Origin of the sequence: Methyloligella halotolerans, assembly GCF_001708935.1 — a bacterium.
Classification (GTDB): domain Bacteria; phylum Pseudomonadota; class Alphaproteobacteria; order Rhizobiales; family Methyloligellaceae; genus Methyloligella; species Methyloligella halotolerans.
Window position 1 is genome coordinate 1 of sequence record NZ_MASI01000005.1, and the last position, 224719, is coordinate 224719.

The window sequence follows — 224719 nt, forward strand, 5'->3', positions numbered from 1 at the left end:
CGTCCGAGACCGGCTCGGCGGCGGGTGTCGGGGGCTTCGGCGGCGGCAACGGCTCCAATACGGGCGGCGGCGGCGGCGCGGCTTTCGGCGGCGCGGTCTTCGTGCGCCAGGGCGGCACCCTCATCGTCCGCGGCAGCGGCACCATGACCGGCGGCACGGTGACCGGCGGCGCAGGCGCCGGCAACGGCGACGACGGCAAAGCGCTGGCAACCGGCATCTTCCTTCAGAATTCGACGGTCGAGTTCGACCCGGGCTCCGGCGACACCCAGACGATCAACGACGGTATCGGCGACGACACGGGCAACGGCTCAAGCCGGGGCTCCCTTGTGAAATCCGGCCTCGGCCGGACCGTCCTCAACGGTGCCAGCACGTATACCGGAAGCACCACCGTCAATGGCGGCACCCTCGCCGTGAACGGCTCGATAACGTCCGATGTGACGGTGAACTCCGGCGGCATCCTCTCCGGCACCGGCCAGGTCGGAGCCGTCTCACTCTATGGCGGCACGATCACGCCGGGCGGCTCCTCCATCGGAACGATGCGGGTGAACGGCAACTTCCTGATGGACAGCAACTCCACCTATACGGTGAATGTCGACGACGCGGGCAATAGCGACCTCATCGTCGTGACCGGCACCGTCGACCTGACGGGCTCCACCCTGGACGTGATGGCCCAGAACGGCGCCTACAGCACGAAGAACCGCTACACCGTGATCCGGAATGATGGGGTCGATCCCGTTACCGGGCAGTTCGGCAAGGTCAAGACCAACTACGCGTTCCTGGACCCGAAGGTGAATTACGCGGGCGGCAGCGGCAACGATGTCGTTCTCACCCTGGAGCGCAAGACCACGACCATTCCCAGAGCCCCGACGGGCGGTGGCGGCGGTTCTGGCGGCTCCGGCGGAAGCGGCGGCGGCTCCGGTGGTGGAGGCGGCGGTGGCGGTGGTGGTGGCACCACGACCTATCTGAGCTTCTGCTCCGTGGCCCAGACCTCCAACCAGTGCAACGTGGCGAAGACCCTCGACATCTTCCCGGACGGTGACGAGCTCTTCCTGAACGTCCTCTTCCAGACGGAAGAAGGCGCGCGGATGGCCTTCGACAACCTCTCCGGCGAGATCCACGCCAGCACCATCGGCGTCATCGCCAACGATGCCCGCTTCGTCCGCGATGCGGTGATGGGGCGCCTCATGCAGGCCGGCTATTACGCCCAGAACGGCGGCATCGGCCCTCTCGGTATTGGCGGCCCGCGCATTGCCACCATGTCCGGCCCAGGCGCACAGCCGAGCTATGACTACGGTTACAACGCGCCGCAATATCTGGCGCCGGCGAGCCAATCTCAGCCGGTTACCTTCTGGACCCAGGGCTACGGCTCCTGGGGCGACTTCTCCGGCAACAGGAACGCAGCCTCTGTCGACCGCAATCTCGGCGGCTTCGTCTCCGGCTTCGATGCGGATATCGGCGGCGGATGGCGGGCCGGTCTCGCGACAGGTGCCTCCTTCTCGGACCTGAGCGCAAACGCGCGCTACAGCACGGCCGAGGTGGAGAGCTACAATCTCGGCGGCTATCTCGGCGGCATGATGGGCAGCTTCGCCCTGCGCAGCGGCGCCATGTATGCCTGGCACGGCATCGAGACCTCTCGCCTGGCGGCCTTCCCCGGCTTCTACGAGAAGGAGAAGGCGGACTATAACGGTCACAGCTCGCAGGTCTTCGGCGAGGTCGCCTACCCTGTCTATCAGAACGACATCGCCTTCGAGCCCTTCGCGGGCCTGGCCTATGTCTCGGTCGACACGGACGGCTTCCGCGAAAGCGGAGCGCTCGCCGGCCTCCGCAGCAGCGGCGGCAGCCAGGACACGGGCTATTCCACCTTGGGCATGCGTGCAGCCGTGACCATGGATTGGGATGGCTGGCTGGTGACGCCCCGGGCCTCGATCGCCTGGCAGCACGCCTTTAGCGATCTCGACACCACTGCCAACCTCGCCTTCCAGAGCACGGGCCTCGGCTTCGGCGTGAACGGCGTCGTTCTGGCGGAGGATACCGCCCTGCTCGATCTCGGAATGGATTTCGCGCTCGGCAAAAATACCGAGGCCGGCATCTCGTATATCGGCCAGTTCGGCGATGGGGTCACGGATAACGGCGTGAAGGGCCAGTTCACCTGGCGCTTCTGATCACGTAGAAATTTAACCCTGCAAACTCAGGGCCGCTCGATCGAGCGGCCCTTTTTTTGTCGTGTGTCCCCGGATCACCGCCGAGGCGCAGGCTAATCCACCTTTTCGATGGCGATCCTGATCTGCGCCATCTCCGAAGCGCTGACCTGCAAGGTGACGGGCGCCGCCTCCAAGCTGAACCGCACGCTCTTGCGCAAGCCGGGACAATCCGCCGAGCCGGTATGATCGGTCGACGGAACCAGCGCACCGTTCTGCACCAGATCGATCCAGGCTGCGCCCGAAAGGCTGACCTGATAGGTCCCGCCCCGGGCGGGCGTGAAGCGGACGACCCCACCCTTAATTGACGCGTCCTCTTTGTCCCTCCCCCGCTCCGGCGGCCGGGCGAAATCGACATCGTCCTCGGCCACGAGCGCCAGCACGAAAGCGGCTGCCTCACCGCCCTCCAGGGTGCCGCCGGACCGCGCCACGGGAAGATCGTCGGCTTTCAGCCGCTTTTGCGTCTCCGCAAGCGACCATTTGAAATTCTCGCATCCCGGCGCACAGGCCTTCGCCACCGGAATGCTGAAGATCAGCGCGCAAAGCGCGAGTGCAACGATCCGCCCCATCAGAACCGCGCCCGCATCTTGGCGAAGAAGGCACGGCCCGCTTCCGGGAAGCCATCCTCCAGCTCGTAATTGTCATCGAGCAGGTTGGTCGCGCCCAAGGCCAGGGTGATCTCGTCGCTCGCCTGATATTCCGCCTCCAGATTCACCAGCGCGTAGGAGCCGAGCTTGCGGTAGTTCGGCGTGCGCGGCTGAGGTCCGGAGAGCAGCGAGCTCCCACTGGACGTGATCAGGCTGTAACGGTCGCTCGCCAGCTCGATATTGGGGGTGAGCGTCCACCGCTCCGTCGCCGCCCAGGAGAGATAGATGAACCCCTCATGCTGGGGCGTACCCTCGGGCCGCGGCCCGATCATCTCGTAATCGTAGTCGCGGTCCAGATAGGTGTAATTGCCGCCCACCGTCACCGTGGGGCTGACCTTCCAGTCGACCGAGAATTCGACTCCCTTATAGGTCCCGTCGACATTCTGGTTCTGGATGGCGCTCGAACCCCGGTCAGAGGTGAAGACCGGCTGGATGGAGTTTGAAAGGTCCGAATAGAAGAGCGCGCCGGAAACCTGAACCGAGCTGAACAACGTATCGCTCGCGCCGACTTCGTAGTTCACCGCCCTCTCCGGACCGAGATCGGGATTCGGCACGATCTGCCCGAACCGGGTCGAGAAACGTTCGAACATGGTGGGAAACCGCGTGCGGTCGGAAATGGTCGCGTGCAGCTTGCCGGTGTCGGAGTAGCTGTAGACCGCACCGCCCTGATAATCCCAGGCGCCCGTGGTGCTGGTCGGATAGTTGTAGACCCGGTCCGGCCCGCCGCTGGGCGGCTCGCCGTAATCCTCCGCGCTGACCACCTCGAGCTGGTTGAAAGCGACGCCGCCAATGAAGTCGAGGCGGCTCGTGGCATGGAAGGTATTCTCCGCCGCGAAAGACCATGTCTCCTCGACATTCTCCTGAACCGGCTCGACGAAGTCGGCTCCGCCCGGCGCATCGTGGGAATATTCCTGATGCTGATCCCGCCGGTAATGCACCGCCGTCTTGAAGCTGTTCTGAGGGATGAGGTCGGTGCCGAACTCGATCGAGCCGCCTTCCGCCTCATCGTTGTAGTAGCTGTCGAAGCTGCGGAAGCTCTCCTGCTGCCGGAAGGCGGGGTCGTCGTAGGACGAGAGCAGATTATCGAACGTGTTGTAGTACGCGTTGGTCTTCACATAGGAGGCCGAGCCCAGCTTGGTCTTGGAGAGCCAGGACAGACTCTGGGTGTCCCAGTAGAGCCAGTCCCAGAAGCGCGGGCCCTGCACCACCTGCCCCGCCACATGGAGCGGCGCGCTCTTCGCCCCCTGCTGGTTCGTGTAGTTGATGCTGTATTCGTCGGTCGCGTTGGGCGTGATGCCGACCTTGGCGTTGATGCGGTAATCCTCCGCATTGGAGTGGCCGCGCACGCCGCCATTCTCGTTCTCGATCAAGATCGGCGTGAAGTCGTCCGACAGGGTCCAGTGGTCCTGATCGCGCAGCGTCCCGCTGACCTGCGCGTAGTAATGCTTCTGCCTTGTGCCGCCATAGGCGTAGCCGGTCCAGGAATTGACCGTGTCGAAATCGCCGCCGAACTCGACACCGGCCCGTCCCTCTAGCTCCAGCGCCTTCGTGGGCTTGCGCGACACCATGTTGATGGCGCCGCCCATGCCGCCCGGTCCGTTCAGCACCGAGACATAGCCTTTCTGCACCTGAATCTCGGAAAGATCCGGCGTCAGGAAGCGGTTGAAATCAAGCCGATTATCGGCCGGCAGATAGATGCGAACGCCGTCGACATAGAGCGGCACCCGGTAACGGTTGAAGCCGCGTACATAGATGTCCCGTTCGTTCCGGCTGCCGCCCGTATTGTCTGTGGTCACACCAGGAACGATGCTCAGCGCCTGATCCAGCGTATTCTTGTTGTAGGTCCACATCGTCTCATTGGTGATCGTGCTGCCGCCGATCGAATCGAGCTGTCCCAGGGTGAACACACCGACGGCCCCTGCCCCGCTGCCGGTCACCGCGGGCGGAAGCACGACCGCCTCTTGGGCCTGCTCTTGGACCGCTTGAGGCGCGGACGCCGCCACCGCGTGACGCACCGGCGCGGGCGCCACAGGCGCGCTCCTCTCCGGCTGATCGCCGGTCACGACGATCGGCGGCAACACCGTCGCCTCGTCGGCCGTCACGTCGCCGCCGGATGTGAGCTCCTGATCCTCCGCCCAAGCCGCTGCTGGAATCGACGCAGCCACCATCGCAGCCGCAAAGGCTGCCCCTTTCACGTTCCCCATTAAATCCCCCGACGTCTTCCTGTCACATGCTATCGTTATATCTCTATGGATATTACGGAGGAACGCTATATACCGACTGATACAGCGAGTCCAGAGGAAGGAGCGAGCAAAAAGGACGACGGGATGCACCCCTGCTATAGTGCCGCCGCTTTGGGAGTTTGGATGGGGCGGAGCAGCGTGAGCGGGAAGCAGGGAGAATCGGCAGACACGGGCCAGCCGAGAACGGCGTCGGCAGGCACTGCGAAGTCTGGCCATGCGAAAGGCCAGAAGCCCTTTCCGCGCTTGCGCATTCCCATCGCAGACGGGCTCGTGCTCGGGCCGGGGAAGATCGAGCTTCTGGAAGCCATCGGTCGCACCGGATCGATCTCGGCCGGCGGACGCGAGATGGGCATGTCCTACCGGCGCGCCTGGCTGTTGGTCGATGCCCTGAACCGCATGTTCGCCAAGCCGCTCATCCTCACCGCCACCGGCGGCACGCGAGGCGGCGGTGCGCAGGTGACGGACGAAGGCCGCGCCGTCGTCTCAGCCTATCGCCGTGCCGAAGAGCGCACCAAGCCGTCATCCAGGAAGAACTGGCCGGATTGCCACTGAAATCCCGGAAGAGATAGACGTGCGGATCTCCTGAACACCCATCTGCGGACGACTCTCTCCCTCTCGCCCGACGACCGCTCGACTAGACTATTGCGTGTAACCGCGGCGCCTTCTACCGTCACATCCGGGGGTACGGGTATGACAGTAGATTTGCCCGAGTTCTTGGAGCGAGGTGAGCCGGCCCGGCTCATTCCAGTCGCCCATGCGAGCCAGAAGGAGCGCTCGGCCGCCTCCGTCTTCCTCGCCGCGCTGACCGTCGTCAGACCATTCGCGGAATCGGTGCTCGAGACCATCAGCAAATCGCTCGGCCGCCGGAGCTCCCTAGCCGCCTTCACGGAAGTCGTTTTCAAGGATTGTCCCGAAGAGGATCGATGCCGGCCGGATGGCCTCCTCGTTCTGACAACTCCAAGGAGCGAATGGCGGGCCGTCATCGAGGCGAAGATCGGTACCGGCAAGATCAGCGCGGAGCAGCTGACCCGCTACACCAAGCTGGCCGCCCACAACAAGATCGACGCCGTCATCACGATCTCGAATGAGCTGGCGGTCATGCCGGACCATCCGCCATACGAGATTCCCCCGAAGATCGGCGGGAAGGTCGAGGTGTATCACTGGTCATGGATGCGGCTGGTAACACTCGGCACGATGCTGCTCAGCCAAGCCGACGAGACCTTCGATCCGGAGCAGCATTTCCTCCTCAAGGAGGTGCTCCGCTATTTCTCTCACGAGAATGTCGACGTCCGCGGGTTCCATCAGATGAACCCGGAATGGCCGGGCCTGCTGGAGCGGATCCACTCCGGCGCAAATCTGCACAGGACGGACTCCGCCGTGCAGAAGACGGTGGCGGCCTGGCATCAGGAGCAAAGCGATCTCTGCCTGCTCCTGGCACGCAAGCTCCGTGTTCCGGTGAGCTTGAAGATGAAGAAATCCCATCGGAGCGATCAAGCCGCACGCGTAGAGGCAGACGCCGGCGAGCTCGTTGCGGAAAAGCGGCTGAGCGCGACGTTCGAGGTTCCCAATATCGCCGCCCCCATCGAGGTGACGGCCAATGCATTGAAACGGAACATCGTCTGCCAGATGAGCGTCGATGCGCCCGAGGATCGCAAGAAATACGAATCGCGCTTGAACTGGCTGCTCCGGCAGCTCCCCGAGGAAACCGAGGCGCGCATCGGCATCCACATCCGCTGGAAGAATGGCGGCAATTCGTTCGGCTGGCTGCCCGAGCTGAGGGCGGATCCGAAGAAGGCGGATATCGGCCGATCGGGCGCCGTGCCGAAATGCTTCGACGTGTTCACGGTCACCGATCTTGGACGAAAATTCTCCGGCACCAAGAATTTCATCGAGGAGCTGGAGACGGCGCTGCCGCAATTCTACGACAGCGTCGCGCGGCACATCCGGCCCTGGCAGCCCGGCCCCGCGGCAGGGCCGTTGGAAGGGGAAGAAACTCTCGCCGACACCGTCGAGAACCTGCCCAATCTAAAACCCGCTCCTCCCCGCCAGGTCGTGAGGCAGGGCGCTGCCGGAAACGGGCATTATCTCGTTTTCGCCGATGGCTCGATTGAAGTGGAGACGCCAAATGGGGTCCGCCTTTTCAAGAGCCTGGGTGAGTTGCTCTCGCATGCGAAACGGGGCTCCGCAGCAAATGGGCCATCGACTTGAGGCGGCGGAAACGACACGCCTAATAGTTCGCAGCCACGCCGAAAGCCTCCGGCGCATACATGCTCATCATCGGATCGTCCTCGAGCAGCACCTCGTCGTAGAGGCCGTAGCCGTTGAAACGACTCGCCGAAACCCGGCCGTAGGCGCCGAGCTGACCGAGCTCGATATAATCACCCTCGGCGATGTCGGCCGGCAGGCGGAACGGCCCCGGCATGTAGTCGATGCTGTCGCACGACGTGCCCCAGAGCTGGAAGTCCTGGCAAGCGCCGCCCAACTCGTACCCGTCCCGGAGGCCGCGCGCCGGGAAGGCCAGCCCGCCATAGATCTTCGCGCCCTCGAAGAGGCAGCCATAGATCCCGTCATTGATGTAGAGGCTGTCGCCACGGCGGGAGAGCACCTTCACCAGCAAGGATTCCGATTCCGCCACCAGCGCCCGGCCGGGCTCGCTGAGAAGCGTGCAATCCTCCAGCCCGAGCCTCGCCACTGCCTCGCGAAGCGTGTCCATGTAGACCGAGAGATGGGGCGGGTCGGCGAAGGGGTGCCGCGCGGGAAAACCGCCGCCGACATCGATGGAATCGACCGGCACACCCGCCTCTGCGATGACGTCCGATGCGAGCTGCAGGGCGCGCCCGTAGCTCTCCGGCGCCAGCGCCTGAGAGCCGACATGAAAGGAAAGGCCGACATGCTCGGCCGCTTGCCGCGCGAGGCGCAGCAGATGCACCGCGTCGTTCGGCGAGGCGCCGAACTTCCGGTCCAGCGGCATGACGCTGTCCTGATTCGGCACGGCGAGCCGGACATGGAGGTGGATGTCCTTCCTGCGGCCCGTCTCCTCGACGATCTTGGCGAGCTCGCTCTCCGTATCGAGCGAGAAACGGCGAACCCCGAACTCGTGATAGGCCCGAACGATCAGCGCCCGCGATTTCACCGGATGCATGAGATAGAGTTCCGCGCCGGGAAGTGGCGCGTAGGCTTCGATCTCGCTGAGCGAAGTGACGTCGAAGCAGCGCACGCCCGCGTCGTAAAGGGCGGCTTGGATGCGGGACGAATTGTTCGCCTTCACCGCATAGAGAACCTTGCCCGGGAAGTTGGCGAGCATCCATTCGGCGGCGCGCCTGGCTGCATGCAATCGCATGCACCGCACGGGGCGTTCCGGGGCGTATTCGCGCAGAAGCGCAGCCGCGCTGGCGTAGCGATCCATCTCTCGATCCATGAAATAAGCCCTTGAAATAGAGAAGCTTTGAAGAGCTTCCCCACCGGCGCCTGCGGGCATCCTTGGAAGGGGCTTGGGCGTGCGGCAGTGCGGTCCCGATTAGGGGAATCCCGCAGCCCTGTAAAGAGGATTGAAGGGCCTCGTCGCCGCGACCTGCGCTCGGTCGCCCCCGTGCCCGATCGGCGCGAAATTCACTCCGCCTTGGCGCTTACCCAGCGTTGTCCGCACGCGCCCTGAAGGGCCGTTTGGGCGCGCACGCTCACGAGGTCGTCGCCGTGGGGCAGCCCCCGCGCCGCGGCGAAGCGGCCATAGGCCTTCGTCGCAGCTTCGTTGCCCTCCCCGTCGATCGCCCCGTCATAGAGGCCGAGGGAGCTGAGGCAATCCTGCGCCCGCGCGATCTGCTCCATGCGCGAAGCCGGATCGACAGCCATCGGCGTTTTGACCCGAGGCTTGGACGCCACGTCAGATTGAGTGGCACCACCGCCCTGCCCGGATTTTTCCTTCGGCAATGCGCCGGTGGTCGAAGGCGCCGGAAGGGCCGAAGTCAGCCCGGCAGCGCCCGCTCCCGTCTTGTCCGCAAGTCCCGGCTCCATGGGAAGGCACTGGCCCCACTGCTTGCTGTAGCCCGCCTTGATGCAGATGCATTTGTCGAGCCCGCGGGAGTAGGTCCACGGATCGGCGCAATGGGTTTCCCCTGCCCGGGCGAGCCTGGTCATCCGATCCATAACGTTTTCGGCGCGGGAAACCGTCGGCGCCGTCAGCAAGGCAAAGCCGAGCGAAACTGCCGCCATCCCGCCGGAGACGAACACGCGCGAAACTCGCCTCGGCAATGAGAACCAGACCATGACTTACCCCCAACACGTCGCGTTAACGGTTTGTTAACGCTGACACTAGGGCAAAGCGCAGCCGACGCAAAGGGATGCGGCGGGGTCGAATTCGATGGGCGGGGGTCGCTATTTGGAATCAGAATCCGCGCTCGCACCGGTGTAGATCGGCAGGATCCCGATCTGGACCTTGGCCTCGGACGGCAAGGCATCCTGAAGCGCTGACCGCAGCGTCTCCGTCTTGCCGGATTTCTGCATGCCCTCAAGCGCGTCGTGGAGCCCGGTGAGCGGTGTCTCGGAGAAGATCACGACCCGGTGGATCGCACCGCCCGGACCGTTGCTCACCTGGAACATCTGATGGATGTGTCGGCGATTCTGAGGCTTGTCGGCCGCCTCTCCGTCCGCCGGCATGATAGGCACCACATTGCCGGCGGGCCCCAGGTCGAACACCGTGATCATAGGATACCGGCCAGGCAGGATCTCGACCTGCGCCCGTGCGCCTTGGGGCAGTCGGCCCGGTCCGCTTACGAGATCGAGAGGGACCGGCCCTTGCGCGGAGCGCGCCACGAGCCAGTTCAAGGCCGACCATTTGGCAAGCTCGTTCCCGAGCCCCTCCGCATCCACGCCGCTCGCCACCACCCCGCCGATCCGGTGGGTGAGCGTCTCGTCGGCGACGGACCAGATGAGTTCGGCCTCTTTCGGATCCTCGACAATCTCGACGTCGGGGAAATCGCCGATCACCGCCGCCTCGCCGCCCACGACGGCGAGCCGCAAAGGCATGTCTGCCGGTGGCGTTTCCGGGCTTGGCCTCGCGACGGGGAACAAGGTCAAAGGCTGCGAGCGGCGGGGAAGCACCTCGACCTCCTGCTGCCCCTCGGTGAGCGCGCCCACCACGAGCGGCAAGTAGACCGCAAGCTCGTGATCGCTGAGCTGACCGTCGGAATCCTCTTCGGCCGCGCCGGACAAGGCCTGGACGAAGGCCCAGCTCAACCCGCCCCGCACGGCATCGCCGATCCGGAGCTCCGGCACGGCCTTATCGCACCCCGAACCGTAGGCGAAGACGGCTTTGCTGAAGCCGTTTTCAGGACGCGTTGCCGAAGATGCCGATTCGCGCTTCGTCTCTTCCGATTGCCGCAAACGCACGAGGTCTTTGGGATAAGTCCGCTCAAGGGTGCCGCCGAAGCTGGCATCACCGATAAACAGCAGCTTCACCCCCTTGTCCTCCGCGTCCTGCGCCCATTCGAGCACAGCCTTGCGGGTGAGAGCGCTGCCATCGCCGAACAGATACTGCGGACCGTCCTCTCCCAGATCGCCCTTCCCGGCAAAGCTGAGCACGATGACGTCGCCGTAGTTCGCGCCGTCGAGAAGGGCCGTCCAGGCAGATCTCACTGAGGGGAGCTTGGCGTCCTTGCCGGTCAGGCTTTCGACCTTCGCCGCGCCGGCATCGTCGAGCCCGCCGGCGATGGCCTCCGCATCGGCGACCGCGCCCTGGAGATTGTCGCCGCCGTAATCGTCGACGCCGATCGCCAGACCGTAGGTCGCCGCGTTCGCCGCGGCCGCGCCCACCGGCAAGGCGGCGAGCACGACGGCGGCGAAAGCGAAAGATCGGAAGAGCATCATCATGTGGCGCTCGAGGCGCCCGGTTCAGTTAGCCGCCATCAGCTAGCCGCCATGGGCATACAAATGGTCCAGCAATGCCGGCGACGGCGTACCGGTGACCGGGAGGCCATAGGCATACTGGTAATTGCGGATCGCGCTGCTCGTCCCCGGACCCATGACACCGTCTACCGGCCCCGGACGATAGCCGAGGCGCGTCAGCGCGGCCTGGGTGTCGGCCACCATCTGGCCGCCATAGCCCCGCCGGGGCGGACCGTAGGCCGGAGGCGGCGGAGGCGGCGCAGCGTAAGCCCGCCGATTGTTCTCCCGCTCGATCGCGCCGAGCGCCAGACCGGCGCCCGCACCGATTGCGGCGCCCTTGCCGATACCATCGCCGCCGCCGGCGACACCGCCGATCACGGCCCCGACGACACCGCCTTGCACGCCCCGTTTCAGGATCTGCGCCGAGGCGGCATTCGGCGCGAGCAATCCAGCCAGCGCGAACGCCATAGCGACCAGGGAAGCCAGCTTCGCAAAGCCTGCAAAGCCGGGGAAAGATGAAGCAGCATTGTTCATTGCCGCTCTTCTCATATCTGCACTCCTTCTAAGCGAACCGGAGCCCCCGCGCGCTTCGCGCGTTCACCCCGTCCTCCTCGGCATTGGCAACGTAAGTCCGGCACCTCGCCAATGCTAGAGCATCGAGAGGCGCATCGCGAAGCGGCCTGCGCCGCTACGGCATGGGAATTCCGTCTTCCCGTTCGGGGACGTTCCAGCCGCGCTGCACCGCAGGGCGTTTTGCGATCTCCTGGTACCAGCGCACGACATTGGGATAGTTTTGTGGCTCGATCCCCTGGATCGGATAGCGCGCGGCCCAGGGCCATATCGAGATATCGGCGATCGAGTAGTCTCCCGCCACGTAGGGACGGTCGGCGAGCCGCTTGTCGAGCACGCCCCACAACCGCTGCGCCTCCTTGCCGTAACGCACCTCGGCGTATTCCGCCTTGCCGGGATTGTAATGCAGGAAATGATGCGCCTGGCCGAGCATGGGACCGAAGCCGCCCATCTGCCACATCAGCCACTGCATCACCTCCCATTTCGCCGGGCTCTCCTGGGGCCAGAACTTTCCCGTCTTCTCGGCGAGGTAGAGCAGGATCGCGCCGGACTCCATCAGCGAAAGATCGTTCTCCGTATCCACGATGGCGGGGATCTTGTTGTTGGGCGAGATCGCGAGGAAGACGGGATCGAATTGCTCGTCCTTCAGGATATTGACCGAGTGGACGGTATAAGGGAGCCCGACCTCCTCCAGCATGATCGAGACCTTCTGCCCGTTCGGCGTTCCCCACGTATAAAACTCGATCATTCCGTCTCCTTTCTGTTCGATTCCGGCTCTTTCGATCCGGTGCGCCGCCGGCCTCTTTCGGCCACCGCTTTTCAGGCGACACCGGCCGCCTTCATGAAGCCTTCACCCATCGGCCCCGATCTCGCCCAGAACCTGTCGCCGGCTTGCCATAGCCGCGCGGTATGAAGGGAGAAGGCCAGCGATTTGCAAAATCGGAAATCGCGAAATCGAGGAAGGAAGCGTCATGTTGAACCAAGCAGCGGTCGAATACGACCCTCTAGATGCACCACTCCCGCGTCTGGCATGCGCGCGCTTCGGAATCTCCTTCACCCCGAAGCCGAACACGGCCCTCGCCGCCTTCGGCCGGTCCTGGTTCGGCTATGCCGGCGCCTCCACCTATCATGCCTTTTCCGGCGCCGGGCTCAGCAGCCGGGGCGGCGCCAAGGTGCCCGCCATGCCGGGGCATTACGCCGGTCTTCATGCCACCCTGAAGGCGCCTTTCATGCTCCGCAGAGGCAAAGGTCCCGATGCCTTGCGCAGCCGCCTGAAGGAGTTCGCCAAGCGCCGCAAGCCTGTCGCGACGGGGCCGCTCGATCTCGCCCGCGAAGGCCGTTTCCTGGTGCTGCGCGCGAAGCAGGAAAATCCGGCTCTCGATTGGCTGGCGATCCAGGTCGTCAGCGGATTCGACGGCTTCGCCGACGAAAGCCAGCCCGTTCGCGAGGACGCCGAGACCGATCGCCTCAACCCCTATCAGCGGCTGCTGCTGGGAAGCTTCGGCGACATCAACGTGATGAGCGAGTTCCGCTTCTCGCTTCGGCTGACCGGCCCCATGGAGCCGGCCCAGATCGAGCGGGTCGCGGAGGCGCTTTTGCCGGTGCTGGAGAGGATCTGCGCCGAAGGCATCGAAATCGATGCCTTGTCCCTGCTGGGCGATCCCGGCGGTAGATCACCCCTGCGGCTTCTGAAGCGGTACCCCCTCGCGGGCTGACCACAGTTCTGACACAGCCATAACGGATGCTCCATGTTGGCTGGGGTTATGGACGGGGGTCCGAAACATGCCGGATTACGGTGAAATACTCGCTTTCTTGGCGGCAAATCCGCCCTGCCTGGAAGCCGAGCGCGAACTTCATGCCTCCCTGCTCGAACTGCTAGCCCAATGCCTTCGGTCGGAGCAGGCCGTGAGCGACGAGCCGCCTGAAAGTTTCGGGATGGCCGACACGGATGCCGACGAGGACGCGCCCTCCGAAATCTTCGAAGCCTTCGCCAGCCGGCATAGCAGGACCGGCAAGGTCCACTAGGGCTCTGCCTTCCGGCACCTTCCCATAGAAGAATCAGGAGCCGGGCTTCGGCTCCTTGGTAAGTTCGTGATAGGCCTCGCGGGCTTTGCGGATATTCGTCTTCGGCCAATCCTTGAAATAGACCAGCGACGTTCCACTGGCGAAGCAATAGAGCTTTCCGTCCTCGTCACGCCAGTTGAGGGAGCAGTCGGCCTTGATCAGATCGCCCGCCATGAGCCCGACGGGATCGTAGCTATCGAACTCGCCCTTCACGCCGTGGGGAACGACCGCTTTCCAGATGCCCGTATCCGTGGAGCGCACCTTCGGCGGCTTGGGATAGTCGGTCTTGTTGTCGAGGATCTCGTAATGATGGGAGCCGCTATCGGTCGCCTGTCCGGCGTCCGGCGCCAGCGCGTTGTCGGTCGTGCCCGCATGGGCCGAGAGCCCCCCTGCCATCACCAGCATGCACGCGGCCGCCGAATAAAGCCCGATCCGATTCAGCTTCGATAACGTCATATCCGTCTCCCAATACCTCCCCTATAGGAGGCGTATCCGGGAGCGGATTACAAGGGTAGGACCGCGATCCGCACGACGGCCAAACGCCTCAGGACTGAGGACGCCTGTTCTCCGACAAGGTGATCCACGCCTTCCGCGCCTTCTCGACATTGGTGCGCGGCCATTCCTGGAAATGCACCAAGGAAGAGTTGCTGGCGAAGCAGTAGACCCGGCCGGCGTCGTCCTGCCAGCTGATGGAGCAGTCGGCCTTGATGAGGCTGCCGGCGATCAGCCCGATCGGATCGTAGCTGTCGAACTCGCCGTTCACATCCTTCGGCACGTAATGGGTCCACATCCCGCCGTCGACGCCCGAATGCATGGCGTAACGCTCAAGTGCGGCCGATTCGACGCGTTTCAGCTCGCCGGCCGAGGCTCCCTGGAAGGCGGCTCCGAGGGCGGAGCCAAGAAGAGCCATACTCAAAAACCAGATCTTGCGGTTTTTCATAGCAGCCTCTCTTTCGGGCGGGACGCTCCGTGATCGGAAAACCCGCCAAGAATGTTGCACTGCAATAGAAATGATGCGCCTTTTTTGGCGCCGCGCAAGTGGTCAGCCCCTCCAAAACATTCGAGAAAACAAACCTATAGATTGATAGGTCAGGCTTATTGACCTAAAAGTGCAACAATATTAGGTGCATAGCAGCATGGACCTCATGCACGTTGGCCACGCCGATGTGGCGTCGCGGCAACAGGTCGCGCCCCTTGGAATGGGCAAAAAGAGAAGGCAAAGTCCGGCCCATGACAGAGCAGACCATGAAGATCGCGTGGATCGGGCTTGGGGTGATGGGGTTTCCCATGGCCGCCCATATCAGGAAGGCCGGCTACGAGGTCACCGTCTATAACCGCACGGCGAACACTGCCCAGCGCTGGGTCGAAGCCCATGGCGGTACCGCGGCACCAACCCCAAAAGAGGCGGCGCAGGGTGCCGATATCGTGCTCGCCTGCGTCGGCAACGACGACGACCTTCGCCAGGTGACCCTTGGAGACGACGGCGCGTTTCATGGTCTGGGCGCAGGCGCAATCTTCGTCGATCACACCACCGCCTCAGCCGAGATCGCCCGCGAGCTTGCCGCAGCGGCCAAGTCGAAGGGGGCTGGCTTTCTCGACGCGCCCGTCTCAGGCGGTCAGTCCGGCGCGGAGAACGGCGCTCTCACCGTGATGATCGGTGGCGAGGACGCCGATTTCGACCGGGCAAAGCCGGTCATCGACACCTACGCCAAGCAGGCAACCCTAATCGGCCCCGCCGGGTCGGGCCAACTCACCAAGATGGTCAACCAGATCTGCATCGCCGGCCTCGTTCAGAGCCTCTCGGAGGCGCTCCATTTCGCCGAGCGTGCCGAGCTCGACATTCCGAAGGTGATCGAAACCATCTCCAAGGGCGCCGCCCAATCCTGGCAGATGGACAATCGCTGGGAGACCATGGTCGAAGGCGAGTTCGAGTTCGGATTCGCCGTCGATTGGATGCGGAAGGATTTCGCCATCCTGCTCGACGAGGCCCGCCGCAACGGCGCCCAGCTCCCCGTGGCCGCTCTGGTCGATCAGTTCTACGCCGATGTGCAGAAGATGGGGGGCGGGCGCTGGGATACCTCCAGCCTAATCGCCCGTCTGACGCGAGACTAGCGCCTAGGCCGGCTCGGGCACCGCGTAGGCGAGCGGCAGCGACGTGGTGAACTTGATCTGCTCCATGGCGAAGGCGGAGCTCACCTCGGTCAGCTCAATCTGGGAGATCAGCTTCTTATAGAACGCGTCGTAATGCTCGATGTCCGGCACCACGACCCGCAGCAGATAATCGACCTCCCCGCTCATCCGGTAGAACTCGACGATCTCCGGGAACGCGCTCAGTACGCCGTGGAACTGGTCCAACCAGTCCTGGGCGTGATGGCTCGTGGTGATCGAGACGAACACCGTGACCCCGACATTGACCTTCTTCGGATCCAGCACCGCCACCCGGCGCTGGATCACGCCATTCTCCTCGAGCTTCTGAATCCGCCGCCAGCACGGGGTGGTCGACAGCCCGATTCGCTTGCCGATCTCTGCCACAGGAATCGTGGCATCTTCTTGCAGGATCTCCAGGATCTTGCGGTCCATTCTGTCGAGGGTCATTGCGAAAAGCCGATAAATATTTCTCAGATACCCTGGAAATAGACCCAACTTGCGCAAATGAAAAGGCAAATCGGGCCGTCGCATAGATTATTATTCTAAACGGGGGAGACGCTAAAGGAGCGCCCTAACCTCCTGCCGGAGCACCGGCAGAAGCTCCTCCTCGAACCAGAGGTTCCGCTTCAGCCACGCATTGTTACGCCAGGACGGATGCGGGAGAGGTAAGTAGCGCCGCCGCCCTTCCCCCCGATCCAGATGCTCCCGCCAGGCCAGCATCGTCTCCTGAAGCGTCTTCCCCGCGGCATCCTTCAGATGCCAGTTCTGCGCGTACGAGCCAACGACCAGGATCAGCTCCAGCTGCGGCAGGGCGTCGAACACACGCTCATGCCAAAGCCCGGCGCATTCCCGGCGCGGCGGCAGGTCTCCGCCCTTGGCGTCCTGCCCCGGGAAGCAGAAGCCCATGGGGACGATGGCGACCTTGCGCTCGTCGTAGAATTCCTCCGGCGTGACGCCCATCCACTCGCGAAGCCTGTTTCCAGATGGATCTGTGAAAGGCTTGCCGGAGGCATGCACGCGCGTGCCCGGCGCCTGGCTGCACACGCCGATCCGCGCCGTAGCGCTGGCCCGCAGAACGGGCCGCGGCTCATGGGGAAGCGGCCGCCGCACGGACGATCCAACGCAATGTCGGCATTTCCTGATCTCGGTCAGGAGCCGTTCGAGTTCGGCGCTTTCCGGTGTCATCTCGACTATCGTGCGATCCCGCTTTCAGGGATCAACGCGCGACCTTAAAGATCGATCGCCATGCCGTCCTCGGCCACGATATAGCGATCGCCATCCACCGAGCCGGCATGGTCCATCATCTGCTGCCCCATATGGGTCAGCATGATCGTCTTTGCACCCAGCGCCGCGAAATTCGCATCGATCGTCTTGAAGTCGAGATGGACCGGGTTGGGCTCATCGAACTGATAGGCCTCGCAGATGAAGAGGTCCGCGCCCTTCGACGCCTTCGAAAGATTTTCGGTCCACGTCGTGTCGCCGCTGAAGGCGAGAACCTTGCCGCCAGCCTCGAAACGCAGCGCGTAAGGCGGAGCGCCCGACGGATGCTCGACCTCGTAGCCGGTGACCTTCACCCCATGTTCGGTGATCGGCGCCCCCTCCTCGAACTCGACGAACTGCAGATCGTATGCCCGCTCCCGCTCCGTAGCGCCGGGATAGAGCGCTTCGGCGGCCGTGATGAAGCGCTCCTCGAGCCCTTTTGGTCCGACGATGGTCAACGGCGTCTCCCGTCCGCTGCGGTGGTTCGCATCGATCAGCAGCCATGGCAGCCCGCCGAAATGGTCCCCATGGAGATGGGTGATGTAGACCGTGTCGATGTCGTTCGGGGCCAGACCGAACCGCTGCAGGCCAATCAGGCTCGACGCACCGCAATCGATCAGGAAGCAGCTCTTCTTCGTACGCACATGAAAGCACGTATTCAGCCGACCGCCCGATCCGAAGGCGTCACCACACCCCACAACGGTCAAATGCATTCTCGTCTCCAAAATCGAGCCATCTCCAATATGGAGCCGGCACGGACTTCAAATACGGGTCCGCCGGATGCCCGGCGCGTCCACGGACGGTATGACACGGCTTGAGCGCGAAAACGAGACGTGCCAGCCCGGCGCGAAAGTAAACGCCGCGTTAGGGATTTTCACCCCATAGTTCGCAATAGATTTGCGGCAACTCCTGGCCAGGCCGCTGGCCGGGAGCTTTTGGGGTGCTTTTTCGTGTCAGTCTCGATTCGTCCTGCGAAGGCGTAGCGGCCATGAGTGTAACCGCGTCAGCCGAAAACCGCGCAGCCGCCACGCTGCCGCCAACGCCAAGCGCCGGTCCTCGCGCAGCGTTCAGGAAGCGCGCGAGAAGCTGACCTACAAGAGCGGCTTCAAGCCGGAATTCGACTACGACCTGCTGCTGATGTTCGTGAAGAACGAGCTCGCAGCCGCCCTTACCACGCCGCTCCTCGCCATCATCGTCGCCATGGGCATGATGTTCTGGGCACCGGTCATGCCGCTGATCTACTGGCTCGGCATGGTCTTCGTGTCCAAGGCCATCCTGCTCATCCTCTGCCGCCAGTTCGCCAGGACGGTGAAGGGAGAGGCCGACACGACCATGTGGCGGGCCAAGATCACCGCCGCCGAGTTCTTCTATGGCGTCTGCTGGGCGAGCGTCGTGTTCGTGAACGCAGACACCCAGAGCGAGTCCGCCCACACCTTCATCTTTGCCTCGGTGCTCGTGGTCATCTCGATGCGCATGCTGTTCGCATCGACCAACATGTCCATCGTCTACGCCGGCACCCTGCCCATGACGGCGGCGCTGGTGATCCGGTTTGTGCTGCTCGACAATCCCTTCTACTGGGCCATGGCGGCCATGGCGGTGGGCGTGCACATCTACTTCATCTGGCTGATGAACGGGGTGAACAGCACGGTGCTGGCCATGCTCGAGTTCCGCGCCGAGAAAGATGCGCTGATCGCCGAGCTGGAACAGTCGAAGGCGATCTCCGACGACGCGCGCTTCCGCGCCGAGGAGGCGAACGTCGCCAAGTCGCGTTTCCTCGCGACCATGAGCCACGAGCTGCGGACCCCGCTCAACGCCATCCTCGGCTTTTCGGAGATCATGCGCGCCGAGATCATGGGGCCGCACTCGAACCCATCCTACAAGGAATACGCCAACGATATTCACCGCAGCGGCCAGCATCTTCTCAATCTGATCAATGAGGTGCTGGACATCAGCCGGATCGAGTCCGGCCGCTACCAGCTGCACGAATCCGCCGTGGCGCTGACCAATATCGTGGAGGATTGCCACCGGCTGATGCGGGTGCGCGCAGAGAACAAGGGCCTCAAGATCAAAGAGGTCTTCGCCCCCGACCTGCCCGAGCTTTGGGCCGATGAGAGGGCCATGCGCCAGATCTGCCTCAACCTGCTCTCCAACGCCATCAAGTTCACGCCGACCGGCGGGACCGTGACGTTGACCATCGGGGAGACGGAGTCCGGCGGTCAGTCCTTGAGCGTGCGCGACACAGGTCCGGGCATTCCCGAGCACGAGATTCCGCGCGTCCTGCAGAGCTTCGGCCAGGGCTCCCTGGCCCATGAAACGGCGGAAGGCGGAACCGGGCTGGGTCTGCCGATCACCAAGGCCCTGACGGAGCTTCACAACGGAAACTTCGAGCTGAAGAGCAAGCTGCGATACGGCACCGAGGTCACCATTACCTTCCCCCGCTCGCGTCTGGCGGAGGCCCTGCCCCGCATCCAGGAGCCGGGCGAAAGGCCCCCGGAAGAGGAAGACGAGAGCCCACCGGCAGCACAAGAGGCGGGCTCGCGGCCTTGGCTCTGGCAGCAGCACGCAAGGCGGTCGGCCTAGCGTTCACCGGAACGTGCCATGCACGGCCGCGTTGTGCTCACCAGCTTCAGCCCTTACATACGGGAGCGGCAGGCGCCAGGGCGCCTGGCCGGACTATGAGTGCGGCCGCTCGTGGAGTACGTGCTCTGAATCGTCCTCCGCAAGAACCGCCCACGCGAACCGCCGTCACATTCGGCGAGCCTCCCTGCAACCGACAGAGTGACCGCCTTTGTCCACCTGGATCGCCCTCTTCATTCTCGCCTTCGGCGCCATCCTGCTCTTGAGCGATTCGACCAAGGAGGTGGCGAGTCTCGACGCGGAAAGCTTCGGCTACGTCGTGATCAGCCTGGCGCTTCTGATCTTCCTGGGTGGCGGAATATTCGCCCGCTATGGCGGCAAGGCCGGTGCGATGGTGCGCGATCTGGTGACCTGGGCAGCCCTCGGCCTGGCTCTGGTGACCGTTTACACCTACCGCGACGATCTCTTGCCCATGGCCGACCGCGTGATGGGCGAGCTGATGCCGGGTAGAGGCGTGGTCATCGAGGAGACGGCCAGCGGGCGCCCGGAGGTGAAGCTGCGCAAGCGCCTGGGCGGGCACTTCACCGCTATGGTCGATGTCGAGAACACGCCCATCTCCATGATCGTCGACACCGGCGCCACGACCGTGGTGCTGCGCGCCGAGGACGCCAAGGATATCGGCATCGACACCAGCGAGCTCCGCTACAACATCCCCGTCCTTACCGCGAACGGCAAGACGCTGGCCGCCCGGGTGCGCCTCGGCGAGGTCGCCATCGGCCCCCTCAAGCTGGAGAACGTCGCCGCCCTCGTTGCACGCAAAGGGAGCCTTTCGGAGAGCTTGCTCGGTATGAGTTTCTTAAGCCGCCTTCGCTCATATGAATTTTCCGGCAACTACCTGACCTTGCGCGGCTAGCCTGAACCCGAAGAACGCCGCCGCGCCAACCCCGCGGAGACGGCTTTGACCTCCGGAACCAGGCATCTCATTCGCGAAGCGATCGTTTGGGGCTGCGGTCTCCTCCTCGTCTTCCTCAGCGTCTATTACTTCAACGACATTCGGCGTGCGGCCATGCGCGCCCAAGGCGACGCCATGGCCGAATTCTCGTCGCAAGAGCTTGGCGAACGGCCTCAGGATGCCGCTGCGAGCGCTGGCATGGTGCGCATTCAGCAGGACCGGAACGGCCACTATTCCACGGACGCCGTCGTCAACGGACACATCCTGCCCTTCCTGGTCGATACGGGTGCGTCCCTCGTCGTGCTGACCTACGAGGACGCCCAGCGAAGCGGCCTCTTTCCGAACAGCCTCGACTTCTCCGGCAAGGTCATGACCGCCAACGGGGTCGCCGCCGTGGCACCAATCCGCCTCAGCCGGGTGCGCGTCGGCGGCATCCTCCTGCGTGACATTCCGGCCGTCGTCTCCGAGCCCGGCGCGCTCCACGCCAACCTCCTCGGTATGAGCTTCCTAAGGAAGCTGAAGCGCTTCCAGATCGAGAACGGCCAGCTCGTTCTCACCCGCTGACCCCAATTTGAGCCTTTGTTTTGCCCGCACCGGCGGCTAAGAGACGGCGGAACCAAACGGCAGCCTGTTCATTCGTCGTCACGAGAATCGCCAGACCGGGGCCAAGATCCGGTCAAAGATCAGCCAAGCAAGGGGGCAGAATGTTCGCCAAACCACGCCAAGACCTCGCACCCAATACCGTCGAATTCGAACGGCTTCCATTGGTGAAGCGCACCGGCTTCCGCGAGTACGACGCGCGATGGCTCTACCCCCAGGAGATCAATCTCATGGGTATCCAGGCCGTGGGACTTGGTATCGCGGCCCTGGCGAAGCAGCGCGGCGTGCCGGCGCGCTTTGTGGTCGGCCACGATTACCGCTCCTACTCCTCCGCCATCAAGGCGGCGCTGATCGAGGGGCTTCTGGCGGGCGGCGCCGAGGTGCACGATATCGGTCTGGCCCTGTCGCCAATGGCCTATTTCGCTCAGTTCGCTCTCGACGTCGAAGGCGTGACCATGGTCACCGCCAGCCACAACGACAACGGCTGGACCGGGATCAAGATGGGCATCGAACGTCCCCTCACCTTCGCGCCGGAAGACATGACGGCCCTGAAGGAGCTGGTGCTCTCCGGCGACCTCCCGACACCCGGCGGTGGAAAATACGTCTTCGTTGACGACCTGCCCGAGCGCTACATGGCGGACCTGACCGATCGTCCGAAGTTCGAGCGCAAGATCAAGGCCGTCGTCTCCTGCGGCAACGGCACGGCCGGCGCCTTCGCGCCCCAGGTCTTGGAGCAGCTCGGCATCGAGGTGATCCCGCTCAACTGCGAGCTCGACTACACCTTCCCGGCCCATAATCCGAACCCGGAAGACATGGACATGCTCCACGCCACCCGGGACGCGGTGCTGGAGCACAAGGCCGATCTCGGTCTCGCCTTCGATGGCGACGGCGACCGCTGCGGCGTGGTCGACAATCAAGGCCGCGAGATCTTCGCCGACAAGGTGGGCGTCATGCTCGCCCGCGACATCTCTAAGCTGCACGAGAACGCCCATTTCGTGGTGGACGTGAAGTCGACCGGTTTGTTCAAGACCGACCCGGTGCTCATCGAGAACGGCGCCAGGACCGATTACTGGAAGACCGGCCACTCCTACATCAAGCGCTACAGCCACAAGACCGGCGCCCTCGTCGGCTTCGAGAAGTCCGGTCACTTCTTCTTCAATCCGCCCTTGGGCCGCGGCTACGACGACGGCCTCGTGTCGGCCATCGCCGTGCTCGACATGCTGGACCGCAATCCGCAACAGACCCTCGCCGAGCTGCGCGACGCCCTGCCCGAGACGTGGCAGTCGCCGACCATGTCCCCCCCATTGCGACGACGAGCAGAAATACGACGTGGTCGACCGCGTTGTGGAGCACTTCCAGAATTTGGAGAAGAAGGGGGAAACGCTGGCCGGCCAGAAGGTTCGCGAGCTCATCACCGTGAACGGTATTCGCGTGGTCCTGGAGGACGGCACTTGGGGTCTGGTCCGCGCCTCGTCCAACAAGCCGGAACTTGTGGTCGTGGTGGAAAGCCCCACTTCGGAGGAGAACATGCGTTCGATCTTCGGCGAGATCGACGCGGTGCTCTCGAAGCAGCCGGAGGTCGGCGAGTACAATCAGAAAATCTGACGCCGGGGAAAAAGCTCGACGCGACTTCTGATTCCAAGCGGCTTCCGGTAAAATGTCGCAAATCTGCAAAATGAATCTGTTTGGTTCGCGCCGACATGACAGAGATCGTTTTCGCAATCGGCCTTCTCATGGGCCTGACCCTGAACGCGTTGCTGGCGGCAACGCTGTTCTTCCCCCCGTTTCGGATTTGGCCCACCCCTAAGCCAGGCACCTGGCAGAGCATCACCTTCTGGACGCTCTTCCGAGGCGGAATGCTCTTCGCCTTCATCCTCGGCATCCTGGATTGGAACGCCGTACCGCTGCTCGATGCGACGCGCTTCGTCTTCGGCGTGCCGCTCTTTGTGATCGGCTTCGGCATCACCGTGCTGGGCTATTTCAATCTCGGACTCGGCAACACCTATTGCGGCTCCGACGGGCTCGTGACGGGCGGCCTCTATCACATCAGCCGGAACCCCCAATACACCTTCTCCATCATGGGGCTGATCGGCCTTTCGATCTTCGCCAACTCCTACCTCACCATCGCCCAGAGCGTCGTAATGGCCTGCGTCTACGTCTTCATGGCGCTGACGGAGGAAGCCTGGCTGGAGCGGGAGTACGGGGAATCCTACAAGGCCTATTGCCGGGCCACCGCCCGCTTCCTGGACATCCCCGCCCTGCTCGGCCTGAAGCCGAAGCCGCGCATCGAAGACGCCGGTTAAGGCTCGATCTTTCGAACAAATTCCGCGGTCATCCCCGGCCTTGTGCCGGGGATCCATAAGCCCTGTGGTCGTTCTTTCAACAAGCGTGGGTGTTCATGGATTGCCGGGACAAGCCCGGCAATGACACTTGAGCTAGCCGCAAAGTAGAGAGCTACTCCGCAGCCACCGCTGGCGCAGCGTCTGCATCGCGCATCATGGCGATGGCATCTTCCAGAACGTCGATACCGGCTCCTTCGAGATGGGCCCGCTCGGCGATCAGCCGGCGATAGGCCCGCGCCTTCGGTTGCCCATGGAACAGGCCGAGGAGATGCCGGGTCAGCTGCTGCAACCTTACGCCTTTGGCAATTTGCTCTTCGGCATAAGGCAGGAATTGTTCGAGCACCTCGACACGCGACGGCAGATCCGCAGCGCCGAACAGCACACGTTCCGCCTCCGCCAGGACATACGGGTCGTGATAGGCTGCGCGCCCCAGCATCACCCCGTCCACATGGTCGAGATGCGCCTTCGCATCCGCCACAGTCGCAATGCCGCCGTTGATGACGATCTCAAGCTCGGGCCGGCGCGCCTTCAACCTGTAGACCCGATCGTAATCGAGGGGCGGAATGTCCCGGTTCTCTTTCGGACTCAGGCCTTCGAGCCAGGCCTTGCGGGCATGGACGAAGAAGCTCTCACAGCCGGCCTCCGCCACCGTATCGATGAAGCGATCCAGACTCTCTTCCGTGTCCTGGTCGTCGATGCCGATCCGGCATTTCACGGTGACCGGCACGGACACCGCGTCGCGCATCGCCGCGACGCACTCCGCCACGAGCTTCGGCTCCGCCATGAGGCACGCGCCGAAGCGGCCCGACTGCACCCGGTCCGACGGGCATCCGATATTGAGATTGATCTCGTCATAGCCGAAGCCTTCGCCGACCTTTGCCGCCTCCGCCAACCGCGCGGGATCGCTGCCGCCGAGCTGAAGCGAAACCGGATGCTCGCTGGCGTCGAAGCCCAGCAGACGCGCCCGGTCGCCATGGATCACCGCATCCGCCGTCACCATCTCCGTATACAGATAGGCGCGTGGCGAGATCAGCCGCAGGAAATAGCGGCAGTGGCGATCCGTCCACTCCATCATGGGCGCCACGGCAACGCGATGTCGGTCCAGTGTCATGCCGGAGAGATAGGCCCTTCCGGCAGCGAGCCACAACCCCTTAGTGGCTTGCCGGTTTACGCACTCGAGCCATCTAGGGTCAGCAGCCTTCCATAGTGCTCCGGGCGACGGTCGCGAAACACGTACCAATAGTCGCGGTCCCGGGCGATCGCATCGAGATCGAAGCTATGGATCAGGACGGTCTCCGCCTCCCGGCCGGCTTCCTCCACCTTCTCTCCGAACTGGTCGGTTATGAAGGAGGAACCGTAGAACGTCATCTCCGTGCCGTTCTTACCCTTCTCCGTGCCGACGCGGTTCGATGCCACAAGCGGCGCGATATTCGCTCCCGCATGGCCTTGCTGAACCCGCTGCCAGTGAGGCGCCGAATTCCACTGCTCGCTCCCGATCTCCGACCCGATGGCCGTCGGATAGAACAGGATCTCCGCCCCCATGAGCGCCATGGAGCGTGCCGCTTCCGGGAACCACTGATCCCAGCAGATGCCGACGCCGATGCGTCCAAATGCGGTGTCCCAGACCCGGAACCCCGTATCGCCAGGCGAGAAGTAGAACTTCTCCTGATAGCCGAAGCCATGGGGAATGTGGGTCTTGCGATAGACGCCGAGATTGCGCCCGTCCGCATCGACGATGGCGATGGAGTTGAATCGCGCCTGGCCGGCCTGCTCGTAGAACGAGATCGGCAGAACGACCCCGAGCTCTTTTGCGAGCGCCTGGAAATGCTGGATCGTGGGACTTGCATCGACCGGCTTGGCCCGTTTGAAGTCCTCCGGGTCCTCGTCCTGGCAGAAATAGGGACCTTCAAAGAGCTCCTGCAGCAGCACGATATTGGCGCCCTGCTCCACGGCCTCGCGAATGAATGCTTCGCCTTTGGCGACGTTCTCGTCGACGGAGTCGCTGCAGGCCATTTGGGTCGCAGCGACAGTTACGTTTCGCATGAGATCACGCGCCTTTCGTCTTGCTCGCCGGAATCTGCTGGGTAACGCATCCGATGCCGCCACCGGCCAAGGCCTGCCATTCGCTCCGGCAGGTCACGAGCTCGCGGCCAGGATACGCCTCCTCGAGGATCTTGAATCCACGATCGTCGAGCTTCGGATCCACCTCCGGCGCAACCATGGCGCCGTTCAGCACGTAGGCATTCGTGTAGGGGATCGCCATCCGCTTATCCCGGACGGTCGCGTAAGGCAGGACATCCATCTCGATAATGTCGAGCTGCCGGCCCAGCGCGTCGCGCGCGGTCTTGAGGATCTCCAGATTTTCCTTCAGGAGCTCGTAATTCGGGTTCGCCTTGTCCGGCATGGTCTGCACCAGGACTTTGCCCGGCGCGACGAACTCCACGACATTGTCGACATGGCCGTCCGTGGCGTCGTCCTCGCGCAGTCCCAACGGCAGCCAGATCACCGTCTCGATACCGAGGTAATCGTGGAGATGACGTTCCACCTCGTCCCGGCTGATCCCGGCATACCGATTGTCGTTGCGCATGTTCTGCTCGGTGGTGATCAGGGTGCCCAGCCCATCCACGCTCATGCCGCCGCCTTCGCCGATGAAGGGGGTGGAGAAGCGCGTGATTCCCAGAAGATCGAGCAGCTTCGCCGGCATCTCCCGCGTCTTGTCGCAGGAGAACCGGCCGCCCCACCCGTTGAATCCGAAATGGACACCGGCAAGCTCGCCGGCCTCGTTGCGCACGAAGATCGGCCCGTTGTCCCGGATCCAGCAAAGATCGACTGGGATCTCCACGACATCCGCCACATCGCCGACTCGCGTGGTCGCCTCGGCGAAATCCGCCGGATCGGCGATCAGCGTGACTTGCTCAAAACGGGCGATCCCGCGCACGATAGCCTCGATCTCGTCGCGGAAGCCGCCAATGTCCGTGGCGATGCCTTCTTCGATGGGAGGAAAGGTCACGAGGGTCTGCGCGTGTTCATCGAACCGGGCAGGCATCCGGTACCCCAAGGCAAAGGGCGTGCTGTTGATCTGATCCACGGGAGTTTCCTTTCGAACGTATAGAGGTGACGTCGCGCCGGTCTCCGCCGGCTGCTTCGTCTTGCTTGTGTTTGTGGATACGCGCGGCGGGGAGCGCCGCCTTTGGCCTCAGTAGCCCGTCTTGAACCGGGTCCAGCTGCGGGTGATCATCCGAAGGGTCTTCGGATCGCGCGGCAGGTTCGGGAACAGCTTCCCCATCATCTCTTCGGACGGGTAGACGTTCGGGTCGTTCTTGACGTCGTCCAGAACGTATTCGAGCGAAGCCTTGTTGCCGTTCGGATAGAAATAGGCGTTCGTGATCTTGGCGATCACCTCGGGCTCCATCAGGAAATTGAGGAATGCGTAGGCGTTGTCCGGGTGAGGCGCGGTCTTGGGGATCGACAGGAAGTCGAAGAAGACGTCGGTGCCCTCTTTCGGCACGGCGTAATACACCTCGACCCCGGTGCCGGCTTCCTGGGCGCGGGCATAGGCGACGCCCGCATCGCCGCTCCAGCCCAGCGCCAGGCAGAGATCGCCGCGCGCCATGTCGTTGATCATGGAGCTACTTTTGAAGTTGCGGATGTATTTGGAGACGGGCGCGAGAAGCTCGTCGACCTTCTTGAAGTCTTCCGGGTCGGTGGTGAATGGGTCGAGCCCGAGATAATTGAGGGCGATCGCGACGATCTCCTCCGGCGAGTCGATGATGGAGACACCGCAATCAGCGAATTTCGACACGATCTTCGGATCGAAGATCATGGCGAGACTATCGACGGGCGCGTCCTTCATGCGCTCCGAGATCAGCGCCGGGTTGTACATGATGCCCGTGGTGCCCCAGAGATATGGCACGCCGTAGCGGTTGCCCTTGTCGTGGCGGGCAAGGAACTCCATCACTTTCGGATCGAGATTGTCGAGATTGGTCAGCTTCTTCTTGTCGAGCGGCGCCAGCACCCCGGCCTTGATGAGACGCCCTGCGGTGAAGGCGGACGGGAAGACGACATCGTAGCCGCTATCCCCGGTGAGGAGCTTCGTTTCCAGGGTCTCAAGAGAATCGAAGGCGCTGTAGTTCACATCGATCCCGGTCTTCTCCGTGAATTCCTCCAGGACCTCGACGGGCACGTAGTCGGCCCAGGCGGCGATGGTGACGGTCTCATTAGCCTCGGCGGGCTGCGGGGCGGCCGCCAGCGTCAGCGCCACTACGGCAGCAGCGCAGGCGGCGGCGAGGATGCGGGTAGCGATCTGGAGTCGTTTCACCATGGCGGTCTCGCTTTCGACGGCTTCGTTGGCTCGGTTGCGGCGCTCCAAGGAGCTGGACACCCCGAATGCTCGCCCGTTCCGCTGCGCTGCACAAAAGATGTTTTTCGATCCATTCGGATCGAATAGATTCAACCGACATCATGAGAAAGAACCTGCCTCAACTGGTTGCTCTTCGCGCTTTCGAAGCTGCCGCGCGCCACGCAAGCTTCAAACGCGCCGCAGATGAGCTCTGCGTCACGCCCTCCTCCGTCAGCCATCAGGTCAAGAAGCTGGAGGATTGGCTGGGCGTCCCTCTGTTCCGGCGGTTCAACCGCAAGGTCGTCCTGACCGATGCGGGACGCACCTATTTCTTCACCCTCTCCAAGACCTTCGATGAGATCGCCGAAGTCACCGCCCTAGTGAGCCGGCAGGCGGTCAAGGCGCCGGACCGGAAGGAGAAGCTGAAGATCTTTGCGAATGCCGGCTTTCTGGAATGCTGGCTGGGACCGCGGCTGGATAGGGTTCAATCGGTGATGCCCGACGTCCAGCTTGAGCTCGTTCCAGGCCTCGATATCGACGACTACCTGAGAGGCGATGCCGAGATCGCCATTCACTACGGGCTCGGGTCTTGGCCGGAATACGAGTCCGTTCTCCTGCACACGGCCTACGAATTCCCGGTTTGCAGTCCGCGACTATCGCAGCGTGGACGGCCCCTGAAGGAGCCGAGGGATCTGGCGGCCTTCAGGCTGCTGCATGAAGGCCATGTAACGCCCTGGCGAGACTGGCTGGCGGAGGCGGGCACCACCCATCCGGGCCTCATGGATGGCCCGATCTTCCATTCCACCCAGACCATCTTCAATCAGGTGATGGCCTGCGAAGGCGTGGCGCTCGGCGACGATTTGGTGGCCGCCGATCTGCTTCATTCCGGTGCGCTGATCAAGCCGATCGGGAAGGTGCGCAAATCCACCCACTCTCTATATGTCCTGCAGCTCAAGCCGGACCGCCCATCCCAATCTGCGAAAACCTTCAGGACATGGCTCGTGAGCGCTCTGAAAGAGCACGGACGCAACAACGCGATCCTGCAGCGGGACGAGCCTTATTCCGCCCAGCCAGTCCCAGCCCAATAGCCCGAGTTGCACGGGCCCAACACCACTCCCCGACTGCCGGCGGACGGCCATACGCCGAATTCTTTCCCCGCAACGCACTCAACGCTAGTGGGCACGTTCGTCTGGGGTTAAGACCCAGGGGCTATACCGGCCGGAGGCCACGCGGAGCGCCAAGAAACGTGTTCGATAGCTTCACCACCAGGCTCGTTGTCGAAGCGGCCTGCCTCATGGGCAGCCTGACGATCTTCAGTTTCTGGCTGAAGGATCGGCATACCTCGGCCCATCTCTGGTGGATCGCGGGCTTCGGCCTGTTCGGGCTCGGTCTCATTCTAGGCAGCCTGCGGCAGCACCTGCCCGCCCTTTTGAGCTATCCGGTGCCGGGTCTCCTCACCTTGCTCGGCGTCTCGGCATTCTGGGCCGGATTGCGAGCCTTCGACCGGCGGCCGTTCCCGCTCCTCGCCCTTTTGCCGCCGGCGATCTGGGGACTCGGCCTTCCTCTGGTCTTGTCCAGCTATCCCCTGCGCTATGCCCTGTTCAATCTCGCCATCGGGACCGCCACCCTGCTCACCGGAACCGATGTCTGGCGCCAGGCGCCGAAGGGCATCAACCCGCGCACCTGCATCGGCTTCATCTGCCTCCTGGAAACGGCGATCAGCTATACCCAGGCCGTCGCCCTCATCGCCATGCAGGAGGTCATCGGCGACGGACCGCTCTTCGGCTGGCTGACCTTCGCCCCTTTCCAGTCAGCGGTGGCGCTGATCGCGCTGGTGATCTTCGGCATCCAATTGATCAGCGAGCGCTCCCAGCAGCGGCTGCAGCGTCTCGCCATGAGCGACGAGCTCACCAATGTGCTCAACCGGCGAGGCTTCTTCGAGCTCGGGCAGCAGGCCCTGCGCGGACAATCCGACAACGCCGGAGACAGCTCCGTCATCGTCTTCGACATCGACCGCTTCAAATCGATCAACGACACCTACGGCCACGCAGCCGGCGACCAGGTGATCGCGACCTTCGCCAAACGTGCGGCACGGCTGTTGCGGCCGGACGACATCTTCGGCCGCATCGGGGGCGAGGAGTTCGCCCTGCTCCTGCCCGGCACCCCGTCGGACGTCGCCGCTTCCGTCGCCGAACGGATCCGCCTGGCGATCTCCGAAGAGCCCATAACAGGCGAGGGCTATACGGTCTCGGTTACCACCAGCGCGGGCCTGACCAGCGCGCCCAACAGCCACGCCCATCTCGACCGCCTCATGGCGACGGCGGACGCGGCCCTGTACGAGGCGAAGCGCTTGGGACGCAATCGGATCAAGTCCCTCGACTCGCTCCCCTCCGGCCTCCGCCACCTGACGCCGATCGCCCGGGTGCCGCACAAGGCTTAAGGTCTGGCCTAGAACGCCGCCTTCGCGAACAGCCTGAAGCTCCGCCCCGGCAGCAGCACCTCGTCTGCCTTGAACGAGGCCGCGTTGCGGATCTCGTCATCGAGCAGGTTGTCCGCCGCGATGCCGAGCGTCAGGCTCTCGCCGAACCGGCTTTGGCCCAGCGCCCCCGACCAGCTCAGCGAAGCATTGAGCAGATCGTAGGCGGGCGTCTCGAATTCGTTCGCCCCGACCTCGTCCTGCGCAAAGGCATGCAGCAGGGTGACCCGCGCGAGCCAATGGTCATCCTGCCAGTAGAAGCCGCCCCCCAGACGATGGGGCGGTATCCGCGGCACATACGTCCCGTCTGCGAATTTGGCATACACGAAATCGTACCGTCCGGTCACGCCGAAGATGCCGCCGGCAATCTCGGTGACATCATAGGCGCCCTGCAGCTCCGCACCCGTGAAGGTCGCATCCTGCTGGCCGATGATTACCTGATCGAATTCGCCGTCCTTGATGCCGCAGCTTTCGAATTTCTCGTTGCAGGTGATCCCCGTCAACTGCTCGAAGATGAAGCCGTCGAAATCGGTGTGATAGGCGCTGGCGTCGAAGCGGAACCTGCCCGCATTGCGCTCGATGCCGACTTCGATGCTCTTGGCGGTCTCGACATCCAGATCGGGATCGCCGATATCGAACGTTCCCGAGGCGTGATGCGATCCCTTTGAGAACAGCTCCGCAGCCGTCGGCGCCCGCTCCGAATATTCCGCATCGGCGCGAAGAACCATGGCCTTCGGCAGGTCCCGCTCCAGCCCGATGCTGGCACTGAATGGCGTGAAGTCGCGCCCCGCGGCGATCGTGGGAATCTCGTCCGGCGGCGGCAGCAGATCGGCCGGGACTTCCGGCGCATAGCCGTCCACCTGCCGATGCTCCAGCCGCGCGGCGCCCTGCAGCCGCAGGGTGTCCGAAAGCTCCAGTTCCTCGAACAGATAGGCCGCCACATCCCGGGTCGTGTTGGGTGCAAGGAATTCCGCAGCCTCGCCCTCGGTCTGCAGGTCGTTGTGGCTCCAGCTGAAGCCGAGCAGCCCGTTCACCGGGCCAAGGCCCGTGGCCACCGTGCGCTGCTGGAATTCCGTACGAGCCTCCCAGGTCTTCTGGGCGAAGGTGCCATGGACAACCTCTTCCCCGTGGTCGTGCTCTTCGGCATGTTCTTCATGCTCGTCGTGATGCTCGCCAACTTCGTGCTCATGCTCCTCCTCATGAGCGTGGTCATGCTCCTGGCCGATCTCATCGTGATGATAATCTGAATAGCCGAGCCAGAAGCGGACCTCGGAGACGGGCCCGCCGAGGGGGCGGTAGGCGCCGCGATTGGTCCAGCGCACCTGCTCCATATCGATATGGATGCCGAGCTCGGCCTCCTCACCGCCAGGAATGCCGTAATCGCTGGCAAAGCGGCTGACAGACGTGCCGATGAAGCCCCGGTCGAAGAAAAGCGTCGCCCCCGCCGACTGGCCCTCCGTCTCCACGAAGCTGTTGTCCTGGGTCCCGAGCGGCGTCTCGTAGTCTTCCGCGTTGCGCCCATAGGCATCGACATGGACGGCGACATTGCCGGTGCGATTCTCGAACTGCACCGCGCCGTCGAAGCCGTCGTCGACCGTCGTGCCGGCGCCCTGGGCCTCCAAACGGGTCGTGCCGGGCGCAATGTCGACCGGGATACGGCCGCTGACGGCGTTCACGACCCCGCCCACGGAGCCCGAACTGTAACGCAGACTCTCAGGTCCGCGAATGATCTCCACCCGGTTCGCCGCCAGCGGATCGATCGGCACGGCATGATCGCCGCCCAAAGCCGAGACATCGCCGATACCGAGCCCGTTTTCCTGGATGTCGACCCGATGGCCGTCGAGACCGCGCAGGACAGGCCGGCTCGCACCAGGCGCAAACGTGCTGGAGGTCGCACCGGGCTTGTCGAAGAAGAGATCGCCGAAGCTCTGGGCAGGGCTACGCTCGATCTCCGCCGGCGTCACGGCATCGATGGGCGGTTGGACTGCGCTGTTCTGAGCTGGGCTCGGTGTGAAAGGCGCTACCGGTGCGGCCACCGGGACCGCCTCGACTTGCGCCGGACCTGCGCTGGGCGCAGGCGTGGGTCGTGCCCGGACAGGCGCTCGCGCCTCTGACGGCGCCTCAACCGTGATGGGCGGAAGTTCGACGCCGCCCTCGTCTTCCTGGATGACCTCGACCGGCGGCATCTCCGCCTCAGCGTCCGAAGCGTCTTGCGCCCAGACGGGCGTGACGCTCGAAACACCCATAAGAAGTGCAGCCGCCGGCAACGCCGGCCTGCCGATCCATCCCCACATACGAACCCCCCAAATACCGAATGTTATATCGTATCGGCGTATGGGTAACGTTATATCGTAACACTTGCAAGATGGATCGGCGGCAGGTGGACAACCGGAGGGCACGAAAAAGGCCGGACCCGTCCACTCAGGGGCAGATCCGGCCTTTGCTGTCTCGGCTATTTATGCCTGGTGTTCGATGCCTTCGGTTCGGCTGAGGCTCTACGGCGTCATGTCGAAGAACAGGAACTCCGCCTCGTCGGACGTCGCGGTCACCGTAATCTCCCCTTCCGTGTCAAAGGCGACGCCATCGCCGGGATAGAGCTGCTCGCCGTTCACCTGCACGGTTCCGCGGGCGAGTTGCAGCCAGCCACGCCGGCCTTCCGCCAAATTTCGGCTCAGGCTCTCACCTTCTGCAAGAAGGCTCGCATAAAGGTCGACATCCTGCCGGATGGTGAGCGAACCGTCCCGCCCATCCCGGGACCCGACCAAGCTCCAGCGTCCCCGCTTCTCCTCATCAGAAAAGCGCTTCTGCTCGTAGCCAGGCTCCAGCCCGTCCCGCTCCGGCATAATCCAGATCTGCAGGAAATGGACGGGATCCGTGTCGGAGGCGTTGAACTCGCTATGGCGAATCCCCGTACCGGCCGACATGCGCTGAACGTCGCCGGCTTGGATCCTGGAGCCCGTGCCGAGACTGTCCTCATGCGCCAGCGCGCCGGAAAGGACATAGGTCACGATCTCCATATCCGAATGGGGATGGGCCGGAAATCCGCCACCGGGCGCCACGCGGTCTTCGTTGATCACGCGCAAGGGCCCGAACCCCATATGCTTGGGATCGTAATACTGTCCGAATGAGAAGCTGTGACGGCTATCCAACCAGCCGAACTGAGCGCGCCCGCGCTCTTCGGCACGTCGTAGAGTCAGCATGTCGGGATCTCCTGACTATGCCGGGGAAAATCCCCGCGCATCTTGGAGTGCGTTATATTGTAACAACGCACCCCGAATCCAAGAGCTGCGACATCTGATACCGACGAGTAGGGCGAGCCTCTCCGCCCTAGGCCGTGCCGGAGATCAGCTCCACCTTGCCGGTCTCGAGCTTGTAGACCCCGCCTACGACCTTGAGCTTCCCGGCTCCAACGGCCTCGTCGAGGATGGGGCTCGAGGTTTTCAGCTTCTCCACGTTGAGCCGCACGTTGTCCTCGATGGACCGCTCGAGCAGATTGTCGTGGCCTTGGGCGGAAGCCTGCTTCACCGCGGGCGTCAGCGCTTCGACCAGAGCCGGCAGATGGCCGGGCAGCGTTTCGTCGTCTTCGATGGAAGAGATGGTCGAGGCGACAGCGCCGCACGCGTCGTGACCGAGCACGAGGATGAGCGGCGTGTTCAGGACCGCGGTCGCGAACTCGAAGCTTGCGAGGTTGTCGGGCGTCACGAAGTTGCCCGCCACGCGGCAGACGAAGAGATCGCCGCGAGACGTATCGAAGGCCAGCTCCGGGGCGATGCGGGAATCGGCACAGCTCAGCACGCCCGCGAAGGGGTTCTGGCCGCTCACGAGGGCCGGACGCTCCGCTACGAAATCGTGGGGCTTGGCCTCGCCTTTGATGTATCGCTCGTTGCCCGCCATCAGCCGCTCTAGGGCCGCGTCAGGCTCCATTACGTTCTGCGGACGCGGTGGTGCGGCCTCCTCGGCCTTTGCCGCGAACGGCATGGCAAGCGCCGCTGCCGCACCCAACCCGAACGTCAGCGCCGTACGGCGATCGACGCTCATGGATTTGCGGGCTATCGCACCGCAATGCTTTTCACACATGGCCTGGCTCCTCCTCAGACAACTTGGACGAGAAACCATAGCCCCCGGCACTCAAATGCCGCTGCATATCGAGAAAGCGCGGTTAAGCCCCGTTTAAGGCGCTCTTCAAATGGGACGGCACCGAACCGGTCGGCGAGACGCGGCAGGCTTAGCGGAGCGCCTGCGCCTGGTCCGGAGTGAGCACGATGACCCCGTCCTCGTCGGATACGACGATATCGCCGGGCCTGAAATCGACGCCCGCGAAGTTCAGCGGGATATCGAGCGTGCCTTCGCCGCGCCGAACCGATTTCCGCGGAATCGAACCCAGCGCCTTCAGGCCGATATCAATCTCGGCGACGGCGCAGACATCGCGCACGAAACCGAACAGAAAAATCGCCGCCCAGCCGTTCCTCGCAGCCTCTCCGGCCACCAGGTCGCCCATCACCGCGCAGCGATTGCTTCCGCCCGCATCGACGACGAGGACGCGCCCCTCGCCCGGCGTCGCCACCTGTTCCTTGATGCGCGAGTTGTCCTCGAAACACTTCACGGTCGCGATCGCGCCGGAAAACCGGCGCCTGGCGCCGAAATCCCGGAAGATCGGCCATGGCACCCGAACCTCGTCCAGAAACCGGTCATAGATGTCGCAAGTGGATGGAAAGCGATTGTCGCTCATGATGCTCCCGTCTTTGGTGCCGCGGATGGTGGGGACTATATAGACCACCAGACGCCGTCGCGCCGAACATGTCTTCCGCGCCGTCTCATCGCAATCGTCAGGAGAAGGATCAGCCGATGGAAGGACATCACGCCGAAGGGAACGCCGCATCGCGTGCCGAAACCCGGGATCCGGTTTGCGGCATGACCGTCGATCTCGCCAAAGGCAAACCGTCCCTGGTCCATGACGGCCGCAGCTTCCACTTCTGCAGCGAGCATTGCCGGGACAAGTTCGCCGCAGAACCGGAGGCGTATCTGACGGCTGAGGATCCGGTTTGTGGCATGTCCGTCGACCGGGCCAGCGCGGAGCACATGGCGAAGCATGAAGGCGCCCGCTTCTACTTCTGCTCGTCCCGCTGCAAGGAGCGGTTCGAGGCGGAGCCGGAGAAGTATCTCGGAGACGCCCCCGCTCCCGAGCCGATGCCTGAAGGCACCCTCTATACCTGCCCCATGCATCCGGAGATCGTTCAGGAAGGCCCGGGCTCGTGTCCGATTTGCGGCATGGCCCTGGAGCCCATGGGCGTTCCGGACGTGGACGCGCCCAATCCGGAGCTGAAGGATTTCACGCGGCGGCTGATCGTCGCCACCCCATTGGCTCTGGCGCTGCTCGTCACCGAGATGTCTCAACACCTCTTCGGCGTCGATCTCTTGCCCATGCTCTCAGTGCGCGCCGAGCAGTGGTTGCAGCTCGCGCTGGCCGCTCCCGTGGTGCTCTATTCGGGCGCTCCCTTCTTCGCCCGCGGCATCGCATCCGTGCGCTCCGGTCACCTCAACATGTTCACCCTGATCGCCCTGGGCACCGGCGCGGCCTTCGTCTACAGCCTGGTAGCGACCTTGCTGCCCGGCCTCTTTCCGCCCGGACTTCGCGCCGAGACCGGATACGTGCCCGTCTATTATGAGGCGGCGGCCGTCATCATCGCTCTCGTGCTGGTGGGCCAGGTGCTGGAGCTGCGCGCCCGGGAACAGACAGGCAGCGCCATCCGCGCGCTCCTCGATCTCGCGCCCAAGACCGCCTTGAAGGTGGAGAAGGACGGCGCCACGAAGACCGTCGAGCTCTCCGCGGTTCAGGTCGGAGAAATCCTGCGCGTCCGCCCGGGCGACAAGGTGCCGATCGATGGCGTCATCGTCGAGGGCAGGAGCGCCGTCGACGAGTCCATGCTCACCGGCGAGCCGGTGCCCGTCGAGAAGCAGGCCGGCGACGAGGTGACCGGCGGCACCCTGAACGGATCCGGCAGCTTCGATATGGAGGTGCAGCGCACCGGCGAGGCGACGACCCTATCCCAGGTCGTCAACATGGTCGCCAATGCTCAGCGCTCGCGCGCCGACATTCAGCGCCTGGCAGACCAGGCGGCCGCCTATTTCGTGCCGGCCGTCATCGCCATCGCCGTCGTCGCGTTCATTGCCTGGCTGGCCCTCGGCCCCTCCCCGGCTTTGTCCTATGCGATCATCGCAAGCGTCAGCGTGCTGATCATCGCCTGCCCGTGCGCCCTCGGTCTCGCCACGCCGATCTCCATCATGGTAGCGACGGGGCGGGGCGCTCAGGCGGGCGTCCTGGTACGGGAAGCGAAGGCTCTGGAACGTCTCGCCGCCGTCGACACCCTGGTGATCGACAAGACCGGGACCCTCACCGAGGGCAAGCCGGCGCTCACCGGCCTCAAACCGGCCCAAGGCTTTACGGACCAGAAGCTGCTTGAAGCGGCAGCCGCCTTGGAGGCCGGCAGCGAGCACCCCCTCGCAAGCGCGATCCTCGCGGCGGCGGAAGAACGCGGCGTGAAGCCCGCCAAGATCAGCGGCTTCGAAGCCGTCACGGGGCAAGGCGTGCGCGGCAAGCTTGGCCGCAAGACCGTGCTGCTCGGCAACGCCGCGCTGATGAGCGAAGCGGGCATCGATATCGGCGCCCTTGAGCAGGAGGCCGAAGCCCGACGCGCCGATGGCGAGACGGTTATCTATTTCGCCGAAGGTCGAAAGGCGGCCGGCTTCCTTGCCATGTCCGACCCCATCAAGCCGACCAGCGGAGAGGCCGTCGCCGCGCTCCATAAGCTCGGCCTGAAGATCGTCATGGCCACAGGCGATGCGGAACCGACCGCACGCGCCGTCGGCAAGGCTCTCGGCATCGACGAGATCCGCGCGGGCATGACGCCCGCCGACAAGCAGGAACTGGTCGAAACGCTCCGGAGCAAGGGCGCCGTCGTCGCGATGGCCGGTGACGGCATCAACGATGCGCCGGCTCTCGCCCAGGCCGATGTCGGCATTGCCATGGGCACCGGCACCGATATCGCCATGGAGAGCGCCGGCCTGACCCTACTGCGCGGCGACCTGCGTGGCGTCGTGGCGGGTGTGAAGCTGGCCCGGGCGACCTTGCGCAACATCAAGCAGAACCTGGTCTTCGCCTTCGGCTACAACGCCCTGGGTCTGCCGATCGCGGCGGGCGTGCTCTATCCGCCTTCGGCATGCTGCTGTCGCCGATGATCGCGGCAGCGGCCATGAGCCTGTCGTCGGTCTCGGTGATCGGGAATGCCTTGCGGCTACGGAGCCTGAAGCTCCGCTAGGCTGCTTGCCGCTAACCGGCCGGCTGGGCCAGCGCCCTGCCGAGCAGGGAGCGGCTGCGCCGTCGCCCGCGACGCTCTTCCGGAATGAGGAAGATGCGGAGCTTGCGGGCGATCTTGCCGGCGATCTTCGACGAGGTCAGCAGGACGATCGGGATCGTTAGCACCAAGCCGAGCCAAACCGGCAGCAGCCAGAGGAAGAGCTTGGGCGAGATCCACAAGGTGAGCGCCGCCATGGCGAGGCCGAAGACAGTGTGAAAACTGTAGCGCTTCAACACATCCGCTATGTCGACCTTGCCATCGTCCCGGGACTGCGGGTTCCAGCCGGAGTCCTGAGCAAACAGAATCTGGCCGATGAACCCGGTCTGCAGAAGCATCAGGATCGGAGCCAGCAGCGCAGACAGGAACGTCTCCAGCACAAAGCTCAAGACAAGCGGGATCGCGCCGCCGGCGCCTCGCCGCATCCGCCTGTTCATCAGCGCGTACGTAACCGCCAGCACCTTGGGCGCAAGCAGCACCACCGCCGAGAAGCCGAGCAGCGTCCACGCCTTCTGGGCGTCGAACTGCGGCCATGTCGGGAACAGGGCGTGCGCGTCCGGGAAGTAGTCAGGCTGATACAGCGATGCCTGCCATGCCAGCAGGATCCCCACCACAAGGAACATCAGCCAGAGCGGCGATGCGGCATAGCTCATGATGCCGGTCATGAAGTGATACCGGTTCATCCAGTGGAGGCCCCGCGCGGGCAGCACCTTGGAATGCTGCAGATTGCCCTGTGCCCAACGCCGGTCGCGCGCCGCGTGATCGGTGAGCGTCGGCGGCGTCTCCTCGTAGCTGCCTGTGATCTCGGGCCGCATATAGACGTCCCACCCGGCCCTTACCAGAAGCGCCGCCTCGACGAAGTCGTGGCTCATGATATGGCCGCCGAACGGCTTCTTGCCGGACAGCACCGGAAGACCGCAGGAGCTGGCGAAGGCCTTCACGCGGATGATCGCGTTGTGGCCCCAGAAATTGCCTTCGCGGCCCTGAAGCATGGCAAGCCCGGCGGAGACCACCGGACCGTAGGTGCCGGTCGCGAATTGCTGCATGCGGGCGAACAGGGTGTTCCGATTGACCAGCCGCGGTACGCTCTGGATCAGCCCTGCGCTGCTGTCGGCTTCCATCGCCTCGGCCAACGTGATGATGGCGTCCGACGTCATGTAGCTGTCGGCGTCGAGCACGAGCATGAAATCGTAATTGCCGCCCCAGTTCCGGACGAAGTCGGCGACGTTGCCTGCCTTCTTGCCTTCGTTCTCGGCGCGGCGGCGATAGTAGACGTTCACCCGGCCAAGCATCTTCTGGCGCAGCCGGTTGGACGCCTCGCGCTCGGCGCGGGCGATCGACAGATTGGTGGTGTCGCTGAGAATGAAGAAATCGAAATGCCAGCTCTTGCCGGACGCGGCGATCTCCTCAGCCATCTTGGCGAGGTTGGCGAAGACGCTGTCCACGTCCTCGTTATAGATGGGCATGATGATGGCGGTGCGGGACGAAAGCTCTCCCTTCAGCTTGACGCCCCGGCTCCAGTCGATCCGGAGCACGAGCGCGAGGAAGCCGAGCACGGCGACGCCCATCGCCATGGCGATCCAGACGAAGCTCAGACCGAACAGCGCGACCAATCCGTACTGCAGCGCGGTCGCATCGTTCTGACCGACCACCTCCAGCATGTGCCAGACGCCATAGCCGGTGACGATCCCGGTGATCATGAGGACGATGATGCGCGAAATCAGGGTGTGCTCGCGCAACGACGGACGCAATGCGGTCTTGGGCGCCGAGCCATACCACTGGTCGAGCCGTTGCTCCCGCATCTCCAAGGGATTGTCGGGGGGCGTCAGACTTCGGGGCAGCGACCCGGACGCTCCTTCACCGAGCGTCTCCAATACGTCGTTCAAGCTGTCCATCTATAGAGCCAGGTCTCGCTAATCTGATCCCCGTCGTGCGCTAAAACCAAGCGCAGTTCGGAAAGTTCCACATCTGTCGTGTCCATTTCGAAACTGACCTGGTAGCCGCCGGTCATCGGATTGTGCCGGCCTACCACGTGTTCGATACGTCCAGATGACGCCGTCACCTGCGGTTCGACGTCCGAACCAAGGTAAACGGGCACGCCGTTCTCAATAGGCGGGTCGAAATCGACGATAAATTGTCGCCGCTTGCGCAGGACGCTCATACCCATGCGTGATTCTGCCACACGGGCGATGCGCTGGTTAACGATGGGCGGTCCGAAGGTGAGCCAATAGCCGTAGCTCATCTCCTTGCCGCGCTTCAGGCGTTTCCGCGGATGCCAGAAGGCGACAATGTTGTCGTTGGTCTCCAGGTCGGTCGGAATCTCGACAAGCTGGACGTGCCCTTCCTCCCAAGGCGTCTTGGGCTCGACCCAAGCGCTGGGCCGCAGTTCGTAGCGTGCTTCGAGATCCTTGTAGTCCTCGTAGTCCCGCTCGCGCTGCTGCAGCCCGAAGCCGACAGGATCCTTCTCCACGAAGGCGCTGATCTGAAGCGTCTTGGGATTGGCCAGGGGACGCATGATCCATTCGCCGGTATTACGCGCCACGGTCAGGGTGTCGGAGTCGTGCACCGCCGGACGGAAATCGTCGAACCTGTCCCGCTCTCGCGCATCGAAGAGATACATGCTTGTGAGGGGCGCCAGGCCGAGATGATTCACATCGGCGCGGCCGAACAGAACGGCCTCGACGTCGAGCACCGTCGATGCGCCGGGCCGGATCACGAAGGAGAAGGCGCCCGTCACGCTCTTGCTGTCGAGTAGCGCATGAACCGTGATGGTCTTCGAGTCGACAGGCGGCTCCTCGATCCAGAAGCTGCGGAAGAAGGGAAACTCCTCTCCCGTCGGCTCGCCCGTGTCGATGGCGAGTCCCCGTGCCGAGATCCCATAGAGCTGGTTGGCCCCGACCCCGCGGAAATAGCTCGCGCCCTGGAAGACGACCACCTCGTCGAAATGATGCAGCACGTTGATCGGCGCATTGATCCGGATGCCCGAGAACATCGGCTGTCCGGGCGGCGGCGGTTGCACGTCCAGCCCGCCGAAATCGAAATAGTCGGGCGAATAGGCGATCTGCTCCGCCTGTCCGTCCTCCACCTTGTAGATCTCCACCGGCGACTTCACCACGAAACCGGCATGCAGCAGCTCCACCGTGAAGCCCCGGTTATTCCCGGCCCACAGCGCCTGCTCCTTCTTGAAGCGGATCTTGCGATGATCGTCGTAGCTGAGATTGGCGAAGCTGTTCGGCACGGGCTGCGGCGGATCGAACGGCTTCTTCGCCATCTCCCGCGCGATGTCCACGACGGTGTTCCGGGAAAACGGGGTCTTGGTCCCCTCTTGGGCAGCGGCCCGGTTGGACCCTGCCGCGGCTCCGAGCGCAAACGCGCCAAACGCCACCGAAAACTCCCGGCGGTTCATTCAAACTCTCCCGAAATGTAAAGCAATGCTCGGATGGGCTCGCGCCGGACCGCGTGAAGAACCTGCAAGCCTTCGCTCAAGTCAGAAACCATCCGAATAAGGGCCAATCCGACAACCGCACGGTTGCACTCGACGGGGCGGCGGATCGCCGAACGTCGGTGACGCGAAGTGCGCCGGACATTCGGATTATAGCCGCTCGTCAAATCGCTGAAAGCAATTCTATCGCTCTAAGCCATCGAGATTGTGAAGGCCCTTCCCCCGATCATCTTTCCGGCCGGCGAGGCGCCGGGCCGAACGGCAAAAATTAACCCCTCCCTGATAGGGTTCGAGCATAAGCGGGTTAGTAAGGCGTCAACATGGCAAAGGCGAAGTTCCACAAATCTCAGCGCGTTTTCGTGAAGCCGGTCGGGACCTGGGCGTACATCGAACGCGTGCTGCCGAAATGGATCCGGGGCTGCGACGAGCCCATCAAGATCACGTACGATTGCGGCATGGGCCGCGAGTTCGTCGAGGAGGAGCTGCAGGAAGAGGCGTCCGCCATCCAGAGCCGGCTCTCCAACCGGCTCGGCGAGTGGCGCCTGCTGCGCGCCCAGAACCGCTGGAAGAGCGCCGAGCAGTGCCAGCATCACCCCTTTCCCGGCACCCATCCCGTGGTCGTCACCGGCGACCAGGATTGGGGCGGCTGGCGCGTACCGGGCGCCGAATACGATCTCGACCCCACTCGCGTCGAGAAGCAGGCCCAGCTCATCGTCCGCGCGCCCAGCCTCCTGAAGCTGATGCAGCTTTTCGTCAATCAGGCGGAGCAGCAGCCGGAGAACCTCAGCGAGGATCTTTCCCACCTCGCCGATATGACCCGCGCCGTGCTCGACGAGTTGCCTGAGTAGCGCATCGTCCCCACCTAGCTGACAACATCGATACGTCGGGATGAATGCGCTCCGTACCCAAGCCGGACGGAGCGCGACCCCCAACGCCCCCTTGGCATCCGCGCTTCCCCGCACTAAGAGCGACGGGAAAGGTATTCCCATGCACGACAATGATCGCCAGACGAAGCATCTCAGCGACTACGCCCCGGCCGACTATCTGATCGACACCGTCGATCTCGATATGCGCCTGGAGCCGAAGCGGACGGTCATCCACGCCGATCTCGCCATGCGCCCCAATCCGCAAGCGCAGGCGGATGGTCCCTTGGCCCTGAACGGCGAGGGCATCGAGCTCCTCTCCATCGCCATCGACGGCAAGCCGCTCACGTCCGACGAGTACAGCCTCACCGCTACCGGTCTGACCGTCCCGAACGTTCCGACCGCGCCTTTCGTCTTGAGCCTGGAGACTGCCTGCGACCCGGAAGCGAACGAGGCCCTACTCGGGCTCTACCGCTCCAACGGCGCCTTCTGCACCCAGTGCGAGCCGGAGGGGTTCCGCCGTATCACCTATTTCCTGGATCGTCCCGACGTGCTGGCCACCTATCGCGTGCGTCTGGAGGCCGACAAGGAAACGAACCCGGTCCTCCTCTCCAACGGCAATCCCGTCGAGCACGGCGACATCGAAGGCACCGGCCGCCATTACGCGATCTGGGAAGACCCCCACCCCAAGCCGTCCTATCTCTTCGCCGCGGTGGCGGGCGATCTGGCGAAGGTCTCCGACAGCTTCACCACCCAGTCCGGCCGCGAGGTCGCGCTCAATATCTATGTTGAGCACGGCAAGGAGGATCGTTGCGACTGGGCCATGGAGTCCCTCAAGAACTCTATGAAGTGGGACGAGGAGCGCTTCGGCCGGGAATACGATCTCGACGTGTTCAACATCGTGGCCGTCAGCGACTTCAACATGGGGGCCATGGAGAACAAGGGCCTCAACATCTTCAACGACAAGCTGGTGCTGGCCCGGCCCGATACGGCGTCCGATGCGGACTATGCGGCCATCGAAGGCGTCATCGCCCACGAGTACTTCCATAACTGGACCGGCAACCGCATCACCTGCCGCGACTGGTTCCAGCTCTGCCTGAAGGAAGGCCTGACCGTTTTCCGCGACCAGGAGTTCTCCGCCGACCTGCGCGCCGGCCCAGTGAAGCGCATCCTCGACGTGCGCAATCTGAAGAGTCGTCAATTCCCGGAAGACTCAGGACCCCTCGCCCATCCGGTGCGGCCCGGCTCCTATATCGAGATCAACAACTTCTATACGGCGACCGTCTACGAGAAGGGCGCCGAACTCTGCCGAATGCTCCAGACGACGCTGGGGCGAGACGGTTTCCGCGAAGGCCTCGATCTCTATTTCGAGCGCCACGACGGCCAGGCCGTAACCGTGGAGGACTTCCTCGCCGCCCTGTCGGACGCGACGGGCAAGGACCTCACCGACTTCATGCATTGGTACAATCAGGCGGGCACGCCGGAGCTGGCCTGCTCCCTCGATTATGACGGGCAGACCAAGACGGCCACCCTTAATGTCAGCCAGATCCTGCCCGCCACGCCCGGCCAGCCCAACAAGCAGCCCATGCCGATCCCGCTGCGGCTTGGCCTGCTCGGCCCCAACGGCGACGACCTGCCCCTGACCTTGCAGGACGGCACCGAGCTCGGCGACGGACTGCTTGAGGTGACCGAGCGGGAACAGAGCTTCACCTTCACCGACATCCCATCTCCGCCAACGCCGTCGGTGCTACGCGAGTTCTCCGCGCCTGTGCGTCTCACCCTCAATCTCGATCTTGAGCAGATCGAGTTCCTGATGATGCACGATTCCGATGCGTTCAATCGGTGGCAGGCGGCCCAGAGCTACGCCGCGAAACTTCTGACCGATGCCTCCCGCGACCGCTACGATCCGGCTCCCGTGAAAGGCAAAGGCGCCGAGCGCCTGGCCAAGGCTCTCGCGCTGACCGCAAACGAGCAGGACCTCGCTTACGCCTATCGCGCGGAGATGCTGAAGCTTCCAAGCGAATCCGACATCGCCCGCGAGCTGGCCCGCGATATCGATACCGACGCGATCCGCGAGGCGCGCGAGACCTTGCGCGCAACCATCGGCCGAACGATCCATGGCGATCTCGCCGGGCTCTACGAGGAACTCGCCGAGACGGGCCCCTACTCGCCCGACGGGATCAGCGCGGGCAAACGCTCCATGCGGATCGCCGCCCTCGACCTGCTCGCCGGCAGCGGCATGGAGGGCGAGCTCGAGCGCGCCGCCGCCCATTACCGCGACGCGACCAACATGACCGACGCGATCTATTCGCTGCTGATCCTGGCGCCCTACGACCATCCCCTCCGCGACGAAGCGCTGGAGGATTTCTACGAGCGCTGGAAGGATGACGCGCTGGTGCTCGACAAGTGGTTCGCCGTCCTCGCCCGCTCCCCGCGCCACGACTCCGTCGAGATCGTGGAAGGCTGCTGAGCCATCCGAAATTCTCGCTCAAGAACCCGAACCGCGTCCGCGCCGTGATCGGCAGCTTCGCCAACGGCAACCCGACCGGCTTCAACCGGAAGGACGGCGCCGGCTACGAGTTGCTTGCCGATTGCGCGCTCCGCATCGACAAGTTCAATCCGAATATGGCCGCACGTCTGCTGGGCGCCTTCGAGAGCTGGCGCATCCTCGAGCCGGGCCGTCAGGCCCGCGCCAAGGCGAGCCTTGAAGGGCTCGCCAATGCCGAGCTGTCCAACGATAGCTACGAGATCGTCAGCAAGACTCTCGGCGACGAGTAATCCCGAGCCTTTGCAACGCTCTTCAAACTGTTTTCCACAAGTTTCCTCTGGACAGAGTCAGGGCGAATACCTTCAATAGAAAGGTGATTCGGAGATGCGGCACTTCTCCGTTTCCATTGTGGAAAGAGAAGACTGGGGGACCGAATGTCGCGGGCGCGATCCGCGCGTGAGGATGCGTATGCGCTCGCGGAGCCGCTACTCAAGGCGATCCGTGAAGCCTTACCGCGGCAGCTACTCACCGCCGAATTTCTTCGCAGCTCGGCGCCCTATCTCACCGGGATTTTCGTCGTTCTGGCCGGCATCGCCGCGAGCTTTCAGCTCGGCGACGCCCGCGATGCTACGCTCCAATCCGCGAAGCAGACGCTCCAGCTCTATGCCGACCTCACAGCCGAAGCCCTGAAGGGCGAGACGCCGGCAAGCGACGACGCCTGGCAAGCGTCCCTCGCCGGCGCTCTGAACACTGGCGCCACCTTGAACGGCCGCCACGTGCTGCTCGCCGACCGGAGCGGGGAGATCCGGGCGGAAGCGCCTCTGGAGCCCGGCGGTCCGGAAGATATCCTCTCCTATCTCGGCTCGGGGCAGCCGATCACGACCTTCGGCGCGACCGCCGGCGTCATGGAACTCACCCTGACCGACGGCACCGAAGCCATCGCCACGATCCGCAACCTCGCCAAGCCCGACGCCCAGCTTCTCGTCTTTCAGCCGACCGACAAGGCACTCTCATCCTGGAACGGCAACCGCCGGGTGGAGCTGACCATTCTCCTATGCGGCGGACTGCTCCTCTTGCTGCTCAGCGGCGCCCTACTGCTGCCGAGCCCGGCCCCGGCTGCGGAAGAGCCCGACCTCCTGGTCGAGCAGCTCGGCGCGCGCCTCCCAGGCTGTGGCCTCTGGCGCTGGAACCTCGCGACCGGCGATGTGCACTGGTCTCCCGCCATGTACGAGATGCTTGGCCTGAAGCCGTCTCCCCATCCCCTCCCCGTCCAGGTCTTCGCCCACGCGCTCCATCCCAAGGACAACTTCCAACAGCGGATCGCCGAGTTGGTCCAGTCGGGCGAGACCGCGATCGACGAGACGTTGCGCCTGCGCCATCGCGAGGGCTCGTGGGTCGAAGTCTCCCTCCGGGGACATCTCACCGAGGATCCGAAGACCGGAAACGCCCAGCTCACCGCCTTCGCCATGCTGAGCAAGGAAAGCGCGGTGCAGGAGGCGGCCGAGGCTAACGCCCGCCTGCGCGACGCCATCGAAACCATCTCGGAAGCCTTCGTCCTGTGGGACGACCGCAACCGCCTGGTGATGTGCAACAGCAAGTACAAGCAGTTCCACGGTCTGCCCGACGAGGTGCTGCAGAAAGGCACGCCGTACGAAACGGTTATCGGCGCAGCGTGCGAGCCCGTCGTCCGCAAGCGCATCACCGTCGACCGTGCCCAAGGCGGCAGCCGAACCTACGAAGCGCAGCTCGAAGATGGCCGCTGGCTGCACATCAACGAAGGCCGCACCCGTGCCGGCGGTTACGTGAGCATCGGCACCGACATCACTCAGCTCAAACGGAACGAGCGCCTGCTCGCCGACAAGGAGGCCCGCCTCCGCTCCAGCGTCGCCGAGCTTCATCTCTCCCGTCGCGAGCTGGAGCAGCAGAAGCAACGCCTCGTCGACCTCGCCGAGAAATACGCCCTGGAGAAGAACCGCGCCGAGGCTGCCAATCGCGCCAAGTCCGAATTCCTCGCCAATATCAGCCACGAGCTCCGCACCCCTCTGAATGCCGTCATCGGCTTCTCGGAGGTTATGCAGAGCGAGCTGTTCGGCGCCCTCGGCCACGCCAAGTACCGGGAATATGCCCAGGACATCTACGAGAGCGGAAGCTTCCTTCTTGAGGTCATCAACGACATCCTCGACATGTCGAAGATCGAAGCCGGCCGGCTGGTGCTGGAGACCGAACGGATCGATCTTGTCGACCTTGTGCGGGAAAGCATGAAGGTGGTCTCCAAGGCGGCCGAAGCCCGCGGGCTGACCCTGAACAACCACGGCCCGGAGACCTTCTTCATCAAGGCCGACCGCCGCGCCGTGAAGCAGGTCTTCCTGAACCTGCTTTCCAACGCGGTGAAGTTCAGCCGGGAGGGTGGCCTTGTGGATGTCCGCCTCGCCCAGCATCGCGGCGAGGCCCGCATCACCATTCAGGATACCGGCATCGGCATCGCGGAAGAGGATATCTCGAAGCTCGGCCGGCCCTTCGAGCAAGTCGAGAACCAGCTCTCCAAGAGCCACCAGGGCAGCGGCCTCGGCCTCGCCATCTCCCGCGCCCTCGTCGAGCTTCACGGCGGCAATCTGGAGATCAAGAGCCGGGCCGGAGAAGGCACTCAGGTTATCTTCACCCTGCCCCTGCGCAGCCGGCAGCCAAGCCTCCCCCTCGAGAAACCGGTCGAAGAGCAGAAGGCCACGGCCTGAGACGGCCCGCCACTTCAGGGCAATGCGTTCAGACGACCAGCCGGTCGAAGGCGCCGTGCACCTCGCGCAACATCTCCCGAAGCCGCAGCTCGACATTCCTGAAATCGCCCATCTCGGCGGCTCGCGCGATCAGCTCCTTCAGAGCCTGCGGAGCCTCGTCGGGCTTAAAATTGTCGTCGACGCAGAGCCGGAGCACCTGGGTGAGGTTGTGATAAAGGCGGCAGGCAGGGATAAGGATCCCCGCATCCTTGTCCGATAGCACGCCCGCCTCCTGGAGCTTCTGCAGGGCGCGCTCCGTGGTCTGATCCAGGACATCCGGATGCTCTGCCGCGCTGACCAGCTGCAGGTACTGGACAATGAATTCCAGATCCACCAGGCCGCCTCGGACCTGCTTGATGTCCCAGATATCTACGGTGCCTTTCTGGGTCTCGATGCGCTCCCGCATCTTGCGCACCTCTTCCGCGACGGCGCCTCGATCCTGCGGCCGCGTCAGCACCTCCTGGATGGCGTCGCCGATCTCCGCAGCAAGCGACTCCGGACCGGCGACGACGCGGGCGCGGGTCAACGCGAGCCGCTCCCAGGTCCAGGCCGAGCCCTGCTGATACTCCTTGAAGCTGGAGAGCTTGGTGGCGACGGGGCCCTGGTGGCCCGACGGCCGGAGCCGCATGTCCACTTCGTAGAGCGCGCCTTCCGCGGTCGGCGCCGAGAGCGCCGCGATCAGCCGCTGGGTGAGCCTGGTGTAGTATTCAGTGCCCGATAGGCTCTTGGCGCCATCCGAGCCGCCCGCATCGCCATCGAAATCGTAGACTATGATGAGATCGAGATCCGACGAGGCGGTCATCTCCCGTCCGCCGAGCTTGCCCATGGCCATCACATTGGCCCGCCCGCTCTCGATGCGGCCGTAGCGCTCGGCGAGTTCGTCCTCCACCCGCTTCAGGAGCGCCTGGATCAGCGCTTCCGCGAGCATCGCGTAGATGCTGCCGGCCTGCGCCGCGCTGATAGTGCCCGAAAGCACCCGCACGCCGATCAGGAAGGTCTGCTCCCGTCCGACGATGCGCGCTCGGTCGAGCATGTCGGCATAATCCGTCGATTGGTCGAGGGCGTTGTCGATCAGCTCCTTGAAGATTGTGCGGGTCGGCATCGCACCGAAGAAGCCGGGATCGAGCACGGCATCGAGCAGCCGCGGCCGCCGGGCGATGATCCGCGCCAGACGCGGCGCCGTGCCGAGGATGTCGGCCATCAGCCGGAGCAGGCTCGGGTTGCGCGAAAAGGCGGAGAAAAGCTGCAGCCCCGCGGGAAGATCGGAAAGCACTTGGTCGAAGGTCGCCAGCGCCCGGTCCGGCTCGGTCGTGCGACCGAGCGTCCGCAGCAGGAGCGGCAGAAATTCCGTCAGCCGCTCCTGGGCCTGGCTGCTCCGCGTGGCGACGTAACGTCCCGAATGCCAGGCGCGCAGTACGGCCACCGCCTCACGCGGATTCTTGAACCCGTAATCCTGCAGGGTCGCCAGCGTCTCCGGATCGTCCTCATCGCCCCGGAACACGAAGGCCGGCTCGTCCCCGCCCGTGGCGGAGCCGGGCATGGTCTCGAACAGCGCCTCGTAGTGGTATTCGACCCGCTTGAAATTCTCCAACAGGGCCGCGGCGAACACCTCAGAATCGTTGAATCCGCAAAGCGCCGCGACGTTGCGGAACGCGGCTTCGTCCTTGGGCAACTCGTGGGTCTGCTGATCATCGATCATCTGCAGCACGTTCTCCACGCGCCGTAGGAAGTAGTAGACCTCGGTGAGGTCGGCGGCGACCTCCGGCCTGATCCACTCCCCGTCGGCCAGATGCTTCAATGTGTCGATCGTGCCCCGGCTCCGCAGATCCGGATTGCGCCCGCCCGCGATCAGCTGATGGGTCTGGACGAAGAATTCGATATCCCGGATACCGCCCCGGCCGAGCTTCACGTTGTGGCCGAGCACGGTCACGGTGCCGTGGCCCTTATGGGCGTGCACCTTCCGCTTCATGGCGCGGATATCGGCGATTGCCGCGTAGTCGAGATAGCGGCGCCAGACGAAGGGCGAGATCTGCCGGAGGAAGTCCGCGCCCGCCTCGAAATCGCCGGCAATGATGCGCGCCTTGATCAGCGCCGCGCGCTCCCAGTTCTGACCCAGGCTCTCGTAGTAATTGAGCGCCGCCTCGGCCGACAGGGCGATCTGGGTCGCGCCGGGATCCGGGCGGAGGCGAAGGTCCGTCCGGAAGACATACCCGTCCTCAGTTCCCTCTTGGAGCAGCTTGACCAGATCCCTGGTGATCTTGACGAAGAATTTCGTCGCTTCCACGCCCTCCGTCAGGCCGGCGCGTGCCTTGTCGTAGAAGACGATGAGGTCGATATCGCTGGAATAGTTGAGCTCGAACGAGCCCAGCTTCCCCATGGCAATCACGAAGTACCCCGCTCCGGGCATCGGCGCGTCGACCTCGCCTTTCTCGATCGCCCGGCGAAACAGGAAGCGCACGGCCTGCTGCACGACCTCGTCGGCCAGCATGCTCAGCTTGCGCAGGACCTCCCTGGTCCGCCACACCCCGCCAAGGTCACAGAGACCGATAAGCAGCGACACGGCCCGCTTGTAGCGGCGCAGGATACGCATCGCCGACTTCATGTCGGGACAGTCATCCATCTGCGACACGAGCCGGGTCGTGTAGTCGCTGAACACGGCGTCCGGATCGAGCGTCAGGATATCGGCGAAGGCTTGGGGATCGCGACGGGCGAGCGAAGCGAGATAAGGCGAGCCGGAGAACACGCCGGCCGCGAGCTTCCGCACCGCCTCGTTCTGCTCCAGGAGAGCTGCCGCCGCGCTCAGCGCGGACTCCGCCTCAAGCGCTTTCTGAAGGGTGTCGAGCTGGTCGGCGGCCCGCGCCTCGTCGATGACAACAGGCGTGCGGGTAATCCGTTCGGCGAAACCGCTCACCGGCCTTCGATGGCGGTCGGGGCGTCCGCGTCCGTTTGCATGGGCAATGTCAGCACGGCCTTGAGGCCTGGTCCGTTTTCGGCAAGCTTGAGATCGCCGCCATGGAGCCGCGCGACGGCGGCCACCAGGCTCAGACCAAGTCCGCTGCCGGGCGCCGACCGGCTTGCTTCCAGCCGCACGAAGCGCTCAAGCACGCGCTCGCGGTCCGCTGCCGGAATTCCCGGCCCGCGATCGCTCACGACGATCTCGGCCATTTCCACACCCCTTCCCCTGGCGGCCTGGGAGCCGCCATTCGTATCTACGCCCGCCCGATAGGCCGCGATGCGGATATCGGGTATCGGTTCCGCGGCGCCGGTCTCCGCCTCGGGCCGGCCATGCTTGATGGCGTTATCGACCAGATTGGCGAGCGCCTGGCCCAGAAGCTGACGGTCGCCCATGATCGGCAGGGGATCGTCCGCCTCCGCCCTTAGCATAAGCCCGCGTTCTTCTGCCACCGGCTCGTACAACTCCGCAACGTCGGCGATCAAGGCCGATGCATCAAGGCTCTCCCATCGTCCCGTCCCGGCGCCAGCCTCCATGCGCGCGATGGAGAGCAACGCATTGAAGGTCTTGATGAGGTTGTCCGCCTCTTCGATGGTCTTTTCCAGCGTCTCCTGACGATCGCTCTCGCCTTGCGGCTCGTGCAGGGCCCGTTCCACCCGGTTCCGCAAGCGGGTCAGCGGCGTCTTCAGATCGTGGGCGATGTTGTCGGACACTTCCCGCAGACCTGCCATGAGCTGTTCGATCCGGGCGAGCATCTGGTTCAAGCTCTCCGAAAGCCGGTCGAGCTCGTCGCCGGAGCGATTGCGCGGGAGCCGGCCCGAAAGGTCGCCGGCCATGATCTTGCGGCTCGTATCGGTGATGGCGTCGATCCGGGACAGCAGATTGCGGCTCACCAGCAGGCCGCCGCCGAGCCCCACCAATGCCATCAGCGCGAGGCCCCAGAGGATGGCAGAACGCGTGACCCGCGAAAGCACGCGGCGATCCTCGATATCGCGGCCCACCAGGAGTCGGGTGCCGCCGGCGAGATGAAACACGTTCGCGAAGGCGAGCCTGCGCTCCGCGCCGCCTTGGGTAGGCCTTTGATAGGTGAACTCGACCGGCCCGGTCTCCTTCAGAAGCTCGGGAGAGATCGAGCCGAGATTGCCCGCGATGCGGTGGCCGTCATTGTCGGCGACATAGTAAAGGCTGTTGCCCGGCGTCTCGCTCCGCTCGGCGATCGTGCGCACGAGCTGACGCAAGCCCCCGGCGCGATACTGTTCGGCCAGACCGCCGAGCTCCGCCTGGATGGTCTCGTCCAGCTGCCGCGACAACAGGATGTTGACGTTCCAGTAGATGTAGCCGATGGCCAGGGAGGCAGCCAGGCCGAACACCGCCAGATAGAGCAGCGAGAGGCGGAAAGCGGTCGTCCGGAAAAGTTTACTGGGCGCTGTCACGGATCGTATAGCCAGCGCCGCGGACGGTATGCAGGAGAGGCTTGTCGAAGCTCTTGTCGATCTTCGACCGAAGACGCGAGATATGGACGTCGATCACATTGGTCTGCGGGTCGAAGTGATAGTCCCAGACATTCTCCAGCAGCATGGTGCGGGTCACCACCTGCCCCGCATGCTTCATGAGATACTCAAGCAGCCGGAATTCGCGCGGCTGAAGCAGGATCTGCTCCCCGGCGCGCGCCACCTTATGGGTGAGACGGTCCAAAGTGAGATCGCCGACCTGGAGCTTGGTGCTCGCCTCGTCGGGCGAGGTGCGCCTTGCCAGCACTTCGATACGCGCGAGCAGCTCGGAGAAAGCGTAGGGCTTGGTGAGATAGTCGTCGCCGCCGGCCCGTAGACCCTTCACCCGTTCGTCTACCCCGTCCAGGGCGCTCAGGATCAGCGCGGGAGTATGGATATCGTCGGTGCGCAGGATGCCGATGACCGTGAGCCCATCACATTTCGGCAGCATCCGGTCGACGATCAGAACATCGTAGGCATTGGCCTTGGCGAGCTCCAGGCCGGTCTGGCCATCCGCTGCGTGCTCGGCCATGTGGCCGGACTCTTTCAGTGCCCGCTGGAGGAAGGTCGCGGTCTCCTGGTCGTCCTCGATCACCAGAACACGCATTTTCGGAATTCTCCCGGTCTGCTCCTGGATGGACGCTAGCTGCGGCGGAGCCTACGCGGCAAATGAAAGGGGGGGCGGCGCGGTTGGGGGGAAGTCCGCGCCGCCCTCCGGCGTCGAGCGTTACGCCTGGTTCTTGAGTGCCAGGGCGACGAAGCTCATGCGATCGCCGGATTTGATCCGGAAGATGACGTTCACCTTCTCTTTGCCCTTGTTCTTGGGCTTGGACATCGTGGCGCGGATGCCGTCGGAGATGTCCTTCGCGGTCTCGACATCCTTGCCGCCGACCTGAAGGATCACGTCGCCCACCGACAGGCCCTTGTCGGCCGCATCGCTGTCGGGCTCGATCTCCGTGATCACGACGCCCTCCTCGCCGGCACCGGGCATGCTGGACGCCGGCGCGACGGAGAGGCCGAGATCCTTCATCTCTTCGCCATTGCTGTCCTCAGCGGGCGACTCGTCGCCCTGAAGCTTCGCCAGCTGCTTGCCGGACGGGAACTTGCCGAGGGTAACGTTGACCTCACGCTCGTCGCCGTAGCGATTGACCGTCAGCTTCACGTCAGTGTCGGGCTCGAGATCGGCGATCTTGCGAGCGAGATCTCGGGAGTCCTCGACCGTCTCGCCGTTGACCGCGGTGATCACGTCGCCGGCCTCGATGCCTTCCTCGGCGGCGGGGCCGTCCTCGGAGACCTTCGAGACGAGCGCGCCCTTGGCCTCGTCGAGACCGACGCCATCGGCCAGATCGTCCGTGACGTTCTGGATGACGACACCGAGCCAGCCGCGATCGACGGAGCCCGAAGTCTTCAGTTGTCCGACGACCTCTTTCACCAGGGCGGCCGGCACGGCAAACGCGATGCCGACATTCCCGCCGGACGGCGAGAAGATCGCGGTATTCATGCCGACAACCTTACCGTCGAGCGTGAAGGACGGACCGCCCGAGTTGCCCCGGTTCACCGCCGCGTCGATCTGCAGATAGTCGTAAGGGCCGGAGCCGATATCGCGGTTATGAGCCGAGATGATGCCGGCCGTCACCGTTCCGCCGAGGCCGAACGGGTTGCCGACCGCCAGCACCCATTCGCCGACCTGCGGGTCCTTGTCGGAGAACTCCACATAGGGCAGCTCCTTGCCGTCGACCTTCAGCAACGCGACATCGGTGCGCGGATCGTTACCGACCAGCTCCGCGTCGTAGGTCGCGCCGTCTTCCATGGTGACGGTGATCTCGTCCGCGTCCTCGACCACGTGGTTGTTGGTCACCAGATACCCGTCAGGCGAAATGAAGAAGCCCGAGCCCTGCGCCTGCACCGGATGGGGCTGATGCGGCATGCCCTTCGGGATCTGACCGAAACGTTTGAAGAACTCGTAGAAGGGGCTGTCCTTCGGGATGTCGGGCATGCCTGGGATATCGAACTCGCCGTCGGCCTCCTCGGTATTCCCCTTCACGTTGATGCTGACCACCGCCGGGCTCACCTTCTTCACCAGATCGGCGAAGTTCGGCGCCATCGTCGTGGCCGGCGGGGATGTCGGAACCGGCTCGGCGGATGCGAATGGCACGCTGTCAGCCATGGCAAAGCCGAGCGCGCCGGCACCGATCAGCGCCACGGCAAACATGGCCGGACGTCTGAAGAACCGGCCCTTGCGCGGGCTTTCCGGCGCATTCGAGCGAGTGTCGTTGGATTGCATGTGAACCTCTTGTCAGATGTCTGTCAGTGAAGCCTGGCGTTGGGAGGAGCGAGACTACTGGCAGCCGATATAGGGGTTCGCGGCTTACGACGCTGTTTCGGGAGGATTAAATTTACGTAAGGTGGGGAGAAGGCGGAGCCGGAACCGGCCGCCTGAGGGAGGGATAAAGGAGCAGGAACAGCGGCGAAAATGCCGTTCCGAAGGTCTGTCTGATGGACGCCCTGAAAGCCGCCTACGCCTGGTCCAACACCTTATTCAACCGGCGCTTTTCGGCGGCCGAAAGCGGCTTGGGCTCCGCCACCGTGGCCCGGCGGCGGAACAGCATCACCACGATGATCAACCCGACGATCAGCAGAATCGGGGTCGCCAGCCAAAGCAGCAAGGTATGCGGCGCCCAGACCGGCGTCAGCAGCACGAACTCGCCGTAGCGCGCCACCACGTAGTCCATGATCTCTTCGTCGGACTTGCCCGCCTTGAGCTGCTCGCGCACCAGCACCCGCAGATCCTTGGCGAGAGGCGCGTTGGAATCGTCGATCGATTGATTCTGGCAGACGAGGCAGCGGAGATTGGCCGAGATGTCCCGGGCCCGCTGCTCGAGCGCCGGATCGCTCAGCACTTCGTCGGGCTGGACGGCAAGGGCCGGTGCGACACCATTCAGGCCGACGAGCAGCGCGACGGCCAGGGAAAGCGCGAAACGACGAAGGTTCGCCCTACTTGGCATCAGCCAGCCTTCCCTGCGCCGCAGCGGCACGCTTGGGCGCGCCGACCCGCAAGCGCCTGTCGAACAGCGATAGTCCGCCGCCCAGGAACATCACGACGGCGCCGATCCAGATCAGCCGCACCAGCGGATTGAAATAGACGCGGACGCTGTAGGCGCCGTTCTCCAGGGGATCGCCGAGCACGGCATAGAGATCGCCACCCCAGGCGTTGTAGATCGCCGCCTCTGTAGTGGCCGACCCCTCGATGGTGAATTGCCGCTTCGTCGGATGAAGCTCGGTGATCTCGCTGTCGCCCCGGAAGACGTGGAAGCTTGCCAGTTGCTCATCGTAATTCGGACCCGCCCGCTCCGAGACACCGTCGAACACCAGGCGATAACCGGCGATCTCGGTGGTCTCGCCCGGCTTCATGGCGGTGATGTCTTCCGTGCGCCAGGCGGTTGTCGCCACGATGCCAATCACGGACAGGCCGACACCCGCATGGGCCAGCGCCGTGCCAAAGCTGGAGCGCGGCAAATGGATGAACCGGCGCCATGTCTCGGCGGCCGAGGCCTGGAACAGCTTGGCGCGATAGGCAAGCTCTGAGGCAGCACCCGCGATGAGCCACACGCCGAGACCGATGCCGAGCGGCGCCAGCCAAGGTCCCCTGCCCTGAATGGCGAAGACGATCACGATCGCCGCAAGCGCGATGACCGCGGCCACCATCAGCCGTTGGGCCACCGCATAGAGATCGCCCCGTTTCCAGGCCAGGAATGGCCCGAGCGGCACGGCAAGCAGGAGCGGCAAGACCAGCGGCACGAAGGTATAGTTGAAGAAGGGCGGACCCACGGAGATCTTCTCGTTGCTCACCGACTCCAGAGCGAGCGGATAGAGCGTGCCGACGAAGACCGCGGCGCAGGCCGTCACCAAGATCAGATTGTTGAAGACGAGCGCCCCTTCCCGGCTGATCGGCGCGAAGATGCCGCCTTGGCGCAACAGCGGCGCCCGCCAGGCGAACAGCGCCAACGCCCCGCCGATGAAGACGGCCATGATGCCGAGGATGAAGACGCCGCGTGCAGGATCGACCGCAAACGCATGGACCGATGTGAGCACGCCGGAGCGCACCAGGAATGTGCCGACGAGGCTCAGCGAGAAGGTGATGATGGCGAGCAGAATGGTCCAGATCTTCAGCGCGTCGCGCTTCTCCATCACCAGCGCCGAATGGAGCAGCGCCGTGCCGGAAAGCCAGGGCATGAAGGAGGCGTTCTCCACCGGATCCCAGAACCAGAACCCGCCCCAGCCGAGCTCGTAATAGGCCCACCAGGAACCGAGCGCGATGCCGATGGTGAGACACATCCAGGCCGCCAGCGTCCAGGGCCGCACCCAGCGCGCCCAGGCCGCATCGATGCGGCCGTCGATCAGCGCGGCGATGGCAAAGGAAAACGCCATGGAGAAGCCGACATAGCCCGCGTAGAGGAACGGCGGGTGGATGGCGAGCGCCGGATCCTGCAGCACGGGATTGAACCCCTGCCCCTCGAACGGCGCAGGGTCGAGCCGCACGAACGGATTCGACGTGGTGATGATGAAGAGCAGGAAGGCCACCCCGATCGCCCCCTGCACGGAAAGCACGTTCGCCTGCAGGCTGCGCGGGAGGTTTCGGCCATAGGTCGCGACACCGGCGCCGAACAGCGCGAGAATAAGCACCCAGAGGACCATTGAGCCCTCGTGGTTCCCCCAGACGCCTGAGATTTTGTAGAGCAGCGGCTTCGCCGAACTCGAATTCTCGTAGACGTTGAGGATGGAGAAATCCGACGTGACGTAAGCGGTCATCAGCGCCACGAAAGCGAGCGCGACCAGAAGGAACTGCGCCTGGGCCGCAGGCACCGCGACAGCCATCAGCTGCGGGTCGTCTCGGCGTGAACCGTAGAGCGGCAGCACCATCTGAATGATGGCGATGCCCAGCGCCAGGATCAGCGCGAAATGGCCGGTTTCGGCAATCATTGGATCAGTTGACCTTGCTGGGTTCGGTCTCTCGGGAAACCTGCTCCGGTCCCTCCCAGAGCCCCTGTTCCTTCAGCTTCGCCGCCACTTCCGGCGGCATGTAATTCTCGTCATGCTTGGCCAGAACCTTGTCGGCCTGAAAGACCCCGTCAGGCCCGAGCATCCCTTCGGCGACCACCCCCTGCCCCTCGCGGAACAGATCCGGCAGCACGCCGGTATACGTGACCGGCAGGTCCTTGGCCTTGTCGGTGATCACGAACTTCACGGTGGTCCCGCGATTGCGTTCCACGCTCCCGTCTTCCACCAGCCCGCCGAGCCGGAAGCGCTGACCGGGCGCCAGCTCCTTCGCCATCACCTCGCTCGGGCTATAGAAGAAGACGATGGAATCGCTGAGCGCGAACAGCACCAATCCGACCGCCACGGCCAGCACGGCCATGCAGCCGCCGATAAGCACGCTTCTGCGCTGCTTGCGGGTCATCGAACGCTAAACCCTTGTCCCAGTTTCTCCATCTCAACGCTCAGGAACTTATACCAAGTTCGCTGGCCAATGAATTAAGTCGCTGTAATGCGGCCGGTTGGTCGCTGAACTGCGCCTTCGCCTTCGCCAGCGCCGTCCGCGCATCATCCTTCCGGTCCAGCACCGCGTAGGAGCGCACCAGCTTCAGCCATCCGTCGAGGTCGTCGCCGTTCTGCTCCAGGCGCTGCGCAAGCCTGCCGACCATCGTCTCGATCATCTGCTTGCGCGCATCTGGGCTCATGTTCTGAGCCGCTTCCACGTCGCCGGCATTGGGACCGCCCGCGCTCTGGCGCACAGGACCTTTGGGCGGCGACGATCCGTCGAGCTTTGCCTCGGCGCTGGCGATCCGCCGCTCCACGAGAGGAGCCCAGCGCTCGTCGTTCTTCACCAAACTCTTCAGCTCGCGCCAGCGGGCCACGGCCCGCTGATAATTGCCGGCCTGCTCGTCGCTATAGGCAAGAAGGATACGCGGCTTCACCAGGGTCGGATCGTCCGCCACGGCACGCTCGAGGATCTCGCGCGCTTGCGGATCGACCGCACCATCATTGGCGAAGACGAGCGCTTCGCCGTACCCGGCCAGCAGATCCGGGCGTGGCCCGAGCAGACGTATGGCTTTCCGGTAGGCCTCGAGCCCCTGATCGAAGCGGCGCACACTGATATAGACCGGAGCGATCACCGCCCAGCCCTGCCCGTCGTTGGGTTTCCGCTTCAGCCCCGCCTCGACCCTCGCGATCAGCTCCGCGACGTTCTGCTCGTCGACCGGCTGCTGCAGGCGCACGAGCAGCGGCTGATCGGGAAGCTGCGGCGATCCGTAGGTGAGATAGAATCCGAGAACGATCAGAGGCAGAGCGACGGCGACGGCGACGGCCATCCAGACCGGCGAGCCGCTTCGCGCGGCGGCGACGTTCTGGTCTGCGTCCATCGTGGCAAGCAGCCGCCGCTCGATCTCAAGCCGCGCAGCCTTCGCTTCTGCCTCTCCGATAAGCCCGCGGTCGCGGTCGCTGTCGATCTCTTTGAGCTGATCGCGATACACCTGCGCATTGGCGGCGTCGCGGCCGGGCTCTTCACCCCCGCCGCCGAACAGCGGGCGCAACAGGGCGAGCAGCACCGCCGCCGTCAAGCACAGGAAAATGATCCACAACATGAGAGGCTTAGACCTCAGCTCGAAATTTGAGGCCTAGCCATAGGGAAAGCGGCCGAGGGAGGCAAGCGCCGCCGAGCCGCAGGGCAGACGGCGGCGCATGTCGTGGATCGAAGCAGGTCGTCTAGCCGACCGTCCGCCAGGTCCCGTCGGGTTGGCGGCAAGCGGTGCCGCGGGAAACCTCGGGACGGCCGTCGATATAGATCGTGTGAGTGAACGGCCGGCAGCGGCTCCCGCCGCGATCATAGTAATCGCCAACGGCCACCTGACCCCGATATTGCGAATTGGGATTGTCCCAAGCCACGGGGCGCCCCGGCTGACCGTATTCCAGCGCACGATACTGCGCGGCTTCAGCCATCTGACGGTCGCGCGCATCCATGTTGGCGCCGATCGTATTGCCGATGATACCGCCGGCGACGGCACCCACCGCCGTCGCAGCGACCCGTCCGCCGCCTTTACCGAACTGATTGCCGATCAGACCGCCCGCGGCGGCACCGATCAGTGTGCCGGTATCCTGCTTGCTCGCGCATGCGCCGAGCGTCAACGGCATCGTCAAAACCAAAATGAGCGCCAGAATCCGCATGGATCGCCCCCTTCCCAACCTTTTGCAGCCCCTCAGGAACACGCTGTCCTAGAGCGCCAAATTATCGTTAACCAGCTGGATTCCTTTAAGATCAGAAATTTGTCGGAAATAAGCAGGCGGGCCCCGGTTAGGCTGCGGGAAGCGTGAGTTTTGCGCGTAATCCACCGTTTGGAGAGGGCTCCAGCGCGAACTCGCCCTTATAGAGATGGGCAAGATCCGCAACGATCGAAAGACCGAGCCCCGAGCCCGGCTTCGTCTCGTCCAGCCGCTGCCCGCGCTGCACCGCGCGATCCCGCTCCGTTGCATCGAGGCCGGGTCCGTCATCATCGACCGTCACCACGAGATGTTCGCCGGAGGCATCTTTGGCGACGGTGACCTGGACGAGATCGCGGCCCCACTTGCAGGCGTTATCCATCAAATTGCCGGTCATCTCCTCAAGGTCTTGGCGCTCACCCTGAAACAGCATGCCATCCGGGCACTCCAGAACGATTTCCATGCCCTTCTCGCTGTAGATCCGGCTCAGCGCACGTTTCAACCCTTCCAGAACCTCCGGAACGTCGGTGACGCTGCCCAGCGCCGTGGTCCGCGCCACCATGCGCGCCCGGTCCAGGTGATGGGTGATCTGCGTGCGCATGATCTCGGTCTGCTCCAGCACCTTCTTCGCCAGCGCCGTCCGCTTGCCGCGCGCCTCGTTGCCGATCACGCTCAGCGGCGTCTTCAGCGCATGGGCCAGATTGCCGACATGGGTTCGGGCGCGCTCGACGATTTCGCGGTTGGATTCGATCAGCGCATTGAGTTCCTTCTGAAGCGGCTGAATCTCCACCGGCACGTCGCCCTCAAGACGCTCCGCCTTGCCCGATCGGATCGCGGCGAGATCCTCTCGCACCGCGCGAAGCGGCATCAGCCCGAACCGCACTTGGAAGAGCGTCGCCACCACGAGCCCGAATCCGAGCAGCGCAAGAGCTGCGATCAGCATGGTGGTAAAATCGGCGAGATCCTTCTCGATCTCCGCCGCGTCTCCCGCCACCGCATAGGAATACGGACGATGGTTCGGACCCTCCAGACGGATCTGGCGTTCGAGCACCCGCAGCCGCTGACCTTCCGGCCCTTTCATGTAGGCCCGATAGATCAGGTTCTCGTCGGGCTCCGCACCGAGCACGCTCGGAAGCCACAGACGCTGGTCGAGAAGGGAGTCGGAGACGAAGAGAGGCGGGGTCCCCTTCTTGAACAGCTTGATCTGCCAGTACCAGCCGGAGAAGGGAATCGTGAAGAGAGGCTCGCCGAGATTGGCGGGCGCGGTAGGCGTCGTGCCGCCTTCAGCCGTGCTCGAGGCGACGAGCCCGGTGAGATATGCGTTGAGGCGGGCATCGAAATTTCGCTCCACCGAGTGGCGGTAGAGCGAAATCAGAAGAATCGCGGCCGCCGGCACGACCACCAGCGTCCAGATCGCGGCCGAAACGAACAATCGATAGGCGAGAGATTTACGCCTCATCGGCCCTGTCCGACAGGCGATAGCCCAGCCCGCGAACCGTCTTGATCAGATTGCCGGGCAGCTTCTTGCGCAGGCGCCCTATGAACACCTCGACCGTGTTCGAATCCCTGTCGAAATCCTGCTCGTAGAGATGCTCGATGAGTTCTGTCCGCGACACCACCCGGTCCCTGTGGAGCATCAGATAGGCGAACACTCTATATTCATGGCTGGTGAGCTTGATCGGCTGGCCGTCGGCCGTCACCCGCGAGCTCTTGGTATCGAGCCGGACCGGACCGCATTCGATCTCGTTGCTGGCATGTCCCGCCGAGCGCCGCAGCAAGGCGCGGATTCGCGCCAGCACTTCTTCCATGTGGAATGGCTTCGCCACGTAGTCGTCGGCGCCGGCATCCATCCCCGCCACCTTGTCGCTCCACCGCTCCCGCGCGGTCAGGATCAGCACAGGCATGTTGCGGGCATCCCGCCGCCACTGCTCCAGCACGCTCAGCCCGTCCATCTTCGGAAGGCCGATATCGAGCACCACCGCGTCATACGGTTCCGTGTCGCCGAGGAAATGTCCCTCCTCCCCGTCGAACGCGTGATCGACGGCATAGCCGGCATCGCTCAAGGCGGTGACCAGCTGGCGGTTCAGATCGGGATCGTCTTCGACAACGAGCAGCCGCAACCTTTCCTCCCTTGCTGAGACCCGTCAGCGCCCGGTCCGGGCATCGACGGAGACGCTTTTTACGTCGCCCTTCGATCCCAGCACCGTGAACTTGTAGCGGAAGCTATCGCCGTTCCGGCACAGGGTCGCCTTGATGATCTGACCCTTATGCTGGGACTGGATCTGATTGTAGATCCGCCCGGCCGGGATGAGACCGTTCTTCTGGATCACCGGTCCAGCCGAGCTCCACGGCAGGCACTCCGCCGCCGCCGGCCCGGACCACAGGCTCACCAGCGCCCCGACTAGAAGCGGGGCGATGCTATGTCTCAAGAAGCGCACCATTAATCAGCCCAAGATAACCTTCCCCCCGAAGGTAGGCTATCCAGCATGAACCATGGCTGAATGGCGTTCGAGGGATTTCTTCATTTCGCCCGGGCCGGTTTGCGGGCCGGCCCCGCCGCGTCCTTCACCCCGTTCACCTTCGCGCCCAAGGTCGAAAGCCCCAGCCCGCCGACCATGGCGGGCAGATTCTGCAGAAGATCGGTAAGAGTGGCATCGCCCACCAGCCAGTTGGCTAGGCCGGTCAGGAACACCAGCCCGCCCAGCACCTGCGTGCGGTAGTCCTTAAAAGGGGCGGCCGTCAGCAGCTTGAAGAACGCGCTCATCTCTCTTCTCCTCGTTTTGGTGTGATGCGGACACAAAAAACGCCGCCTCCGGCGGAGACGGCGTTCGAAAAGAAAACGGCTCCCGAAGGAGCCGCTCAAGGGAATGCGGGACTCTCACCCGCTATCTGGCGGACCGCTCGAATGCGCAGAGCGCGGGAGCGGTCCGCCGGATAAAGCTACGGCCAGCGATAGGCCACAATGCGCGAGCGGGAATAGCGTCCCACGCCCACCTTGCGTGCGCCCGCGCTACCCGAATGGTTGCCCGAAACCAGCGTCACGCTGTTCGCGTCGAAAGACTGAACGATACCCACGTGATGCGGCATCACCGCAACGGCGCCGACTTTCGGACCGTTCAGGCCCTTGCCGTAATGACGCCAGTCGATCGCCCGGTTGGACGAGATCGGGTTCGGCATCACGGAGCGCATGTAGCGCCCACACCACTGCCGCGACCAACCGGTCGGATTCGTGCCGACGTCTTGGGTAGCCTTCTTGAGCCAGGGCGCCTTCGCCCCTTTCATGAACCCGCCGATATTGGCGGTCTTCTTGCCGAATGGCATGTCGGCAAAGCTTGGCTGAACCGTGAGCATGAAGAGGCTCAAGGCGAGAAATACGACTCGCATACACACTCCTATTTGTTGTTTTGGGGAGTTACTCGATTCGAATGAGCCGCGAACTACAGGTTCGATGGGGCAGAATTCAGAATGAAAATGCGGCAGGGTGACGCGATTTTAAGCGATTATTGTCCATATTTGCGCAGCCACTGCCTCATTTCGCGTCTTTGTTGAACTATTTTCATTGCAACGGAGAGCGCCGATTCCAGAGCATGGGAGGAGAGCGAAGCGACCAGCCGCTTCATGGTCTCCTCGAGCGTCCGCCCCTTCACCGCCGCATCGTCGAAGGCCCGCGTCAGATCTCGGGCGAAATCGTCGCTCAGCCGGCTCGCATCGGAAAGCGAGGCCCGCAAGGGTCCGACATCGCCGCTGATCGTGACGACCAGCCCATCGACCGATTCCGCCATCTAAGTTTGATCCTTTGTCGTGTCGGGATAGCGCACCATCAGCGCGGCGAGATCGCCGGCGCTCGGCCGCAATCCACCGGCGCCCATCCCGAACACACCTCGCAAGGCGGCATCCAGCTCCCGTGGCGTCATCGCCCAGAAATCCCGCGGAGCCAGTCGCAAAGTCCCCAGCCCCGCCGCCATCGCCTGGTCCCACGGGAAGCTCTTCGGGCTAGCAGTCCTTACTGCGCCGCCACGCTCTCCAAAGGGCGAACGCCTTTGTCCTCCGCGGCGCTCGCAAAGGTCGCCGCGAGCAGTCGCGCCACGATGTCGACGAACCCGGCCGCACCGCCATCCGCCCGCATGTCCGCCACCGCCTCGTCGCCAAGGTCGTAGCCCGCGCCGCGCAATCCCGCCCCGATCATCCGCACCGCATCGCCGGCCCGGATCCGTCCGGCCTGAAACCGCTCGGCAATGGCCAGCATGTCGTCCTCGCCGAACGCCTGCTCCAGCTCGGCCAGCGCGCCCAGCGTCAGGCAGAGCCGATAGGTCTTCCCGTCCAGCTCCGCCTCGATCTCACCCCGATGCAAATTCGCCATCTCACGCCCCCTATGCATCCGCTGCGAAGCTGAGCGCGCCGGCGGAGTCGAGCCCCAGCTCGAAGTTCACCTCGCCATCATGCCGGCCGCCATATTCCAGGCTCGTGATCTGGAACGCCCCTTCGACCGTCCCGAAATCCGGCACGATGACCTGCCAGTCCCGGATGGTACCGGCGAAGAAATATCCCCGCAGGGTCTCGTCGGATTCCGCATCCTTGAAGATGCCGCTTCCCGTGATCCGCGCGGTCTTGATGCCGGCGCCGTCCAGCAGCTCGCGCCATTGCGCCGCCGATTCCTGATCGGTCACGTCCACGGTCGCCGCGTTGAAGGCCAGGCTGCGCGCCCGCAAACCCGCAACGGTCGTGAAATCCCCTGCCCCGTCCGTATCGACCTTGAGCAGCAGATCCTTGCCCTTTTGCGCTGTCATTCAGAGGTCCCTTCTTCGAGCCTTTGCATGCCGGGTCCGGTCGTTACCTGCCGCCACCCCGGCGAAAGCCGGGGTCCAGCCACCGCCCCTCTGTCTCGATTTGGATACCGGCTTTCGCCGGAATGACGGGGTTAGGGTAGAGCCGCAGGCAACAAAAAAGGCGGCCCCAAAGCCGCCTCGTCGAAACGCGAATTTACCTAAATCTAGGCAGCAACAGCCGCCGCCGGTTCCGTCACGGCGCGATAGCGCACGACCCCATGATAGGTCTCGCCGTCCGGATCCTGGCGCGTTTCCGAAAACTGATAGCGGAGATTGATCAGCGCATGATCGTTCAGGCTGAACGCCTGATCGCTCAACAGCTCGCGGATCCGTTCGACCAACGCGTAGGCCTGCCGCTTGCCGCCAGAGCGCGACCAGACATGCAGCGTAACCAGATGCTCGGCGCCATCCTCGGTGCCCGTGCTCCAGTCGAAAACCGAGCTCTCACCGATGGTGACAAAAGGATAGGCCGCACCTTGCGGGGGATGGTCGTAGACGCGCAAGCCGCCCAGCTGCGCGGTCAGTTCCGCCGAGCCGGCGAGCGCCTGATAGATCGCGCTCTGCAATGACCATTCTGCGCTTTCCGCCATATCCGTCTCCTTGATCCTCCAAGCCTCTATATGGGCCCGGAGGTCGCGTCTGAAAAGCCTCGTTTTCAGCGAACTTCAGACGAATCGCTCTTGAGAAACCGCGCGATAATCCTCTCCGCGCAGCCCCTAACATCCGGTAAATGCCTGCGCAGTGCAGGCGTCAGCCAAGGCTGCGCGCCCATGCGCCTTGTTCCGAATTCCAGGTAGCGGCCGACCGGGCTTGCCGTGCCGATTGTGAAGCGCGGCGCGTCTTGCTCTGCCGTCTCCACCACCCTGATGGAGCGCGCCAGCGCGCCGGTCCCGCCCGGGTGCTCCTGTTCCAGTGCCTGCCGCGCCTCGTCGGCGATCACGCTCGCCTGGTCGCGCAATTCCTCCCGCAGGTCCTGCGGCGCAGCGCCGATATCCAGTCGTCTCTTCAATGCCTCGAGACCGGAGAGTCTGCCGATGCTCCTCACCAGCTAAAGCCCCCGCTCCTCACATTGGCAGCGCAACCAGCATTTGCGCTCATCGGGATCGATCACGGCATGTATCTCGAAGACCCTCTCGCCCTGGCGAAACCGCATCTCCGGCACCACACCATCGCGATAGCGCAAGGTGATGAGATGACTCACGTTTCCGGCAAGCCGTCCCGCCACGAGTTGCTCGTCCCCGCGCAGCGGTCGGACCACGCCCCATAACGTCGTTACCGTGTTCCAGCTCTCGGTGAAGCCACCCCCGCCATCGTCCACTTTCGCCCGCTCCTCCAGGATCAGGCGATGGCGCAGCGCACCGGCCGGCACGCCATTCACAGCCGCACCTGCCGGTAAGGCGCCAGCAGCCCGGCGACCATCGCCGGCACCTCTGGCGGTTCACCGCCCGCCGGCACCGGCTCTCGCCGTTCGAACCAATGGACAATCAGCAGAAGCAGCGCCTGGCGGATGGGCCCCGGCACATCGTCAGCCGCGTCGCCGAAACCGCACCGATAGGCGATCTCGATTCCGTTCAACGGTCGCAACGATGCGCCGCCGTTCGCGCCTTGGAAGATCAGCCGCGCCGGCTTGGAAAGCGCATCGTAGGCATAGGCATCTTGATCGAGTTCGTTCGTCCCGCCGTTCGCGGAGTGGATCGTGACGCTCTCAACACTTTGCAGCGGTGACAGTGGCAGCGCGACCGCACCCGCCCCCGGCACGCGGTCCAGATAGAACGACCACTCTTGCGTGATAAGTGCCAGCCCGTATTGCCGCTCGACCCAGCTCCGTGCGGAGACGATCAACGCGGAGATCAGATCGTCCTCCGCATCCTGGTCCACGCGCAAATGCGCCTTGGCCTCGGCCAGGCTGACCGGCTCCACCGCCGGTGCCGATGTCAGGGCAAGTGCCATGAGTATTCCTGTTTCAATTCAGCGTCCGTCACCCCGGCGTAAGCCGGGGTCCAGCCAAGCACTCAGAAGAGAGAGCTGGATGCCGGCTTTCGCCGGCATGACGGGAATGGGGTCTCGCAGCAGAAGAAAGTGGCGGCCGCGCGCGTGGGAGGGAGCGCGACACGGCCGCCGGCCCGGCCAGGCTTTCCGTTGTGCGAAGTGTTGAGGAGTCATACCGGTCTCATGCCGAGCATGACTCGTCCCGAGACGGCCCAGTCGTCGCCGCCCCACCCGTTGTCATTGCCCGGCTTGACCGGGCAATCCAGTAACCCCTGTGTCAGATCCTCTCGAACACCGGTGGCTACTGGATCCCTGCTTTCGCAGGGATGACGTCAGGAGGTATCGGCCTAGCTCGAGCCAAACTTCAGCAGCTTGATCGCGTCGAAATCCTGCACGCCGCCGCCGACACGCTTGGTCGTGTAGAACAGCACGTAGGGCTTTGCCGAATAGGGATCGCGCAAGACCCGGATGCCCGCCCGGTCCACCACCAGATAGCCGCGCTTGAAGTCGCCGAAGGCGATGGCGAACTCGTCCGAGCCGATATCCGGCATGTCCTCGCTCTCCGCGATCGGATAGTTCATCAGCGTCGGCCAGGCCCCGGCCTTCTCGCCCGGATGCCAGAGATAGTTGCCGTCCTCGTCCTTGAACTTGCGGATCACGGCTTGCGTCGCCCGGTTCATCACCCAATGGGCGTTGGCGCGATAGCCCGACTTCAGGCTGTAGACGAGGTCGATCAGATCGTCGCTCGGGTCGGCGGTGTCGAACGTCCCGTCATTCCCGGTCGCGATATAGCCGATCTTGTCCCAGACCCAGGAGCCGTTGGCGACCGGCGTATAGTCGAGGAAGCCACGCGGCTTCGCATTCCCGTCGCCGAGGACGAACGCCGTGCCTTCCTGTTCGGCAAAAGCGATCTGGATCTCCTCCGCCAGCCACTCGTCGATATTGACCGCCGAGTCGTCCAGCAGCGTCTGGGTCGCCGACGGCATGGCGTAAAGCTCCATGGTCGGAAAGGCGAGCTCGTCCAGTGTCGGCGAGTTGGTCTCCGGCCGGGTCGCAGTCTCCGCCACCCATCCCGTCGCCGGTCCGGTGATGGAGAACGGCTTCTTGTAGATGGAGCCGCTCACCGTGCGGTTGCCGGCGATGGCGCGGATCGGCGAGATCTCCTTCACCCCACGGATCACGGCGGCCTCCGTTTCCGGCGGCACGAGATAACCGCCGTCGGAGCCGTCGCCGCCGGCGAGGTCCACCGAGAGAGCCTTCTCCTCCAGCCGATGCAGATTGCCCGTCTGGCCTTTGCGCATATAGGCGTGGAAGGCTGCCTTGTGCTGCAACACCGCCGGGCTTGAGAGGTCCGTCCCGGCGCCGCCCAACTGCGGCCGGCTCGCCTTCAGGGTCAGCTGATCCATCGCCGACTTCTGGGCATCGAGCGCGCGATTGATCCGCTCCAGCTTCTCCTCGGTGACGACGTCTGCCGAGACGTTGCGCTCGATCTGGCGCAGCCGCTCATCGTTGTTCTCCTTGAAGGTCTCGAAGGTCCGCATGAACTCGTCGAAGGCCACCGCAACATCGTCGCCGCTGCCGCCGGCCTTGGTCTCGTAAAGCGCGCCCTGCCCTGACTTGATTTCGAATCCGGGCTCATGAGCTTCCGGATATTCGTTGTCGCTAATTCTCACACTGCCTTTCTCGGAAGGGACGAGGTCGAACCCTCGCGCAAAAGAAAAGCGGCCCGCCGCATCTTCGCCGCGAGCCGCTGGCTCTGGTCCCTCCCAAGATCTTGCCTCCCAAGAACGTGTCTCCCAAGAACGTGTCTGCCTGGCGGACCCTGCCCGGCATGCTCCCCTTGCGCCTCCTGGCGCTTCACGAAGGAGACCCGCGCATCGGCCAGCATGGGAAACGTCACGATCGAGATCTCCCAGAGGTCGATCTTATCGAGCCGCCGAATGCCGCTCTTCGGCTCGGTTCGCCCCTTCACCGTGCGGAAGCCGATGGAGAGCCCGTCCAACGCGCCGGCCCGCATCAACTCCAGCACCTCGCGGGCCCGTGCCACCCCCGGCAGCAGCCGGCCATGCACGAGCAGCCCGCGCGTATCCTCGCGGACATCCACCCACACGCCGATCGGCTCGTCCGGATTGTGCTGGAACAGCAGCTTGATGCCCCGCGCGCCCTTGGCCCTCAAGCTCTCGGCAAACGCGCCCGGCATCACCAGGTCGCGCCCGAGATCCATCCGCCCGAACAGGCTGGCGTAGCCGGAGAACGTCCCGTCCGCCTGCACATCCCGAAGGCGCGCAGCCGCAGAGACGCCTCCCGCGCCGCAAGCGGCACGACAGTGCTTTTCATGTGCACGTTGTTACTAGTTCTCGGTCGTCATCACCGGGCTTGTCCCGGTGATCCATGAACACCTCAATGCGATATCAGGCACCGTGGTCATGGATGCCCGGCACAAGGCCGGGCATGACTCTGAATAATGACCGGTGCCCTGCGCGAGCCCTAAACCCCCTTCATGGTCACCGCAGCGATAAGGCTCGCCAGCGCCGCCATGGAGATCCAGAAAGCGAAATGGCCGATGAAGCCGAAGCCGCCGTCGACGAAGCCCAGCACGCCGATAATGTAGAGAAGAAGCGCGATCACCCCGAGTGCGATCGCGAAATACAGCATGTTCTTCGTCGGGGGTGTCACCTGCACAGCCATTATAGCCCTCCCATATATTAGCCCGTGGGAAAGCTACCACGCCCGCACCCAGATCAAGCGCATCGCGGCCGTTTTCCACAAGCGGCGCTAAAGCACATCCCCACCCTCGACCGGGCCGTAGCCCACCGCCGCGCGCTTCTCGTTCACCGTCAGAAACTCCGACACCCGCACCCGCTCCCAAAGCGCCTCGCGCTCTACGGACAATGCTTCCACTGCATCGAGGTCCGGCCGCAGCTCCAGCCCGTCTTCGAATCCGGCGCCCAGCCAGCCTGAAAGCGCCTTCGCCGTCCGGTTCACCAGCGGTAGCACCGTCTGCCGCCAGAAGGTGCGGTTCGCCTCCTGGTAGTTCGAATAGGTATTGTCCCCGGGAATACCCAGCAGCATGGGCGGCACCCCGAGCGACAGAGCAATCTCCCGCGCCGCCAGATGCTTCGCCTGGATGAAATCCATGTCCTTCGGAGAGAACCCCATCCCCTTCCAGTCTAACCCGCCTTCCAGCAGCAGCGGCCTCCCGGCATTCCGCGCACCCGAAAAGCTGTCCTCGAGTTCGGTCTTCAGCCGCTCGTATTGCTCCGGCGCGAGCTGACCGTCGGCGGCCGAATAAACAAGCGCACCGGACGGGCACGCCGCATTGTCGAGCAGCGCCTTGTTCCAGTCCGCGCCCTGATTGTGGATGTCGATCGCCGCCGCCGCCGGCTCCAGGGGGCTCATCCCGTAATGGTCGTTCAGCGGATGAAACAGCGCCAGATGCAGGATCGGACGCACCCCGGCCGAGACATCCTGCACGAAGCGCACCGTCTCGCCGCCCACGCTGTAATCGTAAGCCTCCGGCCACCCATCCACGCCCGGCACGATCTTCATCCGGTCTGGCCGCAGCACATGCAGCTCCCGCGGCTCGCCGCCGACCGAGACCGCCTCGAGATAGGCATTCCCCGCCACCAGCAGATGGCCGTATGTCGCCTCCAGAAGCTCCGGCGTGCTTTGCGCTCCGTTGGGCTTGCTGATGAGCGCGAGCAGCGGATGCATATCCACCGCATCCTCACCCTCATAGAGATAAAGAGGCACCGACGCGGCCGCCTCGGCGATCATGCGCACCGACCGATAGACGATCGGGTTCTTGGCGAAACCTTCCCTTGCGAAGGCTGAAGCATCCCGCGGGCTCCACACCGCCTGGCCGAATGCCGACAGGGCGATCAGCCGCGCCGTCCGGCTCGCCTTCGTTTCGTCGGGGGCTGTGCGTCCAAAGCCAAACGTTCTCGCCAGGCGCTGCCGCAATCCGTCTGCCATTCCGATGTCCTACTATGTGTCATTGCCCGGCACCCGGGCCCGGCGTAGCCGGCCCGAGCATGAACTCTACCGGGCAATCCAGTAACCCCGGTCTGAATGGTGATCGAAAGTCAGTGACGACTGGATCCCTGCTTTCGCAGGGATGACGGCTGAGTTCGCCGTTCCACTCCTGCGTCATCACCGGGCTTGTCCCGGTGATCCATGAACACTGAATCAAAGATTAGGCACAGGGGTTATGGATGCCCGGCACAAGGCCGGGCATGACACCCTGAGCCGTCATCCTGAGAGCCTGTCCCGGACCTGATCCGGGACGGGCGCGAAGCGCTCCTCGAAGGACGGCTCAAACCTCACAACCCCCGCACCCGCGGCTCCGCACCGCCCTGCAGCATTAGCGCCGTCAGGGCCCAGACCAGCGCATCCACCCGATCGGGGCTCCGCCCGCCGGAGAGCCCGTCCGGTCCGAAATCGCTCATCTCGTCTTCCAGCTCGGCCAAGCTGCCGACATGGAACACGCGGCCCTGCTCGTAGAGCGCCGCCACCGGCTCCGCCCGCACGAACTTGCCTCGGCTCGCGCGCACGCTTCGCACCGGAACGCTCCGGTCGACCTGCCGGAGCACCGCCTCGACCAGCTCGCCGCCCTGGTTCACCTCGGCCACGATGCAGTCGGCATCCCCATTGTGATACGCGGCCAGCGCAGCCTTCGCCCAGCCGGCGGGGCTCAAGCCCTGCACGGTCCGGTCCTTCAGCACGAAGCCGAGCCCGTCCGCGGACACGCCCGCCACCACGATCCCGCATGCATCGGCCTTCCCGCCGCTCGTCACCGGCGGGTCCACCGCCACCACGATCCGCCGCAGATCAGGTGTCTCGTTCACCCGCGCCTTCTCGATCAGAGCCCGGGGCCACAGCGCATCGGGCCGGTCCTCCAGCAGCTCCGCCATCAGCTCCTGCCGGCCCAGCCGCGTACCCCGATATTTTCCGACGATCGCTTCCAGGAAGCGCGGCGCCAGATTGATCGCGTTCGCTGCCGTCGCCACCCGCGTCACCGCGCAAGTCTCGTCAGCCAACAGCGCCTTGATCAACGGCACGGGGCGTGGCGTCGTCGTGACCACCTGGCGCGGCCGCTCCCCAAGGCGCAATCCGAATTGCAGCATGTCCCATGTGTCTTGCGGCCGCCGCCACTTGGCGAGCTCGTCCGCCCAGGCCGCATCGAACTGCGGCCCCCGCAACGCCTCCGGATCCTCCGCCGAAAAGAGCTGCGCCACCGCACCGTTGGGCCAGGTCACGCGCTGCTTGGTGGCTTCGAACAGGGGCCGCATCTCCGGCGGATGCACGGCGAGCAGACCGGAAACCCCTTCCACCATCACGTTTCGCGCATCGGCAAACGTCTCGCCGATCAGCGCGATACGCGGCGGCTGCTGACACGCTTCTCGCGGCGCCTCTGCAATAGAGCGCACCCATTCCGCACCGGCTCGCGTCTTGCCCGCTCCCCGGCCCCCCAGCATCAGCCAGGTCGTCCAGTCCCCGCCTCCTTGCGCGGCTCCGGGCGCAAGCTGATCCTCCCGCGCCCAGAGCGGCCAGTCGTAATGCAGCCGGCGCAGTTCGCCGGCGTTCAAGCTCTCCAGAAACGGTTTAAGCGTCCCGCGCCTGATTGAGGCGCTCAAGGCGTCGCGCAAGATCCTCGCGGAAGTGGTCCGCATCGCCTGCCGCCTCGTGTCGCTGCTTCGCCGCTCCCTTCCCGTTCGCTCCCTCGTCGAGCTCCACGAGCTTCGCGTAGAGCCCGGCGAGCGCGCTCAAGGCCCGCGCCTCGCGCTCCGAATCCGCCGCGCTCGCGTCCGCCCCGTCTGCTCCACGCGCGATCCGCTTCTCCATTTGGGTCATCTTCTCCTCCAGCGCCCTGAACAGCCGCGCCACCATGCGCTTCCGCCTGTCGCCGCTGGCCTCTTCAGCCTTCGCCACGTCGTCCAGATCGATTCCGGCATCGCGCTCGTCGAGATCGGGTCCATCGCCCGCGCGCCGCCAGTTCAGTTTCGCCGCCCGCGCCTGGATCAGCTGACGGTTGACACCGAAACCTCTGGCGATCTCGGTCAGCTTGCGAGTGTCGGTGCCGTAAGCCTTTTCGATGGCGGCCCAGTCGGGACCGTCTTCGTGACCTTTTCCATGCGTCAACTTTGCAATCGGTCCAGCCATCCTTGAGGATTATCGTGGTGCAGCACGGCTCTGCGCAGCACGTGAAGAAGAGGTGACCTCGTCATGTCGGAAATCGGTCGGATCGATAGCGTCTGGCGCTATCCGGTAAAGAGCATGCGGGGCGAAAGCCTCGCCCAAGCGTTCCTCGCCTTCGCCGGACTTTACGGCGACCGCATCTACTCCATCACGAATAGCCAGGCGGATCCCGGCTTCCCCTATCACACGGGTCGCGAGCAGGAGGATTTGATCCTGTACCAGCCACGCTTCCTGAATTCGGGCGCCGCCAGCCAGCCCTCGAACCGCGAAGCCGCCGAGGCCATAAGCCCCGGCGTGAAACCGCTATATGCGGATAGGAAGAGCCTCGCGGTCGAAGTCGAGACGCCCGACGGCGAAACCTTCTCGATCGCCGATCCAGCCTTCGTCGCCCATTTGAAAGAACGGCTCGGAAAACCGGACGAAGATCTCTCTGTCGAATATTCGGAGACCGCCTTCACCGATTGCGACCCATTTCGTTGTTCTCGATGCAGACCGTCGCTCAGCTCGCGAACGACATCGAAGACGAGCTCGATCACCGCCAGTTCCGCGCCAATCTCTATGCGAATTTTACCGACGGGGCGTTCAGCGAGAACGACCTCGTCGGCCAAAAGCTCAAGCTCGGCGACAAGGCCGTCATCGCCATCCTCGAGCGCGACCCGCGCTGCAAGATGATCACCCTCGATCCCGAGACCGGCGAAGAGAAGCCGGAAATCCTGCGGCACATCACCCGGACCCAAGGCCGATATGCCGGCCTCTACGCAGCGATCCTCGTTGAGGGCACGGTCAAGCCTGGCGATGCGATTACGCTCCTGAGCTAGCGCCGCGCGAACGCGGGGGTGCAGAGCGCGGATCGCCTTGCGAGCCCGTAGCGCGCCGCCCGCGTTCGACGGGCCGGAAAGCCGCCGTACCGAGCCCGAACTTGAATATGCCTGGAAACAAAAAGGGCGAGACCGAAACCGGCTCGCCCGCCCGAGGACTGATCCTCAACCCGCAACTGTCGGATTATAGCTGAACCCTACCCAACCACCGTCACGCTGTCAAGGACTTTATTCCTAATTATATACTTGACATAGCAGGGCTGGTTTGCGATTCTGCCAAGAGACAGAGGGGCAACCGCCATGACTATCGTTCTTTCCGATCCGATCTTTCACAACGAGGACAAGGCTCGTGAGCACCTTGAGGCCATCCGTTGGCCCGAAGGTCCAGCCTGTCCCCATTGCGGCAATACCGATCAGGACCGCATCGTGAAGCTCAAGGGCAAGAGCCACCGCCCTGGCCTGTATCAGTGCAACGAGTGCCGTGGGCATTTCAGCGTCACGGTCGGCTCAGTTATGGAGCGGTCGAAGATCCCACTGACCAAATGGGTTGCTGCTTTCCATCTGATGGCCGCCAGCAAGAAAGGCGTCTCGGCTCACCAGCTCCATCGCATGTTGGGCATTACCTACAAGAGCGCGTGGTTTCTCGCCCATCGTGTTCGCGAGGCAATGCGAGAAGATGCTGACACGTCCGGTCCGATCGGTGGTGAAGGCAAGACCGTCGAAGCAGACGAGACCTACATCGGCAAGCGCGACAAGCCCTATGTCTCTCCGCACCGTCGCGGCCTGCCCTACACGAAGTCGGGCAAGTCTGGCGGCGCTCAGAAGCGCACCGTTGTTGCTCTTGTGGAGCGCGGCGGTCGCGTCCGCAGCTTCCACGTTCAGCACGCCACGAAGAAGAGCGTTCGCGAAATCCTTGTTCGTAACGTGGACCGCAAGAGCGTCCTCTATACCGACGAAAGCCGCCTCTACACCGAGACCGGCAAAGAGTACGAAGGCCACGACACGGTCAATCATTCCGCCAAGGAATACGTGCGCGGTGTGATCCACACGAACACGATTGAGAACGTGTTCTCAGTCTTCAAGCGCGGTATGCGTGGCGTGTATCAGCACTGCGGAGAGGCGCATCTGTTCCGCTATCTGGCGGAGTTTGATTTCCGGTACAACCGCCGCTCAGGGCTCGGCTATTCCGATGCCGAGCGTGCCGTGGAAATCATCCGTGGCGCTGCGGGCAAGCGGCTCACCTATCAACAATCTCACTAAGCCGAGATCACTCAAGCAGAAAGCGCGAGCGTTTATGCTGTGGAGGACTCGTCGCAGGACCTGAACGGCCCGCTAGACTCTCTGTAGTACGGATAGGTAAATTGAGAGCGGGCGTGGTTGCAACACGCCCGCTCTTGATCCTGCCAGCAGGCGGCAGGGGAATTGTCTGTTCCAAGGACTACGAGTCTATTCCTCACCCGTATTGCGTCAAGCCGTTTGCTGGCTCTTCCAACATGAAAGGAGAGCCATCATGGCTAATGAGAAACCGAAATTCACTCTGGTAGACGACCCCAGCCTCCGTGAGACCTACGCCGATACAATGATATCGACCGGCTTCTTCAACGGTGTTTGCGTCCTGACCATGGGTGCCACGCGGTTCATTCCAAAACGGACGAACGAAGCTCCAAAAGATGGGACCGCGCCAACCGTCTACACCACCGCCAGGCTGGCAATGACGCCAAACGCGGCCGTCGAAGTGGTGAATGTTTTGACCAACATGCTCAACACCCTTTCGCAAGCCGAAAGAGCTGCGCAGGCGGCTCAAGAGCAACCTAAACATTAGTAGCTACCTCTGGAAGGGAAACCCCCGGCTCACTTGGTCGGGGGTTTCTTGGCACTATTCTCTTTGTCTTCGGATTTGCGCGGCTTCGGCGGCGTGTTGAGGGCGCGCTTAAGCGCTGCGTCGCGACGGCGAGAGACTTCCTTATCCGAAACATCGTTGTCGGACTCATCAGTCATTGCGCAGTCCTCAAGGTTTCAGGAATCCTGATGATCTCACTTGCTCAGCGCGTCATACACGCTTTGGTCGAAATGGATCGAGGCGACGTCGAATTCGCCCTCCAGGATGCCGCTATCGCAGTCGACGTCAGCGCGAAGCGCATGTTCCCAGACCTGCATCCCCGGAACGGATCCCGCTACAAACGCTTCCTAGAGGAATATTTCTGGGTCATCGAATTGATGGCCTTCGGCGGCATCGATATCCAGAAATCGTCGTTCGCCTCGATACCTATACCAAATGTCTCGAAACCTACTCTAGCTGACGTGATTTACCACCTAGTCCGGTGCAACATCATCCACGAGGGGGGATTGCCAGAGAACATTTATCTCAGGCCAGACCATACAATCCACTTCGCTAAGGGTGTTCTCGGTCTTCCGACTCAGCTCGTTTTCGCTCTGCTTAGCGCCGTAGTATTCTCTCGCGTGAACGCCAACGAACAGTCCCAGGGCGAAGCCTTCCTGAGCTATGAAGACACAAAATTTCTGATCGCAGATTCCTGGGGGCGTGAGGAGTTGCTTAAACCCTTGTTCGAAAAACATGTGAAATGTCGTGTCATCCTGTCGGACACGTCATTCAAGGATGTCTGACACAGGCAATCCGAGGCCAGGTCCATTCCTAGTTGCCCACCGCATTAGATCTTCAAGATCTACCCAAGTGCTGTTGTTGCCGCCCTCGTTATAGGCAACGACGCACAGCCTTCCGCTGGCACCGTCGCGCCAAAGCTCGACTGGCATCTCAGCGCCTCTCCCCTGCGCTCTGACACCGTCAAGCGCTGCGACGAAAACATCTCGCTCTTCTGACTTCTCGTCTGCCAAGGAATAGATCCGATCCCTTGACTAGCTGCCCGGCGCGCCAGCCTAGCGATCCTCCGCTAGACGGACTCTTCCTACGAATCAGGGCCTGCTATGTCAAGTATATAATTAGGACTTTATTCCTAATTATATACTTGAGAAAAGTGACCGATTCCCTTACTAGTGGAGGCTGACAGGCCGGCACGGTTGTAAGGGGGCTGCGAAGAGGTTTCGCGGCCCTCTTATTCCGATGAATATTCGGAAATACAGCCGTAAGTTGGGAATCATGGACACTCGCGACATCGATCGGTTTCTGGCCGACAGCCCGAAGACATTGGTCGGCATGCCGGACTGGGTTGAGTCAGATAGACCGGACGAACTCTCTGCCACATGGAACATCGCTGACAGCGCCGGTATCATCAGTGCACAGCTGCGCTTTAGATGTCCGGCCTTCGACAAGCTGCATCCGAGCGTATCGCTGATATTTCGAGGAACGCCGGTTTGGCGCGTCGATCTTGCCAGACCCACATTGTGCAAATGGAATCTCCCGGACGCGGCGGACCTGGGGTTACCGGCGCAAGTGTGCGGGTCGCACGAACACGCGTGGCCGGACAACAGGCAATACGTGATAGACAATGGGGGAGGTCAGTTGCCGTATCGACGCCCTCTTCCGCCGCAGGTAAGACGGCTCCCGCAAGCCACGCTCGTTCTTGCTGACCAGATTAACCTGGAGGTAGGGCATGATCAGCGAGGTTTCGATGTGCCGCCTTACGCGGATTTGTTTGAGCGACAGCAGCAATGAGTTGCAAAGACGCGCGTACCGCCCTTGAGGCCCTCCAATCGTGTACCGAAACTGACTTCGGTTCGCGCGTGGCTACGCATTGCCTGTATCCCTCGTTTGAGCAAGTTGACGTATTTGTGGTTCGATACGGCGATGGCTATCGCGTGCACGACGGCGGCGGCGCGTTACGCGTTGCGTGGTTGCACGGGCGCGACGAATCTCTAATCAATCGTGCGGCTGCAAAGCAGGCATCCAAATATCGTATCCAGTTCAAGAATGGGGTGCTTGAGGTCAACGCGGCGAACGCTGAATGGCTTCCCTCCGCCGTATTGGCCGTAGCAAATGCCTCGGCCGCGGCTGCGCATGCCGCAGTCGAAAAGATGGTGGCGGCTACCGAGGGCCTTCTACGTGACCGCATCCTAAGCGTACTCAGTCGATCAGCACCCGACACGCAGATCCGAACAGATGCGCAAATGCTCGGCCGTAGCGGCAAGCATCACCGATTTGATTTTGTTGTTTCCGCTCCACATCGCGGCACGCTGTTGGTTGATGCGGTAGCGCCGCATCATATCTCGGTGGCAGCTAAGTACGTTGCTTTCGCTGACATGCCGGAAAAGCTGAATGGAGCAGTCGGTAAGTTCGCAGTCTATGACCGCGAGCTAGCGCCAGATGACGTTTCTTTGCTCCAGCAGGTGGCTGACATTGTGCCGTTCCCTTCGCTTGAGCGCGGGATTCAGCGGTTGCTTGTGCAATGAGCGCTAAGCCCCGCAAAGAAGATCAGGATACCGAAGAGGCGCGCCGCATCATGGAGCGGCTGGTGAAGACGCCCCCGAAGCCGCACGAAGAGTCCAAGAAGAAGCCTACCGAAAAGAGGAAGCCCGCCAAATAGGTGGGGCCGTCAGAACATGCAGGTAGACGATTCTGCGGCCGAGGCCGCAGAGGCGGAGCTTGACGCTATATTGGCGTCACTTCCCCCTCATGCGGTTGATCATATCGCGGACATTCTTGACGTGTTCGCTGAAAAGGCTGGTGAGCTGTTCATCGTTGAAGGAGATGGTCTGACCGCACTTGGGACAGCCGAAGACCTTGTGTTTCTCAAGCCAACCGCCCTTTTTGAAGAACTCATGACCACATTGAGGGTTAGGGCAGCGGAGTTGGAGGCTTGCGTTTGAGACGTCTTCGATGATTGGGGGCGGCTTACCCTTACGTCCGGTCATGCTTCACCCTCCAACGTTTGAAGTGTCTCGCCTTCTGCTTAAGCGATCTGGGCTTCACAAGTCCGCCGATAGGTCAGGCGCTTGCCTGCCGCGTTCTGCATGATCTCGGCGACACGCTCAGCATCGGAGTAGCCGAGACCTGAGCGGCGATTGTAGCGGAAATCGAACTCCGCCAAATAGCGGAACAAGTGCGCTTCGCCGCAATGCTGATAGACACCACGCATGCCGCGCTTGAACACCGAGAACACGTTCTCAATCGTGTTCGTGTGGATCATGCCGCGTACGTATTCCTTGGCGGAGTGGTTCACCGTGTCGTGGCCTTCGTACTCTTTGCCGGTCTCGGTGTAGAGGCGGCTTTCATCGGTATAGAGCACGCTCTTGCGGTCCACGTTGCGGACCAGGATTTCGCGAACGCTCTTCTTCGTGGCGTGCTGGACGTGGAAGCTGCGGACGCGACCGCCACGCTCGACCAGAGCGACCACGGTGCGCTTCTGAGCGCCGCCTGATTTGCCCGACTTCGTGTAGGGCAGACCGCGGCGATGCGGAGAGACGTAAGGCTTGTCTCGCTTGCCGATATAGGTCTCGTCGGCTTCCACGGTCTTGCCTTCGCCGCCAAGAGGACCGCCGAACGTGCCATCCTCGCGCATGGCTTCACGGATACGGTGCGCCATGAACCAAGCGGTCTTGTACGTCACGCCAAGCATGCGATGCAGCTGGTGAGCGGAGATCCCTTTCTTGCTCGCGCTCATGAGGTGAGCAGCGAGCCACCACTTGGTGAGCGGCACCTTTGAACGCTCAAAGACGGTGCCCACGGTCACAGTGAACTGACCCTTGCACTCATTGCAGTAGTAGAGCCCCGGACGGTGCGAGCGCTTCGTTCCCTCCACCTTCGCGATGCGGTCCTGATCGGCGTTGCCACAATGGGGGCAGACCGGACCATCGGGCCAGCGCACGGCCTCAAGTGCCTCGCGGGCCTTAGTCTCATCGTGGAAGATCGGATTTTGAAGATCGGCGGTCATGGCAGTGTCCCTCTCTGATCTTCAAGGTATGATCAGAGGCCACTTTTGTCAAGTATATAATTAGGACTTTATTCCTAATTCTCTGGAACGCATTCCACTAGTACACGCGCGAGTTAGCGTCTATATTTCCCGTTATAGTTGTCTTCGGTGAGGAAGGGGAATGCGATGCCGATAGTTGAAAAGGTTCTGCTTGGAGCGGCTGGCGGTCTCGCTTCGCTACTCGTCAAGTTTTTGGGACAGGACTACCCGGCCCTCCAACAGTTTATGCAGCAAGGCAACGAGACTGCCGTCGCCCTCATGGGTTACGCCTACCTAATCCTGGTGGGGCCGCTCCTCTTCTTGGGCGCCCTGGTCGCATACGTCGTCGATGAAACGGACCCAAAGAAGCTCCTTATTGCCGCAATCTCCGCCCCGGCGATGGTGACGACCTGGGCAGGTGGGCCTCCAGCGGAGGCAGGTTTGGTTCAACCCGCGATCTACCGCAACGATCGGGTCGGACCGTCGAACGAGGGAGCATTACTCAGTCTTTTCACGCCGGCTTACGGCCAAGAGCGAGACCGGGAACCCAGCTCGGGTGCTGAACTCGTAACCTTTGGAAATGCAGTTCGAATGTTCTTTGGCACGGCTCCCGAGGGTTTGGCGGAAGCGGCTGCGAGGCCAAAGCTCGACGATCAGGTCGAAGATTCCGATGATGTATCTGCGGCGCAAGAACCCGATTTTGATGTCATCATGGAATCCATGCCGAAGCACGAAGCCGAGGAGACGGCTGAACGCCTGCAAGGAGCCTATCCGGAAGTGGACGTGCGTATCGAGCCGGCGGCGGAGTAGGACGATCACCGCTGGCGGTGAGCGCTTGCCCTACTTCTTCTCCGATGCCGCATAAGGCCGGCCGATAAGCCACGTTTGCCCGGCCGCCGGCGCGCACGACGTCGCCATGACGACCGCGAGTTGGTTCGGCATGTCGGGTCCGGGGTTGTCCAGACAGCGCGGGAAGATGCGCATGTCTTGATTGCGGATGATCACGCCGCTGCCGAAGCGCACGATGTCGTCCTCCGGGTCCTGGCCCGGCACATCGGCGGATCGCTTCTCCGCCTTGTCCTCAAGCGCCTCCCCCATCTCGTCGAGCTTCGTCTCCAGCGCCGCCACCTTCTCGGTGAGGCAGGAGATGCGCGTCCCATCGTCGCCGCTGGCGCAAAGCTCCGCGGCGCCGGTGCCGCCCGGCAGCGCAACGCCCGCCATCGCGGCCACGGCCAACAAAGCCAGCGTCTTGCTGGCGCATATCGACCCCGGCTTAAGAATCGTCTTGGTTATCTTGAGTCTCATTGGGCTTCTCCTCCCGATCTCAACCGCCGGAAGTCTAGCCCCACTTCGCCTGCGCCCCTACTCTCCCCTGCGGTCTAACGCCGCTTTTCCAGGCACCGCGCCGAAAATTCCCGCAGGAAAAGCCTGTGGGCTTCACACCCCTGTGACTTCCTGGCACGTCCCTGCCCTGAAATAGTCCTCCTGAGCACTCATAAGCCTTCCCACACACGCGTGCATGGGCTAGCGGGTATGCCTCGCCCCGGGGGAGTCTTCGCGTGCAGTCTGTCTGTTCCTTCAGAAGGTCGGAGAACGGCCCGTTGTCACAAGCCTCCCACATCTCCAGCCTGCTCGCCGTCCTGCTCCTGGCCGCCAGCCTGCTCATTGCCGGCTGCAGCAAGAAGGAGCTGCCCACCGACGAATTCCAGGTCCTCCAGCAGACGCCGGAAGCCCGCGCCCAGGCCCTCGCAGACGCCAAGACCAAATGCGAGGAGCAGACGCGCAAGAGCGGCATGAAGTCCATGCTCTCCATCTTCTCCCGCCTGCGACCCGGCTCTGCTGAACGCGCCTTCGTCGATTGCATGGAGGACAAGGGCTTCGACCCGAATTCCGCCGAAGCGTTCCCCGAGCGGCCCGAGGACGGAACGCTCATGTCGGACGTTCCCCCGGAAAACTAGCCGGCGCAGGCGCGAGCGCGTCGGCGGCCCCTCCAATTCGGCGAAAATCCCAACAATCCGCCGCAATCCCGCTATAACCTCAACAACTTCGACCGAATTTCCCGGGGGCAGATTTGCGGGATCTCTTCAACGGCAACCGGCGCCGCAAGCTCATCGATTGGCTCGCCATCGATGCATGGATCGACTCCGGCCTTTACGGCGCGTGGATGCGCATCCGCGACTGGGGCAGTGCCTATTCCACCTTCTTCGGGCGCTTCGAGGTGAAGGGCCCCCTCAAATTCTTCAACGAGCTCGCCTGCGACGGCCTCACCCTCGCAACCGGCGGCCTTCTTGTGGTCTCCGCCTTCGCCCTGCCGTCCTTCGATATCGCCCGCGGCAAGATCAATCTGTCCGACGAATACAGCGTCACCTTCCTCGACCGCTACGGCAACGAGATCGGCAAGCGTGGCCTGCTTCGCGACGATTCCGTGCCCCTGGAGGAGATCCCCGACACCCTCATCAAGGCGACCCTCGCCACGGAGGATCGCCGCTTCTTCGAACATTTCGGCATCGACGTCATGGGCACCCTGCGTGCCATGGCCGAAAACGCGCGCGCCAACGCCGTCGTTCAGGGCGGTTCGTCCCTCACCCAGCAGCTCGCCAAGAACATGTTCCTGTCGCCGGAGCAGACCCTCGAGCGCAAGATCAGGGAGCTTTTCATCTCCTTCTGGCTGGAGGCCCACTACACCAAGAAGGAGCTGCTAAAGCTATATTTCGACCGCGCCTATCTCGGCGGCGGCTCCTATGGCGTGGAAGCGGCTGCCCAATACTATTTCGGTAAATCCGTGCGCGACCTGAACCTTGCCGAGTCCGCCATGCTTGCCGGCATGTTCAAGGCGCCGACCCGCTATGCGCCCCATGTGAACCTGGCGCTGTCCCGCGCCCGCACAAACGAGGTGCTTACCAACATGGTCGAGGCCGGCTATCTCACGGAGGGCCAGGTCTATGCGCCCGCAACCACCCGGCCCAGATCGTGGAGCGCGGCGATTTCTATACGCCGGACTGGTTCCTGGACTATGCCTTCGACGAGGTTCGCCGCCTGCTCCGGGGCAAGTCCCAGCACATCGTCGTTGCCCGCACCACCGTCGACGTCTCCCTCCAGAAGATGGCCGAGAAGGCGGTGAAGGACACCATGTCCCGCTATAGCCGGTCCCGTCGGTTCGACGGCGCTGCCCTTGTCGCCATGGAGACCGATGGCGCCGTGCGCGCCCTGGTCGGTGGCGATGATTACGGCGAGAGCCAGTTCAACCGCGCCACCCAGGCCTATCGTCAGCCCGGCTCGTCGTTCAAACCCTACGTCTATCTGACGGCCCTGGAACACGGCTACACGCCGAACTCGATCGTCCGCGACGGCTACGTCAAATGCGGGCGCTGGTCGCCGAAGAACTACGCCGGCGGCTATCGCGGTGCCATGACGTTGCGCACCGCCCTAGCCAAATCCATCAATACCGTCGCCGTGAAACTGTCTCTCGAGGTCGATCGGGAGACCGTGCTCGAGAACATGCGCAAGATCGGCGTCACCCATCTGCGCAAGACCTGCTCCATGGCGCTCGGCGATACGGGCATGACGCCGCTCCAGCATACGGGCGGCTACGCGGTCTTCGCCTCCGGCGGCAAGGGCGTGAAACCCTACGGCATCGAGGAGATCTCGACCCTGACAGGCGAGCAGGTCTATTCCCACGATCGCGACGAGCCCGAGCCCAAGCAGATCTTTCCCCGCGAGAAGGTCGAAGAGCTCAACAGCATGCTCCACACCGTCGTGGAAGCGGGAACGGGCCGCCGTGCCCAGCTCGACTTCACCTATAGCGTCGGCAAGACCGGCACGAGCTCCAACTATCGCGACGCCTGGTTCATGGGCTTCACCGGCCAATACGTCGTCGGGGTCTGGCTCGGCAATGACGACTTCACCCCGATGGCGCGGGTTACCGGCGGCAGCTTCCCGGCGGAAACTTGGAAGAACTTCCTCGTCATGGCCCACGACACCAACAACATTCCGCAAATTCCCGGCGTGCCGCTTCATCCCGTGCAGGTCGCCGAGCGTCAGCGCCTCGTCAGCTCCGCCGATGTTGAGCCCGCCGCCATTCCGGTGGCAAACCCGGAAAGCCTGAAGGCCATGCCCACCGTCACCCGCAATCTGCTGGAGGAGATCGGCGGCATGCTGCGCCGTGCGCCGCGCCTGACGCCAGGCTCCAACCGCACCGATGCGCCGGGCTTCGTGCCGGCGGTAGGTCCGCGGGAGGAGCGCCGTCGCGCGGACAATGCTTCGGGCGGCGCCCAGCAAACGGCATCGCATGATGCGGTCGCTGCCTCACGCCTGCGCCGAGCGATCCTCGGCCTTGACAAGCTCCGCGCCAGGCTTTCCGTTTGCGCGACCCTAGAGAGCCTCGAATCGGCTTCGCCTCATGCGCTTCTTGCTTTTCGGCATCGTGGCTTTCGCAGCCGCCCTCGTTCTCGGATTCGGTTCGGCGCTCCTGGTGCTCCGCCATGGCCTGCCCTATGTCACCGAGCGCCATGGTCCCTGGGTAAGCTGGCCAAGCGAAGGCCACACCACCGCCGATCCCTACACCAGGGCCTATCTCGCCGAGAGCGGCCGGCTCCCTCTCGCCTCAAACACCGTCCGGTATTTCTCCGCCCGCGACGACGATTCCGGCCGCGGCCTTACCGCCAATTGCGATTACCGTCTGCAGGGTGGCGCACTCAACGCTCGCTGGTGGTCTCTTGCACTCTACGACGCCGACGGCGAACTGATCGACAACCCGTCCGACCGGCACAGCATCAACAGCGAAGGTATGATCAGGCGCAGCGACGGCACCTTTGAGGTCGCCCTGTCGCCTCATGCCCGCCCGGGGAATTGGCTGCCCGCTGGCGAGAAATCTGAGCGGCCGCTGGTCCTCATGCTGCGCATCTATTATCCCGCCGAGACGGACCCGGACGGCGTGGGCAAGATCGACCTCGACCGTCTTCCCAAGATCGAGCGCCTGTCATGCGGCTAAGACACTTCGCCTACTTCCTGCTGCTGACTGTGGTTCTCGCCGGACTGCTTCACGTGCTGGGTGTATTCGCTCTGCCGTACCTCTCGTCCCAGACCGCCTGGAAGCGCCTGGAAGCGGCCGGCGACGCCAACAAGATCATCCGTCTGGAGAGTGGGAAATCGGGCCGGCAGATCCTGTCGATGATGGCTCCGGATATCCGCTACGCGGTATGCCGCTTCGACTTGTCGGATGGCCCCGTGCGGCTGGTCACGCCCACGGAGAATGGCTTGTGGGTCGTCGCCCTCTATACGCCCGACGGCGACAACTTCTACGCGGTCAACGCAGAGGATCTCGTTCGGCCGCTCTTCAATCTCGTCATCGCGACCGAGAATCAGACTGTCATCGAGGAAGGGGTCGATGCGCCGGTCGAAGCGGATCAAGTCGCGGTCGTGCGCTCGCCCACGTTCGAAGGAATTGCCGTCATCCGCGCGCCCCTGAACGACCAGAGCGAAGCGTCGGTTGCCGAACAAGCGCTCGCCAACGCGTATTGCGGGCCCTATAGCGCACAGGACAAATAGGACGCTTCACGGCAGGCGCAGGACTGCATGTCCCGGACTGCCGAAGCTCGACGCGCCGGCCCCTAGATTTCGCTCGCCTGTTTGCGCAGCGCTTCGGCCGGCATCTCTTCCGGCTCTTCATGACGTTCGATTCGCACGCCCGGAAAGATCACGACCTCGCCGCGCGTCTCGTTCCGCTCCTGGCGTCGACGCGACTTGCTGTCCCCCGCCGGCGCGAACTGCAGAATGCTGGCCATCTGGCTTCTCCGTCAGTCCCCATCTCGTCTCGAAGCACGCTCCCCGTGCTCCGCAGAGCATCAATTGGAGGTGCTTATAGTTAACGGGACGTTAAGCGGGCGGGGATCAAAAACCGGCGTCGTCGGCCAGCCAATCCTCCAGGAAGTGTCGGCCGGCGCGATCCTCCGCCTCCACCACCCAAAGATCCGGGTCGAATTCCGCCTCCCGCATCAGCCGCTCGTTCGCATCGATCTCGGGCACGAACCGCCCCTCGAACAGGGCCACAAAGCTGCGTTCGCCCGCCGCTTCGGCCAAGCCTGCGGGGGCCGGGCCGAACAGTCGGACGGTTCGGTCGAGCCGATTGATCAGGATGTAAATTGCGCCCGCTTCGGTGTTGCCGCGCCGCACGATGACGGTTGGCACCCCTTCGCCTTCGAGACGCCACATATAGGCGCGCACCCAAAGCTCGCTCTTCAGACGGGTCACGAATTCGATCCGGGGCGGGGATTACCGATAGGTGCTTCCGCCGGCGAAGCGGCGTCCGCTGACCCGCTCCATCTCCTGCAGCAGGGTGGGCGAGATCTCTCCGGTCTCGGCAAGCTTGCGGTCCTTCTGGAATTGGCGAATGGCGTCCGCCGTGTTCCGCCCCATCATGCCGTCGACAGGTCCCGGCGCATAGCCGAGATCGGCAAGGGTCTGTTGCACCGCGCGCACCATGTCGCCGGGCGGCGTGGCGACGCTGCTGCCTTGGCCCCCGGTCGAAGGGGCCATGCCGATATCGCCCAGGCTTTCCCCGAGCACGATATGCCTCAGAAGCTCGTCGCTCGGCGTGCCGGTCTCGACCAGTCCGTGGGCCAGCTCGTATTTGCGGATGGCGTCTTCCGTCTCGGGTGTCAGAATGCCGTCCCCGTCCCCCACATCGTAGCCGCGCACCGAGAGCTCCCGCTGTACCGCCGTCACCAGAGCGGACGAGGCCTCCTGTACCGGCGCCTTGGCAGGTGCGGCACCCGTCACGGTGGAATCCACCTGCGCCTCGGGAGCGTTAGCGGTCTTGGAAGTGGTGTGTTTGTCGGATGGCGTTTCGACAGCGCCTTCGTCATTGGACGCAGTGAGCCGTCCAGCGCCGCCCCGCACATCTTGCAGGTAGAGGGCGTTGTAGGTGATCAGGCCGCAAAGCCCGATAAACGCAACAAAGACCAAACGTGCTGGAAGCAAACTCATTCTCGACGCACAGAAAAACCAGCAGGGAATCGCCATTCGATGGCTGACGCCATTGTGAACGGTGATCCTAAAGACTTCTTAAATGAGCTGGCCGTTCCGGGACGCGGAGCCTACGCGGCTGTGGCAGTCTCGACCTTTTCGGTCTCGATCGGCTCGGCAGGCAGCCGGCATTCGGCCTTCGGCAGAATGACGGTAACCGTCGTGCCCTCGCCGAGCTGGCTTTCGATCTCCAGCCGGCCTCCATGCAGCCGCGCCAGCCCCTTCACCACGGACAGGCCGAGACCGGCGCCATCATAGCTGCGGTCGTAGGAGTTGTCGGCCTGTACGAAAGGATTGCCCAGATTGGGAAGGTCCTTCTCCGCGATACCGATCCCGGTATCCCGCACCCGCAGGTGAACCGCCCCGTCGACCTCGTGTGCCGACAGATGCACCCGCCCGCCTTCGTCGGTGAACTTGATCGCATTGGACAGCACGTTCAGCAGCATCTGCTTGCACGCACGCTTGTCGGCCAGCAATTCCGGCATGCCGACGGGCATTTCCACTTCCAGCGAGAGCGACTTCTGCTCCGCAGTCGGCCCCACGATATCGACGCACGACTTCAGCAGGGTGCCGACGTCGAACGGCTCCTTCAGAATGTTGAACTTGCCGGCCTCGATCTTGGACATGTCCAGGATATCGTTGACGACATTCAGGAGATGTCCGCCGCTTTCATGGATCAGCCGCGCGTAGTCGCGATAGCGATCCTCGCCGAGCCGGCCGAACAGCTCGCGGCTCAAAATCTCCGAAAAGCCGATGACGGCATTGAGCGGGGTGCGAAGCTCATGGCTCATATTCGCCAGGAACTGGGTCTTGGCGCGGCTGGCGCTTTCCGCAGAATCCCGAGCCCGAAGCAGCTCCGCCTCCTGCGCTTTACGCTCTGAGATATCGCGCGTGATGGCGACCACGGAGCGGGCAGCCCCGTCGCCCTGCATCTGGCGCACCGGACGGCAGCGCATCTCCGCCCAGATATAATCGTCCGGTCCCGAGTCGCCTTGCCGCCGAAGCCGGAATTCCACGGCCATCGGCTGATTGTCGATCTGCGCCCGCGAAAGCGCGGTCAGATAAGCCGGCCGGTCGGCGACGTGGACGCGTTCGAACAGCCCGTTGCCCGCGAGCACCGATGCCGGCGCGCCGAGCAGCTGTTGAGACGCGAGCGAGGCGAAGATCACCCGGCCCCGCTCGTCATGACGCGTGATCATGTCCGTCGCGTTTTCCGCAAGCAGCCGATAGCGCTCTTCGCCCATCCGCATGAAATCATCAGATTTGCGGTGCACCAGCTGCACGCTGAGCGCGATTCCGGCCCCATAGAGCGCAGCCGTCAACAGCCCGAAGGACATCAGCACCGATTGCGGGAATGGAAACGGGTGCGCGGGTGGAACGGCGCCGAGGCCGCTGCCCGCCGCGAGCACGATGACGCCGGTCAGGCTCGCCAGCATCGACCACAGGACAACCCGGCGGTTCGACGCGAGCGCGGCCTCGATCGGCACGACGACGAGCCAGGGCAGAAGAAACGAGGAGATCCCGCCGGTCAGCCAAGCGGAGAATGTGATCAGGCCTGCAAAGTTGATCGCGGAGATCAGATGAGCCGTCTGCAGCTTTCCCGTCCGCGACACGAAGTAGGCGAGCGCGATCGGCGTGAGAAACCACAGAAACACGAGTGCACCCAGCAGGCTCGGCTTGCCGGCCAGCACCAGATAGACAGGGAACACGCAGAGCGCCAGCAGACCTGCGAGGATCCGCTGCGCGATAAAGGTTTGATGTCGGGCCGCTGTCAATGGATCGTCACGCACCGTCTCGTGGACGAGCGAAGCAAAATAGGCAGCAAAGCCGCGGAGACTCTTGATACTCATAACTTTCATTTCGGAGCGGACCGCCGCTTACCTCCCCGATTCAAGACCCGCAGTATCGAACCCCTCACTTAAAGAAGCATAAAGCGCCCGCGCCGCCGCAACGGCCCGGAAACCGGCGGATTTTCGCGCGTGGTTTTACTCTGTTAACCATGTCTCGCGGAAACCCCGCCCTAGCGGGAACGCTCATTTCGGCCCTGTCGTTATGGATACGCGAATCGGGGGCGAATCATCCGTGCGACATGGCTGTGTCTACTCCGCCAAGCCGAGTGGAAAGCGGCGGAGAATGATGTCGAAACGGATAGATAAAATTCGAATCAAAAACGCACCCTGAAAGTGAACTGGCCTTAGATCGCATGATCTATGATGGCCTTATCTGAGGGAAAGCGGGCCGTTGAGATGGTCCGTCGGGATAAAGGGCAAGTGTCATGTTTCTCATCAGAATGGCGTTTTGGATAATCGTGGTCATCCTGCTGCTCCCCACTGATCGGGCCCAGCAGACGGACGTTCTTGGCACCGCTCAGGCGGCGGTGAAGGACATCAGCGGCTTCTGCACGCGCAATCCCGATGTCTGCGTCAAAGGCGGAGATTATTTCGAGATCTTCATCGCCAAGGCCGAATTCGGCGTCAGCATGGTCATGAATTTCGTCAACGAGCGTACCGGCGACGATGTCGAGGTGCCGGCCGTCTATGAAGCCTCCGGCGAACCCACCCTGCTTGTCGCGCCGCAGCCTCAGAACGTGATGGCGCCGGCCCAGCGGGAAGAAGTCAGCAGCGGCAAGTCCGAGAACACGCTGAAGCCGACGGACCTTTCCCCGTCCTGGCATGGCCCGCAGGGCACGTAGTCGGTCGTCGTCGGGCGCGTAAGCCGCGCGCCCTTGCTGAGTTTTCCGTGTGGCCCTTGCGGCCACCTCGAATATGAGACCGTCGATCCAATCGGCAGCCCCCGTCTGCCAGGGCGCGCGTTGAAGCCGGGTTTGCCCTTTCCCGCTTCGGTGCGCGCCCATTCTTTTTGGGCCGCCCGCTCGCACCCTTCCGCCATTCCCCTTATATTCTTCCCATGACCGATACTTCTGCCGAGACGGGCGCACCCGCTGCCTTCGACGATATCCTGTCCGATTTCGAGCTCCTCGACGATTGGGAAGACCGATACCGGTACGTCATCGAGCTCGGCCGAAAGCTGGAACCCCTGCCCGAAGACGAACGGACGCAGGCGAACAAGGTGCAGGGCTGCGCCAGCCAGGTCTGGCTCGCCACCCATTCCGGCGATTCGTCGGCCGAACGCCCGCGCTCTCATTTCAGGGCGATAGCGACGCCCACATCGTGCGCGGGCTGATCGCGATCCTGTTCTCCCTCTATTCGGGCAAGCCCGCAGATGAGATCCTCAAGATCGACGCCGACGAAATGCTCACGCGGCTGCACCTCACCGAGCATCTGACGCCCCAGCGCTCCAACGGGCTTTCTGCCATGGTCCGCCGCATCCGCGCCGATGCCAGCACTGCGCTCGAAGGTTCGCCGGCAGTCGGCTAAGGCAGAACCAGGCTACCTGCGCCTGCAAGCCGTCCTCAATCGCCGTCGCCCGTCCAGCGTTCGATGGTCGGCCGGTAATCCGCCTCGCCCCAGTGCCGCAACCGCCCTGTGCCTCGGCGATCGTTCGAGATCAGCCCGTAATGACGGGCAAGCCGCGTCAATGCGATCTGCAGCACCACCTTCCCGGCGCGCTGCGGCCAACCGTGAGCTTTCTCCGCGTCTTCGAGACCCTTGAGCTCACAGCAGACATCGACCAGCACCCCGGCGAGCTCCGGTCCCGCGGCCTCCAGCGCTTTTCCGACCCGCGCCTTGGCCGCCATCACCTCGTCCCGCAGGCTCGCCGCGTTCGATGGCGGCCCCCGGCGTCCCCCGGCGCTCGGTGCCAGAGCGCCCCAATTCGCCGTCACTCGCGGCGTCAGATGAGCGAACGTGTAGTCGGAGCGCAAGCGCTCGCCCGCCTCATACTGGGCTTCCGAGATCAGAGGGCGTCCGTTCCGGTCCTTCCGATTCTTGAGCCAGCCGAGCGGGCTCTCCCCCTCGTTCACCAGCACCGGGCGCCGCACGCCCTCAATTTCTACGTCAGCCGTGTTCCTGATCTGATGCTGATGCCGATAGGCCTCGTCCCCGCCCTCGAGCCGCCGCAGCCAAGCCTCGCCTGCGTCTGTCGGCACGACCACCTTGCCCTTTGGGCGGAGCCAGTCCTGGCAGATGCAGTACCGCACGATGGCCGCATCGATCGCCCGCGCGGCCGCGCCACCCGCCATGGTGAGAAGCAGTTCGTCATCCCGTGCTGTCAGCCTTGCATCCTTCCGGAGGAGCTTGCGCAAGAGCTTCGCAGCATCCGCATCCCGCTTGAGCGCTGCCCGCCGAACGCCTGTCGGACCGGTCATGCTTCTCTCCCGGGCGCAAGCGCGGCAATCAGCGCCGCGACCGCCCTTTCCAGATGAGTGAGCATAAAATCGAACTCGGGCTCGTCGCGCTGGTCTTCCACGACGCCGCAGGCATGGGCGACGGTCGTTCGGTCCCGCCCGAACGCCCGTCCGACATCGGTGAGGGAAAGCCCGCAGCCCACATGGGCGAGATACATTGCCGTCTGCCGTGCGAAAGCGGCTCTGGCCGGTCCCCGGGTCGCCGCCTTCAGCTCGTCCGGCTCGAGTCCGAACGCCGCCGCGACTGCGGCTTCGCTGGCCCGCCGAACTACATGAGTCCGGTCGGTTATCCTCGCCGCCCGACGGCGCGATACATCTAAAGCCCGAACTGTCTCCGCCATGACCATTTGCACCCCTCTCCGGCGGTCTCGGAGGGGCAACCTCCTCAACCTTCAATAGGTATAAATTGAGGATGTTATACTTTACGTACCCAAGGCGGGGCGGTAGGGTGAGCTACCCTGCCGGATACAACCGAGAGTTTGAGGCTGCGGACAGATGGCGGCCCGGCAGGCTATGGAGTCTGCGGGATATGCTGGAAGTAAAAGCGCACGCCTTTGTCCACGCTGCTGCGGTGTCAGCTCGCGTACAGGCAATACTTGAGTCGACCAACTACGGCGACAAGGACGACGTGGTGTCTGGAGACACCCTGAACAGCTTGCTAGAGCATCTTGATGATCTGTCTGAGGCCATGAAGCCTCTTAGTCTCACACTGACTCAAATGGCAGTTGACGGAATGCGGTCAACCGCTGAAGCAGGATCGCTAAAGTTCGGGGATGTAAGTGGGTGCTACAAGAACATACAGGGCCGGATGTTCGATGAGCTCAGTTTAGTGTCTGTGTTTTGTATCGATCGCAACCGGTCAAAATTCTACAGCGCAGACACTCCATTGTTCGGAGAGTCTGTTGAGAAGAAATTCAAAAACGCAGCTTTTGAAGTCGAGGAGGCCGGAAAATGTCTTGCGCTCCGAAGGTCAACTGCTTGCGTATTTCATCTGATGCGAGTTCTTGAGGTTGGCATTAGATCTGTGGCGCGCTCTCTATCAATCGACGACCCAACCAAGGCAGGAGAAAAAAACTGGGGGAAGATACTAAAAAAATAAGAGATGAGATCGACGCCCGCGATAAGGCCGCTTCTTGGAAGCGTCAAAAGGACGGTGAATTTTTTCTGGCATGCCACACTCATTTGGATGTGGTCCGAGAGGCATGGCGCAATCCGACCATGCATGTTGAGAACAAATATACCGAGGAAGAGGCGGAAGACATATTTGCCGCAGTGAGGCGCTTCATGAACAAGCTATCCACTCGGCTGAATGAGAATGGCAAGCCGCTCGCCTAGGTCTTCAATTCTTGAAGCCTCACTCGACTCGTGATCATCTTCCCGCTTTGGTTGTGCGTACGCCGAAGCCGAGAAATGCACTTACCCGAGCCAAGTAATCAGCTTCCTCACCTGACCTTTTTTGGTGACGCTAGCAGCCTTGAGGCCGACTATATGGTTGCTGGCGGCTTCGCCATTGCGGGCAATAGGATCACCGAGATTGAAGATCATATTGCAACGCTCCGCGACGACGCAGGCATCCGCTCAGAGTTCCACTGGAGCAGCTACCGCGGCGGCCGAAAGCGGAAGGCGTACGAGGCGCTGATTGATTACGGCTTCGACCTCGTGAACAAGCGGAAAGCGGCCCTCCACATCATCGTGACGCCATTCAAGGGCTACAATCACAAGGCGAAAGAGAACGAGAACCGGGACACCAGCGTGAACCGCATGTACTACCAGCTCTGTTTACACCGCCTCGCACAATTCTACGGAGCTAAGCGGGCCATTCACGTCCGGCTAGATGAGGGAAACGACTCTAGCGACATCTGCACTATGAGGAACCAGTTGTGCGCGGCGGCATATGGAACGTACCGCACGCGACCCAATTGCGTCAGAAGCATTGAGCCGGTCCGATCTGAACATGTTGGAGCAGTACAGATGGCTGACGTAATCATCGGAGCCATAGCCGCAAAGCAGAATGAGGTGAAACACACGTCGCCAAAGGGCGATCTTGCAGACTACGTTTTGCGCGCGTCAGGACGAACCTCTTGGAGCACGAATACCCTCAAAAGCGCTCGCTTTTTCACCGTCTGGCATTTCAAAGGGAAGTAAGGTCCCTCGCTGCCCTAGCCTTAAGGCACGGCTGGTCTAGCCAGCGTATTCGGGCAGCGAAGGCCTCAGCTAAAACTACTGGATTCCCAGGGATTTTTCAAGAGTCTTCGCGGGAACGGCCTGGTCTCAACACCCTTTCCAGTGCCTTGTTAAACAGCGCACCAGACTGGTCAGCCTCCACCTCGCGAGCGGTCTCTTTGAAGCGCTCGCTTTGCGGCTTGTCGGGCTTCTCGTCTTGCTTCTTTGGCTTCGGCTTTGGTGAGGCCATACGGCTTCTCGCCTTTAACAAGTCGTTTGATAGGTGAGCCGCTTGCCGACGACACCTTTCAGGGCACGTTCGGCCCGCTCTACGTCATCGACACCGAGCGCGGTGCGTGCATTGTACCGGAAATCGAACTCCGCAAGATAGCGGTGCAGGTGCTTTTCCTTGCAGTGCTGATAGGTGCCGCGCATCCCACGCTTGAAGACCGAGAACACGTTCTCCACGGTGTTGGTATGTACCGGGCCGCGCACATACTCGCCAGAGGCGTGACGCACGGTGTCGTGCCCCGCGAAGTTGCCCTTGAGATCGCCATACAGACGGCTCTCATCGGTGAAGATCTGAGTTTCCCGGCTGATATTGCGGTTCACCAGATCATTGACGTTCAGCTTGTTGGCGTTCGCGACGTGGAAGCTACGGACGCTGCCGCCGCGTTCGACCAGGGCCACGATAGCCCGCTTGTTGGCCGGACCACGTGAGCCACGCTTGTTGAAGGGCTCACCGCTGGTGCGAGTGGTCCGCTTCACGTCCGGCGAACCGTAATAGGTCTCATCCGCTTCAACGATCTTGCCGCTGCCGCCCATGGGAGCGAAGTCGCCCGCACGCATCGCCTCGCGGATACGGTGCGACATGAACCATGCGGTTTTCAGGGTGACGCCCAAGGTGCGGTGAAGCTGGTTGGAGCTGATGCCCTTCTTGGCAGACGAAAGCAGGAAGATCGCTTGCAGCCAAAGATGCATCGGAACATGGCTGCGCTCGAAGATGGTCCCAACCTTCACGGTGAAGGGCTTGCGGCACTGGTAGCACTTGTAAGCGCCAATGCGGGTGCTCTTGCCCTTCATTTTGCTGATGCGCTCGGTGCCGCCGCAATGGGGGCACACCGGACCATCGGGCCAAACCCTCTCCTCCACGAAAGCGTAAGCCGCTTTCTCATCGTGAAAGTGCTTATCCGAAAGAACTGATTTGGCCATGTCCCGTCTCCTTACCCTTCAAATGTAGGATTCCGAAGTGGGTACGTCAAGTATAATATTGGGTATAAATTCCTATGGCAATCTATGATTGCGGGGCGGGGCGGGGATAAGTTCGGGGCTTCGAGCTCACCCATCGCTGGCCCACAACGGCTTTCCGGCCCTGACCGGAGGCCGATAAGTCCCGGAAATCCCCGGGCTTCTTTCTGGCCCCATGATGCCGACCTCAAAGCGAGGTCGCGATGCAAGGCGATGAAGGCGAAGGGAGCGGGAGAAGTGGCGGCGACGACTCAGCCGACAGGCGAATCTACCGGCGGATGGCGAGAGCCGGCGCCAAGGCCTATCGTCGAACGCGCGATCTCCCCGCGCTTCTGCCGCTGTGGCCGGACGAACTATCCGATGAAACAGAGGACGGCATTCGGCGGGTGGTGACGAAGCTCGCACGCGCCTTGCGCGCCGAGCGGCGTCGCGCGCGGTCCCGCCATTGGAGCTACGATCTGAACCGCCATATCGCGCTCATGAGCGCTTATCGTGCCGAGCGAACGTTACTCGCTCGCGTGACCGGCGCTCCTAGGCGCAAGCGCCTCTCGGCGGAAACCGATAGCGAAGCGGCAGCTCCCCCTGAACCTCGCCGGCCACGTCCGAATCGGTCTTGCTCTCGAGCGGCGCCTGAGCGGCGAAGTCGTGGCCGAGAATGAATCGAACATCGGGCCCATCTAGGAGCAGCGGCAGCCGCAGCCAATACATCACCACGTGGCCGCGATCCTTCACCGGTCCGCGCACGACGCCGCTCTGCGCCGCGCCCTGCTCGATCACCGCGCCATGGATCCGCCGCCAATACTCTGCCGGTCGCCCCTGGAAAACGGTCTCCAGCCGGGAGCCCGTAAGCTCGGCGCCATAGATGTTGCGCAAAGCGGTGCCTGCCAGGCGGAAGCGCGATCCTGCCAAGCCACCCTTGACGTCGATGAGGCAGATATTGGGCAACAGCCGCGGGATTCTCTGGGGATCGAAATCCGAGCGATTCGGGATCGTGCCGGACCCAGAGAGAGCGTTCCAATAATCGAAAAGCTCGCGCTGGCCCGAAATCACCAGCTGCTCTCTGAATCCGTCGCCGTCCAAGAAATTCGTCCCCCGCCGCTCGTCGATCTCGAATCAGATCGACATCTCGACTATCTGCAGTTCGGGCGACACTCTCAAGACCGTTAATCGGATTCTGCAAAGAATCACAACGGCTTGTGTCGACCGATTTTTGGGGTACTGAATCTGGAGGCAGATCGCTGGCCGGTCTTGCAGCCGGCCGCGGGTCGATCGCATCGGCCCGTGAGAGCCCCGGAACCTGCCGGCCGGAGCCCCCGAACCGTAAGCTAGCGCCGGCGCTGTCCCAGCCCCATGCGCTTTGCGAGCGCGGAGCGGGCCGCCGCATAATTCGGCGCGACCATCGGATAGTCGTGGGGAAGGCCCCATTTCTCGCGATATTCTTCGGGCGAGAGATCGTAGTGGGTCCGCAGATGCCGCTTCAGCGACTTGAATTTCTTCCCGTCCTCAAGGCAGATGATGTAGTCGGGCGTCACCGACTTCTTCACCGGAACGGCGGGCTTCAGCTCTTCGCGAACCGGCTGGGTGGAGTTGGACGCAGCCTGATTGAGCGCGTCGAACACGCTGCCGATCACATTCGGCAGTTCGGCCGCAACCACCGTGTTGTTGCTCACATAAGCAGACACGATTTCTGCTGCCAGCTCGACCAGCTCCGTCTTCTCGAGATTTTCTTCCATCGGCCGCTGTTGACCTCCCCTTGCTTCCACAACACGCTCCAAGTTCGTTGAAACACCAAAATCACAAATCAATTCGCGAACGACGACTTAAATATACTAGAATATGCCGTTTTTAAGGCGTCGACACAGTATAACTGTACAACTTTAGCCTGCAAAAAACTGAAAACTAACACGTGGGCAGCGCGCATATAGCACAGCCGCAGGGGCACCCAAAGTATCTTTCCACCGGAAACTTTCCCCGAACGTAATGCCCTAGAGCAGAGCGCTAAACTTTCCGATGAGCGCAAGCTTTATGCAAAACGGGGCGAGATCGCAGAAAGCCAAGAAAAAACCTAGTGCCCCACTCCAATTGGGGGCCGATGGCGACTATGTTTCTGGCACATAATTCTTGGGATACGAGTCATGCAGAAAACAGACAGCGAGAAGGATGGCTTGCGCGACAAGCTGAGTCCGGAGGCTATCACGTCACCCAGGAGCAAGGCACCGAGCCTGCCTTCAGCCATGCCTACTACGAAGAGAAGCGGGATGGCATGTATCACTGCGTCTGCTGTGACGCACCCCTCTTCAGCTCCGACGCCAAGTTCGAATCGGGGACGGGCTGGCCCAGCTTCACCGATCCCGCCGTGGCGGCAAACGTCACGACCCACGAAGACATTTCCCACGGCATGCGCCGTGTCGAAGTCCGCTGCGCCAATTGCGACGCCCATCTCGGTCATGTTTTCCCGGACGGCCCTGGACCGGAAGGCTTGCGCTATTGCATCAATGGGTGTGCCCTCGATTTCGATCCGGCCTAGCCCGGCACAGCCAAACCTAAAAAGATTCTCTGATGGACATTCCTTCCCGACCGCTGCCGCCGGAGGCCGCTAAGCGTCTGAGCGTTGCCGAGTATCACGGCGAGAAGCTGCAGGACGACTATGCGTGGCTGCGCGCCCCCAATTGGCAGCAAGTCATGCGCGATCCGAGTGTGTTGGATCCCGAGATCGAGGCCTACCTCACGGCCGAGAACAAATACACCGACGCCGTTCTCGGCGAGACTGAAGCGCTGCAAACGGCCCTGTTCAAGGAGATGAAGGGACGCATCAAGGAGGACGACTCCTCCGTCCCCTCTCCCGACGGCCGCTACGTCTACTACACCCGCTTCGTCACCGGCGGACAGCATCCGCTCTTCTGCCGCCGTCCCATCCAGCGGGATGCGAGCCTCGGCGAGGAGCGCATCCTGCTCGACGGCAACGCCCTCGCCTCCGAGCACGCCTATTTCAATATCGGGGGCGTGGATCACAGCCCCGATCACTCCCTGATCGCATATGCCGCCGACACCAAGGGCTCGGAGTTCTTCGACATCAAGATCGTCGAGGCCGAGACCGGCGATCAGGTCGGCGAGACGATTCCCGACAGCAATGGCGGCATGAGCTGGGGCGCTGACAGCGACGCTCTCTACTACGTCTGGGTCGACGAGGAGCACCGTCCGCGCGAGATCCGCCGGCATACTTTGGATCAGGAAGATGCCGATGCCGTCGTGTTCGAGCAGCACGACCCCGCGTTCTTCCTAGCCTCGGCCAGACCCAGAGCCGCCGCTTCCTCACCCTCTCCACCCATGACCACGAGACGTCGGAGGTCAGCCTCCTCGATATGACCGAGGCGGCCCCCGAACCCCGCCTTGTCGCGCGCCGCGCGCCCGAGCACGACTACTCCGTCGAGCATCATGGCGATCGTCTCATCATCCTCACCAATTCCGGCGGCGCGGAAGATTATCGTATCGTCGAAGCGCCGGTCGGCAGCCCCGGCATGGAACATTGGCGGGAGATCGAACCCCATCGTCCTGGCCGGCTCATCCTGGACATCGTCGCATTCAAGGACCACCTCGTCCGCCTGGAGCGCGAGGACGGCCTGCCTCGCATCGTCATTCGCCGTTTCTCCGATGGCGAAGAGCACGCCATCGAGTTTCCGGAGGAGGCCTACGCTCTCGGCATCGCGCCGGGCTACGAATACGACACCCACACCCTCCGCTTCACCTATGCCTCCATGACGACGCCGTCTCAGGTGTTCGACTACGATATGGAGACCCGCGAGCGGACCTTGCGGAAGACCCAGGAGGTCCCGAGCGGCCACAAGCCGGAGAACTATGTCTCCCGCCGCATTCTTGCTCCGGCGCCCGACGGCGAGATGGTCCCCATCTCGATCCTCCATCACAAGGATACGCCCATCGATGGGACCGCGCCGCTCCTGCTCTACGGCTACGGTGCCTACGGCATCTCCATGCCGTCCCATTTCTCCATCACCGCGCTCAGCCTGGTGGATCGCGGCTTCGTCTACGCCATCGCCCATATCCGCGGCGGCAAGGACAAGGGCTATCGCTGGTACAAGGAGGGCAAGCGGGCGAAGAAGGTGAACACCTTCACCGACTTCATCGCGGCCGGCGAATATCTCGCCGAGCAGAACTTCACGTCCCGCGGCCGCATCGTCGCCCATGGCGGCAGCGCCGGCGGCATGCTCATGGGCGCGATTGCCAACATGGCGCCGGATCTGTTCCTCGGCATCATCGCCGAGGTCCCCTTTGTCGACGTGCTGAACACCATGCTCGACGAGACCCTGCCGCTCACCCCGCCGGAATGGCTGGAATGGGGCAATCCGATCCAGGACGCGGAGGCCTATCGCGCCATCGCGGCCTATTCGCCCTACGACAACGTCACGGCGCAAGCTATCCGCACATCCTGGCCCTGGCCGGCCTCGCCGACCCCCGCGTCACCTATTGGGAGCCCGCCAAATGGGTTGCCCGCCTGCGCAGCCACAAGACCGACGACAACCTGCTTCTGCTGCGCACCAATATGGAGGCGGGCCATGGCGGCGCTTCCGGCCGCTTCGACCGGCTGAAGGAGGTCGCCCTGTCCTACGCCTTCGCCTTGCTGATCGCCGGCAAGGCCGACACGCCGCCCGTACCGAGAGACTGAGACGAGAGGACCGCATCCATGCTCATGGACAAGGAGAGATCGCAGCTTCTGATCGTCGACATGCAGGAGCGCCTGCTCCCCGCTATGTCGGACGCTGACGACGTCACGAAAGCCTGCGAGCGTCTGGTGCGCGGTGCCCAGGCCCTCGATCTCCCCATCACGGTCTCCGAGCAGTACCCGAAAGGATTGGGTCCCACCGCGGAGCCCCTTCGTCAGACCCTCGGCAACAGCGCGACCGTCATGGAGAAGGTCGAGTTCTCCTGCTTCCGCAACGCCGCGATCCGCCACCGGCTCGAAGAGCTCCGGCGCAAGGGGCGGCCCCAGGTCGTCGTCGCCGGTATTGAAGCCCATATCTGCGTGCTGCAGACCGCTCTCGACCTCGCCGCCCAGGGCTTCGAGACCTTCGTGGCGGCCGACGCCATCGGCTCGCGCCTCGACGAGAGCCGCCGGCTCGCCATGGGCCGGATGCTCCACGCCGACGTCTCCGTCGTGAACGCGGAGATGGTCCTGTTCGAATGGGTCGGCAAAGCGGGCTCGCCTGAGTTCAAAGAGATCCAGGCCCTTGTGAAGTAGCGGCCGGCGCGCTTCCGCGCTCGTAACCTGCTCTTGAGTCATCACCGGCCTTGTCCCGGTGATCCATGAACACCAACGCTCGTTGAATGAATACCTGCAGGGGTTATGGATACCCGGCACAAGGCCGGGCATGACGGTCTTAATATTCTAGCTCCCCACCCCTCTCTTCCCACATGAACCAACCCTGCAGCGTCGGTTCATGCTGGGTTCAGGTGCGATTTGCCATTCTCCAACCGTCAGCCCTGCACTGGCATGGTTAGCAACCTTCCTCGGCACGGGGGCGGAGCTCAGGGGTTCCGTCCCCACCCCCCTTTCAAGCCACGGTCACGCCAGGAAGCGATCCTGCTCCGAAGGATCCGGCAGGTAGCACTGTTCCCGCCCGCCGAACAGGCGAATGCGATTCTCAGCCACCACATCGTAGAGCCGGTCGCCGATCGCGCTCGGCACCAGGCGTCCTGCACCCGCCAGGCCCGACCAGGGAAAGCCGAGGCGCCATCCCACGCGCATCGCACTTTGCCATTTCAGATAGGCGCGGCCCTCGTCGAGGAGGATGTTGCTTTCATAGTTGCGCGTATTGAGGCCGAAATGACGGTAAAGCGCCTGGCCGAGCGCCGTCTGCGCCGCCAGAAATCGGAATTGCTTGTGGGGGTCGTGCCGGATGACGAACTGCGCGAAACGCGAGCAGAGCACGCATTTTCCATCGAAGATCAGAATCGGCCGATCTTCGGGAAATGACGGCACGGCGGGGTCCAAACGATAGCTATATGGCTGGGTCGATACGGGCTGGAGCATGGCTTTCCCCATTTTTGCAGCTGGGGCGTAACGCTCGATCGGGGAATAAGGTGCCGTGCCATTGCCCGGAACGGTCGCTTGTGCCGCTATCTTGGAACCTTTAGCGTGCCCACGCTTTTCCCTCCTTTAACAGCGGGGAGTTACTCCCCTCAATCGTTTAGCTGCTGGAGAAACAATCGTGTCTTTTACACTTCCCGATCTTCCATACGCATACGACGCCCTTCAGCCCTATATGTCGGCTGAAACCCTCGAATACCATCACGACAAGCATCACCAGAAATACGTCGACACCCTCAACGATCTCATCAAAGGCACCCCATACGAGAATATGGAGCTGGAGCAGATCGTGAAGGAGAGCTACGGCAAGGACGACAAGGTGTTCAACAACGCCGGTCAGCACTTCAACCACACCCATTTCTGGCCGTGGATGAAGAAGGGCGGCGGCGGCACCAAGGTGCCGGGCAAGCTCCAGGGCATGATCGATTCCGATCTCGGCGGCTTCGACAAGATGCGCGAAGACTTCATCGCCGCCGGCGGCGCACAGTTCGGCTCCGGCTGGGCCTGGCTCGCCGTCAAGGATGGCAAGCTTCAGGTCATGAAGTCGCCCAACGGCGAGAACCCGCTGATCCAGGGCGCTTGGCCAATCCTCGGTGTCGATGTGTGGGAGCACTCCTATTACATCGACTATCGCAACGCCCGCCCGAAATACCTCGAGGCCTTCTTCGACAATCTCGTGAACTGGGAACATGTCGAGGAGATGCTTGAGAAGGCTTAAGGCTTGCGTCGCACGTATCGCGTAACGTGTCTCAAAGGGCGGCTCATCGAGCCGCCCTTTTCGCTTGGCGGATGGGTTGCGACGGAAGACCTCTTTCCCTTCTGGGAAGAGAGTCGGGGTAACGGGGATAGAGCGGGTGGGGGAAAGACTCTCCAGCTAGCGCAGGAGATTCCCCATCAGCCCCCGTGCAACCGAACGGCCGAGTTGGGCTCCCGATGTGCCGCCGACGCTGCGTCCCACCGCTTCGCCGGCATCCACCACCGTGTCCCTCGCGAAGCCGCGAACGGACTTCTGCCAGCCCGTCAATCGCTTGCCCTTCCGATCCAGACCGAACAGCCAGTAGGCCCAGCCAAGCAGCACGCCTGGCTCGTCGTCCTTATTCTCCGCAGGCTCCGCCTTCGACTCGTCGCTTCCGCGGCCCTTGCTGTTCTTGGCCGCGTCTTCCTTGGTGGACGGACGTTCCTCCATGCGCTCTGCCAGGATCTCCGAAGCAGAACGGCGATCGACCGTCTTCTCGTATTTCTCCATCATCGGGCTTTCGGCGATGATGTCCGTCCGCTCCTTCGGCGTGACCGGCCCGACGCGGGATCGCGGCGGCCGCACCAGCGTCCGCTCCACCATCGTGGGCTGCCCCTTCTCGTCCAGTGTCGAGACCAGCGCCTCGCCCACGCCGAGCTGGGTGATCGCCTTTTCCGTGTCGAAATCCGGATTGGGCCGGAAGGTCGAGGCCGCCGCCTTCACCGCCTTTTGTTCCCGCGGCGTATAGGCCCGGAGTGCATGCTGCGCCCGGTTGCCGAGTTGGCTTGAGACCGTGTCCGGTACGTCCAGCGGGTTCTGGGTCACGAAATAGACGCCGACGCCCTTGGAGCGGATCAGCCGGACCACCTGCTCCACCTTGTCCAGCAGAGCCTTCGGCGCGTCGTCGAACAGGAGATGCGCCTCGTCGAAGAAGAACACGAGCTTCGGCTTGTCGGGATCGCCAACCTCCGGCAGCTCCTCGAACAGCTCGGACAGCAGGAAAAGTAGGAACGTGCCGTAGAGCCTCGGGCTCTGCATCAGCTTGTCGGCCGCAAGCACGTTGACGTAGCCCCGCCCCTCGCTATCGGTCCGCATCAGATCGCCGACCTCCAGCGCCGGCTCGCCGAAGAAATTCTCCGCACCCTGCTGCTCCAGAACGAGCAGGCTCCGTTGGATGGCGCCGATCGAGGCTTTAGAGACATTGCCGTAGCTCGTCTTGATCTCCGCCCCGCGATTGCCGAGGTCGGCGAGCAGATCCCGCAGATCAGCAAGATTGAGAAGCGGCAGCCCTTCGTCGTCGGCGATCCGGAAGGCGATGTTCAGCACGCCCTCCTGGGCGTCGCTCAGATCCATCAGCCGCGACAGCAGAAGCGGCCCAAGCTCGGTGATCGTGGAGCGGATGGGCACCCCCTGCTCCTGGAAGAGGTCCCAGAACACGGCCGGAAAGGCTTCGTAGTCGAGATCGTAGCCGATCTCCTCCGCCCGCTTCTCGAAGCCCTTCTTCGGCTCGCCCTTCATGGCGATGCCCGAGAGGTCGCCCTTCACGTCGGCACAGAAGACCGGCACGCCTGCTGACGAAAATCCTTCCGCCAGATCCTGCAGCGTGACCGTCTTACCCGTACCCGTCGCGCCGGTGATCAACCCATGCCGGTTCGCCAGCCTGAGATAGATGAACTCCGGCTTCACGCTCTGGCCGATATAGACCGATGCCTCCGGCAGCGTCTGATCCTTAAGCTCTTCCGGCATGTTTTCCCCCGATGCTCAGCAATAAGGCTCCCTCCCAAATGTATTAATAAGCTAGTGAAGCGATCACACGTCAGCTTCTAAAATTCTTGGTCGGCGGCGGAAATGAACAACTCTTGACCGAGACGTTCGAACCGCACTCCTGCAAATTGGTATGAAACCGCTTTCCCTTCAGGCGAATAAGACAGTTCGAAATAGCCACCGTTGTTGAACCGGATAATCAAAGCCTTCTTCCCCTCCGCATCGTGCGTAGGGCCCATTATCTGGATCTCTTCGATGTTCTTAACACCGGCGTTTGCAGCCTCGTGGACAGAAATATTGGCTGGGTCTAACACCGTGAATTCATCTTCCGCCACAGCGATCCCTCCCTTTTAATAAGCGCCGATATATAACATCGACCAGCCAAGCCTTTCTCCGCTTTGTTGCCGCTTCGCCTTCATGCTAGGAGGACCGCTCGCGGATTGAGATAACACCCTGGTGACAATGGCTGAACTGAGCTTGGCGGGCGATTTTCCGGAAACGACCGAGGCCGAATGGCTGGCGCTGGTCGAAAAATTTCTGAAGGGCATGCCCTTCGAGAAGCTGCAGACGCGGACTTATGACGGCAACCTCATCGAGCCGCTCTATCAGCCCGCGCAGGGCAAGGAGCCGATCGCGGGCCGGCATCCGCGCAGCCCTTGGGGCGTCATGCAGCGCATCGACCTGCCCGATGCGGAAGCCGCCAATAAGCAGGTCATGGACGACCTGTTCAATGGCGCCCCCGGGCTGCAGCTCGTCTTCCAAGGTTCGGTCGGCGATTACGGCTACGCCCTGAAGGCCGACAAAGCCGCGCTTGAAGCGGCTCTCAAGGACGTTCTGTTGGACAAGGGCGTTGCGCTCGAGCTCGATCTGTCGCCGTCCGCGAAGGATGCCGCCGATATCATCGCCGATATGGTCTCGGCCTCGGAGATGAAGCCCGAAACCGTGGACATACGCTTCGGCTTCGACCCGTTGGGGGCGCTTAGCGTTCACGGCGCGATGCCCGGTTCTTGGAGTGATCTGGCTCCACACTTTGCCGGCAAGATCAAATTTCTTGCCGAGAAGGGCTTCAAAGGGCCCTTCGCCGTTGCCGACGGGCGCCCCGTTCATGCGGCCGGTGGTTCCGAAGGCCAGGAGCTTGCCTTCGCCCTCAGCGTCGCCGTCGCCTATCTCCGCGCCCTGGAAGAGGCCGGCCTGTCTCTGGACGAAGCGCGAAAGATGATCTTCTTCCGCCTCGCCGCGGATCAGAACCAGTTCCTGACTATCGCGAAATTCCGCGCCGTCCGGCGGCTTTGGGCACGAATCGAAGAAGCCTGCGGCCTCGATCCCGAGCCGGTGCATGTGACGGCGGAAACCGCCTGGCGCATGATGACCAAACGCGATCCCTACGGAAACATCGTTCGCACAACCATCGCCTGCGCGGGCGCGGCCATCGGCGGCGCCGACACCATTTCGGTCCTGCCCTACACCGCAGCCCTCGGAAATCCGCGCGATCACGCCCGCCGCGTCGCGCGTAACACCCAGCTCATCCTGACCGAGGAATCCAATCTCCATCAGGTCTCCGATCCGTCCGCCGGGTCGGGCGCCCTGGAAGCCTTCACCGACGATCTTTGCCGCTCCGCTTGGGCGCTCTTCCAGGAGATCGACAAGTCGGGCGGTGCTTATGAGGCGCTGAAAGCCGGCATCGTCCAGAAGCACGTCGCCGCCACTCGCGCCGAGCGCGACCAGAACGTCGCCAAGCGCAAGGAGGCGATGATCGGCACCAGCGACTTCCCGGATCTCGATGAAGACAAGGTTGAGGTCGACCCGGCGCGCCCGATGAAGCCGGTTTCGAACCCGGACATCGACCCGCTCGTCCGGTATCGCCTCGCCGAGCCTTACGAAGCACTCCGCGACGCCTCCGACGAAGCTCTCGAGACAACCGGCAAGCGCCCGGCGATCTTCCTGGCGACCATCGGCAAGCCCGCCGATTTCGTGGCCCGCGTCACCTTCGCCCGCTCCTTCTTCTCCGCCGGCGGCATCGCCCCGATCCTGCCGGAGAAGCCGATCACGACGGAAAGCGGCGAACCCCAGACCTTCACCATCGAAGACACCGTGAAGGACTTTAAGGACTCGGGCCTGAAGCTGATCTGCCTCTGCTCATCCGACAAGGTCTACGCGGAGAAGGCGGCCGAAGCAGCGAAGGCCCTGAAGGACGCCGGCGCATCCTTCATCTATCTCGCCGGCAAGCCCAAGGAAGGCCGCGACGAGATGCAATCCGCCGGCGTCGACGACTTCATCTTCATGGGATGTGATACGCTTGCCGTGCTGCAGGACGCGCAACAGAAACTGAGCGTCGGGAGTTGATTTGAGATGACCGGGATCCCGAATTTCACCGAGATCGAGTTTGCCGACGCCGGCCATGGCGCCAGCGCGCAATCCACCGAAGCCTGGGCCACGCCGGAGGGCATCGACGTCGCCCCCGTCTATACCGACGAGGCGCGCGACGGCCTCGACTTCCTGCAGACCTATCCGGGCATCAAGCCGTACCTACGGGGTCCCTACCCGACCATGTATGTCCAGCGCCCCTGGACGGTCCGCCAATATGCCGGCTACTCGACCGCTGAAGAGTCCAACGCCTTCTATCGGCGCAACCTCGCCGGCGGCCAGCAGGGCGTCTCCGTGGCCTTCGATCTCGCCACCCATCGCGGCTACGATTCCGATCACCCCCGCGTCCCCGGCGATGTCGGCATGGCGGGCGTCGCCATCGATTCCATCTACGACATGCGCGTCCTGTTCGACCGCATCCCGCTGGATCAAGTCTCCGTCTCCATGACCATGAACGGCGCGGTGCTCCCCGTCCTCGCCTTGTTCATCGTCGCCGGCGAGGAGCAGGGCGTGCCCCACGAGAAGCTGTCGGGCACCATCCAGAACGACATCCTGAAGGAGTTCATGGTCCGGAACACCTATATCTACCCGCCCGGACCCAGCATGCGCATCGTGGCTGACATCTTCGCCTACACCAGCCAGAACATGCCGAAATTCAACTCCATCTCGATCTCCGGCTATCACATGCAGGAAGCCGGCGCGACGGCCGACCTGGAGCTCGGCTACACCCTCGCCGACGGCATCGAATATGTTCGCACCGGCATCGAGACGGGGTTGGACGTCGACGCCTTCGCGCCGCGCCTCTCCTTCTTCTGGGCCATCGGCATGAACTACTTCATGGAGATCGCCAAGATGCGCGCAGGCCGCATCCTCTGGGCGAAGCTCATGAGCCAGTTCAATCCGAAGAACGAGAAGTCCTTGGCTCTGCGCACCCACTCCCAGACCTCCGGCTGGAGCCTCGCGGCCCAGGACGTCTACAACAACGTCATCCGCACCTGCATCGAGGCCATGGCGGCCACGCAAGGCCATACGCAGTCGCTGCACACCAACGGCCTGGACGAGGCGCTGGCGCTGCCGACGGACTTCTCCGCCCGCATTGCCCGCAATACCCAGCTGATGCTGCAGCAGGAATCCGGCACGATCAGCACAATCGATCCCTGGGGCGGCAGCTACTATGTCGAGCGCCTCACCCACGATCTCGCGGCCAAGGCCATGGCCCATATCGAGGAGATCGAGGAGATGGGCGGCATGGCCAAGGCCATCGAGGCCGGCCTTCCGAAGCGACGCATCGAGCAGGCCGCGACCGCCACCCAGGGTCGCATCGATTCCCGCCGTCAGACCATCGTCGGCGTCAACAAGTACAAACCCTCTCGCGAGGAGGACATCCGTCTTCTCAAGATCGACAACCGCTCGGTGCGCGAGCAGCAGCTCGAGAAGCTGAAGCGCCTGCGCGAAGAACGCGATGAGGAGAAGGTGCAATCCGCCCTCGACCAGCTCACGAAATACGCCGAAACTGGCAAGGGCAATCTTCTGGAAGGCGCAGTCGAGGCCGCCCGCGCCATGGCGACGGTCGGCGAGATCTCTGAGGCGCTTGAGAAGGTCTATGGCCGTCACCGTGCGGAGATCACCGCCGTGACCGGCGTCTACAAGGCTGAGGTTGGCGCCATGGATGGAAACGCCGAGAGGCTCGCGGAGCTGATGGAAGAGTTCGAGGCCGAGCAGGGCCGCCGGCCGCGCATCCTCGTCGCCAAGATGGGTCAGGACGGCCATGACCGCGGTCAGAAGGTCATCGCATCCGCTTTCGCCGATCTCGGCTTCGACGTGGATATCGGACCGCTTTTCCAGACCCCGGACGAGGCTGCCCGCCAGGCGGTGGAGAACGACGTCCACATCATCGGCGTCTCTTCCCTCACCGCCGGTCACCTCACCCTGGTGCCTGCCCTCCGCGAGGCGCTTGAGGAGCAAGGCCGGGAGGACATCATGATCGTCGTCGGTGGCGTCATCCCGCCCCAGGATTACGACGAGCTCTACGCGGCGGGCGCCAAGGCCATCTTCGGTCCCGGCACGCCCATCGCCGAAGCCGCCATGGATCTCGTCGCCAAGCTCAAGGACGGCGAAGCCGGGTCTCAGCAGGCTGCCGAATAGAGTGGTGACTGCCCAAAAGAAGAAGCCGGCCCTCACCGTCGACGAACTCGCCGAGAAGGTCACGAGTGGCGATCGCGTCGGACTCGCCCGCGCCATCACCCTCATCGAGAGCGTCAAGCCGGAAGATCAGCTCCGCGCCCAGGAGCTTCTCGAAAAGCTTCTGCCGAAGACGGGCCGTGCCTTCCGCATCGGTATCTCGGGCGTTCCGGGCGCCGGCAAATCCACCCTCATCGACCAGTTCGGCGTGAACCTCATCGAGGCCGGCCACAAGGTCGCTGTCCTCGCCGTCGACCCCACCTCGACACGCAGCGGAGGATCCATCCTTGGCGACAAGACCCGCATGGGCCGGCTCGCCTCCGAGGAGAACGCCTATATCCGCCCCTCGCCGACTGGCGGCAGCCTGGGCGGCGTGACCAAGACCACCCGCGAGACCATGGCCGTGGCGGAGGCCGCCGGGTTCGATGTCGTGATCGTGGAGACCGTCGGCGTTGGCCAGTCGGAGACCACCGTCTCCAATATGGTCGATGTCTTCACCGTGGTGGCGATCCCCGGCGCCGGCGACGAGCTGCAAGGCATCAAGCGCGGCCTGCTTGAGCTTGCCGACATCATTGCCGTCAACAAGGCCGATGGCTCCAATGTCGAGCATGCCGAAAAGGCAGCGTCCGAATATCGCGCCGGCCTGCACATCCTGGCCGCTGGCAATCCCGGCTGGTCCCCGTCTGTGCTCACCCTCTCGGCCCAGGAGAACAAGGGTCTCGACCAGCTCTGGGAGAAGATCCAGGAGCGGCACGCCAAGCTGAAGGAATCCGGCGAGCTCGCCAGGCGCCGCGGCGAGCAGGCCGTCACCTGGATGCGCGAGCTTTTCGAGCAGCGCCTCCTGGCGGCCTTCAAGGGCGGTCGGAAAGCCGCCCGCCAGTGGAGTGAGATGGAAGACAAAGTGCGCTCGGGTGAGCTGAGCGCCGTCTCCGCCGCGGCCGAACTGAGCCGCCTGGCCGCTGCCGGCGACCAGCCCGACGCCTGACCCGGCCCCGAAACCCCTTCTATCCTCCCGCGCCTTTGGCATATCCTCCGCCGATGGTGCAAAACCCCGAACAGAGATCGGTGTTGCTGACCGGTTTCGGACCGTTTCCAGGCGTGCCTAAAAATCCGTCCATGGCGCTGGTCGAGGATTTGGCGGATGCCTTCAGGGATACTCTCGGCATCACCCTGCACAAACGCATCCTCTCCACGGAGTGGAACACCGTGCGGTATGAAGCGCCGGCGCTCCTCGACGCCATCCGGCCCGATATCGTCATCCATTTCGGTCTCTGCCGCGGGGCCAACGCCATTCGCATCGAGCGCTCGGCTTATAATCAGGCGAGCCGGCTGGAAGATGCCGCGAACATCCTCCCCCCAAGCCCCGCGATCCTCCCCGGCGGCACGCCGCGTCTGGATACGCCCCTGTCCACAGCCCATCTCGCGAGGGGCTTGCGCTTGGCTGGCATACCGGCCCTGCCATCGTTGAGCGCGGGCCGCTATCTCTGCAACTACCTCTACTATCTTTCCCTCGACTGGGCCGCCAAACAGTCTCCGGTCCGCAGCCATCCGCCATTAGTGCTGTTCGTTCATATTCCGCCCGCGCGCGGAGATGGCGGCTATCTTGAACCGGCTGAAATTGCGCGCGGTGCGGCAGCGATCCTGAGCGATATCCTCCAAGCACCCCGCCTCGCCGCACATCATGCGGTCCCAGCGAGCCACGCCGCCTAGAAGGACAGGACCATGCCGATCGACCGCCGCGACCTGATGCTCGGAAGCTTCGGCGCAGGCCTTGCCTTGAGCGCCGGCGCGGGCAGCGCCCGCGCGGCCGACACCGCCGATGCCGCGCCGGCCCAAAGCAGCTTCGACATCGTGCCGGCGGGTGGCGAGCTCGACCAAAGCGCCACCCTCCAGATCGCCATCCAGAATGCCGCTTCCAGCGGGACCGTCCTGATGCTTCCGGCCGGCACCTATGCCGTGGGCGGCCTTGACCTCCCCTCGGGCGTCGCGATCCGGGGCGTTCCTGGCCGCACGGTTCTGAAGCTCTCGAATGCCGATTTCATCGTGAAGGCCGACGGCGCAGACGGCGTCTCCCTCGAAGGGCTGATCCTCGACGGCGGCGACCAGCCCCTGCCGGAAGATGCGGCGCTTCTCCAGGCCAACCAGACCCGCCATCTGGAGATCGCCAATTGCCGGATCTTCAACAGCAGCGAGAACGGCGTCGCCCTCCAGGGCTGCGCGGGCCGCGTGACTTATTGCGAGATCGGCAAAATCGCCAAGACCGCTCTCTTCTCCAACGACGCCACGGGGCTGGAGATCGCCCACAACACGATTCGCGATTGCGGTGATAACGGCATCCAGGTCTGGCGGTCGGAGCCGGGGGACGACGGCACCCTGGTTCACGCCAACCGCATCCAGCGCATCGAGGCGAAAAGCGGCGGAAGCGGCCAATACGGCAATGGCATCAATGTCTTCCGAGCCGGCGCTGTGGTCGTCAGCAACAACAGGATTGCCGACTGCGCCTATTCCGCGGTGCGTGACAACTCGGGCAGGAACTGCCAGATCGTCGGCAATTCCTGCTCGCGCCTCGGCGAGACGGCCATCTTCGTCGAGTTCTCTTTCGACGGCGCCGTGATCGCCAACAACGTCATCGACACCGCAGCCACCGGCATCTCGGTGACCAACTTTAACGAGGGCGGCCACCTCGCCACCGTTCAGGGCAACCTGATCCGCAACCTCTTCTTCCGGAAGGACAAGAGCTCCGGCGGCATCGGCATCGCCGCGGAAGCCGACTGCGCCATATCGGGCAACGTGATCGAGCGTGCGCCCGGCTACGGCCTCTTCCTCGGCTGGTACAAATATCTCCGCGACATCTCCGCCACCGGCAACCTCATCCGCAATTGCCATATCGGCATCGGCGTTTCCGCCGACGGCGAGGCGGGCTTCGCACTCATAACCGACAACATGATCTCCGGCGCGAAGGACGGCGCCATTCGCGCCATGAACGGACCCAAGCCCGTGGGTCCCGACCTCGCCGAATCCAGCGCCGAGGCGTTCCGGAATCTCGCCGTCTATTCCAATGTGGGAATCTAAGGCCGGCGCCTCGCCTCAAGCGTCTTCGGCGGCGAGCGCCAGCGGCAGGCCCGCAGCTTCCTTCGCCGTACGGATCACCAGGGAGGTTTTGACGCTCTCCACGTTCGGCGCGGCCGTCAGGTCATGGATGATGAAGGATTGGAAGCGCGTCAGATCCGGCGCCACGCAGCGCAGCAGAAAATCGATCTCGCCCGAGAGCATCGAGCATTCCTGCACGATGGGCGACTGAAGAGCCCGCTCTTCAAAAGCGATGAGATCGGCTTCGGCCTGGCTGTGCAGCTTCACCATGGCGAACGCCGTGACATCGAAGCCGAGCTTGCGGCCGTCAAGCACCGCCATATAACGCTCGATGATGCCGGCCTCCTCCAGCGCCCGGACCCGGCGCAGGCACGGCGGGGCGGTGATACCCACCTTGCGGGCGAGCTCGATATTGGTGATCCGGCCGTCTTCCTGGAGAACCTGGAGGATCCTCCAATCTGTGTGATCGAGGCGTGCAGCACGCATATGACGCGGAGAACTCCCTGGAAAAGGCCCTGCCACCCAAGCTAGAAGCCGGTAGGGTTGAGGGTGCGGATCAGCAAAGCGAAATAATCGGTCTCGATACGATAATAAACGAAAAGCAGCCGTCGATGAACCATTCCGGAAATTTCGCCTCCGACATGACCGATGGAGCCGCGCCTCAAACATGGGTGATTTCCGATGGCGCCGCCGGCACCCGTGCCCAAGGTCTCGCCCTGGCCGAAGCCGTTGGCCTGCCCTATCGGCTGCACGAGCTTCACAGAATTCGCCTGCCGCTGCCGCCTGCCCTCCAGCGCTTCGTCCCAGCGCCGCTGTTGCTGCGCGAGACCGAATTGAACCCGGCATTGAGCGGCGCCTGGCCGCGCCTTGTTATCTCCGTGGGCAAACGCAGCGCGCCGGTCGCCCTTGCGGTCAAGCGCGCCTCTCGCGGCGAGACCTTCGCCGTTCATATCCACGATCCAAAGCTGCCCTTGCGCCTCTTCGACTTGGTCGCGATTCCCGAACATGACGGCGTGACGGGCCGGAACGTCATCCCGACTCACGGCTCGCTCCACGCCGTCACGGACGAAAAGCTCGCCGCTGCCGCGGAACGCTTCAAGGACCGGCTCGATCTCCTGCCCCGTCCGCGCATCGCCGTGCTGCTCGGCGGCAAGAGCCGCGCCTTCGACTTTCCCGCCAAATCCGGCCAGGCTCTGGGCCGGAAGCTATCGGGTCTCGCCAAGGAGTTCGGTGGCTCGCTTCTCGTGACGCCGTCCTACCGCACGCCGCCCGAGACCTTCGCCGCGCTGAAGGACGAGATCGATCAGATCCCCGCCTTCATCTACGGAGGAGAGGGCGAAAACCCCTATCTCGCCTTCCTCGCCTCCGCCGACGCTATCGTCGTCACCGAAGATTCCGTCAACATGGTCACCGAGGCCACCGGCACCGGAAAGCCGGTCTATGTGGAGCCCCTGCCCGGCAGGTCGAAGCGACTCGGCCGGTTTCATCTCAAGATGCGTGAAGACGGCATAACGCGGCTGTTCGAGGGGAAGCTGGAGACCTGGACCTACCCGCCGGTCCGAGATACCGACAAGGTCGCCGATGCCATCCGAAACGCATTGAACATAGAGCCGGGGAGCGCCGCCTCGGACCCCTGAGGACAACCGAGCCAGGCTCTTGCGCCCGCGCCGCTTGGCAATTACCTGTTTGCTCCAATCCCAAGCGCCATAGACGCAAAGCTACCGAAAGGCATTTCATGAGCGCTCGCCACGCCAAGGTGATCATCATCGGGTCGGGCCCGGCCGGTTATACCGCCGCCATCTACGCCTCCCGCGCCATGCTGCAGCCCCTGCTCATCCAGGGCATCCAGCCTGGTGGCCAGATGACCATCACCACCGATGTCGAAAACTATCCCGGCTTCGCGACGTGATCCAGGGCCCGTGGCTCATGGAACAGATGGAGGAGCAGGCCAAGCATGTCGGTACCGAGATCATCAACGACCACATCTCGTCCGTCGATCTCAAGCAGCGCCCCTTCCGCCTCACCGGCGACGGCGGCCAGGAATACACCTGCGATTCCCTGATCGTCGCCACCGGCGCCCAGGCGCGCTGGCTTGGCCTTCCGTCCGAAAGTCATTTCAAGGGCTTCGGCGTCTCGGCTTGCGCGACTTGCGACGGGTTCTTCTACCGCGACAAGACCGTTGTGGTGATCGGCGGCGGCAACACGGCCGTCGAGGAAGCGCTGTTCCTGACCAATTTCGCCAAGCAGGTGATCCTGGTTCATCGCCGGGGCGAGCTGCGTGCGGAGAAGATCCTCCAGCAGCGGCTGTTCGATCACCCGAATGTCGATGTGATGTGGGACACTGTGCTCGACGAGGTGCTGGGCGAGGACGATCCCCGCGGCGTGACCGGCGTGCGCCTGAAGAATGTCATCACCGACGAGACGATCCTCCAGCCTGTCGATGGCGTCTTCGTCGCGATCGGTCACAAGCCGGCGACGGAACTCTTCGAAGGTCAGCTCAAGATGCGCCCGTCCGGCTACATCGAGACCGCGCCCGATTCGACCGCGACCAATATTCCGGGTGTCTTCGCCGCGGGCGACGTGACCGACGAGACCTATCGTCAGGCGGTCACCGCCGCCGGCATGGGCTGCATGGCCGCCCTGGAAGCAGAACGCTTCCTCGCTGGCATCGAGCATGTGAGCGAAGCGGCGGAGTAGCGCCGCTCTCGCACGGCGTCATGCCCGGCCTTGTGCCGGGCATCCATAACCCCTGTGGTCTTTCTTTCAATTTGAGTGGGTGTTCATGGATCACCGGGACAAGCCCGGTGATGACTCCGAGTTTGGGGAAGTTCGGTTCCCGAATCGCGGCGTATCGCCCTCTCCGCAGGGGGAGAAGGTTGGGGTGAGGGTAACCTACTCCGCCCCCGGCCCCAGAGGCTGGCCGTAGCTGAACTCCACGACGTAGCCGGTCGGGTCCGTCACCGCGCAGAGATAGCCGGTCGGTGGCTTGAACGACTTGGGCCCCCAATGAAGCCGGCCGTCTCGTTCGGCCCGCTCGGCGATTGCGTCGATATCTTCACGCGCCGAGACCGCGAAGCCGTAATGGGTCATGTCGCCCTTGTCCGGATGCCGGACCTCGCCGCCGCCCATCATCACCAGCACGAAATCGTCTTCCGCGCCGGGAGCGGCCATCCACACCGTCCTTCCGTCCCCCTCGCCGTGCTCCAGCACGAATTTCAGCCCGCAATAATCCTCGTAGAACGCGACGGACTCATCGAGATCGCGGACATGCAGGGCGCAATGGGTGAAGCCGGCGGTGCTCATGTCTCAAACGTCGTCATCCACGCCCGCTTCCGCAACCCCGGCGCCCGCCTTCACCGAGGCCTCGACGGCGTCCAGCACCTCTTCGATATGATCGAAGATCCAGTAATGACCGGCGCTGGGCATCACATCGAGCCGGCAATTGGGAAGCTGATCGGCCAGATACTCCGCCGCCGTCGGCGGTACGTTTCTGTCCTCGAGTCCCTGCCACAAGACTGCAGGCGCGATCACGCTCTCGAAATCCAGCGCCCAGGGCGCGCCGAAAAGACGGACGTCCTGCGCTGCGCCGCGCACGTCCCGGCGCAGCCCTTCCTGATGTCCACTGAGCAGGCTCGTTCTCGTGTCCGTCTGTTCGAGGATCGGACGGTCCTTGGGGGCCGCCCGGCGCATCAGCCCCCGATACGCCAGGTTGGGCGCCAGCCGCAGCATGCTCCGCATGGACCAGAAGACCGCGGCGGAGATCCTGGGACGCCCCGGTAGCTCGTGGAAAATCCGCCGATGTGCAGCGTTCAAGCGAAGGCCACCGCCCATCGCAGCGATCGGCCCAACGGGGCTCACCAAGGCGAGGAAAGCCGTGCGCTTGCGCATGCCGGCCGCCGCCGCCACCGCATAGGGCCCACCGCCGGAGACTCCCATGACGGCGAAGCCCTTCAGCTCGAGCGCATCGGCGAGCGCCCGCAGATCGGGCACCCAATCCATGACGTTCTCGAAGCGCTTGAAATCCGAGATCCCGTACCCGGGTCGGTCCGGCGCGATGATGCGCAGGGTCCGCGCCCGCGCCGCATCGTCGGTGACCGTGAAGGTGAGCCGGGAGCCCGGCGTGCCGTGCAGAGCGAGCACGGGCAGACCGTCCGGATCGCCGAACTCGGCATACCCCATCCGCCGCCCGTCACCTAGCGTCAGGCTTTTCGCTTCGCTGGAGGGGCCGGCTGGGATCTGGTCCATGGGGAGCCCCTGAGTCTTGTCTCGGCGGCGCTATTCGCAGCCGATGATGATGTCGCCGGGATTGATGATCAGGACGACATCCTTGCCTTCATAGAGGCCGAGCTTCTCCAGCGATGCCACGGTGACGCTGGTCTCGACATTGAGCTCGCCCGCGATCTCCACATAGACGATGGCCGTCACCGCGCCTTTGCGGATTTCCATGACCTTGCCAGCGATCTGATTGGGAGTTGTGAGTTTCATTGAACGAGCCTCTCTTCAAAAATGTAATCGGCACGGGTTGCGCATCGGACGCCCCATTGGGCGCCTTGAGCGCCGCGGCCCGCTTCGCAAAGTCTAGCGCAGGTTAGCGCAAAATCGCTGAATGCGGCGGCAGGCCTCCTCGAGATCGTCCTTACCTGTCGCATAGGAAATGCGGAAAAACGGCGAAAGTCCGAACGCCGCGCCGTGCACCACGGCGACGCCCTGCTCTTCCAGGAGCGCGCTCACGAAATCCTCGTCGGTCTCGATGAGCTTGCCGCCCTCGGTCGTCTTTCCGATCACGCCTGCGCAGGATGGATAAACGTAAAATGCGCCCTCCGGCGTGGGGCATTCGAGTCCGGCGCACTGGTTCAGCATGGAGACCACAAGGTCCCGCCGCTCCCGGAACGAGCGGACCCAGTCCTTCAGGAAGTCCTGCGGTCCGTTCAAAGCCTCGACCGCAGCCCACTGGCTGATCGAGCAGGGGTTTGACGTCGACTGAGACTGGAGCGTGGCCATGGCCTTGATCAAGCTCTTCGGACCGCCGCCGAAGCCGATGCGCCATCCCGTCATGGAGTAGGCTTTCGATACCCCGTTCATGGTCAGGGTGCGATCCTTCAGCTTCGGCTCGACCTGGGCCGGCGTGAAGAACTCGAAATCGTCATAGACGAGATGCTCGTAGATATCGTCCGACAGAACCCAGACGTCCGGGTGCTTGAGGATGACGTCGGTCAGCGCCTTGATGTCGTCCTTGCTGTAGGCAGCACCCGTCGGATTGGACGGCGAGTTGAAGATGATCCACCGCGTCTTCGGTGTGATCGCCTTCTCCAGAGCCTCCGGCGTCAGCTTGAATTTGTTCTCAAGCTCGGTCTCGACGATCACCGGGGTCGCCCCGGCCAGCATCACGATATCCGGATAGCTCACCCAGTAGGGCGCCGGGATGATCACCTCGTCTCCCGCGTTGAGAGTGGCGATCAGCGCGTTGTAGAGCACCTGCTTGCCGCCCGACGCCACGGTGATCTCGTCGGTTGCGTAGCTCAGCCCGTTGTCGCGCTCGAACTTCGCAGCGATCGCCTTCTTCAGTTCGGGGATGCCGTCGACGGCGGTGTATTTCGTCTCGCCCTTGTTGATGGCTTCGATGGCCGCGCGCTTCACGTTTTCGGGCGTATCGAAATCCGGTTCGCCAGCGCCGAGACCGATGACGTCTTCACCCGCTGCCTTGAGCTCGCGAGCCTTGGCCGTGATCGCCATGGTCGGCGAGGGTTTGACCCGTGCAAGAGCGTCGGCGAGTAATTCCATCAGACCACATGCCCGGCAGAGCTCAGCCCCTGCCCGGCCCCTATCTAAAGCCACAAGTTCTGGCGTTCCGAGATGCCGGCCGAAATATTCTGAACGAGGACGCGCGATCCGCCAGCAGCGGATCGACGGACGGAGATAACCAGCTTGTCTCTAAAGAACGTTGACGGCGTTTAGATAAACCAACGGCGCGGACAAAGCCATGTCCGCGCGTCGCATATGGGCCGAACGAAGCGGTTTTTAAGCCGCTTCTTTATTCAGCTTGCTCTCCGCCAGCTGGCTCAGGCTGGAGTCAGCGTTGTATTCCTGGTCCAGGGTCTGCTTCAGGAGGCTCCCCACCTCGGAAGGCAGCCCGAGCTGATCGGCCCAGGCGATCAGCGTGCCGTAGCGCGTGATCTCGTAATGCTCGACGGCCTGGGCGTTGGCGATCATCGCGGCATCGAGAGCGTCGGCATCTTCGATTTCCGAAGCGACCTCCTTGTGTTCCTTGATGATGCCGTCGATCGCAGGGCAGGTCTCGCCCGAAGGCTTCGTATCCAGAAGCTTGAAGACTTCTTCCAGACGATCTTTCTGGCCCTTGGTCTCCTCCAGATGATCCTCGAAAGCCTTCCGCAGCTTATCGGAATCGGCCTTCTTAGCCATCTCCGGCAGAGCTTTCAGAATCTGCTTCTCGGCGTAGTACACGTCCTTGAGCTGATGCATGAACAGGTCATGAAGCGTTTTCATGGGGCTTTCCTCTCCTCGTTTTTTGGGGTGGGCGGTTGCTCTTGATGGGGGCCGCCCGGTCCCCCGTTTTCACCCCACCGTAACGGCTGGCCTGTGCCCCTTGTTCCGCCTCGCAACGCTCGGATGCACGAGTCCCGCCCGCCCCACCACCGTTAGAACTCGCGGCAGTCTTTCGGAGATTTGCATCGATTCCGGAGACGAGTTCTCAAGCTTCTTCGGCGATCACCTCCGCCGCCGCCTGACGGTCAAATTCCTGCTCACCCATCGCCCAAATGCTGTGTTGATTTCCGTTCGACTTGAGCTTTGGGGGCCAAGCAAAATGTTGAAAAACCAATCGATAATCCAAGCCGCTGCTGCTGCCGTGATCGTCGCCGTTCCGGCCTTTTTCCCGGTCGCAATCCAGGCATCGGAGCCGCAAATCGCACCGGCGACCCAACCTCATCGGGTCGAGGTGGAGCAGCTTCTGGTCGGCGAGAGCGGGGCAGCTATTTCCGAGGCGCGGGCCCTGCAGCCAACGGCAAAGGACACCAAACCGAAGGCCGCTGCCGCCAACAGCGTTGAATCAAGACAGCTCGCTCTCATCGTGATACTTCTTTCGACTCTTGGCATCGCCACACGCCTCTTATGGCGCCGCCATCTTCGCGCCGTCTCTCTCGTGCAAGATGCGGATATCGACGACGAAATGAGGAGCAATTGATGCAATCCACGCAAAGCTTCTTCAAATTCGGCTCGGCTTTGGCAGGGCTCGGCCTCGCCGGCGGCTGCGCCGCACTTTTCGGTTTTGCGTTGATTGGAACTCAGGGTGCCCTCCATGAGGGAGCACCGGTTTCAGAGCCCGTCCGCTTCGACCAGCTCTCCTATTTCGATCATGCCCCGGGCCAGAGTCCGGCGGCCAGTTCCATTCGCCGCCTCGGTATGAGCGCGGTCCTGGAAGATGCCGCCGCGGATGAAACCGCCATCTCGGCCCTGTCGGACAAGGCCGGCGATACGGTGGACGATGACCGGAGCCAGACCCGCCACGCCGCGCTGGACCCGGCGCAGGATCCCCATCTCCAGCCTGACCCGAATCGGCTTCTGCAGCCCGAGACCGTCTCCGTCGGCGATCGCATCACCGTGGTGACGCCGGACGGGCTCTCTTATGTCTACCGGGTCACCGCTCGCGAGGCGGCTGCCGGCACCGACGATGCCACGTTGGACAAGACCAAGCTCGGTCAGGCCGCGCCGCTCGATGCGGACTGCAAGGCGCTCAACGGCGTCGTCGCAGGCGCCTTCCGGCTTGTCATCGAATCCGTGAAGAACGACAAGGCACACGGCACCCCGTCAGAGCAGAAGCTCTAGCAACGGCGAGTCGCTCCATCCGGCCCTATTGCTTTGGGACGTCCTGTTCCGCTGGCGCGGCTTCGGCCGGCGCTGCCGGCGGCGGAGCAGCCGGCGTCGGCGTCACCGAATCTTCCGGCGCGCGTTCTCGCTCCACGATATGTTTCAGCGCCGCCAGCCCGGCCTGATAATCCGTGCCGACCAGCCGGTCGAGCATCAGCCCTTTCCAGCGCTTGAAGAGATTGTTTCCCGGCTCGTAGCCGAAGCCCCAGGTGACCTTGCTACCCGAGCCTGAGGGCGTGACGAGCAGGTAGCTCGTGCCTTCCAGCCCCCCGTAATCGACATTGTAGTCGACCCGCTGGGGCGCCTCGCTCTTGGTGATATCCATGCTGCCGGCGCCGATGGAAGGTTCTTCGCTATACCATTCCACATGCGCGCCCTCCCCCTTCTCCGCGCCGGAATAACCGACACTAAGATCGCGGTCGCGTTGCGCCCACGGCAGCCAGACCGCCGTTTTATGCAGATCGTTCAGATAAGGAAAAATCGCGCCCTCTGGCGCGTTGATGACAACGCTCCGCGCAACGTGGACCTGTTGCGGGAGGGTTACCGCGACGGCGGCGAGAATTGCGAAAAGCGCCACCACCCCCAGCACCAATCGTAATAACGGCCGCACACCAGCCTCCCCCAATAGCCCCGCGGTTGACGATCCGCAATGGCCTGAACCTATACGCGAGATCGCCGCTTCGAAATTTCACACAAACCTATTACCCTCCGACCGTCAACTAAGGGAGGGCAACATGCATCTTAGCGCACCGACGCAAATCATCTTCTTTATTTCGCTCATCCTTGCGATCCTCGCGGTCGTCGGCCTCTTCGTCGTCATTCCGTTTATCACGGCGAACGCATTCTGGGTGGCCATCGCCGCCTACGTCATCCTCGCGCTCGGCAATTTGCTGGCCGGGATGTAAAGCCTTGGGCCTCGGCCGGCTTCGCACCGGCTGGGGCCTTCCGCCCGGAAAAGCGGTCACCCCTGGAACACGAAGGCCGCTCCCGCCGCGATCAACACGAACCCGACAATCTGCATCACGCTCAGAGGCTCCTGAAAGTAGAAGGCGGTGAAGCCCGCGAACACGATGAGCGTGATCACCTCCTGGATGCTCTTGAGTTCCGCCGGCGAGTAGACCGCACTGCCGAGCCGGTTGGCCGGCACCGCGAAGCAATACTCGACCAGGGCGATCCCCCAGCTCACCAGGATGACCAGCGCCAGAGGCACGGCCTTGAACTTCAAATGGCCGTACCAGGCGAAGGTCATGAATATGTTGGAGCAGAACAGCAGCAGGATCGGCAGAATATAGGCGAAGAGACCTGCAGGGGCGGAAGCGAACGCCATGTCATTCGAACCTTCATGTTGATTTTGCACGCGCGACGATCGCGAGGAGCCGGTGGGGAATGGTGGGCCGAGCCGCACAATCGGCTCGCCTTCCCATATTCGGCCCATTAGGCTCGAACCGGCAAAACAAAAGGGGCACATCCATGGCGCGCGGCTACTGGCTTTCACCACCCACCTATCCGATCTTTTTGATCTCGGTCGTGTTGGTCATCCTGGTTCTTCTGGAGACCTACACCCCGTTCCACATCCCCTTCATCGCCGAATACCGGTTTGAAACCTTGCTGCTCGCCTATCTCATTCTGCTGGCGGGCAACGTTTTCCGTGGCGTCTGACCGGCGCGCCTACGACGGATAACGAGTCTGGATCCCGACCCGATCGGCGAGATTGGAACGGCCTGGTTGCCCCTGCGTTGTGACGAGCAAAATCGAGCGCACGAAAACCAAATCTCGCAGCAGGAACGCCGCTAGGAAGCTCCGTCATGGCCGAAATTTCCATTGATCCCGATTACGTCAAAGCGCTCGTCCTCAAGGTCCGTGCGATCATGGTGGAAGAGGCAAATGAAGTCGACGACGTCGGCTCGAACCCCACCGACGACGAGACGCCGCCCGACGAATTTCAAGACGATGCGGAAGATCTTCGCCGAGAAGAGATCGTGGAGGAGATCGAGGGGTTGAACGAGCTGGAGCAGGCGGAGCTGATCGCGCTTATGTGGCTCGGCCGCGGCGATGGCGAGCCTTCGGAATGGTCCGATCTGGTCGATCAGGCCCGGGAACGCCGCGAATCCTCAACCGTCGATTATCTGCTCGACCACCCCCACGTCGCCGACCACTGGCTCGAAGCCCTCAGCCAGCTCGACCTGGGCGGCCTCGTCGACGGCACCGAGAAGGTTTAGGCGTCACTCGCAAAGTCTAGGCGTCACTCGTTCCGCCAGGCATCCCCGTCCTTGCCGCGCACGGCGTCTCCCGCCGCATCCCCGCTCTCTTGCCGTGGCGGCGACAGCGATCCGGGGGCCGGGGTCGATGACCCTACGATACGGGTTATCGGTGCGGCTGGGGCGCGATCGTAGCCGCCGCTGCTGCCGAATGTCGCCCAGGCCGGCTTCGAAGGATTGGTTTCAGGTGTTTTGGGCGGCGCCTTCACCGGAGCCGTCCTACCGCTACCCGTCCGGCGCTTCGCATCTGGCTTGGCCGCCCGCGTTTGGTTGGGGCCCTTCGTAGCCTTGCTGGGCGCTTCGGCGCTGGGCTTCGCGCCCTTTGCAGCCGGCTTAGCGGTCCGGGTCTTTTTCGCCGCGGTCTTGGCCGCTTTCACCGGCCCGCTTTTCTTCACGGGCGATCTCGCCGTCTTGGCTGCGGCCTTCTTCGGCGCAGTCTTCTTGAGAGCGGCTTTCTTTGAAGCGGCCGTCTTGGATGGCGCCGTTTTCTTGGATGAAGCTGACGTGGACGCTGCCTTTTTGGCGGGCGTCCGCTTTGCAGCCGCCGCTTTACCAGAAGCCGCTGTCTTGGCTGCCGGCTTCGTTTTGGCTGCCGGCTTCGTTTTGGCTGCCGGCTTCGTTTTGGCTGCCGGCTTGGCTTTGACCGCCGCCTTCGCAGCCGGCCTCTTTGGCGTGGTTGCCTTCTTGGTCGACGCCGGCTTCTTGGTCGCGGGCGCCGTCGCCTTGGCCGCTTTCGCCGCCGGCTTCTTCACGCTTGCCGCTTTCCCCGCCTTGGACGCACCGGTCGGTTTGGCTTTGGCAGAGCTCCGCGACAATGTGCTCGGTTTCGGCTGCGCCTTGGCGTTCGCCGTGCTCTTCTCCTTGGAGGCGGCTTTAGAACGAGTGCCTTGCTTGGCCGTCTGAGGTTTGGCCATGGTCTCCTGCTCCGTTTCCTCGCCCGTCCAGCAGTTAACAACGCTATTATAGCTCAGAAGTTACGGATTCCTCGCAAGAACATCGCTCAGATTCGAACGAACTCTTGGTTTTCCTCCAAATTATCGAAATTCCCATCCCACACGTTGAGTAGAGACGCCCGCGATGTTACCGGCAGCATAGGCGCCAAACGGTTTCCTTGCGGCTTGGGACCCGAATCCGTCTAAGATCGCCCGCTTATTCGCGCACCACGGGCGGAGCCCCGGATTTCCATGTGAACCATGGCCCTCTTCATTCGTTAGGGCCCGCTACGGCAAGCGCAGGCAGCGAGACAAGATGGTAAAACCCGTAAGCAACGACGAAGGCCCGAAGCAGCAGGAAGGCTTGAGCCGCGAAGAGGCGCGCTCGGTCCAGAAACGTCGGCGCCTCCGTGCTGCGGTGGTCTACGAGATTATCCGTACCGAAGGCGAGGGCGAGCTGGCCCGCTCCTGGACCGCCTTGTGGTGGTCCGGTCTCGCGGCCGGCATATCCATCGGCTTCTCCGTCCTGTCGCAAGCGATGCTCGCCGCCTTCATGGGCGACCGGCCCGGCGCCGATATCATCGCCGATATGGGCTATTCGGTCGGCTTCCTGATCGTCATCCTGTCCCGCCAGCAGCTCTTCACCGAGAACACCCTGACGGCCGTCCTGCCGGTCATCTCCCGGCGACGCCTCATGTGGGTTGGGGTGCTCCTCCGCCTCTGGGGCATCGTGCTGGCCGCCAATCTGGTGGGCTGCCTCTTCGTCGCGCTGTTCCTGGCTTATTCCGGGGCGCTCACGCCGGACATCGTGAAGGCCGTCGTGAAGATCTCGGAGCATCTCATGGAGAACTCTGCCGGCGAGATGTTCGTCAAAGGCATCGTGTCCGGCTGGCTCATCGCGGCGCTTGTCTGGATGCTGCCTTCAGCCGAAGGCACGGAGATCTTCGTGATTGCGCTGATCACCTATCTCATCGCCCTCGGCGGCTTCACCCACGTCATCGCCGGCTCGGTCGAAGCCTTCTATATGTTCCTGACCGGCCACGAGAGCCTGCTCCGCATCGTCTTCGTCTTCTTCATTCCGACCCTCCTCGGCAATGTGGCCGGCGGCACGATCCTCTTCGCCGTTCTGTCCTACGCCCAGGTCCGCGAAGAGTTAGATGAGCGCTAGGCCGCGAGGAACCCGCATCCACCATGACCACGCCCCTCTACGTCCTCATTCTCTATGTGTTTTGGACCATCGCCGTCTTGCTTGCCGGCGTGGCGACAGCCCGCGCTAAGCGCGTCATGAATGGGGAGAAGTTCTCCGACTTCCCGGGCGGCGTGGCTGAAGGGCCGGCCTATCACCAGCGGGCCATGCGCGCCCATCTGAACTGCGTGGAGAATCTGCCGCTCTATGCCGCTGTGGCCCTCACAGCCGCCGTGGCCGGCGTCACCGGACCGTGGATCAGCGGCCTCGCCATTGTGGTTCTTGTATTCCGTATCGCCCAGTCGAGCCTGCATCTGTCCTTCGAGCAGACGGAGAGCGTCGTGCGGATCCGCGGCAGCCTGTTCGGCATTCAGATTCTCGCCATCGTCTGGATGGCGCTGATCGTGCTGCTCTACGCCTGACCTTCGAACGATCCGCCTCGGGCGGATAGCGCCGCACCCCTCTAGGCAAAGCCTCGGCTGAGGCTCATATTCGCTCCATGCCACCCCGTACCGCCCGAACCTTCGGATCCCGCGCAGAGCCCCGTGCCGTCACCGGCGAGGATGCCGGCCTCGCCGTAGATGCCAATCGCACCTTCGGGTTCTCCGACGCTGCCCAGCCCCTGATGCAGGATCACCCCCTCGCTTCGGGCAGCATGCCGACCTTCATGCCCCATCGCCCGCCCCGGCCTGAAAAGTCCGAAGGCGGCGTTCCGATTGAGCTGAAATCCGAGATGACGCCGAGGGGGGACCAGCCCACGGCCATCGCCGAGCTCGTCTCCCAGGTCAACGCGGCCGAGCGCGACCAGGTGCTGCTCGGTGTCACCGGCTCCGGCAAGACCTTCACCATGGCCAAGGTGATCGAGGAGACCCAGCGCCCTGCCCTCGTCCTGGCCCCGAACAAGACGCTCGCTGCTCAGCTCTACGGCGAGTTCAAGAGCTTCTTTCCCGACAACGCGGTCGAGTATTTCGTCTCCTATTACGACTACTACCAGCCGGAAGCCTACGTCCCGCGCACCGACACTTATATCGAGAAGGATTCGTCCATCAACGAGCAGATCGACCGGATGCGCCACGCGGCCACCCGCTCCCTGCTCGAGCGCGACGACGTCATCCTCGTCGCTTCCGTCTCCTGCATCTACGGCATCGGCTCGGTCGAGACCTATACGGCCATGACCCTCAGCCTGAAGCGGGGCGAGCGCATCGAGCAGCGCCAGCTCATGGCCGATCTGGTCAGCCTGCAGTACCGGCGAAGCGACGTGAATTTCGTGCGCGGCTCGTTCCGCGTGCGCGGCGACACCATCGAGCTTTGGCCGGCCCATCTGGACGACAGTGCCTGGCGCATCTCCCTCTTCGGCGACGAGATCGAATCCATCACCGAGTTCGATCCCCTGACCGGCGCCAAGACCGACCAGTTCGCCATGGTGAAAGTCTATGCGAACTCCCACTACGTCACGCCCAAGCCGACCCTCAAACAGGCCGTGAAGGGCATCAAGCAGGAGCTGAAGCTGCGCCTCGACGAGCTCAATGCCGCGGGCCGCTTGCTGGAAGCCCAGCGCCTTGAGCAGCGCACCACCTTCGATCTGGAGATGATCGAGGCGACCGGCGCCTGCGCCGGCGTGGAGAATTATTCGCGCTATCTCACCGGCCGCGCGCCCGGCGAGCCGCCACCGACCCTTTTCGAGTACCTGCCGGACAACGCCCTTGTCTTCGTCGACGAGAGCCATGTCACCATTCCCCAGATCGGCGGCATGTTCCGCGGCGACTACCGGCGCAAATCGACCTTGGCCGAATACGGCTTCCGTCTACCCTCCTGCATGGACAACCGCCCCCTCCGCTTCGAGGAGTGGGACGCCATGCGGCCCCAGACCGTTTACGTCTCGGCGACTCCGGGCTCTTGGGAGATGGAGCAGACCGGCGGCGTGTTCACCGAGCAGGTCATTCGCCCGACCGGCCTGATCGATCCGCCCGTCGAGATCCGCCCTGCCTCGACCCAGGTCGACGATCTCATCGACGAGACCCGTCAGGTGATCGCGCGGGGCCAGCGCGTTCTCGTCACCACACTCACCAAGCGCATGGCTGAGGATCTGACCGAGTACATGCACGAGCAGGGCATCAAGGTCCGGTATATGCATTCGGACGTGGAGACCCTCGAGCGCATCGAGATCATCCGCGATCTGCGCCTCGGCGCTTTCGACGTGCTGGTCGGCATCAACCTCCTGCGCGAAGGCCTCGACATTCCGGAATGCGCCCTGGTGGGCATTCTCGACGCGGACAAGGAAGGCTTCCTTCGCTCCGAAACGTCTCTGGTCCAGACCATCGGCCGCGCGGCCCGCAACGTCGACGGCAAGGTCATCCTCTATGCCGATGGCATGACCGGCTCCATGGAGCGCGCCATCGCCGAGACCGAGCGCCGCCGCGAGAAGCAGCTCGCCTACAACGAGGAGCACGGCATCACTCCGGAAAGCGTGAAGAAGAATATCGGCGATATCCTCGCCTCCGTGTACGAGCGCGACCACGTCATGGTCGATGCGGGTCTCGGGTTCGCCGAGGACGACCAGGCGCTTCTCGGCCACAATCTGGAATCGACCATTGCGGATATCGAGAAGCGGATGCATGCGGCCGCTGCCGATCTCGAATTCGAGGAGGCCGCCCGACTGCGCGACGAGCTGAAGCGGCTGAAGGATATGTCCCTCGCCATCGCCAACGATCCGCTGGCGCGCCAGGATCAGTTGGAAAGAGCCGTGCGGGAGGGCAAGACCCCGGCCGCGCTGAATCGGCCCCACAAGCCGAGCCTCGACGAGATGGGACCCCATAACCGGGAGATCCCCCTCGCTGAGAAGCCCAAGCGCCGCCCCTCCAAGGCCGGCATGCCCGCACCCGCGCCACCAAGGGCAAGCGCCGCTGAGGGCCTCGCCGCCCGGCCCAATCCCACTGACCTTACTTCCCTCGATGCGCGAACTTTGCACGCGCTCGAAAAGTCGCGAATCATGCGCTACTCCTTAGATGGGACGCGACGATTCGGGGGAAAGCGATGCCGAACAGCATGACGAGAATGGTGCTGGGTGAGATACACGGCGCCTGGCGCCGCCAGGACCTCGATCTCTTGGCGAGTTATCTCCCCGAAGACTTCCACCACGACATCGTTGTGCCGAAAGCTTTGCTGCCCCAGGGCGGCCTTCTCCAGGGAAAGTCTGCCGCGGTCGACCGCCTCCGCCTGATCGCCGACGCCTTCGAAATCATCCGCTTCGACACCGGCGGCCTTCTCTCAGCGCCGGACCGGGCGGCCGCCTACGTGCCCATTCGCTATTGGCATCGCCGGACCGGCCGAACCTTGGAAACGGTCATCGGCATGTTCTGGAAGCTCGAGGAAGGCTGGCCTACCCACCTTGTCGAATATCACGACATCGCCCAGGTCAATCGCTTCCTGCAGCTCATTCATAGCGAAGCCTGACATCGGGCGATACTTGCGCTTTCAAGCCGCTGCGCGACGGCTTCCCGTGGCTTGTACCCCCGCGTCCACCCCACATATTCAATGAAGGGCGGGCAGCGGGACGAGACTTTTTCGGAATGCCACTCGCGTTCCGGAAGGATGGAAGCCATGAAGTCGAGATTGATAATTGCCGGCGCCATCGCTTTCGGCGTCATCGTCGCGGGACCGCCGACCGTCACCCCTGCGTTTGCGGCGAACGGCCCCGAGGCCCAGACCAAGCAGCAGGAGCGCCTTCTGCGCCAGGAGCGTAAGGCGCAGCGCCGCGCGCAAAGACAGATCCAGCGACAGCGCCGTCAGGAAGACTTCGCCGAGCAGGAAAGCCGCCGGGAAGCCTTCGACGAACGTCAGGACGACCGGTTCGACGATCCGTTCTTCGACCGGCGTGCCTATTGGAATTGGCGCTATGGACCGTACGGAGACCCCTTCTACGACCCCTATTTCGGCGTCCCGCCTGGTGGTGATCGTCAGGGGACGTCGTAGAAAAAGCCGAGAGGTTCTGAAACTGAATCTTCAACTGTCTCGGGTAGCTTTGGCCAAAACAACGTATCGGCCAGGGATCAAACCAACTAGTCTGGCGTTATAGAGGCAGGGAGATTTTCATGACCAAACGAATATTAGCAGCAACGACCTTCGCTATGGCAGCCGCGCTGATCGCGGTCACCGCCACGCCAGCCTCCGCAGGGCTGTTCCGGAACAAGGAACGCCAAGCGGCGAACGGAGAGGAAGTGGTCGTCTTCAATTCGCCGCGCCGGAGCAGCCGCATTGCCCGCCGCTACGTGATCGATCAGCCGCTGACCCTGAACAACAAGGTGTATCCTGGCATGCGGTTCGAGCCGCCCAGCAGCGCCTTCTTCGGCGGCAACCCGATGATCGGTCCGTCCAGCTGGTAAGCGGTTCCGCACCGGATGCGCAAACCGTCCCGCCGTGGCGGGACGGCTAGCCGCCCTGGCGCAGCCGCGCCAGCAGGTCCGGCGTAGGATAACCGTCCGCCGGCAGTCCGAGCTTCAGCTCCACATCCGTGACCGCTTGGCGGGTGTTCTCACCGATGATCCCGTCGATCTTGCCGACATCGTAGCCACGCTGCACCAGCAGCGACTGCAGCTCCTTGGTCTGATCCAGACTCAATGACTGAACGGGCGCACGTCCCCGCGACAGCGGCGGAGCGCCCGCTAGGCGCGTCGCGAAATATGCGGCCGTGAGCGAGTAGGTCAGCGACTGGTTCCACTCCAGATAGACGTCGAAATTCGGATAGGCCAGGAAGGCCGGTCCGTTCCGGCCCATGGGCAGAACCAGCGCGGCGGGAAGATTGTCGTTGGGAAGCGCGCTGCCGTCACGCTGAGTGACGCCGAACTTGGCCCAGAGCGCGCGCGGCTTCTTAATGTGGACGTCGGCAAGTTCCCACGGCATCTTTTCCGGCACGCGCACCTCTTCCAGCCACGGCTCGCCGCGCCGCCAACCGAGCGACTTGATGTAGTTGCCGGCGGACGCGAGCGAATCCGGCGTGCTGTTGATGAGATCGCGCCGTCCGTCCCCGTCGTAATCGACGCCGAATTCCTCATAAACGCTCGGCAGGAATTGCACCTGCCCCAATTCGCCGGCCCACGGGCCGCGCATCTGCCGGGGTGTGAGATCGCCGCGGTCTATGATCCGCAGAGCATCCATCAGCTGCTCCCGGAATTCAGCCGAACGGCGGCAATCGAATGCGAGGGTGGCGAGCGACTGGATGGTGGGACCGTTGCCGGTATTTGCGCCGAAATCCGTCTCCAGTCCCCAGAAGGCGACGATCACCGGGCCCGGAACGCCGAACTCCTGCTCGATCCGGTCGAATGTCTGGGCGTATTTCTTCAGATTGTTCGCGCCGTGCTGCAGCCGGTAATTCGCCACCATGCGATTCGAGAACTGCAGGAAATCCTGCGCGAACACGTGCTGCGCGCGGTCCTTGTTGACGATCGACTGGTCGTAGCGCACCCCGGCAAGCGCCGCCTCGATGGTCTGCCGCGATATGCCTTCAGCCGAGGCATCCTGCTTGAAGTCTTGCAGCCAAGCCGGGAATTGCGCCGGGCTCGGGCTTTGACAAGAGGCTGCAACGGCTTCGCCGGAGGCGAGCGTGAAAAGAGCGACGGCGGCCATCGCCGCGATCGTCCCTTTGATCGGGTTTTTGGGGGTTGCGCGCATGGGCGCCACTTTGCCAGCGCGCCACGCCTAGTCAAGCATCAACAAGGATGAAAAGCCCGCCGCGAAGGGGCCAGCGCCGTCTCGATCGAGGCTTGTCTGCCGCCCGAATCCTAGTCGGTATGCGGCGGCAGATCGTCGAACCAGATCCGGTCGGCGGTGTCGGCTTCCTTGCCGCGCTTGCGTCCGCGCAAGGTGTCGTACTCGTACGACTTGCCCGCACGGCACTTCTCGCCATACCCGCGCTCAGACAGCTCCTTCAGACTCACTGAGGGGGCGGGGGTCTCCCGGTTCGCTTCCTGGGCCTCATTTTCTTCTTCGTCATTCTGTCATCCTGGCCCGTTGTTCTGTCGTGGGCCTGTCATCCTAAGCTTAGGATATTGTTCGATATGGGCAATGATTGGGCGTCCATGTCCAACAAAAAAAATGCATTCGCACACAATTTCATCTATGTATTTTTTGCTCAATCTTGCGGCGCTGAAGACATCGTGCTGCCCCACGGAGGCCTTGCTGATGACAAAGCGGATCGACCGGAGTTCAAATCCTGCTGGCCGCGGTGCGGCCGCCTCTCTCGGCCTCGCGATCGCTGCCGGCGTGACGCTTCTCTCCCTCGCGCCAGCCGAGGCGAAGATCCGCTGCCAGGGCATTTATATGCAGACCCAGAACGGCCCGATCGTCACGCCCTATTGCAGCGAACAGGAGATTGCACGCGTCGCGCGCTCCTATGGCGAGAAGGTTACCGACGCCCAAGTTCACAATGATGCCCTCACCAAGGTCCGTCTGTGTCAGCGGTTTGGCAACGACAACCGGCTGAAGGGCGCATGCGGCGCATACAATCTCCGCAATTTTCGCTAAGATCGGCGTCGCGAAGCCCCGGCGAACATCCTTTCTAAGTCGTTGACGCGAATGGCTTAATTCCGCCGATCGCTCCATCAAACCTGCTCTACTTCTCCCTCTTCCCCACTTGGCGAAACCGTGGCGGCGCGCCCAAACGCAGCGCCCCGCGACAGGGTTCCGCAATCCCTAAATGGCCCTTGTGTGACCTTTAGGCAGTCGCCTTTCTGCCTTGTTTTTCCTTAGGTTACAGCCTCGTTTGCACATCGGTGCACAACGGGTTCAATAGTTTTTCGTCAATAAATCCCGACATTTAAAGGAGCTCCACGCATGTCAAAAATGCGCGCCTTCCTGACCCTCTTCGGGCTCGCAGGGGCCTTCGTTGTTGCGCCCTTCGCCCTCGCACATGCCGACCAGGTCGGCCACGCATCCTGGTATGCGCTCCACTCGCGCACTGCGAGCGGTGAGATGATGAATCCCAACGCGATGACCGCTGCGCACCGGTCCCTGCCTTTCGGCACCAAGGTTCTCGTTGAGAACCTCAGCAATGGCCGCTCCGTGGTCGTGCGCATCAACGATCGCGGCCCCTTCGTCGGCGGGCGCGTCATCGACGTCTCCAAGGCCGCCGCAGCCAATCTCGGCATGATCGGCTCCGGAACCGCCCAGGTCCGGATCAGCACCTCCGGCCGGTCCGTCAGCAAGGCGGCCACCCAAACGGCCTCCAAGCCGAAGATCGGCGGTCGCATGGCCAGCGTCGCGAAATCCTCTCACCGCACCAAGGATGCCGCTGAAGCCTCAAGCAAGAGCTCCAACCGCCGCGGCACCGTGATCGAAGCCTCCGACAAGGGCCAGTACGGCATCTTCGCCGGCGGCCTGTTCGGTGGAAAGAAAGACGACAAGGCCTCGCGCCGGACCGTCGCCCGCAATTAGCGAAAGCAAAGACGTCCTGCAAAGTGACGTTGAAGGCGTCGGCCGCGGCCGGCGCCTTTTTTGTTGGCAGCTCGAGGCTAACGCCGGCCTCTCCACCCACCTTCGCTGCGACCTCTTCGATTGGAACAGCACCGCGCCGGTCTGCATTGCGGTAATCACCAACTGGTTTTCCGAAATCCAACTGGTTTTCCGAAATCGACGAGTTCAAGAGGTGCCCGAGATGCCGATCCGACACTTTTGGCGCATGACACCGCGCGCGCTGCTGCTTCTGCTCGTGATGCTGGGCGCCGTCCTCGTTATGGGATTGGATCAGCTCCACGCGGCGGAGCCCGCCTCTCCGCCGGTCTGCACCAATGAAAGCGAGAGCGCGCGCGGCATCGGTCCCGACCGGGTGGAGCGGCGCGCGCAACAGAAGCTGAGGGAGTCTCTGTCCCTCGTGCGCGCTGCAGATCTCGGAGCGGTGCCGGAGACAGCCTTCATCTCGACGGTTTGCCGTACGGACAAGCCCCTGGTGAATTGCACCAGCTCCGTCACCATCTGCAATCGGGCGCCGCGCTAGCGGGCCTCGGTCTGCGCGAGGCTCTCCTCCTCGGGACCGGCGCGCCGAGGAGCGCTGCACCGGCACCTATTCAAGTCTCAGCGACCCGGAATGACGTTGCTGAGCGCCACCTTCTGCGGGCTTCGGACGCCGATCCTGTCATCGATCTGCCGCATCATGAGGCTTGCGCTTTCGGCAAACCCACTCATACACTCTTCGGGCTTTTCGGGCTGGATGCGAACCCGGATCGACACGAAGAGCAGCTCCGTATCGAGCAGCGCAGCGCGGTCTTTTCTGTTTCCAGACATGCCTGATGTGATGCGAGTCGCCTCATGCCAGGCGATCTGGAAGGGAAAAGGAGCGTCCCAAATGCGCCAGAACGGGACCGTAAAGTTCTTCAATCACTCTCGTGGCTTCGGATTCATTACGCCGGACGACGGTGGGAAGGATGTGTTCCTGCACATCTCCGCACTGCAGCGTTCCGGACTGCCCGCGCTCGACGAAGGCGCCCGGGTGACCTTCGAGACGGAACCGGATCGTCGGGGCAAAGGTCCCCAGGCGATCAACGTTCAGCTCGGCGAGTAACTCCGCCTCCATTGCCGCGACGGCGCCTCCTGGGGCGCCGTCTTTTCGCGTGGAAGGCACTATAGCGTGTCGGGAGCTCCTGGCGCGCCCGGTCTTTTTCTGTTTCCATCGGAGCCCTCGTGACCGCCCCAACCGACCAGCATGATTCCGCCGATCTAAACCGCGACCGCGATCTCCAGGCGGCGCTTCGCCGCCTGGACGAAACGGAACAGGCCGCCCGCGACCGGCTGTTCGAGTTTCTCAGGATCGAGAGCATCTCGACAGACCCGGCCTATCACCATCACTGCCTTGAGGCCGCCGAATGGTCCGCGGCCCAGCTGCGCGACATAGGCTTCGAGGCCTCCGTGCGCCCGACCGAGGGCAAACCGATGGTCCTCGCCCACTGGCGGCCGACGGACGGGGAGCCCAAACCCCACGTCCTCTTTTACGGTCATTATGACGTGCAGCCGGCCGACCCGCTCGAGGAATGGGACACGCCGCCATTCGAACCGCGGCTCGCAGAGCATCCGGTTCATGACGAGGTGATCACCGCCCGCGGCGCCTCCGACGACAAAGGCCAGGTGATGACCTTCATCGAGGCGTGCCGGGCGTATATCGAGACGTCCGGAAGCCTGCCCGTCGCAGTCACCGTGCTCCTCGAGGGCGAGGAAGAATCCGCCAGCCCATCCCTCGGTCCGTTCCTGGCCGAGGCGGGCGATGAACTCAAGGCCGATATCGCGCTCGTCTGCGATACGAACCAATGGGATGGCGGCACGCCTGCCGTCACCGCCTTCCTGCGCGGTCTCGCCTTCTCCGAGGTGACGATCACCGGCCCTGCCCGCGATCTGCACTCGGGCCTTTACGGCGGCCCCGTCCGCAATCCCATAGAGGTGCTCTGCGGCATGCTCGGTGAGCTTCGCGCCCCGAACGGCCGAATTGCCATTCCCGGCTTCTACGATGGGGTCAGCGAACCCTCCCAGGAACAGCGCGACGAATGGCAATCTCTCGGTTTCGACGAGGCCGGCTTCCTTGCCGAGATCGGTCTCGTGGAGCCCGCCGGCGAGGACGGCTACAGCCTCCTCGAGCAGCTATGGGCGCGGCCGACCGTCGAGATCAATGGCATCCATGGCGGCTATACCGGCGTCGGAACCAAGACCGTGATCCCGAGCCAGGCCTCGGCGAAGATCTCTTTCCGTCTGGTTCCCGGTCAGGATCCGCAGCAGGTTATCACCGGCTTTCACCAGTTCATCGACCAGCGCCTGCCCCGCGATGCCCGCGCTCACTTCAATGGCGAGGGAGGCGCTCCGGCCGTTGGCTTCGATATGTCGAGCGCACCTTTCCAGGCGGCTGCTCAGGCGCTGCAGGACGAATGGGACATCGCACCGGTCCGCCTCGGCTGCGGTGCGTCCATCCCGATCGTGGAATCCTTCCGCAACGCGCTGGGCATGGATGCACTCCTGATCGGCTTTGCCCTGCCGGACGACCGCATCCACGCGCCGAACGAGAAGTACAATCTGAAGAGCTTCGTGAAGGGCACGCGGAGCTGGGCGCGGATCTTGAGCGCCTTCGCCGGAATGTCGGATGATGCGTAGGGTCGCCGTCTGCGCCGCAGCGCTGCTGCTGGCCGGGGTCGTCAACCTTGCGTCCCCTGCCCGCGCTGACCGTCACCACGAACGGGGCACGCCGGGCGAGTTCGACTACTACGCCTTGGTCCTAAGCTGGGCGCCCACCTTCTGCGACCACGAGGGCCGCCGCCGCGGCGACGAACAATGCGACGGGAACCTGTCCAACGGCTTCATCCTGCACGGGCTTTGGCCACAATACAGCCGGGGCTGGCCATCCGATTGCTATGAAGGCGAACGGCCGTGGATCCCGCGCGACGTTCTGGACGATATGGAAGGCGTCATGCCGAGCCAGGGCCTTGCGATCCACGAGTACCGCGTGCACGGAACCTGCTCGGGCCTTGATCCGAAAGCCTTCTTCGGCGCCGCCAAGTCGCTCTACGAAAAGGTGGAGATCCCGACGGCCTTGGACGACCCGCAAGGGGATATCCTGTCCTCGCCGCGCAAGATCGAAGCCGCCTTCCTGGCGGCCAATCGTTGGCTCACCGCGCCGATGATCTCCGTGGTTTGCCGGTCCGGCGATTTCTATGAGGTCCAGATCTGCTTCGCCAAGGACCTCACGCCGCGCGCTTGCGGCGCCAACCAGGATCAGCAGCGGCTCTGCCCGCTCTCCCGCATCGACGTGCCGGCCGATCCGGGATAGCCGCTCGAATGCGGCTTCCCGGCCGGCCTTCACTCTAGAAGTGATACGAGATCGAGCCGCGATAGGTGTTCGTGCTGTTGTCGAACTTCACGTTGCTGCCCCGATAGGACACCGTCTCGGATCCGAAATCGGTGTACTGGTAGTCGAAGCGGAAGCTCCAATCCTGGGTCAACGCCACCTCTGCGCCGCCGCCGACATTCCAGCCGAAATCGGCGCCGCTATCGGACTTGGTGATCGGCCCCTTGATCTTCACTTCCGAATCCGCCACCGAGATGCCGGCCGTACCGAAGATCAGCAGCTGCGGGATCACCGTCACGCCGGCCTTCAGCTTGAAGTCGCCGGTCGAACCGATGCTCGAACGCGCGGTATACGGCCCGCCGCCGATATTCTTGCTGGCCGACACGTCGCCAAGCAGAAGATCCGCTTCTGCACCATAGACGATCTGGCCATTCTGGACGTTGTAGCCGCCCGCGATACCGCCCGTGAAATCGCTTCCCGAGAAGTCGTCAGTGGCGGTCGTTGACGTGTCGAGGCTGCGGCCGCCCACTGTGGCGCCCATCCACCAGCCTTGGAACATCGCACCGCCATAGCTCGGCCCCGGATCGTACGCCGACCCGCCGTAAGGATCGCCATACGCCTGGGCATTCGCCTGCGTGGCAGCGGCGGACGCGAAGACTGCAAATACGGCCGCCGCGCAGGCGGCCCTGTTCCATCTCGTACCCATACTAAAAACTCCCTCAGACACGGCGCCTCGGCGCTTTCGCGAGCGCTCGGCAGGCCCCCATTTCCATCCGATACGCGCGAGCGTAATGGTCATCCCTTACGAAAGGTTAAGGGCGGCGGGGGTCATCTTTTCTTAGCGTTAAGAACGGGTTAGCAGTGCGTTCAGAGTGATACGGGCGGCGTTGCAGCCCCTATCGGACGGCGGCGTATCCTTGGGCCCGGAAGAGCGCGACACAGCCCTTCTGCCAGACCCGCACCTCACCGAAGCGCCGATGAAGCCCCTCGGCCAGGGAGGCGAAATCATCCTGACGGTTATGGAACACGCCCTTCTTGTTATAGGCGGAGAGCAGGACCCGGGCGGGCAGGTTCGGCTCGATCGATTCGCCCAGGATCGTGGCGCCGAACAGCACCGTATCCGCGTCCATCGCCGGGGCGAGATTGTCGACGACGGCGAGCTTCTCCCCCATCGTTCCCGGGAGGCAATGCAGCACGTACGTCAATCCGACGCTGCCATACGGTCCCGTCACCGGCACGGGCTCGAACAGGCTGGCCTGCAGGATCTCGGGACTGTAGCGCCCCAGCCGCCGCCGCGCCTCGGCGAGGCAGCTGTCGTTGATATCGAGCAAGGTGAGGCGATCGAATGCCGGCCGTCGCGCCCTCTCCAGGAAGAAGCCGGTCCCAACCCCTGCCTCCAGATGATCGGAGGAGAGATTCGCCCGATAGTGGTCGTCCAGCGCCCGCGTCGGACAGCGCCAGGCAAAGCGATTCGAAAGCCCGTGCACGATGAAATCGTAGAGCTTCAGATTTCGTGGCGTGTAGATCGCATGCGCCGCCTCGATCTCCTGCTCGCTGGGCCGGGAGGAATCAGGCTGCTGAGTCTGAGGTTGCTCGGTCATCGCCCTTCTATGCCGGGATTTCCGGCTTCGGCAAACTGAAGACGTCACATCGACGAGCGGGCGTGCTCGCAGAGATCCGGATCGCCACGCTCCCACGATCTGCCCGCCGCTCTTGCCGAGACCCACGGTAGCTCGACCCGCTCGAGCTTTTCACACGAGAGCGGCTTCCCAATAGAAAAGGGGCGCCCCGCGGGGCGCCCCTCAAACTTGGATAGTTCGTTTTCGGCTGTCTTAGAAGGAGGCCGAAAGCGTGCCGACGATCCGCTCGTCGCAGTAATCCGCTCCGGAACCGCCCATCAGGCTCTGGCAACCAGAGGCGCTGTAATCGGTATCCCAGTAGCGCAGATCGAGGGTGAACATGTCTTCTTTGTAGAAGCCAAGGCTCAGGCCCACGTTCCAGTAGGTGTAGTCGCCGGGGCCGTCGTTGTCGACGAAGCCGATGACACCGCCAAGCGTCGGGGTGAAGATGGAGACCTTGTCGAAGGTGTAGGCGGCCGACAGCTCGGGCACCCAGTAGTCACCATTCTCGATCTCGATGTAGTTCGACCAACCAAGAGCCAGCTTGTCGTCCATGAACGTCTTGCTCATGCCGACCACGCCTTCCCAGATGGTATCGGTCTCACCGCCGGGATAGGTATAGGCCAGAACGCCGAAGTCGAAGTCGACGCCCATGAAGGTCGGCGCGACACCGCCGTAATAGTCGATCTCGATGTTGTCATCGCCGCCGAAGTCGACGTTCGAGGCCCACACACCTGCATAGAAGATGTTGTAGCTGGCATCGAAGCCGCCGGAGATGGCCGGATTTTCCTGGGTCTGCGTGAGGCCACGGGACACATAGTCAGTGGTCAGAGCAGTATTTGCGGAAAGTTCCAGCTCGTGGCTGGGCGAAGCGGCCTCGACGACCGGCATAGGCTCGTAGATGCCACCTGCGGAAGCGGAAGTGGCGAAGGCCACTGCGCCTGCGGCGGCGAGGCCCGAAGTGATAATCCCTGCATAGCTGCGCCGAGCCATATCAGTTCTCCTGTTCATTAAGTCCCTGCATTACCCTTTTGACGGAGAGAGAGCCGGCGAACAGCCCCGCACTCCATGTGTCCCGGTTACAATACTGAACGGCCCTAACCCGGCAACGGAAAAGCATTGGTTTTGCGAAAGAAACGGGGGAGTGTGACTATCTTGCAATGATTATCCTGCAGATGAACACGGTTTAGGCTTTTGGTTACGCGGCATCCCGCGGCGGCACCGGATTAACTGCTCATTAAGCAAGCAAATGCCCACACAAGGGGCGAAACGCGAAACCTTTCGACTCTGCAATCGCTTCACCCGGCGCATTCAACTCTTCCGGAAGGGCGCCATCAGGCCGCCTTGCCGGACTTCGAACCGCTTCCTAGAGTCGATTCCAGGCGGTTTCGCCGCCCGATTCTCAGCGAATCGATCCGTGCACCACGCTATTCGCCGAAGGCCACGCTCGAATGACCCCTCAGTCCACTCCTGGAATCGTGCTCGTTACGGGTGCCGGGCGCCGGCTTGGCCAGGTGATCGCCCGCGATTTCGCGTCCCGCGGCTGGCGAATCGCTGCCCATCACCACAAATCGGGCGGCGGCGCAGCCGAGCTGGTGGCTGATATCCGCGACGCGGGTGGCGAGGCCGAGGCGATCCAGGCCGATCTGTCCGAAGAGACCGCCCCAACCCGCCTCTTCGAAGCCTGCGCAGACGCCCTCGGCCCGGCCACCTGCCTCGTCAACAATGCCGCCCAATATGAGTGGGACACTCTGGAGACCATGACGCCGGCGAGCTGGGAGGAGCACATGAGCATCAACCTCCGCGCTCCCGTCTTCCTGTCTCAGGCCTTCGCGGCCCAGCTCCCCGCCGGGACTGCCGGCAACATCGTCAATATCCTCGACCAGAAGGTCTGGCGGCCGAATCCCGCCTTCTTCTCCTATTCGGTCGCGAAATCCGCGCTATGGAGCGCCACCCAGCTCATGGCCCAGGCCCTGGCCCCCCATATCCGCGTGAATGCGGTCGGCCCGGGGCCCGTCTTCCAGAGCCGTCATCAAACCGAGGACGAGTTCGCCGCCGAATGCGGCAACACCCTCCTCGGCCAAGGCATCCTGCCCGAACAGATCTGCGCCGCGATCCGGCTGCTGGTGGAGACGCCGAGCCTCACAGGCCAGATGATCGCCGTGGATAGCGGCCAGCATCTCACGTGACGAAACGGCGACGGCACCCCATATCTCCATGACACCGGCTTCTGAAGCGCCTGGCAGAACCGCCTCCTCTTTCTAAGAGGGTGGCGGTCGGCTATTCCCATCCGGCGAAACCGCCCTAAGTCAGAACCATGTCCGCTGAAACACCCGAAAGCGAAGACTCCTCGCTCGTCGCGCGTGCCGTGAACGCCGTCCGCGGTCCCGAAACCGGGGCCGAGGTCATCGCGCGCTATGCGAAGAATGCGCCCTCCGGGCCCGGCGTCTACCGCATGTTCGACGTCAAAGGCGACGTTCTCTATGTGGGCAAGGCGCGCCATCTGAAGAAACGCGTTCAGAGCTACACCCGCGGCACGGGTCACAATCACCGCATCATGCGGATGATCGCCGGCACCGCCTCCATGGAATTCGTGACCACCGGAACGGAGACCGAGGCGCTCCTTCTCGAAGCGAATCTGATCAAGCGGCTGAAGCCCCGCTACAACGTGGTGATGCGGGACGACAAGTCGTTCCCCTTCATCCTGATCGCTCGGGATCATCCGATCCCCCAGATCCTCAAGCATCGCGGTGCCCGCAACCGCAAAGGCGATTATTTCGGGCCGTTCGCCTCCGCAGGCGCGGTCAGCCGCACCATCAACACGCTTCAGCGGGCTTTTCTGCTTCGTTCCTGCTCCGATTCCTATTTCGAGAATCGCGACCGGCCATGTCTGCTGTTTCAGATCAAGCGGTGCAGCGCCCCCTGCACGGGTGAGATCTCCGAGGAGGCCTATGGCGACTTGGTCGACGAAGCGCTCAGCTTCCTCACCGGAGAAAGCGACGAGGTGAAGCAGCGGCTGCATAAGCTGATGAACACGGCGAGCGAAGCCCAGGAATATGAGCGCGCGGCCAGCTTGCGGGACCGTCTCACCGCCCTCTCCCACATCCAGTCCCGCCAAGGCATCAACCCCTATACGGTGAATGAGGCGGACGTCTTCGCCGCTCATCAGGAGGCGGGGCAAACCTGTATTCAGATCTTCTTCTTCCGCAACGGCAATAACTGGGGCAACCGCGCCTATTACCCGCGCGCCGACAAGACGACCTCAGTCGAAGAGGTGCTGGAGAGCTTCGTCGCCCAGTTCTACGACGACAAGCCGCCGCCCCGGTCGCTCCTGCTGTCCCACGAGTTGCCGGGCCGGAAGCTGCTGGCGGAAGCCCTGTCTCTGAAGGCCGGCCGTAAGGTCACCGTGACCACGCCCCAACGGGGTGAGAAGCGCGACCTCGTCGTCCACGCCTTGTCCAACGCAAGAGAGGCCCTCGCCCGCCGCCTCGCCGATGTGTCCTCCCAAGCCGCGATCTTCGGCAAGCTGGCGGAGCTCCTTGGTCTCGACGACGCTCCGGAACGCATAGAGATTTACGACAACAGCCACATCTCCGGCACCAATGCCGTCGGCGCCATGGTCGTGGCCGGTCAAGAGGGCTTCATCAAAAGCCAATATCGTAAGTTCAATATGCGCTCCGAAGACCTCACTCCCGGCGACGACTACGCCATGATGCGCGAAATGCTTCAGCGGCGCTTTGCCCGCCTCCTGAAGGACAAGGACGACGTGAGCGGATGGTCGGCGCCCGATTTGGTCCTGATCGACGGCGGGCCCGGCCAGCTCGCCATCGCCCATCAGGTTCTGGAGGAACTGGGGCTGGATCAGGATATTTCCCTCGCCGCGGTGTCGAAGGGACCCGACCGCAATGCCGGACGCGAACGCATCTACCGTAAAGGACACGATCCGGTTCTTCTCGAACCGCGCGATCCCGTCCTATATTGCATTCAGACATTGCGGGACGAGGCGCATCGCTTCGCCATCGGCGCTCATCGCACCCGGCGCAAGAAATCCATCAGCGCCTCGCCCCTCGATGACGTTCCAGGCATTGGTCCGTCGCGCAAGCGGGCCCTCCTGCAGCATTTCGGCTCCGCCAAGGCGGTCAGCCGCGCCGGGCTCGCCGATCTTTCAAGCGTCGGCGGCATCAGCGACCAGATGGCCCAGACGATTTACGACCACTTCCACGAAAGAAGCGGTTGAATTGCGAAGCGGAACAGATTGAGTTTGGCAGGCGTCGAGCCGTCTCGTGCGAAAGACACCGGGAGTTGAGATTGGAACAGGCGGCACAAAGTCACGAAGAGACCGGAATGTCTGACGAGCCCTACACGGTACCGGCTGAGAGCCGCATCGCGAGTCTGCCCAATATGCTCACCTATGGGCGCATTGTGGCGGTGTTTGCCCTGGTGGCCTGCTTCTTCCTGCCGGGAGATCTCGGCAACTGGCTGGCCATGAGCATTTTCATCGCCGCTGGCGTCACCGACTTCCTGGACGGCTATTTCGCCCGCGCCTGGGGGCAGCAGAGCGCGCTCGGCCGGATGCTCGACCCCATCGCCGACAAGCTTCTCGTGGCCGCCAGCCTTCTGATGCTCGCCGCCGACCAGACCATCGCCGGCTGGTCCTTGTGGGCCGGCGTCATCATTCTGTCTCGCGAGATTCTCGTTTCCGGGCTGCGGGAGTTCCTGGGCTCCCTGGCGGTCAGCGTTCCCGTCTCGGCCCTTGCAAAGTGGAAGACCACCGTCCAGATGGTCGCCATAGGTTTCCTGCTGGCGGGCAGCGCCGGCGACAAGATCTATCCCTATACGACGCTGACCGGTCTGACCTTGCTTTGGATCGCCGCAATCCTCACCCTCTACACGGGCTACGATTACCTGCGGGCCGGCCTGCGCCACGCCATGTCCGGAGAGGCTGATTAGTCATGCGTTTGCTTTATTTTGCTTGGGTCCGGGAGAAAACCGGCATCTCCTCGGAAGAGATCGATCTTCCCGCCCATATCGAGACCGTCGGCGACCTCCTGCGCTGGCAGAAGACCAGGGGCGAGGAATTCGCCGCCGCGTTCGAGAAGGATCGGGTGATCCGCGCCGCCATCGACCAGACCCATGCCCGTCACGATGCGGCGATCGCCGGCGCTCGCGAGATTGCCTTCTTCCCTCCCGTAACCGGGGGCTGAGATGATCCGCATTCAGGAGGGCGATTTCGATCTCTCCGCCGAGATCGAGGCCCTGAAGGATAGCCGGACCGATATCGGCGCCATCGTCACATTCACCGGAACCGTGCGCGACCGCGGATCCGACAAGGTCATCGAATCCATGACCCTGGAGCACTATCCCGGCATGACGGAGAAAGAGCTCGCCCGCATAGAGCAGGAAGCTCATGCGCGCTGGCCCTTGCAGGCGAGCCTCATCATCCATCGTGTCGGCAAGCTGCTGCCGGGAGACAATATCGTTCTCGTCGCCACCGCATCGGCCCATCGCCACGCCGCCTTCGAGGCCGCCGCGTTCCTGATGGATTACCTGAAGACCGATGCGCCGTTTTGGAAATTCGAGGAAGGCCCCGACGGCGCCGGCTGGGTCGATGCCCGCGAGACCGATGGCGCGGCGAAGGCGCGCTGGTCAGCTAAATCTTCCAGCAAAGAAGAGCCGGCCAGCACCTAGCGGCGGAAGATGACGTTCTCCGTATCCCGCCGGCTTTCCCAGCCTTGTCTCTGCAGAAGTGGCGTCTCTTCGGCATTTTGCGGATAACCGAGGCAGAGATACCCGACCAGATGCCAGTCCTCCGGGACCTCCAGTATCGCATGCACGGTGTCGGGATCGAGAATCGAGACCCAGCCGATCCCGAAACCTTCCGCCCGCGCCGCAAGCCAGAGCGTATAGATCGCGATCGCCACGGAATATTCGATGGTCTCCGGCATCGTCAGCCGGCCGAGCCCGTGGCCTTGGTCCGTTCCCCGGTCGGCGAACACGGCAATTTGACATGGTGCATCGTGGAGGCCTGCCAGCTTCAGCCGCGCATACTGATCCGCCCGGCTCGGGTCCTGGGCGGCGAGGGCTTCGGCATTGCACGCTTCGAAGCAGGACCGCACGGCGGCCCGGCGTTCGGGATCGTCGACGAGCACGAACCGCCAAGGCTCGCTGAGTCCCACCGAGGGCGCAAGACTTGCGATGCCGATGAGCCGTTCGACCGCCTCGTCGGGAAGCTTATCGCGCTTGAAATGGCGGACGTCCCGCCGCCAGGTCAGAAGATCGAGGAGCTGCTCACGGAAAGCCGGGCCAAACTCAGGCGGCTGCGACGCTTCCCTGTCCGTCGGCTCGATGGCCATGCGCTTCTCGATCGATGAGGCTTCGGCCCCCTATCCGGCAGCGGCCACCGCGGCCGCCCGCTGGGGCTGCACCAGGTTGATATAATCTTCCATCAGCGTCTTGGTGATGTCGCCGACCTCGAACCGGTATTCGCCGATCTCCGAAACGGGCGTCACCTCCGCAGCCGTACCGGTAATGAAACACTCGCTGAAATCCGCGAGTTCCTCCGGCTTGATATGCCGCTCGATCACCTCGTAACCGCGCTTCTTGGCGAGATCGATGACCGTCCGCCGCGTGATGCCGTCCAGGAAGCAATCCGGGTTCGGCGTATGGAGGACGCCGTCCTTGATCAGGAAGATGTTCGCGCCCGTGCCCTCGGCGACGTATCCGCGCCAATCGAGCATCAGCGCATCGGCATAGCCTTCCCGCTCAGCCCCGTGTTTCTCGATCGTGCAGATCATATAAAGCCCGGCCGCCTTGCTGCGCACGGGCGCCGTCGCGGGATCGGGCCGGCGATATTTGGCGAACTTCATCCGGATCCCCTTCAGCCGGGCCGCCGGATCGAAATAGGACCCCCACTCCCAGGCAGCGATGGCCAGATGGATCGAGTTGTTCTGGGCCGAAACGCCCATCTGCTCCGAGCCGCGCCAGGCGATGGGACGGACATAGCCGTTGATCAGACCGTTGGCCTCGCAGACCTCGCGGCAAGCCGCATCGATCTCCTCGACGCTGTAGGGCACCTGAAAATCCAGGATCTCGGCCGATTTATGCAGCCGCTCGCTATGCTCGGTCAGCTTGAAGATCTCGCCGTCATACAGGCGCTCGCCCTCGAAGACCGCACTGCCGTAATGCAGGGCATGGCTGAGAACATGCAGCTTCGCATCCGCCCACGGCACCAATTTGCCGTCGAGCCAGATAAACCCATCCCGCTGATCGAAAGGGACCGCCGCCATCGCTCATTCCTCCCAACTGCCGGCGGACTGGAAATGGACCGACCGACCGGAAACAAGTGCCGGCTCACCGGGAACTTGTCGTGTTTTTGAGAACCGGCTCAGCCGCCTTCGGAAGCCTCGAAAAACCGGGCCGTGCCGATTGCGTGAGCTGAGCTTGAGGAGTATCAATGGCTCGAAAATAAGTCAACAAGGCTGACATAACTGGTTCCGTGACGGAAAACCTCGAACCCCACCAAGACGACCGCGACACGCGTTCTGCCCTCACCCCCGAGGAGCAGTCGAAGCTGCTCGGATTCTCCGAGCTGCTGTTCTTCGCCTATCGCGACTTCACCGGCGATCCGGACGCCATTCTACAAGTCCTGGGCTTCGGCCGCGCCCATCACCGGGTGCTCCATTTCGTGACCCGCCAGCCCGGCCTGCGTGTCGCCGATCTGCTGGAGCTCCTCAAGATCACCAAGCAGAGCCTCGGGCGGGTGCTGCGGCAGCTCGTAGACACAGGATATATCCGGCAGGAAGCCGGCAGCCAGGACCGGCGCGAGCGGCGCTTGTTCCCGACCGAGTCGGGCGAGGATCTCGCCCGCCGCCTGTCCGCCCCCCAGCTTGTGCGCTTCGCCAATGCCCTCGAGGCGGCGGGACCGAAAGCGGAAATCGTGGTAATGCGTTTTCTGGAAGCCATGGCCAATGCCGAAGATCGGCCTCAAATGGCCGAGATGGTCTCCAACGAAGTGAATACGCTGAAATCGTCCGCACGCCCCGGCAGGAAGCGACGGGACGACGGGACGCCGTCCGATCTCAAGGCTTCTCGCGAGCGCGCCGGCTGACCGCCGGAGTCCGCGAGCAGCGACGCATCGGTGTCGGGCGGCCGGTTTCAGACTGCAGGACCGAGTGGACCCCATGGCGAGAGCGCCGAAATCGCCGACCAAATGTCCGGAAGACAACGCCGCTCACATCCTGGTGGTCGATGACGACAGCCGGATCCGCGATCTGCTCGCCCGCTATCTCGTCGAGAATGGCTACCGGGTCTCCACCGCGGTCGATGCGGAATCCGCCCGGGCCACATTGCGTGGTCTCGCCTTCGACCTCCTGATCCTCGACGTCATGATGCCCCAGGAGAGCGGCCTCGATCTTGCCCGCGATCTCAAGAGCCGGTCCAACATTCCCATCCTCATGCTGACGGCGCGTGCCGAGGTGGACGACCGCATCGAAGGCCTGGAGACCGGCGCCGACGATTACCTGACCAAGCCTTTCGAGCCCCGCGAACTTCTGCTGCGCGTCGGCAACATCCTGAAGCGCGGTGATACGGGTGGCGGCGGCATCGTCCGCCTCGGCGAGTTCACCTTCCATATCCATAGGGGTGAGCTGAAGCACGGCGACGAGACTGTCCGCCTCACCGAGCGAGAGCGCGATCTGCTGCGGTATTTCGCCCAGCGCGGTGGTATGCCCGTATCCCGTCACGAGCTCGCTAAGGATGCCGGCACCGGCGGGGAGCGCGCCGTCGACGTTCAGATCAACCGCCTGCGCCGCAAGCTGGAGAAAGACCCCGCAAATCCGGTCTATCTGCAGACCGTCCGCGGCACAGGCTACGTGCTCTATCCGGAATGATGTCGTTGCTCCCGGACAGCGCCCCTCTTCGTACGCGGCTTAAACGCTGGCGCTTTCCCTTTCTTCGCCGCCTGGCGAAGCTGTTCCGCATTCCGGCCGTGCGCCGCTTCCGCCTGTCCTTCCGGGAGTGGATGCCCAAAGGGCTTTATGCGCGCGCTCTGATCATCATCATCGCGCCCATGGTGCTGCTCCAGTCTGTGCTCACCTTTGTCTTCCTGGAGCGCCACTGGCAGATGGTGACACGCCGTCTGTCTCTCTCGACGGTGCAGAGCATCGCGCTGCTGGTCGACGTCTATCAGTCCTACCCCCAGGACGCGAACAACGAGAAGCTGATCGACATGGCCGAGAAGGATCTCGGTCTGCGCTTGCAGATCGTGCCGGGCGGCGAGCTGCCCCAGGCGCGCTCCAAGCCGTTCTTCGACCTGCTCGACACCACCCTCTCCGAAGAGTTGGAGTCCCATCTCGGCCTCCCCTTCTGGATCGATACGGTCGGGCGGTCGAAATATGTCGATATCCGCGTGAAGCTCGACGACGCGGTGATGCATATCCTGGCGCGCCGCAGCCAGACCTATGCCTCGAACTCCCAGATCTTCCTGTTTTGGATGATCGGCACCTCCCTCGTGCTCCTGACCGTCGCGATCCTCTTCCTGCGCAATCAGATCCGCCCAGTCGTCCGTCTCTCCGAAGCGGCGGAGAGCTTCGGCAAGGGCCGGCCGGTGCCCGCCGATTTCCGACCCCGCGGCGCCCGCGAGGTCCGCCAGGCGGCAATCGCCTTCCTGGAGATGCGCAACCGCATCGAACGCCATGTCGAGCAGCGCACCACCATGCTCGCCGGCGTCAGCCACGATCTGCGCACCATCCTCACCCGGTTCCGCCTCGAGCTCGCCCTGCTGGGAGAGTCGCCGGAGATCGACGCAATGCGCGAGGACGTCGACGAGATGCAGGCGATGCTGGAGGATTACCTGGCTTTCGCCAAAGGCGACGCGGGCGAGCGCACGGTTGCCACCGACATTGCCGATCTGCTTCACGACATCGCCAACGAGGTAAAGGCGGCGCCGCACTCGAAGAATGTCGAAGACATCTCGGTGGAGATCCGCAATCGCGACCTCACGGTCTCGGTGAAACGCAATGCCTTCAAGCGGGCCGTCGCCAATCTGGTCAACAACGCCGCCCGCTTCGCCCGCCATATCGTCATCGAGGCGCGCAAGACCGGGGATTCCCTCATCATCAAGGTCGATGACGACGGCCCCGGTATTCCGGAGGAAGAGCGCGAGGAAGTCTTCCGGCCGTTCTACAGGCTCGACGATTCCAGGAACCAGGATTCCGGCTCGACCGGACTGGGGCTCGCCATTGCCCGCGATATCGCCCGCCTCCACGGCGGCGACATCGTCCTGGATGAATCGCCCATGGGCGGCCTACGCGTCGAGTTCCGGATTCCTGTCTAGCAGGATGCCGGCCTAGTAGCCGTTCGACGCGCCGTTCATGTCGGGCGATGCGCTAGACGGTGGCGGAGGTGGCGGCGCGGCGCTTTCCTCCTCATTCCGCTTTTTATCGGGCGCACAGCGGCAGAGCATCTTCGAGACGCACCCGCAAGCCGCCGAGACCCGCGACAGCGCGCGATCGCCATTGGTGAGCTTCCGGTCGAGCAGCGCCATGGTCTTCTCGTAACCCGGCGACTCGTCCTCCAGCCAATAGCGGAGCACGTAGCCGTAGACCCCGGTAAGACCGGCGACCTTCATCCGGCCCACGGGACCGGTGCTCGGGATGCCCGCAGCCTCCATCATCCAGGACTGGGCCGCGAGCGCCGAGGGGAGAAGCTGCCCCGCCTCGCCCGGCCGTGCGCCGAGATCCTTCACGATCCGGCGCAAACCCGGCCGGAACGGCGCCATGACCTCGAACCGGGTCATGATCGCATCGAGCAGACGGTCCTTGGCCGGCTGGGTCATGTCCGGCGCGCCCATCTTCTCGAGGACCGCGCCGTCCACCTCGCGCTGGAAGACCCGCAGGATATCGCTCTTGGAATCGAACTCTCTACGAAGATCGGCCAGGCTCACCCCGGCGCGTTCGGCAATCTGATTGAGTGAGAGCGCGTTCCAGCCCTCGCTTTCGGCCAGCTCCATGGCGGCCCGGACGATCTTCGTGCGATTGGAGAAATCGTTCAGCATTGGCAATCCTCCCTTTCGCTAAAGATAGGAAAGCCGAACGCCTCTCGTAAGGCTGCCTCTTCCATTTCTCGGAAGAGACACCGGCGCGGGCAAACCACGCCAAAACCCTTTTGGTCTAGGACGAGAGCTCCGCCGAGCGTTTGGCGGCCTTTTCCATGGCCCGCCGCATCAGTGCTTCCAGCCCCTCGTCGTCCATCAGCACCTCCAACGCGGCCGCGGTCACCCCCTGGGGCGAGGTGACGTTCTCCCGCAGCTGCCCCGGAGGCAGCGCCGTCTCGCGCATCAGCGCCCCGGCCCCGGCCACGGTTTCCCGGGCGAGTTCCGCCGCCAGCTCAGGCTGAAGCCCGAGCGAGATGCCCGCCTGAGCCATACATTCGGTGAGCAGAAAGACGTAGGCGGGACCGCTGCCGGAGAGAGCGGTGACCGCATCCATGGCGGACTCCTCCTCCAGCCAGAGCACCGTTCCGCCCGCCTGGAGCAGGAGATCGCAGTGCTGCCGCTGCTCCGACGTCACATTGTCGTTGGCGCACGCGACGATGACGCCCTGGCCGATTGCGGCCGGCGTATTGGGCATGGCGCGGATCACCGCCGCCTCCGACGGAAGCTTCGCCTCCAGCCCGGCCAGCGTCTTGCCCGCCGCGATGGAAACCACCACGGTCCCCTCGCCCACAAGCGGAGCGATATCCGGCAGAACGCCGTCGAGCATCTGGGGCTTCACGGCCAATACGATGATGGCCGGATCGAGAGACCGGTCGGCCTCCGCCACGGCCCGAATGCCGAGCCCCTCCAGCCTCGCCGCCATTTCCGGCGATGGCTTCGGGTCTTGTACGTGCAGCAACGAAGGGCTCAGCCCGGCGTCGAGCCATCCGGACAGCATGGCCCCGCCCATCTTCCCGGCGCCCACGAGGAGCACCGGCCGGGCGAGGTCCAGGCTCACGCGGACCCCTGCACTTCGAGCATGGTCGCCGCCAGCGCATCCTCAGGCGACTTCCCAGCCCACAACACGAACTGGAATGCCTGATAATACCGCTCGCAAGCGTCCAGCGCCGTGCTCAGCAGAGCCTGACACTGGGCCGGCTGGGTTTCAGCTCCCGCCAGCAGCAAGCCATGGCGATAGAGCATCATCCCGTCTTCCTTCCAGAAGTCGAAATGGCCGAGCCAAAGCTGCTCGTTGATCATCGCCATCAGGCGATAGGTCTCCGGAAGCCGGACATGAGACGCCTTGAAGTCGAAAGCGCACGCGAGATGCAAGGACTCAAGATCGTCCCGCCAGCTGAGGGAGACGTGATAGTCGCACCAAGCGCCCCCGACCGACAGCGTGAGCTCGTCGGATGCGCTTCGTTCGAAGGGCCAATCGTGACTGATGGCGATCTGCTCCATCACGTCTACGGGATTGGCGAAGTGGTCGAGTTCTGTCTGCAATAGTATAGCCATGCGTGTCCTCTGTGGCCTAGGCAGAGTTCCGCGCACAAATGACGCCGCCGCGAATCAGTTGATGAATCAGTTATATATTGCGGATTCCGGGTCCACCACCTGCACCGGCGGCAATAACCGCCGAAAATTGTGGATGGACGAAAGAGAGCCCCAAAAACGCCGAAAAATCAGAGTCTGAGGAGCCGGCCAAGCCTGTTAAGAACGTTTCTTCCGGGCCGTTTTCCGCACCGGACGGTTGGTCTCGGGGGCGCCGCCATGCAGGCCGGCGATCACCGCTTCTAGCGCCGTGATGTCGGCCCGAAGCTGGGCGTTCTCTTCGCGGGCCTTCTGGGCCATGGCTTTCACGGCATCGAACTCGTCGCGCTTAACCACGTCGATCTGCGCCATGACGCGTTCCACCTGTCCGCGGACCGCGTTCTGCATCTCCTTGCGCACCCCTTGGGCAGCGCCGGCGGCATCCGTCATAAGTTTGCCGATCTCGTCGAAGAAACGGCCGCTCGTCTGGGTCATCATCGAACCTTCATCTTGTCGCGTTAGGGCGCGTGTGCGCGTACCGGAATTGCCCAAGACTATGGGATGACCCAGACCTGCACGCAAGATAGCGGATCAACACAGATGAGAACTGGAGCTGAGCAAGACGGGCGGGGATTGGCCGCGGTTCTTTGCGCGCCTTCCGCTTGACACCTCATCGAGGCCGGTAAAGGGTCCGCCCCACAACACCGGCCGCTAGCGGGACGCCTAATGCCACTTCTTGTCTTACCCTATCCGGTCATCGATCCGGTGGCTTTCAGCCTCGGACCCGTCGAGGTTCGCTGGTATGGCCTGGCCTATATGGCGGGCATCCTGCTCGGCTGGCTTTATGGACGCTACCTCGTCTCCCGGCCTGCCCTCTGGAACGGCAAGCCGCCCATGACCGTCGGCCAGGCGGACGACTTCCTGCTCTGGATCACCCTCGGCATCGTGGTAGGCGGGCGCCTCGGCTTCGTCCTCTTCTATGAGCCCAGCTACTATTGGCAGCACCCGGCTGAGATCCCCGCGATGTGGGGCGGCGGCATGGCCTTCCATGGCGGTCTCCTCGGTGTGGTCGTTGCAGTGGCCGTGTTCTCCTGGCGCAAGCACATCAATCCGCTTTCCCTGGGCGACATCGCCTCCGCGGCGACCCCCTTCGGGCTCCTGTTCGGCCGGATAGCCAATTTCATCAACGGCGAGGTCTACGGCCGCACCACCGATGTGCCGTGGGCCATGGTCTTCCCGGGCGCGGGCGACGAGCCGCGCCATCCGAGCCAGCTCTATGAGGGCCTGCTGGAAGGAGTCCTGCTCTTCATCATCCTGCGCATCGCCACCCACCGCTTCGGCGCCCTGAACCGTCCGGGCACCGTCTTCGGGCTCTTCCTCGTCTTCTACGGCATCTTCCGGAGCTCGCTGGAGTTCGTGCGTGAACCCCACCCCGATCATCCGCTCGATATCGGATTCCTCACGCCGGGCATCGCCTACTCGATCCCCATGATCGCGATCGGTCTCTGGCTGATTTGGCGCGCCCACCGGAAAGCGGCCGAGACGAGCGTGGCCGCCAATGAAAGCGCGGATGCCGCCTGAGCAACAAGCCGGCCCCCTTGCCGTGTCCCTTGCCGATCGCATCGCGAAGGACGGCCCCCTGACCGTGGCCGCCTATATGGAGGCCTGCCTCACCGATCCGGACGCGGGATATTATGCAACCCGCCAGCCGCTCGGCGCCCACGGCGATTTCATCACCGCTCCCGAGATCAGTCAGATCTTCGGCGAGCTCATTGGCCTGTGGACCATCGCGACCTGGCAGGCTCTCGGCCAGCCGGAGCGAATTACCGTCGTCGAGCTGGGGCCCGGCCGCGGCACCTTGCTCCGGGATGCTCTGCGGAGCTGGCGCAATTTTCCCGACTTCCGCCGCCGCATCGCCCTGGCCCTCGTGGAGCGCGGCGAAGCCCTGAAATCCCTACAGGCCGAAACCCTGGCGCCGGAAGCGGAACGATCGCCCCCGGTCGGCCTCGCCTGGTATGAAAGCTTCGAGAACGTTCCGAACGGACCGCTCATCGTCATCGCCAATGAGTTCCTCGACGCGCTTCCCATCCGCCAGTTCGTTCGCCGGGGCGACGCCTGGCATGAGCGGCTGGTCACCCGCACCGACGGCGGGAAGCTTGCCTTCACCGAAACCGATGCGCCCATCCGCGCCGTCGCCGAGCTCGATCGTTTCGCCGATGCCCGAGAGGGCGCCATCGCCGAGATCCGACCCGGCGCCGCCGCGCTTGTTTCGGAGCTTGCCGCTCGAGCCGAGACCGGGCCCATTGCCGCGCTCTTCGTCGATTACGGGCCGGAAGCCTTCGGCCCCGGCGACACGCTCCAGGCCGTCTCCGCCCACGGCTTTACCGATCCGCTTGCCGATCCCGGCGCGGCCGACCTCACCGCTCATGTCGATTTCGGGGCGCTCGCGCGCCAAGCCGCAACGGAGGGGTTGTCTGCCTACGGTCCGATGCCGCAAGGTGAGTTCCTGCTGAAGCTCGGACTGGCCCAGCGCCAAGAGCAACTGATGAAGACGGCAACGCCGGATCAACGATCCATGCTTGCATCGGGTGCCAACCGATTGATCGACCCACAGCAAATGGGGGTCCTCTTCAAGGCCTTCGTTCTGACGGGCTCCGCGCCCGGCTCGGACCGGGGCGGCCGAACGCGACCGCCTCCCCCACCGTTTACCTCCCAATCATAAGCGCGATTCCAAAAGCAAAATGGTCACCCCCGAGAATGCCATGCTGACCGCCGGTCCACTGCAAGATGCGGAAGGGCTCACCCACGGCTTCTTCACCCGTCAGGGTGGCGTTTCCGGGGGCATATACGAATCGCTCAATTGCGGTGTCGGATCCAAGGACGATCCCGCAAACGCCACCCAGAACCGGGCGCTCGTGGCCGCAGCCCTCGGTGTCGCCCCGGACAGGCTCATCACGCCCTATCAGATCCACAGCGCCACGGCGGTCGTCGCCGAAAGGCCCTGGGAGGGCGATGCGCCCCAGGCAGACGCCATCGTCACGAAAATGCCGGGCCTCGCGGTCGGAATCCTGACCGCCGATTGCGCGCCCGTGCTGTTCGCCGACCCGGAGGCCAAGGTGGTCGCTGCCGCCCATGCAGGCTGGCGCGGCGCCGTCTCGGGCATCGTGGAGAGCACCGTGGAGGCCATGCGCGGCCTCGGCGCCACCCCCGAAAACATCGTGGCCGCCATCGGCCCGGCCATTTCCCTCAGCGTCTACGAAGTCGGCCAGGACTTTAAGGACAGCGTTCTCAAGGACGACTCGGACGCTGCCCCCTACTTCGAAACCGACGAGAGCACCGGCGAGCCCCATTTCGATCTTTCCGGATACGTCGCGGACCGATGCGCCCGTGCAGGCATCGAAAATGTCACGGAGATCGGTCTATGCACCTATTGCGACGAGGCCCGCTTCTTCAGCTACCGCCGCTCTCAGCATTGGGGCGAGGAGGATTACGGCCGGCAAATCGCTGCTATCGTGCTGTCTTGAGCGCTGCGTTCACCATGTTTGCAAACCGTAGTGGGGAACCTTGCCGACCGTCTGGACGCGACGGGTCCGTGGCGGTTAAACTCTTGTTAAGTATACAGGGTTGGGGCGCTGTTTAAGCTAAGTCATTGATGCGCTTAGGCGCCCTGCGGCCAACAGAGGGAGTAGATTTGTTGGACGCGGTCATCAAGCCCGTGTTTGCGGCACTTCGTGACATCGCGCAGAGCCGCCTCATGGGAGCTTTGATAATCGTCCTAGCGGCGGTCAGCCTAACCGGCTGCACGGGTGGCGGGAGTGTTCCGTTCGGATCCACGCTCTTCGCCCCGAAGGTCTATGCGCTTTCCCCCATCGTGGGCGCACCATCGGAAATCACCGAGCAGATGACCCAGGCCCTGGTCCAGCAAGGCCAGGCCAACGGCGTCACCATCGTTCCCAACGGCCAGGACGCACCGCTCACCATTCGCGGCTATCTGGTCGCCAGCCGGGAGCGGCGCGGCGCGACCATCTCCTATATCTGGGACGTCAACGATGCCGGCGGCAAACGCGTGAACCGTGTGGCGGGCGAGCAGCAGGTGCCCCGCCCGCGCAGCGATCCGTGGAGCGGCGTCGGCGCGACCGAGCTCAATCAGATCGCCGCGAAGACCATTGCCGGCCTGTCGGGTCGCGGTGGAGGCGCCTCCGCGCCACCCGCGACGGCATCGGCCCCGAGGTCGGGCACACCCGCACCCTCAGCTTCCGGCGGCAGCTCCTCCAGCGGTGGCGGCGGATTCAATAGCTTCCTCAATCGAAACTTCGGCGGCGGCTCGTCCGGCTCCGGTGCGACTGCGGCGGCAACGCGCGCAGCTGCACCCGCAGCGGCCGCAACGGCGGCAGCAACCGGTCCGGTCACCACCCTTGTCGCGCCGGTTCAGGGCGCCCCCGGCGATGGCCAGACCTCCCTCGCCCGGGCAATGCAGAAGAAGCTCGCGGCCGACGGGGTAAAGCTCGCCAGGGCGCGGGGCGCCAACGTCTATACCGTTCAGGGCAAGGTGTCGGTCACCAATGCCAGCGGCAACCGCGAGACCGTTCGCATCGACTGGACAGTGCTCGACCCCTCGGGCAAACGCGTCGGCACGGTGTCCCAGCAGAACACCATCGGAAAAGGGTCGCTCAACGGCCCCTGGGGCGCCATCGCAGACGCCGCCGCCGGCGCTGCTGCCGACGGCATCGTCGATCTGCTTCCGAAGCAGCGCGGCTAACCAGTTCTCCCCAATTTACCAATCGGACACATTGGGCAGTTTACAGCCCTCGCGGGCCCTTGTTAAAAGCGCGCCACTCGACACCCCCTCGGCCCTTGGGAGCGGTGAACAATGAAATTGGTTGCAGGCAACAGCAACCGCCCTCTCGCTGAGGCGATCGCAAGCTATCTCGACACCCCTCTGACCAAGTGCATCGTGCGGCGCTTCGCCGACATGGAAATCTTCGTCGAGGTGCAGGAGAACGTCCGCGGCGAGGACGTCTTCGTCATCCAGTCGACCTCCGCGCCGGCGAACGATCACCTGATGGAGCTGTTGATCATCATCGATGCGCTCCGCCGTGCATCGGCCCGCCGCATCACTGCGGTTCTCCCCTATTTCGGCTATGCCCGCCAGGACCGGAAGCCCGGCCCGCGTACCCCGATCTCGGCCAAGCTGGTCGCCAACATGATCGTCCGCGCCGGTGCGGACCGCGTCCTGACCCTCGATCTCCATGCCGGTCAGATCCAGGGCTATTTCGATATTCCGACCGACAATCTCTTCGCCGCTCCAGTGATGGTGCAGGACATCCGCGAGACCTTCGACGTCAACAATCTCATGGTCGTTTCGCCGGACGTCGGCGGTGTGGTCCGCGCCCGCGGTCTCGCGAAGCGCATCGATGCGCCGCTGTCCATCGTCGACAAGCGTCGCGAGAACCCGGGCGAATCCGAGGTCATGAACGTCATCGGCGACGTCTCCGGCCGCAACTGCATCCTGGTCGACGACATCGTCGATTCCGGCGGCACGCTGATCAATGCCGCCGACGCGCTTCTGGAAAAGGGCGCCACCAGCGTCACCGCCTATATCACCCATGGCGTCTTGTCGGGCGGGGCCGTGTCCCGGGTCATCGGGTCCAAGCTGAAGGAGCTGGTGCTCACCGACTCCATCCAGCCCACCGAGGCCGTGAAGAACGCCCACAATATCCGCATCCTCCAGATCGCCCCGCTCCTGGGCGAAGCGGTCGCACGGACCGCGGACGAGAAGTCGGTCTCCAGCCTCTTCTATTGATCTTGCCGCGCTCCTTCCCGGGGCGCCTCGCTAGCGCTGGCAACCTCCGTGACAGCCCGTCGCCCCCCATCTGCGCGACTTTTCGGTCTCCTCCCGGAACCCACCCCCTCATAAGGCGCGTTATCGCAAGGCGCATCTCACTGCGCGGTCATACTTAATGCATTGCGTTTGCCAACGAGGAGGAGTTCCCCATGCATGTGACGCTGAAGCACGCCCAACAAGCCATAGATGCGGCTCGCAAGAAGGCCGAGGAGCTCGATCTCAAGATGTGCATCGCCGTCGTCGATTCCGGCGGCAACCTTAAGGCGTTCGAGCGTATGGACGACGCTTGGGTCGGCAGCATCGACATTGCCTTCAAGAAGGCGAAGACCGCCTGCTTCTTCGGCATGGCGACCGGCGAGCTCGGAAAGCTGTCCCAGCCTGGCGAGCCGCTCTACGGTATCGAAGTTTCCAACGATGGCCTCGTCACCTTCCCCGGCGGCGTGCCCATCGTCGATGACGAGGGCTATCTCGTCGGCGCCGTCGGTGCCAGCGGCAGCACCGTCGACAACGACCACAAGGTGGCCGAGGCGGCTGTGAAGGTTCTCGGCGTCACCGAGCTGCCCGAGCACCCCTGGCGCACATAGCCAGAGGCGCGGTCGGCTGGACCATCTCAGAGAAAAGTTTTGGGAGCGGGATTACGCCGCGGCCGATGTGTCGTGGGCGTCCCGCTCCTGGAACGACACGAGCACCCGTGTACCCCGATCCTTGGGCGCATACTCGACGCTAGCGCCGAGCTTCTGGGCCATGGCCCTGACGATCTTCTGGCCGAGCCCGGTGGAGGTCTGGGGGGTCTCGCCCGACCAGCCGACGCCGTCGTCCTCTACCGACAGAACGATCAATCCGTCGGGAGTTCGGCTCAAGCCGATGCGAATCGGCCCGTTCGAGTCCGGGTAGGCGTATTTCCAAGCATTGATGATCAGCTCGTTCACGATGACGCCGAGCGCCACCGCACGATCCGGATCGAGATACAGAGGTGCGGCTTGGAAGCTTAGCTGAGAGAGCCCCTCGTCCTCGGCCGACCGCCGCAGATCCTCCACAAGTTCCCGGAGATACTGGTCGACGGCGACGGACTCCACGCCTTCGGACGTGTAGAGCCGTTTATGCACCTCTGCCACGGCCAGCACGCGTGCAACCGCATTCTTGAGGGTCTCGCGCGTCTCCTCGCTATCGGAGTTGGCCGCCTGGATCTGCAGCATCGAGGCGATGAGCTGCAGACTGTTGGACACCCGGTGATTGACTTCTCGCAGCAGCACCGCCCGCTCCGACGCAAGAGCCTCGAACCGGTCGCGCGCCTCGCGCACTTCCTGTTCCGCCGCCTCCTTGGCCTGACGCATGGCATGGGCGGCGATCGCGCTCTCCACCGCCACCTTGATCAGAACGATGAAGTGGCCTTCGACGTCCTTTACGACGTAGTCGGCGGCGCCGGCCTTGAGCGCCGCGACGGCGATCCGGCTCTCGGCGGCAGCGGTGACGAAAACGACCGGCAAATGGGAGATCGTCGAGCGGATGTGCTCCAGGGTCTCCAGCCCGTCCATGCCGGGCATCAGGTGATCCAGAGCCACGGCATCGAAGCTGTGCTCCTTGAGCTTCGCGATGCCGCTCTCGCCGTCGGGCTCCGTATGAACTTCGCAGCCTTGCCGTTCCAGCTCGCGCTGCACCAGCCGGCGCAAGCCGGGATCGTCGTCGATATAAAGGATGCGCAGTCGCTCTTCGCCCATCTTACTCCGCCGGCGGCACCTGAATCACCGAGAAGAACAGCCCCAACTGCCGGATGGCGTTGGCAAAACTCTCGTAGTTGACCGGCTTCGTAATGTAGACATTGCAGCCGAGGTCATAGCAGCGCTGGATCTCCACCTCATCGTCGGTAGTCGTCAACACGATGACGGGCGAGCGCTTGAGGTGCTCATTCTCCTTAATCTGCTTAAGGATGTCGATACCGCTCATATCGGGGAGATTGAGATCGAGAAGGACGAGATACGCCTTCCCTTTGCTGCTGAGACCCGACCCATCGGCGCCGAACATGTATTTCATGGCGTCCGAGCCGTTCTGGAAGGGCAGAATCTCGTTATTCACGCCAGCCCGCCTGATGTTCTTTTCGATCAGGCGACCGTGGCCTTCATCGTCCTCGATCATGATGATGGTCACCGGCTGTGTCATTCTGCCGTCCTTTCGCTTTTCGGAAGCTTCTTGGGCAAGGTCACGGTGAACATGCTCCCCTCCCCAAAGACTGATTCGACCTTCATGTCGCCGCCCATCCGGCGGACCAGTGTCCGCACATGGGCGAGGCCGATCCCCTCGCCTTGCGTATCCTGGGCGCCGGACCGGCGGAACAACTCGAAGATCCGCTGGAAATCTTTCTCTTCGATCCCGCGGCCGTTGTCACGCACCTCGTAGATCACCTGCAGCGGGGTCTCGCGACCGGAGATCTCGATAACGCCCGGCACGCCGGTCCGCAAATATTTCAGCGCGTTATCGAGAAGATTGGAGAAGATCTGCTCAAGGGCCAACCGGTCGCTGTAGAGGTCTGGCAACGACTCCACCTTGAATTCCGCCTCGGCCTCGCTCGCCTGATGCGCGACCGTGCCCGTGAGTTCCTCCACCATCTCGCTCATGTCGATGAATTCGGGCTTGAACGCCCTGCGCCCCTGCCGCGACAGGGTCAGCACGGCGCTGATCAGCTTGTCCATCTTGCTGATCGAGTTCTTGATGAACTGAAGCGCCTCGTCGAAATCCGTGTAGAGCTCGTCCTCGGTCGCTGTTCGGATTCCTCGGCATCCTCGGTCTCGGCTTCCGTCTCATTGCGGATATTCTGGTTCCCACGCAGCGTCGCCATCTGCATGAAGATCTGGTCGCGCAGCGTCTCCAGCTCGCTGGTGAATCCCATGATGTTCACCAAAGGCGACCGCAGATCGTGACTGACGATATAGGCGAAACGCTGGACTTCCTCATTGGCGGCGATGAGATCCCGCGACCTGTCGGCGACCATAGCCTCGAGATTCTCGTTCGTGTCCATCAGCTCTTGCTGGGCCTCGTCGCGCTCCCGGTCGGCGCGGCGGAGCGCCATGAGCGCCATGAGCCCTAAGAGCAGGATGAAGACGCCGCCGATCCCCATCAGGACGAACATGCCCATGTAGGACTGATGCGCCTCGGTGCCCCGCTCCCTGTAGAGCGTCGCCTCCTCGCCCAACATCTCTCGCGCCACCGCGTTGATGCGGATCATGGCATCGCGGCTTTCAGTACGGCGCACGATCTCGTTGGCAGCCTCGACGCGATCCTGCTGGCGCAGCTCGATCGCGGCCCGGAAATCCGCTAGCCGGCGTTCGATGAGGGGCCGGATGACGGCCAGCCGCTTGAGTTGCGACTGGTTGTCGGAAACGAGCTCGGCAAGCGCGTGCAACTGTTTCGTCACCGCATTGGAGGCCTGGGCGTATTCCGTCAGAAACGCATCCTGCTCGGTGATCAGGAAACCGCGCTCGGCGCTCTCCGAGAGGCGGAGAGCCAGCAGCAGATCGCTGATCTCACCCTCGACAGCCAGGGTATGCGCGACGCGCTCCGCGCTTCGCTGGGACTGGTAGGCGAAGAACGCCGCAAAGATGCTCACCACGACCATGAGCGCGAAGCCGATGCCGAGCAGCACGGCTGGCGGAATGCGTCTTAACCTCCTCGACAATCTCACAGCGCTTCGCATCCTTTCGGGAATGTGGTTGAGGTTGAGCGGAATGCTCCGGAAACGCGCGGTCTACCGATAAACCAAATCGTGGGGCAACGCATTCACGTCTCGGGACCCCGTCAGCGCCATGCCCACGTCGAGCTCGTCGGCGAGAAGCTGCAACGCCGTCTGGACGCCCCGCTGTCCATACGCCGCGAGCCCGTAGAGATACGCACGGCCGATAAAGCAGCCTTGCGCGCCCATTCCGAGCGCCTTGAGGACGTCGAGCCCCGTGCGGATGCCGCCGTCGAAATAGAGCGCGACGTCGTCTCCGACAGCGTCCCGCACGGCCGGAAAAGCGCTCGCGGTCGAAGGCGCGCTGTCGAGCTGCCGTCCGCCGTGGTTGGAGACCAGGATGGCATCGGCCCCAAGATCCCGGGCGATCTTCGCATCCTCGGCATCCAAGACGCCCTTCACGATGAGCTGCCCTGGCCAGTTCTCACGCACCCATTCCAAATCTGCTTGGTGGAACGAGCCGGTGTAGTTGCGCGCGGCCCAGTCTGAGACGTCGGCGAGCTCGGACGAGCCGGGCGCATACTCCGCCAGCGTGCCCAGGGTCCGCCGCGGGCTGGTGAGCCAGCGCAGCAACCAGCCTGGCCGCTTGGTCATGTGATAGGCAAGCTTTGGCCGCACCTTGAGCGGCACGGTGAGCCCATTGTCGAGATCCCGGTTTCGCCGCCCCTGGATATGGGCATCCATGGTCAGCACGAGGGTCTTGCAGCCGGCCTTTCGGGCCCGCTCCAGAAGCGAGGCGTTAACCCCCTGGTCCCGGAACATGTAGAGCTGGAAAATGAACGGCGTGCTCGCCGCCGACGCCACGTCCTCCATGGAGCAGATCGAGAACGTGCTGAGGCAGAAGGGCACGCCGAAAGCGTGTGCGGCCTTGGCCGCCAGCACTTCGCCCCACGGATGAAGCAGCCCAGAGAACCCGGCGGGGCCGAGCGCGACCGGCATGGTCGCCTGCTGACCCAGAAAATCAGTACGGAGCTCCCGGCTCGAGACGTCGACCATCACGCGCTGGCGCAGCCTGATATCGGCCAGATCGCGAATATTCGCCTTCAAGGTCAGCTCGTCATACGAGCCGCCTTCAAGAAAATCGAAGATCCCTTGCGGCAGCCTCCGCTTGGCCGCAAGCCGGAGAAGGCCGGCATGGGGAGCGAGCGGCGCTTCCACCGCCCCATCGAGTGTCCCCTCGGTCTCGTCCAACGCGGCTTCCGCCGCCCCTGCGTCGGTGTCGGGAGAATATACGCTCACGAGATCCTTCTACGTTTCCAGTTGGCGACTATCGTAGGGGAGTGCTCAAAAGGGCCACGCGAACTGTTTGCGGCGGCTGTGAAACCAGCAACCCCCGCTCAGAGTTCGCCCCAGCAGCCGATTTTGAGTCATGCCGTCCCAAATCTCGCTTCCGCAACAGATGTTCCGCAGGCAGATATAGCAGATTGCGTGCCAATGATGATTCCGTCCAATCCCCACATCGCAATCGCCGGCGCCGGCAGCGTCGGCTGCTATATCGGCGGCAGGCTCGCAGCTGCCGGTCGCGACGTCGTGTTTCTCGCCCGCCCGGCCCTGAACGATGCGATCGCCGCTCGCGGGCTGACCCTGTCAGATCTGAAGGGCGGCAAGGACGTCACGCTTGCGCCGGAGACATTGGAGGTGACCGATGATCCGGCCACGGCTCTGGGCAGCGCCGACATCGTCCTGGTGACAGTCAAAAGCGGCGCGACTGCGGCGATTGCGGAGGAGATCGCAACCCACGCCAAGCCCGAAGCCATCGTCGTCAGTCTGCAGAACGGCGTTGACAATCCCGAGATCCTGCGCCGCCGCCTTGGGGACGGCCGCACGGTCGTCGCCGGCATGGTGCCCTTCAATATCGTCCAGACTCGCGAGCCCGGCGAGCCCGTGTCGTTCCGTCGGGCTACCAGCGGCAAGGTCATGCTCGCCGAAGACACCGCTGCCTTGGCAAAGCTCCTGGACGTAGCTGGGTCGCCCGCCCGCGAGCAGAAGGACATGCTCGGCCTTCAATGGACCAAGCTCCTTCTCAACCTCAACAACGCCCTGAATGCTCTCGCCGGCGTTCCCCTCGCCGACGAATTCTCCGATCGCGGCTGGCGGCGCCTCCTGGCAGCCCAGGTGAAGGAAGGACTTGCCGTGCTGAAGGCCGCCGGCATCCGGCCCGCGCGTTTCGAAGGCATCCATCCGCGCATCGTGGCGAATGTTCTTCCCCTGCCCGATACGGCATTCCGCCTGCTCGCCCGCGGCATGCTCTCCATCGATCCGCGCGCCCGCTCCTCCATGTGGGACGACCTGGAGGCACGGAAACCCACGGAGGTGGATTTCATCCAGGGCAAGGTGATGTCGCTTGCTGAAGAGACCGGCATCGCCACGCCCGTGATCGAAAGTGTCTATCTCCAGGTCAAGGATGCCGAGGCGCCGGCCACGGCTCGCCCCATTTGACTCCGGCGAACATCCCGGGCCCGGACAGACGCTGAGAGGCGGCCCGCGCGCCTCCGTCACTCCCGTTTCGCCCCAAATCATGTATAGCCTGCGGCCGAGAGCGTGAGCTGGCGCACTGGCGCGAGGCCACATCGCCACCTTGACCGCCGCAGGCTGGCAAGGACGTTCGTCCGATGGAGTATCCCGTGAGACCGAAAGAAGCCTTCGACGATTCCGCTGCAAAAGCGGCCGCCCCCGCGATCGCGGCGAAAGGGCTGGTGAAGAGCTTCGGCGACGTCCGGGCCGTCGACGGCATCGATCTGACCGTACCGCGCGGAACCATCTTCGCGATCCTCGGCCCCAACGGCGCCGGCAAGACGACCTTGATCCGCATGCTCGCCACCCTCGCCCAGCCCGACGGAGGCAGCGCCACCGTCATGGGCCTCGACATCGTTTCCGAAGCTCAAAAGGTCCGCCGCGAGATTGCCCTGACCGGCCAGTTCGCCTCGCTCGACGAAGATCTAACCGGCCGGGAGAATCTGCTCCTGCTCGCACGCCTGTGGGGCTTCAAAGGTACCAGCGCCCGAGACCGGGCCGACGACCTCCTTGCCGTCTTCGATCTCGCCGATGCTGGGAACCAGCAGGTGAAGGACTATTCGGGCGGCATGCGCCGGCGTCTCGATATCGCCGCCTCCCTCGTCGTCACCCCTGGTGTGCTCTTCCTCGACGAGCCCACCACCGGTCTCGATCCCAAGGCCCGCCAGGACGTCTGGCGCATGATCCGCGCTCTGGCCGCCTCCGGCGTCACGATCCTGCTGTCCACCCAGCATATGGAGGAGGCCGATCAGCTCGCCGCCCGCATCGCAGTCATCGACCACGGCCGGAAAATCGCCGAAGGGACCAATCGTGAACTGAAGGCTCAGATCGGCACCGGGATGCTCCGCGTCGCCGTCACCGACCCCGCACGGCGCGAGGAAGCGGCACGTGTCCTGTCCGAGCGGCTCGGATATCCGGTGCAGCCCAGTCCGGAAGGAGGGGAGCTCACAGTGATCGCGGGGGACGCAAGGAAAGCGAACGAGGCCGTCGCCGCCCTCCTCGCTGCCGGCATCGAGCTCTCCGACTTCGCCCTCGGTCAGCCGAGCTTGGACACCGTATTCTTCGCCCTCACCGGTTATTCCGCGAGCGTTGGAACGGGCGAACCCGAAACCGAGGACCACCAACCGTGAACGACCGCTCTCTCTCCGCCCTCACCGATGTGACCCGCCCACCGCCCGCATCGGCGCTCCAGAGCGCACTGGCCTTCGGCTGGCGGGCGGCGCTGAAATTCAAGCACCTGCCCGAGCAGCTTTTCGACCTGGTCGTCACCCCGATCATGTTCACGCTGCTCTTCACCTTCGTGTTTGGAGGAGCCTGGCGGGTTCGCCGGCGGACTATCTGCAATATTTGCTGCCGGGAATTCTGGTCGAGACGGTCGCCTTCAACTCGGTCTACTCAGGCATGGGTCTGTCGACCGACTACAGCAAAGGCCTCTTCGACCGGTTTCGCTCGCTCCCCATTTGGCCGCTTTCTCCCTTCGCGGGTCTCATGGTTGGCGACGTGCTCCGACACCTCATCGCCGCAACCATCATCCTGGCCATCGGCCTGGGGATCGGCTACCGGCCCGAAGCGGGCGTGCTAGGCGTCATCGGTGCCTTCGCCCTACTCGTGGCCGTTGGCTTCGGCATCGGATGGGTCTTCATCGTTCTGGGCTTATTGATCCGCACCCCGACGACAGTCATGACCCTGGGCTTTGGCATTCTCTTCCCCGTCGTCTTCGCCTCCAACATTCTCGTCGATCCGGAAACCATGCCCAACTGGCTGAGCACATTCGTCGCTTGGAATCCGTTCAGCTGGATGGCGACCGCCATGCGCGGGTTGATGGGAGGGGGCGTAACCGTGAGCGAAATCCTTCTGGCCCTTGCGCTGCCTGCGTTCCTGACCGTCCTGCTGGCACCCTTGACCCTGTTTATCTATCTGCGGCGCTAGGGATTTCTGTTCCGGGACCGGAATCCGGCCGATCCCGCGAATGCGCGGACTTGGCGCCAATCGCTCATTGTCAGCCGCGCCCTCTAAGGGTATAAGCGCCACGAATTCCCGCGGCCCCGATACGGGCGCCGCGCATAACTGCTTTGGGCCGCCACCGGCCCTCTTATCCGATTTGGAGGAATTATGGCTGAGGCACACGAACTCAAAGCCTGGGCGCGCGAAAGGATCGGCACCGGCGGCGCACGCGCTGTCCGCCGCGAGGGCCGCGTGCCGGCCATCGTCTACGGCGACAAGGGCGAACCGCTCCCCGTAGCGATCGACTACACCGAGGTTCTGAAGCAGCTCAACACGGGCCACTTCCAGAGCACGGTCTATATGCTCGATCTGGACGGCAAGAAAACCCGCGTGATCCCCCGCGATGTGCAGCGCGATCCGGTCAAGGATTTCCCGATGCACGTGGATTTCCTGCGGGTTTCCGCCCACGCGACCATCAATATCGACGTGCCGGTGCACTTCCTCAACGAAGAGGAATCCCCCGGCCTGAAGCGCGGCGGCGTTCTGAACGTCGTCCGTCACGAGGTCGAGGTGCTCTGCCCCGTCGATTCCATCCCGGAAGCCTTCGAGATCGACCTGACCGGTCTCGATATCGGCGACACCATCCACGTCTCCGCGATCACCATCCGAAGGGCGTTACACCGACCATCGACGATCGCGACTTCACCGTTGCCACCATCGTCGCCAGCAGCGCCGAGAAGGCCGACGAGGCCGAGGAAGCGGAAGCCGCTGCGGCTGAAGCTGCCGAAGCCGAAGAGGCTGAGGAAGGCGAGGCGCCGAGGGTGAAGAAGGCGCCGAGGGCGAAGCCGAAGACGAAGCCAAGGAATAGCGTCTGCGGGTCCACCGCGACGCCGAACAGCGTTCGGGTGCCGCATGAAGCTTCTCGTCGGTCTCGGCAATCCAGGGGCGCAATACGCCTTCAACCGGCACAATGTCGGGTTCATGGCGGTCGACGCTATCCATGGAGCCGAAAATTTCGCCGCCTGGCGGAAGCGCTTCCACGGCTATACGGCCGAGGGAGAGCTGGACGGCGAGAAGATCCTCCTGCTCAAGCCTGAGACCTACATGAACGAGTCGGGCCGCGCCGTCGGCGAAGCGGTCCGCTTCTTCAAGATCCCGGTCTCCGACGTCATCGTCTTCCACGACGAGCTCGACCTCGCGCCGGAAAAGGTCCGGGTGAAGACCGGCGGCGGCGTGGCCGGCCATAACGGCCTGAAGTCGATCACCTCCCATATCGGCAACGACTATGTGCGGGTTCGCATCGGCATCGGCCACCCGGGCTCCAAGGAGCGGGTCCACGGCCATGTGATGGGCGATTTCGCCAAGGCCGATCATGGCTGGCTGGTGGACGAGCTGGCCGCCATAGCCGACGCAGCGCCTTTCCTGGTCGAAGGCGCCTACGACAAGTTCCAGACCGCGGTGGCCCATTGGAAGAACGGCAACTCGCCCGCCGACGAAGCGCCCGCGAAGCCGGAGAAGGCAGCCAAACCGGCGACGCCGAAGCCGTCTTCCGCGCCACCCACGCAAGACAAGACCGAGACCTCTCTCGGGGCCAAGCTCAAGGCTTGGCTGGATAAGGACTGATCGCACCGATCCGGCGCTTCCGGCCTGGAGCCGAATGCCGTAACGAGGATATTCATGGGATTCAAATGCGGCATCGTCGGCTTGCCCAATGTCGGCAAATCGACCCTCTTCAACGCCCTGACCGAGACGGCATCCGCGGCCGCCGCGAACTATCCGTTCTGCACCATCGAGCCGAACGTGGGCGAGGTACCGGTGCCGGATCCGCGTCTGGAGAAGCTCGCGTCGATCTCGCACTCGGCCAACACCATCGCCACCCGCCTGACCTTCGTGGACATCGCCGGCCTGGTGAAAGGCGCGTCCAAGGGCGAAGGCCTCGGGAACCAGTTCCTCGCCCATATCCGCGAGGTAGACGCCATCGCCTACGTGCTCCGCTGCTTCGAGGATGACGACGTCATCCATGTCGAGGGCAAGGTCGATCCCCTCGCCGACGCGGAGACCGTGGAGACCGAGCTGATGCTCGCCGACCTGGAAAGCCTCGAAGGCCGCATTCCGAATCTGGAGAAGAAGATCCGCGGCCAGGACAAAGAAGCCAAGAAGACCCTGGAGCTTGTCGAGCGCGCCCTCCAGCTGCTGCGCGACGGCAAGCCCGCCCGCCTCGCCGATGTCTCCGAAGAGGACGCTACCGCTTTCAAGGCCCTCAATCTCCTGACCGCCAAGCCCGTGCTTTATGTCTGCAATGTCGAGGAAGGCTCGGCCAGCACCGGCAACGCGTATTCCAAGCTGGTCGAGGAGCGGGCCGCGAAAGAGGGCGCAGGCGTCGTGGTGATTTCTGCCAAGATCGAGTCCGAGCTCGCCGAGTTGGAGCCGGAAGAGCGGCGCGCCTATCTCGCCGAGCTGGGTCTCGAGGAGCCGGGACTGAACCGGCTGATCCGCGAGGGCTACGATCTTCTGGGTCTCATCACCTACTTCACCGCCGGGCCGAAGGAAGCCCGCGCCTGGACCGTCCCCAAGGGCACCCGCGCGCCCCAGGCCGCCGGCGTGATCCATACGGATTTCGAGAAGGGCTTCATTCGCGCCGAGACCATCGGCTACGAAGATTTCGTCGGGCTGGGTGGCGAGAACGGCGCCAAGGATGCCGGCAAGCTGCGCCTGGAAGGCAAGGAATACGTGGTCAAGGACGGCGACGTCCTGCACTTCCGCTTCGCGAATTAGACCGCACGGAAATCCTCAAGATTCCGGAGCTTTAGCTCGCCCGCTTCATGGGCTCGTCGCCTTGCGCAACCTGGCGCAGGAACGTCTCTACGGTCTCCCGCAGCACGTCCGCCTGGCGGTTGAGGTCTTGCGAGACCTGCAGCACCCGCGATGCGGACTCGCTCGTCTCGTCCACCGCATGGGTCACGTTCGGCATGTGGCCGGCCACCTCTTCGGTGCCCCGCGCCGCCTCGCGCACACTGTGCGAGATCTCCGACGTCGCCGCCGATTGCTGATGCACGGCGGACGCGATTTCCTGGGTATGGCTGTTGACCTCGCTCATGGAGACCACGATGCCTTCCATGGACTCTACCGCAGCCTGGGTCGAAAGCTGGATCGCGCCGATCTGCTGACGGATATCGTCCGTCGCCTTCGCCGTCTGATCGGCCAACGTTTTCACCTCGTTGGCCACGACCGCGAAGCCGCGCCCGGCCTCTCCGGCCCGCGCCGCCTCGATGGTCGCATTCAGCGCCAGTAGGTTCGTCTGCGCCGCAACGTCCTGGATCAGGTTGACCACGTCGCCGATACGGCTGGCCGCGGCGGCAAGGCCGGCGACCTTCTCGTTGGCCGCCCTGGCATTGCCCGTGACCTCGCTGACGATCTTGCTCGCCGTCGAGACCCGCGTGCCGATCTCCCCCACGGAGACGGCAAGTTCTTCGGTCGTCGCAGCCACGGTCTGCACGTTCGAAGACGCCTCGTTCGAGGCCGATGCCACGGCAGAAACCCGTTCGTTGCTGCCGGAAGCGAGATTGGCGAGGCTATGCGCCGTCTCATCCATCTTGTGGGCGCTATCGGCGAAGACGCCGAGAATGCCGGCGATGGACGACCGAAACTCCTCGATCAGCTGCTCCGTCCGGCGCTGTGACGAGAGACGGCCTTCCCATTGGGAATCGATCTCATGCTGATGGCGCTCGCTCCATTCCGTGGCATCGTCCTGGAAGTCCGCCAGCTTGCGGCTGAGATCGCCGATCTCGTCGTTCCGCCCCATATGGGGCAGCTCGCCGTCCATATCCCACTTGGTGAATCGCGCGATGACCCGCTGCAGATCGCGAAGGGCCCGCGAATAGGTCCGCCCCATGAGATAGCCCGCGATCGCCGCCAGCGCGGCGGCCACGATGGCGCCCCACAGCATGGCCGTGGACAGCTCCGGCAGGAACGACTGGAAGGCCGAGCTGAGGGCGGCTCCGCCGAGCGCTGCGATCATCAAGGCAAGAGAGAGCTGCAGGCGAAGTCCCATCGAAAACCCATCCATCCGGTGTTCCAGCGGCAGGGTCTCACGCATCATGCCGGCTCCGGCCGCTCGAACGCCCGGACCGGCCTTTGCCTGAACCCCCATCGCATGAGGATCGCCGATTGTGGTTAAGACTCTCTTGCACGGTGGGCGGGACCCATCGCCGCGCGGACCCTACCGCAGGGCGGCTGCGATATTTCCGCCATCCACCACTTCGATATGACCGGTGGTGGAGCGCGCCTTGGCCAGAGCCAAAAACGCCTGCGCGACATCGTTGGCCAGAACTTCCGAGCCCAGCAGATTGCCGCCCATATAGTCGGCTTCGGAGAGACCGCGCGCCTTGGATCTGGCGGCAATCATCTCATTGGTGAGGAGCCCGCTCCGGATCCGGTCGGCATTCACCCCGTTGGAGCGGATGCCCTCGGCGCCGTAATCCACCGCGTATTGCCGCATCAACATCATGGTCGCCGCCTTGGGCAGACCGTAGGGACCGAAATTCGGGCCCGGATTGACCGCCTGCTTGGAGATGTTGAAGAGCAGCGCCCCGCCGGTCTTCTGCTTGCCCATGATGCGCACGGCCGCCTGAGCCACCCGCTGATGGGCAAAGAAGTTGAGCTCGAAGCTATTCCGCAAGGTCTCCTCGGAAACCTCGCCGATACGTCCCTGCCAGGCCGCTCCGGCATTCGACACCAGAATATCGACGCCCCCGAACCGTTCGCAGATTTTGGCAAACGCAGCTTCGACATCCGCTCCGCGCGTCACATCGCAGCCGATCCCGAAACCGCCGATCTCGCGGGCGACGGTCTCCGCTGCCTCCGCATCCCGATCGAGCACGGCCACCGCCGCCCCGTCTCCCGCCAGCGCCTTGGCGGTCGCGCGCCCGATGGCGCCGCCACCGCCGGTGACCACCGCGATCTGGCCTGTCAGCGGTTTGGCCACCTGCCCCTTTAGCTTGGCCTGCTCCAGGCTCCAATATTCTAGCTCGAAGCGATCGCTCTCCGGCAAGGGCTCATAGCGCCCGATGGCCTCGGCGCGGGTGATGACATGTACGCTATTCTCGGCGAGATCGCCCGCCTGCGCGGCGGCCTTTGCCGAGCTCCCAACGCCGAACAGCCCCAGCCCCGGCACCAGAATGACGCGCGGCGCGGCATCGAGTTTGGTCTTCGTGTTACCGACCCGCGCATTCTCGCGCTCGAAATAAGCGTCGTAAGCGCTCGCGAACTTGGCGACCGCGGCCTTCACCTTCTCGGTAAAGCCATCCAGATCGCCGGCTTCGGGCGCCGGCACGATCATCGGCGTGTTCTTGGTGCGGATGATGTGGTCCGGCGTCACCACGCCCCGCTGGCTGTACTCGGCCAGCGCCTCGCCGTTCACATAGTCGAGGATCTCCGCGCTGGTCCGGAAGTCGAGGATGAAGCGCGTCGGCGCCCCGCCCGGTTTCTCGGCCGGAAGAGCGCACGCGCCTCGGAGGATCGGCGCGACATCCGAAGGCGACGCCAGTCCATTGGGCAGCGCCCGAGGCTGGAAAACGGTTGGCCGCCCTTGGCGCAGCCGGCTCTCGGCGAGGGAGACCATCTCGATCATCCGCTCGTAAGCCTCTCGGGCGCTCTCCCCGAAGGTGAAGATCCCATGCTTGTGGAGAATCAGCCCCTCAACATCCGGGTTGGCGTCATAGACATCCGCCGCCGCCTTGGCGAGGCCGAAGCCGGCGCGATATAGGGAACGATTCCCATGCGCCCGTCATAGATCTCGTCCGCCAGCGCCTCGCCGTCCGGCTGGTCCACGATGGACAGCACCGCAGCCGAATGGGTGTGGTCCACGAATTTGTGGGGCAGGAAGGCATGTAGCAGCGTCTCGACCGACGGGTTCGGCGCCGAAGCATTCAGCAGATTGAGCCGCTGAACATTCACCATCGCTTCGTCCGACAACGACTCCCGCGAGCGCATCCGGCGCAGCGGCTCCAGCTTCACCGCCGGCAGCCCCCAGGGCTCGATATCCGCCATGTCGGCGCCAGAGCCTTTGACGCAGAGGACCTCGTGCTCCTGGCCGAGATCGTCCGTGGCCTGCGTCTTCACTGACGTGTTGCCGCCGCCATGCAGCACCAGCAGAGGATCCCGCCCCAGGAGCCGGGTCGTATAGACCCGCAAGGCGATATCCTCGGCCACACCGTCACGCCCATAGGCGTCGACCATCTCTTCCGCGTCGCGATCGTTCCACTGGCTTTCCATAGCGCGACTTCTTACAGACTTCGCCGGAACCGGCAAGCGCCTGGAACACCTGGCCGCGCAGCCACTGATCGACCGCTTCCGGCCATTCCAAAAGGCGCCTAACCGGGCTAGTCTCCGATTCCCTTCACCCGGGGACTTGAAGGCAACAAAGGCGACGGACCCATGCCGGTTATTCTGATTCTTCTTCTCGCAATCATGGTTGCGACGTTCGGGTTCTGGGGCACCATCAAGGGCATCGTCGGCGCCTTCGCCGTCGTCGTGTTCCTCATCTTCCTGATCGTGGTGTTCCTCGGCCTACTCGGCACTTGGCTTCTGAAGCGCTGATCCTGAAACGCCTGCGCCTATCGCGAGAGGATCGGCCTAGGTCGGCGCGAATAAAGCCGCGCCCAAGCCGGCCACTGTCAGCGCTCCGGCCGCGATGAGGATCGGCCGGCCGAGGCCGAGGCCGGCGATACCGACCACAAGCGCGGCCTTCACGAAGGTGTTGCTCAGCGCGCCGATCACGATGGCGATCACCGCCGTGCCCACGGCGCCGTCGCTCTTGGCGTACTCGGCCATGGAGAGGGTGATCGCGTCCACGTCCGTGGTCCCAGCGATCGCCGCCACCACGTAAAGTCCCTGCTCCGAGAACTCCTGCTGCACGATCTTCACCGCCAGCAGAACAACGGCGAAGATCATGGCAAACTTCGCCGCCGACCAGAGGCTGAACGGGTTCTTCAATTCCAGGTCGCGATCCTTCGCCCCGTCGTGATCGCGCGCCTGCTCGCGGAAATAGAGGTAACCCGCGAAACCAGTGGAGATCGCGGCCATGGCGCCCAGGGGCATCAGAAGCGGGATCAGCAGGTCGCGGTTCACAACGGCAACCTCGACCAGGATGCGCACGCACATCACGACCCAGGACAGCAGGATCCCGCATGCCAACAGCTTGGTGAGCTTCGGATACTCGGCACCTTCCTTGGCGAAAGAGAAGGTGACGGCGGTGGACGAGACCAGCCCGCCCGTGATGCCCGTGAGCGGGATGCCCCGCCCTGCCCCTAAGAGTCGCGTCGCTACATAGCCAACCAGAGAAAGCCCCGCGATCAGGATCACCAGCAGCCAGAGCATATAGGGATTCAACGCGCCCCACGGATCGACCGTGCGGTCAGGCAGAAGCGGCAAGGCGATAAAGCTGGCGATCAGGAGCCGCAGGCCGGCGAACACGTCGTCCCAGCCGAGCTTCGCCACGAAGCCGTGCAGCGGCCGCTTATAGGCGAGCACTGTCGCCGTGACGATGCCCAGGGCGACGGCGAGCTCCCGAAAGCCGAGCATCACCATGGCGCCCAGCATGAACACGATCAGCGTCGCCATCTCCGTCGTGAGCCCGGTATCGTCCGACGCCCGCGCGGTGATGGAGTACCCCACGAGAACGAAGGCGCCGACCAGCAGCAGCCCCGCCGGCAGAAGAAAGGGGATGTCACGCTCGACTGCGACCCAGCCGGCCAGGGCGCCGAGCATCGAGAACAGGGTGAAGGTCCGTAAGCCTGCGATGAGGTCGGTGCCTTCGTCTTCCGCCCCTTTGCGCTTCTCGCGTTCGAGGCCCACAAGCGCGCCGAGCAGGATTGCGATCGCGAAATTGATCGCCGCCTCGAGAAGCTCCGGCCGTTCCATCCCTTCCCAAGGCATCTGCTCCTCCGGCGGCTAGGCGGCGTCCTTCTTCATGCGCTCGGGATAAAGCCGCAGGAGTCCGTCAGGCGTCGCGGGCGCCACGCCGCGATCGGTGATGAAGCCCGTGACCATCTTCCGCGGGGTCACGTCGAACGCGAAATTCGCCGCATCCGTCCCGTCCGGCGCGATCTCCACCCGTGCGACCGTGCCGTCCGGCAGCTTGCCGGTGACGTATTTGACCTCTTCGCCGCCCCGCTCCTCGATAGGGATATCGGCGCCGCTCTGGAGCTTCCAATCGATCGTCGAGGTCGGCAGCGCCACGAAGAACGGCACGTCGTTATCCTTCGCCGCGAGCGCCTTCAGATAAGTGCCGATCTTGTTGGCGACGTCGCCACCCGCCGTGGTCCGGTCCGTGCCCACGATGCACAGATCCACCTTGCCGTGCTGCATCAGGTGCCCGCCCACATTGTCCGCGATCAGGGTGTGGGGCACGCCATGGGCGCCGAGCTCGTAGGCTGTCAGATAGGCGCCCTGATTGCGCGGCCGCGTCTCGTCCACCCAGACATGGACGGGAATGCCCTCGTCATGAGCCATGTAGATCGGCGCCAGCGCCGTACCCCAATCGACCGTCGCCAGCCAACCGGCATTGCAATGGGTAAGGATCTGGACCGGCTCACCCTTCTTGCGCGCCGCATGGGCCTTGATGAGCCCGAGCCCGTGCTCGCCGATCTTCCGGCAGACCTCGACATCCTCGTCGGAAATCTCCTTGGCCGTCTCATAGGCTGTCGCGACGCGGCTTTCGCGCGGCTGGTTCTGGAGCGCCTCCTTCATCCGGTCGAGCGCCCATTTCAGGTTCACCGCCGTCGGGCGCGTGGCGTTCAGGATCTCGGCTGCATCGTCGATCCAATTATCCGACTGATCGTCGCGCAGGCCCAGCGCCAGCCCATACGCGGCCGTGGCGCCGATCAGCGGCGCGCCGCGCACCTGCATGGTTTTGATGGCCCGGGCCGCATCTTCGAGGCTCCTGAGTTCCGCGATCTCGAAGGCAAACGGGAGCTTGGTCTGATCGATGATGGAGACCGACCAGCCGTCGTCGTTGAGCCAGATGGAGCGGTAGGGTTTACCGTCGATATTCATGGATCAATCCCCTTCGAAGGCGATCAGCGTGTGGCATTTGACGCCCAGGCTAGCAAGACGCGCGCAGCCGCCGAGATCCGGCAGATCGATCACGAAGGCGGCGCCGACCAAATTGGCGTCCAGCTTGCGAAGCAGCTTGGCGGCCGCCTCCGCCGTGCCGCCCGTGGCGATCAGATCGTCGATCAGCAGCACCCGCTCGCCGGCAGCCAGCGCATCCTCATGGATCTCGATGACGTCGATGCCGTATTCCAGCTCGTAATCCTGGCCGATTGCCGTATAGGGGAGCTTCCCCTTCTTGCGGATCGGAATGAACCCGCAATTGAGCTTCTCCGCCACGGCGCCGCCCAGGATAAAGCCTCGCGCCTCGATCCCTGCAACGGCCTGGATATTGGAATCGCGATAGGGTTCCACGAGCCGCTCAACAGCGCTGCGCAAACCCGACGCATCGCCAATCAATGTGGTGATGTCCCGGAACATGATGCCGGGCTTGGGATAATCCGGGATCGTCCGGACGAGGCTCTTCAAATCGACATCAACATCGGCGGCAATGGACACGGGGCATTCTCTCCTGGGGTCGGCAAGGTCTGCAAGAGTCGACACGCGACGATTGCATTAGGAAAAGCACACCAAGCTCATCCGTCAATTGCGGATCGGGCCGAATGGGAAGACATGCCGTATCAAGGCATGCCAAATTCGAGACATGCCGAATTTAGGTGCCCTGGCCTAGCACCCGCCCCGCCACCGCATCGAGCTTCTTCAGAAGCTCCGGATCGCGCGCCTCCGGCGCCGTAATGATCGCGGTGTCCAGCGCCTTGTCCGAGCCGATCGGACACGCCTCATGCTCGCGTGGGAAGTCCTTCGCTAGCCGGCCAACGAGCCGTGCTGCCTTCTCCGCATTCTCAGTCAACACTTTGATGATGTCCTGCACGGTCACCGCGTCATGGTCCGGATGCCAGCAATCGAAATCCGTCACCATGGCGACGGTCGCGTAGCAGATCTCAGCTTCCCGGGCGAGCTTGGCCTCGGGCATGTTGGTCATGCCGATCACCGAATAGCCGAGCGCCTTATAGGTCAGGCTCTCGGCAAGCGTGGAGAACTGCGGCCCCTCCATGCAGACATAGGTGCCGTCGCGCACGGCCTCGATGTCCTCCGCGCGCGCCGCCTCCGCAAGATGAATGCGCAACCGGGGCGAGACCGGATGAGCCATGGAGACATGAGCCACGCAGCCCTTGCCGAAGAAGGAGGACGGCCGGTTATAGGTCCGGTCGACGAACTGGTCGACGAGCACGAAGGTGCCGGGCGGCAGCTCCTCCTTGTAGGATCCGCAGGCCGACAGGGAGATCAGGTCCGTGACCCCGGCCCGCTTCAGCACATCGATATTGGCGCGGTAGTTGATGTCCGAGGGCGAGAGGCGATGGCCTTTGTCGTGGCGGGAGAGGAAGACGATGGGGAGGCCGGCGATCTCACCGATGCGCAGGACGCCGGACGGTTCGCCCCACGGGCTCTCGATCCGCTCCTCGCGCACATTCTCCAGCCCCGGGAGGTCGTAGATCCCCGACCCGCCGATAATCCCCAGCACCGCTTTTGTCATGAATGGCCCCTGCCGCTTCGTGTCGTTGTTGAACGTACACTAGCGAGGCTTGGACTGGCTGGCGAGAGGGGGAAAAGGACGGCCAGTGCCGGGAGTACGACACCGACCCACGTCATCCTCAGAGCCTGTCCCGGACTTGATCCGGGATGCATGTCGAAGGCGTGCGTCGAAAGAGGCGTGGCGCCGGCATGCCTTCGAGGCACGCTACGCGGGCACCTCGGCATGACGGCGCGAAGATGTGCTTTTGGAGAAGCCGAGCCTCTAAGCCTCGGTCGGCGGATGGTCCTTGTTCACGCGCTTCCAGACCGCCTTCTTCGCCAGGAACATGATGATGGCGAAAACGAACAGGAAGATGATCACCCGGTGGCCCAGCATGTGACGCTGCTCAAGCTTGGGCTCGGCCGTCCACATCAGGAATGCGGAGACATCCTTGGCGTAGTTGTCGACCGTCTGCTCCGTATCGTCCGTATAGGGCACGACCCCATCGGCGAGCGGCGGCGGCATGGCGATCTGATGGCCCGGGAAGGCCGTGTTGTAGTGCATGCCCGGCGCCATCTCCATATCGCCCGGCTTATCCTTGTAGCCGGTCAGCACGGAGTAAATATAGTCGGGTCCGCCCTCGCGCGCTTTCGCGATCACCGAGAGATCCGGCGGATGGGAGCCGCCATTGGCGGCCCGGGCCGCTTCCTCGTTCGGGAACGGTGCCGGGAACCGGTCCGAAGGCCGGCCGGGACGCTTGAACATCTCGCCCTTGTCGTTCGGCCCGTCGGTCACCTGCGCGCTTTCGGCCAGCGCCTTCACCGCGGCTTCCGAGAACTGAGGACCGCCCGGCTCGCCCAGATTGCGGAACGAGACGAGATCCATGGAGTGGCAGTTGGCGCAGACCGTCTTGTAGACTGATAGCCGCGCTGGAGCTGCGGCCGGTCGTACATGCCGAACGGGCCGGAGAACGACCAGTCCACATGCTTCATCTCGGTCTCACCCTCGGAGGCAAGGCCCGGCGCGATGGCCGCGCCGAGCGCCATGAGACCTGCGACGCCTGCGATGGCACCCAGCGAGACGGCCCGCCAGATGCGCTTATCGTTACCCATCACGTACTTCATTTCACCACCTCCGGACGGGCTGCAGGATTTGCGGTCCGATCGGGCGGCAAGGGTCGGCCGAGCACGGATTCGGTGATGCTGCCGGGGCGCGGTCGCGGCGTCTCGAAGATGCCCACGAGCGGCATGATCAGCAGGAAGAAGCCGAAATAGTAGAGCGTGCCGAGCTGCGACAGGATCAGATAGATACCTTCGGGCATCTGTGCCCCGAGATAGCCCAGCATCAGGCAGTCGAGCACGAACAGCCAGAAGAACCAGCGGAAGATTGGGCGATAGCTCGTCGAGCGCACCTTGGAACGGTCCAGCCACGGCACGAAGAACAGGATCGCGATGGCGCCGAACAGGGCGATGACGCCGAGCAGCTTGTTCGGGATCGCCCGCAGGATCGCGTAGAACGGCAGGAAGTACCATTCGGGCACGATATGGGGCGGCGTCTGCAGCGGATCGGCCGGAACGTAGTTGTCCGGATGCCCCAGCCAGTTCGGCGCGTAGAACACGATGGCGAAGAACACCAGCAGGAACACCACAAGCGCGAAGCCGTCCTTGATCGTGTAGTAGGGATGGAACGGCACCGTGTCGCCCCGGGTCTTCACATCGATCCCCGTGGGATTGTTGTTGCCGGGCATATGCAGCGCCCAGATATGCAGCATCACGACGCCGGCGATGACGAAGGGCAGCAGGTAGTGCAGCGCGAACAGACGCGTCAGCGTCGGGCCGCCCACCGAATAACCGCCCCAGATCCACTGCACCAGCGAGGTGCCGAGCCCCGGCACCACCATGTCGAGCGAGGAGAACAGGTTGGTGATCACGGTCACCGCCCAGAAGCTCATCTGGCCCCAGGGCAGCGAGTAGCCCATGAAGGCGGTGATGATCATGAGCAGCAGGATCAGCACGCCGAGCATCCAGAGGATCTCGCGAGGCGCCTTGTAGGAGCCGTAGTAGAGACCGCGGAAGGTGTGGATGTAGACGGCGACGAAGAACATGGAGGCGCCGACCGCGTGAGTGTAGCGGAGGAACCAGCCCCAGTTCACATCGCGCATGATGAACTCGACGCTGTTAAACGCCTCGTCCGGCGACGCAATGTAGTGCATCGCGAGCACGATGCCCGTGACGATCTGGATGGCCAGGCAGACGACGAGGATGCCGCCGAAGGTCCACCAGTAGTTCAGGTTGCGCGGTGTCGGATATTCGACGAACTGGCCGTGCATCATCCGCGCGACCGGCAGCCGCTCGTCGAACCACATACCTAGCTTCGTCTTCGGCTCGTATGTCGAAGCGTGCCCCATAGCGCTCACGGGTTAGCCTATCTTGATTTTGGTGTCGGACGTGAATTCGTAAGGCGGGATCCACAAATTCTCAGGCGCAGGGCCTTTGCGGATCCGTCCCGCCGTATCGTATTGCGAGCCGTGGCAGGGGCAGAACCACCCGCCATACTCGCCCTTGTTGTCGCCGGGCGCCTGGCCCTTCGGAATGCAGCCCAGATGCGTGCAGATGCCGATCATGATGAGCCATGGCTCCTTGCCCTCCGCGGTGCGGTTGGCGTCGGTGGCCGGCGCATTCGCATCCACGTTCGGGTTGCGCGCATCCTGGTCCCGCAGCTCGCTCATCGGGACCTCCTTGGCCTCTTCGATCTCCTTGTCCGTCCGGTGACGGATGAAGATCGGCTTGCCGCGCCACATCACGGTGATCGCCTGCCCCACCTCGACGGGCGCAAGATCCACCTCGATGCTGGCCAGGGCCTGAGCCGAGGCGTCGGGGTTCATCTGGTCGACCAGCGGCCACAGGCAGCCGCGCCGCCCACCGCTGCAAATCCGCCCGCGGCGATCAGGATAACGTCGCGGCGGGAAACGTCGTCGTCAGTGTCGTCGGTCATCGAGTGTGACATGGCACCTTAGAAGGAAGACCTAGCGAAGTCGGGAAAGTTGGCGTCGGTTCGAAAAGGGCGGGCCGTAAACTGCCGAAGTATCCCCTGCCGCCGCGGGAACTGGACGCAACGCCACGAATCGATTGCCGGGCCTCTGAGGCCCTGGCCATCGTATCGGTCGCGATCCGCCACGTAAGCTCCCCAATTCACTTCCGGGAGTGACGCGAAATTAGGCAATAACCGCGAAGCCTGACACGTCGAACGTCCCGTTGCCCCGCGCATATGCTTCGGAGCATCTCATCTCGCCCTGTTTCTCGCATTGCTGGATTGCCGTTGTCCACCTTCACGAAACGGTCAAATTGGCGCATCTCGACGCACCCCAATCGGGGTATAGGCTGGCAGGAAACCAAGGGCGTAGGTGGCGCGATGCAGCCGCCATACGGTCGAGCTGGGAGGATGGCTTATGATTGAGCAACATAGCGCAACGGGGCCTGCAGCCGAGGCAGAGCTGGAAGAGCGGAAGACCCGTGCTCACGCCTGGTTCGGCCAGCTCCGGGACACGGCCTGCGCGGCCCTGGAGAAGATCGAGGCGGAGGCAGACGGCCTTCCCGGCACGGATGGCAAGGAGCCCGGCACCTTCTCCCGCAAACCCTGGACCCGCGAGAATCACGACGGTGCCGAAGGCGGCGGCGGGGTCATGTCCACCATGTCCGGACGGGTCTTTGAGAAGATCGGTCTCCACACCTCCACCGTCCACGGGACCTTCTCGCCGGAATTCGCCAAGCATGTCCCCGGCGCAGAGGAAGACCCGCGCTTCTGGGCGTCCGGCGTCTCCTTCATCGCCCATCCGGTGAACCCCAACGTGCCCACCGCCCACATGAACACCCGCATGGTGGTGACAACAAAAGGCTGGTTCGGCGGCGGCGGCGACCTGACCCCCGTGCTCGACCGGCGCCGCAATCAGGAAGACCCGGATTCCAAGAATTTCCACGCCGCCATGCAGCGCGCCTGCGAGGCTTCTCCCTCCGGCGACTACCCACGCTTCAAGGAATGGTGCGACGAGTATTTCTTCCTGCCTCACAGGAACGAGATGCGCGGTATCGGCGGCATCTTCTACGACTATCTCGACACCGGCGACTGGGAGGAGGATTTCAGCTTCACCCAAGGCGTCGGCCGTGCCTTCTACGATGTCTACGCCGAGATCGTCCGCCGCAACATGGACAAGCCCTGGGAAGAGGCCGACCGGGAGGAGCAGCTCATCCGCCGCGGCCGCTACGTGGAGTTCAACCTCCTCTATGACCGGGGCACCATCTTCGGCCTGAAGACCGGCGGCAACGTGGAGTCGATCCTCTCCTCCCTGCCACCGCTGGTGAGGTGGCCGTAAAGCCCCCTACCCGCGCACGCCCGCATACATCACCGGCAAATCCCCCGGCAGTGACGGACGAATGTCGAGGAGCTTGGCGCTTACGGCTCTGAGAAGCGAGACGCCGAAATCCGGATTCTGAACGAGAAGCGCGCCCGCGATCAGCAGCAATCCGAGGGCGACGCTCCCCGCGATCCATGCTCTCCCCCGTCCCATGATCCCCTCCGTCTTCCGGCTTGGCGCGCGTCATGCGCAGCCATGCCTGGAGGTCTAGGCGGGGGCGGCTGAACCCAATCTGAGACAGTTGTTAATCTCTTGTTTAGATTTATGGCAGGGGCTGCGCGAAGAAGGGCGTTAACCACCCGCTAACCGTGCCTTGATTGGGCCACGATATTGCCGCTTGCCAACCTGTCGCACCTAGCGCAGAATCCTTGCTACCGGGCGCCCACGGTGACGTAACGACCATTTGGGCGCGGACTTGGACGACGGCAAAGTGACTATCGGCCTGACCAAAAGAGCACGACCCTTTCCCGACATTTCAAGACGCCAGCGACGTTGCCGTGGGCAATGGCGACGGGCCCGTTCGTGTAAACTTCTACGGGAAAGGATCCCTACATGACCCGTGTCAATGGCACCGTGAAATTCTTCAATCATTCTCGCGGCTTCGGCTTCATCGCGCCGGAAGACGGCGGCAAGGACGTGTTCGTGCACGCTTCCGCTCTGGAGCGTTCGGGCATTCCCCCGCTGAACGAGGGCGACAAGGTCTCCTTCGAGATCGAGGACGACCGCCGCGGCCGTGGCAAGCAGGCCGCCAATCTGCAGCTCGGCTAAAGCCAGCGCAGAACCGGAATTTTCCGAAGAGCCGCCGGGTGCATCCCATCCGGCGGCTTTTTTTATGCGCGCGAACGTTCGGCCAACGTTTCGTTAATCCGCGGTTCAGCTAAGCGGCGCTATTTTGCCTTAAACCGCCATTAATCAATCGCGGCTGCTATCCCATTGAAGAATCGGCGTCTCCCCCATCGACAGGGCGCCGGACGAGGATCTGAGAGATGAAGACACTGAGCGCTTTTCTGGCCGTCGCCTGATCGGGCTTTCGGCGGTCTCTTACACGGTGCCCGCTTCTGCCGGCGATCGCTACTACCATGGCCGCAGCTACGATCGCGGATACGAGCGCGGCTACCGCCAGGGCAAATACAACTACAAGAACAACAACGGTGACGCACTGGCCGCCGGGGCCATCGGCCTGGGGCTCGGCGCCATCATCGGCAGCGCCGCCGCTTCCGCGCCGCCGCCTCCGCCGGCCTACTACAGCGGTCCGGCCTATTATGGACCGGTCGATTACGCACCTCCGGCCTGGTCGCCTGACTGGTACGCCTACTGCTCGAGCCGCTTCGGCAGCTTCAACCCGCGTACCGGTTACTATATGGGCTATGACGGCCGCCCGCATTTCTGCTACTAAGCCGCTAAACCTTACCGATCATTAGGGTTTTTTGGGGCTCGCCGGTCACCGGCGGGCCCTTTTCGCGCCAGCTGGGGACATTATTGACCGCCCATTTACTCCTGGGACATTTCGCGTCTTTAAGAAGCGCATTTGAAACTTGCGCGCGCGCGGGCAGTTTCGCAGAATTATTGGAGAAAAGAGTCGTGTTGCGATGCAGTCCCCACGCGCGGGGCGCATCCACACAATGGCATCAGCAAAAGGCGGAATAACCGCCATCGGCCGGCACCCGGATCGTGGGTAGCACCCGATGCCCAGGTTTTGGAGGACAAGGGACTCGAAAATGAGCACCGAAGTGAATTATGTCGACGGCATCCCGCGGGGCGATGAAGCGCCGCGCGACCGGCCAGATCCTCAGACAGAGCGCGAGGCGCTGAAGCTCATCAAGCCTCATCAGGGCATGGTCGCCTGGCCGACCGTCGCCCTCGCCCTGGCCATTGCCGTCTCCTTCGGTACCGTCGTGACCCTTGGGGTCATGGGCATCATCCCGCTCTGGCTCGGGCTGCTCTTCAATACCTTCATCCTCTATGCGGATCAGACGCCTCTGCACGAGGCTTGCCACGGCAACATCGCCGGCAAGGATTCGCGCATGGTCTGGGTGAACCATCTGGTGGGCTATGTCTGCGGCACCATCCTGCTGCACGAGTACAAGTCCTTCCGGCATATGCATCTCGCCCACCATCGCGAGACCAACAACCCGGACCTCGATCCCGATCATTGGGTCGACGTGAAGGGCTTCTGGAACGTGCTTTTCCGCTGCCTCACGATTGTCCCGTGGTATCAGCACTACTTCTTCAAATACATCGCCTTCAAACCGCATATCCCGGGCATGCGGCCGCTCGCCATCCACATAATGGTGATGCATGCGATCTATTACGGCGCGATCATCGCGTTCTGCTATTTCGGCTATTGGCGCGAGGTTTTCATGCTGTGGGTTTTCCCGCACATCCTGGCCTCGGCGCTGATCATCTACTTCTTCGCCTATATCCCGCATCAGCCCCATGTGGCGAAGCAGCGGTATCGCGACACCAACATCTTCCTGTTCAAGGGCCGGCTGAAGGAGCCGATCCTGACCTGGCTGTATTTCTTCCAGAACTACCACCTGATCCACCACCTCTTCCCGCGGATTCCGTTCTACCGCTACAAGGAGGCGTTCACGGATCTGCGGCCGGTACTGGAGCGCGAAAAGGCGCGTATTCGGGAGTTCGGCGACGACTATCATCCCGACGCGATCGGAGAGATCGGCGACGAGCCCAACGCCCACAACCCGGGCTAGGCCTCGCGACCGCGGGTTTCCAAAACCCGCTCATAGATGACGAAAGGGCGCCCGCGAGGCGCCCTTTTTGCGTCTGGAGGCTCCGCTAAGGCGAAGTCTGGCTAAAGCGCCTTCTTCTTCCCTGCCCCGCCGCCGGCGTCGTTCTCGAACGTCAAATCCGCCGGGGAGATCAGCACGGAGAATTGCTGGCACCAGATCACCACGCTTGGATACTTCGTGAGGTCCACGCCTGCGGGGATCTCGTATTTCTGGCTGCCTTCGAAGGCCCGTAAGCGCCCGAGATCCACATACATCGTGTCCTCGACATCCGCCTCGCTGCGCACCTTCTCCTTAGGCACGAGATAGACGTGAAAATCGGGACCAGGCCCCACCTCGAAATCCTTCTCCAGAAAGAGAATGCCGGGATAGACGCTGACCCTACCCTTTCCGTAATGGACGGGATCGGGGGGGTTGGCGTGGAGGAAAGAACCTTCCGCGACCAGATCTCCGGACTCGGCCGCCGTCAGCGTGTCCGTGCCGGCAGGCGGCGGAAACAGATATGGGAAGACGAAGAGCCCCGCCGCGAAACCGATAATGCCGCCGAGCAGAATGCCGACGACCAGCCCTTTCAGCCAATGCCACATGTTTCGTCTCCCCAAGCCCAACTTCGGCCAAGACTGGCATGGGGCCGACGGGAAGGCTAGCGGCGCGAGGGCGGCGCTCTAGTGCAACCGAAGCTCGCCCTCGACGAAATCGAACTCCGTCGGCGAGATCAGCCGCTTGTGTGCAACCCGAACCCGATAGAGCGGGCCTCGAGGTTTTCGTCCCAGAACGAAAGGAAATCCTTCAGCTTCGGGAAGCGCGGCGCCATATCGTATTCCTGCCAGATGAAGGTCTGCAGCAAGCGGTTATGATCGGGCAGTCGGTACAGGATTTCGGCGGTGGTGAGGGAAAAGCCGGCGAGCTGGGAAACGAGCGCATTGTCTGTCATTCGATAGAGCCCCTGCCTTTGGTCTTGTAAGACTCAAAATTAAATCGTTCCGCCCACAGACTGTCCAGGATTTATTGAGACAATTCAGGCATGTAGCAGCCAACCCGCAAGGCTGCTACCAAATTAGCACTCGCCTATTGAAAGTGCTAATAAGTGTCGCTAAATAGCCGCCGAGCGGGCCGCTATTTCGAGCACCCGATCAACGGGATAATTGGTTAGAGGAGAACAAAGCCATGCAGTTTCGTCCGTTGCATGACCGCGTCGTCGTGCGCCGTCTTGAAGAAGGCGAAAAGACGAAGGGCGGAATTATCATTCCCGAAACGGCCAAGGAGAAGCCTCAGGAAGGCGAAGTCGTCGCTGTCGGCCCCGGCGCCCGCGACGAGAAAGGCCAGGTCCAGCCTCTTGAGGTGAAGGCCGGCGACCGCATCCTGTTCGGCAAATGGTCCGGCACGGAGGTCAAGATCGACGGCGAGGATCTGCTCATCATGAAAGAGAGCGACATTCTCGGCATCCTCGAGGGCACCTCTTCGGCAAAGCAGGCCGCGTAACAGCACGCTGCGTCATTCATTTCCATTCACGGAGTAACGAGCCATGTCTGCAAAAGACGTGAGATTTTCCCAAGACGCACGCGAGCGCATGCTCCGCGGCGTCGACATCCTGGCCAATGCGGTCAAGGTGACCCTCGGCCCGAAAGGCCGCAACGTCGTACTGGACAAGTCCTTCGGCGCACCCCGCATCACCAAGGACGGCGTGAGCGTCGCCAAGGAGATCGAGCTTGAGGACAAGTTCGAGAACATGGGCGCCCAGATGGTGAAGGAGGTCGCATCCAAGACCAACGACACCGCCGGTGACGGCACCACCACCGCCACGGTCCTGGCCCAGTCCATCGTCAAGGAAGGCCTGAAGTCCGTCGCCGCCGGCGCCAATCCGATGGATCTGAAGCGCGGCATCGACATGGCCGTCGCCAAGGTCGTCGAGGACCTCAAGTCCAAGTCCAAGAAGATTACCGGCTCCGGCGAGATCGCCCAGGTCGGCACCATCTCCGCCAACGGCGACGAAGAGATCGGCCGCCTGATCTCCGAGGCCATGGAGAAGGTCGGCAACGACGGCGTCATCACCGTCGAGGAAGCCAAAGCCCTCGACACCGAGCTCGAGGTCGTCGAAGGCATGCAGTTCGACCGCGGCTACCTCTCTCCGTACTTCATCACCGATGCGGAGAAGATGCGGGTCGAGCTCGAGAACCCCTACATCCTCATCCATGAGAAGAAGCTCTCCGGCCTTCAGACCATGCTTCCCCTGCTGGAAGCCGTGGTGCAGTCGGGCCGTCCGCTCCTGATCATCGCCGAGGACGTCGAGGGCGAAGCCCTTGCCACCCTCGTGGTCAACAAGCTCCGCGGCGGTCTGAAGGTCGCTGCCGTCAAGGCGCCTGGCTTCGGCGATCGCCGCAAGGCCATGCTCCAGGACATCGCGGTGCTGACCGGCGGTCAGATGATCTCCGAGGATCTCGGCATCAAGCTGGAGGGTGTCACCCTCGACATGCTTGGCCAGGCCAAGAAGGTCCAGATCACCAAGGACGACACCACCATCGTCGACGGCGCAGGCGACAAGAAGGAGATCGAGTCCCGCGTCTCCCAGATCCGCGCGCAGATCGAGGACACCTCCTCCGACTACGACAAGGAGAAGCTGCAGGAGCGCCTGGCGAAGCTCGCCGGCGGTGTTGCGGTGATCCGTGTCGGCGGCGCCACCGAGATCGAGGTGAAGGAGAAGAAGGATCGCGTCGACGACGCGCTCAATGCGACCCGCGCGGCCGTGGAGGAAGGCATCTCCCCCGGCGGCGGTGTGGCCCTGCTCCGCACCATCTCGTCCCTCGAGGGCCTGAAGCCCGCCAATGACGACCAGAGCGTCGGCGTGAACATCGTTCGCCGCGCGCTCCAGGCGCCGATCCGTCAGATCGCCGAGAATGCCGGCGAAGACGGCGCGGTGGTTGCCGGCAAGGTGCTGGAAAAGGACGATTACGGCTACGGCTACAACGCTCAGACCGGCCAGTATCTCGACCTGGTCAAGGAAGGCGTGATCGATCCGGTCAAGGTGGTGCGCACCGCGCTGCAGGATGCCGCTTCCGTGGCAGGCCTCCTGATCACCACTGAAGCCATGGTTGCCGATATGCCCCAGAAGAGCGCTCCGGCCATGCCGGGCGGCGGAATGGGCGGCATGGGTGACATGGGCTTCTAAGCCTCCACCCATCTCTGTCTCGAACAACAAGGCCGCGTCCCTCGACCCGAGGGGCGCGGCTTTTTTATGCGCCCCTTTTGGGCGAAAGCGCCTGCAATTGACAGCGAACCGCCGGCTCCCTATCTACCCCGCTCGGGAAAAGGCCCCCGCCGCTCGCAAGCACACGCTTTTGGTAAAGTCCTTCCTTGAAGAAAACGCATCGGCCCGATCGCAACCAGTGCATCCGGCGCGGATGGCAAGGCGAGCCCCATCGGGAGCAAACCGCTCCATACTGCCGGCATGCGGAATTGCGAGAGGTTCGCGATGACGACGCCTATCACCTTACCGTCCCTGTTCGACCTGAAAACCGAAGCGCGGCAGCTTCGGCAGGACCTGGCCGCGTTCGGCACAGCCATCAGCCATGGCCAATCCCTTGAGCGGATCGCCAATCGCCACGCTATCGGGACTGGAATACCCTTCACGCCGCAATCGGCAACCGGCCTCCACGCCGGCCCCTGACCCTCGGCATGCGGCTGCGCGGCCGCTATCTCGGCCAAGCGTTCGAAGGGAAGCTCATCGCCGTCCAGCAGATGGGATCGTCCGGCCGTGTACGGATCACCGTGCAGTTCGAGGAGCCCGTCGATGTGGTCACCTTCGACAGCTTCTCCGCCTACCGCCGGCGGGTCTCCTGCATCGTGGATGAGACGGGCTGCACGGCCGAGAAGACCTCGGACGGCCGGCCCCACATGGAGATCGAAGCGACTGCGTAGAGGAAAATGGAAGGCGGCGTTTCAGAGCGCCGTCTTCTTCCTCGGTCCGCGGAGCTGTCAGACCTTCGACGCGGCTTCCGCCTGCTGCAGCAGCATCTCGCGCTCGCCCTCGAAGCCGGCCTCGATCCAGGTCCGCTCCACCACCCGCAGGATGCGTCCCACCTGGGGTCCGCTCGGCACGCCCATCGCCATCACGTCCTCACCCTTCAGCGGAAACTCCGGCGCCTGCCACTGGTCGGGTAAAGCGTAAGCCGCCGTCCACGCGGTATCGTCCGCCGCGGCGCCCTCGTCCATCCATGCGGTAAGGAGACGCCGGCGATAGGCCTTGGGACCGATCCGGTAGATGAGATGCTTGCCCGTGGCCTCGTCCGGAGCGCCCTCGATCTGCAGCACGTCGGCCACTTCTTCGAGAACCGAGCGTTCCGCATTGCTCAAACGGAATCGCTCGGACAGCCGGTCCACATCCTCCTCGACGAAAACGGCGAGCGCGGCGAGGCGCAGAGCGGCGTCGGGCGCAGCTCCGACACCCGCTTCGATGCCTGCAAGCCTGAGGAACTGTGGAAGCCGCGGCGCGCTTCCGAGAATTTGTGTCAGCAACCCATAATCGTAGAGCAGTTCAACAACCTCCGCCGCCCGCGGGGCGGTCAACAGTCGATTCAGCTCCGCCCAAACACGCTCCGCGGACAGGCCGCCGAGCCCGTCCCGGAGGCGGACGCATGCTCTGAGCCCGTCCGGATCGATGTCCCCTTCCCCGTAGATCGCGAAGAAGCGGAAGAAGCGCAGGATCCGCAGATAGTCCTCTTCGATCCGCGCGGCGGCATCGCCGATGAACCTGACACGCCTCGCTTTCAGATCCTCATAGCCGTCGAGCGGATCGTGCACGGTCCCTTCAGCATCGGCATAGAGGGCGTTCATGGTGAAGTCGCGCCTACGCGCGTCCGCCGCCCAGTCCGTCGTGAAGCGGACCGTCGCGTGGCGGCCGTCCGTCTCGACATCCTCCCGGAGCTCGTGACCTCGTGGCCGATTCCATCGGCGACCACGGTCACCGTGCCATGCGCCAAACCCGTGGGCACCGCCTTCAGACCGGCCGCTTCTGCCAGCGCCATAATCCGCTCCGGCTCCGCCGTGGAAGCGAAATCCACCTCCGCCACGGGAAGCCCCATGAGAGCGTTCCGCACCGCGCCGCCGACGATTCTGGTTTCAACCCCCTCTTTGTTCAGCGCAACGAAAACGGCTTGGGTTGCCGGTGCTTCGAACCAGAGGGCGTCATTGAGCGAAGGGAGAGACATAAGCGTGTGTGCCAAAACATGGGGACGAAGAGAGGATCTTCGCGAACCGATGGATCAATCGAGATAGCCGGGCTGAATCTTGCCATCGTGATAGACCGGCGGGTGATAGGTGGTGCCGGGACTGCCGCTGTCGAAAGAGACCAGGGTCACCATGCCGATAATCAGAAGCGCAAACCCTGCACCGATCAGCCATACGACTGGAATATCGTCCCACGCCGAGAGGTTGTTCGCGTTCTTGGTCAGCAGGACGTAACCGGCATAAGCAATAAACGGCAATGAAAACAGTAAGATATTAAGCAGAACAATCCGCAGCATAAAGACCTCTCAACCTCAGCACGTCTCCGAATGGAGATCGCCGTGGTCCAGACAGCATAGCGGTCGGTGGCACTCAATGCGATACGAAGAGAAACTGCCGAGCCGAATTGGGCGCGCTTAATCGCTCTCCGGAAACGGGAAGAAGCTGCCGGAGCTCCAAATCCCGAGCTCGCCATCCTTTTCCACCGCGCGTTCAACGAGATCGTAGAACACCGAGCGGGCGATTCGGGCTTCCAGCGCCCCCCGCACGCGTACGAACGGCGTGAAGCTTCCATCCTCCTCGCTCCGGAAGCTCAACGGATGCTCCCCATCGGCCTCGACGTCGTCGTCGAGATTGGTGCGGAAGCGCAGCGTCTGATCGGCTCCCTCGCCGGTCACATCCATTGCGACCGCGACGAAAGGCGAGTCCTCCACCTCGACCGACACCTTCTCCACCGGGGTCACGAGATAGTGAATGCCGTCCTCTTCCTTGCGCAGTACCGTGGAGAACAGCTTGGAAAGCGCGATCCGCCTGATGGGGCTCCCCTGATAGTACCAAGTGCCGTCCCGCGCGATTTTCATGCCGATATCGCCGCAAAGCTCGGGCTCCGGGCGGCTGGCCTCGGATGAGGCTCCGCCCCGCATCTTCGCCAGCTCTTCGGCGGCGTCTTGCCGGTTATCCTTTGCCCTGTCTTGAGCCATGAACAAAATTTAATCCCTTGTGCCTGCGTTCGCCCCTAGATTGCTTGGTCAATCAGGATCAAGCGGTCACTATTGTAACCAATTTGCCGCCGAGACTGGCGGCCCGTTCGCAGTCCGGCCGGCCAATCCCATGGATCGCGCCAGGCCACCCTCTCCGCCAGAGACGAACCCACGACGGTACGCATGACAATATCCAACCCGACTGAAGACGAACTTGTCGACCTGATCGAGGAGGTCGGCGCCAAGATCCAGGATGTCCGCGAAGCCACCAGCTCGGTGATCTTCGGCCAGGAGAAGGTCATCGACCTGACCCTGATCACCCTGCTCTCCGGCGGCCACGCGCTCCTCATCGGCGTGCCGGGGCTCGCCAAGACAAGCCTCGTGGAGGCTTTGGGCGCGGTGCTCGGTCTCGACAACAAGCGCATTCAGTTCACCCCGGACCTAATGCCCTCGGACATTCTCGGTTCCGAGGTGCTGGAGGAAGGGCCGAGCGGCGAGCGAAGCTTCCGCTTCGTGCCGGGCCCCGTCTTTACCCAGCTTCTGATGGCCGACGAGATCAACCGCGCCAGCCCGAAAACCCAGTCTGCGCTGCTCCAGGCCATGCAGGAAAATCATGTCAGCGTCGCCGGCCACCGCCACGACGTACCCCGGCCCTTCCACGTGCTGGCCACCCAGAATCCGCTGGAGCAGGAGGGCACCTATCCCCTCCCCGAGGCGCAGCTCGACCGCTTCCTGCTGCAGATCGACGTCTCCTATCCGGATGAGCTGGCCGAGCGCCGGATGCTCATGGCGACCACCGGCGTAGACCGGCGCCAGCTCGACACCATCCTCAGCGCCGACGAGCTGATGCTGGCTCAGACCCTGGTGCGCCAGCTTCCCGTCGGCGATCAGGTGGTGGACGCGATCCTGCAGCTCGTCCGCTCGGCCCGGCCGGGCCAGACCGCCAATGCCGAACTCGACGAGCTCATCGCTTGGGGCCCCGGCCCCCGTGCCAGCCAGGCACTGATGCTGGCGGTCCGCGCCAAGGCGATGATCGAAGGACGGCTCGCGCCTTCCGTGGATGACGTCATCGAGTTGGCAGAGCCCGTGCTGAAGCATCGCATGGCTCTCACCTTCACCGCCCGTGCGGAAGGCATCCACATCTCGGATCTGGTGGCCCGCCTCGTCGAGCCGCTTCGATAAGGATCGCTTTTGGCCCAGGACACGGTCCAAGACATGGCCCACACGCTCCCGCCTGAGGTCACCGAGGCCCACAGCCTCGCTGACCGCATGCCTGCGCTTCTGCTCGAGGCCCAGCGTGTCGCCCATACGGTGACCTACGGCACCCATGGCCGCCGCCGCGCGGGGCCGGGCGAGACGTTTTGGCAGTTCCGCTATTTCGACGAGAACGATTCCCTGTCGGGCATCGATTGGCGTCGCTCGGCCGGTTCCGATCATCTCTATGTCCGCGAGCGCGAATGGGAGGCCGCCCACACGGTCTGGCTCTGGACCGATCTCTCACCGTCCATGCAGTTCCGCTCCGCCCTGTCCGGAACCTACAAGGATAGTCGCGCGGCCGTTCTGGCCCTGGCCCTTTGCGAGCTTCTGATTCGCGCCGGCGAACGGGTCGGCTTCCTGGGGCACGCGCCCATGACCGGCCGCCATGCCACGCGGCGCCTCGCCGAGATCCTGGTGCGCGAATCCCAACGCGGCGGAAGCCTTCCGCCTGCGGCGCCTCTGAGCCGCTTCTCCGAATGCATCTTGTTGAGCGATTTCCTCGAGCCCGTCGCCGAAACGGCGAAAGCCGTCGAGACCATCGCGGCCCAGGGCGTGCGCGGCCATATGGTCCAGGTCTTCGACCCTGCCGAGGAGACCCTCCCCTATGAAGGCCGCACCGAATTCACCGACACCGAAGGCGGCGACCGCGTCATCGCCGGCCGCGCCGAGACCCTCCGCGATGCCTACGCGGTGCGCCTACGCGATCACCGTGACGGCTTGAACGAGCTTGCCCGCCGTCTCGGCTGGTCCCTCTTCCTGCATCACACCGACCGGCCCGCCGGCGAAGCGCTGCTCTCGATCCATAACCGGCTCGCGGGCCTTGAGCAGAGCTATCAATTCCGCCAGCCCACAGGCAGGGGCGAGCAGGCCTCATGATCACCCTTGGCTCCATCGGCATCCTGAGCCCCTGGGTTCTGCTGGGCCTCGCCACGCTGCCGGCGATCTGGTGGCTGCTGCGCCTGACGCCCCCCAGCCCCCAGCGCGTCAACTTCCCGCCGACCCGGCTTCTGAAAGACCTTCAGACCACCGAGGAGACTCCGGCCCATAGTCCTTGGTGGCTCACGCTCCTGCGCATGCTGCTTGCCGCGCTGATCGTGCTCGCCCTCTCCCAGCCGGTCCTCAACCCCGACACGGAGACCGCGGCCGGCGAAGGTCCGCTGCTGCTCGTGGTCGACAACGGATGGGCCAGCGCCAGCCATTGGGACGACCGCCGCGAGGCCATCACCGCGGCCCTCGACGAGGCTGCCCGCGAAGGCAAGCCCGTGGTGCTGGCGGCGACCGCGAAGGGATCGAGCTTGAGCGAGCCCACCGATGCCGGCCGCGCCCGCGAGCGCGCCACCGGCTTGGCTCCGAAGCCTTACGCCCCCGATCGCGCCGCCATGGCTGAAAAGCTGAAGAGCGAGCTCGGCGACCGGACCGACTACAGCGTGCTTTGGCTGACCGACGGTATCGACTACGGCGACAGCGAGGCTTTTGCCAAGACCCTGGCGGAGCTTGCAGGATCCACCGGTGCCCTGCGCATCCTCCGCCCGGGAAAGGACGACGCACCGCTTCTCCTCGGCCAGAGCACCGGCGATGCCACCGCTCTCGAGGCCAAGGTGACCAGCGCCTCGGACGGTCCCCGCTCCGGCACTGTTCAGGCCCTGACCGCTCGTGCCGAGCCCTTGGGCGAAGCGCCCTTCCGCATCGCGGAGGGAAAGCGGGAAGCCGACGTCCAGTTCGATCTCCCCCTTGAGATCCGTAACCAGATTTCGCGCCTGCAGATCCGCGGCGAAAACTCCGCCGGCGCGGTGCAGCTTCTCGACGGCCGCTCTCAATGGCATCGGGTCGGCATCATCTCCGGCGAATCCCGCGAGGCGGCCCAGCCGCTTCTCTCGCCGCTCTATTACGTCCAGCGCGCACTTTCGCCCTATGCGGACGTGGTCACGCCGCGCGAGGCCAATGTCGCCCTCGCGGTGAAGGAGCTGGAGGACCAGCACGTCTCCACCATGGTGCTGGCCGATATCGGCAAGCTGCTGCCGGCGACCCAGGAGGATCTGGAGGAGTGGCTGAACGCGGGCGGCGTTCTGATCCGCTTCGCCGGCCCACGCATGGAGCAAGGCGGCGACGAGTTGCTCCCCGTGGTGCTGCGCCGGGGCGGCCGTTCGCTCGGCGGCTCCATGTCGTGGAGCGATCCCCAGCCATTGGCCGCCTTTGACGACGAGAGTCCCTTTCGCGGTCTCGACATTCCCGACGATGTGGATGTGAAGCGTCAGGTCCTCGCCGATCCGACAGTCGCGACGGACTCCCAGGTCTGGGCGCGCCTCGCTGACGGCACCCCCCTCGTGACCGCCGCACGCAAGGGCGACGGATGGGTCGTGCTCTTCCACATCACGGCAAACTCGGACTGGTCGAACCTCCCCCTCTCCGGCCTGTTCGTTCAGATGCTCCGCCGCATCGTCGCCCTCGCCCCGACGAAGATCGACACCGGCGATGCCGGCAAGGCGACGACCGTGGCCGCCGGCGCCGAAGACGATGCCGCGGCCATCAACCAGACGGCGCTCGCCCCCGTACAGACGCTCGACGGATTCGGTCAGCTCCTTCCTGCGCCGCCGGAAGCCGCGCCCATCCCGGCCAAAGAGATCGATACGATCACTCCCTCGCCCGAGCATCCCCCGGGCTTCTATGGCCGCGACCGCGCGACCCGCGCCCTCAATATCGGACGGCCCGGCGCCAGCCTCGTGCCTCTGGGCGATCTCAGCGACGCGGCGGGCCAGGCAGCCAGCATCGGCGGCTACACTCTTCGCCCGCCCATGGCCCTGGCGAAGTGGCTTTACCTCGCGGCTCTCGCGCTCTTCATCGTCGATATCTTCGCCATGCTGGTCTTGAGCGGTGGCATGCGCTGGCGCGGCCGGCTGGGTGGATCGTCAGGTCGGCGTGCCGGACGGGGCGTCGCCGGCACCGCGGCGATCCTCCTCGCTCTCGCGACGGTCATCGGCGGGGGTAGCGATGCCCACGCCCAGCAGCAATTCCTCCAATCACCGCCTTCGGGCAACCTTCCGGCGCAGGACGAAGCCTCCAGCCAGATCACCGCAGACGACGTCTCTCCCGAGGAGATGTTCGGTCTCGACTCCTCCCTCGTCACCCATCTCGCCTATGTCGAGACCGGCAACCCGCAGGTGGACGAGACCAGCCGCCAGGGGCTCGCAGGCCTCTCCCGCGTGCTCACCGCCCGCACCGCGCTTGAGCCCGCCGAGCCCGTCGGCATCGACATCGAGAAGGACGACCTCGCCTTCTTCCCCGTGCTCTATTGGCCCGTGGAGCAGGACGCAGCGCCCCTCTCCGATTCGACCCTCGCCAAGGTCGACGCCTACATGAAGCAGGGCGGCATGATCATCTTCGACACCAAGCAGGAGAATGCTGGCGGCAGCCTGCGCGGGTCCGCCCTGGAGCGGCTGATAGGCAAGCTCGACATTCCGCCCCTGGAGCCGGTTCCCGCCGAGCACGTGCTGACGAAGGCCTTCTATCTGATGGACAGCTTCCCCGGCCGCTGGGACGGCGGCACCCTATGGGTCGAAGCCGCACCGCAGACCGACGCCGAGCGCGCCGTGCGCTCCCAGACCGACGGCGTCAGCTCCCTCGTCATCAGCTCGAACGATTTCGCCTCCGCCTGGGCGCTGGACGATCAGAACCGCCCGCTCTACCCCGTCGTGCCCGGGGGCGAGGTGCAGCGGGAGATGGCCTTCCGCGCCGGCGTAAACATCGTGATGTATGCCCTGACCGGAAACTATAAGGCCGACCAGGTCCACGTCCCCGCACTCCTTGAACGGCTGGGGCAGTAGTCATGAACGGAATGAGCTGGTCGATCGAATTCCTCCCCCTCGTGTCCTGGCCGATCCTCGGCGGACTGGCCGCGATTGGCGCGTTGCTGCTTCTCCTCCTGCTCTGGCGCTCGCGGCGCGGCGCCCTACTTCGCGGAACCGCCTACGCATTATTGCTGCTGGCCTTGGCCAACCCGCACTTCAAGAAAGAGGAGCGCGAGCCCCTCAACGACGTGGTCGCGGTGGTGGTCGACGACAGCCAGAGCCAAGCCGTCGCGGGCCGCACGACCCGGACCGCCGAACTGCAGCAGGAGCTGGAAAAGCGCCTGCGCGAACTGCCCAATCTCGACCTGCGCGTGATCCATTCCTCGTCCGCCGCTGACAATCCCGACCGCGACGGCAGCTTTCTCTTTACGGATCTCGCCAAGGGTCTCGCAGACACCCCGCCGGAACGCCTGGCCGGGGTGGTCATGCTCACGGACGGCCAGGTCCACGACGTGCCTAAGACGGCCGCGGAGCTGAACATCGATGCGCCGATCCACGCCATCGTTCCCGGCAAGAAGAACGAGTTCGACCGGCGCCTGAAGCTGCTGGCCGCGCCCCGCTTCGGCCTCGTCGGCGAAAGCCAGACCGTGGAGCTGCAGGTCGAAGAGACCGGGGGCCGCCCCGCAAAGCCTATCGCCCTGACCATCAAGCGCCAGGGAGAGGATCCGCTGACCGAGACCGTGACGCCGGGCGAGAAGGTGTCGATCCCCGTCATGATCGATCATGCCGGCGCCAACATCGTTGAGATTGCCGCCGAAGTGGACCCGGAGGAGCTGACGGGCCTCAACAATCGCACCGTTCTCACCATCGAAGGCGTCCGCGAGAACCTGCGCGTTCTCCTCGTGTCCGGCGAACCTTATGCAGGCGAGCGCACCTGGCGGAACATGCTGAAATCCGACGCCTCCGTCGATCTCGTGCACTTCACCATTCTGCGTCCCCCCGAGAAGCAGGACGGCACGCCCATCAATCAGCTCTCCCTGATCGCCTTTCCGACAAGGGAGCTCTTCCAGGAGAAGCTGGAAGAGTTCGACCTCATCATCTTCGACCGCTATCAGCGCCGGGGCGTTCTCCCGCTCGCCTATCTCGACAACGTCTCTCGCTACGTGCTGCGGGGCGGCGCCGTTCTGGTCGCGGCCGGCGAGGATTACGCCTCGCCCCTGAGCCTGTTCCGCACGCCCCTGGCCTATGTTCTGCCTGCCGAGCCGACCGGTCGCGTCATCAACGAGCCGTTCAAGCCGAAGCCCACCGATCTCGGTGAGCGTCACCCCGTGACCCGCGACCTCCCGGGCGGCGGCGAGAAGCCGCGCTGGGGATCGTGGTTCCGCAACGTCGAGGCGACGCCAAACGATGCGGAAATCGTCATGGAGGGCGCCGAGGGCAATCCGCTCCTCGTCCTGGCCGAGCGTGGCGAAGGGCGTGTCGCCCTCCTCCTCTCCGATCAGGCCTGGCTTTGGGCTCGCGGTTACGAGGGCGGCGGTCCCTATACCGGCCTGCTCCGCCGTCTGGCCCATTGGCTCATGAAGGAGCCGGAGCTGGAGGAAGAGCAGCTGCACGCCTCCAGCCGCGGCCAGACCATCACCATCGAACGTCAGACCATCAAGGACGAGGTCGAACCCGTAAGCCTGTCCGGCCCGACGGGCGACACCCGGTCCGTAACCTTGAAGGAGAGCGAGCCTGGCGTCTGGCGTGCCCAGGTCAACGTCTCCGAGCAAGGCATCTACCAGGTCTCCGCCGGTGAGCTCGCCAGCGTCGTGACGGTCGGCAACGCCAATACCCGCGAACTCGCCGCCGTCACCGCCAGCGACGAAGCCCTCAAGCCCGTGCTCGACGAGACGGGCGGCGGCAGCTACTGGCTCGGTCGCAAGGACGGAGAAGCCGATGAGATGCCGCGCATCGTCATGCTCGGCTCCAGCAAGATGATGCATGGCGACGACTGGCTCGGGCTGCATCGCCGGGATGCCTATCGCGTGACGGGCGCAAGCCTCTATCCGCTCTTCAATGGCTATGTCGCGCTCGCCCTGCTGCTCGGCCTGATGGCGCTGGCCTGGTATCGCGAAGGCCGCTAGCTAGACGGCCTCCGAAAGCCACGAGCCGGGGACTGCCTCTCCGAGCACCATGCCTCCGGCCGCTGAAAGTGCGCCCTCGGCAAGCTCGCACGCCAGGAGACGGTGGGGGTCGACCGGCCCCGGGAGCACGATCTGACGACCGGCACCTGCACGAAGCCGAACCGCTCGTAATAGGGAAGATCGCCCACCAGGATCACCAGCCGGTAGCCTGCCGCCTTCGCCTTCTTCAGCCCCTCGCCCATAAGCGCCTTCCCGTAGCCCTTGCCGCCATGGCGCGGGTCCACCACCAGTGGCCCGAGGAGAAGCGCGCTGTTCTCGCCGCCGATGGTGATGGGCGTGAAGCGTATCCCGGCGATCAGCTCGTCATTCAGCCGGCCCGTCAGGCACAGGAACGGCACCGGTGGAACCCCCTCGCGGATGCGATAGGCGGTCCGCGCGAACCGGCCGGGGCCGAACGCATTTGCTGCGAGCCTGGAGAGCGCCGGCTCGTCGGCCGCCTGCTCAGGCGTAATGGTGAATTCGGTATTCGGCATCGTCGCAACCAATCATATGGAAAGAGCGGAAAGACTCCCGCCCGGCGACGTCTGCCTCATCGATTGTGATAGATTGGGATGAGCGCGCGTCAGCTGCGAGGAGCCGGGAAAGCGATAAATTTCGCCCGGTCTCGTCGTCGCGAAATGGATGCTGTATGAAGCGCGTGTCTCATGATGGCGGTGCCTTTATCACGCGGAACGAGATTGGTCTAGGGCCGTTTGCCTCATAGACGACAGACAGAAATTCTTTGTAACGCCATAATCGGGTACTGAGCGAATATCGTATATGAGTGTTTTGAGGGGGCGGATCTGAATGCGGCATTGCCGCCTCCATGCGGGGAAAATTTATGGCGACCACCAAACTGCTTGTTCTTTACCACAGCGCCTATGGGCACATAGAGACGTTGGCCTACGCCGTCGCCCACGGGGCGCGTGCCGTCGACGACATTCAGGTGACCATTAAGCGCGTGCCCGAGCTGATGCCGGAGGACCTCATGCAGGAGGCCGGCATGAAGGTGGAGCAGCCCGCCGAGATCGCGACGCCCGACGAGTTGGCGGATTACGACGGCATCGTCTTCGGCACGCCGACCAGGTTCGGCAATATGAGCTCTCAGATGCGCAACTTTCTCGACCAGACCGGTCCGCTCTGGGTGGAGGGTGCGCTCATCGGCAAGGTTGGCAGCGTCTTCACCTCCACCAGCACCGGCGGCGGCAACGAGACCACCATCACCTCGTTCCACTCCACCCTGCTCCACCACGGCATGGTCATCGTCGGCCTGCCCTTTTCCGCGCCCGATCTCGCCGATATCAGCGAGGTGCGCGGCGGCTCGCCTTACGGCGCCAGCACCATCGCGGCGCCGGACGGATCTCGGACACCGTCTCAGAAGGAGCTGAACCTGGCGAGCTTCCAGGGGCACCACGTCGCCAAGATCGCAAAGAAGCTGGCGGCGGATGAGGAAGGTGAGTTGGAGCTCGAGTAGCGTAGGAAGCGAAGACGATGGGCCTTCTGATCGACGGCGAGTGGCACGATAAGGGCTACGACACGGAGTCCAAGGGCGGCCAGTTCGAACGCGAGCCCACCACCTTGCGGAACTGGATCACGCCTGATGGGTCCGCGGGCCCAACCGGTGAAGACGGCTTCCCCGCCCAGCGCGGCCGCTATCATCTCTATGTGTCCTACGCCTGCCCCTGGGCCCATCGCGCCATCATCTTCCGCAAGCTCAAGGGCCTCGAAGACATCATCTCCATGGATGTCGTCCATCCGCATATGGGCAAGGACGGCTGGACCTTCGATGCGGATTTCGAGAGCGCCACGGGCGACCGCGTGAACGGCCTCTCCATGCTGCGCGAGGTCTATACCAAGGCGGTGCCGGACTTCACCGGCCGGGTCACCACCCCGGTGCTCTGGGACAAGGAGCGCGAGACCATCGTCAGCAACGAATCGTCCGAGATCATTCGTATGCTGAATTCCGCCTTCGACCAGCACGGCGCCGAGGGCCCGGACTTCTATCCCGATGAGCTTCAGGACGAGATCGATGCGATCAACGAGCCGATCTATCACAGGGTCAATAACGGGGTTTACCGAACCGGCTTCGCGAGCCGCCAAGGGCCTTACGAGAAAGCCTTCCGCTCCCTGTTCGACCTGCTGGATGGGCTAGAGGAGCGCCTGGGGAAGCAGCGCTATCTGGTCGGCGACACCCTGACCGAGGCGGACTGGCGCCTCTTCGTCACCCTCGTCCGCTTCGATGCCGTCTATTACGTTCACTTCAAATGCAATGAGCGGCTAATCGGCGAATATCCTAATCTTTCTAATTACTTGCGGGAACTCTATCAGGTTCCTGGCATCGCCGAGACGGTCCATCTCGACCATATCAAGCACCATTATTATACGAGCCATCCCTGGCTGAACCCGCAAGGCATCGTCCCCCTGGGGCCGAAGCTCGACTTCACGACGCCCCACGACCGCGACCGGTTCTAGCGGAGCAGTCTCACGTCCAGGACGCCATCACCGGCGCGCCGTCGAAAATCTCTCGTAACCGGTTCGCCGTCCCCCCATCGATGTCCGCAGGCAGAGCGTCGAGGGCGAAGAAGCCCGACTCCGCGATCTCGCGCGGCCGGTGATACTCGCCGTCCCGGGTCCAGTCCCGCACCAGGAAGACGGCGATGTGATCCCGCTTCACCGCGGCAAAATTCGTGAAGATGCCGTGCAGCGTCACCGGCCCCGTCAGGGTCACGCCCACCTCTTCGTGTACCTCTCGGGTCAGCGCGTCCTTGAAGCTTTCGCCCGCCTCCACGCCGCCGCCGGGGAAGCACCAGCCCGGCCGGTAGGTATGCTTGATGAGGAGCACACGATCATCCGCGTCGATCACTACGCCTTGTGCGCCAAGCGTCATGCCCCGCTGCACGCGCCAATAGCGCCGGAGCACCGCAAGCATGAGCTTGTTGCGGAGCCTGAAAAGTCTCGATCCGTCCAGCAGGCTTGCCTCCCCAGGTCTTAGCGCGGTACCAAAGTTTGGCTCGACCGCGCTCGCCCTATCATACCCTTCAGACCGAGCCCAACACTTGTTCAAGCTCGCCCATCTCTCCGATATTCATCTAAGCCCGATTCCCCACGCACGGCGCAGGGACCTGCTGAGTAAGCGCATCATCGGCTACGTGAACTGGCACCGCGGCCGCAAGCTGGTGCATCGCCGCGACGTTCTCGACATGCTCACCCGGGACATGCTGGGGCGGAAGCCCGACCATATCGCGGTCACCGGCGACCTCGTGAATCTCGGCCTCCCGGAGGAGTTCAAGCGCGCCGCCGAATGGCTGAAGGAGTTGGGACCGCCCGACGACGTCACGGCCATCCCCGGCAATCACGACGCCTATGTGCGCCTCAACCCGGAGCGCGGCACCGGCCTCTGGCAGCCCTACATGGAATCGAATCCCGCGGGCGAAGAACTCTTCCCGACGCCGCCCAAGGGCTTTCCCTTCGTCCGGCGCTACGGCGACATCGCCCTGATCGCCCTCTCATCGGCGATCCCGACCATGCCGTTTCTGGCCGCCGGCCGCATCGGATCGACCCAGCGCCGTTATCTGGCCGAAGCCCTGACCCAGATCGGTAAGCTCGATCTCTTCCGCATCGTGCTGATCCATCATCCGCCGGTCCCGGGCCTCGCGCCCTGGCGGCGGGCCCTGCGCGATCGGGACAAGATCAAGAAAATCCTCGTCGATTGCGGCGCCGAGCTCGTGCTTCACGGTCATAACCACGAAGGCTCGCTTGAGCGGCTGGAGACGGTTTCCGGCACCTGCTCCATCGTCGGCGTGCCGTCGGCATCAGAGGCCATGGAGAACGGGGACCCCGCCGCGGGATACAACGAATACTGCATCACCCGGCTGAACAGCGGCTGGCAATGCGAGATGGCGATCCGGGCGGCCTCGGCGGACGGCACGACCAAGGGGTCGAAAACCTGGGAATCGAAGACGGTGATCCTGCGCTAGAGCGCAAGCCCCGCTTAAGGGATGCTGAGCCAGACCGCGGCGAGCAGCCCGCCGGCACCGGCTAGGATGCCGATGACGAAGGCTGCGATCACGAGTCCGGCCCGCGAGCGGGGCTCTTCCGGCTCCTCCGAATACTCCGGCCGCACGATCGGCTCCAGCAGAGCCGCCTCCTGACGCTCCCGTCGCACGATCTCATGGGCGATGTATCGGGTGATGCGGTCGGCCATAGCAGACGCGCTCGGCGACGAGAACAATGTCCGCCGTCCCGCATCGCTGCTGCGCACCAGCAGATAGTCGCCCTCGCCTTCCGCCACCACGGCATAGGTGAACAGGTCGATCCAAAGCCGCGCGGGCTTGCTCGGCACCAACACCAGCGAGAACCGGTCGTCGGTCTGGGGGACTTGCGCGAATACGTCTTCCAGCTCGACCTTGAGGATCTCCAGGCGTGCGATTTCGCTGTCGCGCCAATCGGCGGATTCGCTGATGCGTTCCGCCTCCTCGACACGCGCCTGACCGATCGCCTGCCGCAAGGAGCGGCTGGCAGCCGGCCGTGCTATCGCCTTCACCTTTTCGTCCATTCCCCGTCAGGCCTTGAGCTTTGAGTGCGTCTCGGCAGGGCTCCGGCGAGCCCACGCCCCTCATATAGCACGGAAATTTGAACGCGCCGAGGGACCTTAAACCTTCGTTAAAACGGCCATTTCGGAGGATCGTTCGAGGGCGGCTTGCCCTCATCCGCAGACGGGCGCGGGGCCGGGGCGGATGACGACGGTCCATCCCGCTCCTCGTCGGGGCGCGAGAAGGTGATCTGCGGCTTCTCCGCCTCGGCCTTGCCGGTGCGCCGCCGCTGCACCGCGACTTTGGCGGCGAGCGCCCAGCGCTTCGGATGCTCGACCGCGCGGGAGACCGCAGCCGCGCCCTTCTCCATGCCGGCAATCTCGCCCTCATAGACCTCCGCCAGCGCATCCTTGAAGCTGGAGACACCCCGTGACGCCACGATATGGAAGCGTCGGACGGAGACCAGCCAGAGCGGGCTGACCAGGAGCGATATGGCGATCACCGAGATCGTCAACTGGTAGAGCGCCCCATCCATGATGCGGTTGGAAAGTCCGATGCTGGCGAGGACGAAGGAGAACTCGCCGACCTGCGCCATCACCAGCCCGGCCGGGAACGCCACCTCCCAGCGCTCTCCCGCGAGCCGCAGCAGCACCACGTTCAGGATGCTCTTGATGAGGATGACGCCGAGCACGAAGGAGAACACCAGGGCGAAATTCTCCATGATGTAGTTCATGTCCATCAGGAGCCCGATGGAGAGGAAGAAGATCACCATCAGCAGGCTCTGCACCGGCTCGGTGGCATGGATCGCCTCCGACCGCAGCGCCGTCTTGCCGACCACCAGCCCGGCGACGAACGCGCCGTAGACCGGCGAGAGGCCGATAACGCCGGTGATGGCCGCGCCCGTAAAGCAGGCGGTGAACATGGCAAGGGTCAGGAGATCGATCCGGCCCTGGATACGGTCGGCGAACGGGAACGGCACGCGGCCCGGCTTGGCCAGGGCCCAGATCAGAGCGAACAGCCCCCCGATGGCCAAGGCCAGGTAGAACAGAATGCCGTAGCCGACCCCCTCCGGCCCGCCGAGCGAGTTGGCGAACAGCAGGATTGGCACGATGGCGATGTCCTGGGCGATCAGCACGCCGACCGTGATGCGGCCCGTATCGGCGCGCAGCTCGCCGATCTCCTCCAGCATCTTGATGGCGAGCGCCGTCGAGGAGACTGCCACAGCGAAGCCGATCAGCAGCGACGCCTCGATGCTCCAACCGGCGATGCTGCCGAACAGGAAGGAAATGCCGAGACCCGCCACGATCTGCAGCGAGGCGACGATCACCGCCGGCTTCAGCACCGTCACGAAGGCGCGGATCGACAGCTCCATGCCGATGAGGAACATCAGCAGCAGCACGCCGAGCTCCGCCAGGAAGCGCACCGACTCTCCATGCGCTACGAGCCCGAACACCGTCGGCCCCAGCAGCATGCCCGCGATGATGTAGCCCACCACCGGCGGCTGGCGCAGGCGCACGAAGAGCAGCCCGAGCCCGACGGCTACGAGCGCCACCACGGCGATCTCAGTCAGATTTGTGAGATTCTCTTCCATTCCCCAGCCCTTTTGAGACCGGGACTCTAATGGAGAATCGCCTTTTTTGTGGCGGAAGAGTTGAAAATCCGCGCTGCGAACGGCGAACCGCTAGCTCGTCGACAGCACCACGCTGGACCTGGCGTCTTCGAACCACTTGTCGATGGCCGCGTCCACATTGTCCTTCACGCGCGACTTCCAGGTGTCGATGGTGACGTCGAGGGCCTTGTCGTTGGCCTCGATGAACTTGTCCCGGTTGAAGGCCTCGTTCGCCTCGTTGGAGAGATAGTCGACCACCGCGCCGATCGCGAGACCGATGGCGGCGCCGACGACCTGCCCGCCCATGGGCTGCACGAAGGTGCCCGCCACGGCACCGCCCTCAGCGAACGCGATGCGCGAGCCCAACGCCGTGGCGAAGCGGCTGGACAGCCCGGCGAAGCTTTGTGCGATGACCCGATTGAGCGCCGGCCCCAACGCCAGCGCGCCCATGGTGCCGCCCGCCGCCACGGCGCCCATCCCGACCACGCCTTCGAACGCCTTGTCCTGCATCAGATAGGTCGGCGCCTTCCATTTTTGGGCGTCCCAGTCGAGGCGGATATCCGTCATCTTCTGGGAAGGCGGGATCTCCTTCAGCTGCTCGGTATTGCGCGCCAGGAAGAGCTGCAGCCGCATGTCGCCGTTCGCGATCACCCGGCGATAGCTCTCATGCGCATCCCGCACGGCCTCTTCGACACCGGCGGAGATCGTCTCGTCACGGATCTCCGGCTTCAGCACCTGATCTGTATAGTTCTCCAGGAAATACTCCTGCACGTCCGCCTCGATCGCCTCGTTGAGACTCTCGTATTTGCCGGCTTCGAAGAACCGGGTCACCGCAGACGACACCGTCTCCTTCATGACCACGTAGGAGCGCTTCCATTCGAAGAACCAGTCGGCATAGGAGTTGACCGCCTGCTCCCGGTCGGCGAAGGCCTGATCGAAGGCGCGGTCGATATCGGCATGAGCCGCGGCCTTGATCCTTTCCCGCTCGTCGTCGAGCATCAACAGCGTCTCGTTGACGAACTCGTCGGTCTTGGACTTGCTTGCCACGAGCTTGTGCAGCGTCCCGTCCACATCCTTGTAGACGAGGTCGACGGCGTCGGCCGGGATGCTGGTGTCTGGGAAGAAGATATCCAGGATCGAGTTGTCCTGATGGACGGCCTGATTGTGCTCCTGGAAGCGCTGATAGCTCCGCCAGAACGTGACGCCGATGGACATCAGCCCGTAAGCCACCAGCATCAGCGAGAGCGCCACGGCGATGGGGCGCACGAAGGCCGCGACCGGGCTCTCCCTGACGATCACGATCTTGCCGCGCCGCTTCTTCCGCTTTAGCCGCGTCGGACGCCGCTTTGCCGGAACGACATCTTCGAGCTTCTCGGCGCGCGCGTTGTCATCCGCCTCGTTGTCCTGGACGACGAGGTCGGTGCTTTCGCCTTTCGGCAACTCGTTCAGCATGTCCGTCAGTCTGCGCAAGATCTCTCCAAGCACTCTAAGGTAAGGCGGTGACGGCGGCCCGACACAATCTCGCCTTATATAAACACTGGCCGCGCTATTTGTAAGAAATGCCGGGAAAACCCCGGAAAAGCAGGCTTCTAGCCTGACCACTGAGGGCGCGACGAACATCCCATAGCCCGTATCGGGAACTCCCCTCGGACCAGGTCGTTGCAAGCAGAGCGACGATGGAGGAGCCCGTGCTCGACGATTCCGACGTGGATACCCGCCAAGACCGGCAACCCGGCCGCGAATACAGGATGAGCCGCGAACCCGATTACGAGCCGCGCTATCCCGGCTCCGGCCGTCTCAAAGGCAAGCGCGTTCTTGTGACAGGCGGCGACAGCGGCATCGGCCGCGCCGTGAGCGTGCTCTTCGCCCGCGAAGGCGCCGACCTCGCGATCGTCTATCTGGAAGAGGATAAGGACGCCAAGACCACCTGCGAGATGGTCGAAGAGGAAGGCGGCCGCTGTCACCTGATCAAGGGCGATGTGGCGAGCAAGTCCTTCTGCGAAAAGGCCGTCAAGGAGACCGTCGACTGTCTCGGCGGCCTCGACATCCTGATCAACAACGCCGCCGAGCAGCATGTCGAGACGGAAGCCGAGGACATCAGCGAGGAGCAGCTGAAGCGCACCTTCGCCACCAACCTCTTCGGCTATTTCTTCATGGCCCAGGCCGCGCTGCCCCATCTGAAGAAGGGCGACTCCATCGTCAACACGACCTCGGTGACGGCCTATCGCGGCCAGGTGCTCCTGGTGGACTATTCGGCGACCAAGGGTGCCATCGTATCCTTCACCCGCGCCCTGTCCCAGCAGATCGCCGGCGACGGCATCCGCGTCAATGCCGTGGCGCCGGGCCCGATTTGGACGCCGCTCATCCCGGCGAGCTTCCCGGAGGAAAAGATCGAAAGTTTCGGCAAGCACGTGCCCCTGGGCCGCCCGGGCGAGCCAAATGAGGTCGCGCCCTGCTACCTCTTCCTCGCTTGCGAGGATTCCTCCTACATGACCGGACAGGTGATGCATCCCAATGGGGGAGAGATGGTCGGAAGCTGAGTTTCCGCTGTTCGACGCCTAGCGTCCTGCGTCTGCGAACGCCTTCGCCCAGTTCATGAAGCCTGCGCGATCCGTCCGGTACTGGGCGATCGTTTCGCCTTCGCCGATCTTGATGGAGATGCCGCCCGCCTTGTTGGCCGCGGCGAACGCGTATTCGTCGGTCACGTCGTCGCCAATCATGATAGGCACCCGCCCGGCGAACGGCGTCTCGGACATGAAGGCCTCCAGCGCGAGTCCCTTGTCCAGCCCCTCGACCTTCACCTCGAGCACCATCTTCCCGTCCATCACGTGAAAATCCGGCTTGCCCTCGATGGCTTTGTAGACCGCCTCGCGTGCGATCTCGCCGAGCTCGGGCTTCTGGCGGTAATGCAGCGCGACGGAACTCTCTTTGCGCTCCAGCTCCAATTCGCCGTGCTCATCCGCCAGCACCTGCAGCGCTTCGCCAACCTTGGTCATGGCATCGGCCTCGAAATCCCGGTGCACCATGCCTTCCGCATCGCGCCGCACCGCGCCGTGCTCCGCACCGGCCGGCAGGGTCAGCGGCGATAGGAAACCGTCCACCGTGGCAAGCGGACGGCCCGTGAGAATCGCCACCGCCCCGTTCAGCCGGGCGGAGAGACCGCGCAGGAGATCTAGCACCTCCGGTCCCACCTCGACGAGATGCGGCCGCGGAGCGATCTCGACCAGCGTGCCGTCGAAATCGATGAAAAAAGCGGCACTATCTGTCACGCTCGGTAAACTGTTTTCGGTTTTCCTGGACATCCTCAAGCTCGTTCGAAGTGGCACCGCCCGCAATTACAACGGGTTACAGGCGATGACGAAGACGGCATTCAAATGGTTTGGATTTTGCACGCCGTTTGCATGTCAGTTTGGTTCGGTGCCGTAACGCGATCGTGAAACTTTTAGGCGATAACGCCGTTAGAGAATTAGCGCCCTCCGGCGCGTCAGCTTCAGGTGGGGGTGATTCCTTGGACACGAATGCAACCAGCGTCAAGTTGGGTATGCCGGACAACCAGAAAGCACCCGCCAACACGGCCGGCGAAGACGAACCGGTCGGTGCGGCAGAGAAGGACAACAAGCGGCTTGTGGTCGTCTCGAACAGAGTCGCCAACCTTAATGCAAAGGCTCAAACGGGCGGCCTCGCCGTCGCCCTCGGCGATGCGCTGAGCGCTTCCCAGGGGCTGTGGTTCGGCTGGAGCGGGGAGACCTCCGTCGATGCCAAGGCCACCATGCCGAAGATCGAGACGAAGGGCGATCTCACCGTCGCGACCATCGATCTGACCCCGGAAGAAATGGAAGGCTATTATCTTGGCTACGCGAACCGCTGCCTGTGGCCGAGCCTCCACTACCGGCTCGATCTCGCCCTCTGCAACGAGGAGCATGCCAACATCTATTTCGAGGTGAACGCCCGCTTTGCCGAGAATCTGATGCCCATGCTCGAGCCGGGCGACATGATCTGGGTGCACGATTATCACCTCATCCCGCTGGCGGAGGAGCTCAAGCGCCGCGGATGCACGTCCCGCATCGGCTTCTTCCTGCACACGCCTTTCCCGTCCCCGGAAATCTTTGCCGCCGTGCCCCACCAGAAGCGGCTCGGCGATGCGCTGATGCGGTTCGACGTGGTCGGCTTCCAGACCCAGTCCGATCGCGAGAACTTTGCCCGCTACGTCTGCGGCTTCATGAACGGCGAGGAATTGGCCGGCGACCTTCTGACCGCGCAAGGGCAGACCACCAACGCCGCCGTGTTCCCCATCGGCATCGATGTCGGCGGCTTCGCCAATCTCGCCAAGCAGGGGGATGGGCTGCCTAGCCTCCTTCCCGAGGCGCCCGACGGCGATATGAAGACCATCATCGGCGTCGACCGGCTGGACTACACCAAAGGCCTGCCCGAGCGCCTGCGCGCCTTCGAGGCGCTGCTGGAGCAATATCCCCAGCATCGGCGCCATGTCCGCTTCGTGCAGATCGCACCGCCGACCCGCGAGACCTTGCCCGTCTATCAGGATATCCGCCGCGAGGTTGAGCGGCTGGTCGGCCAGATCAACGGCCGCTTCGGCGACCTCAACTGGCAGCCGGTGATCTATCTCCACCGGCCCTTCCCGCAGGATGTTCTCGCTCGGCTCTGCCGCGAGAGCGCGGTGGGCATGATCACGCCGCTGCGCGACGGCATGAACCTTGTCGCCAAGGAATATATCGCCGCCCAGCGCCCCGAGGATCCCGGCGTGCTGGTTCTGTCCCGCTTCGCCGGCGCAGCCGAGCAGCTCCGCGAGGCACTGCTCATCAACCCCCATGACGTCAACGAGATGGCGAGCACGTTGGATCGGGCTCTCACCATGCCCCGCCAGGAGCGCTGGGCACGCTACAACCGCCTACGTCAGCGGGTGGAGACCTACGACGTCACCAACTGGCGCGACAGCTTCATGCAGACTTTCGCCAGCTCCGACGACGATCCCGTCAACGTCTTCGCCAAAAACAAGCTGGGCGCCGCCTAGTTGCCCAACGGACGACCGAGAGTCCTCGCAGACTGATAAGTCTGTGCCTGAATCCATGCGCCTGACCGAATGCCAGCGCCCAATCTGATGTCTGCGCCGAAAGCTATGTCCGCAAATACCGCCGCGCCGCGTATCTACGCGCTGCCGGGCCCCATGGTCGCGTCCATCGCGCGCCAGCCTGAAGCAGCATCGTCTCATCTCAAACGAGCCGCCGAGATGGGTTTCGACTGGATTCTGCTCGGCCCTCTGACCGATCCCAAGAAAGACCGCGTCGCCGTCGAGGCCCTGGCCGGGGAAGCGAAAGCCAAGGGGCTCAAGATGATGCTCCGCCTGGCCCCCGACAGCACCGGAGACATGGCCGCTTGGAAAAAAACGGGCGCCGATGGCGTCGTGCTGTCCTCCGCCCGGACCCTTTCCGCCAAGGACTGGATCGCCAAGCTCTCGAAGCTCGACACTAGCGATCCGGATCTCCTCGTCGTCGCCGACAGCTTGGGGCGCACTCCGAAAGAACAGCGTGCCATCGCCGAATGCGGCATCGGATGGCTGCTGAACAGCTATGCGTGGTGGGATCTGCGCGAAGGCTGGTTCATCGACCAACAGCGCCAAATCGCGCCTCTCGCCCGCACCATCGCGACGCCCGAACCCTGGCCCGGTCCCCGGCTCATTCACCGGCTGATGCATCTCGATCCGGCAAGCATCGCCGAGATCTACGCCACTCAATACCGAATGGCGGCTACCGTCTCCTCGGGCATTCTGTGCCCCTTCGGTTTCGAGTTCGCAGCCACGGCCCCGCTCGACGACAAGGGCTACGGGCCTGCGGAGTGGGAGAAGGCGCGCGCCGCAGCGCGGTTCGATCTCGGCGACACGATTGGCGAGATCAATCGCCTGAAGGCCAAGACACCAGCCCTTCAGACCGATAGCCAATTGGAGCGTGCCTCGGCGCCTGACGCTGCGGTCGTGGCGCTCTCCAAATCCGCCTTCACCAAGGACGGCAGCCAGACCGTGGTGGCCCTCGCCAATATGAGTTCGGTGCAGGCGCCGCTCCCGCCCCATGCGGAGCTTGCCCGCGCGGCTCGGGCCAACGCGGACTTCAAGCTCATCGCACCGAAGGCTTCGAAAGGGCTGTTCGGCAGCCTGCCGCCTTACGATGGCGCTCTGCTCCTGGCCGAGACCAAGACCGGGAAGGCGGCTCCTCCAAAGGCATCGAAATTCGATCAGCGCCTCCAGGATCTGGCGAGCAACCGCGTGATCATCGAAGGCGTCACGCCGGAGGTCGATGGCGGTCGCTTCCCTATCAAGCGGGTCCTCGGCGACACGCTCCACATCGAAGCCGACATCTTCATGGACGGCCACGATGTGATCGATGCCTGCCTCTGCTATCGCCATATTGACGACGATGCCTGGCGCGAGACCCCCATGCGCTCCCTCGTCAACGACCGCTGGGAGGCCGAGGTCACCCTCGATCGCATCGGCCGCTATTTTTATTACGTCCAGGCTTGGAAGGACGCCTATCGGAGCTGGCGCACCGGCGTGATGAAGAAGCTGGAGGCCGAGCAGAAGGTCGCCGTCGACCTCGCCGTCGGCCTGCGTCTCATCGGCCGCTATATGGATTCCGCGACCAACGAGACGCGCGAAGCCATGCGGCAGCTGCTCACCGAGATGGAGACCCTCGGCGATAAGCAAATCCTCGCCGAACGCATGGTGAGCGAAGAGACCATGGCGCTGATGGACAGGGCTGTGCACCGCGAGAACCTCTCCCGCCATCCGATGGACTATCAGGTTTATGTGGACCGGCCCGTGGCTGCCAATGCCGCCTGGTATGAGCTGATGCCCCGGTCTCAATCCGGCGACGCGAAGCGCCACGGCACCTTCGCCGACGTCATCGATCGGCTTGGCTACGTTCGCGATCTCGGCTTCGATGTCCTCTACTTTCCGCCGATCCATCCGATCGCGCGAAGAACCGCAAGGGCAAGAACAACAGCCTCGAAGCCAAGCCCGGCGATCCCGGAAGCCCCTATGCCATCGGCTCGCCGGAAGGCGGACACGACGCGCTGCATCCGGAGCTCGGCAGCTTTGAGGATTTCGAGCGGCTCATACAGGCGGCACGCGCCTACGACCTGGAGATCGCCATCGACTTCGCCATCCAGTGCTCCCCGGACCATCCCTGGATCAAGCAGCACCCCGAATGGTTCGACTGGCGCCCTGACGGCACGATTCAATACGCGGAGAACCCGCCCAAGCGATACGAGGATATCGTCCCGCCCCACTTCTACGGCCAGGCCCTGCCCGGCCTCTGGCTCGAGTTGCGCGACGTCGTCCTGTTCTGGGCGAAGAAGGGCGTGCGCATCTTCCGGGTCGACAATCCGCATACGAAGCCGGTGCCGTTCTGGGAGTGGATGATCCAGGAGGTGCAGGATGTCTATCCCGACTGCGTCTTCCTGGCCGAGGCCTTCACCCGGCCGAAGATGATGAAGCGCCTCGCCAAGGTCGGCTTCACCCAGTCCTATTCCTACTTCACCTGGCGCGAGACCAAGCACGATCTCATCGAGTATCTGACCGAGCTGACCACCGAGGAATGCCGCGAATACATGCGGCCGAACTTTTTCGCCAACACGCCGGACATCAACCCGGTCTATCTGCAGGAGAATGGCCGTGCCGGCCATCAGGTGCGCCTGGCTCTAGCCGCCACATTGAGCCCGCTTTACGGCCTTTATAACGGCTACGAGATTTGCGAAGCCACACCCATGCCCGGCAAGGAAGAGTATCTCAATTCCGAGAAATACGAGCTGCGGGCCTGGGACTTCGACGCGCCGGACAATATCAAGGACGATATCCGCCTCATCAATCGGATCCGTCGGGACAACCCCGCCCTGTGGCAGTTTACCGACCTGACATTCCTCAACGCGTGGAACGACAATATTCTCTGCTTCTACAAATGCAGCGCTGCGAAGGACAATCTTGTGGTGGTCGCCGTCAACCTCGACGCGAAGGAGCCGCAAGGCGCATCCTTCGAGATTCCTTTATGGGAGTTCGGCCTGCCCGACGACGCGGCCATCGAAGCCGTCGATCTGGTCCATGACAGCCGCCAGACCTTCAACGGCAAGACCCAATCCCTCTGGCTCGACCCCGCCGACCGCCCCTACGCTATCTGGCGCCTGATCCCGCCCGGCAGCGCGCGAAATTGAACAATCTTCTTTCGGAAGCATTGGCTACCCCATGATCAATCGCGACGATCCGCTCTGGTACAAGGACGCCATCATCTATGAGTTGCACGTCAAAGCCTTCTTTGACTCCAACGATGATGGCATCGGCGATTTCGCCGGCCTGATCAAAAAGCTCGACTACATCGCCGATCTCGGCGTCACCGCGCTCTGGCTGCTGCCGTTCTACCCGTCGCCCTTGCGCGACGACGGCTACGACATCGCCGAGTACACCGCCATCAACCCGACCTACGGGCAGATGCGCGACTTCCGCCAGTTCGTCGCGGCGGCCCACGCCCGGGGCCTGCGCGTCATCACCGAGCTGGTGGTGAACCACACCTCCGACCAGCATCCCTGGTTCAAGCGGGCCCGCGAGGCCAAGCCCGGCTCCAAGGCGCGCGACTATTACGTCTGGAGCGACACGGACCAGAAATATCAGGATACCCGGATCATCTTCCTCGACACCGAGGTCTCGAACTGGACCTGGGATCCGGTCGCCCAGTCCTATTTCTGGCATCGCTTCTACTCTCACCAGCCCGACCTGAACTACGACAACCCGCGCGTCATGGTCGAAGTGCTGAAGGTGATGCGCTACTGGCTCGACATGGGGGTGGACGGCCTGCGTCTCGACGCCGTGCCCTATCTCATCGAGCGCGACGGCACCAACAACGAGAATCTGCCGGAGACCCACGAGCTGCTGAAGCGCTTCCGGGCCGATCTCGACGAGCACTACAATGACAGGATGTTGCTGGCCGAGGCCAATCAATGGCCGGAGGACACGCGTCCTTATTTCGGCGACGGCGACGAATGCCACATGGCGTTCCATTTCCCGCTGATGCCGCGCATCTACATGGGTCTGGCTCGCGAGGATCGCTATCCGATCACCGACATCATCAACCAGACGCCGAACATCCCGGACAATTGCCAGTGGGCGATCTTCCTGCGCAACCACGATGAGCTAACGCTGGAGATGGTCACAGATACCGAGCGCGACTATCTATGGCAGACCTACGCCACCGATCAGCGCGCCCGGCTCAATCTCGGCATCCGCCGCCGCCTCGCACCGCTTCTCGACAACGACCGCCGAAAGATCGAGCTCCTGAACGGCCTGCTGCTTTCCATGCCCGGAACGCCGGTGATCTACTACGGCGACGAACTCGGCATGGGCGACAACTTCTTCCTCGGCGACCGCGACGGCGTCCGCACGCCCATGCAGTGGTCGGCGGACCGCAACGGCGGTTTCTCCCGCGCCGATCCTCAGCGCCTGTTCCTGCCGCCGATTCAAGATCCGATCTACGGCTTCGAGTCCGTGAATGTGGAAGCGCAGGAGAAGGATCCCCATTCCCTGCTGAACTGGACCAAGCGCATGATCGCGGTCCGCAAGTCCCACACGGCATTCGGCCAGGGCAGCCTCACCTTCCTCTATCCGCGCAACCGCAAGGTGCTCGCGTACCTGCGCGAGTTCGACGGCGAGACGATCCTCTGCGTGTTCAACCTGTCCCGCTCCGCCCAGGCCGTCGAGCTGGACCTGTCCGACAAGAAGACCCTCATTCCAGTCGAGCTGACCGGCCGCTCCATCTTCCCGGCGATCGGTACCCTGCCCTATCTGCTGACCATGCCGGCCTACGGCTTCTACTGGTTTTCGCTCATGGAGCCGGCTGCGCTCGCCCTCGAGGAGCAGCCCGTCCAGCAGCCTCTGCCGGAGCTCGACACCCTCGTGCTGGGCCGCGGCTGGAATCTGGTGGAAAGCCAGTGGAGCGAGACCCGCGGCCGCGACCGCTTCATGCAGTCCTACCTGCCGGCCTACGTCTACAATCAGCGTTGGTTCGGCGACAAGGACAGCCGGATCGTCCACGCCGATCCCATCGTGCTCGGCGAGCTTCCCCGCGAAGGCCAGGAGAGCTTCCTTCTCTTGGCGCTCGATCTGGAGCTGTCCGACAACCAGCCTCAGCGCTATTTCCTGCCCCTCTCCCTGGAATGGGGCGAGGACAAGCTCCACAACGACAATCCGAGCCTTCCTTACGTGCTCTCCAAGGCGCGCCGCGGTCCCCGCGCTGGCGTCATCCAGGAGGCGGCGGTCACCAGCGACTTCCCGCGCATCCTGCTGGATGCCATGCGCGACGAGAGCTCCTTCGACACCGAGCGCGGCAAGATCCGCTTGGAAGGCAGCCGCTGGCTGAGCGAATTGGAACTCGATCCAGAAGAGCCCATCCGCCGCATGTCCGGCGAGCAGAGCAACACCTGCATGGTCGTCGGCCGCCAGGTCATGTTGAAGGTCTATCGCCATCTCCGCTCCGGTGTTCAGCCTGAGCTGGAGATGAGCCGCTATCTTTCGAAAGCCGACTTCCCCAACGCGCCCGCCCTGCTCGGCTGCATGGAACATGTCGACGAGGACGGCAACGAGACAGCCCTTGCCGCAGCGTTCGCCAACATCCCGAACCAGGGCGATGGCTGGACGGTCGTGGTCGATTCCCTCGATCGCGAGCTGGAGGATGCGACCTTCGCCGGTGAGAACCGTCCCGACGAGACGGGCGGCGTGCCTTACTCGCTCAAGCTCATCGAGACCGTCGGCCGCCGCACCGCGGAGCTGCATCGCACCCTCGCGGCCAACACGGAGGATCCCGCCTTCGCGCCCGAGCCGGTGACCGAGGAGGATCTTTCCCAGTGGGTCGATCGGATCCACACCCGCGCACATCACGTGTTCGAGCTTCTCACGCGGGTCGAGCACACGCTGGAGGAGCATTCCCGCGGCCCGGTGGATCAGCTCATCGGCATGCGCGAGGAGTTCATGGAGAAGCTGGCGAGGCTTATGCCGCGCGGCTCGCGCAGTCAGAAGATCCGGCTCCACGGCGACTACCATCTCGGCCAGGTCCTCGTTGCGAAAGACGACATCTTCATCGTCGATTTCGAAGGCGAGCCGGCCAAGAACCTCGAAGAACGCCGGATGAAAGCGCCGCCCGCGCGCGACATCGCCAGCATGCTGCGGTCGTTCGACTATGCCGCCAACATGGCCATCGACCGCCAGTGGCAGACCGGCGTCGCCCAGCTCGGCGAGATCGAAAGCCGGGCCCGCGCCTGGCGCGATGCCGCAAGCCGCACCTTCCTCGAGGCCTACACGAGCGTGCTCGTCGAGGCGGGCGATAGCGAGATGGACAACTCCGCCCAGGAGCTGCTGACTTTCTTCCTGGCCGATAAATTGCTTTACGAGATTACCTACGAGGCGTTGAACCGGCCCGCTTGGCTCTGGGTGCCGGCAAAGGCTGCCCTCGAGCTTGTCGAGGGGAACGGTGCGCCAGCCCCGAAGGAGGATTTGGATTGAGCATTGTAAACCGCACAGCCAACCTTTCCGCCGTGCCGGAGACCGACACGATCGAAGCCATCGTCCGTGGCACCCATGGCGATCCCTTCGCCGTGCTGGGGCTGCATGGCGGCGACGGGAAGCCGCTATCTTTGGGCGTGTTCGCACCCGAAGCCGATACGGTCGAGATCCTCGCCCCCACCGGATCCAAGCTGGGAAAGCTGGATAAGGTCCACCAATCGGGCTTCTTCCTCGGCGAGTTTCCCTCAGAGCGCCGCAAGCCCTACCGGCTTCGCATGACCAGGGGCGAGCATAGCTGGGAGGTCGAGGACCCCTATCGCTTCCCGCCGGTCATCTCCGACATGGATCTCGAACTGATCGCCAACGGCGATCATCTCAAGCTCTATGAGGTGATGGGGGCGCAGCCTTTAACCGTCGAAGGCGTGCAGGGCGTGAACTTCTCCGTCTGGGCGCCGAGTGCCCAGCGCGTCAGCGTCATCGGCCCATTCAACGGCTGGGACGGTCGCCGCCACCCGATGCGTCTGCGCCACCGGGCGGGGGTCTGGGAGATCTTCATCCCGCACTTGCAGAAGGGCGAACTCTACAAGTTCGAGATCATCGGGCCCCACGGAAACATGCAGCCCGAGAAGGCCGACCCCCTGGCCTTCCAGCAGGAGCATCCGCCAGCGACGGCCTCCATCGTCCATGGCCCGTCCGGACGGCTCGGCCACGCTAAGGGCTGGCCGGAGCAGCGCGCCGCCATCAATGCCCACGACGCGCCGATCTCCATCTACGAGATGCATCTCGGCTCCTGGATGCGCGGACCCGACAACCAGTTCCTCAACTACGACGAGATCGCCGACCGGCTGATCCCCTATGTCCAGGATATGGGCTTCACCCATATCGAGCTCATGCCGGTCTCGGAGTTTCCGTTCGACGGCTCCTGGGGCTACCAGCCCATCGGCCTCTATGCGCCCACCTCCCGCTTCGGCACGCCGGAGCAGTTCACCCGCTTCGTCCGCCGGCTTCACGAGGCTGGCATCGGGGTGATCGTCGACTGGGTTGCTGCCCACTTCCCGTCCGACGTGCACGGCCTGGCCCGCTTCGACGGGACGGCGCTTTACGAGCACGAGGACCCGCGCCGCGGCTTCCACTACGACTGGAACACCCTGATCTACAATTTCGGGCGCAAGGAGGTGATGAACTTCCTGATCGCGAACGCCCTCTATTGGCTGGATCATTTCGACATCGACGGCCTGCGCGCCGACGCCGTCGCCTCGATGCTCTATCTCGATTACAGCCGTGACGAATGGCTGCCCAACGAGCATGGCGGCAACGAGAACCTCGAGGCGATCCACTTCCTGAAGCGCCTCAACGAGATCGTCTACAACGCCTTCCCAGGTATCGCGACCATCGCCGAAGAGTCGACCGCGTGGCCCGGCGTTTCCCGGCCGACCTATGAGGGCGGTCTCGGCTTCGGCTACAAGTGGAATATGGGCTGGATGCACGACACGCTGAACTACATCAGCGAAGATCCGATCCATCGCCGCTATCACCACGACAAGATGACGTTCGGCCTGGTCTACGGCTTCTCGGAGAACTTCATTCTTCCGCTGAGCCACGACGAAGTGGTCCACGGCAAAGGCTCGATGATCGGCAAGATGCCGGGCGACCACTGGCAGCGCTTCGCAAATCTTCGCGCCTATTACGGCTTCATGTGGGGACACCCCGGCAAGAAGCTCCTGTTCATGGGTGGCGAGTTCGCCCAGGAACGCGAGTGGAACCATGACCACGCTCTTGACTGGCATCATCTGGAAGACCGTTATCACCGCGGCGTGCAGAGCCTGATCCGCGATCTGAACACGGTTTATCGGGGGTCTCCGTCCCTCTACGAGAAGGACACCGACCCGGCCGGTTTCGAGTGGGTCAACTCCACCGACAGCGCCAACAGCGTCATCTCGTTCCTTCGCCGCACCGAAGGGAAACCGCCTATGCTGGTGGTCTGCAACTTCACGCCCGTCGTGCGGAACGATTATCGCGTCTGGGTGCCGAAACCGGGAACCTGGCTGGAGCGTATTAATACCGATGCCACGGAATACGGCGGAAGCGGCGTCGGGAATGCCGGCGCCGTGCAAGCCGAAGCTATCCCCTGCGACGGCCACCCCTACTCCGTGAGCCTCACCCTGCCGCCGCTTGCCACGCTCTTCCTCGAGCTTCAGGAGTAACCACGCGAATGGACCTTAAGATGGGGCCTGGTTCGCCTTGGCCGCTGGGAGCGACCTGGGATGGAGAAGGAGTCAACTTCGCCATCTTCTCCCGGAATGCCACGCGTATCGAGTTGTGCCTTTTCGACACCGCGGACGGTGCGGAATCTGCCCGCTTCGCCCTTCCCGAATTCACCGATGAGGTCTGGCACGGACGGATCGACGGGATCGGTCCGGGGCAGCTCTACGGCTATCGCGTGCACGGCCCCTACGACCCGCGGGCCGGCCACCGGTTCAATCCCCATAAGCTGCTCCTCGACCCCTATGCCCGCCTCTATGCCGGGGAGCTGAAATGGGACGATGCCCTGTTTGGGTACAAGATCGGCTCAAAGCGCGCCGGCGACTTGGCCATGGATGAGCGCGACAGCGCGCCCTATCTGCCGAAATGCATGGTTCTGGCCGAGGAGCCGAAACCTTCCGTACCGCGCCCCAATACGCCTTGGGAAGAAACGGTCGTCTATGAGGCTCACGTAAAGGGGCTTACCGCGACCCACCCGGATGTGCCGGAGCATCTTCGCGGCAAGTTCCTTGGCATCGCCCAGCCCGCGATCATCGAGCATCTGAAATCGCTCGGCGTCACGGCGCTGGAGCTGCTGCCTGTCCAGGCCTTCGTCAACGATCGGCATCTGATCGACCAGGATCTGAGCAATTACTGGGGCTACAACAGCATCGGCTTCTTTGCTCCTGCCGACCGCTATCTCACCGAGGGCGGCGGCATGGAGGAGTTCCGCCAGATGGTGGATGCGCTCCACGAGGCGGGCATCGAGGTGATCCTCGACGTGGTCTACAATCACACCGCCGAGGGCAATGGGCTTGGCCCCACCCTCTCCTTCCGGGGCGTAGACAACCTCTCCTACTACCGGCTCGCAAACGAGCCGCGGCACTATTACGACACCACCGGCTGCGGCAACACCCTCGACATGTCCCACCCCAAGGTGCTCCGCCTTGTGATGGACTCCTTGCGCTACTGGGTGGAGCAAGGTGCCGACGGCTTCCGCTTCGATCTCGCCTCGTCCCTTGCCCGTGACGGTGTCGGCTTCGATCCGTCGTCATCTTTCCTCGACGCCATCGGCCAGGATCCGGTCCTCAGTCGCGTGAAGCTGATCGCGGAGCCTTGGGATCTCGGCGAGGACGGCTATCAGGTTGGTGGCTTTCCCCCCGGCTGGGCGGAGTGGAACGACCGCTATCGCGACGATCTACGCGATTACTGGCGCGGCGAGATGGGAAGCCTTCCAGGCCTCGGCCATCGCGTCCTGGGCTCCGCCGATCTCTATGACAGGCACGGTCGCCGCCCATGGACGAGCGTCAACTTCGTCACCGCCCACGACGGCTTCACCCTCAATGACGTGTACGCCTACAATGAGAAGCACAACGAGGCGAATAAGGAAGACAATCGCGACGGCCACGACGACAACCGTAGCTGGAACTGCGGCGTCGAAGGCGAGACAGACGATCCGGATATCCTGGAGACCCGCGAACGGCTCAAGCGCGCCCAGCTCGCCAGCCTCCTCTTTGCCCAGGGCACCCCGATGCTCCAGATGGGCGACGAGCTCGGCCGCAGCCAGGGCGGCAATAACAACGCCTTCTGTCAGGACACCGAGATCTCCTGGATGCGATGGACCGATCGGCCCGATCGAGATTGGAAGCTGCTCGACTTCGCCCGCGGCCTCACGGCGCTCCGCCGCGAGCATCCGGTCCTCCGATGCCGCCGCTTCCTCCATGGCGAGCCGGTCGCACCCTCTATCGCCAACGTCACCTGGTTTAAGCCCGACGGCGAGGAGAAGCGTCCCGAGCATTGGGAGGATCCGGTCGCCAAATGCGTCGGCCTCTGCCTCGCGGAGAGTGACACGCTGCTTCTGCTGATCTTCAACAGCGACGGCGAGCCGATCGACTTCACGCTCCCGTCATTCGCCGGGCAGAAGTTCGAATGGCGAACCCTGTGCGACACAGCCACGGGTGAGATTCGGCCCGACCGGGCGCTCGTGACCGACACGATCTCGGTCCCGGCTCGCAGCCTGCTCCTATTGGAGAGAGCTCCGAAATGACCGACCGCTTCGCCTATGACTATCCCTGGGGCGCCCAAATCACAGATCGGGGTGCACGCTTCCGTCTCTGGGCGCCCTCCCAGGAGGAGATCACGCTGATCGCCACCGAGTCCGGCGAAGCGATGCAGATGATTCCCCAGGAGGAGGGCTGGTTCGAGTTGGAAACCTCCATGGTGAAGCCCGGTCAGGGCTATCACTTCGCACTTCAGGATGACATGCGGGTGCCCGACCCGGCCGCCCGGGCGCAAGTTGATGATGTCCATGGTCCGAGCAGGCTCGTCGATCCGAAGGCGTACCAGTGGAAGACGCCGGACTGGAAAGGCCGCCCCTGGCCCGAAGCCGTTCTCTACGAGCTGCATACCGGCACGTTTAGCGAGGAAGGCACCTTCGACGGCGTCCTGAAGGAACTCGACCGTCTCGCCTCCATCGGCATCACCGCGGTGGAGCTTTGCCCCGTGGCCCAGTTCGCCGGCAATCGCGGCTGGGGCTATGACGGTGTGCTGCTCTACGCGCCCCATGTCGCCTACGGCGGACCGGAGCGCCTGAAGGCTCTTGTGGATGCGGCCCACGAGCGCGGTCTGATGATCCTGCTCGACGTCGTCTACAATCACTTCGGCCCGGACGGGAACTATCTCGGCCTCTACGCCTCCGAGTTCTTCCACCCCGAGCGCCACACCCCTTGGGGTCCCGCCATCGCCTTCGACCGGAAGCCGGTGCGCGAATTCTTCGTGCACAACGTGCTCTACTGGCTGGAGGAGTTCCGGCTCGACGGTCTGCGCTTCGACGCCATCGATCAGATCGACGACCAGAGCGAAGTTCCGATCCTGCAGGAGATGGCGCGGGCGGTGCGGAAGCATTTTCACGACCGCCATATCCACCTCACCTCCGAAGACGACAAGAACAGCGTCGCGCTGCTGGAGTTCGCCGAGAGCAACCGACCGAAGCTGTTCACCGCGGAGTGGAACGATGACTGGCATCACGCCATGCATCACATCCTCACCGGGGAGGATGACGGGTTCTACGAAGATTACGTCGACCGCCCGGCGGAGCGTGTCGCGCGCATGGAGGCGGAAGGGTTCGATTATCAGGGCGAGCCTTCCCCCTATCGGGGCGGCGCACCCCGCGGAGAGCCGTCGGGCCACCTACCGCCGACCGCCTTCATCAACTTTCTCCAGAACCACGACCAGACCGGCAATCGTCCCTTCGGCGAGCGCCTCACCACATTGGCTGCGCCGGAAGCCCTTGAGACCGCTCTCGCACTCCTGCTGCTCGCGCCCAATACCCCCCTGCTCTACATGGGCGAGGAATATGGAGAGACGCGGCCCTTCCAATACTTCACCGACTTCCATGGCGATCTCGCCAAGGCTGTGCGCGAAGGGCGGCGGGAAGAGTTCAAGAAGGTGCGTCTGTTTGCCGACCCGGAAGCCCGCCACAAGATCCCGGATCCCAACGCGCTTTCCACCTTCGAAGCCTCTCAGCTGAAGCGTGACGACGTCCCGGTCGGCCAGCGCGAGGCCCGCGAAACCCTCGTCCACGACTTGCTGGACATCCGCCGCACATGCATTCTGCCCGCACTGTCGGACATACCGGCCCATTCCGGCAGCATCGAAGCACAGTCCGGCGGGGCCTTTACCGTGCGTTGGAAGCTCGGCGGCGGCAGGGTGCTGACGATATCCGCCAACCTCGCCGACGAGAGCGAGGCGATCGAGGCAATCGCGGAAGGCGATATCATCTACCAGCGGCCGGATGCCGCTGCTGAAGCGTTGGAGGCAGGGACCCTTCCGCCATGGTCCATCGTCTGCCGCATACGTTAGGGGAATTGGGAGCAACGCGTGAGTGAGAAGCTGCAGCGTCTGGCTGAATGCTACGGAATTGGAGACGGCTATACGAGCGAAACGGGCGAATGGGTCGAGACGACCCTCGCCGCAAAAGCTGAAATCCTGAAAGCTATGGGCGTCGCCGTCGGCAGCGACGATGAGATCGAAAAGAGCATCGCCGAAGCGCCGGCTCCGATCCCCGAGGAAGATATCCAGACCCTGTCCCGCAGCGGCTTCTGGCCCCTATGGCTGGTCGACCAGCGCGTCTGGGGCATGACCACCCAGATCTACAGCCTCCGCTCGTCCGGCAACTGGGGTATCGGCGATTTCCGCGATCTCGCCGACCTCGCGACCCGGCTTGGGCGGCTCGGCGCGGACTTCGTAGGCGTGAGTCCGCTCCATGCACTCTTCACCGCCGATGCCTCCCGCATCAGCCCCTACGCGCCCTCGACCCGCAATTTCCTAAACCCCATCTTCATCGCGCCCGACCAGGTTCCCGGCTTTGAGGAACTGGAGGAGCGCGACGCCCTGGTCGCCGAGCTTCCGGCGCTCCGCGAAGGCGACTTCATCGACTATCCGGCTGTCTACAGAGTGAAGCTCGCAGCCCTCGAAGCCTTGTTCGCACAATTCATCAAGAGCGCCTCCGACCCCGATCGCAACGCCTACGAGAGCTTCAAGCAGGAGAAGGCCGAGTCGCTGCAGAACTTCGCCCTTTACGAAGCCCTCTCGGAGCACTTCGTGGCGCAAGGCGGCTACGTCGCCTGGTCGACTTGGCCGGAGGAGTATCACGACCGCGACAGCCTCGCCGTGCGGGATTTCATTCGCGGGAACAAGCAGCGCATCGAGTTCCATAGCTGGCTGCAGTGGCTCGCCGACACCCAGCTTGCCGCGGCCCAGAGGAAGGCCCGGGAAGCCGGCATGCGCATCGGCCTCTATCTGGATCTCGCCATCGGCGTCTCACCCGACGGTTCGACCGCCTGGTGCGGCGGCCATGCGACAGCGCGCGAGGCCCGCATCGGCGCGCCGCCCGATGCGCTTTGTCCCGGCGGTCAGAATTGGGGGCTGATCCCCTTCTCGCCCATGGGCCTGCGTCAGCAGCGCTTCGAACCTTTCCGCGGTCTGTTGAGAGACAACATGCGCCATGCGGGTGCCATGCGTCTCGACCACGCCATGGGTTTGAGCCGGCTCTACTGGATCCCCGAGGACAGCGACGCGCTGGGTGGCGGCTACGTGCGTTACCCCTTCCGCCAAATGCTGGAGATGGTCGCCGACGAGAGCTGGGTCGCCCGCTGCATCGTCATCGGCGAGGATCTCGGCACGGTGCCGGAGGGCTTCACCGACACCATGGTGCGCGCCGGCCTGCTCAGTTACCAGGTGCTCTATTTCAGCCGTCATCACGGTCGCTTCTTCCAGCCCCATAACTACCGGCGGGAAGCCATGGTCTGCGGCTCCACCCACGATCTTCCGACCCTGAAGGGCTGGTGGACGGGAAGCGACATCAAATGGCGCGATCATGTGGGCGCCCAGGAAGCGGAAGACACGCAGATCCAGATGGAGGGGCGCGAGGCCGAGAAGCGCCTTCTCGTGGAGGCCCTCCAGGCATCCGGCCTCGTCGAGGGCGATGCGGAAGAGATCGCCGCGGCCGACGCATTGTCCGAAGACCTTCTGCTCGCCATCCACCGTTTCCTCTCGCGCACCCCATGCCGGCTCTTCGCCGTGCAGCTCGACGATGCGCTTGCCGCCGACGAGCAGGCCAACCTGCCCGGCACCGTGGACGAGCATCCGAACTGGCAGCGCAAGATCGGCGTTAACCTGGAAGAGCTGACCGAGCACAAGCTGTTCAGCGATCTCGTCCAAGTTCTCGCAACCGAGCGTCCTCGCTAATGCGGCCTTTAACGGCGACCTACAGACTGCAGTTTCGGGAGGGCGTGGGCTTCAAGGAAGCCGCAGATCTCGCCCCCTATCTGAGGCGCCTGGGCATCAGCCACCTCTACGCCTCGCCGATCTTCGAGGCCGTTCCGGGTTCGACCCACGGCTACGACATCGCGAATTATAACCGCCTCGAAGCCTCTCTCGGCGGCCGCCAGGGCCTGGACGACATGTCAGCGGCACTGAAGAAGCATGGCCTCCAGCTCATCCTCGACTTCGTGCCGAACCATATGGGCGCGAGCCCCTTCAATCCCTGGTGGTGCGATGTGCTGGAATGGGGCGAGCAGAGCCCCTACGCCCACCACTTCGACATCGACTGGTCCGCGCCCAAGCTGCTGATACCCGCCCTCGGCGAACCCTACGGACTGTCCCTCGCCAACGGCGCGTTCGCCATCACGCTCGATGCGGACAATGGCGGCCTGAACTTCACCGCCCCGGGCCATGAGCTTCCCATGACCCCGCCGAGCTACGCCACGGTCTTCACCCAGATCGAGGACGGCAGCTTCGAGGATCTGGCCCATCGCTTCGCCATCGCGACGCCCGAGACGACAGGCGAGCTCAAAACGGATCTCCGCGAAAGACTGCAGGACCCCGACGCCCGCGCGAAGCTGGAGAAGGCCCTTTCAGACATCGTCGCCGATCGCGACCTGATGCATCAGCTTCACGAGGCGCAGGTCTGGCGTCTCGCCTTTTGGCGCGCCGCCCGCGAGACCCTGACCTACCGCCGCTTCTTCGAGGTCACCGATCTCGTCGGCGTACGGATGGAGCAGCCTAGCGTCTTCGAAGAATCCCATCGCCTGATCCTCGACCTTGTCGGCAAGGGTATTGTGCAGGGCATTCGTCTGGACCACGTGGATGGTCTCGCCGATCCGCTGGCCTATTTTCTCAAGCTGCAAGAGGCCGCGACCGAAGCGACCAATGAGGCCGAGCCATACCTCCTGCTGGTGGAGAAGATCCTGGGTCAGGGCGAAACCTTGCGGAGCGACTGGCCCGTCGCCGGCACCACCGGCTACGAGTTCATTCGCAGCCTCGCGGACCTCTTCACCGACCCCGCTGGCGAGGGGGCCATGACGGCCGCCTATCACGACTTCATCGGCGAGCCGCTGGACTACGAGACCCTCTTGCTCCGCGCCAAACGCCACATCTTCGTGCGCAATCTCGCCGGCGAGCTGGAGGTTCTCTCCGGTCTTGCCGCGAAGCTTGCCGCCGCCGACTTGGTCACGCGCGATTTCGGCCGCGACACCCTACGGCGCGCCATCATCGAGCTCGCCGTCGCCCTCCCCGTCTACCGCACCTATGTCGACGTGGAGGGACCGAGCGCGGAGGACGAAACGCTGATCGCCGATGCGACCGCAATCGCCAAAGCCTCCCGCGAGGTTGAAGACGACCTTGCGATCGACTTCATCGCCAAGATCTGGCGGCTGGCTCTCGAGGATCCGGCCGCACGCGCCGAGGCGCTCACCTTCGCGACCCGGTTTCAGCAGACCACCGGGCCGCTCATGGCCAAGGCCCTCGAAGACACCCTCTTCTACCGCTACAACCGCCTGATCGCCCTGAACGAGGTGGGCGGCGAACCGGACGTGTTCGGCGCGCCCATCGAAGCCTTCCACAACGAGATGGATGGAAGCTGGTGCGCCAGCGCCAGGGGCTCTCCACCACCTCGACCCACGATACCAAACGCGGTGAGGACGCCCGCACCCGCCTCTATTCCTTGAGCGAGGTGCCGGAGCGCTGGTCGGAAGCGGTCTCAAGATGGGCCGAGATGAACCAGGGCGCCCTCACCATCGAGAACGAAGAACGCAGCCCCACCGTCGAAGACGAATGGCTGTTCTATCAGTCTCTCGCAGGGGCCTGGCCCTTCGACCTTTCGCCCGACGACGCGGAAGGGATGGGCACCCTGTCCGACCGCATGACCGCCTTCATGCTGAAGGCCATCCGTGAGGCCAAGGTGCGCACGAGCTGGACAGGTCAGGATCAGCCTTACGAAGACGCTGTGGAGCGCTTTGTGCGCGAAACCCTCGATCCCGACGCCGCCGTGGCGTTCCTGGAGGATTTCACGGCACATCACGCGCCAATAGCCTTGGCCGGCGCCCTCTACAGCCTGTCTCAGACGCTGATCAAGCTTACCGCGCCGGGCGTGCCCGATATCTATCGGGGCTCGGAGCTCTGGGAGCTGAGCCTCGTCGATCCCGACAACCGCAGGCCGGTGGATTTCTCACAGCTCGAGGGAATGCTGTCCGAGCTGGAATCGGTCGATACGCCCGCGGATCTGCTGCAGAGATGGCATCGCGGCGCTATCAAGCTCTACCTCTTGGAGAAGGGCTTGCGCCTGCGCCAGGAGCATCCAAGCCTGTTCGAAACCGGCGAATACGCTCCGCTCCACCTCACAGGTGCAAGGAGCGGCAATGCGGTCGCCTATCTCAGGGACGAGCACGATTTCGGCTTGATCACCATAGCGCCAATCCGGGCGCACGCGCTTTTGGAGGGGCAGAAGACGCCGATCGTCCCCGCTGAAAGGTGGGAGGATACGGCCATCAGCCTCCCCGGCGATTGGGCCAACAAACGCTGGCGGAATCTCTTGACCGGGGAGACGATGACCGCAACCGAGGGCAAAATGCGCCTCGGCGAGATACTTCAAAGCTTCCCCGTCGCCTTGCTGGCGACCGAAGGAAGCTAGCGAAGGCGATTGCTTAGAGAGCCTCGGCGCCGGTCTCGCCCGTACGGACGCGGACGGCGCTCTCCAGCGGCAGCACGAAGATCTTGCCGTCGCCGACCTTGCCCGTCTTGGCAGCGTCGGAAATGGCCGAAACGATCTTGTCCGCCAGGCTGTCGTCTGCAGCAATCTCGAGCTTCACCTTCGGCACGAAATTCACCGTGTACTCGGCGCCGCGATAGACTTCGGTGTGACCCTTCTGGCGGCCGACGCCGCGCACTTCGGTCACCGTCAGGCCTTCGACGCCAATGGCGGTCAGCGCATCGTGCACTTCGTGAAGACGGTGGGGCTGGATAACAGCAACAACATATTTCATAGCGTTCTCCCTTTATTATGGTGTGGGGCCGGATGGATCCGGCCCCTTGTTTTCAGCCTCGGCCTTCAACGAATGAAAAAAGAAAGCTTAGACCTCGGCGAAAGCTATAGCTCTACTTGGGAGGGTTTTGTAGATCTTCAATCGCCTTGCTAAAACAATCAGCACTGCCCAGAATTCGTGCATAAAATGGCGTTTCGCGCCACTCGACGAGCCAGGATCCATCTGTGCTAAACTTCCGGGATGAGCAAGGCATTCACCAAAGAGCAGGAAGGCAGCGACGTCTATGACGAGCTGCCGGAACGTCCCGTTTCTTCGAACTACTTGGTCACCGAGCGCGGTCTCAAGATGATCGACGACGAGCTGGCCGCGCTGAACGAGGCCCATGCGGAAGCTTTGGCCGAAGACGACAAGCAGCGCCTCGCGCGCATCAATCGCGACCTGCGCTATTTTACGGCACGTCGCGCGACGGCCCAGCTTGTGCCGCCCCCCGATCAGACCGCCGAAGTCCGCTTCGGCAACAAGGTGACGATCGAACGTGACGACGGCCGCACCCAGACCTTCACGATCGTGGGGGAGGACGAGGCGGACCCATCCAACGGTACGCTGTCCTATGTCTCGCCGGTGGCCCAGGCCCTGATGGGACGCTCCGTCGGCGATCTGGTCGCCGCCGGCACCGGCGAAGCGGAAATCATCGAAATCCGCTGATCGCGACCTTTGGCGCGGCTTGCGCGCTTACTTCTTGACCGGCTTTTCCAGCATGAGCTGGCCCTGCTTCTTGACCAGCGCCTTCGCCTTGTCGGCGAGCATCGCCAGCATCCAGGGAAGCTCGACCTCCAGATGGACATGGTCGTCGGCGACGTCGACCTTGCCGTTGGTCTTCTGGCCCAGCAGGCTCGCCTGGAAATCCAGATGGTCGTCCGTCCAGTCGTCCTGCAGCACGGCGAACTTGTCGCCGAACGACGTCCGGACCTGGCCGAAGCCGTTCTTCAGCCGGCGAATGGCTTCTTCCTTGCCGAGATTGTGGGGAATATCGACAGTGACGGGCTTGCCCATGAATGTGTTGGCCTCGCAGGTTGTCATCCGCCGATCGCGGATTTGAAGTTTGCATATATGGGGCGCTGCCGGCACCAAAGCCAGAGGGCCCACGCCCCAGATTCAACGCCGATCCGAATGGCCAAGATCCCGTTCCGGCGCGATCCGGTCGCGCACGAGCTGCTTGAGTTCCTTCATTTCCGGAAACCGCCCCTCGGCGCCCCGCGAATAGACCAGCACGCCGTCCACATGCACGTCGAAAACGCCGCCGGTGCGATCGGGGATCAGCGTGACGGCGCCGACCTCCTCTGAGAAGCTGGTGAGCAACTCCTGCGCCGTCCAGGAGGCGCGCAAGAGCCAGCCGCAAAGCTGGCAATAGGCGATTGAGACATGGGGTTTGGGAAGGTCTTGGGTCATGGCTGAGGTCGGTGCGAGAGTTCGACTTTTACCCGGTGCGATCAACTTATGGTTAGCGACCCTTTTTTCCGACACGATCATACATTAGATTAGCTCTAAGATTGAACGGCGCCGGTCGCGGGTCTCTGAACCTGTACCGATTTGAAGTCTTTTGTCTGTCTGCGCGCGTCATTTTTGTTATAAGCCGGTGAGGCAAATCACCATGCGACTAACCAAACAGACCAGCTACGCGATCCGGATTTTGACCCATTGCGCACGCAAAGAGGGTAAATCTGTTCGGGCGAGCGAGATCGCGCAGATCTACGGCATCACGGAATACAACGTCGCCAAGATCGTACCAATTCTGGTCCGGGCCGGCTTCATAGAATCGACCCGCGGTCGCCTCGGCGGCCTGAAGCTCGCACGCCCCGCCGATGAGATCCAGATCGGCGATGTGGTCCGCGCGACCGAGGCAACCTATGTGGAAGCCGAGTGCGGCGGTGGCGATTCCCGCGATTGCGCCATCAAGCCCGCCGCCCTGATCAATCGGCTCCTGGGCGAGGCTCTCGAGGCCTTCATCAGCGTGCTCGACAAGCACACCCTCGACGAGCTGATCGGCACCGGTCCCCATCCGGCCGATCTCGACCTCCTGACCGGTCGCGGCCAGGGGCGTACCGCCGTCGCGGGCACCTCCGCCAACTCCTAGTTTTCGATCGATCCCGCTTGAGCGATCGGCTCTGCGCGCCTGATCGCGGCCGTCGTGCTAGCTCTTCAGCCGGTAGCCGGTCTTGAAGATCAGATGCACGATCGCGAGACACACGACCATGAACACAAGGGTCATGGCGAGGCTGATCCCCACCCCCACATCCGAAGCGCTGTAGAAGCTCCACCGGAATCCGCTCACCAGATACACGACCGGGTTGAACAGGGTCACCGTCTGCCAGGCCGGCGGCAGCATATCGATGGAATAGAACGTGCCGCCGAGGAAGGTCAGCGGCGTGATGATCAGCAGCGGCACGAGCTGAAGCTTCTCGAACCCGTCGGCCCAGATGCCAATGATGAAGCCCAGCAGGCTGAATGTGATCGCCGTCAGCACCAGGAACGCCAGCATCCAAACTGGATGATCGATCTGCAGCGGCACGAATAGCGATGCCGTGGCGAGAATGATCAGCCCCAGGCAGATCGACTTGGTCGCCGCCGCGCCGACATAGCCCAGCACGATTTCCAGGGCCGAGATCGGCGCCGAGAGGATTTCGTAGATCGTCTTTGAAAAGCGCGGAAAGAAGATGCCGAACGAGGCATTGCTCACGCTCTGGGTCAAGAGCGACAGCATGACGAGACCGGGCACGATGAACGCCCCGTAGCTCACGCCGTTCACCTCCTGGATACGGCCGCCGATCGCCGCCCCGAAGACGATGAAATAGAGCGCCGTGGAGATCACCGGCGAAACGACGCTTTGCAGCACCGTGCGCCAGGCGCGGCGCATCTCGAAGATGTAGATCGCCTTGACCGACTGTATGTTGAAGCTCATGACGGCTCCTTCACCAGGCTCACGAAGATGTCCTCGAGCGAGCTCTGCTTCGTGTCCAGGTCGCTGAAGCGCACGCCCGCCTCGCTCAGCGCAGTCAGCAGCGACGTGATGCCGGTGCGCTCCGCCTGGGTGTCGTAGTCGTAGACCAGCACGTCGCCCCCCTCCTCCAGCGACAGGCCGAACGGGCTGAGCTGCTCGGGCACGCTATCGATCCGCTCCTGCAGCTGCAGCCGGAGCTGCTTCCGGCCAAACGCCCGCATCAGGTCCACCTTGTCCTGCACGACGATGATCTCGCCGTGATTGATGACGCCGATGCGGTCCGCCATCTCCTCAGCCTCGAGGATGTAATGGGTCGTGAGGATGATGGTGACGCCCCGGTCCCGGAGCTTCCGAACCACCTCCCACATGGCCTGGCGCAGCTCGACGTCCACGCCAGCTGTGGGCTCATCCAGAAACAGGATGTCCGGCTCGTGGCTGAGCGCTTGGCGATCAGCACCCGGCGTTTCATACCCCCGGATAATTCCATGATCTTGTTGTCGCGCTTCTCCCACAGGGACAGATCCTTCAGCACGCGCTCGATATGGGCCGGGTCCTTCTTCAGGCCGAACAGGCCGCGGCTGAAGGAGACCGTGTCCCAGACCGTTTCGAACGCCTCCGTGGTGAGCTCCTGCGGCACCAGCCCGATGCTCTGGCGCGCCGCGCGATAGTCCTTGAGGATATCGTGACCGAGCACCGCGACCTTGCCGCCCGAAGGATTCACGAGACCGCAGATGATGCTGATCAGCGTCGTCTTGCCGGCGCCGTTCGGCCCGAGCAGCGCGAAAATCTCGCCGCATCGAATCTCGAGATCGACGTCCTTGAGAGCCTGGAATCCGGACTCGTAGGTCTTGGATAGATTGGAGACGGAGATCGCGGGCTGCATCGGACCCTGCATGAACCTTGGAGAAGACTTCGGAAGGAGTGTTCGGACAGGCGGAACTGCGGCCAGCTGAACGGGGCGGAAACTAACAGGCAAG

At 63.5% G+C, this 224719-nt stretch carries 214 protein-coding genes and 17 pseudogenes; 114 read left to right on the forward strand and 117 right to left on the reverse strand.

The genetic code is table 11. The features are described 5' to 3' along the window. Positions 1–2162, forward strand: a 2162-nt coding sequence (locus A7A08_RS09860) for an autotransporter family protein (protein ID WP_141693933.1), incomplete at its 5' end; no start/stop codon positions are given. A 92-nt stretch (positions 2163–2254) separates the two neighbouring features. Here the strand turns inward: A7A08_RS09860 and A7A08_RS09865 are convergent. Both A7A08_RS09865 and A7A08_RS09870 read right to left on the reverse strand, forming a co-directional pair. Next, positions 2255–2767, reverse strand: coding sequence for a hypothetical protein (locus A7A08_RS09865; RefSeq protein ID WP_069095338.1), 513 nt, complete (start codon positions 2765–2767; stop codon positions 2255–2257). Further along, complete coding sequence (locus A7A08_RS09870; protein ID WP_245290877.1) at positions 2767–5049, reverse strand: TonB-dependent receptor plug domain-containing protein; 2283 nt, start codon at positions 5047–5049, stop codon at positions 2767–2769. Before A7A08_RS09870 ends, A7A08_RS09865 begins: the two co-directional genes overlap by 1 nt. 162 nt (positions 5050–5211) lie before the next feature. On the opposite strand from A7A08_RS09870, the gene A7A08_RS09875 reads away from it, so the two are divergent. Continuing rightward, positions 5212–5640 (forward strand): winged helix-turn-helix domain-containing protein, encoded by a 429-nt coding sequence (locus A7A08_RS09875; RefSeq protein WP_083226651.1) that lies wholly within the window; start codon positions 5212–5214, stop codon positions 5638–5640. A 138-nt stretch (positions 5641–5778) separates the two neighbouring features. Further along, a complete protein-coding gene (locus tag A7A08_RS09880; RefSeq protein ID WP_069095339.1) occupies positions 5779–7296 on the forward strand; it encodes a hypothetical protein in 1518 nt (505 codons plus the stop codon). 19 nt (positions 7297–7315) lie between these two features. On the opposite strand, the gene A7A08_RS09885 is transcribed toward A7A08_RS09880, so the two are convergent. The 5 genes from A7A08_RS09885 to A7A08_RS09905 all read right to left on the reverse strand — a co-directional run bounded on the left by A7A08_RS09885 (position 7316) and on the right by A7A08_RS09905 (position 12286). Next, entirely contained in the window at positions 7316–8506 is a 1191-nt protein-coding gene (locus A7A08_RS09885; protein WP_245290878.1) for a type III PLP-dependent enzyme domain-containing protein, read from the reverse strand. Positions 8507–8697: 191 nt separating this feature from the next. Continuing rightward, positions 8698–9351 carry a hypothetical protein gene (locus A7A08_RS09890; protein WP_141693934.1) on the reverse strand — a complete coding sequence of 218 codons (654 nt, stop codon included), beginning with the start codon at positions 9349–9351 and terminating at the stop codon, positions 8698–8700. Positions 9352–9459: 108 nt separating this feature from the next. Next, positions 9460–10953, reverse strand: a complete 1494-nt coding sequence (locus A7A08_RS09895) for a caspase family protein (RefSeq protein ID WP_069095342.1) — start codon at positions 10951–10953, stop codon at positions 9460–9462. 39 nt (positions 10954–10992) lie between these two features. After that, positions 10993–11502: a peptidoglycan-binding domain-containing protein gene (locus A7A08_RS16545; protein ID WP_069095343.1), complete on the reverse strand. Its 510-nt coding sequence runs from the start codon at positions 11500–11502 to the stop codon at positions 10993–10995. Between the two features lie 154 nt (positions 11503–11656). Beyond that, a complete protein-coding gene (locus A7A08_RS09905) occupies positions 11657–12286 on the reverse strand; it encodes a glutathione S-transferase N-terminal domain-containing protein (protein WP_069095344.1) in 630 nt (209 codons plus the stop codon). 223 nt (positions 12287–12509) lie between these two features. On the opposite strand from A7A08_RS09905, the gene A7A08_RS09910 reads away from it, so the two are divergent. Both A7A08_RS09910 and A7A08_RS16300 read left to right on the forward strand, forming a co-directional pair. Then, the gene (locus A7A08_RS09910) at positions 12510–13253 is read left to right on the forward strand and encodes a DUF1045 domain-containing protein (RefSeq protein WP_069095345.1); all 744 of its coding nucleotides are present in this window, start codon (positions 12510–12512) and stop codon (positions 13251–13253) included. Between the two features lie 67 nt (positions 13254–13320). Next, positions 13321–13563: a hypothetical protein gene (locus A7A08_RS16300; protein ID WP_069095346.1), complete on the forward strand. Its 243-nt coding sequence runs from the start codon at positions 13321–13323 to the stop codon at positions 13561–13563. Positions 13564–13596: 33 nt separating this feature from the next. Here A7A08_RS16300 and A7A08_RS09920 read toward each other — a convergent pair whose 3' ends face one another. Both A7A08_RS09920 and A7A08_RS09925 read right to left on the reverse strand, forming a co-directional pair. Beyond that, positions 13597–14058, reverse strand: a complete 462-nt coding sequence (locus A7A08_RS09920) for a hypothetical protein (protein ID WP_069095347.1) — start codon at positions 14056–14058, stop codon at positions 13597–13599. An 88-nt stretch (positions 14059–14146) separates the two neighbouring features. Then, on the reverse strand, positions 14147–14512 hold the full coding sequence (locus A7A08_RS09925; protein WP_141693935.1) for a hypothetical protein: 366 nt from the start codon (positions 14510–14512) through the stop codon (positions 14147–14149). A 320-nt stretch (positions 14513–14832) separates the two neighbouring features. Between A7A08_RS09925 and A7A08_RS09930 the strand changes: the two genes are divergently transcribed. Continuing rightward, complete coding sequence (locus A7A08_RS09930; RefSeq protein WP_245290879.1) at positions 14833–15714, forward strand: NAD(P)-dependent oxidoreductase; 882 nt, start codon at positions 14833–14835, stop codon at positions 15712–15714. Positions 15715–15717: 3 nt separating this feature from the next. Here A7A08_RS09930 and A7A08_RS09935 read toward each other — a convergent pair whose 3' ends face one another. From A7A08_RS09935 to A7A08_RS09945, 3 genes are all read right to left on the reverse strand, one after another. Beyond that, entirely contained in the window at positions 15718–16197 is a 480-nt protein-coding gene (locus tag A7A08_RS09935; protein ID WP_069095349.1) for an Lrp/AsnC family transcriptional regulator, read from the reverse strand. Between the two features lie 111 nt (positions 16198–16308). After that, positions 16309–16935, reverse strand: coding sequence for a uracil-DNA glycosylase family protein (locus A7A08_RS09940; RefSeq protein ID WP_069095350.1), 627 nt, complete (start codon positions 16933–16935; stop codon positions 16309–16311). Positions 16936–16979: 44 nt separating this feature from the next. Further along, positions 16980–17723, reverse strand: coding sequence for an MBL fold metallo-hydrolase (locus tag A7A08_RS09945; RefSeq protein WP_069095351.1), 744 nt, complete (start codon positions 17721–17723; stop codon positions 16980–16982). 184 nt (positions 17724–17907) lie between these two features. On the opposite strand from A7A08_RS09945, the gene A7A08_RS17165 reads away from it, so the two are divergent. From A7A08_RS17165 to A7A08_RS09970, 5 genes and pseudogenes are all read left to right on the forward strand, one after another. Next, positions 17908–19590, forward strand: coding sequence for a sensor histidine kinase (locus tag A7A08_RS17165; protein WP_069095352.1), 1683 nt, complete (start codon positions 17908–17910; stop codon positions 19588–19590). A 208-nt stretch (positions 19591–19798) separates the two neighbouring features. Beyond that, positions 19799–20500, forward strand: coding sequence for a retropepsin-like aspartic protease family protein (locus tag A7A08_RS09955; protein ID WP_069095353.1), 702 nt, complete (start codon positions 19799–19801; stop codon positions 20498–20500). Between the two features lie 45 nt (positions 20501–20545). Beyond that, positions 20546–21103: a retropepsin-like aspartic protease family protein gene (locus tag A7A08_RS09960; RefSeq protein WP_083226653.1), complete on the forward strand. Its 558-nt coding sequence runs from the start codon at positions 20546–20548 to the stop codon at positions 21101–21103. A 140-nt stretch (positions 21104–21243) separates the two neighbouring features. Next, positions 21244–22744 (forward strand): annotated as a pseudogene (locus A7A08_RS09965) (phosphomannomutase/phosphoglucomutase). Between the two features lie 95 nt (positions 22745–22839). After that, entirely contained in the window at positions 22840–23442 is a 603-nt protein-coding gene (locus tag A7A08_RS09970) for a methyltransferase family protein (protein WP_069095354.1), read from the forward strand. Between the two features lie 151 nt (positions 23443–23593). Here the strand turns inward: A7A08_RS09970 and dusA are convergent, their stop codons facing one another. The 4 genes from dusA to A7A08_RS09990 form a co-directional block, all read right to left on the reverse strand. After that, positions 23594–24592, reverse strand: a complete 999-nt coding sequence (gene dusA / locus A7A08_RS09975; protein WP_069095523.1) for a tRNA dihydrouridine(20/20a) synthase DusA — start codon at positions 24590–24592, stop codon at positions 23594–23596. 56 nt (positions 24593–24648) lie between these two features. Next, complete coding sequence (aguB, locus tag A7A08_RS09980) at positions 24649–25524, reverse strand: N-carbamoylputrescine amidase (RefSeq protein ID WP_069095355.1); 876 nt, start codon at positions 25522–25524, stop codon at positions 24649–24651. Between the two features lie 4 nt (positions 25525–25528). Further along, on the reverse strand, positions 25529–26569 hold the full coding sequence (locus tag A7A08_RS09985; protein WP_083226654.1) for an agmatine deiminase family protein: 1041 nt from the start codon (positions 26567–26569) through the stop codon (positions 25529–25531). Between the two features lie 108 nt (positions 26570–26677). After that, on the reverse strand, positions 26678–27802 hold the full coding sequence (locus A7A08_RS09990; RefSeq protein WP_069095525.1) for a polyamine ABC transporter substrate-binding protein: 1125 nt from the start codon (positions 27800–27802) through the stop codon (positions 26678–26680). A 140-nt stretch (positions 27803–27942) separates the two neighbouring features. Between A7A08_RS09990 and A7A08_RS09995 the strand changes: the two genes are divergently transcribed. Continuing rightward, the gene (locus A7A08_RS09995; protein ID WP_069095356.1) at positions 27943–28908 is read left to right on the forward strand and encodes a LysR family transcriptional regulator; all 966 of its coding nucleotides are present in this window, start codon (positions 27943–27945) and stop codon (positions 28906–28908) included. A 158-nt stretch (positions 28909–29066) separates the two neighbouring features. Then, positions 29067–30260, forward strand: coding sequence for a GGDEF domain-containing protein (locus tag A7A08_RS10000; RefSeq protein WP_069095357.1), 1194 nt, complete (start codon positions 29067–29069; stop codon positions 30258–30260). Positions 30261–30268: 8 nt separating this feature from the next. On the opposite strand, the gene A7A08_RS10005 is transcribed toward A7A08_RS10000, so the two are convergent. From A7A08_RS10005 to rraA, 4 genes are all read right to left on the reverse strand, one after another. Further along, entirely contained in the window at positions 30269–32542 is a 2274-nt protein-coding gene (locus tag A7A08_RS10005) for a TonB-dependent receptor (RefSeq protein ID WP_069095358.1), read from the reverse strand. Between the two features lie 249 nt (positions 32543–32791). Beyond that, entirely contained in the window at positions 32792–33496 is a 705-nt protein-coding gene (locus A7A08_RS10010) for a pirin family protein (protein WP_069095359.1), read from the reverse strand. Positions 33497–33623: 127 nt separating this feature from the next. Beyond that, entirely contained in the window at positions 33624–34373 is a 750-nt protein-coding gene (locus tag A7A08_RS10015; RefSeq protein WP_069095360.1) for a carbonic anhydrase, read from the reverse strand. Positions 34374–34521: 148 nt separating this feature from the next. Beyond that, the gene (gene rraA, locus A7A08_RS10020) at positions 34522–35073 is read right to left on the reverse strand and encodes a ribonuclease E activity regulator RraA (RefSeq protein ID WP_210179280.1); all 552 of its coding nucleotides are present in this window, start codon (positions 35071–35073) and stop codon (positions 34522–34524) included. Between the two features lie 20 nt (positions 35074–35093). On the opposite strand from rraA, the pseudogene A7A08_RS10025 reads away from it, so the two are divergent. Beyond that, positions 35094–37612 (forward strand): annotated as a pseudogene (locus A7A08_RS10025) (heavy metal translocating P-type ATPase). Between the two features lie 11 nt (positions 37613–37623). On the opposite strand, the gene mdoH reads toward A7A08_RS10025, so the two are convergent. Together mdoH and A7A08_RS10035 are read right to left on the reverse strand one after the other, a co-directional pair. Next, the gene (mdoH, locus tag A7A08_RS10030) at positions 37624–39534 is read right to left on the reverse strand and encodes a glucans biosynthesis glucosyltransferase MdoH (protein ID WP_169822984.1); all 1911 of its coding nucleotides are present in this window, start codon (positions 39532–39534) and stop codon (positions 37624–37626) included. After that, complete coding sequence (locus tag A7A08_RS10035; RefSeq protein WP_069095362.1) at positions 39531–41054, reverse strand: OpgD/OpgG family glucan biosynthesis protein; 1524 nt, start codon at positions 41052–41054, stop codon at positions 39531–39533. The genes mdoH and A7A08_RS10035 overlap by 4 nt, the downstream gene beginning before the upstream one ends. A 356-nt stretch (positions 41055–41410) precedes the next feature. On the opposite strand from A7A08_RS10035, the gene A7A08_RS10040 reads away from it, so the two are divergent. The 3 genes and pseudogenes from A7A08_RS10040 (at position 41411) to A7A08_RS10050 (ending at position 47173) form a co-directional block, all read left to right on the forward strand. Then, positions 41411–41938 carry a hypothetical protein gene (locus tag A7A08_RS10040; RefSeq protein WP_069095363.1) on the forward strand — a complete coding sequence of 176 codons (528 nt, stop codon included), beginning with the start codon at positions 41411–41413 and terminating at the stop codon, positions 41936–41938. A 139-nt stretch (positions 41939–42077) separates the two neighbouring features. Further along, positions 42078–44731 (forward strand): annotated as a pseudogene (gene pepN, locus A7A08_RS10045) (aminopeptidase N). A gap of 144 nt (positions 44732–44875) precedes the next feature. After that, positions 44876–47173: a sensor histidine kinase gene (locus A7A08_RS10050; RefSeq protein ID WP_069095364.1), complete on the forward strand. Its 2298-nt coding sequence runs from the start codon at positions 44876–44878 to the stop codon at positions 47171–47173. 28 nt (positions 47174–47201) lie between these two features. Here the strand turns inward: A7A08_RS10050 and A7A08_RS10055 are convergent, their stop codons facing one another. The 28 genes from A7A08_RS10055 to A7A08_RS10185 all read right to left on the reverse strand — a co-directional run bounded on the left by A7A08_RS10055 (position 47202) and on the right by A7A08_RS10185 (position 71865). Then, positions 47202–50123: a bifunctional [glutamine synthetase] adenylyltransferase/[glutamine synthetase]-adenylyl-L-tyrosine phosphorylase gene (locus A7A08_RS10055; RefSeq protein ID WP_141693936.1), complete on the reverse strand. Its 2922-nt coding sequence runs from the start codon at positions 50121–50123 to the stop codon at positions 47202–47204. Further along, positions 50120–51598 (reverse strand): sensor histidine kinase, encoded by a 1479-nt coding sequence (locus tag A7A08_RS10060; protein WP_069095366.1) that lies wholly within the window; start codon positions 51596–51598, stop codon positions 50120–50122. Before A7A08_RS10060 ends, A7A08_RS10055 begins: the two co-directional genes overlap by 4 nt. Next, a complete protein-coding gene (locus tag A7A08_RS10065) occupies positions 51582–52262 on the reverse strand; it encodes a response regulator transcription factor (protein ID WP_069095367.1) in 681 nt (226 codons plus the stop codon). Before A7A08_RS10065 ends, A7A08_RS10060 begins: the two co-directional genes overlap by 17 nt. A gap of 120 nt (positions 52263–52382) precedes the next feature. Continuing rightward, complete coding sequence (locus A7A08_RS10070) at positions 52383–53939, reverse strand: Do family serine endopeptidase (RefSeq protein ID WP_069095368.1); 1557 nt, start codon at positions 53937–53939, stop codon at positions 52383–52385. A 232-nt stretch (positions 53940–54171) separates the two neighbouring features. Continuing rightward, on the reverse strand, positions 54172–54660 hold the full coding sequence (locus tag A7A08_RS10075; RefSeq protein WP_069095369.1) for a cytochrome c-type biogenesis protein: 489 nt from the start codon (positions 54658–54660) through the stop codon (positions 54172–54174). Beyond that, a complete protein-coding gene (locus A7A08_RS10080; protein ID WP_069095370.1) occupies positions 54650–56635 on the reverse strand; it encodes a heme lyase CcmF/NrfE family subunit in 1986 nt (661 codons plus the stop codon). The genes A7A08_RS10075 and A7A08_RS10080 overlap by 11 nt, the downstream gene beginning before the upstream one ends. 4 nt (positions 56636–56639) lie before the next feature. After that, a complete protein-coding gene (gene ccmE, locus A7A08_RS10085) occupies positions 56640–57113 on the reverse strand; it encodes a cytochrome c maturation protein CcmE (protein ID WP_069095371.1) in 474 nt (157 codons plus the stop codon). A gap of 40 nt (positions 57114–57153) precedes the next feature. Continuing rightward, positions 57154–58296 (reverse strand): c-type cytochrome biogenesis protein CcmI, encoded by a 1143-nt coding sequence (ccmI, locus tag A7A08_RS10090; protein WP_069095372.1) that lies wholly within the window; start codon positions 58294–58296, stop codon positions 57154–57156. 121 nt (positions 58297–58417) lie between these two features. Then, positions 58418–58876: a glycine zipper 2TM domain-containing protein gene (locus A7A08_RS10095; RefSeq protein WP_069095373.1), complete on the reverse strand. Its 459-nt coding sequence runs from the start codon at positions 58874–58876 to the stop codon at positions 58418–58420. Between the two features lie 127 nt (positions 58877–59003). Beyond that, complete coding sequence (locus A7A08_RS10100) at positions 59004–60368, reverse strand: ATP-binding protein (protein ID WP_069095374.1); 1365 nt, start codon at positions 60366–60368, stop codon at positions 59004–59006. Next, positions 60358–61029: a response regulator transcription factor gene (locus A7A08_RS10105; RefSeq protein ID WP_069095375.1), complete on the reverse strand. Its 672-nt coding sequence runs from the start codon at positions 61027–61029 to the stop codon at positions 60358–60360. The genes A7A08_RS10100 and A7A08_RS10105 overlap by 11 nt, the downstream gene beginning before the upstream one ends. 24 nt (positions 61030–61053) lie before the next feature. Next, positions 61054–61338 carry a PepSY domain-containing protein gene (locus A7A08_RS10110; RefSeq protein ID WP_141693937.1) on the reverse strand — a complete coding sequence of 95 codons (285 nt, stop codon included), beginning with the start codon at positions 61336–61338 and terminating at the stop codon, positions 61054–61056. Between the two features lie 92 nt (positions 61339–61430). Further along, the gene (locus A7A08_RS10115; RefSeq protein ID WP_069095377.1) at positions 61431–61673 is read right to left on the reverse strand and encodes a hypothetical protein; all 243 of its coding nucleotides are present in this window, start codon (positions 61671–61673) and stop codon (positions 61431–61433) included. A gap of 176 nt (positions 61674–61849) precedes the next feature. Beyond that, a complete protein-coding gene (locus A7A08_RS10120; protein WP_141693938.1) occupies positions 61850–62293 on the reverse strand; it encodes a C40 family peptidase in 444 nt (147 codons plus the stop codon). A 116-nt stretch (positions 62294–62409) separates the two neighbouring features. Further along, complete coding sequence (locus tag A7A08_RS10125; protein WP_069095379.1) at positions 62410–62691, reverse strand: hypothetical protein; 282 nt, start codon at positions 62689–62691, stop codon at positions 62410–62412. Next, entirely contained in the window at positions 62692–62874 is a 183-nt protein-coding gene (locus A7A08_RS10130) for a phage tail assembly chaperone (protein WP_069095380.1), read from the reverse strand. A 38-nt stretch (positions 62875–62912) separates the two neighbouring features. Further along, a complete protein-coding gene (locus A7A08_RS10135) occupies positions 62913–63269 on the reverse strand; it encodes a gene transfer agent family protein (protein ID WP_069095381.1) in 357 nt (118 codons plus the stop codon). A gap of 10 nt (positions 63270–63279) precedes the next feature. Continuing rightward, positions 63280–63696, reverse strand: a complete 417-nt coding sequence (locus A7A08_RS10140; RefSeq protein WP_069095382.1) for a phage major tail protein, TP901-1 family — start codon at positions 63694–63696, stop codon at positions 63280–63282. A 203-nt stretch (positions 63697–63899) separates the two neighbouring features. Then, the gene (locus A7A08_RS10145; RefSeq protein WP_069095383.1) at positions 63900–64325 is read right to left on the reverse strand and encodes a DUF3168 domain-containing protein; all 426 of its coding nucleotides are present in this window, start codon (positions 64323–64325) and stop codon (positions 63900–63902) included. A gap of 65 nt (positions 64326–64390) precedes the next feature. Continuing rightward, positions 64391–64780, reverse strand: a complete 390-nt coding sequence (locus A7A08_RS10150) for an HK97-gp10 family putative phage morphogenesis protein (RefSeq protein ID WP_069095384.1) — start codon at positions 64778–64780, stop codon at positions 64391–64393. A gap of 3 nt (positions 64781–64783) precedes the next feature. Continuing rightward, the gene (locus A7A08_RS10155; protein WP_245290880.1) at positions 64784–65113 is read right to left on the reverse strand and encodes a phage head closure protein; all 330 of its coding nucleotides are present in this window, start codon (positions 65111–65113) and stop codon (positions 64784–64786) included. Beyond that, positions 65110–65685 carry a head-tail connector protein gene (locus A7A08_RS10160; RefSeq protein ID WP_069095385.1) on the reverse strand — a complete coding sequence of 192 codons (576 nt, stop codon included), beginning with the start codon at positions 65683–65685 and terminating at the stop codon, positions 65110–65112. The genes A7A08_RS10155 and A7A08_RS10160 overlap by 4 nt, the downstream gene beginning before the upstream one ends. 386 nt (positions 65686–66071) lie before the next feature. After that, entirely contained in the window at positions 66072–67346 is a 1275-nt protein-coding gene (locus A7A08_RS10165) for a phage major capsid protein (RefSeq protein WP_069095528.1), read from the reverse strand. A 47-nt stretch (positions 67347–67393) separates the two neighbouring features. Beyond that, a complete protein-coding gene (locus A7A08_RS10170; RefSeq protein WP_083226659.1) occupies positions 67394–67996 on the reverse strand; it encodes an HK97 family phage prohead protease in 603 nt (200 codons plus the stop codon). A gap of 215 nt (positions 67997–68211) precedes the next feature. Beyond that, complete coding sequence (locus A7A08_RS15985; RefSeq protein ID WP_141693939.1) at positions 68212–68412, reverse strand: hypothetical protein; 201 nt, start codon at positions 68410–68412, stop codon at positions 68212–68214. Between the two features lie 87 nt (positions 68413–68499). After that, complete coding sequence (locus tag A7A08_RS10175; RefSeq protein ID WP_069095386.1) at positions 68500–69699, reverse strand: phage portal protein; 1200 nt, start codon at positions 69697–69699, stop codon at positions 68500–68502. Between the two features lie 347 nt (positions 69700–70046). Continuing rightward, positions 70047–71396, reverse strand: a complete 1350-nt coding sequence (locus tag A7A08_RS10180) for a DNA-packaging protein (RefSeq protein ID WP_141693940.1) — start codon at positions 71394–71396, stop codon at positions 70047–70049. Continuing rightward, positions 71329–71865, reverse strand: a complete 537-nt coding sequence (locus A7A08_RS10185; protein WP_069095387.1) for a hypothetical protein — start codon at positions 71863–71865, stop codon at positions 71329–71331. Before A7A08_RS10185 ends, A7A08_RS10180 begins: the two co-directional genes overlap by 68 nt. Before the next feature lie 84 nt (positions 71866–71949). Here A7A08_RS10185 and A7A08_RS17625 point away from each other — a divergent pair. The 9 genes and pseudogenes from A7A08_RS17625 to A7A08_RS10220 form a co-directional block, all read left to right on the forward strand. Continuing rightward, positions 71950–72072 (forward strand): annotated as a pseudogene (locus tag A7A08_RS17625) (MOSC N-terminal beta barrel domain-containing protein); the annotation flags it as partial. Between the two features lie 311 nt (positions 72073–72383). Further along, positions 72384–72740 carry an MOSC domain-containing protein gene (locus tag A7A08_RS16860; RefSeq protein ID WP_245290881.1) on the forward strand — a complete coding sequence of 119 codons (357 nt, stop codon included), beginning with the start codon at positions 72384–72386 and terminating at the stop codon, positions 72738–72740. Between the two features lie 300 nt (positions 72741–73040). Beyond that, positions 73041–74000 (forward strand): IS1595 family transposase, encoded by a 960-nt coding sequence (locus tag A7A08_RS10195; RefSeq protein ID WP_069095389.1) that lies wholly within the window; start codon positions 73041–73043, stop codon positions 73998–74000. 250 nt (positions 74001–74250) lie between these two features. After that, a complete protein-coding gene (locus tag A7A08_RS10200) occupies positions 74251–74562 on the forward strand; it encodes a hypothetical protein (protein WP_069095390.1) in 312 nt (103 codons plus the stop codon). A gap of 206 nt (positions 74563–74768) precedes the next feature. Continuing rightward, positions 74769–75365 (forward strand): hypothetical protein, encoded by a 597-nt coding sequence (locus A7A08_RS10205; protein ID WP_069095391.1) that lies wholly within the window; start codon positions 74769–74771, stop codon positions 75363–75365. A 490-nt stretch (positions 75366–75855) separates the two neighbouring features. Continuing rightward, positions 75856–76371, forward strand: a complete 516-nt coding sequence (locus tag A7A08_RS10210) for a hypothetical protein (protein WP_141693942.1) — start codon at positions 75856–75858, stop codon at positions 76369–76371. Next, positions 76368–77105, forward strand: a complete 738-nt coding sequence (locus A7A08_RS10215) for a hypothetical protein (protein WP_069095393.1) — start codon at positions 76368–76370, stop codon at positions 77103–77105. The genes A7A08_RS10210 and A7A08_RS10215 overlap by 4 nt, the downstream gene beginning before the upstream one ends. Further along, positions 77102–77239 (forward strand): hypothetical protein, encoded by a 138-nt coding sequence (locus A7A08_RS16305; RefSeq protein ID WP_169822986.1) that lies wholly within the window; start codon positions 77102–77104, stop codon positions 77237–77239. The genes A7A08_RS10215 and A7A08_RS16305 overlap by 4 nt, the downstream gene beginning before the upstream one ends. Positions 77240–77255: 16 nt before the next feature. Next, complete coding sequence (locus tag A7A08_RS10220; protein ID WP_069095394.1) at positions 77256–77522, forward strand: hypothetical protein; 267 nt, start codon at positions 77256–77258, stop codon at positions 77520–77522. An 83-nt stretch (positions 77523–77605) separates the two neighbouring features. Here A7A08_RS10220 and A7A08_RS10225 read toward each other — a convergent pair whose 3' ends face one another. After that, entirely contained in the window at positions 77606–78586 is a 981-nt protein-coding gene (locus A7A08_RS10225) for an IS1595 family transposase (protein WP_069095395.1), read from the reverse strand. A gap of 165 nt (positions 78587–78751) precedes the next feature. Here A7A08_RS10225 and A7A08_RS10230 point away from each other — a divergent pair, with 165 nt between their 5' ends. Next, positions 78752–79414, forward strand: a complete 663-nt coding sequence (locus A7A08_RS10230; protein WP_069095396.1) for a hypothetical protein — start codon at positions 78752–78754, stop codon at positions 79412–79414. Between the two features lie 30 nt (positions 79415–79444). Here the strand turns inward: A7A08_RS10230 and A7A08_RS10235 are convergent, their stop codons facing one another. After that, positions 79445–79909 carry a hypothetical protein gene (locus A7A08_RS10235; protein WP_069095397.1) on the reverse strand — a complete coding sequence of 155 codons (465 nt, stop codon included), beginning with the start codon at positions 79907–79909 and terminating at the stop codon, positions 79445–79447. 296 nt (positions 79910–80205) lie between these two features. On the opposite strand from A7A08_RS10235, the gene A7A08_RS10240 reads away from it, so the two are divergent. The 5 genes and pseudogenes from A7A08_RS10240 to A7A08_RS10255 all read left to right on the forward strand — a co-directional run bounded on the left by A7A08_RS10240 (position 80206) and on the right by A7A08_RS10255 (position 84151). Next, positions 80206–80562, forward strand: a complete 357-nt coding sequence (locus A7A08_RS10240) for a hypothetical protein (RefSeq protein WP_069095398.1) — start codon at positions 80206–80208, stop codon at positions 80560–80562. Between the two features lie 113 nt (positions 80563–80675). After that, positions 80676–81725, forward strand: a complete 1050-nt coding sequence (locus A7A08_RS16865) for a transglycosylase domain-containing protein (protein WP_245290882.1) — start codon at positions 80676–80678, stop codon at positions 81723–81725. A 59-nt stretch (positions 81726–81784) separates the two neighbouring features. Next, positions 81785–82423, forward strand: a pseudogene (locus A7A08_RS16870) (transglycosylase domain-containing protein); the annotation flags it as partial. Positions 82424–83003: 580 nt separating this feature from the next. Further along, entirely contained in the window at positions 83004–83594 is a 591-nt protein-coding gene (locus tag A7A08_RS15625) for a DUF1214 domain-containing protein (RefSeq protein ID WP_083226685.1), read from the forward strand. Further along, positions 83585–84151 carry a DUF1254 domain-containing protein gene (locus tag A7A08_RS10255; protein WP_069095401.1) on the forward strand — a complete coding sequence of 189 codons (567 nt, stop codon included), beginning with the start codon at positions 83585–83587 and terminating at the stop codon, positions 84149–84151. The genes A7A08_RS15625 and A7A08_RS10255 overlap by 10 nt, the downstream gene beginning before the upstream one ends. 62 nt (positions 84152–84213) lie before the next feature. Here the strand turns inward: A7A08_RS10255 and A7A08_RS16310 are convergent, their stop codons facing one another. From A7A08_RS16310 to A7A08_RS10270, 4 genes are all read right to left on the reverse strand, one after another. Continuing rightward, positions 84214–84387, reverse strand: coding sequence for a hypothetical protein (locus A7A08_RS16310; protein ID WP_169822988.1), 174 nt, complete (start codon positions 84385–84387; stop codon positions 84214–84216). A gap of 106 nt (positions 84388–84493) precedes the next feature. Then, the gene (locus tag A7A08_RS10260) at positions 84494–84853 is read right to left on the reverse strand and encodes a DUF1491 family protein (RefSeq protein ID WP_083226661.1); all 360 of its coding nucleotides are present in this window, start codon (positions 84851–84853) and stop codon (positions 84494–84496) included. Between the two features lie 21 nt (positions 84854–84874). Continuing rightward, on the reverse strand, positions 84875–85588 hold the full coding sequence (locus tag A7A08_RS10265; protein WP_208430612.1) for a peptidoglycan-binding domain-containing protein: 714 nt from the start codon (positions 85586–85588) through the stop codon (positions 84875–84877). Positions 85589–85698: 110 nt separating this feature from the next. After that, positions 85699–87477, reverse strand: a complete 1779-nt coding sequence (locus A7A08_RS10270; RefSeq protein WP_069095403.1) for a sensor histidine kinase — start codon at positions 87475–87477, stop codon at positions 85699–85701. A 425-nt stretch (positions 87478–87902) separates the two neighbouring features. Here A7A08_RS10270 and A7A08_RS10275 point away from each other — a divergent pair, with 425 nt between their 5' ends. Both A7A08_RS10275 and A7A08_RS10280 read left to right on the forward strand, forming a co-directional pair. Further along, on the forward strand, positions 87903–88319 hold the full coding sequence (locus A7A08_RS10275) for a DUF5330 domain-containing protein (protein WP_069095404.1): 417 nt from the start codon (positions 87903–87905) through the stop codon (positions 88317–88319). A 215-nt stretch (positions 88320–88534) separates the two neighbouring features. After that, positions 88535–89004 (forward strand): annotated as a pseudogene (locus A7A08_RS10280) (SufE family protein). A gap of 35 nt (positions 89005–89039) precedes the next feature. Here the strand turns inward: A7A08_RS10280 and A7A08_RS10285 are convergent. Both A7A08_RS10285 and A7A08_RS10290 read right to left on the reverse strand, forming a co-directional pair. Further along, positions 89040–89894: a DUF6456 domain-containing protein gene (locus A7A08_RS10285; RefSeq protein ID WP_141693943.1), complete on the reverse strand. Its 855-nt coding sequence runs from the start codon at positions 89892–89894 to the stop codon at positions 89040–89042. Continuing rightward, a complete protein-coding gene (locus tag A7A08_RS10290; RefSeq protein ID WP_083226687.1) occupies positions 89891–90274 on the reverse strand; it encodes a helix-turn-helix domain-containing protein in 384 nt (127 codons plus the stop codon). Before A7A08_RS10290 ends, A7A08_RS10285 begins: the two co-directional genes overlap by 4 nt. 188 nt (positions 90275–90462) lie before the next feature. Between A7A08_RS10290 and A7A08_RS10295 the strand changes: the two genes are divergently transcribed. After that, positions 90463–91032 (forward strand): hypothetical protein, encoded by a 570-nt coding sequence (locus tag A7A08_RS10295; protein WP_069095406.1) that lies wholly within the window; start codon positions 90463–90465, stop codon positions 91030–91032. Positions 91033–91343: 311 nt separating this feature from the next. Continuing rightward, positions 91344–92078 carry a DUF3800 domain-containing protein gene (locus A7A08_RS10300; protein WP_069095407.1) on the forward strand — a complete coding sequence of 245 codons (735 nt, stop codon included), beginning with the start codon at positions 91344–91346 and terminating at the stop codon, positions 92076–92078. A 282-nt stretch (positions 92079–92360) separates the two neighbouring features. On the opposite strand, the gene A7A08_RS10305 is transcribed toward A7A08_RS10300, so the two are convergent. Continuing rightward, a complete protein-coding gene (locus A7A08_RS10305) occupies positions 92361–93308 on the reverse strand; it encodes an IS1595 family transposase (RefSeq protein ID WP_069095408.1) in 948 nt (315 codons plus the stop codon). 314 nt (positions 93309–93622) lie between these two features. Here A7A08_RS10305 and A7A08_RS16875 point away from each other — a divergent pair. Next, positions 93623–93853: pseudogene (locus tag A7A08_RS16875) on the forward strand (DUF6477 family protein); the annotation flags it as partial. A gap of 22 nt (positions 93854–93875) precedes the next feature. Here A7A08_RS16875 and A7A08_RS10310 read toward each other — a convergent pair. Then, entirely contained in the window at positions 93876–94424 is a 549-nt protein-coding gene (locus A7A08_RS10310; RefSeq protein WP_069095409.1) for a PAS domain-containing protein, read from the reverse strand. Between the two features lie 245 nt (positions 94425–94669). Beyond that, positions 94670–95077: a Ros/MucR family transcriptional regulator gene (locus tag A7A08_RS10315; protein WP_069095410.1), complete on the reverse strand. Its 408-nt coding sequence runs from the start codon at positions 95075–95077 to the stop codon at positions 94670–94672. Positions 95078–95445: 368 nt separating this feature from the next. Here A7A08_RS10315 and msrB point away from each other — a divergent pair, with 368 nt between their 5' ends. The 3 genes and pseudogenes from msrB (at position 95446) to A7A08_RS10330 (ending at position 98598) form a co-directional block, all read left to right on the forward strand. Then, positions 95446–95871: a peptide-methionine (R)-S-oxide reductase MsrB gene (msrB, locus tag A7A08_RS10320; protein WP_083226665.1), complete on the forward strand. Its 426-nt coding sequence runs from the start codon at positions 95446–95448 to the stop codon at positions 95869–95871. A 32-nt stretch (positions 95872–95903) separates the two neighbouring features. Continuing rightward, positions 95904–98025 (forward strand): annotated as a pseudogene (locus A7A08_RS10325) (S9 family peptidase). An 18-nt stretch (positions 98026–98043) separates the two neighbouring features. Next, positions 98044–98598, forward strand: a complete 555-nt coding sequence (locus tag A7A08_RS10330) for a hydrolase (RefSeq protein ID WP_069095411.1) — start codon at positions 98044–98046, stop codon at positions 98596–98598. Between the two features lie 324 nt (positions 98599–98922). Here the strand turns inward: A7A08_RS10330 and A7A08_RS10335 are convergent, their stop codons facing one another. Next, on the reverse strand, positions 98923–99390 hold the full coding sequence (locus A7A08_RS10335) for a thiol-disulfide oxidoreductase DCC family protein (RefSeq protein ID WP_069095412.1): 468 nt from the start codon (positions 99388–99390) through the stop codon (positions 98923–98925). A 178-nt stretch (positions 99391–99568) separates the two neighbouring features. Here A7A08_RS10335 and A7A08_RS10340 point away from each other — a divergent pair, with 178 nt between their 5' ends. Beyond that, complete coding sequence (locus tag A7A08_RS10340) at positions 99569–100165, forward strand: superoxide dismutase (protein ID WP_069095413.1); 597 nt, start codon at positions 99569–99571, stop codon at positions 100163–100165. A gap of 156 nt (positions 100166–100321) precedes the next feature. Here A7A08_RS10340 and A7A08_RS10345 read toward each other — a convergent pair whose 3' ends face one another. After that, entirely contained in the window at positions 100322–101929 is a 1608-nt protein-coding gene (locus tag A7A08_RS10345; RefSeq protein ID WP_069095414.1) for a helicase HerA-like domain-containing protein, read from the reverse strand. Between the two features lie 77 nt (positions 101930–102006). Continuing rightward, the gene (locus A7A08_RS10350) at positions 102007–102282 is read right to left on the reverse strand and encodes a hypothetical protein (RefSeq protein WP_069095415.1); all 276 of its coding nucleotides are present in this window, start codon (positions 102280–102282) and stop codon (positions 102007–102009) included. 127 nt (positions 102283–102409) lie between these two features. Between A7A08_RS10350 and A7A08_RS10355 the strand changes: the two genes are divergently transcribed. The 5 genes from A7A08_RS10355 to A7A08_RS10375 all read left to right on the forward strand — a co-directional run bounded on the left by A7A08_RS10355 (position 102410) and on the right by A7A08_RS10375 (position 109564). Further along, positions 102410–104290: a methylmalonyl-CoA mutase subunit beta gene (locus A7A08_RS10355; protein ID WP_141693944.1), complete on the forward strand. Its 1881-nt coding sequence runs from the start codon at positions 102410–102412 to the stop codon at positions 104288–104290. Positions 104291–104296: 6 nt separating this feature from the next. Next, positions 104297–106456 carry a methylmalonyl-CoA mutase gene (scpA, locus tag A7A08_RS10360; protein WP_069095417.1) on the forward strand — a complete coding sequence of 720 codons (2160 nt, stop codon included), beginning with the start codon at positions 104297–104299 and terminating at the stop codon, positions 106454–106456. Positions 106457–106460: 4 nt separating this feature from the next. Then, a complete protein-coding gene (gene meaB / locus A7A08_RS10365) occupies positions 106461–107477 on the forward strand; it encodes a methylmalonyl Co-A mutase-associated GTPase MeaB (RefSeq protein ID WP_069095532.1) in 1017 nt (338 codons plus the stop codon). Positions 107478–107557: 80 nt separating this feature from the next. Further along, positions 107558–108202 (forward strand): pyroglutamyl-peptidase I, encoded by a 645-nt coding sequence (locus A7A08_RS10370; RefSeq protein ID WP_169822990.1) that lies wholly within the window; start codon positions 107558–107560, stop codon positions 108200–108202. 12 nt (positions 108203–108214) lie between these two features. After that, positions 108215–109564, forward strand: a complete 1350-nt coding sequence (locus tag A7A08_RS10375) for a TIGR03808 family TAT-translocated repetitive protein (RefSeq protein WP_069095419.1) — start codon at positions 108215–108217, stop codon at positions 109562–109564. Between the two features lie 15 nt (positions 109565–109579). Here the strand turns inward: A7A08_RS10375 and A7A08_RS10380 are convergent, their stop codons facing one another. Then, a complete protein-coding gene (locus tag A7A08_RS10380; protein WP_069095420.1) occupies positions 109580–110068 on the reverse strand; it encodes an Lrp/AsnC family transcriptional regulator in 489 nt (162 codons plus the stop codon). Between the two features lie 125 nt (positions 110069–110193). On the opposite strand from A7A08_RS10380, the gene A7A08_RS10385 reads away from it, so the two are divergent. After that, positions 110194–111219 (forward strand): mitochondrial fission ELM1 family protein, encoded by a 1026-nt coding sequence (locus A7A08_RS10385; RefSeq protein WP_083226667.1) that lies wholly within the window; start codon positions 110194–110196, stop codon positions 111217–111219. A 98-nt stretch (positions 111220–111317) separates the two neighbouring features. After that, positions 111318–112279 (forward strand): annotated as a pseudogene (gene trxB / locus A7A08_RS10390) (thioredoxin-disulfide reductase). Between the two features lie 195 nt (positions 112280–112474). On the opposite strand, the gene A7A08_RS10395 reads toward trxB, so the two are convergent. From A7A08_RS10395 to A7A08_RS10415, 5 genes are all read right to left on the reverse strand, one after another. Further along, complete coding sequence (locus A7A08_RS10395; RefSeq protein WP_069095421.1) at positions 112475–112885, reverse strand: VOC family protein; 411 nt, start codon at positions 112883–112885, stop codon at positions 112475–112477. Between the two features lie 3 nt (positions 112886–112888). Beyond that, a complete protein-coding gene (locus tag A7A08_RS10400; protein WP_069095422.1) occupies positions 112889–113827 on the reverse strand; it encodes an alpha/beta fold hydrolase in 939 nt (312 codons plus the stop codon). A 30-nt stretch (positions 113828–113857) separates the two neighbouring features. Beyond that, positions 113858–114067, reverse strand: coding sequence for a TOBE domain-containing protein (locus tag A7A08_RS10405; protein WP_069095423.1), 210 nt, complete (start codon positions 114065–114067; stop codon positions 113858–113860). A 93-nt stretch (positions 114068–114160) separates the two neighbouring features. After that, on the reverse strand, positions 114161–115363 hold the full coding sequence (locus A7A08_RS10410) for a pyridoxal phosphate-dependent aminotransferase (protein WP_069095424.1): 1203 nt from the start codon (positions 115361–115363) through the stop codon (positions 114161–114163). Positions 115364–115600: 237 nt separating this feature from the next. Next, positions 115601–116086, reverse strand: coding sequence for a YciE/YciF ferroxidase family protein (locus tag A7A08_RS10415; RefSeq protein ID WP_069095425.1), 486 nt, complete (start codon positions 116084–116086; stop codon positions 115601–115603). A gap of 100 nt (positions 116087–116186) precedes the next feature. Here A7A08_RS10415 and A7A08_RS10420 point away from each other — a divergent pair, with 100 nt between their 5' ends. Both A7A08_RS10420 and A7A08_RS10425 read left to right on the forward strand, forming a co-directional pair. After that, on the forward strand, positions 116187–116783 hold the full coding sequence (locus A7A08_RS10420; RefSeq protein WP_069095426.1) for a hypothetical protein: 597 nt from the start codon (positions 116187–116189) through the stop codon (positions 116781–116783). Continuing rightward, a complete protein-coding gene (locus tag A7A08_RS10425; protein ID WP_069095427.1) occupies positions 116783–117424 on the forward strand; it encodes a hypothetical protein in 642 nt (213 codons plus the stop codon). Before A7A08_RS10420 ends, A7A08_RS10425 begins: the two co-directional genes overlap by 1 nt. A gap of 25 nt (positions 117425–117449) precedes the next feature. Here the strand turns inward: A7A08_RS10425 and A7A08_RS10430 are convergent, their stop codons facing one another. Continuing rightward, positions 117450–118091 (reverse strand): SRPBCC family protein, encoded by a 642-nt coding sequence (locus A7A08_RS10430; RefSeq protein WP_169822991.1) that lies wholly within the window; start codon positions 118089–118091, stop codon positions 117450–117452. Between the two features lie 109 nt (positions 118092–118200). Between A7A08_RS10430 and A7A08_RS16315 the strand changes: the two genes are divergently transcribed. Continuing rightward, a complete protein-coding gene (locus tag A7A08_RS16315) occupies positions 118201–118371 on the forward strand; it encodes a hypothetical protein (RefSeq protein WP_169822992.1) in 171 nt (56 codons plus the stop codon). Between the two features lie 56 nt (positions 118372–118427). On the opposite strand, the gene A7A08_RS10435 is transcribed toward A7A08_RS16315, so the two are convergent. Further along, entirely contained in the window at positions 118428–118793 is a 366-nt protein-coding gene (locus A7A08_RS10435; RefSeq protein ID WP_069095429.1) for a DMT family protein, read from the reverse strand. A 143-nt stretch (positions 118794–118936) separates the two neighbouring features. Here A7A08_RS10435 and A7A08_RS10440 point away from each other — a divergent pair, with 143 nt between their 5' ends. The 9 genes from A7A08_RS10440 to A7A08_RS10480 all read left to right on the forward strand — a co-directional run bounded on the left by A7A08_RS10440 (position 118937) and on the right by A7A08_RS10480 (position 126224). Next, on the forward strand, positions 118937–119125 hold the full coding sequence (locus tag A7A08_RS10440) for a hypothetical protein (RefSeq protein ID WP_069095430.1): 189 nt from the start codon (positions 118937–118939) through the stop codon (positions 119123–119125). A 146-nt stretch (positions 119126–119271) separates the two neighbouring features. Continuing rightward, positions 119272–119685: a DUF3775 domain-containing protein gene (locus A7A08_RS10445; RefSeq protein ID WP_083226669.1), complete on the forward strand. Its 414-nt coding sequence runs from the start codon at positions 119272–119274 to the stop codon at positions 119683–119685. A 528-nt stretch (positions 119686–120213) separates the two neighbouring features. Beyond that, positions 120214–120627, forward strand: coding sequence for a hypothetical protein (locus A7A08_RS16550; RefSeq protein ID WP_141693946.1), 414 nt, complete (start codon positions 120214–120216; stop codon positions 120625–120627). Positions 120628–120972: 345 nt separating this feature from the next. Then, positions 120973–121824, forward strand: coding sequence for a formate/nitrite transporter family protein (locus tag A7A08_RS10455; protein ID WP_069095432.1), 852 nt, complete (start codon positions 120973–120975; stop codon positions 121822–121824). Positions 121825–121847: 23 nt separating this feature from the next. Beyond that, entirely contained in the window at positions 121848–122264 is a 417-nt protein-coding gene (locus A7A08_RS10460; protein WP_069095433.1) for an MAPEG family protein, read from the forward strand. A 77-nt stretch (positions 122265–122341) separates the two neighbouring features. After that, complete coding sequence (gene uvrB / locus A7A08_RS10465; RefSeq protein WP_280948757.1) at positions 122342–124891, forward strand: excinuclease ABC subunit UvrB; 2550 nt, start codon at positions 122342–122344, stop codon at positions 124889–124891. Continuing rightward, a complete protein-coding gene (locus A7A08_RS10470; protein ID WP_141693947.1) occupies positions 124876–125295 on the forward strand; it encodes a nuclear transport factor 2 family protein in 420 nt (139 codons plus the stop codon). Before uvrB ends, A7A08_RS10470 begins: the two co-directional genes overlap by 16 nt. A 147-nt stretch (positions 125296–125442) precedes the next feature. Beyond that, positions 125443–125814: a hypothetical protein gene (locus A7A08_RS10475; protein ID WP_141693948.1), complete on the forward strand. Its 372-nt coding sequence runs from the start codon at positions 125443–125445 to the stop codon at positions 125812–125814. 119 nt (positions 125815–125933) lie between these two features. Beyond that, positions 125934–126224, forward strand: a complete 291-nt coding sequence (locus tag A7A08_RS10480) for a hypothetical protein (RefSeq protein WP_141693949.1) — start codon at positions 125934–125936, stop codon at positions 126222–126224. A gap of 46 nt (positions 126225–126270) precedes the next feature. Here A7A08_RS10480 and A7A08_RS10485 read toward each other — a convergent pair whose 3' ends face one another. Both A7A08_RS10485 and A7A08_RS16325 read right to left on the reverse strand, forming a co-directional pair. Then, entirely contained in the window at positions 126271–127509 is a 1239-nt protein-coding gene (locus A7A08_RS10485) for a lytic murein transglycosylase (RefSeq protein ID WP_069095437.1), read from the reverse strand. A gap of 110 nt (positions 127510–127619) precedes the next feature. Continuing rightward, complete coding sequence (locus tag A7A08_RS16325) at positions 127620–127775, reverse strand: hypothetical protein (protein ID WP_169822993.1); 156 nt, start codon at positions 127773–127775, stop codon at positions 127620–127622. A gap of 244 nt (positions 127776–128019) precedes the next feature. On the opposite strand from A7A08_RS16325, the gene A7A08_RS10490 reads away from it, so the two are divergent. The 3 genes from A7A08_RS10490 (at position 128020) to A7A08_RS10500 (ending at position 129829) form a co-directional block, all read left to right on the forward strand. Next, on the forward strand, positions 128020–128361 hold the full coding sequence (locus A7A08_RS10490; protein ID WP_069095535.1) for a hypothetical protein: 342 nt from the start codon (positions 128020–128022) through the stop codon (positions 128359–128361). 318 nt (positions 128362–128679) lie between these two features. Continuing rightward, positions 128680–129270 carry a septal ring lytic transglycosylase RlpA family protein gene (locus tag A7A08_RS15635; protein WP_425349016.1) on the forward strand — a complete coding sequence of 197 codons (591 nt, stop codon included), beginning with the start codon at positions 128680–128682 and terminating at the stop codon, positions 129268–129270. 220 nt (positions 129271–129490) lie between these two features. Then, positions 129491–129829 (forward strand): hypothetical protein, encoded by a 339-nt coding sequence (locus A7A08_RS10500; protein WP_141693950.1) that lies wholly within the window; start codon positions 129491–129493, stop codon positions 129827–129829. Between the two features lie 77 nt (positions 129830–129906). On the opposite strand, the gene A7A08_RS10505 is transcribed toward A7A08_RS10500, so the two are convergent. After that, positions 129907–130116: a hypothetical protein gene (locus tag A7A08_RS10505; RefSeq protein WP_069095439.1), complete on the reverse strand. Its 210-nt coding sequence runs from the start codon at positions 130114–130116 to the stop codon at positions 129907–129909. A 61-nt stretch (positions 130117–130177) separates the two neighbouring features. On the opposite strand from A7A08_RS10505, the gene A7A08_RS10510 reads away from it, so the two are divergent. The 3 genes from A7A08_RS10510 (at position 130178) to A7A08_RS10520 (ending at position 132637) form a co-directional block, all read left to right on the forward strand. Next, positions 130178–130393 (forward strand): cold-shock protein, encoded by a 216-nt coding sequence (locus tag A7A08_RS10510; RefSeq protein ID WP_069095440.1) that lies wholly within the window; start codon positions 130178–130180, stop codon positions 130391–130393. Positions 130394–130512: 119 nt separating this feature from the next. Then, on the forward strand, positions 130513–131964 hold the full coding sequence (locus A7A08_RS10515) for a M20/M25/M40 family metallo-hydrolase (protein WP_083226673.1): 1452 nt from the start codon (positions 130513–130515) through the stop codon (positions 131962–131964). Then, a complete protein-coding gene (locus A7A08_RS10520) occupies positions 131954–132637 on the forward strand; it encodes a ribonuclease T2 family protein (protein ID WP_083226674.1) in 684 nt (227 codons plus the stop codon). Before A7A08_RS10515 ends, A7A08_RS10520 begins: the two co-directional genes overlap by 11 nt. A gap of 34 nt (positions 132638–132671) precedes the next feature. Here the strand turns inward: A7A08_RS10520 and A7A08_RS10525 are convergent, their stop codons facing one another. The 3 genes from A7A08_RS10525 to A7A08_RS10535 all read right to left on the reverse strand — a co-directional run bounded on the left by A7A08_RS10525 (position 132672) and on the right by A7A08_RS10535 (position 135267). Further along, on the reverse strand, positions 132672–133361 hold the full coding sequence (locus A7A08_RS10525) for an outer membrane protein (RefSeq protein WP_069095441.1): 690 nt from the start codon (positions 133359–133361) through the stop codon (positions 132672–132674). A 190-nt stretch (positions 133362–133551) separates the two neighbouring features. Further along, complete coding sequence (locus A7A08_RS10530; protein WP_069095442.1) at positions 133552–134256, reverse strand: class I SAM-dependent methyltransferase; 705 nt, start codon at positions 134254–134256, stop codon at positions 133552–133554. Between the two features lie 231 nt (positions 134257–134487). Further along, entirely contained in the window at positions 134488–135267 is a 780-nt protein-coding gene (locus tag A7A08_RS10535; protein WP_069095443.1) for a TorF family putative porin, read from the reverse strand. A gap of 458 nt (positions 135268–135725) precedes the next feature. Between A7A08_RS10535 and A7A08_RS10540 the strand changes: the two genes are divergently transcribed. The 5 genes from A7A08_RS10540 to moaE all read left to right on the forward strand — a co-directional run bounded on the left by A7A08_RS10540 (position 135726) and on the right by moaE (position 139962). After that, on the forward strand, positions 135726–136463 hold the full coding sequence (locus A7A08_RS10540; protein WP_069095444.1) for an SDR family oxidoreductase: 738 nt from the start codon (positions 135726–135728) through the stop codon (positions 136461–136463). Positions 136464–136591: 128 nt separating this feature from the next. Further along, positions 136592–138511 (forward strand): excinuclease ABC subunit UvrC, encoded by a 1920-nt coding sequence (uvrC, locus tag A7A08_RS10545; RefSeq protein WP_069095445.1) that lies wholly within the window; start codon positions 136592–136594, stop codon positions 138509–138511. Positions 138512–138618: 107 nt separating this feature from the next. Continuing rightward, on the forward strand, positions 138619–139224 hold the full coding sequence (gene pgsA, locus A7A08_RS10550) for a CDP-diacylglycerol--glycerol-3-phosphate 3-phosphatidyltransferase (protein ID WP_069095446.1): 606 nt from the start codon (positions 138619–138621) through the stop codon (positions 139222–139224). Positions 139225–139226: 2 nt separating this feature from the next. Next, a complete protein-coding gene (gene moaD / locus A7A08_RS10555) occupies positions 139227–139478 on the forward strand; it encodes a molybdopterin converting factor subunit 1 (RefSeq protein WP_069095447.1) in 252 nt (83 codons plus the stop codon). A gap of 1 nt (position 139479) precedes the next feature. Beyond that, entirely contained in the window at positions 139480–139962 is a 483-nt protein-coding gene (gene moaE, locus A7A08_RS10560) for a molybdopterin synthase catalytic subunit MoaE (RefSeq protein WP_069095448.1), read from the forward strand. Here moaE and bluB read toward each other — a convergent pair. Further along, positions 139959–140627, reverse strand: a complete 669-nt coding sequence (gene bluB / locus A7A08_RS10565) for a 5,6-dimethylbenzimidazole synthase (RefSeq protein WP_069095449.1) — start codon at positions 140625–140627, stop codon at positions 139959–139961. The genes moaE and bluB overlap by 4 nt on opposite strands. Positions 140628–140657: 30 nt before the next feature. Beyond that, complete coding sequence (locus A7A08_RS10570; RefSeq protein ID WP_069095450.1) at positions 140658–141560, reverse strand: branched-chain amino acid aminotransferase; 903 nt, start codon at positions 141558–141560, stop codon at positions 140658–140660. 284 nt (positions 141561–141844) lie between these two features. Between A7A08_RS10570 and A7A08_RS16880 the strand changes: the two are divergent. The 3 genes and pseudogenes from A7A08_RS16880 to A7A08_RS10585 all read left to right on the forward strand — a co-directional run. Further along, a pseudogene (locus A7A08_RS16880) lies at positions 141845–142243 on the forward strand (MarR family winged helix-turn-helix transcriptional regulator); the annotation flags it as partial. A 211-nt stretch (positions 142244–142454) separates the two neighbouring features. Beyond that, positions 142455–143162: a response regulator gene (locus A7A08_RS10580; RefSeq protein WP_069095452.1), complete on the forward strand. Its 708-nt coding sequence runs from the start codon at positions 142455–142457 to the stop codon at positions 143160–143162. After that, on the forward strand, positions 143162–144607 hold the full coding sequence (locus tag A7A08_RS10585; protein WP_069095453.1) for an ATP-binding protein: 1446 nt from the start codon (positions 143162–143164) through the stop codon (positions 144605–144607). The genes A7A08_RS10580 and A7A08_RS10585 overlap by 1 nt, the downstream gene beginning before the upstream one ends. 12 nt (positions 144608–144619) lie before the next feature. Here the strand turns inward: A7A08_RS10585 and A7A08_RS10590 are convergent, their stop codons facing one another. From A7A08_RS10590 to A7A08_RS10605, 4 genes are all read right to left on the reverse strand, one after another. Then, positions 144620–145327 (reverse strand): TetR family transcriptional regulator, encoded by a 708-nt coding sequence (locus tag A7A08_RS10590; RefSeq protein ID WP_069095454.1) that lies wholly within the window; start codon positions 145325–145327, stop codon positions 144620–144622. 115 nt (positions 145328–145442) lie between these two features. After that, positions 145443–146264 (reverse strand): pyrroline-5-carboxylate reductase, encoded by an 822-nt coding sequence (gene proC, locus A7A08_RS10595; RefSeq protein ID WP_208430613.1) that lies wholly within the window; start codon positions 146262–146264, stop codon positions 145443–145445. Next, positions 146261–146761: a type III secretion system chaperone family protein gene (locus A7A08_RS10600; protein ID WP_069095455.1), complete on the reverse strand. Its 501-nt coding sequence runs from the start codon at positions 146759–146761 to the stop codon at positions 146261–146263. Before A7A08_RS10600 ends, proC begins: the two co-directional genes overlap by 4 nt. A 195-nt stretch (positions 146762–146956) precedes the next feature. After that, positions 146957–147271, reverse strand: a complete 315-nt coding sequence (locus A7A08_RS10605; RefSeq protein WP_069095539.1) for an accessory factor UbiK family protein — start codon at positions 147269–147271, stop codon at positions 146957–146959. 231 nt (positions 147272–147502) lie between these two features. Here A7A08_RS10605 and lgt point away from each other — a divergent pair, with 231 nt between their 5' ends. The 6 genes from lgt to A7A08_RS10635 all read left to right on the forward strand — a co-directional run bounded on the left by lgt (position 147503) and on the right by A7A08_RS10635 (position 153205). Further along, on the forward strand, positions 147503–148357 hold the full coding sequence (gene lgt / locus A7A08_RS10610; RefSeq protein WP_069095456.1) for a prolipoprotein diacylglyceryl transferase: 855 nt from the start codon (positions 147503–147505) through the stop codon (positions 148355–148357). After that, positions 148347–149498 (forward strand): class I SAM-dependent methyltransferase, encoded by a 1152-nt coding sequence (locus tag A7A08_RS10615; RefSeq protein WP_083226688.1) that lies wholly within the window; start codon positions 148347–148349, stop codon positions 149496–149498. Before lgt ends, A7A08_RS10615 begins: the two co-directional genes overlap by 11 nt. Before the next feature lie 19 nt (positions 149499–149517). Beyond that, entirely contained in the window at positions 149518–150300 is a 783-nt protein-coding gene (gene pgeF, locus A7A08_RS10620; RefSeq protein WP_245290884.1) for a peptidoglycan editing factor PgeF, read from the forward strand. Between the two features lie 230 nt (positions 150301–150530). Beyond that, positions 150531–151535, forward strand: a complete 1005-nt coding sequence (locus tag A7A08_RS10625) for an LPS-assembly lipoprotein LptE (protein WP_141693951.1) — start codon at positions 150531–150533, stop codon at positions 151533–151535. Between the two features lie 111 nt (positions 151536–151646). Then, on the forward strand, positions 151647–152579 hold the full coding sequence (locus tag A7A08_RS10630; RefSeq protein ID WP_069095459.1) for a ribose-phosphate pyrophosphokinase: 933 nt from the start codon (positions 151647–151649) through the stop codon (positions 152577–152579). Positions 152580–152770: 191 nt separating this feature from the next. Next, entirely contained in the window at positions 152771–153205 is a 435-nt protein-coding gene (locus A7A08_RS10635; RefSeq protein WP_069095460.1) for a GlcG/HbpS family heme-binding protein, read from the forward strand. Between the two features lie 51 nt (positions 153206–153256). Here the strand turns inward: A7A08_RS10635 and A7A08_RS10640 are convergent, their stop codons facing one another. The 5 genes from A7A08_RS10640 to A7A08_RS10655 form a co-directional block, all read right to left on the reverse strand. Further along, the gene (locus A7A08_RS10640; RefSeq protein WP_069095461.1) at positions 153257–154339 is read right to left on the reverse strand and encodes a sensor histidine kinase; all 1083 of its coding nucleotides are present in this window, start codon (positions 154337–154339) and stop codon (positions 153257–153259) included. A 1-nt stretch (position 154340) separates the two neighbouring features. After that, positions 154341–154778, reverse strand: coding sequence for a response regulator (locus A7A08_RS10645; RefSeq protein ID WP_069095462.1), 438 nt, complete (start codon positions 154776–154778; stop codon positions 154341–154343). After that, positions 154775–155308: a sensor histidine kinase gene (locus A7A08_RS16885; RefSeq protein WP_245290885.1), complete on the reverse strand. Its 534-nt coding sequence runs from the start codon at positions 155306–155308 to the stop codon at positions 154775–154777. Before A7A08_RS16885 ends, A7A08_RS10645 begins: the two co-directional genes overlap by 4 nt. Then, positions 155296–156258, reverse strand: coding sequence for a CHASE3 domain-containing protein (locus tag A7A08_RS16890; RefSeq protein ID WP_245290886.1), 963 nt, complete (start codon positions 156256–156258; stop codon positions 155296–155298). Before A7A08_RS16890 ends, A7A08_RS16885 begins: the two co-directional genes overlap by 13 nt. Before the next feature lie 102 nt (positions 156259–156360). Beyond that, the gene (locus A7A08_RS10655; RefSeq protein WP_425349014.1) at positions 156361–157584 is read right to left on the reverse strand and encodes an alpha-hydroxy acid oxidase; all 1224 of its coding nucleotides are present in this window, start codon (positions 157582–157584) and stop codon (positions 156361–156363) included. A gap of 195 nt (positions 157585–157779) precedes the next feature. Here A7A08_RS10655 and A7A08_RS10660 point away from each other — a divergent pair, with 195 nt between their 5' ends. The 6 genes and pseudogenes from A7A08_RS10660 (at position 157780) to ychF (ending at position 163578) form a co-directional block, all read left to right on the forward strand. Further along, positions 157780–158784: a 2-dehydropantoate 2-reductase gene (locus A7A08_RS10660; protein ID WP_342586659.1), complete on the forward strand. Its 1005-nt coding sequence runs from the start codon at positions 157780–157782 to the stop codon at positions 158782–158784. Positions 158785–158969: 185 nt separating this feature from the next. Continuing rightward, a complete protein-coding gene (locus A7A08_RS10665; protein WP_245290887.1) occupies positions 158970–159989 on the forward strand; it encodes an ATP-binding cassette domain-containing protein in 1020 nt (339 codons plus the stop codon). A gap of 217 nt (positions 159990–160206) precedes the next feature. After that, a complete protein-coding gene (locus tag A7A08_RS10670; protein ID WP_245290888.1) occupies positions 160207–160788 on the forward strand; it encodes an ABC transporter permease in 582 nt (193 codons plus the stop codon). Between the two features lie 183 nt (positions 160789–160971). Then, positions 160972–161600 (forward strand): annotated as a pseudogene (locus tag A7A08_RS10675) (50S ribosomal protein L25/general stress protein Ctc); the annotation flags it as partial. Positions 161601–161715: 115 nt separating this feature from the next. Further along, complete coding sequence (pth, locus tag A7A08_RS10680; protein WP_069095465.1) at positions 161716–162426, forward strand: aminoacyl-tRNA hydrolase; 711 nt, start codon at positions 161716–161718, stop codon at positions 162424–162426. Between the two features lie 54 nt (positions 162427–162480). Then, on the forward strand, positions 162481–163578 hold the full coding sequence (gene ychF, locus A7A08_RS10685; RefSeq protein WP_069095466.1) for a redox-regulated ATPase YchF: 1098 nt from the start codon (positions 162481–162483) through the stop codon (positions 163576–163578). A gap of 31 nt (positions 163579–163609) precedes the next feature. On the opposite strand, the gene A7A08_RS10690 is transcribed toward ychF, so the two are convergent. Both A7A08_RS10690 and A7A08_RS10695 read right to left on the reverse strand, forming a co-directional pair. Beyond that, positions 163610–164902, reverse strand: coding sequence for a methyl-accepting chemotaxis protein (locus tag A7A08_RS10690; RefSeq protein WP_169822994.1), 1293 nt, complete (start codon positions 164900–164902; stop codon positions 163610–163612). 120 nt (positions 164903–165022) lie between these two features. Continuing rightward, a pseudogene (locus A7A08_RS10695) lies at positions 165023–167076 on the reverse strand (bifunctional aldolase/short-chain dehydrogenase). Between the two features lie 162 nt (positions 167077–167238). On the opposite strand from A7A08_RS10695, the gene A7A08_RS16330 reads away from it, so the two are divergent. Continuing rightward, positions 167239–167400: a hypothetical protein gene (locus tag A7A08_RS16330; RefSeq protein WP_169822995.1), complete on the forward strand. Its 162-nt coding sequence runs from the start codon at positions 167239–167241 to the stop codon at positions 167398–167400. A gap of 36 nt (positions 167401–167436) precedes the next feature. Here the strand turns inward: A7A08_RS16330 and A7A08_RS10700 are convergent, their stop codons facing one another. From A7A08_RS10700 to petA, 8 genes and pseudogenes are all read right to left on the reverse strand, one after another. Then, positions 167437–168738, reverse strand: a complete 1302-nt coding sequence (locus tag A7A08_RS10700) for an MgtC/SapB family protein (protein WP_083226677.1) — start codon at positions 168736–168738, stop codon at positions 167437–167439. Between the two features lie 15 nt (positions 168739–168753). After that, positions 168754–169857 (reverse strand): S-methyl-5-thioribose-1-phosphate isomerase, encoded by a 1104-nt coding sequence (gene mtnA / locus A7A08_RS10705; protein WP_069095469.1) that lies wholly within the window; start codon positions 169855–169857, stop codon positions 168754–168756. Between the two features lie 3 nt (positions 169858–169860). Further along, positions 169861–170412 (reverse strand): adenine phosphoribosyltransferase, encoded by a 552-nt coding sequence (locus A7A08_RS10710; protein ID WP_069095470.1) that lies wholly within the window; start codon positions 170410–170412, stop codon positions 169861–169863. Positions 170413–170566: 154 nt separating this feature from the next. Then, positions 170567–171448 (reverse strand): S-methyl-5'-thioadenosine phosphorylase, encoded by an 882-nt coding sequence (locus A7A08_RS10715; RefSeq protein ID WP_069095471.1) that lies wholly within the window; start codon positions 171446–171448, stop codon positions 170567–170569. Positions 171449–171709: 261 nt separating this feature from the next. Beyond that, positions 171710–172312, reverse strand: coding sequence for a cytochrome c1 (locus A7A08_RS10720; RefSeq protein WP_342586660.1), 603 nt, complete (start codon positions 172310–172312; stop codon positions 171710–171712). Continuing rightward, on the reverse strand, positions 172246–172539 hold the full coding sequence (locus tag A7A08_RS17395; protein ID WP_342586661.1) for a hypothetical protein: 294 nt from the start codon (positions 172537–172539) through the stop codon (positions 172246–172248). The genes A7A08_RS10720 and A7A08_RS17395 overlap by 67 nt, the downstream gene beginning before the upstream one ends. A gap of 8 nt (positions 172540–172547) precedes the next feature. Beyond that, positions 172548–173834 (reverse strand): cytochrome b, encoded by a 1287-nt coding sequence (locus tag A7A08_RS10725; protein WP_069095472.1) that lies wholly within the window; start codon positions 173832–173834, stop codon positions 172548–172550. 12 nt (positions 173835–173846) lie between these two features. Next, a pseudogene (gene petA / locus A7A08_RS10730) lies at positions 173847–174421 on the reverse strand (ubiquinol-cytochrome c reductase iron-sulfur subunit). A 454-nt stretch (positions 174422–174875) separates the two neighbouring features. On the opposite strand from petA, the gene hemF reads away from it, so the two are divergent. Further along, positions 174876–175796 carry an oxygen-dependent coproporphyrinogen oxidase gene (gene hemF, locus A7A08_RS10735; RefSeq protein ID WP_069095473.1) on the forward strand — a complete coding sequence of 307 codons (921 nt, stop codon included), beginning with the start codon at positions 174876–174878 and terminating at the stop codon, positions 175794–175796. Positions 175797–175802: 6 nt separating this feature from the next. Here the strand turns inward: hemF and A7A08_RS16000 are convergent, their stop codons facing one another. Beyond that, positions 175803–175991 (reverse strand): hypothetical protein, encoded by a 189-nt coding sequence (locus A7A08_RS16000; RefSeq protein WP_141693952.1) that lies wholly within the window; start codon positions 175989–175991, stop codon positions 175803–175805. A 399-nt stretch (positions 175992–176390) separates the two neighbouring features. Between A7A08_RS16000 and A7A08_RS10740 the strand changes: the two genes are divergently transcribed. The 3 genes from A7A08_RS10740 to A7A08_RS10750 all read left to right on the forward strand — a co-directional run bounded on the left by A7A08_RS10740 (position 176391) and on the right by A7A08_RS10750 (position 178549). Continuing rightward, a complete protein-coding gene (locus tag A7A08_RS10740; RefSeq protein ID WP_069095474.1) occupies positions 176391–176606 on the forward strand; it encodes a cold-shock protein in 216 nt (71 codons plus the stop codon). 280 nt (positions 176607–176886) lie between these two features. Further along, positions 176887–177234 carry a BA14K family protein gene (locus tag A7A08_RS10745; RefSeq protein WP_245290889.1) on the forward strand — a complete coding sequence of 116 codons (348 nt, stop codon included), beginning with the start codon at positions 176887–176889 and terminating at the stop codon, positions 177232–177234. 322 nt (positions 177235–177556) lie between these two features. Then, positions 177557–178549, forward strand: a complete 993-nt coding sequence (locus tag A7A08_RS10750) for a fatty acid desaturase family protein (protein WP_069095476.1) — start codon at positions 177557–177559, stop codon at positions 178547–178549. 101 nt (positions 178550–178650) lie between these two features. Here the strand turns inward: A7A08_RS10750 and A7A08_RS10755 are convergent, their stop codons facing one another. Both A7A08_RS10755 and A7A08_RS10760 read right to left on the reverse strand, forming a co-directional pair. Beyond that, positions 178651–179172, reverse strand: a complete 522-nt coding sequence (locus A7A08_RS10755) for a DM13 domain-containing protein (RefSeq protein ID WP_069095477.1) — start codon at positions 179170–179172, stop codon at positions 178651–178653. A gap of 78 nt (positions 179173–179250) precedes the next feature. Beyond that, positions 179251–179519, reverse strand: a pseudogene (locus tag A7A08_RS10760) (usg protein). 233 nt (positions 179520–179752) lie between these two features. Between A7A08_RS10760 and groES the strand changes: the two are divergent. From groES to A7A08_RS10775, 3 genes and pseudogenes are all read left to right on the forward strand, one after another. Beyond that, positions 179753–180067: a co-chaperone GroES gene (groES, locus tag A7A08_RS10765; RefSeq protein WP_069095478.1), complete on the forward strand. Its 315-nt coding sequence runs from the start codon at positions 179753–179755 to the stop codon at positions 180065–180067. A 43-nt stretch (positions 180068–180110) separates the two neighbouring features. Continuing rightward, positions 180111–181751, forward strand: coding sequence for a chaperonin GroEL (groL, locus tag A7A08_RS10770; protein WP_069095479.1), 1641 nt, complete (start codon positions 180111–180113; stop codon positions 181749–181751). 303 nt (positions 181752–182054) lie between these two features. Then, a pseudogene (locus tag A7A08_RS10775) lies at positions 182055–182500 on the forward strand (glyoxalase superfamily protein). Between the two features lie 57 nt (positions 182501–182557). Here A7A08_RS10775 and A7A08_RS10780 read toward each other — a convergent pair. The 4 genes and pseudogenes from A7A08_RS10780 to A7A08_RS10790 all read right to left on the reverse strand — a co-directional run. Continuing rightward, positions 182558–183433 (reverse strand): annotated as a pseudogene (locus A7A08_RS10780) (tRNA nucleotidyltransferase/poly(A) polymerase-related protein); the annotation flags it as partial. Then, positions 183412–183789 carry a tRNA nucleotidyltransferase/poly(A) polymerase family protein gene (locus A7A08_RS16895; RefSeq protein ID WP_342586662.1) on the reverse strand — a complete coding sequence of 126 codons (378 nt, stop codon included), beginning with the start codon at positions 183787–183789 and terminating at the stop codon, positions 183412–183414. The pseudogene A7A08_RS10780 and the gene A7A08_RS16895, both read right to left, overlap by 22 nt. Positions 183790–183843: 54 nt before the next feature. Continuing rightward, a complete protein-coding gene (locus tag A7A08_RS10785) occupies positions 183844–184104 on the reverse strand; it encodes a DUF6111 family protein (protein WP_069095480.1) in 261 nt (86 codons plus the stop codon). 117 nt (positions 184105–184221) lie between these two features. Further along, complete coding sequence (locus tag A7A08_RS10790; RefSeq protein WP_069095481.1) at positions 184222–184785, reverse strand: DUF1285 domain-containing protein; 564 nt, start codon at positions 184783–184785, stop codon at positions 184222–184224. A gap of 183 nt (positions 184786–184968) precedes the next feature. Here A7A08_RS10790 and A7A08_RS10795 point away from each other — a divergent pair, with 183 nt between their 5' ends. From A7A08_RS10795 to A7A08_RS10810, 4 genes are read left to right on the forward strand one after another with little or no spacing between them, the layout of a single operon-like run. Then, positions 184969–185967: an AAA family ATPase gene (locus A7A08_RS10795; protein ID WP_069095482.1), complete on the forward strand. Its 999-nt coding sequence runs from the start codon at positions 184969–184971 to the stop codon at positions 185965–185967. 9 nt (positions 185968–185976) lie between these two features. Beyond that, a complete protein-coding gene (locus tag A7A08_RS10800) occupies positions 185977–186918 on the forward strand; it encodes a DUF58 domain-containing protein (RefSeq protein WP_245290890.1) in 942 nt (313 codons plus the stop codon). Beyond that, a complete protein-coding gene (locus A7A08_RS10805; protein ID WP_069095483.1) occupies positions 186915–189863 on the forward strand; it encodes a DUF4159 domain-containing protein in 2949 nt (982 codons plus the stop codon). Before A7A08_RS10800 ends, A7A08_RS10805 begins: the two co-directional genes overlap by 4 nt. 2 nt (positions 189864–189865) lie before the next feature. Further along, positions 189866–191953 carry a hypothetical protein gene (locus A7A08_RS10810; RefSeq protein ID WP_342586663.1) on the forward strand — a complete coding sequence of 696 codons (2088 nt, stop codon included), beginning with the start codon at positions 189866–189868 and terminating at the stop codon, positions 191951–191953. Here A7A08_RS10810 and A7A08_RS10815 read toward each other — a convergent pair. Beyond that, positions 191950–192486: a GNAT family N-acetyltransferase gene (locus tag A7A08_RS10815; protein WP_342586664.1), complete on the reverse strand. Its 537-nt coding sequence runs from the start codon at positions 192484–192486 to the stop codon at positions 191950–191952. The two genes, A7A08_RS10810 and A7A08_RS10815, sit on opposite strands and share 4 nt — an antisense overlap. Before the next feature lie 347 nt (positions 192487–192833). On the opposite strand from A7A08_RS10815, the gene wrbA reads away from it, so the two are divergent. Together wrbA and A7A08_RS10825 are read left to right on the forward strand one after the other, a co-directional pair. Beyond that, positions 192834–193466 (forward strand): NAD(P)H:quinone oxidoreductase, encoded by a 633-nt coding sequence (gene wrbA / locus A7A08_RS10820; RefSeq protein ID WP_069095484.1) that lies wholly within the window; start codon positions 192834–192836, stop codon positions 193464–193466. Between the two features lie 17 nt (positions 193467–193483). Then, a complete protein-coding gene (locus A7A08_RS10825; protein ID WP_069095485.1) occupies positions 193484–194464 on the forward strand; it encodes a glutathione S-transferase family protein in 981 nt (326 codons plus the stop codon). Positions 194465–194474: 10 nt separating this feature from the next. Here A7A08_RS10825 and A7A08_RS10830 read toward each other — a convergent pair whose 3' ends face one another. Then, complete coding sequence (locus tag A7A08_RS10830; protein WP_069095486.1) at positions 194475–194921, reverse strand: NUDIX domain-containing protein; 447 nt, start codon at positions 194919–194921, stop codon at positions 194475–194477. A gap of 127 nt (positions 194922–195048) precedes the next feature. Between A7A08_RS10830 and A7A08_RS10835 the strand changes: the two genes are divergently transcribed. Then, entirely contained in the window at positions 195049–195969 is a 921-nt protein-coding gene (locus A7A08_RS10835) for a metallophosphoesterase family protein (RefSeq protein WP_069095487.1), read from the forward strand. A gap of 14 nt (positions 195970–195983) precedes the next feature. Here A7A08_RS10835 and A7A08_RS10840 read toward each other — a convergent pair whose 3' ends face one another. The 3 genes from A7A08_RS10840 to A7A08_RS10850 form a co-directional block, all read right to left on the reverse strand. Beyond that, positions 195984–196547 (reverse strand): hypothetical protein, encoded by a 564-nt coding sequence (locus tag A7A08_RS10840; RefSeq protein WP_069095488.1) that lies wholly within the window; start codon positions 196545–196547, stop codon positions 195984–195986. 107 nt (positions 196548–196654) lie between these two features. Beyond that, the gene (locus A7A08_RS10845) at positions 196655–198115 is read right to left on the reverse strand and encodes a cation:proton antiporter (RefSeq protein ID WP_069095489.1); all 1461 of its coding nucleotides are present in this window, start codon (positions 198113–198115) and stop codon (positions 196655–196657) included. A 90-nt stretch (positions 198116–198205) separates the two neighbouring features. After that, positions 198206–199603: a hypothetical protein gene (locus A7A08_RS10850; protein WP_141693954.1), complete on the reverse strand. Its 1398-nt coding sequence runs from the start codon at positions 199601–199603 to the stop codon at positions 198206–198208. Between the two features lie 206 nt (positions 199604–199809). On the opposite strand from A7A08_RS10850, the gene A7A08_RS10855 reads away from it, so the two are divergent. After that, positions 199810–200673, forward strand: coding sequence for an SDR family oxidoreductase (locus A7A08_RS10855; protein ID WP_069095491.1), 864 nt, complete (start codon positions 199810–199812; stop codon positions 200671–200673). Positions 200674–200691: 18 nt separating this feature from the next. Here A7A08_RS10855 and otsB read toward each other — a convergent pair whose 3' ends face one another. Beyond that, positions 200692–201402, reverse strand: coding sequence for a trehalose-phosphatase (gene otsB / locus A7A08_RS10860; protein WP_169822996.1), 711 nt, complete (start codon positions 201400–201402; stop codon positions 200692–200694). A gap of 239 nt (positions 201403–201641) precedes the next feature. Between otsB and A7A08_RS10865 the strand changes: the two genes are divergently transcribed. The 10 genes from A7A08_RS10865 to A7A08_RS16010 all read left to right on the forward strand — a co-directional run bounded on the left by A7A08_RS10865 (position 201642) and on the right by A7A08_RS16010 (position 220392). Then, positions 201642–203162 carry an alpha,alpha-trehalose-phosphate synthase (UDP-forming) gene (locus A7A08_RS10865; protein WP_245290891.1) on the forward strand — a complete coding sequence of 507 codons (1521 nt, stop codon included), beginning with the start codon at positions 201642–201644 and terminating at the stop codon, positions 203160–203162. Between the two features lie 105 nt (positions 203163–203267). After that, positions 203268–205562 carry a maltotransferase domain-containing protein gene (locus A7A08_RS16900; RefSeq protein WP_245290892.1) on the forward strand — a complete coding sequence of 765 codons (2295 nt, stop codon included), beginning with the start codon at positions 203268–203270 and terminating at the stop codon, positions 205560–205562. Continuing rightward, the gene (locus A7A08_RS16905; protein WP_245290893.1) at positions 205466–206347 is read left to right on the forward strand and encodes an alpha-amylase family protein; all 882 of its coding nucleotides are present in this window, start codon (positions 205466–205468) and stop codon (positions 206345–206347) included. The genes A7A08_RS16900 and A7A08_RS16905 overlap by 97 nt, the downstream gene beginning before the upstream one ends. 31 nt (positions 206348–206378) lie before the next feature. Continuing rightward, the gene (treS, locus tag A7A08_RS10875; RefSeq protein ID WP_069095493.1) at positions 206379–209681 is read left to right on the forward strand and encodes a maltose alpha-D-glucosyltransferase; all 3303 of its coding nucleotides are present in this window, start codon (positions 206379–206381) and stop codon (positions 209679–209681) included. Beyond that, positions 209678–211885, forward strand: a complete 2208-nt coding sequence (glgB, locus tag A7A08_RS10880; protein ID WP_069095494.1) for a 1,4-alpha-glucan branching protein GlgB — start codon at positions 209678–209680, stop codon at positions 211883–211885. The genes treS and glgB overlap by 4 nt, the downstream gene beginning before the upstream one ends. Positions 211886–211893: 8 nt before the next feature. Beyond that, positions 211894–213969: a glycogen debranching protein GlgX gene (glgX, locus tag A7A08_RS10885; protein ID WP_069095495.1), complete on the forward strand. Its 2076-nt coding sequence runs from the start codon at positions 211894–211896 to the stop codon at positions 213967–213969. Next, on the forward strand, positions 213966–215783 hold the full coding sequence (gene treZ, locus A7A08_RS10890) for a malto-oligosyltrehalose trehalohydrolase (protein ID WP_069095496.1): 1818 nt from the start codon (positions 213966–213968) through the stop codon (positions 215781–215783). Before glgX ends, treZ begins: the two co-directional genes overlap by 4 nt. A gap of 18 nt (positions 215784–215801) precedes the next feature. Next, the gene (gene malQ, locus A7A08_RS10895; RefSeq protein WP_069095497.1) at positions 215802–217670 is read left to right on the forward strand and encodes a 4-alpha-glucanotransferase; all 1869 of its coding nucleotides are present in this window, start codon (positions 215802–215804) and stop codon (positions 217668–217670) included. Then, complete coding sequence (gene treY, locus A7A08_RS16005) at positions 217670–219430, forward strand: malto-oligosyltrehalose synthase (RefSeq protein ID WP_141693955.1); 1761 nt, start codon at positions 217670–217672, stop codon at positions 219428–219430. Before malQ ends, treY begins: the two co-directional genes overlap by 1 nt. Next, positions 219346–220392: a malto-oligosyltrehalose synthase gene (locus A7A08_RS16010; protein WP_141693956.1), complete on the forward strand. Its 1047-nt coding sequence runs from the start codon at positions 219346–219348 to the stop codon at positions 220390–220392. Before treY ends, A7A08_RS16010 begins: the two co-directional genes overlap by 85 nt. A 13-nt stretch (positions 220393–220405) precedes the next feature. Here A7A08_RS16010 and A7A08_RS10905 read toward each other — a convergent pair whose 3' ends face one another. Next, positions 220406–220744 (reverse strand): P-II family nitrogen regulator, encoded by a 339-nt coding sequence (locus A7A08_RS10905; RefSeq protein ID WP_069095498.1) that lies wholly within the window; start codon positions 220742–220744, stop codon positions 220406–220408. A 240-nt stretch (positions 220745–220984) separates the two neighbouring features. On the opposite strand from A7A08_RS10905, the gene greA reads away from it, so the two are divergent. After that, positions 220985–221449: a transcription elongation factor GreA gene (greA, locus tag A7A08_RS10910; protein ID WP_069095499.1), complete on the forward strand. Its 465-nt coding sequence runs from the start codon at positions 220985–220987 to the stop codon at positions 221447–221449. A 27-nt stretch (positions 221450–221476) separates the two neighbouring features. Here greA and A7A08_RS10915 read toward each other — a convergent pair whose 3' ends face one another. Then, positions 221477–221824 carry a polyhydroxyalkanoic acid system family protein gene (locus tag A7A08_RS10915; RefSeq protein ID WP_245290894.1) on the reverse strand — a complete coding sequence of 116 codons (348 nt, stop codon included), beginning with the start codon at positions 221822–221824 and terminating at the stop codon, positions 221477–221479. 75 nt (positions 221825–221899) lie between these two features. After that, positions 221900–222193 carry an Rdx family protein gene (locus A7A08_RS10920; RefSeq protein WP_069095501.1) on the reverse strand — a complete coding sequence of 98 codons (294 nt, stop codon included), beginning with the start codon at positions 222191–222193 and terminating at the stop codon, positions 221900–221902. A 202-nt stretch (positions 222194–222395) separates the two neighbouring features. Between A7A08_RS10920 and A7A08_RS10925 the strand changes: the two genes are divergently transcribed. Next, complete coding sequence (locus A7A08_RS10925; RefSeq protein WP_069095502.1) at positions 222396–222878, forward strand: Rrf2 family transcriptional regulator; 483 nt, start codon at positions 222396–222398, stop codon at positions 222876–222878. 57 nt (positions 222879–222935) lie between these two features. Here the strand turns inward: A7A08_RS10925 and A7A08_RS10930 are convergent, their stop codons facing one another. Both A7A08_RS10930 and A7A08_RS10935 read right to left on the reverse strand, forming a co-directional pair. Further along, positions 222936–223703, reverse strand: a complete 768-nt coding sequence (locus A7A08_RS10930; protein WP_069095503.1) for an ABC transporter permease — start codon at positions 223701–223703, stop codon at positions 222936–222938. Further along, positions 223700–224625, reverse strand: a pseudogene (locus A7A08_RS10935) (ABC transporter ATP-binding protein). Before A7A08_RS10935 ends, A7A08_RS10930 begins: the two are co-directional and overlap by 4 nt. Positions 224626–224719: the final 94 nt, after the last annotated feature.

What these genes read in the sequence shown, in the direction of transcription:
- A7A08_RS10930 (WP_069095503.1), bottom strand. Translation starts at nt 223,703, where the DNA reads ATGAGCTTCAACATACAGTCGGTCAAGGCGATCTACATCTTCGAGATG.
- A7A08_RS10905 (WP_069095498.1), bottom strand. Translation starts at nt 220,744, where the DNA reads ATGAAATATGTTGTTGCTGTTATCCAGCCCCACCGTCTTCACGAAGTG.
- A7A08_RS09925 (WP_141693935.1), bottom strand. Translation starts at nt 14,512, where the DNA reads ATGGCTCTTCTTGGCTCCGCCCTCGGAGCCGCCTTCCAGGGAGCCTCG.
- A7A08_RS10405 (WP_069095423.1), bottom strand. Translation starts at nt 114,067, where the DNA reads ATGAAACTCACAACTCCCAATCAGATCGCTGGCAAGGTCATGGAAATC.
- A7A08_RS10145 (WP_069095383.1), bottom strand. Translation starts at nt 64,325, where the DNA reads ATGGCGGAAAGCGCAGAATGGTCATTGCAGAGCGCGATCTATCAGGCG.
- A7A08_RS10115 (WP_069095377.1), bottom strand. Translation starts at nt 61,673, where the DNA reads ATGAGCGCGTTCTTCAAGCTGCTGACGGCCGCCCCTTTTAAGGACTAC.
- ccmE (WP_069095371.1), bottom strand. Translation starts at nt 57,113, where the DNA reads ATGACCCGCAAGCAGCGCAGAAGCGTGCTTATCGGCGGCTGCATGGCC.
- A7A08_RS10510 (WP_069095440.1), top strand. Translation starts at nt 130,178, where the DNA reads ATGCGCCAGAACGGGACCGTAAAGTTCTTCAATCACTCTCGTGGCTTC.
- A7A08_RS10285 (WP_141693943.1), bottom strand. Translation starts at nt 89,894, where the DNA reads ATGACCGGTCCGACAGGCGTTCGGCGGGCAGCGCTCAAGCGGGATGCG.
- groES (WP_069095478.1), top strand. Translation starts at nt 179,753, where the DNA reads ATGCAGTTTCGTCCGTTGCATGACCGCGTCGTCGTGCGCCGTCTTGAA.
- A7A08_RS10130 (WP_069095380.1), bottom strand. Translation starts at nt 62,874, where the DNA reads ATGGCGGCGGGGCTGGGGACTTTGCGACTGGCTCCGCGGGATTTCTGG.
- A7A08_RS09920 (WP_069095347.1), bottom strand. Translation starts at nt 14,058, where the DNA reads ATGACGTTATCGAAGCTGAATCGGATCGGGCTTTATTCGGCGGCCGCG.
- A7A08_RS10805 (WP_069095483.1), top strand. Translation starts at nt 186,915, where the DNA reads ATGATCACCCTTGGCTCCATCGGCATCCTGAGCCCCTGGGTTCTGCTG.
- A7A08_RS16885 (WP_245290885.1), bottom strand. Translation starts at nt 155,308, where the DNA reads ATGGACAAGCTGATCAGCGCCGTGCTGACCCTGTCGCGGCAGGGGCGC.
- A7A08_RS10075 (WP_069095369.1), bottom strand. Translation starts at nt 54,660, where the DNA reads ATGCCAAGTAGGGCGAACCTTCGTCGTTTCGCGCTTTCCCTGGCCGTC.
- A7A08_RS10195 (WP_069095389.1), top strand. Translation starts at nt 73,041, where the DNA reads ATGACTATCGTTCTTTCCGATCCGATCTTTCACAACGAGGACAAGGCT.
- A7A08_RS10440 (WP_069095430.1), top strand. Translation starts at nt 118,937, where the DNA reads ATGGCGCGCGGCTACTGGCTTTCACCACCCACCTATCCGATCTTTTTG.
- A7A08_RS10445 (WP_083226669.1), top strand. Translation starts at nt 119,272, where the DNA reads ATGGCCGAAATTTCCATTGATCCCGATTACGTCAAAGCGCTCGTCCTC.
- treY (WP_141693955.1), top strand. Translation starts at nt 217,670, where the DNA reads ATGCGGCCTTTAACGGCGACCTACAGACTGCAGTTTCGGGAGGGCGTG.
- A7A08_RS10315 (WP_069095410.1), bottom strand. Translation starts at nt 95,077, where the DNA reads ATGGAAGAAAATCTCGAGAAGACGGAGCTGGTCGAGCTGGCAGCAGAA.
- glgX (WP_069095495.1), top strand. Translation starts at nt 211,894, where the DNA reads ATGGACCTTAAGATGGGGCCTGGTTCGCCTTGGCCGCTGGGAGCGACC.
- A7A08_RS16310 (WP_169822988.1), bottom strand. Translation starts at nt 84,387, where the DNA reads ATGGCCAGCATTCTGCAGTTCGCGCCGGCGGGGGACAGCAAGTCGCGT.
- uvrC (WP_069095445.1), top strand. Translation starts at nt 136,592, where the DNA reads ATGTCCGCTGAAACACCCGAAAGCGAAGACTCCTCGCTCGTCGCGCGT.
- A7A08_RS10460 (WP_069095433.1), top strand. Translation starts at nt 121,848, where the DNA reads ATGACCACGCCCCTCTACGTCCTCATTCTCTATGTGTTTTGGACCATC.
- A7A08_RS09910 (WP_069095345.1), top strand. Translation starts at nt 12,510, where the DNA reads ATGTTGAACCAAGCAGCGGTCGAATACGACCCTCTAGATGCACCACTC.
- A7A08_RS10855 (WP_069095491.1), top strand. Translation starts at nt 199,810, where the DNA reads ATGGAGGAGCCCGTGCTCGACGATTCCGACGTGGATACCCGCCAAGAC.
- A7A08_RS10840 (WP_069095488.1), bottom strand. Translation starts at nt 196,547, where the DNA reads ATGGACGAAAAGGTGAAGGCGATAGCACGGCCGGCTGCCAGCCGCTCC.
- A7A08_RS10125 (WP_069095379.1), bottom strand. Translation starts at nt 62,691, where the DNA reads ATGGCGGAATCGGTCGATGGGCTGGTCGTCACGATCAGCGGCGATGTC.
- A7A08_RS10815 (WP_342586664.1), bottom strand. Translation starts at nt 192,486, where the DNA reads ATGCCGAATACCGAATTCACCATTACGCCTGAGCAGGCGGCCGACGAG.
- A7A08_RS10925 (WP_069095502.1), top strand. Translation starts at nt 222,396, where the DNA reads ATGCGACTAACCAAACAGACCAGCTACGCGATCCGGATTTTGACCCAT.
- A7A08_RS10270 (WP_069095403.1), bottom strand. Translation starts at nt 87,477, where the DNA reads ATGAGTATCAAGAGTCTCCGCGGCTTTGCTGCCTATTTTGCTTCGCTC.
- A7A08_RS10015 (WP_069095360.1), bottom strand. Translation starts at nt 34,373, where the DNA reads ATGTGTGAAAAGCATTGCGGTGCGATAGCCCGCAAATCCATGAGCGTC.
- A7A08_RS10425 (WP_069095427.1), top strand. Translation starts at nt 116,783, where the DNA reads ATGCAATCCACGCAAAGCTTCTTCAAATTCGGCTCGGCTTTGGCAGGG.
- A7A08_RS17395 (WP_342586661.1), bottom strand. Translation starts at nt 172,539, where the DNA reads ATGGGTAACGATAAGCGCATCTGGCGGGCCGTCTCGCTGGGTGCCATC.
- A7A08_RS16305 (WP_169822986.1), top strand. Translation starts at nt 77,102, where the DNA reads ATGAGCGCTAAGCCCCGCAAAGAAGATCAGGATACCGAAGAGGCGCGC.
- A7A08_RS09945 (WP_069095351.1), bottom strand. Translation starts at nt 17,723, where the DNA reads ATGCATTTGACCGTTGTGGGGTGTGGTGACGCCTTCGGATCGGGCGGT.
- ccmI (WP_069095372.1), bottom strand. Translation starts at nt 58,296, where the DNA reads ATGTTGTGGATCATTTTCCTGTGCTTGACGGCGGCGGTGCTGCTCGCC.
- A7A08_RS10040 (WP_069095363.1), top strand. Translation starts at nt 41,411, where the DNA reads ATGGCAAAGGCGAAGTTCCACAAATCTCAGCGCGTTTTCGTGAAGCCG.
- A7A08_RS10140 (WP_069095382.1), bottom strand. Translation starts at nt 63,696, where the DNA reads ATGACAGCGCAAAAGGGCAAGGATCTGCTGCTCAAGGTCGATACGGAC.
- A7A08_RS10485 (WP_069095437.1), bottom strand. Translation starts at nt 127,509, where the DNA reads ATGCGCGCAACCCCCAAAAACCCGATCAAAGGGACGATCGCGGCGATG.
- A7A08_RS10500 (WP_141693950.1), top strand. Translation starts at nt 129,491, where the DNA reads ATGCCGATCCGACACTTTTGGCGCATGACACCGCGCGCGCTGCTGCTT.
- A7A08_RS10175 (WP_069095386.1), bottom strand. Translation starts at nt 69,699, where the DNA reads ATGGCAGACGGATTGCGGCAGCGCCTGGCGAGAACGTTTGGCTTTGGA.
- A7A08_RS10740 (WP_069095474.1), top strand. Translation starts at nt 176,391, where the DNA reads ATGACCCGTGTCAATGGCACCGTGAAATTCTTCAATCATTCTCGCGGC.
- A7A08_RS10505 (WP_069095439.1), bottom strand. Translation starts at nt 130,116, where the DNA reads ATGTCTGGAAACAGAAAAGACCGCGCTGCGCTGCTCGATACGGAGCTG.
- A7A08_RS09870 (WP_245290877.1), bottom strand. Translation starts at nt 5,049, where the DNA reads ATGGGGAACGTGAAAGGGGCAGCCTTTGCGGCTGCGATGGTGGCTGCG.
- A7A08_RS10915 (WP_245290894.1), bottom strand. Translation starts at nt 221,824, where the DNA reads ATGACAACCTGCGAGGCCAACACATTCATGGGCAAGCCCGTCACTGTC.
- A7A08_RS10355 (WP_141693944.1), top strand. Translation starts at nt 102,410, where the DNA reads ATGGCTGAACTGAGCTTGGCGGGCGATTTTCCGGAAACGACCGAGGCC.
- A7A08_RS10645 (WP_069095462.1), bottom strand. Translation starts at nt 154,778, where the DNA reads ATGACACAGCCGGTGACCATCATCATGATCGAGGACGATGAAGGCCAC.
- greA (WP_069095499.1), top strand. Translation starts at nt 220,985, where the DNA reads ATGAGCAAGGCATTCACCAAAGAGCAGGAAGGCAGCGACGTCTATGAC.
- A7A08_RS10330 (WP_069095411.1), top strand. Translation starts at nt 98,044, where the DNA reads ATGCTCATGGACAAGGAGAGATCGCAGCTTCTGATCGTCGACATGCAG.
- aguB (WP_069095355.1), bottom strand. Translation starts at nt 25,524, where the DNA reads ATGCGAAACGTAACTGTCGCTGCGACCCAAATGGCCTGCAGCGACTCC.
- A7A08_RS10750 (WP_069095476.1), top strand. Translation starts at nt 177,557, where the DNA reads ATGAGCACCGAAGTGAATTATGTCGACGGCATCCCGCGGGGCGATGAA.
- A7A08_RS10410 (WP_069095424.1), bottom strand. Translation starts at nt 115,363, where the DNA reads ATGGAATTACTCGCCGACGCTCTTGCACGGGTCAAACCCTCGCCGACC.
- A7A08_RS10845 (WP_069095489.1), bottom strand. Translation starts at nt 198,115, where the DNA reads ATGGAAGAGAATCTCACAAATCTGACTGAGATCGCCGTGGTGGCGCTC.
- A7A08_RS10535 (WP_069095443.1), bottom strand. Translation starts at nt 135,267, where the DNA reads ATGGCTCGGCGCAGCTATGCAGGGATTATCACTTCGGGCCTCGCCGCC.
- A7A08_RS09935 (WP_069095349.1), bottom strand. Translation starts at nt 16,197, where the DNA reads ATGACCCTCGACAGAATGGACCGCAAGATCCTGGAGATCCTGCAAGAA.
- A7A08_RS10725 (WP_069095472.1), bottom strand. Translation starts at nt 173,834, where the DNA reads ATGGGGCACGCTTCGACATACGAGCCGAAGACGAAGCTAGGTATGTGG.
- A7A08_RS10180 (WP_141693940.1), bottom strand. Translation starts at nt 71,396, where the DNA reads ATGCGGACCACTTCCGCGAGGATCTTGCGCGACGCCTTGAGCGCCTCA.
- A7A08_RS10050 (WP_069095364.1), top strand. Translation starts at nt 44,876, where the DNA reads ATGTCGCGGGCGCGATCCGCGCGTGAGGATGCGTATGCGCTCGCGGAG.
- msrB (WP_083226665.1), top strand. Translation starts at nt 95,446, where the DNA reads ATGTTTCTGGCACATAATTCTTGGGATACGAGTCATGCAGAAAACAGA.
- A7A08_RS09890 (WP_141693934.1), bottom strand. Translation starts at nt 9,351, where the DNA reads ATGGTCTGGTTCTCATTGCCGAGGCGAGTTTCGCGCGTGTTCGTCTCC.
- A7A08_RS10380 (WP_069095420.1), bottom strand. Translation starts at nt 110,068, where the DNA reads ATGCGTGCTGCACGCCTCGATCACACAGATTGGAGGATCCTCCAGGTT.
- A7A08_RS10295 (WP_069095406.1), top strand. Translation starts at nt 90,463, where the DNA reads ATGCTGGAAGTAAAAGCGCACGCCTTTGTCCACGCTGCTGCGGTGTCA.
- A7A08_RS10660 (WP_342586659.1), top strand. Translation starts at nt 157,780, where the DNA reads ATGATGATTCCGTCCAATCCCCACATCGCAATCGCCGGCGCCGGCAGC.
- A7A08_RS16000 (WP_141693952.1), bottom strand. Translation starts at nt 175,991, where the DNA reads ATGGGACGGGGGAGAGCATGGATCGCGGGGAGCGTCGCCCTCGGATTG.
- mtnA (WP_069095469.1), bottom strand. Translation starts at nt 169,857, where the DNA reads ATGAATATCGACGGTAAACCCTACCGCTCCATCTGGCTCAACGACGAC.
- A7A08_RS16300 (WP_069095346.1), top strand. Translation starts at nt 13,321, where the DNA reads ATGCCGGATTACGGTGAAATACTCGCTTTCTTGGCGGCAAATCCGCCC.
- A7A08_RS10335 (WP_069095412.1), bottom strand. Translation starts at nt 99,390, where the DNA reads ATGCTCCAGCCCGTATCGACCCAGCCATATAGCTATCGTTTGGACCCC.
- treS (WP_069095493.1), top strand. Translation starts at nt 206,379, where the DNA reads ATGATCAATCGCGACGATCCGCTCTGGTACAAGGACGCCATCATCTAT.
- A7A08_RS10605 (WP_069095539.1), bottom strand. Translation starts at nt 147,271, where the DNA reads ATGACCCAGACGAGCGGCCGTTTCTTCGACGAGATCGGCAAACTTATG.
- A7A08_RS10290 (WP_083226687.1), bottom strand. Translation starts at nt 90,274, where the DNA reads ATGGCGGAGACAGTTCGGGCTTTAGATGTATCGCGCCGTCGGGCGGCG.
- A7A08_RS10300 (WP_069095407.1), top strand. Translation starts at nt 91,344, where the DNA reads ATGCACTTACCCGAGCCAAGTAATCAGCTTCCTCACCTGACCTTTTTT.
- A7A08_RS09905 (WP_069095344.1), bottom strand. Translation starts at nt 12,286, where the DNA reads ATGATCGAGTTTTATACGTGGGGAACGCCGAACGGGCAGAAGGTCTCG.
- pgsA (WP_069095446.1), top strand. Translation starts at nt 138,619, where the DNA reads ATGTCTGACGAGCCCTACACGGTACCGGCTGAGAGCCGCATCGCGAGT.
- A7A08_RS10095 (WP_069095373.1), bottom strand. Translation starts at nt 58,876, where the DNA reads ATGCGGATTCTGGCGCTCATTTTGGTTTTGACGATGCCGTTGACGCTC.
- A7A08_RS15985 (WP_141693939.1), bottom strand. Translation starts at nt 68,412, where the DNA reads ATGGCTGTGCAGGTGACACCCCCGACGAAGAACATGCTGTATTTCGCG.
- A7A08_RS10615 (WP_083226688.1), top strand. Translation starts at nt 148,347, where the DNA reads ATGCCGCCTGAGCAACAAGCCGGCCCCCTTGCCGTGTCCCTTGCCGAT.
- A7A08_RS10600 (WP_069095455.1), bottom strand. Translation starts at nt 146,761, where the DNA reads ATGGCTATACTATTGCAGACAGAACTCGACCACTTCGCCAATCCCGTA.
- uvrB (WP_280948757.1), top strand. Translation starts at nt 122,342, where the DNA reads ATGCCACCCCGTACCGCCCGAACCTTCGGATCCCGCGCAGAGCCCCGT.
- moaE (WP_069095448.1), top strand. Translation starts at nt 139,480, where the DNA reads ATGATCCGCATTCAGGAGGGCGATTTCGATCTCTCCGCCGAGATCGAG.
- A7A08_RS10475 (WP_141693948.1), top strand. Translation starts at nt 125,443, where the DNA reads ATGAAGTCGAGATTGATAATTGCCGGCGCCATCGCTTTCGGCGTCATC.
- lgt (WP_069095456.1), top strand. Translation starts at nt 147,503, where the DNA reads ATGCCACTTCTTGTCTTACCCTATCCGGTCATCGATCCGGTGGCTTTC.
- A7A08_RS10755 (WP_069095477.1), bottom strand. Translation starts at nt 179,172, where the DNA reads ATGTGGCATTGGCTGAAAGGGCTGGTCGTCGGCATTCTGCTCGGCGGC.
- A7A08_RS10715 (WP_069095471.1), bottom strand. Translation starts at nt 171,448, where the DNA reads ATGACAAAAGCGGTGCTGGGGATTATCGGCGGGTCGGGGATCTACGAC.
- A7A08_RS10435 (WP_069095429.1), bottom strand. Translation starts at nt 118,793, where the DNA reads ATGGCGTTCGCTTCCGCCCCTGCAGGTCTCTTCGCCTATATTCTGCCG.
- A7A08_RS10640 (WP_069095461.1), bottom strand. Translation starts at nt 154,339, where the DNA reads ATGGGCGAAGAGCGACTGCGCATCCTTTATATCGACGACGATCCCGGC.
- A7A08_RS10720 (WP_342586660.1), bottom strand. Translation starts at nt 172,312, where the DNA reads ATGGATCTCGTCTCGTTCCGCAATCTGGGCGAGCCGGGCGGTCCTCAG.
- A7A08_RS10255 (WP_069095401.1), top strand. Translation starts at nt 83,585, where the DNA reads ATGCGGCTAAGACACTTCGCCTACTTCCTGCTGCTGACTGTGGTTCTC.
- A7A08_RS10790 (WP_069095481.1), bottom strand. Translation starts at nt 184,785, where the DNA reads ATGGCTCAAGACAGGGCAAAGGATAACCGGCAAGACGCCGCCGAAGAG.
- A7A08_RS09990 (WP_069095525.1), bottom strand. Translation starts at nt 27,802, where the DNA reads ATGGTGAAACGACTCCAGATCGCTACCCGCATCCTCGCCGCCGCCTGC.
- A7A08_RS10100 (WP_069095374.1), bottom strand. Translation starts at nt 60,368, where the DNA reads ATGAGGCGTAAATCTCTCGCCTATCGATTGTTCGTTTCGGCCGCGATC.
- A7A08_RS10530 (WP_069095442.1), bottom strand. Translation starts at nt 134,256, where the DNA reads ATGACCGAGCAACCTCAGACTCAGCAGCCTGATTCCTCCCGGCCCAGC.
- A7A08_RS10525 (WP_069095441.1), bottom strand. Translation starts at nt 133,361, where the DNA reads ATGGGTACGAGATGGAACAGGGCCGCCTGCGCGGCGGCCGTATTTGCA.
- A7A08_RS10570 (WP_069095450.1), bottom strand. Translation starts at nt 141,560, where the DNA reads ATGGCGGCGGTCCCTTTCGATCAGCGGGATGGGTTTATCTGGCTCGAC.
- A7A08_RS10305 (WP_069095408.1), bottom strand. Translation starts at nt 93,308, where the DNA reads ATGGCCAAATCAGTTCTTTCGGATAAGCACTTTCACGATGAGAAAGCG.
- treZ (WP_069095496.1), top strand. Translation starts at nt 213,966, where the DNA reads ATGACCGACCGCTTCGCCTATGACTATCCCTGGGGCGCCCAAATCACA.
- A7A08_RS10625 (WP_141693951.1), top strand. Translation starts at nt 150,531, where the DNA reads ATGGGAGCTTTGATAATCGTCCTAGCGGCGGTCAGCCTAACCGGCTGC.
- A7A08_RS10160 (WP_069095385.1), bottom strand. Translation starts at nt 65,685, where the DNA reads ATGGCACTTGCCCTGACATCGGCACCGGCGGTGGAGCCGGTCAGCCTG.
- A7A08_RS09880 (WP_069095339.1), top strand. Translation starts at nt 5,779, where the DNA reads ATGACAGTAGATTTGCCCGAGTTCTTGGAGCGAGGTGAGCCGGCCCGG.
- A7A08_RS10375 (WP_069095419.1), top strand. Translation starts at nt 108,215, where the DNA reads ATGCCGATCGACCGCCGCGACCTGATGCTCGGAAGCTTCGGCGCAGGC.
- A7A08_RS10635 (WP_069095460.1), top strand. Translation starts at nt 152,771, where the DNA reads ATGCATGTGACGCTGAAGCACGCCCAACAAGCCATAGATGCGGCTCGC.
- A7A08_RS10810 (WP_342586663.1), top strand. Translation starts at nt 189,866, where the DNA reads ATGAACGGAATGAGCTGGTCGATCGAATTCCTCCCCCTCGTGTCCTGG.
- A7A08_RS10215 (WP_069095393.1), top strand. Translation starts at nt 76,368, where the DNA reads ATGAGTTGCAAAGACGCGCGTACCGCCCTTGAGGCCCTCCAATCGTGT.
- A7A08_RS10010 (WP_069095359.1), bottom strand. Translation starts at nt 33,496, where the DNA reads ATGCTGACTCTACGACGTGCCGAAGAGCGCGGGCGCGCTCAGTTCGGC.
- A7A08_RS10580 (WP_069095452.1), top strand. Translation starts at nt 142,455, where the DNA reads ATGGCGAGAGCGCCGAAATCGCCGACCAAATGTCCGGAAGACAACGCC.
- A7A08_RS10210 (WP_141693942.1), top strand. Translation starts at nt 75,856, where the DNA reads ATGGACACTCGCGACATCGATCGGTTTCTGGCCGACAGCCCGAAGACA.
- A7A08_RS10035 (WP_069095362.1), bottom strand. Translation starts at nt 41,054, where the DNA reads ATGAACCGCCGGGAGTTTTCGGTGGCGTTTGGCGCGTTTGCGCTCGGA.
- A7A08_RS10005 (WP_069095358.1), bottom strand. Translation starts at nt 32,542, where the DNA reads ATGGGTGTTTCGAGCGTCACGCCCGTCTGGGCGCAAGACGCTTCGGAC.
- A7A08_RS10480 (WP_141693949.1), top strand. Translation starts at nt 125,934, where the DNA reads ATGACCAAACGAATATTAGCAGCAACGACCTTCGCTATGGCAGCCGCG.
- A7A08_RS10205 (WP_069095391.1), top strand. Translation starts at nt 74,769, where the DNA reads ATGATCTCACTTGCTCAGCGCGTCATACACGCTTTGGTCGAAATGGAT.
- A7A08_RS09930 (WP_245290879.1), top strand. Translation starts at nt 14,833, where the DNA reads ATGACAGAGCAGACCATGAAGATCGCGTGGATCGGGCTTGGGGTGATG.
- scpA (WP_069095417.1), top strand. Translation starts at nt 104,297, where the DNA reads ATGACCGGGATCCCGAATTTCACCGAGATCGAGTTTGCCGACGCCGGC.
- A7A08_RS10520 (WP_083226674.1), top strand. Translation starts at nt 131,954, where the DNA reads ATGATGCGTAGGGTCGCCGTCTGCGCCGCAGCGCTGCTGCTGGCCGGG.
- A7A08_RS15625 (WP_083226685.1), top strand. Translation starts at nt 83,004, where the DNA reads ATGCGCTTCTTGCTTTTCGGCATCGTGGCTTTCGCAGCCGCCCTCGTT.
- hemF (WP_069095473.1), top strand. Translation starts at nt 174,876, where the DNA reads ATGATTGAGCAACATAGCGCAACGGGGCCTGCAGCCGAGGCAGAGCTG.
- A7A08_RS10265 (WP_208430612.1), bottom strand. Translation starts at nt 85,588, where the DNA reads ATGAGTTTGCTTCCAGCACGTTTGGTCTTTGTTGCGTTTATCGGGCTT.
- A7A08_RS10275 (WP_069095404.1), top strand. Translation starts at nt 87,903, where the DNA reads ATGTTTCTCATCAGAATGGCGTTTTGGATAATCGTGGTCATCCTGCTG.
- A7A08_RS10795 (WP_069095482.1), top strand. Translation starts at nt 184,969, where the DNA reads ATGACAATATCCAACCCGACTGAAGACGAACTTGTCGACCTGATCGAG.
- A7A08_RS10415 (WP_069095425.1), bottom strand. Translation starts at nt 116,086, where the DNA reads ATGAAAACGCTTCATGACCTGTTCATGCATCAGCTCAAGGACGTGTAC.
- A7A08_RS10070 (WP_069095368.1), bottom strand. Translation starts at nt 53,939, where the DNA reads ATGCAATCCAACGACACTCGCTCGAATGCGCCGGAAAGCCCGCGCAAG.
- A7A08_RS10700 (WP_083226677.1), bottom strand. Translation starts at nt 168,738, where the DNA reads ATGCCTTGGGAAGGGATGGAACGGCCGGAGCTTCTCGAGGCGGCGATC.
- A7A08_RS10830 (WP_069095486.1), bottom strand. Translation starts at nt 194,921, where the DNA reads ATGCTTGCGGTGCTCCGGCGCTATTGGCGCGTGCAGCGGGGCATGACG.
- A7A08_RS10630 (WP_069095459.1), top strand. Translation starts at nt 151,647, where the DNA reads ATGAAATTGGTTGCAGGCAACAGCAACCGCCCTCTCGCTGAGGCGATC.
- A7A08_RS10825 (WP_069095485.1), top strand. Translation starts at nt 193,484, where the DNA reads ATGGGCCTTCTGATCGACGGCGAGTGGCACGATAAGGGCTACGACACG.
- A7A08_RS10690 (WP_169822994.1), bottom strand. Translation starts at nt 164,902, where the DNA reads ATGATGCGTGAGACCCTGCCGCTGGAACACCGGATGGATGGGTTTTCG.
- A7A08_RS10120 (WP_141693938.1), bottom strand. Translation starts at nt 62,293, where the DNA reads ATGCGAGTCGTATTTCTCGCCTTGAGCCTCTTCATGCTCACGGTTCAG.
- A7A08_RS10230 (WP_069095396.1), top strand. Translation starts at nt 78,752, where the DNA reads ATGCCGATAGTTGAAAAGGTTCTGCTTGGAGCGGCTGGCGGTCTCGCT.
- A7A08_RS10785 (WP_069095480.1), bottom strand. Translation starts at nt 184,104, where the DNA reads ATGCTGCGGATTGTTCTGCTTAATATCTTACTGTTTTCATTGCCGTTT.
- A7A08_RS09970 (WP_069095354.1), top strand. Translation starts at nt 22,840, where the DNA reads ATGACAGAGATCGTTTTCGCAATCGGCCTTCTCATGGGCCTGACCCTG.
- A7A08_RS09875 (WP_083226651.1), top strand. Translation starts at nt 5,212, where the DNA reads ATGGGGCGGAGCAGCGTGAGCGGGAAGCAGGGAGAATCGGCAGACACG.
- ychF (WP_069095466.1), top strand. Translation starts at nt 162,481, where the DNA reads ATGGGATTCAAATGCGGCATCGTCGGCTTGCCCAATGTCGGCAAATCG.
- A7A08_RS10225 (WP_069095395.1), bottom strand. Translation starts at nt 78,586, where the DNA reads ATGACCGCCGATCTTCAAAATCCGATCTTCCACGATGAGACTAAGGCC.
- A7A08_RS10395 (WP_069095421.1), bottom strand. Translation starts at nt 112,885, where the DNA reads ATGAGCACCGCCGGCTTCACCCATTGCGCCCTGCATGTCCGCGATCTC.
- dusA (WP_069095523.1), bottom strand. Translation starts at nt 24,592, where the DNA reads ATGACACTGGACCGACATCGCGTTGCCGTGGCGCCCATGATGGAGTGG.
- moaD (WP_069095447.1), top strand. Translation starts at nt 139,227, where the DNA reads ATGCGTTTGCTTTATTTTGCTTGGGTCCGGGAGAAAACCGGCATCTCC.
- A7A08_RS16900 (WP_245290892.1), top strand. Translation starts at nt 203,268, where the DNA reads ATGTCCGCAAATACCGCCGCGCCGCGTATCTACGCGCTGCCGGGCCCC.
- wrbA (WP_069095484.1), top strand. Translation starts at nt 192,834, where the DNA reads ATGGCGACCACCAAACTGCTTGTTCTTTACCACAGCGCCTATGGGCAC.
- A7A08_RS10135 (WP_069095381.1), bottom strand. Translation starts at nt 63,269, where the DNA reads ATGGCGAATTTGCATCGGGGTGAGATCGAGGCGGAGCTGGACGGGAAG.
- A7A08_RS10080 (WP_069095370.1), bottom strand. Translation starts at nt 56,635, where the DNA reads ATGATTGCCGAAACCGGCCATTTCGCGCTGATCCTGGCGCTGGGCATC.
- A7A08_RS10540 (WP_069095444.1), top strand. Translation starts at nt 135,726, where the DNA reads ATGACCCCTCAGTCCACTCCTGGAATCGTGCTCGTTACGGGTGCCGGG.
- A7A08_RS10585 (WP_069095453.1), top strand. Translation starts at nt 143,162, where the DNA reads ATGTCGTTGCTCCCGGACAGCGCCCCTCTTCGTACGCGGCTTAAACGC.
- A7A08_RS10385 (WP_083226667.1), top strand. Translation starts at nt 110,194, where the DNA reads ATGAACCATTCCGGAAATTTCGCCTCCGACATGACCGATGGAGCCGCG.
- A7A08_RS10400 (WP_069095422.1), bottom strand. Translation starts at nt 113,827, where the DNA reads ATGGACCAGATCCCAGCCGGCCCCTCCAGCGAAGCGAAAAGCCTGACG.
- A7A08_RS16545 (WP_069095343.1), bottom strand. Translation starts at nt 11,502, where the DNA reads ATGAACAATGCTGCTTCATCTTTCCCCGGCTTTGCAGGCTTTGCGAAG.
- A7A08_RS10490 (WP_069095535.1), top strand. Translation starts at nt 128,020, where the DNA reads ATGACAAAGCGGATCGACCGGAGTTCAAATCCTGCTGGCCGCGGTGCG.
- A7A08_RS16895 (WP_342586662.1), bottom strand. Translation starts at nt 183,789, where the DNA reads ATGTCTCTCCCTTCGCTCAATGACGCCCTCTGGTTCGAAGCACCGGCA.
- A7A08_RS10200 (WP_069095390.1), top strand. Translation starts at nt 74,251, where the DNA reads ATGGCTAATGAGAAACCGAAATTCACTCTGGTAGACGACCCCAGCCTC.
- A7A08_RS09865 (WP_069095338.1), bottom strand. Translation starts at nt 2,767, where the DNA reads ATGGGGCGGATCGTTGCACTCGCGCTTTGCGCGCTGATCTTCAGCATT.
- A7A08_RS10470 (WP_141693947.1), top strand. Translation starts at nt 124,876, where the DNA reads ATGCCGAACAGCATGACGAGAATGGTGCTGGGTGAGATACACGGCGCC.
- A7A08_RS10065 (WP_069095367.1), bottom strand. Translation starts at nt 52,262, where the DNA reads ATGCGTGTTCTGGTGATCGAGGACGACCAGGAGACCGCGACCTTCCTC.
- A7A08_RS15635 (WP_425349016.1), top strand. Translation starts at nt 128,680, where the DNA reads ATGCGCGCCTTCCTGACCCTCTTCGGGCTCGCAGGGGCCTTCGTTGTT.
- A7A08_RS10455 (WP_069095432.1), top strand. Translation starts at nt 120,973, where the DNA reads ATGGTAAAACCCGTAAGCAACGACGAAGGCCCGAAGCAGCAGGAAGGC.
- A7A08_RS16330 (WP_169822995.1), top strand. Translation starts at nt 167,239, where the DNA reads ATGCCGGTTATTCTGATTCTTCTTCTCGCAATCATGGTTGCGACGTTC.
- A7A08_RS09885 (WP_245290878.1), bottom strand. Translation starts at nt 8,506, where the DNA reads ATGGATCGAGAGATGGATCGCTACGCCAGCGCGGCTGCGCTTCTGCGC.
- A7A08_RS10590 (WP_069095454.1), bottom strand. Translation starts at nt 145,327, where the DNA reads ATGCTGAACGATTTCTCCAATCGCACGAAGATCGTCCGGGCCGCCATG.
- A7A08_RS09940 (WP_069095350.1), bottom strand. Translation starts at nt 16,935, where the DNA reads ATGACACCGGAAAGCGCCGAACTCGAACGGCTCCTGACCGAGATCAGG.
- A7A08_RS10220 (WP_069095394.1), top strand. Translation starts at nt 77,256, where the DNA reads ATGCAGGTAGACGATTCTGCGGCCGAGGCCGCAGAGGCGGAGCTTGAC.
- A7A08_RS10345 (WP_069095414.1), bottom strand. Translation starts at nt 101,929, where the DNA reads ATGCCGGAAGAGCTTAAGGATCAGACGCTGCCGGAGGCATCGGTCTAT.
- bluB (WP_069095449.1), bottom strand. Translation starts at nt 140,627, where the DNA reads ATGGCCATCGAGCCGACGGACAGGGAAGCGTCGCAGCCGCCTGAGTTT.
- A7A08_RS10235 (WP_069095397.1), bottom strand. Translation starts at nt 79,909, where the DNA reads ATGAGACTCAAGATAACCAAGACGATTCTTAAGCCGGGGTCGATATGC.
- A7A08_RS16315 (WP_169822992.1), top strand. Translation starts at nt 118,201, where the DNA reads ATGCATCTTAGCGCACCGACGCAAATCATCTTCTTTATTTCGCTCATC.
- pth (WP_069095465.1), top strand. Translation starts at nt 161,716, where the DNA reads ATGAAGCTTCTCGTCGGTCTCGGCAATCCAGGGGCGCAATACGCCTTC.
- groL (WP_069095479.1), top strand. Translation starts at nt 180,111, where the DNA reads ATGTCTGCAAAAGACGTGAGATTTTCCCAAGACGCACGCGAGCGCATG.
- pgeF (WP_245290884.1), top strand. Translation starts at nt 149,518, where the DNA reads ATGGTCACCCCCGAGAATGCCATGCTGACCGCCGGTCCACTGCAAGAT.
- A7A08_RS09995 (WP_069095356.1), top strand. Translation starts at nt 27,943, where the DNA reads ATGAGAAAGAACCTGCCTCAACTGGTTGCTCTTCGCGCTTTCGAAGCT.
- A7A08_RS09895 (WP_069095342.1), bottom strand. Translation starts at nt 10,953, where the DNA reads ATGATGATGCTCTTCCGATCTTTCGCTTTCGCCGCCGTCGTGCTCGCC.
- A7A08_RS10920 (WP_069095501.1), bottom strand. Translation starts at nt 222,193, where the DNA reads ATGACCCAAGACCTTCCCAAACCCCATGTCTCAATCGCCTATTGCCAG.